The sequence below is a fragment of the Klebsiella sp. 141153 genome (assembly GCF_032601995.1).
Lineage (GTDB): Bacteria > Pseudomonadota > Gammaproteobacteria > Enterobacterales > Enterobacteriaceae > Klebsiella > Klebsiella aerogenes.
This window is the reverse complement of record NZ_JAQIRJ010000006.1, coordinates 115,343-340,723: the sequence shown is the minus strand read 5'-3', so window position 1 is coordinate 340,723 and position 225,381 is coordinate 115,343. Positions and strand designations below refer to the sequence as shown.

The following is a 225,381-nucleotide window of genomic DNA, read 5'->3' as shown; positions in this document are numbered from 1 at the left end:
GCCCCGGCGTCAAAGGCGGCGGCATACATATCGTGCAGCACAATCTTTGACAGCAGGCTGGCGGCATCGGTCTGCACCTTACCGAGTTCCGTGGGCTTACAGTCGCCGCCGACATCGGCATGCATCCCGGGGTAGACCACCTCCACCGCTCCGGCCGGGTATGTCCGAGGGATGTTCTGACTCTTTAACATACCCCTCCAGGTACTGCCTGGCGTAATTGCCTTCGGTCTGCGTTCTGCTCGCAGGCAGGCGCCCGCGCTCGTTGTATTCGGTTTTCTGCTGCGTGGAGTTATCCGCTGACGTTTTCCCCTTTTCATCATCCGGCCCGGGAAACTTTGGCGGTAGGCTGGCCGCTTCTGCGGTGGAGGTTTTGACCGCGACCGGAGTGGCACCGGTCTGAAAAGCCGCAATAAGCGCCTTCAGAGCATTCAGCGTGGAGTCTGCGGTGTCGGACATACAACTTCCTCCTTGATATGTTTGAAAATAACGCTATCTGCTTTTTTTTCTTCGTCAGGTTCAGGTTGTACTGGGTATTCAGGGGAATCACGCATATGACAGGAACGGACTATCCGCACCTTATCGCAGGGGAAAATATGCACGTCGAAACCGCAGGCCTGATCCTCCTCCCAGCGCTCAATGGGCACGGTAATAGGCCCATGGCGCTGATAGTGAGTTTCATAATCATCGGGCATCTCACTTGATTTCATCCAGGCGTTAGGATCGGAGGTCCAGGTAATTTTTGCCGTCAGCCCCGGGCGCCAGACATCTGGCACCATCACGCAGCAGAAGCCGCCGCCGCCGCCGTAGGAGTTAGCGCCTGGCCCGCCGTAGCCATTCACCTGCACCGAAACGATGGCGTCCGGACCGTGGTTATAGACATTTAAATCAGCGCCGCTCATGCCGTCGCGACTATGGTCGCGGCAGGCCGTCAGCAGGCAGAGAAAAACGGCGGCCAGCACCGCCAGCCCGCCGGGCAAAATACGGATATGCTTTATCATTGATGTGTCCTTACAAATATAAAGTGATGACTTATTAATAAATGGCGTAATTAAATGCTTGTATTTATGCTAATAGATGAACCTCCATATATAACTGATGATGATATTTGTAGCGGTCAAATAAAATGGGCCGCTGCAAATATCAATACCGGTTTCTCATAGGCCAGAGCCGGCAATATTAGTCAGCAGCGAATTGTGTATGCAGGCTGGCGGGCAGCCTGGCTCCGTTTTTTTGTCCGATTGATGATCGGCCTCCCCGACATATCCTTCCAGATACTGCCTGGCATAGTTGCCTTCGGCCTGCGTTCTGCTCGCCGGCAGGCGGCCGCGCTCGTTGTATTCGGCTTTCTGCTGCGCGGATTTATCCACGGGCTTTTTGTCATCCGGCCCGGGAAACTTCGGTGGTAAGCTGGCCGCTTCTGCGGTGGAGGTTTTAACAGCGACCGGGGTGGCGCCGGTCTGAAAGGCGGCAATGAGCGCCTTCAGGGCATTCAGCGTGGAGTCTGCGGTGTCGGACATACAACTTCCTCCTTAATATGTTTGAAAATGATCTTATCCGCTCGTTGCTCCCAGTCAGGTGGAGACTGGGGTACCGGATATCCCGGCAGTCCCGGCGGGATGCAGGAACGCACTATCCGCACCTTATCGCAGGGGAAAATATGCACGTCAAAACCGCAGGCCTGCCCCTTCTCCCAGCGCTCAATCGGCACGATGATCGGCCCATGGCGCTGATAATATTGCGAATAGTTATCAGGCATATCGCTTAGTCTCATCCAGGAGTTAGGATCGGAGGTCCAGGTGATTTTTGCCGTCAGGCCCGGGCGCCAGTCGTTGGGCACCATCACGCAGCAGAAGCCGCCGCCGCCACCGTAGGAATTCGCCCTTGGCCCCCCGTAGCCATTAACCTGTACCGAGACAATGGCGTCCGGGCCATGGTTATAGAGATTTATATCAGCACCGCTCATGCCGTCGCGACTGTGATCGCGGCAGGCCGTCAGCAGGCAGAGAAAAGCGGCGGCCAGCACCGCCAGCCCGCCGGGCAAAATACGAATATGCTTTATCATTGATGTGTCCATACAGAACTGATAATCGCCTATTGATTATCAAAAGGGAGGATGTTTCATTTCTCAAAGTGACTTTCGAACCAGGAAGCTAAATCACCGATAAAATTCTGCTGATGCGCCTGCCAGCGGAGCTGCCAAAGGGTATTAAATTTGTCCTCCTGAGTCGTAAAAAAGGGGCTGAATTTTTCAGAAACCGTAAATCGCTGGGCATCGATAGCGACATCCAGTTTCATTATTTGCTCATCGCTGAAATTAATCTTGATCGCCTCCGGGATCGTTGCCTGAACTGGCGAACACTCGCCTTCCAGCCAGCAGATCTTGTTGTCTCTATCGCGGTAGCTCCAGAGATAAACCGGTTCTAAAAACCACGCTTTTTGTTCTTCAGTGAGCACATGCCGCATCAGCAAGGGGAACATGCGGGTATCGTAATAGCGCACCAGGCCAGAACGGTCTTCCCAGGCACCATCGGCCAGATTGCGCAAGTGGGCGGCGAGCGTTGAAAAACTTAGCGGTGAGAGAAAGATCAGCAGACCCGGCTTGTAGGAAAATGCGGCGATCAGATCGGCGAGCCACTGACGATGCTGCCAGCAAGCTAGCTCAAGCCGCATCAATAAAGGCGCCATCTCCAGCAGCGGCTCTTCCGGTTGCCCCTGATAGAGCGAGAACCACTGCACCGGAGGAGAAAGTCTATTTAAGCCATCCAACAACGGATTGCTTAAAACACCTTGATCGGCAATGAGATAGACGTCGCGCAGCGCGAGCTTTCGGGCAAATTGTTCCAGCTTGCTAGTCCATTCCTGATTCATTAACGACATGTTCATTCCTTCTTATCTTGAGGTTGCGGTGCCGGCACGGCTGCGGTGACGATGCCCAGAGAGAGAGCATGACGCGGATCGCGGGCGATCCAGCCGCAAGACTGATGAAAGCGGCGGGCAAATATCGCCGCCAGCGCGATGGTGATGAGCTGCTCCATCTGCCCTGTCTCTCCCCAGTTTTCATCCTGCAGTAGTTGGTTGCTGTTCCAGCCGCTTTGCGCCAGTTCCGGGATTTGCGGCTGTGTAAATGCGATACAGGGATCGGGCGGACGTTCGGCCCCGCTTTGCTGCATCGCCCGCTGACAGACCTGCTGGATATTTTCCACCGCGGCGCCTTCATAAACCTCGCCGCGGGTCAGTCGCGCCTCCCCCTCCCGGGCCAGTAACCACAGCACGGCGGATTCACCCGCCGGTCTTGCGGTATCAGCCGTCGCCGCTACCGACTGGCACCCTGCCACCAGAATGAAACATGCGTCGCCAGCCACATTCATTCGTGCGGTAATCTCCGATAAGCTGGCCTCACCTTGCCAGGGTTCCGCCATATGCGGCAACTGAGCGGTGGGATAGCGCTTTTGCAGCTCGGCGCAAAATTCTCGCCATGCCGGTTCGCTGCCCTGCCAGTAACAGCCGCTCAGGCAGGGAAATTGATGATCGCCTCGCTGCGCCAACCATTGCCGCACCAGCATCCGGGCCAGCTGTTGTTCGCGCAGGTCGATATCAACGATGTCCGAGTGGATCAGCCGCAGCGCCCGCGCACCGGCCTCCAGTTTCTCTTTTGGCGCCTGATGTTCTCGCTTCAGCAGCGTCTGCCAGTGCTCGGGCTCACACCCCACCGGCCCCAGCAGCACCGTTTCCACCAGCCCTACGCTATGTTGATGCCGGGCCCACCACGTTTGATGATCGAGATCGATCAACCGCTGGTAGTACTGGGTGTAGTGGACCGACAGGCGGTAATAAAGCAGACGCAGCATCCAGATGATGAAGACCAAGAGCACGGCGCTAACGATCGCGACGGCAATTAACGCCCCTCCACGCGCTTCGGCAGGCATTAACGCCGCGCCTCCTCCGCTGATAAACGTCAGCCCCGCGCCAAAGGACAACCACCGTCCGTTGTGGGGTGGCGTGGCGGTTTTGTAAGGCAGATAGTCGGTGAGCTGTCTCATAGCGCGACTTCGCAATCAGGGCGTGAACTCACCAGCGTACAGCCGCAGGCGCAACGATGCCCGTCAAGAGCCACCGGAGCACCATCCACTTCATACAGCGAGCTTCCTTCGGCTATGACCGTCAGGCCATGTTTATTGCAGCTCACCTGGTCGCCTTTACAGGCGATACCTTTACCAAAACAGAGGTAATGGCCGTCGATCACCGTACCGCCATGCTCACGCAAGCTATCACCCTGCCGAATAATGGGTTTCAAGGTCTGTTCCTCCGGGTAAGTTATATCAATGAGCGATTGTCAGGCGGCACGCGGAACAAAGGTCTGAGCCAGTTCTTGCGCATGAATCAGGCAATCTTTACAAATCGATGTGGGAAGGTCGGGAAGCGGAAATGTCTCGCCGGCGGGCCCTTGCATCTTATGTGTGCCCTTAAAACTGAGCAGGCTCGGGCTATGAAGGTGGATTTCCCCCTGCGGAGTCAGACGAATGTAGCCGCCGCCGCAGCCCAGGGTGATACCATTTTTGGCGGTAAGCTGCAGATGACCCTGCGTTGACTGAACGGTAATATCTTTCAGTGAAGTGAGCGCCAGAGTATCGCCGTGCGACTCTATCTCCAGCGGGCCTTTCACCGATACCATACGCATCCCTTCGCGGTGGGAAAGCAGTGAGATAGCGTTTTTGGTATTCACCGACAAACGATTACCGCTGGCCAGCGCAATATCGCTGGCGCTTTGCAGATACAGTCCTTTACCACTCTGCAGCAGCGTCGTTTCCGCCGTCACCATGCCGATGCCCTTCGGCGCGCTCATCAGCAGGACGGGGCTCACCAGATTGACGGCTTTACCGACGAACTGCTTTAACGTGCTGATATCCGGTGGGATGTTGTAGTGGGTGCGGGCAATCTCCTGCCAGTCGTTGAGCTGAACTGCGGCGGCACTGAGCAATTTACTGGCGGGCTCCATTTCCGCGACCGCCCCCATCGCTTTCAGCTGTTCATCGGCGGTGATAAATATCCCCTTGCCTGCGCGGATCGCGCCGTAGCTGTCGGTGCGTAACTCAAACCCTTCTCCCCGCGGCGTGTTCTGATGATCCACCAGATGGCCGAGGTTCAGTTGGCTCTTGCCGCCATATTCGGTGCTGACCTTAACGTGCTCTTTACCTCGGGTATCATCGAGGCGAATTTTGTTGTTCGCTGGCGTGCGCAGCACGTTGCGCTTGTAGTTGTAAAGCGTCACATGGTCCTGGTGCGTGGAATCGTGCAGCGCGCCGGCGATGTAGGGCCGATCCGGATCCCCCTGCTCAAAAGCGATCGCCACTTCGGTTCCCGCTAACAAAGGCAGATGCAGGCCATAAGTTTCACCGGCGTAAGGGCGTGCCTGCCGCACCCACAGGCTTTCCTCACCCGGCTGCCAGCGATCGCGGTCGAATAATAAGTTCACCCGATAACGTCCGTCGCGATCGATATGGCCGTAGAGATCGTTGATTTTGGTGCTGGTGACGCGCGCTGGCAACGTCCCGGCCATCTTGGGTTTGCTGATGATTGCCGGGCGAAAGCAATAGGTTTCTACACTGGGAATGGCCTGAAACGTCACTTCGAAGCTGCGATCGCGGCGGGCGCGACAGTGAATAGCGGTGATCGCCACGCCCCGGCGCCAGACCTCCGTCACCTCCTCGCCGCCGTTCACTTTTAGCAGTTGGCCGGGAGCCAATGTCGCGCAGTTTGTTTCCCCGCTCAGCCGCGTCTGCTGGTTCAGGTAGCGCTCATGGCGAATACGGGCATAAAAGGCCCCGCTCTCCGGGTCCGGCGTATGCTGGTAGCGATTACCCGGCGCCAGATAGTTGTCCGCCCAGTGATAGGCTTCACCATAGGTGGTACTATCGCCGCGGCTGACATTGATGTTGAGATTCATGTCCTCGGGCGCGTTACGATAGTTGTAGTCACGGGTGAAGACCGAACGTTCAACCACGTGGTGTCGGCTCTGCAAATCCCACACCGACTCGCTGCCGCCATCATGCTGCCCTGACGGGGCGACCGAGGGCAACATCAGCCCCGCCTCGTAGTGTTGCTGGTCGTCGAAGAACTCCGCCACATCAATATTTAGCCGGGTATCTGCGGTGAAGCGAAACCAGATCCCCACCTCGCCCAACAGCCGGGAGATAAAAGTCAGATCGTCCTCGCCGTACTGCATCACCTGTTCACGGCGCGGATATTCCTGCGCCAGTCGAAATACAAAATCTTCCCCGCGCATGTGGTGACGGGTTCTGAGAATGTGCTCCACAATCTGCGGCACCGACATGTCCTGGTAAATTCGATTCTGATGGCTCTTCGACAGTAACGCCAGACGCGGCTGTAACGTCAAGGCGTAACGCGTTTCCTCCTTTGAGGTGGAAATCCGTTCAAAAGTGGTGATCGTCCCCTGCAGCACGCGCACCGGTTGCTGGATCTTAATGCCAAATCCCTGGTCAACCGGCGCCTGCAAGGTCAGCGAGGTGTTTTGCAGCAACATCTGCTGCGGGGTGATGGCGCGATCGCTGCTGGTAAATTCAATGGTATAGCGGAAAGGCTCGCTTAAGTTTTCCTCGCCTTCGAAGCACAGAACATCCAGCGAGGAGTTACAACCATGCACCTGTAAAAGATGATGACTGTGGTTGAAAAACAAAGGCTTTATGTCACTCATGGTTTATTTTCCCTTATCAAACACCATTTTCTTTATCTCCCTTCCATCACTTTCAGCCACGCTACCGCCCGTCGCTGTTTCCTGTTGATGAGGAGCCCAAAAGCGCACAAGGTTGGGCAGATTGTGTTGACCCCGGTCCCCGGCAACAAAAACGACGGACAGGAAAACCTGCCCGCACGGAGATTGATGAGATAGTCGGTTTAGAAAGCACCATCCGCCGGGGATGAGGCGGAGTTGGTCGCCACCCGGCAGGCATCGGCCTGCGGCACCAGGCTAATTTCGACCCGGCGGTTCAGCGCCCGGCCTTGCTGCGCCTCGTTGCTGGCGATAGGTCGGCTTTCGCCATAACCCTGTACCGCAAAACAACTTTCCGGCACGTCACCGGTGTCGCGCATCCAGTTGCGCACCGATTCGGCACGCTTCAGAGAGAGTGTCTGGTTGGATTTATCATCACCCACGCTGTCGGTATGCCCGGCGATGACGATAAGCCAACCTGGCCTGGCCTTTATCCCCAGCAGCGAGTTCACCAGCAGCTTGGTGGAGCCCGGTTTCAGCGTCCACTTGCCGGTATCGAAAAGTGACATGCTGTCGAGGCGGATAATTTTCGGCACGATTTTTTCTACCGCTTTCGGCGGTGGCGGGGGGACGTAGGAGCGAATCGTTTCCAGTACCGTCTGACGCAGACGCTCGCCGCGATATAGCCCGAGCCCCAGCGCCAGCGGCGCGCCATCACGCGCGAAGGCGTCCAGTTGCGCCGCATCCTGACGTAAAATCTGTACGGCGCGGGCTTTTGCTACATGGTCGTCCATCGCCGTCCGTTCATAGCGCTGAACATCAAAGCCGATCCGCTGAAGGAGTTGATGGTTATTCCATGCGCTGCAGCACAGCGCGATCATGGCCGCGAGGGAGAACAGGCAGAATGCCCGCCGCAGAGCACGGTTTTTCGGCGTGATGCCACCGCCCAGCGGTAGTATTGGCAAAATGAAATCAGGCAATGCCCGCGCTTCTGAAGTCATTTCCGGCAACCAGCCCGGTAGTGAGTTGAGGGCGGTATGACCAGACAGCCAGCGCTGCCATAAGTTATCCGCCACGACAGGCGCCCCGGCAGGCGTGAAATGATACAGCACGACTGCCGGAGCAATCGGGGGAACATCGTCGGTTGCCGTAGTCAACGCGCTCAACGCCATCTGCTGCGTAAAGCGGGCAAACGCATTCATCCTCACCAGCGCCGCCAGGCGATGAGCGCCATCAGCCTGCATCAGCCAGCTTGCGCTGCTGCACGGCACGCCGTCAGAGGGCCACACCTGCGTCATCTCTCCGGCACGCGCAGTCTGCCATAACGGCTCCAGCGATGCGCCGGACAGGGTGCTGTTCAGCAGTAACGGTATCGCCCGGCGGGTATCACGCCGCACCTGAGCAAGCTGCCAGCGCAACTCGCGAAGCCGGGCCGTCAGCGCCGCGTCATCATCATGTTGTTGCGGCTGCACGCAGAACATCACTGCCAGTTGCGCGATGAGCGCCGGCCGCTCACGCTGCAAATAACGCACCGTCTGCTGTAACGCGGCGGTGGTGACTCTCAGCCAGCAACCTTGTGAGGTAGGATAAACCGCGCTTTCTCCCGGCCAGTCCGCGGTGTCGCCGCAGACCAGCACAACCGGCAGTCGGTAAGGCGCCGGCGGTAGCTCAACCATCCAGTCGGCATCCTCTGGTCGCCCGCGTCGTTGCCGCTCGACGTAGACCACTCCGGCCGCTACGCCCGCCACCGTCAACCCAACAGCCAGCAACCGGCCGCCGGTGGTTAACGGCAGAAACAGCAGGCTCAGCAGCACTACCAGCAGCCCCGCCCACAACCATAACAGGCGCTGATAGCGCGCGTTCATTGCCCGCTCCCCAGTTGCAAAGCCGCTACCAGACCATCCAGCCAGTAGTTCAACCCCAGCCACAGCGCGGCCACCGCCGCCAGCGACAATCCAATGCAGATAGGCCAACGGCGCAGCCAGTCAGCCATGCCGTTGCGCCCGGAGAGCGCCGCCAGTATCGGCTGATGCGGGTCGCTCGCAAACGGCGGTACACGCTCGCCGAGCGTGCTGACAAGCGCTGCGCGCGCCGGGTCATTAAGGCTATACCGGCCCTTAAACCCCAGCGCCAGCACCCGATGAAAACAGGTCAGTACGGCTAGATCCGGCGCCGGTTCGCGCAGCACCTGGCGGATGCGCTCATAGAGCGCATCCCCGGCTTCCATGCCGCCAAAATATTTGACCTCCAGCGGTCGATCGTACCAGGTGATACTGGCGTCATCTTCCTCTTTGCGGCCTTTGGCGGTTTCATCTAGCAGCGCGCACCAGCTATAAAGGATATGCTGGCGGTTCGCCTCACTGACATCCGCGGCCACAAGCTGCGCCATCACCTGTTCAATGTTGTTTACACAACGCTGCCAGAGGAGTTTCCCCTCCCCCTCGGCCAGTTTGGCGCCGAGACGCAGTTCCGTCACCGTAAGCCAGCTATCCGCCAGCAGAGCATCAATATTGAGATCCTGAGTCATGAGCGCAGCACCGCATACAGTTCGAGTTCAGGGTCGCCCAGCAGGCCGGGCACATAAAAGACGCAACTCCCTTCCGCCAGCATCGCCTGCGCCGCCGGATGAGTCATATCAAGGGTGAAATACTGATTTTCCAGTCGCAGCGGGATGGCGGCGGGAACATGGCTCATGGCCTTTAGCGGAATACCCGGCTGCGAACCGTTGACCACCCGGTCAACCTCATCGGGGCTACCGGCTTTACACTGTTGCGGAAATTGCTCCAGCAGCTGCGCCGCTGGTAGCGTGGAACGCACCGAGAGATAAAAATCGGCCTCTTCGCGCAACCTTGGATCGTGCAGACGGGCATGCCAGCGCTTACGCCGGTCATCGTGCGTCATTTCAATCGCCACGACCCTGGATGGCAGGCTGGCTTCGAGCAGTACGCCGAGTAATTTGAACAACGGTGGAAAGACTTCTGTCAGCGCCTGATGACGATAAGGCGGAATATCCGCCGTAGTATGGTCAAGGGAGAAGGTCAGCAAGCTGCCCGCCAGGCCGGCCAGCGCTTCATACAGCCGTTCCGGATGTACCTGTGGATGGCGTAGAAAATGGCTCAACACCGGCTCCGCGCTGTTGAGCGCGTTCAGTAGCCAGAACAGTGATACATCCGCTACCGCAAAATCCGCCATCCTGGCGTTGCTCTCCCGGCGCATCGCCATCAGGCGCTGCAGGCGCGCGCGCAGCTGATTCGTCAGCTGTTCTGTTTGTTCGTAAAGCCAGTGGCTGGCCAACACTTTCAGCAGCGGCGGGATAAAGTGCTCATCCAGCGACCAACAGTTCTGACTGTCGCGACGTAGTCTGGCGAGGGCGACGGTTTGATAATCGCCGTTATCGTCATCCGCAGCGCGCAGCGTTAGTTGCGCAAGCAGCACCGCAATTTGTCGACTGTCTTCGCCATATCTGTTGCGCACTTCTCGCCAGGCCAGACGCCAACGTACCGGCCGCTCTGCGCGCTCTTCCATCTGCAGGCAGTTGCCGCCGTTTTCATGCTCATGAGGCAGCGCCAGCACCACGGTTAATTCACGGCAGTCCTCCTGCGGCAATACCATTACCGCAGGAAGCGCATCAGCGTTATCGCTGTCGATAAGCGTGCCGTCAGGAAAGCGCACGTACAGGTGACTGGCTTTCAGTGTCCCTTGCTTTAGCAGGGCGGCGTCAAATTCGACGCGGATGACGCCCCAGGGATTCATTACTCCCAGACGGGCAATACATTCGCTTTGCCAGGCCGCCTGGTTCACCTGTTGTTGAAAATGTTGTGGGGAGATCATCTGACCCCTGCCCCACAGTGGTCGTAATGTTTTCATCGCACCTCCTGTGCGTTACTTTTGCTTCTTCAATAAGACGTTCTTAAACCCCAGATTTCATTTCACCTTGCTAACTCACGGGCGAACGGCGCTCCGAAAGAGAAAAACTTGAATTATTGTTATTGGTATTTATTTTTTCTTGAACGAATATTGGGTGGGCTTTAATATTATCGAAACGACTAACGGCCAGAAGTTTAAGCGTCAGCTCGACGGCCCTCGGTTCAATTTCGATATGCAGTGACAATTGTGAATGAATACGGGTATTGAGTCGCTCACCTGGGAAGGCGTTGTTCATTACATCCCTTATATATCCGAACCACATCAGAATGAATCACTAGTTACCGTTAACCACCCAGATTAATGAACCATATTTAGATTGATATCAAGAATATTCACTATAGAAATAACAAACAAAATAACCAGCAATCGCAATATTGCAATATATCGCGTGGGCTCATGTGTTTTTAGTAGGGAATTAAACCAAAAACTCACTGACTAACGGGGCATGCGCCAATGATGCCTATTCCATTGATATAAATCATCACTTACCGCTATGCCGCAACAATATTGACCTGAAAGAATTTCCGGCTCAATTATATTTCTGGCGAATTATTTACAAACATTCTACCTCCCCCAAAAGCGCACCAACCAGAAAAGTCACCTCTTCAACGGCGGCGAATAATTTTATATTCGGCGAATAACATTCATTCAAATAATAAAACCCATTAATTGCGCGCAATTAATGGGTTTTATTAGCCTTGCCCCGGCTTATCGTGTTGCCCGCATCAGCAGACTAACAATAAACGCGCCGCCAAGCCCGGCAGTAATAATACCAATCGGTAATTCTTGATTCGCTATCAGGCTTCGGCTAAGTATATCGCCGCCAATGAGCAATATCGCGCCCAGCAGAGCGCACATTGGCACGGCCATTCGGTGCCTGACGCCCACGACCCGACGCGCCAGATAAGGCACCATCAGGCCGACAAAACCAATGACCCCGGTTAAAGAGACCAGCAAAGCGGTAGCCAACGCGCAGCAGAGAAAGGTTTCGCTTCTCAGCCGCTCCACGTCGACGCCCAGCGAGCAGGCCGTCTGCTCCCCCGCCAGCAGCGCATCCAACGCCCGCCAGCGAATCAGGGTAAATCCGCTCAACAACGCCAGGCTCAATAACGGAATGAACAGGTTGTCCCATCGCGCCAGTCCCAGACCGCCCAATGACCAGAATAGCAACGAACCGGCCGCTCGCTGATCGCCGGAAAAGACCAGATAGCTGGTCAGCGCGCTGAAAAGAAACGACACCGCCAGGCCGCAGATAATTAACTGTTCCGCTCGCCTTAGCTGGTTGACGCGAAACAACATCATCACCGCCAGCGCGGATAATATCCCGCCGATGAAGGCCGAGACCGGCAGCGTAAACGCCCCCAGTATCTCGCCGAAACGGGTGATCACCAGCACCGCGCCGGCGGAAGCGCCTGAAGAGAGACCGAACAAGAATGGATCGGCCAGTTCGTTACGTGTCGTAGTCTGTAACAGCAAGCCGGCGATCGCCAGTCCTGCGCCGGTCAACGCCGCCAGCAGGCTCCGTGGTAGGCGTAAGTCAATGATGATAGTTTTCAAAATTTCGGGAATGGGAGCCGATGATAGCCCTAACGCTGATATCACCTGTCGCCATGAGAGTTCCACACTCCCCAACCGCAGGCTCGAAATCATCAAGGCGCATAAAACGACGGATGCCAGCGCCGTCCATAGAACAAAACGTTGCACTGACGGCTTCATTTCACGTCCGTGGCATATAAGAGATGCGCCAGCTTCTCAACTGCCGCAATATTCGCCGGCCCCGGAGTCAATTCAGCATACTGCAACTTTAGATAACGCTGCTGCCGGACAGCGGGGGTCTGTTTCATCAGGGGATGGGATTCCAGTATGCGCTGCAGCGCCTCGGTTCCCGTGCCGGTTTGGTAATCGAGCAGAATAATCACCTGTGGTTCTCTGGCCGCCACCGCCTCCCAGCTCGTCGTTGTCCAGTTCGCGTCCAGAGTATCCATCACGTTGCGTCCCCCGGCCGCCTCGATAATGGCCGTCGGCATCCCGTACTTGCCGCTGGTAAAAGGTTTATCTTCGCCGGAGTCATAGACAAAGACCCGCAGCGGCTGCGTATTCGCTGCCCTGGCAGGCAGATGCGCCAGGCGACGCTTCCATCCTTCCACCAGCGCTTCTGCCTGTTGTTGCTTGCCAAAAATCTTGCCCAACTTGAGTTCATCGTTGTACAGCAAACTCATATCAGCTTTCCTCCCGCGCCCGCCGGCCTGGACGCAGCTTTCACTGAGTACCAGGGTGTTAATCCCATATGGCGCCAGCGTCTGCGGCGTCACATCGCCGCCGATTTTCATGCCGTAGTTCCAGCCGGCGAAGAAAAAGTCCGGCCGAACCGCCAGCAGCGTTTCCAGCGCCGGATATTTAGGCGCCAGCTCGGGGATGGCCCCCATCGCCGCTTTGAACTCCGGTGTTAGTTTGTACCAGCCGGTGATGCCGGTTAGCCCCACAATCCGCTGCTGGAGATCGAGCGCGAAGGCCATTTCCGCCATATTAAGATCGTTAATCACCGCGCGCTGCGGGGGTTGATTAAAGGTGATGGGCTTACCGCAGCTATCCACGGTGACGGGAAATTGATTAGCCAGCGCCAACGGGCTACTTAACAGCAGCAATAAAGTAGTTAAAAGTTTGTTCATATTTACTCGAGTTCATTAAGCGCGATGAGGAACTTCAAAAATGCGCAGCGCTTTACCGCTAACGGGATGCGCCACGCGAAAACTGGTCATGCCAAAAACCGGATAGCTCACGCTGGGGTGCAGCGCAGCCTCGGGTACGTCGCAAATCATCTGCTTGCCATGGTGGAGAACCAGCATCCGGTCGGCAAAGGCTTCAGCCGCGGCAAGGTCGTGTAACACCGCAATCACCGCAACCTCTGCGCGCTTTACCAGGGCAAGCAACTCGGTTCTCGCCAGCGGATCAAGGTGATTAGTCGGCTCATCCAGCAGTAATAATGTGGGCGATTGCGCCAGCGCGCGGGCGAGCGCGGCGCGCTGGCGCTGACCGCCGGAGAGGTCGCCCAACTGGCGATGGCGTAAAGGTTTCAGATCCGTATCACTAATAACGCTCTCCACGATGCGACGTCCCTGCGCCGAGGACGGTGATTCGCGATACGGTAAACGCCCCAATTGAACATACTCTTCCACCGTCAGACGCAAATCGGGGATATCGTTTTGCGACAGGAAGGCAATATTCCGCGCGCGCTCTTGTGGCGACAGTTGCCGTAGTGGACGCCCCTGCCAGTACAGCGTCCCTTTATCCGGACAGAGTTCGCCAATAATGGCTCTTAATAGGCTCGACTTACCGCTGCCGTTAGGTCCAATAACCGCCAGCTTTTCCCCGGCTCGGAGCGAGAAATGAATACCGTCGAGTATCACGGCCCCCCTTTTGGCTGTCAGATGCAGCGTATTGATGCGAAGTATTTCAGTATCGACCTTGGACATATTACTTTATTTCGTATGTTATAACATAACAATTATGTATCACACCCCACTCGTCTCTGCAAAGGGGTTGCATACTTTGTTATCGTTATTCGCTAAAAAGTCTTCCGTTCCGGAGCGTAGATTCCGGGTCGCCTTCCAGACAGAGATTCGCTATCATCCGCCCTCACCCTTAAGCAGCGCCTGCCCATGTCTACCGTAATTGATACCTTCATCGCCCCACCTTGTTCCGCGCAGATTAAGATCCTCTACGAGGACGAACATTTGTTATTGATCGACAAACCCAGCGGTCTGCTCAGCCTGTCGGGTAAGAACCCGCAGAACCTGGATTCGGTCCATCACCGCCTGGTGCAGGATTTTCCTGGGTGCTCGCTGGTTCATCGGCTCGATTTCGGGACTTCCGGCCTTATGGTGGTGGCGCGTAACAAAACGATCAACGCCGCGCTGTGTCAGCAGTTCAGCCAGCGGGCGGTAAGCAAGGTTTATCACGCCCTGTTGTGTGGGCATCCAGAGGAAGATGAAGGGGTGATAGACGCGCCGATTGCCAAAGATCCGGCGCTGTTTCCACGGATGGCGATTAGCGAGCGTAACGGTAAACCGGCGCGCTCGCGCTATCAGGTGCTATCACGGGAATGGTTGCCAACAGCCAGCGGTTCGCTGGCGGTAACTCGCGTACGATTGCTACCGGAAACCGGACGCACCCATCAGCTACGCATCCACTGCCAGCATCTCGGCTATCCGATTCTCGGCTGCGATCTCTACGGAGGGCTAGCGTCACATCAGGCCTCACGCCTGATGCTCCACGCCAGCGAACTGCATTTTCACCATCCGGTCAGCGGTGAAGCGATAGCGGCGCGCCAGCCCAGTCCTTTCTGATTCGTCAGTCGCAAATCACTTTTATCGCCAGCCCGCCGCGTGAGGTTTCGCGATATTTATCGTTCATGTCTTTACCGGTTTCATACATTGTCTCAATGACCTTGTCGAGACAAACCCGCGGCTCGCTGGTTCGGCGGAGCGCCATCCGCGCGGCGTTAACCGCCTTCACCGCATTGATGGCATTGCGTTCGATGCAGGGGATTTGCACCTGCCCGGCCACCGGATCGCAGGTCAGACCGAGGTTATGTTCCATGGCGATTTCCGCGGCGTTGCATACCTGCGCCGGGCTGCCGCCAAGGAGTTCCGTCAGCCCAGCCGCCGCCATAGAGCAGGCCACGCCAATTTCGCCCTGACAGCCAACTTCTGCGCCAGATATAGAGGCATTCATCTTATACAGTGAACCGATAGCCGCCGCAGCCAGCAGATAGCGGGCAATCGAGTTGGCATTGACCGGGCGGCGAAACTTGTCGTAATAGGCCATAACCGCGGGAATAATCCCGCATGCGCCATTGGTAGGCGCGGTGACGACCCGGCCACCGGCGGCATTTTCTTCGCTCACCGCCAGCGCAAACATATTGATCCAGTCGATGACGTTCATCGGATCGCGGGACAGACTATCGCTGGCCACCAGCTGTCGGCGCAGCGCCGCCGCCCGCCGCGGCACGTTGAGCGGCCCCGGCAGCACGCCCTCGGTATTCATTCCCCGCTCAATACCGTTACGCATCACCGCGTAAATGGCGGCGAAGCCAGCATCGATTTGCCCCTTATCGCGCAGCGCCAGCTCGTTTTGCATCATCAGGCCAGAGATGGAAAGGCCATTGTGTTCGCACAGCTGAAGCAGTTGATGGGCGGAACGGAAATCAAAGGGGACGGGCGTTGCGATATCGTGAGTCTGGCCAAAACGCGATTCCTCAACGATAAATCCGCCGCCAATTGAGTAATAGGTTTTGCTGAGTAGCGGCTGCTGATGATCCCAGGCGCTGATGCGCATACCGTTCTCATGGCGGGCCAGCGCGCTATCATGAAATACGATGCTCTCCGGCAGCGGGAAATCAACCTGCCGACTCCCCTTCGCCACCGGTAGACGGCCGCTCGCGGTCACCTGCTGAATGAAAGCCGGGATGGCGTCAATATCGACATCCTGCGGACTATTTCCCGCCAGCCCCATGATAATGGCGACATCGGTCGCATGCCCTTTGCCGGTCAGCGATAGCGAACCGTACAGATCGACGACAATGCGCGTAGTCTGCGTCAGGTCGCCGCGGGTCGCCAGCTCGGTGATAAAACTTTTTCCTGCATTCATCGGCCCCACCGTATGAGAGCTCGAAGGACCAATACCAATTTTGAAAATATCGAAAGCGCTAATCATATCTACACCTCGGTTTACCGTGCAGTGAAGACCAGGTTTCACACCCATGATAAAAATGGGGCGACCATTATCGTCGCCCCGTTGCGTTACAGCGCCTGGGTGAAGGTTCGCGAAATGACATCCTGCTGCTGTTCGTGGGTTAGCGCATTAAAGCGCACCGCATAGCCAGAGACGCGGATGGTCAGGTTCGGATAATTTTCCGGATGAGCTATGGCGTCCAGCAGCATCTCGCGGTTCATCACGTTGACGTTCAGATGCTGGCCGCCCTCGATCCGTTCTTCGTGGTGGAAGTAGCCATCGAGCAGACCGACGAGGTTGGTTTGCCGGACGCTCGCCTCTTTACCTAACGCCGCCGGGACGATCGAGAAGGTATAAGAGATTCCATCCTTCGCGTAGGTGAACGGCAACTTAGCCACGGAAGTCAACGAAGCGACCGCCCCTTTGCGATCGCGGCCATGCATCGGGTTGGCCCCCGGCGCAAACGGCGTACCGGCGCGGCGGCCATCCGGGGTATTACCGGTTTTCTGGCCGTACACCACGTTTGAGGTAATCGTCAGGATCGACTGCGTGGGCACCGCGTTACGGTACGTCGGCAACAGCTTAATTTTCTTCATAAAGCGTTCAACGAGATCGCAGGCAATACTATCGACGCGCTGATCGTTATTGCCGTACTGCGGATAATCGCCTTCAATCTCAAAATCGATCGCCAGGCCGCTGTCGTCGCGGATGGGTTTCACCTTCGCGTGCTTAATAGCCGAAAGCGAATCCGCCGCCACCGACAGCCCGGCAATCCCGCAGGCCATAGTGCGGTATACGTCGCGGTCGTGCAGCGCCATCAGCGAGGCTTCATAACTATATTTATCGTGCATGTAATGAATGATGTTCAGCGCGCTGATGTACTGCACCGCCAGCCAATCCATAAAATGATCGAGGCTGGCCATCACTTTGTCGTAATCCAGTACCTCATCCATCAGCGGCGCGGTTTTCGGCCCGACCTGGATTTTGAGTTTCTCATCCACCCCGCCATTGATTGCGTACAGCAGCGTTTTGGCGAGGTTGGCGCGCGCGCCGAAGAACTGCATCTGTTTGCCGATGACCATCGGGCTGACGCAGCAGGCAATAGCGTAATCATCACTGTTGAAATCGGCGCGCATCAGGTCATCGTTTTCATACTGCAGCGAGGAAGTGACGATCGAGACCTGGGCGGCATATTTCTTAAAGGCAATCGGCAGCGCTTCCGACCACAATACGGTAAGGTTGGGTTCCGGCGCTGGGCCCATGGTGTGCAGCGTATGCAGATAGCGGAAGGAGTTTTTAGTCACCAGCGTGCGGCCATCCAGCCCCATCCCGCCAATCACTTCGGTTGCCCAGATAGGATCGCCGGAGAACAGCGTGTCGAATTCCGGCGTACGCAGGAAACGCACCATGCGGATCTTCATAATGAAGTGGTCGATCAGTTCCTGGGCCTGTTGTTCATTGAGGATCCCGGCGTGGAAGTCGCGCTCGATATAGATATCGAGGAAAGAGGCGGTACGCCCCAGCGACATCGCACCGCCGTTTTGCGATTTCACCGCCGCCAGATAGGCGAAGTACAACCACTGTACCGCTTCCTGAGCGTTGCGCGCCGGGCGGGAGATATCGCAGCCGTATTTCGCCGCCATCTCCTGCATTTGCAGCAGCGCGCGGCGGTGTTCCGCCAGCTCTTCACGCAGACGAATAGTGGCTTCCAGATCCTGCCCGCGCTCCAGCGTTGCCTGCAGATCGGCAAACTGCAGTTCACGTTCACGCACCAGATAGCGGATGCCGTATAGCGCCACGCGGCGGTAGTCGCCAATGATACGCCCGCGGCCATAGCCATCCGGCAGACCGGTCAGTACTCCGGATTTACGGCAGCGCAGCATATCCGGCGAATAAGCGTCAAATACCCCCTGATTGTGGGTTTTACGCAGCTCGGTGAACAGATATTCAAACTGGCTATCCATTTCCCGGCCATAGGCATCAAACGAGCTTTTAATCATGTTAATGCCGCCAAACGGATGCAGCGCGCGCTTGAGCGGTTTATCCGTTTGCAAGCCGACTATTTTTTCCAGCGATTGCTCAATATAGCCGGCATCGTGAGCGGTAATGGTGGTGGCGATATTAGTATCAAAATCAACCGGCGCGTGGGTGGCGTTCTCTACGCGAATGCCGGCCATGACTTTTTCCCACAGCGCGGTCGTCGCCGGCGTCGCCTCAGCAAGGAATGATTCATCTCCGGTATACGGCGTATAGTTGTGCTGAATAAAATCACGGACATTAATTTCTTCTTTCCAGTCCGTACCTTTAAATCCGTGCCATGCTTCGGCGTACAGCATATCGCTGGTATCGATATTTACCTTCATGAAAATAATCTCTCTACAGGACCACAACGTAATTAAGCAAATTCCAGGGATGCATTAATTTTGCCTAAATGAATAGCATCGAGCGCAATCATCTTCTCTTCATTGGTGGGTATGACTGCAGATATCACTCGTGCCTCGCGGGAAGAAATAATGCGTTCACCGGCGGAGTTGGGTTGTTTATTTAGCGCCTCATTCAGGCTGACGCCGAATACCGCTAAATGCTCAATCACCAGTTGGCGGATTAATACCGAATTTTCGCCGATACCGCCGGTAAAAATAATCGCGTCAAGGCGGCGTAGCGAGGCGGCATGGCCGGCAATGTGGCGGGCGATACGATGCACAAAGGTTTTAATCGCCAACCGCGCGCGTTCATGCCCCTCATGCCAGGCTTTTTCCAGCACCCGCAGGTCGGATGACAATCCGGATATCCCCAACAATCCGGACTCCTTGTTCACCACGCGTTCCAGATCGCTGAGCGTCTGGTTAGTTTCGCTGGCAATCCACGCCATCGCGCCAAAATCGACATCCCCGCTGCGGGTACCCATCATCAGGCCTTCCAACGGCGTCATGCCCATCGAGGTATCCACGCTGCGGCCGTTGCGTACCGCGCAAATCGACGCGCCGTTGCCAAGATGAGCAATGACCAGCCCGCTATCCTGCTCGGGTAAATCAAGCAACGCCAGCGCGCGCTGAGAAACATAACGGTGCGAAGTACCGTGGAAACCGTAGCGACGCACGCCCAGTCGCTGGTAATAGTCCCACGGCAGACCGTAGAGAAATGCCTCTGGCGCCAGCGTCTGATGAAAGCTGGTATCAAAGACCGCTACCTGCTGTACGCCCGGGAATAACTGCTGAGCTGATTCAATACCGCTGAGATTGGCGTAATTATGCAGCGGCGCCAGCGGCGACACCTGGCGAATATTGTCGATAACTTCATCGGTAATTATCGCCGATTCGGTAAATATGCTGCCGCCGTGCGCGATACGGTGGCCAATTAACGCCACGCTATCCATTAAATCACGTTTTTCTAATTCAAATGCGATCGCCTTCAATGCGCCTTCATAGCTGCGGTGAGCCAGCTTAGCCGGCTCTCCCCCATTTATTGACAGGAACGCATCTTCAGAATTAATGCCATCTGCAATACCAGCCATTAATACTTCACAGCTGGCGGCATCAAGTACTGAAAATTTAATTGAAGACGAGCCGCAGTTAATGACCAGTACTACCGGATATTCATTCATGTCATCACTCCGCTCGTCCTGAGCTTAATTAAAACAGTTTGTAAACGATGTTCAGAATGGTCAGCAGACCGATTACCGTGACGAAGACGTTGTCCAGGCGGCCGCGATATTTCGCCAACGATGGCGCTTTACGGATGGCGTACATCGGCAGCAGGCACAGCAGCGAGGCAATAATCGGCGCGCCCATCGCTTCAATCAGGTCGAGAATGTTCGGGTTGGCGTAGGCGACAATCCACGTTGAGCCCATGATAAAAATCATGCTGATGGTGTTGAGCTTGCCGCTGGAAACGCGGGTTTTATCGCCTTTGTAACCAAACTTCAGCACCAGACCGTTCAGGCCTTCCAGCGTGCCGAGGTAGTGTCCGAAGAAGGATTTGAAAATCGCCACCAGCGCGATGATTGACGCGCCATATTCAAGCACCGTTGCAAAGGTGGATTTGGTGCCGGACAGCGAGGCGAAGTGGTTCGCCAGGTACGAGAGCACCGGGATATTCTGCGCTTTGGCATCTGCCATATTCTGCGGCGACAGCGTAAACAGGCAGCTGAAGGCGAAGAACATTACCACGGCCACCATCAGCATGCTGGCGCGAGAGATAATCTGTGAACATTTGCGCTCGGTGAACTCGCGACCAAAGTCTTTTTCATACTCTTCGCGCTTGGAGACCACGAATGAAGAGACAATAGGCGAGAAGTTAAACGAGAACACCATAATCGAAATACCCAGCCAGACGGTCACCAGAATGCCATCGTGACCGGTCAGCGAAATCTCGCTTAAATTGACCTGATCGATAACTGCGGAGTTCCAGTAAGGGATCAGCGACAGAGAAATCAGCACCAGGCTGGCGATAAACGGCCATACCAGATAGCTCATTACCTTCACCATCAGATCTTTACCGAACCAGATGACAAACGCCATCAGCAGCAGCAGGAACAGCGCGACAAAACCGCGGTTCAGCGCCGGCAGCTGCAGCTGGTTTTCCCAGAAGGTCATAAAGGTATTGGTGATCGTCACGCCGTAAATCCACAGCAGCGGGCAAATCGCGAAGAAATAAAGGAAAGTAATCACCACCCCGCCGGTTTTACCAAAGTGCTCCTCTACCGTTTCAGTGATGTTGCCGGAAGGATTTGAGCCGGAAAGGCACAGCCGGGCCAGCGCCCGATGGCAATAGAAGGCGATCGGGTAGGCCAGCACTAACATCAGTAAGATGGGGATCAGGCCGCCGAAACCGGCGCGGATCGGGAAGAATAATACCCCGGCGCCAATGGCGGTGCCGAATAAGCCCAGGGTCCAGGTGGTGTCCGATTTGCGCCAGGACGACTCTTTGGTCTGGCTGGATACAATGCTATCTGTAGTACTCATATCCTATCCTCATCAAAAAGATTAAGCGTCAACTAAACCAGTAATTTGCGATACGCGAGACAGGTCGATATTGCCGCCGGAAATAATGCTGACGGTTTTTCGGTTCTGAATATAGCTGTCCAGCTTACCGCTTAATAATGCGGCACAGGCTAACGCCCCGGCCCCTTCGGTAATCACTTTATTGCGTTGAATAAGTGCGACCATGCTGTTGCGAATTTCGTCTTCGCTGACCAGCACAATATCGTCAACTAATTCACGAACGATCTGATAAGTAATATTTCCCGGGCGAGAAACGTCGCAACCGTCAGCCAGGGTGGCATTATTGCGATGATTGGTGATTTCTCCGGCGTAATACGAGGCCGCCATGCCGTGAACGTTTTCAGACTGTACGCCAATAATACGAATGGTCGGGTTGATCGATTTAATCGCCACCGCGATACCGGCAATTAAACCGCCGCCGCCAATCGGTACAATAACGTTATCGACATCATATAAATCCTCCATGATTTCCAGACCAATAGTCCCCTGGCCGGCTATCACTTTTGGATCGTCGTATGGTGGAATAAATATCCGCCCTTCCATTTCAACAATTTCGCTGACTTTGGCGATGGTGTCGTTAAAATTATCGCCATGTAGCACCACTTCCGCCGAATAGTCGCAGGTGGCGGCCACTTTTGATTTTGGCGCGCCTTTCGGCATCACCACTTTACCATCGATGCCGAGCATAGCGCAGGAGAGCGAAACGCCCTGCGCATGGTTACCGGCGGAACACGCCACCACGCCTTTGCGCTTTTCCGCATCAGTCAGCGAACTGAGTTTATTAAACGCGCCGCGAATTTTAAAAGAACCGGTGCGCTGCATATTTTCAAACTTAAGGAAGATTTCGCCTTTGCATCGTTCGCTGAAATAATTCGAACGCGGCATCCCCGTTTTATATATTTTACCTGCCAATCTTTTTTTCGCTTCGAGGATATCTTCAATAGCAACTGGAAGATCGTATGTAATATGCATGAGAACCTCTTAACCTGGAATTAAACAAATAGCGTTAATGGGCAGCGACTGATAAATAAATCGCAGCTTAAGTTTCAATCAATATAAAAGACAGTTAATCAACGGTGATTAATTGTCGTCGTCGGCAACCGCTATGGGCTGAATATTCTTTCGCTAATTCAACTAACGCCGAGGCCGCGCTTTTAATGCGATAATTCTTCGACCATACCGCAGCATAATGCGCTACCGGTAATGCGTCCTCGACAGGAATAGTAATAAATTGATTAGAGCCAAATGGTGCGGTCATATCACACGGAATAACCGTCAGGAAATCAGCATTGAGAACAAGATTATAAATAGTAACGACAGAGTCTGTTTTAACGATGTTTTCATTGTTGATACCGCTGCGTTGAAGCGTGGCGAGGAGTTCACTGTAGTAACCCATATTGGTTTGCGGCAATACCCACTGTTCGTGCTGTAACGATGCCAGCGTGGCACTGCCGCTCCGCGTTCGCGATTTGCTGGCCACCAGCACGAATTCCGATTCAAATAGCGGTTCGACATGTAGATCGTGCAGCTTCATTTCATCGCTCAGCGTGCCGATGGCGAAATCGAGACGACCATCACGGATCGCCGGCAGGAACGAAGAAAGCTGCGCTTCATACATCGAGACCTGTGCTTTTGGATATAATTTTTTGAATTTATGGATCATATCCGACATAAAAGTGAAGCCGATTAGCGACGGGAAACCAAACGAGACGTCAACGACTGTGCTGCAGGTCATACTGTGCATTTCGTTAACCATATTTTTCATTTCACGGGTAATCGACTCCGACCAGGTCAACAGCACCTGCCCGGCTTCAGTCAAAGTTACACCGGTATTTTTACGGACGATGAGCTCGGTACCGAAATAGTCTTCAATATCATTAATTGTTTTACTGACTGCAGGTTGAGTTAATCCTAATTCTTTCGCTGCTGAACCAATCGAACCACTTCTGATCACCTCCTGGAATACAACCAGGTGCTGAGTTTTAGGGAGCGGAATAGTATTCATATTGGTTATCCACGTTAATGACTTTGTTGACGGCGGGAAGTGTATCAAATGATGATCTGGTGGTTGTGTGAGACCACTCACAAAGCCCTTTCACCTATAATCAACCTTATCCAAAAAACAAATTAAAACATTTAAAATCAATAATTTAAAATCGAAAACATGAAATTAATCATGATTTTAGTCAAAGAAATATGAGGGGATAAAAAATATTTATGGGGATAAAAAAGGTTAATTTTTAAGCTAAAAATGAGCGAGCAAAGGGTAATTTTCAAGCAATAAAAGGAGGCATTTTACATTAATTTCTGTTTAAACCTCAAGTGTAAACAATCAAATAAAATGAGAAAACTGTATTTATTTCGATTCATTACGGGATGAGGTCACAATTTTTCACGTTATTTGTATGTAAAGATATATTTCATTAATTTAGCTGAAAACAAAAACAAACAATTGGTTATCATTATCAACATTATTTTAACCTAATTTTTAGGCTATTTTATAGCAGGTAATTCCTTGATTAAAATCAATATCGATTTTTCATCCAGTCACAAACCTGCCAAGCAGTGATTTGTGCTAATCATCACAAATCAGGAAAACTCATCATCCATGTGCCGCAGATAACGCCAACCGGTAAGCGCACTCACCGCCGCACAGATCGCTAACGTGATACCCAAGGATTCCCCCCAACCCACAATTGCCAGCCCCAAGCCGATAATCAAATAATAGGCCAGGCCAAGCAGCGCCCCGGCACTACCGCGGCAATCGCCGTAATCGCTAAGCGCCGTACCCAGCACCACGGGGATCGCCATGGCATAGGCTGTCGCTACCCCCATCATCGGTAGCAAAAAGAGCCATGAATGTGTTAACAGGCCAACGCCTGCGCTGGCGAGCAATAACAGAAGACCGGCACAAATAAATATGTGCTGCTGCCCCGCTCCACGTCGTAGCAACAGACGATTCCCCTGCGCGCCGGCTAACGCTCCCGCGGCCAGCGCCATACCGCTGTAGCCAAAAGCCCGCGCATCCAGCCCCAGGCGGGCAAAAAGGAAAGGCCCCTGGCTGTAGTAGCTGAACAAACCGATATTCAATGCCGCCACCAGCGCCACCGCTAAACGGATTTTTGTATCCGCCATCATGCGCAGTAATAGCGGCCAGAGCGCCTGATTTGCCGTTCGCGACGGCCGGGTTTCCGGCATTACCGCCGCGCACAGCAGCAATAGCGTCGCCGCCAGCAACGCCAGGGCGCTAAACACGCCATACATCCCCCACCACCCCGCCAACACGCCGCCAGAATAGACGCCAATTGCTGGGCTGATAGCCAGCGCCATGCCCACGAAGGAAAAAATCGCCGCCAACTGCCGACCTTCAAACGCATCGCGCAACACCGTTTGCCCAACCACCGACCCGATAGCCGCGCCGAAAGCCGCCACGATGCGAGCCGCCAGCAATACGCCAAAATTTGGCGCCGCCAGCGCCAGCATGCAGCCTGCGGTATACACCGCCAGACCGAGCAATAACGCCGGCCGCCGTCCACGCCGGTCGCTGAACCAGCCCCAGAACAGCACACCGATGGCAAAGCCGATGAAATAGACCGCCAGCGTCTGCGCCGCATCGGCGGCGCTAACGGAAAAATGGGCGCTGATATCAGTCAGCGCCGGGCTATAGATAGTTTCCGCGATTTGCGGAAACATGAGTAATGCGGTAACCAGCGCCATCGCCGAACGACTTAACATATCAATCTCCCTCATCAGAGGCGCCATTGTAGGGAGCGGCAAAATCGGCGATTATAAATATAATGACACTTAACATCGAGAATCAGACATCATGGCCTGGCTCAGCGCGGATGCATCCTTTGACCCAGATATATTCAATGCGCCGCTGATTGGCGTGCAAGCGACCCTTAACGGCGATCATGACGATGGTCTGCATCAACATCAAATGGGACAGATGCTATTTACCCGTCAGGGCTGCATCCGGCTGACGCTGAACGACGGCGCGCTATTGTGTATGTTGCCGCCGACCCGCGTGGCGTGGATCCCCGCAGGCGTCACCCACCGCGCCGAAATGCAGCACATCGTTGATTACCGTTCGGTATGGTTCGCCAATGACTCATACCCGCAGTTGCCCCGTCAGCCTGCGATCCTCAACGTTACGCCGCTGCTGCGCGAACTACTGGAACGCATTAGCGCCAGCCCCTGGGATACCGACTGGCGACAGGGCCCGGCCCTGCACCTGGCGGCGCTTTGCGTGGCGGAAATCGGCGCGGCAAAACACGAACCGATGATGCTAACGCTGCCGCAGGATAAACGCCTGCGTCATCTCAACGGCCATGAGCAACCGCCGCTACTTCAACAACTGGCGGCGCAATGCGGCGCCGGAGAAAAGACCATCAGCCGCCTGTTTCAGCGCGAAACCGGCATGTCATATCAGCAGTGGCGGCTGATGAAAGCCGTAGAATTGCTGTCCTGCGGCCAGCGCATCACGGATGTCGCCCAGGCGCTGGAGTTTGCCAGCGATAGCGCCTTCATCTACTTCTTCCGTACTCAGACCGGCAAAACGCCGGGACAATATGTCGCCAGGTAAATACTCTGTTTTCGGCCAAAATGTTAACTCCAGCACGCGAGGCGGCCGATATTCGGCTAAGGTTTTCTGATGGCCGTTCGCAGTGGCGCGAAGTCAGCAAAACGTAAAATGGAGAATTATCGATGACGAGATCGGTTCTACGTCGCCCGGAAACCCTGACCCACCTTATTCAACTGGCGCTGGGAGGCGCAATGTTAAGCCTGGCGACATTCGCCGCGCAGGCAGATGACAACACCTCCCCGGTGCCGCAATCGCCTGATGAACTTTTAGGCCCGCTATTTAACGACGTGCAAAGCGCGAAACTCTTCCCTGACCAAAAAACCTTCGCTGATGCGGTCCCGAATAGCGATCCGCTAATGATCCTTGCCGACTATCGGATGCAAAAAGGTCAGGCCAGCTTCGATCTGCGCCATTTCGTCGAGATCAACTTCACCCTGCCGCGGGATAACGATCAATACGTGCCGCCGAAAGGGCAAACCCTGCGTCAACACATTGATGGGCTATGGCCGGTGCTAACCCGCAGCACCGTCGAGGTCGAGAAGTGGGATTCGCTGCTGCCGCTACCGAAACCTTATGTGGTGCCCGGTGGACGCTTCCGCGAAGTCTATTATTGGGATAGCTATTTCACCATGCTGGGCCTCGCCGAAAGCGGGCACTGGGATAAAGTGGAAGACATGGTGGCCAATTTTGCCGCCGAGATTGACCGCTGGGGGCATATTCCAAACGGCAACCGCAGTTACTATCTGAGCCGTTCGCAACCGCCGTTCTTTTCCTTTATGGTTGAGCTGTTGGCCAGCCACGATGGCGATCGGGCGCTAAAGACCTGGCTGCCGCAGATGGAAAAAGAGTATCGCTACTGGATGGAAGGCGCCGATGCGCTGACGCCCGGCAACGCGAATAAACGCGTGGTACGTCTGGAAGATGGCGCGCTGCTTAACCGCTACTGGGATGATAACGATACGCCTCGCCCGGAGTCCTGGCTTGACGACGTGACTACCGCCAAAAACAATCCTAACCGCCCGGCCACCGAAATCTATCGTGACCTACGTTCCGCCGCGGCCTCCGGATGGGACTTCAGTTCTCGCTGGATGGATAATCCGCAGCAGTTGGGGACTATCCGCACCACCAGCATCATTCCGGTCGACCTCAATGCGCTGATGTTCCACATGGAGAAAACCATTGCCCGCGCCAGTAAAGCCGCAGGCGACAGCGCTAAAGCCGGACAGTACAACGCGCTGGCAAATGCCCGCCAGAAGGCGCTGGAAAAATATCTGTGGAACGATAAAGAGGGCTGGTATGCCGATTACGATCTGAAGAGCCATAAAGTCCGCAATCAGCTGACCGCCGCGGCGCTATTCCCGCTGTACGTCAAAGCGGCCTCCAGCGAACGTGCCGCGAAGGTAGCCGCCGCCGCCGAAAGCCGCCTGCTGAAGCCCGGCGGGCTTACCACCACCACGGTCAATAGCGGCCAACAGTGGGATGCGCCAAACGGCTGGGCGCCGCTGCAGTGGGTGGCGGTGGAAGGTCTGCAGAACTATGGTCAGAAAAAGGTGGCCATGGACGTCACCTGGCGCTTCCTCAGCAACGTTCAGCACACCTATGACAGCAAGCAGAAGCTGGTTGAGAAATATGACGTGAGTTCGACGGGTACCGGCGGCGGCGGCGGAGAGTATCCTCTGCAGGACGGCTTTGGCTGGACCAACGGCGTGACGTTAAAGATGCTCGACCTGGTTTGCCCGCAAGATAAACCGTGCGATGCGCTGCCGGCAACCCGCCCGGCGCAGGCAGAAATCACCGCTGGCAAGCAGCCCGCTGCGAACGATGCCGTGGCGGCTGCGGAGAAAAAAGCCCAGTAATCCCCTGCGCGCGGCGATATCTTCGCCGCGCTTTTTCCATCGACGTAACCCCACCATCCGCCGACAGCCAGCAAAATGTCTACTTGCTCTGAGGAGGACTATTTTGCTTGATCATGCAAAAGCAAACGATAATAATTCGCATTATTTTTAACGAAAAAGCATTTCGTTTATTTCCGCGGCGGCGCACAGGAGTGCCAGACCGCGCTATTCAGGATTATGGCATGATCTCCTCTGTTAATTTTAAGCGATCCGCGCTGGTGTGCGCCCTCGCGGCCGCCTTCCCTCTCGCCGCTCAGGCGCAAGATACCCTGATCGTGACCGCGCAACCTGACGACTCCGCCAGCGCGCAAACTCAAGGCTATAGCGCCAAAACGTCAACCGGCGCCACGAAAACCGACCAGCCGTTGATTACTACCGCCCAGTCGGTATCGGTGATCACCCGCCAGCAGATTGCCGATCAGGGCGCCAATACCGTAAGCCAGGCCCTACAATATACGCCGGGGGTTTATTCCAGTTTTGGCGGCGGCGCGACGCGCTTTGATACCATCTCGCTGCGCGGCTACCACGGCGGCGACGTTGATAACCTGTTCCTTGACGGCATGCGCCTGATGAGCGACGGCGGCAGCCATAACGTACTGCAGATCGACCCATGGTTTATTGAACGCGTCGACGTCATCCGCGGCCCCTCTTCCGCCCTTTATGGCCAAAGCGTGCCGGGCGGGGTGGTCAATTTGACCTCCAAACGGCCGCAGTTCAGCCAGCAGGGGCACTTTCGCCTGACCGGCGGCACGCAAAATACTAAGGGCGCGGCCTTCGACTATACCGATGCCATTAATGACCAATGGGCCTGGCGGCTCATCGGCATGACCCGCAGCAGCGATACGCAGTATGATCATACCCGCGAAGAGCGCTATGCGATTTCGCCTTCCTTGCTGTGGCAGCCGGATAGCGATACTTCGCTGCTGTTGCGCGCCTACCTGCAAAAAGATCCCTCCGGCGGCTACCACGGCTCTCTGCCCCTGGATGGTACCCGTTATGCGCACAACGGCCGTAAGCTCTCACCCAGCACCAATGAAGGCGATCCGGGCGATGGCTACCAGCGCCGCGAGCAAATCTACAGCTATGAATTCAACCACCAGTTCAGCGATGTCTGGTCGGCTTACTCCGCGGGCAGCTATACCCATACGAATGTCTCGCTGGATCAGGTTTATCAGGTTGGCTGGGTGGGTGACAGCGACATGCTTTCCCGCGGCTACAGCGGTTCCCGCGGGTCGCTGGACGGCTGGTCAACCGATAACCGCCTGCGCGCCGATTTCGCGACCGGTGAAGTGGCGCATACGTTAATCCTCGGCGCTGAGTATCATCGCTTCCGCAACGATTTATGGACCGGAGCCGGCGGCGCGGCGCCGCTTAACCCCTTTACCGGCTATACGCCGCAAACCGGGCATACTATCACCTACAGCGATAAAAATAATCGCCGTTATTACCAGACCGGGCTTTATCTGCAGGATGAAATGGTGTGGAATCGTTGGCACTTTGACGTTTCCGGACGCTACGACCGCATCGTTTCACAACAGGTTAGCGACACTTCAGGCACGTCAAACCGCCGCTCCGACGATCACATCAGCGGCCGCGCCTCGCTACTGTACGCGCTCGATAATGGCCTTTCGCCCTACTTAAGCTACAGCCAGGCGATTACCCCGGCGATGCTGCCGGGCGCCGATGGTACGTTATTAAAACCCACCACCGCCGAACAGGTGGAAGCCGGCTTGAAATTCCAGCCGCCGGGCAGCAGCGATTTGTATAGCATCGCGATTTACGATTTGATGCAAAAAGATGTCGCCACCCGCGATCCGAACATCGCCACCGCCACCTATATTCCCGCCGGGAAAGTGCATTCACAGGGCGTAGAGCTGGAAGCGCATAACCAGATTACGCCGCAATTGAGCACGATTGCCTCTTATACCTGGAATCGCCTGCGCTTTCAGGACACGAAAGACGGCACCGATAATAATACCCCTCAGCTGACGCCGGATCAGATGGCCTCATTCTGGGCGCGCTATCAATTGCCGGCGGGCATCACCCTTGGCGCGGGTGTGCGCTATATCGGTAAGCAGTGGGCCGATGACGCCAATACCGAGCGTTTACCGTCAGTCACCCTGATAGATGCGATGGCGCGCGCCGACCTCGGGGCATGGTCAACGGCGATGAAAGGCGCCTATATTCAGGTTAATGCGAATAATATCGGCGATCGCGAGTATATTTCCGGCTGCTACGGTACCGGCAACTGTTACTGGGGGGCTGAGCGTAGCGTCACGGCAACCGTGGGCTACGATTTTTAATTTACCTCGTAAACATAAGCCTCCTGAAATAAGTCGGAGACTTAATTTCATAAACCACATAAATATCTGATGAGTGCTTTTTAATGAAAGCCGCCAGACAAACTAAATTTATTGTTTAACCAGAACCACCCTATTAAACTAGCTACTATTCTGGTAAAAATTCACGCGCAAGGTTGCGGTTATCACAAGGAGTGTGAAGTGAACAATTTAATCAATTTCATCTCTGATTTATCCCCATTATCCTTTATGGGTTACCATATATTATCAACCACGGTGATATATATTCTAGTGATGATTATTATCTCAAAGACTCGTCCTTCTGAGAAAAACACGCCGATACCACCACCTTACTCCATATCTCCGTCGTTTCTTGCCTGGCTACGGGGCAGAGCCACCGTCGTTATTCAATTAGCCATGTTCAGGCTATTAAGAAAAAACTACGTAACCATTATTCATTGCGCTGAGAATATCGAACTTTGCGCCAACCAGCAGTATGCAGAGTGCAAGATGACTCGTGTAGAAAAAATACTCTTTGACCATTTTTCTACACCAAAACCCAGCGCCCAGAATTTACCCCTTTCTCTTTACGTCGCCGATAAAAACCATTGGTCAGACGATCCCCAGTGTAGGGGCCTGATGCTCAGTCCGGCGCAACATACGTGGAATATGATCCTGATCGTCGTTCCTTCATTAATTTTAATCGGTACATATCTGTGGAAAACGTTTTTCGATAGTAGCACGCTTATCCACTCCGGCGTATTAAGCTGGCTCATGATGCTTATCGTTACCGGGCTTTGGTTGTTACTTTGGCTCATCATTACCTTAAATGCCACCCGGATGGACCGTGAGGGGATCTCAATTAACATTGTTCATAATTATGTAAATAGATTAAAGGATACTCTCATGGCTGAGGCCGAGACAACAACGGATGAAACAGCTGATTATTACGTCGCCATCGGTAAAACTTCCCTGCTACCCGAGAAATATCGTGAATTTATAACGATCATCAAGCCAATAAATTATGCATTTTCTGTTGAACGGCTTGAGTAGTCTGAGGGCGACATCATGTGGACTCTTATTATGCATATGCATCCTTTACTGTTTCTCGGCTGTATTATCGTTGTCGTCCCGGCTATTTATCTTTCTATCGGAATCATTATCGCCCTGACGCGGCCTGCGGCTAAAGCCCAGCAGTTAACGACCGGGATCGACCCATGGCTTCTTGCCTGGATTGACGGCGGCGGCACGCGGGTCATTCAGTTAGCAATGTTCAGTTTGTTACATAAAGGATATCTGTGGATCCCCGAGCCCGGGCAGATGTTGGCTAACGGACGTTATGCAAGCAATGAAATGAACGTCATTGAAAGAATTTTATTTGACCATTTTGAGGTACGAAAACCATGTCATGAAGATCTGCCTACTAGCCTGCATATCACCAACCTTAACATCTGGCAGAATCAGCAAAAAAGCCCAGAGTTGGCCTTAAGTATGCTACGCCGCCGATGCAATTTTCTGTTGTTCAGTATCCCCTCACTCATCTTAGCCGTAATATTAGCTTGTCGAATATTTAGCTACGTCGATGTCGCTGAAAACACTTTTTGTTGGATATTGATGGTTACAGGGAGCCTGTTGTGGTTCACAGCATGGGGTTGCAACGTCTGGGATCATAATCGTCTGGAATTGAATGGGGTCTCACATAATAATTCTCAGGCGCTTATCGGATTATTACGCGAAAAATTAGCCCAGACTGGCGATGAAATGGATGAGGCCACGGCTATGCTGGTGGTGGCGGTTAGTGGAATCGAGTCCCTTCCTGAAAGTTACCGGGATTACAAAGAGTTGATTGGTCCCGTCAGCTACATCAGTCCAATTAGCCACGAAAGTTAGGATTTTCTGAAAGGCACCCCGCAAGGCGAATCCTGCCTGACGGGGTGAGAGATGACGCTACATCGCGTCCAGCGCTTTCTGCAGTTTCCAGATATAGCGCGGGGCCTGCGGGGCAGGATGCTTTTTCGCCACGTGTTCAAAGAACTCATCGGCATCAAGATCGTTAATCTCGTCGATGGCGTCCTGGCGATTCGACGAGAAGGTGCGCAGCAGCGCGCCTGCGCCGTTGGCATAAGAGACCACCACCGCATAGCGCATCACCTGCGGGTCCTTAATCCCCGCCAGCGGGCCGTTTTCCAGAATGCTCAGATAAGCGGCGCCCATCGAAATATTGCGTTCCGGGTTTTTCAGCTCGCTGACCGAAGGCTGGCCACGCCAGCCCATCCGTTGATAGACATCGCGCCCGGAGGTCGACGGCTTCAACTGCATCAGTCCTACCGCACCGGATTTACTGACCACCGAGGGATTACCGCCGGATTCAATCGCGATGATCGCGGTTATCAGCTGCGGGTCAACCCCCCACGCGGCACCGGCTTTTTCACTGATCGGCATCCACTGCATCGACCGCTTCACCGGGACTTCCGGGTTCCACGGCGGATTGGTGTAATCGTGCTTCGAGCTACAACCGGCCAACAATACAAATAAAAAAACAAACCATCTCAATTTCACACATCTATCCTTATTGGCTGAAGTTTGCCGCACGGAGATGACAATAAACGTTCCAGGCGGCATGATAACCCTTTCATTCTTTGCAAGGAATTGCCATGTCTCAGTTTTATCTGGTCGCCCCTTCCGGTTACTGTATCAATCAACAGGCTGCGGCCCTTGGCGTGGCCCGTCTTCAGGAGGCCGGTCATCAGGTACTGAACCAACAGGCGATCCCCCGTCGACAGCAGCGTTTCGCCGGCAGCGACAGCGAACGTCTGGCCGATATTAACCAACTTGCATCCCTTGAGGGAAAAAACCACATCGTGCTGGCGGTGCGCGGCGGCTATGGCGCCACCCGGTTACTACCGCATATCGACTGGCAGGCGTTATCGAAACGCCAACAGCGGGAACCGCTGCTTATCTGCGGCCACAGCGATTTCACCGCCATCCAGATGGGACTGCTGGCTAAAGCCAACGCTATCAGCTTCAGCGGGCCGATGTTAGCGGGCAATTTCGGCGCCGAAACCCTGAATGCGTTTACGGAACATCACTTCTGGCAGGCGCTACGCGAACCCGAATTTACCCTCGAATGGCAAAGCGACGGCCCAACCTGCCGCGTCGAAGGTACCCTGTGGGGCGGCAATCTGGCGATGGTCACGTCGCTCATCGGCACGCCGTGGCTCCCGCAGATTGACGACGGTATTCTGGTGCTTGAGGATATCAACGAGCATCCGTTCCGCGTTGAACGAATGCTGCTGCAGTTACTCAACAGCGGGATCCTTGCCCGCCAGCGGGCTATCGTGCTCGGCAGTTTTACCGGCGCGCAACCCAACGACTACGACGACGGTTATGATCTTCCCACCGTCTACGCCTGGCTACGTCAGCAACTCGCCATCCCGCTGCTGACCGGCCTCGAGTTCGGTCATGAACAGCGCACCGTTACCCTGCCTCTCGGCGCGCGGGCGCGGCTGATCAACAACGCCTCAGCCGCAACCTTAACGATAAGCGGCCATCCGGTGCTGGCGGAATAAAAATTCCTCTGCGCGAGTATCCTGCAAACGCGCGGATTGTTAAAATGGTGTAATTTTCACCCCTTCACGCTGACAAGGAGTACGTGAACATTGGACGCCGCTGCGGTCATTAGTCTGTTTATCCTGGGTTCTGTTTTAGTAACCTGCAGTATTTTATTGAGTTCTTTCTCCTCACGCCTCGGCATCCCGATTCTGGTTATCTTCCTCGCCATCGGTATGCTGGCAGGCGTAGACGGTATCGGCGGCATTCCTTTCGATAACTATCCTTTCGCCTATATGGTGAGTAACCTCGCGCTGGCGGTGATCCTGCTGGACGGCGGAATGCGCACCCAAGCCAGTTCGTTTCGCGTGGCGCTCTGGCCAGCGCTGTCGCTGGCGACGGTCGGCGTGCTGATAACCTCCGCCCTCACCGGGATGATGGCGGCATGGCTGTTCAAGCTCGATTTAATCGAAGGGCTACTAATTGGCGCCATCGTCGGCTCCACCGATGCGGCGGCGGTGTTCTCGCTGCTCGGCGGTAAAGGGCTTAACGAGCGCGTCGGCTCGACCCTCGAAATTGAATCCGGCAGCAACGACCCGATGGCGGTGTTCCTCACCATTACCCTGATTGAAATGATCCAGCAGCATGAAGCCGGACTGAGCTGGATGTTTGTGGTGCATATCATTCAACAGTTTGGCCTGGGCATCGCTATTGGACTCGGCGGCGGTTATCTGCTTCTGCAGATGATTAACCGCATCGTCCTGCCTACCGGGCTCTATCCGCTGCTGGCGCTAAGCGGCGGGATCATGATTTTCGCCGTCACCACCTCACTGAACGGGAGCGGTATCCTCGCGGTCTATCTCTGCGGTTTCCTGCTCGGTAATAAACCCATTCGCAACCGCCACGGCATCCTGCAAAACTTTGACGGCCTGGCGTGGCTGGCGCAAATCGCCATGTTCCTCGTCCTCGGCCTGCTGGTCACACCGTCTGACCTGTGGCCGATCGCGATTCCGGCGCTACTGCTGTCAATGTGGATGATCTTCATCGCGCGTCCGCTGTCGGTATTCGCTGGCCTGCTGCCGTTCCGCGGTTTTAATCTGCGCGAGCGGGTGTTTATCAGCTGGGTCGGTTTGCGCGGCGCGGTGCCGATTATCCTCGCCGTTTTCCCGATGATGGCCGGGCTTGAGAACGCGCGGCTGTTCTTTAACGTCGCCTTTTTCGTGGTGCTGATTTCACTGCTGCTTCAGGGCACCTCACTTTCCTGGGCGGCGAAAAAAGCGAAGGTCGTGGTACCGCCGGTCGGCTGGCCTATCTCACGCGTCGGGCTGGATATCCATCCGGAAAATCCGTGGGAACAGTTTGTCTACCAACTGGGTGATGATAAATGGTGCGTTGGCGCAGCGTTGCGCGACCTCCACATGCCGCCGGAAACGCGTATCGCCGCACTCTTCCGCGACAACGTACTGCTGCATCCTACCGGCAGCACGCGGCTGATGGATGGTGATATTCTTTGCGTTATCGGCCGCGAGCGCGACCTGCCGGCGCTGGGTAAAATGTTCAGCCAGTCGCCGCCGGTCTCGCTCGATCAGCGGTTCTTTGGCGACTTTATCCTCGATGCGGAAGCTAAATTCGCCGATGTGGCGCAGATTTATGGCCTCGACGGCGGTGAAGAATTTCGCGAACATCAGCAGTCGCTGGGCGATGTGATTCAGCAACTGTTGGGCGCGGCGCCGGTCGTCGGCGATCAGGTGGAGTTTGCCGGTATGGTGTGGACGGTCGCCGAAAAAGAGGACGACCACGTACTGAAGGTGGGTGTGCGGGTTGCGGAAGATGAGGCGGAGTGATCCGCCTCACACAAAGTTACACTGTCACCACCGGTACGCGCGGCGCCAGAGCGCACATTAATTCATAACCGACGGTGCCGCTGGCCGCAGCGACATCGTCAATCTTAATCTCCTGCCCCCACAACTCAACCGGCGCGCCAATACCCGCATGCGGACAAGGTGTCAGATCTACCGCCAACATATCCATCGAAATACGCCCGACGGTGGTGGTGCGTACGCCGTCGACCAGCACCGGCGTGCCGCTCGGGGCGACGCGTGGATAGCCGTCGGCATAACCGCAGGCGACAATGCCGATGCGCTGCTCGCCGGATGCCTGATACAGCCCACCATAGCCCACCCGTTCGCCGCTTTTCAGCGTCTGTACGGCAATCACTTCACTGCTGAGGGTCATCGCCGGTTTCAAGCCGCTATTGGCAATATCCCGCCACTGACCCGACGGCGATGCGCCGTACAGCACAATTCCCGGGCGCACCCAATCAAAGTGCGCTTCCGGATGCCACAATGTGGCCGCTGAGTTCGACAACGAACGCGGGCAGTCCAGCCCCTCCGCCGCCTGCTCGATACGGCGCAAGGGCTCCACGATGCCATCCGGGTTTTCCGCATCAGCGAAATGCGACATCAGCGTCATTTCACCGACGTTGGCGAGCGATCGCAGCTGTTGCCAGACGGTATGCACTCGTTCTGGCATAAAGCCCAGCCGGTTCATACCGCTATTTACTTTGAGATAGATATCCAGCGGCGCATGCAGTTTAGCCTGCTGCAGCGCTTTAATTTGCCAGTTGCTGTGTACGCTGGTGGTCAGGCGATACTTATCCAGCAGCGCCAGTTCATCGGCGTGAAAGAATCCTTCCAGCAGCAGAATCGGCCCTTTCCAGCCCTTTTCCCGCAGTAGGATCGCCTCTTCGAGATTCAGCAATGCGTAGCCATCTGCGGCGTTCAGCGCCTGCCACATCCGCGCCAGGCCATGGCCATAGGCATTAGCCTTCACCACCGCCCAAACGCGCGCCCCAGGGGCGGCGCGGCGAACAATCTGTAAATTCTGACGTAAAGCCGACAGGTCAATGCTGGCTTTTACCGGACGAGACATGGAGGCTCCTTAGTTATGCACGCCGTGCAGATGCTGAGCGCGAGCCGGCGTAAAGCCCGGGCTGTAACGCGCCACGGCCAGATCATCATAAGGGATCGCCGGCGTACGCCCGGAGATCAGATCGCTCAGAAGCTGCCCGGACCCGCAGGCCATGGTCCAGCCCAGCGTACCGTGCCCGGTGTTCAGCCACAGATTTTTGTACGGCGTGCGGCCAACCACCGGCGTACCGTCCGGCGTCATCGGTCGCAGGCCTGTCCAGAAGGTCGCCTGCTCAACGTAGCCGCCGCGCGGGAACAGATCGCGAACCACCATCTCCAGCGTCTCACGGCGCGGCTTCAGCAGCTCTTTATTAAAGCCGACAATTTCCGCCATCCCGCCAACGCGAATACGCTGATCGAAACGGGTAATCGCGATTTTGTAAGTCTCATCAAGGATAGTCGATACCGGCGCGCCGCTCTCTTCGGCAATCGGAATAGTTAACGAGTAGCCTTTCAGAGGATAGACCGGGATGTCCACCAGCCCTTTAAGCATCGCGGTGGAGTAAGAACCAAACGCCATCACGTAGGCGTCGCCCTTAATAATTTCGTCGCCGCATTTCACACCGGCGATTTGATCGCCTTCGTAAAGCAGCGCATCGACGGAGGTATTAAAGCGGAAAGTCACCCCTGCCGCCTCGGCCATCGCCGCCAGACGGGTAGTGAAGAGCTGGCAATCGCCGGTTTCATCATTTGGCAGGCGCAGGCCGCCGGTCAGTTTATGGCTGACTTCCGCCAGCGCCGGTTCGACTTCGAGCAGGCGGTTAGCTTCCAGCAGTTGATACGGTACGCCAGCCTCTTCCAGCACGGCGATATCACGAGTGGCGTTCTCATACTGTTTTTCGGTGCGGAAGAGCTGCAGGGTGCCGCCCTGGCGGCCTTCATACTGGATACCGGTGGTTTCACGCAGCGCTTTCAGGCAATCACGGCTATATTCCGCCAGGCGCACCATACGCCCTTTGTTTTCCATATAGTGGCGGGTATCGCAGTTACGTAGCATCTGCCACATCCACTTGAGCTGGAACTGCGTGCCGTCAAGGCCAATCGCCAATGGCGCATGGCGCTGGAACATCCATTTAATCGCCTTCAGCGGCACGCCCGGCGCCGCCCACGGCGCCGCGTAGCCGGGAGAGATCTGCCCGGCGTTGGCGGCGCTGGTTTCTTCAGCGGGCCCTGGCTGACGGTCGATAACCGTCACCTCATGTCCCGCCTGGCTTAAATACCAGGCGCTCGCTACCCCAACCACCCCACTTCCCAGTATGACGACTCGCATAGCCACTCCGTAATAGTTAAAGAACAATCATCTAATTACAAATTGATAACCCAGATGAAAATATTATTCAACATACGCTTTATTTATGGTGACTTATCTCACACCAAACCGCACCAGCACTGACACCAGAGATTTACGATCTCGTGCTGCGCTTTATTTTTCCTCAGCATAAAATGCTAAGTAAATGTTAAATTAAGGCCTTTGGGATTGTGATATCGCGAAGAAAAGAAATTACCCGCAGACGCAGTTTGTTATGGCGTGTTCTATGCTTGATAAGAGGTTCTCCACAAAGAGAGAACCACCAACAACGAGGGCGCGCTAATGGCTACGATTGATTCCATGAACAGGGACACCACCCGGTTAAGCGATGGACCCGACTGGACTTTTGAACTGCTGGAAACCTATCTCGCCGAGGTCGACCGGGTGGCGAAGCTATATCGTCTCGATACCTATCCGCATCAAATCGAGGTGATCACCTCCGAACAGATGATGGACGCCTACTCCAGCGTCGGGATGCCGATCAACTATCCGCACTGGTCGTTCGGCAAAAAATTTATCGAAACCGAACAGGCGTATAAACACGGCCAGCAAGGCCTGGCCTATGAGATAGTCATTAACTCCAACCCGTGTATCGCTTATTTAATGGAGGAGAACACGATTACCATGCAGGCGCTGGTAATGGCGCACGCCTGCTATGGGCATAACTCCTTCTTTAAAAATAACTATCTGTTCCGCAGTTGGACCGATGCCAGCTCAATCATCGACTATCTGATCTTTGCGCGTAAATACATTACCGAATGTGAAGAGCGTTACGGCGTCGATGAAGTTGAAAAATTGCTCGACTCCTGCCATGCGCTGATGAACTACGGCGTCGACCGCTACAAACGCCCGCAGAAAATATCGCTGCAGGAGGAGAAGGCGCGGCAGAAAAGCCGTGAAGAGTATCTGCAAAGCCAGGTGAACATGCTATGGCGTACTCTGCCAAAACGGGAAGAGGAAAAAGCCATCGAGGCAAGCCGCCGCTATCCTTCCGAACCGCAGGAGAATCTGCTGTACTTTATGGAGAAGAACGCGCCGCTGCTTGAATCCTGGCAGCGCGAGATCCTGCGTATCGTTCGTAAGGTCAGCCAGTATTTTTATCCGCAGAAACAGACTCAGGTTATGAACGAGGGCTGGGCGACATTCTGGCACTACACCATCCTCAATCATCTGTATGACGAAGGAAAAGTGACCGAGCGCTTTATGCTGGAGTTTCTGCACAGCCACACCAACGTGGTGTTCCAGCCGCCCTACAACAGCCCGTGGTACAGCGGAATCAACCCCTACGCGCTGGGTTTCGCTATGTTCCAGGATATTAAACGTATCTGCCAGTCGCCAACGGAAGAAGACCGCTACTGGTTCCCGGATATCGCCGGCTCCGATTGGCTGGAGACGCTGCATTTCGCCATGCGCGATTTTAAAGATGAGAGCTTTATCAGCCAGTTCCTGTCGCCGAAGGTGATGCGTGACTTCCGCTTATTCACGGTACTCGATGACGACCATAATAATTACCTGGAGATTTCCGCCATTCATAATGAGGAAGGCTATCGGGAAATTCGTTCTAAGCTGTCGGCGCAGTATAACCTCAGCAATCTTGAGCCGAATATTCAGGTCTGGAACGTTGACCTGCGCGGCGACCGTTCGCTGACGCTGCGCTATGTGCCGCACAACCGCGTGCCGCTGGATAAGAGCCGTCGCGAAGTGCTTAAACACGTTCACCGCCTGTGGGGCTTTGATGTGATCCTTGAGCAGCAGAATGCCGACGGCAGCGTTGAGCTGTTGGATCGCACCCCGCCGCGGCAGAACGCGTTGTAAATCGGATCAAGTGCCAAAAAGCGAAATGCCCGGATTATCCGGGCATTTTTTATAGGGTGGTCCGTACTTAGCGCATATTGATGGCTAAATCGCCGGGCAGCGTTTTTTGCATCCGATGCCAGATCTCGCCGCTGTTGTGGCCATAGGCGCGGACGATTTCGTACACTTTATCGTGCTGACTCTCTTCGCACACTTTCGCCAACTGGTGGTAGAAACCCAGCGCCAGGCTACGCGCTTCCGGATTAGCAAAATAGTGACGACCAATGCGGGTATACAGCCCCTTCATGCCGTTGAGGATCAGACCGTAGATCGGGTTGCCGGAGGCAAACGCCAGACCGCGGAAGATGTTGTAGTCCAGTTCGGCGAAAGCATCGGCATGATCTTCAACTTCACGCGCGGTAGCCAGGACCTCCAGCGCTTTGTCCGGGTGCTGGCGGAAAGCGGTACGAATAAAAATCGTTGAGATATTGGTTCGCACCGACAGCAAGTTATCAATCAGCTGCGGCACGCTATCGTGGTCGAGACGCGCCAGCGTTTCAAGGATATTCAGTCCGGAGGTTTCCCAGAAGTTGTTCACTTTCGTCGGTTTACCGTGCTGGATAGTCAACCAGCCATCACGGGCCAGACGTTGCAACACTTCGCGCAGAGTGGTTCGGGTCACACCAATCAGTTCAGAAAGTTCACGTTCAGCAGGGAGAATGGATCCAGGCGGGAAACGATTATTCCAGATACTTTCAATGATGTACTCTTCCGCGAAACCCGCAGGGCTTTGCGCCTTAATGACCATAATAAGATTTCCATTACACAGCGTTGCAAATTGCACTCATCATACCAGAGCAGCCATACGCCAGATAGCATCTGAAAGTAATTAAAAGGGGATCGCCGTTTCATTTTCAGCTTTTGCTTAACGCCTTCCATTACCTGTAATGCGCCGCGAAGAAAGTTGCTTACCTTTTTACTCAACTGGTAATCTTGCAATAGTTACGCATAAAATCATGTTGTTTGACGGAAGGACCTCTGTCGTGGAAATGTCTTATGGCCGCGCCCTGTGGCGCAATTTTCTTGGCCAGTCGCCAGACTGGTACAAGCTTCTCCTGATTATCTTCCTGGTGGTTAACCCGCTGGCGTTTTATCTTCAACCGTTTGTCGCCGGTTGGCTGTTAGTGGTGGAGTTTATCTTCACCCTGGCGATGGCGCTCAAATGCTACCCGCTGCTGCCTGGCGGCCTGCTGGCGATAGAAGCGGTGCTGATCGGTATGACCAGCCCCGAACATATTCGCGAAGAAATAGCCAATAATCTCGAAGTCCTGCTGCTGCTGATGTTCATGGTGGCCGGGATCTACTTCATGAAGCAGCTATTGCTGTTTATTTTTACTCGGCTGCTCCTCGGGATCCGCAGCAAGATGCTGCTGTCGCTGGCCTTCTGCCTGGCAGCGGCTTTTCTCTCCGCCTTCCTTGACGCGCTAACTGTTGTTGCGGTGGTCATTAGCGTAGCGGTCGGCTTTTACGGTATTTATCATCGCGTCGCCTCCGCGCGGCCTGATGATAACGACATGCTTGATGACAGCCATATCGATCAACACTACCGCGACGTGCTCGAACAGTTCCGCAGCTTTTTACGCAGCCTGATGATGCACGCCGGCGTCGGTACCGCGCTCGGCGGCGTGATGACCATGGTCGGCGAACCGCAGAACCTGATTATCGCCAAAGCCGCCGGCTGGCACTTCGGCGAATTCTTCATCCGTATGTCGCCGGTAACCCTGCCGGTAATCGTATGCGGCCTGATAACCTGTCTGTTGCTGGAAAAATTCCGCCTGTTTGGCTATGGCGAGCCGCTGCCAGTCCCGGTGCGCAAAGTCCTACAGAATTTCGACGACCGTAGCCGCCAGAGCCGCAGCCGCCAGGATCGGATGCGCCTTATCGCTCAAGGGATCATCGGCGTGTGGCTGATTGCCGCCCTCGCCCTGCATCTGGCGGAAGTTGGCCTGATTGGCCTCTCCGTCATCGTGCTGGCGACCACCTTTTCCGGCGTGACCGACGAACACGCCATCGGTAAAGCCTTTACCGAAGCGCTGCCGTTTACCGCCCTGCTGACGGTCTTTTTCGCCATCGTGGCGGTGATTATCGATCAGCATCTGTTTGCCCCGGTGATTGAGTTCGTCCTGCAGGCTTCACCGCACGCTCAGCTATCGCTGTTCTATTTGTTTAATGGCCTGCTGTCGTCCATCTCCGATAACGTCTTTGTCGGTACGGTGTATATCAACGAAGCAAAAGCGGCGCTGGAACACGGCGTTATCAGCCTGCAGCAGTTTGAAATGCTGGCGGTCGCCATTAATACCGGCACTAACCTGCCTTCCGTCGCGACCCCCAACGGCCAGGCCGCGTTCCTGTTCCTGTTGACCTCGGCGCTGGCGCCGCTGATCCGCCTCTCTTATGGCAGAATGGTGTGGATGGCGCTTCCCTATACCATCGTGCTCACGCTGGTCGGCCTGCTGTGCGTCGAAACCCTGTTGATGCCGGCCACCCAGTGGATGCTCAGCCATGGCTGGTTGACCACCCCAGTACTGCCCTAATTGCGCAGCCCGTTACCCGGGTTCCCCCCGGGTAACGAATATTCATTTACGTAATATTTTCCGACTAGCGGATGGCGTCGCGGTAGTTTTCGTTTACACTGCCATGATTTAGCATGTTCCAGGGAAATGATTATGTTGCAATACTTAAACCAGTGCTCAAGGGGACGCGGCGCCTGGCTCTTGATGGCGTTAACCGCTTTTATACTTGAATTAGTGGCGCTGTGGTTCCAGCACGTGATGCTGCTGCAGCCCTGCGTGTTGTGTATTTACGAACGCTGCGCTCTGTTTGGCATTATGGGCGCCGGTCTGGTGGGCGCTATCGCGCCGAAAACCCCGCTGCGCTATGTCGCGTTGCTCATCTGGCTATACAGCGCACTGCGCGGTCTGCAGTTAGCCTGGGAGCACACCATGATTCAGCTACACCCTTCTCCGTTCCAGACCTGCGATTTCGCCGCTCGTTTCCCGACGTGGCTGCCGCTGGATAAATGGCTACCGCAGGTATTCGTTGCCACCGGCGACTGTTCAGTGCGCCAGTGGGAATTCCTGACTCTGGAAATGCCGCAGTGGCTGGTAGGCATCTTTGCCGCTTATCTGGTCATCGGCCTGCTGGTACTGATCGCTCAGCCATTTAAAGCCAAAAAGCGCGATCTGTTCGGCCGTTAAGCTATCCTGCCAGATGGTAAACGCTCCTTCGGGGGCGTTTTTTGTGCCTGTAAGTTGACGACGCCCCTTTAAAGTTGCATATTAAATACATCTTATTTGCATCCACTAAGGAGCTTACTATGTCCCACCTGCGTATCCCGGCTAACTGGAAAGTCAAACGCTCCACTCCGTTCTTCACTAAAGAAAATGTTCCGCCAGCGCTGCTCACCCATCACAATACTGCCGCTAACGTTTTCGGTCAGCTGTGCGTAATGGAAGGCACAGTAACTTATTACGGTTTTCATGATGAGCAGGCTAGCGAACCGGAGATGAAAGTCGTCATTAATGCCGGGCAGTTCGCCACCAGCCCGCCGCAATACTGGCATCGTATCGAGCTCAGCGATGATGCCCAATTCAATATTAACTTCTGGGTTGAAGATGAAAGCCACGGCGAAGACGGCCTGTTCCACGCCAGGAAAAGCTAAGCCCCTCACGTGCTTGCGGTTGAAAATCGACATCCGGATGTTTAAAGTCGTTACCCGATAGGCTCGTCTTTCTTGAGTCTGAAATGGGATAAGTCACCATGAGCATAGTCTGGTATATGACGCTAATCTGCATTGTCGTCGCGTATTTGATGATGAGTTTCCTGCCCATCTGATCGCCGCAAGCAGTCATCGCGCCGGGGAGACCTGGCAGCTCGTCAACTCCCTCTCAGCCCGGCCACCGCGCCGGGTCTATTTTTATCTACATCTGCTTTACAAATATTCCTAAAGTTCCCCGCCCCCGCGCCGATGATGAAATGCCAAACGCACCTGGTGATGATGACTTAAATGTGGGGTTTCCGATGAGTAGAAACGGCTGGCGTTCTCTTAGTGTTGTTATTTTTCCATGCGCTTTATTGTGGGCGGGAATTATCTGGCTGGCATTAAGAATGATGGGATATTGATGCGTACAAAGAACCGGGCCGCGCAGGCAGGGAATGCCCGGTTCTGATATTTCAACGAGCTTACTGCGCCCAGTCTGGTTTATTTAAGACAGGCATCAGTTTAAAAGCAAGGTGCGTTGAAGTAATGCGGATGTAGTGTGTAAGCAATGCATTAGCGCAAGACGAATCGATGCCTTATGAGGTTTTGAGTTGTTTTGCGCTAATTTTTTGCCCCATACATGCCCCATTAAAAATTCTGCGAGCAGCTTTCCAGATTAAAAGCAACGCCGTTTACCTCTCCCCCATCCCATGTCATCCTCTTTCGCGTTAATCATGGATTTTCGGTGCGCACCACTCTTTCGTGATTCCCTTCTTTTTCAAGCTTACGGCTTCGTCCAGAACTCGTTTTTGACGCCTATACTTTCAGTCTGACCACTGGAGGTTGATATGTGCGGACGCTTTTCCCAGTCAATGACCCGTGAAGATTATCTGTCCTACCTCGCCGATGAGGCCGATCGTGACATCGCATTTGACCCGGAGCCGATTGGTCGATACAACGTCGCGCCCGGCACCAAAGTTTTGCTTCTCAGCGAACGCGACGAACAATTGCATATCGATCCTGTCTTCTGGGGTTATGCGCCAGGATGGTGGGATAAACCACCTCTGATTAACGCACGCGTCGAAACGGCGGCCACCAGCAGAATGTTTAAACCTCTATGGCAACATGGCCGGGCGATCTGCTTTGCTGATGGTTGGTTCGAATGGAAGAAGGAAGGCGACAAGAAGCAGCCCTACTTCATCCATCGTGCCGATGGGCAGCCGATATTCATGGCAGCAATCGGAAGCACACCATTTGAACGCGGAGATGAAGCAGAAGGCTTTCTGATAGTCACCGCGGCTGCAGATAAAGGGCTGGTAGACATTCACGACCGCCGGCCGTTGGTACTTTCATCAGAAGCAGCCAAGGAATGGATGAGACAAGACATAGGAGGGAAAGAAGCCGAAGAAATAGCTGCGGACGGTACCGTGTCAGCAGGCCATTTTACATGGCACCCTGTTTCACGTGCCGTTGGTAATGTGAAAAACCAAGGCTCAGAATTACTCGAAGCTATTGAGCGCCATTAAATTGATAACGTCCGCAACCATTCTAAAAGCTGTGGTTGGATAGCCAGAGACTCTCTAACAATAGAGAGTCATTTTGAATTGGCAGTTACACAAATGCTTACCAAACGCTATAATTGTATAATACTTCATCATGCAGGCACTAATCTATGATCAGGTTGAACTATAGGTATTATTTATTATTAACTATTTCAACATTTTCATTTTATTCGCTTGCCGATGATCGTTCATGTATCGGGGTCAGAACTCAATCAAGCATAGGTGGAAAAACTGTAGCAATAATCTCAAATAATTGTGGCAGTTGCAAAAGCGGAGATGTAAATATATACAGGGATAATCAATATGATAATCAAGGAACACATTTTAAAAATTTAACAAATGGCTCCGAGATGCCATTTGAATATTCGACGATTAAGCCTGGTTCATATTTCTATGTTGTTATGAACGTGCAGGACTGTAGCTCCCTCCCAAAACCACCTTCTACGCCACCAAGTGAACCGCACGTTCCAACACCAGTACCTGCCCTAGATTGTCCTGGTCCAGTTGAAAACACGTACCCCTTCATGCAAAGGCCAATAGCAGGACAATCACAGTTTCTAACTGTTCCCGCTTCAACTAAGACGGTCGAGCTCTGTGTATCTAAAGTTTCAGTTCCTGTAGTTGACCACGTTCTATGCACAGCAGATATTTTCCCTCCAAATATCAACGAGAATAAGTACAAGGAGATGTGGGTTTGTAAATCTGGAGAATATTGTGGCGGCCTTTATTTTTCTCATGGCTATGAGAAAGTCTTTACAGGAAGCAGCACCCGAAAGGATGGTGCATATTGGTGTGTAAACGCATCTATCGAAAACTCCTTTAAACCGTATCGTGTCTTTTTTACTGTTTTACCTAAGAAGTAACATCTTGAATTCATTTCTATTCTTATAGAGGGCATTATTATGAAACATAAATATTTTATATACTTGCTTTCATCATTATTATTTTTTAGTTTCAATTCTTTTTCTGAACAACCTAAAGACCAAATGTCGATTACTCAGCTTAAAGCGCAAAACGCTATCCTGCTTCATGCTCTGACTCCTGCGCAGAAAAAATTACTTATGCAGTCACCTGAAGTCATGCAATGCACACCACCTAATGATTGTAACTGCCGTGCCGGTGGGTACGGATATTGTACTACCAAAAAGGAATGTGATTATGTTCAGGGTACGTGCTACTGAATTATTAGGTCTTTGACTTGCTGTTCTGCATGATGGCATATGACCGAAGGTTTACTTTGCGCATGTGCAAAGTATGGATCTGTCGCATTAAGCTGGCGTCAGGTAACATGTTGTTTTTTTGATGTTACCTGACCATATTTCCATTTCGTAAAGCCTTATTAAGTATCTATGTAATCCGAACCATTTACTTTTAGATATCTTCCTACTAACTAAGTTGTTAGCTCATGAAGGACTTAACTTGCTACAGAAACAGCAATGATACATTTCATATTAATGGATGAATTACCTTACTTCGAGTAAATCACTGTATCTTGTGGTATATCTAGGGGAAAGCATTTCTCTCTTCATCTGCCAGGTGGCCTGGATCCCCTGCCCAGCAAAATAGAGAGTTCCCCTCCCATCCTTTGCGTTGAGGTGGTCGAGAACTTCCATCAGCTTCTCGCTGTTCTGCCTTGGCGCATTATCATCGAACAGGTTCAGTTGCGAGACACCCTGGCTATAGAAATCACCGAGCATGATCCCCGCTTTCTGATACCGATGCCCGTCGACCCATATCGCATCCAGGCACTTTACCGCCGCATTGATGATATCCCGGCTATCCTGCGTTGGCGTCAGCAACTTAATGGATCCGCTGTTACCGTAGTATTTTTCATTCAGCGCAAAGGGAGATGTCTTCACAAAGGTGGAAATGTAACGACAGTACTGATGCTCTCCACGAAGTTTCTCTGCACCTCTGGCCGCATATGAACATATAGCCTGGCGCATTTGTTCATAGGTGGTAATGCGCTCCCCGAACGACCGGCTGCAGACAATTTCCTGTTTCACTGGAGCAAACTCTTCCAGCTCAAGACACGGCTCGCCACGAAGCTCCCGGACGGTTCTCTCAAGCACCACGTTGAAGTGTTTGCGGATAAAGCGGATATCCGTATCAGCTAGCTGCAGGACAGTTTTTATCCCCATAGCCTCAAGCTTTTTACTGATGCGGCGGCCTACACCCCACACCTCATCAACCGGAAGTAAAGCCATCAGTTTGCGCTGCCGTTCCACATTCGACAGATCGACAACCCCGCCAGTGGCTTTCCATGTTTTCGCCGCATGATTGGCGAGTTTTGCCAGCGTCTTTGTTTGTGCGATGCCCACGCCTACCGGCAGACGGGTATTGCGGTAGACGGTATCTTTCAGCTCATGTCCGAACTCTTCCAGCACACGGCAATTACGCACACCAGTGAGATCGCAAAAGGCCTCGTCAATGCTGTAGATTTCAACTCTGGGACACATTTCCTCCAGTGTCGTCATGACCCGGTTGCTCATGTCCGCGTAGAGTTCATAGTTTGAACTGAAGCAAACCACGCCATGCCGGCGGAACTGGTCTTTGCATTTGAAGTACGGATCCCCCATCTTGATACCAAGTTTCTTGGCTTCGGCAGAACGCGCTATCACGCACCCATCGTTATTGGACAATACGACAACTGGCTTCCCTCGCAGATCCGGCCTGAAAATGGTTTCGCAGCTCGCATAGAAGCTGTTCACATCAACCAAAGCAAACATCACATCACCGGGCAGTCATCAAAGCCAGCTTTGCTGATGATGTGGGTCACCACACCTATCAGCTCTACATTCGCGAGCGCATCCCATTCCATGCCTTCTCCATCCCTGACAATAAAGGCACTCCGTAAATCTGATTGCTTGACCATGACTCCCCCCCGCCTTGACACTGTATAAATATACAGTATAACTAAAAATGAAAACAACCACGGAGAACTAGTTATGGCATCTTTAACCGACGATAACCTACGCAATGATTTGTCCTCTACAGAAACTGGAAAAGGGGCATCACTAGTAGCACTCGAACAGGGTGGAAATACACAACAGGCGATTCGGTACATCACACCTCAGATGAAGGGGGCATATGCAAACGGCACAAACTATGATACGGATGCAATGATTGCGTGCCTTGGGACCGGGAAGGAAGTGAGGTTAACTGGCGAAAAGTATGTCTTCGAATGTAACAAAATTAACTTGCCTTCAGGCGCCAGAATATATCTGGAAGCTGGAACCGAAATTAAATGGGTAAATAACACAGGGATTAGCGGAGGCGGCCAGCAGGCTTGGGGATTTAAGGCTCAAGAGGTTGCTAACATACTTATTTCAGGGGGTACTTACCTTCACGATGATGACACTATGGTTGTCCTCGCGGTGCAAAGTGGGTGTGAATCGATCACGATTGAGAATGCCCTTTGCTATGGACCACGTTTGCTTGATGTTATGGATGGCAATAACACCTATGAAGGAAGCACAAACGCAACACGCCCTAAGAAAATTAAAGTCCGTTACGTTGATGGCTTCGCCCAAAGTCGATTAACTAGCGGTTCGTTTATTCAATTCCGTTATACCGATGGTGGCGGTGCTGAAAACGTGAATGTCGAAGGATATTTTTATGGAGGAATGTTTTGGGGGGGTGATTCAAACTTCGAAGTTAACGGTGAGGAGGGAAATGAGAGAAAGTGCAAGAACCTGACCTTTCGTGAAGTTAATTGCCATACCGTTTGGGCCGGGGTTTGGGGGTCTATGGGTGATAACATCCTTATTACTGGCTGTCGAGCACAATCCATTGATCCGACTCATTGCGACGTTGGCTTCGATTTTGAAGGGTGTATTAACAGTCGTATCGATTCTTGCTATGCAAAGAACTGGGCGAATGGTGGCATAGCTACTTTTTTCTACAATAACCAGATATCTATAACTAACTGTGATGTTATTGTTGATAACGAATACTCACGCATCGCTAGATTTTATAACTCAGCTCAAAATGGAAAAGCCAAAAATATTGTAGTGGAAAATAACCGATTTTATGGGGACGGAATTGTTTCGGCAATAGTCCAAATGGGGGCAGCTGATAATTTTATTTTTAGAAATAACGTGTTAACGAATGTTCTTGTGTGGCTGGTAGCCAACAATAACGGATACCTTAACATTTCAGGTAACAACTTCAATTATACGATAACCCCTTATAATAACTTCAATAACTACGGTATTTATGCAATGCTTTCCGTGGGAGGGTTTCATGCTGGCGGTAACAATTCAGCTGGAACTCAACCAGCAGCAAGAGCATCTATTACAGAGAATACATTCTCTACCATTGTTAACTTTCCTGGTGAATCATATGCACTATGGTTACTCCATGTTAGTTCGAGGAATAGTTCTACTGCTCATATTGAGGGTGGAGGTACTTTAAGCAATGGTGTAACAGGAGATATATGCTTTGTAAATGGAAGTACGACACCTACTATCGGTTTGAACTTCAGCGTAAAAAATTTTGTTTTCTTTAATAAATCGTGGGCAACAAAAGTTATTAACTCTGCGACTCTTTACCCAAAGGGGATTGTTAAAGGATTCGACCAGTTTGATCGTGTATGGCCCAATACCATAACAGATAATGTCCTTTATGCTAACACTTGGTTCGAAGTACGTCAGGAGTTCGAATTACTTACCCCGACAGATACTAAACTAGGTGATGTAGTAAAAATAGCAGGAATTGGCACCAATGCAATAACCAGAGCATATTGAGAGGTAAATAATGAATTGGTTCGACGCAATGAAATATCTTGGGGACGGTGAAAAAGTATTTTCCTCACGCTTGCCGGATGGGAGTTATATTGTCAGCTGTACAAAATATGAAGGCGGTTTAAAGCTGGTACAAAGAAATGGGTCCATTGAACCCTGGAGACCATCAGGAGCTGATCAGCTTTCTGAAAGCTGGGAATTAAAAGATAACTGAACAGATTGACAATCCTAGGAAAAAGATGATGATGTCTTCTGTTCGTTCCCAATATTGTGTTACTACTATTTTGTAGCTACATGGAATAAAACTTTAGCAAAAGCGAAGTGAATAACCTGCAGCATAGCCTGCTGCAGGTCCGCATATCATCAGATACTTTTACCCAGCCCGGCATAATAGCTTTTGTAGGCCCGGTAGATAGTCGCCATTTCCGTATCAGTGATAGCCCGACTAAAAGCCAGTACAGCCATTACCTGACCCGTTACTGTAGTGCCATGGTCAAGACTGGCGCCAATATAAATATTTCCGGTGATTGACGGTGAAGGCGCTGTGCCATTCGTCACCAGCGCATGCTGACCCGTTATCGGCAAGTCAGCGTGGATCCCGACCCGACCAGTACCGTCATTTGTCACCGTTCTGGAGACAGAGAAAATACCATCTGGCGCGGCAGCTTCTGCCGGCGCTGAGTCCAGCACTGAAAACCATGATGCACCGGCGGAGTTCAGCCATAAACCGCCTGGTTTATGCGTAGTTTCAAACTCATGGCACCGTGACCGTTTCGGCGCAGCAACCTGCATCACCCCAACCACGTTAAACTTGCCTCCTGGATTGTTCGTTATTCCGATAAAGGTCATATCACTGTTGGCAAAGGGGGCAATACTGATCCCCGTATCAATGTATGCCGTCTCATTAAGTGATGCGGCGTAGCTGGCGATTGCTGGCGAACCCACAACCGTCATATCCTCACCAACGCGATTGCGTGCCAGCGAGCCGGTTGTCCCGTCAACGTCCCACTGGAGGATCATGCCCGGTACCAGGTCAGGTAAACTAGTGATAGGGAAAGCAATCTGACCAAGAGAACGGCTGGCCGTCACGGTACCATCGATATAAACGCGGGTAGTTGTCATTGTTACCTCAGAGAGTTTTGTTAAAAGCGACCAGGTCGTTGTAAAGCGGAAGGTTTGATACAGGTGAAATATCAGTGGCAGAGTCCCTGATACATCCCCTGCTGCCAGTCGTTGCGCCCGGCATATTTGCCCGGTTACCCACGTAGGCATAATTCACCGCGGTTGCGGTACCCGTTTTTGCGATTCGAATGGTTCTGCCCGCGTCAATGGTCACCCCTGTGATGGTGGCGCCGACAAGACGGAAACCATAGTTACCCGGATCGGATACCCTGACGGTATCAATCACCGCATTTCCGACACCGCCAAGCAGTGGAATGACCACCTCTGTTGAAGTCTGGGTGATGTTGGCATCATCAGGGCGAAGCGCCAGCACGCTACCCGTATTCAGATACTGAGCAATTGAGACACCGGCAATTTCCCCATCAGTCCGGTAGCCATTGCTGGACAGATGGTCTTTATCGACATACGGCCGCGCATACTGCGTTCCCGTCAGGATAAATTCTTCGTTATCACGACAAATTTCATACTGTGCATTGCCAATGACGAGATTAACGTCAGCGCCCGCCGCCCCCGCCTGAACGGTAGCGTTACTGAACTGCTGAACAAACATCTTCAGTGACTGATCGCCGTCGTCGGTGAGGGAGTGGAGATAGCTTTCGTAGTCCTGACGAAGACTGATCATCAGGCTTTTATAGGTTTCCGCACTGGTGTTGTTTACCGCGTCCGCATTGCCGTGAATGAACAGCATATAAGGCTGGTAAGCCATTCCGAGACTTCTGGCAATTTCATACCCTCGCTGCATCACCAGTTGAGTCGCGATGAAAGAGGCGGTCCCTTTCGAAATATTCGCCAGTGATGTGCCGGACGCCCCGGTAGCTGAAACAAGACAGGTCACACCGCCCTTTTCAAAAAGGCGCTCGCCAAGGCCACTGCAGTCTGATTCCTGAGATCCAGCCTTACCGATGTTTTCCACAGCTGGAACCAGGTACTGCAAATCGGACAGCGCGACTGATTTCTCAGCGTGTGCGCTGTCATATTTTGAACCGCCATTGAAAATCACCGCCCCGTATGGGTATCTGGCCGTTGTCGTTACGGGAGCCTGAACCACAGATGCCGCGCCAACAGAGAGCGACTGTCCAACAAGCATGATGTGAACCAGCTCAGCGCGCCCCTGCCTGATGCGTGAACGCCCATCAGTTTTGATGCGGTGAAGATGATAGTCACCGCTGCCGCCCTCCCGCGAAGCGAATTTCACAAAATAACTGTTATCAACTGCACGGAACGTAACCGGTCCGGTATTCCCCCCGTCAGTCGTGATGTCAGTATTCGCCCCTTCAGGTGAAATAAATTTGAGGTTTCCGCTTACTTCAATTGCCATTCCGCCATCGGCAGATGCAACCGGCTCGCTCTGGTCTGCTCCGCTATCTCGCAGATCTATAACCTCACCATTACGCTTAACGATTTTGAAGATTTCGCCATTAATATCGGCGTGGACTTCTGCATAGTCAGGGTAGTCAGCAGAGAAGAAAGTATTGAACCGAAGCATTCCCACGCTGCCATCTTCTGACAATGACAGCACTGAAGCGCCTGATGCTCTTGACTGAAACACTGAGCCATCAGCTTTCTGAACCTGCTCAATACTGCTGCCTACCATCACAGCCGGGAACTGTGATGTTCCGTCCTCAAGGCGCTGATAGGTTACATTGCCATTCTTATCTGTTGCCATCTCAGCTATCCCCGGAAACCCTGTCACGTTTTTTGCATTGCTGTCGAAAATGAAGTCGACCTGTTTTTGCAAACCGTAAACAAAATCACTCGATGGGTAGCTTTTGCCCGTTCTGGTAGGCACGCCATTGATACTCTGCCAGACATCAGCAACATTATTTTTATCGTTAGACCAGACAAAATAATAAGCCATGTTTGGTATTTCACCGGATGCAATAGCGGCGCTGGCCTCTGCTTCTGTCCATGGATGACCGAGAGGCTCTATATTTGCGAGAGCGCCAGCCCACGTATAGCGCTCCACTCCGAGCCTGTCGATATACGTTTTGTTATCAGACGAGACAATCTCATCCATTTTTGCGCCGGCAAATACAGCATCCCTGATGTCCGTACTTGGCACCGGGTTCTGCGTTGGAGTCGGTAACGGTGTTGCCATTGTGCTTGTCGCCCTATAAATGGCGCACGAAAGCCTCAGAAATTAATCTGATGTGGTGCGCGAAGGTTGAAGAGTTACTGCTGTATGTTACGGATAAATTGCGTCTGAATATTCGGACAGGGTCAGTGTCTGGGTGTAATCGCCATTGGGTTTGGCAGTTTCAACGCGCCAGATGGACGAGTTTAATTCAGTGTCTGTTGCAATGAAGTAGCGGCTGGCTACCTGACAATCGCTGCCATTGTAGATATTCAGGTCGAAAGCATCTGCAGCGGCCTGGAAAGCTTTTGCATTTCCCGCTACAGGATATGCGCGCCAGCGACCGCGGAAGTTACCAAGGCTATCCGTCATCACCACCCACATGTCACCCAGTGAAAAATCAATACGCTCTGAGGTCGTGAAGATGTCCCCATCACGGCCCGTTAGATAGCCGTTCTGCTGCTTATTGTCGTACATGTCAGGACACTGGACGACGGCGCCGCGAACCACCTGCTCAGTTTCCAGAACCTTGACCGTCATGCTTAGCCGCGAATACAGAAGGCGCTGAGCCTCAAGCCATGCCCGATCCAAAGCCTGAGTACGATTACGGCAACCATCCAGGCTAATCTGGCTGGCATTGACGGTTGCATCTTCAACTTCCCTGATTCCACCTGCGTCGATTTGCAGGTAGATATAAGATTTCTTATTGGTGAGCGGGTCGACATAATCAACCGTGACGCCGTCATATCCTCCTGGCAGCGACATCTGCCATGAAACCTTATATTCGTCAAAGAACATGTTTGAGCGCGCAAATACCGCATCAGGATAGCTGACCTTTTCATCGCGCCAGAACGTCAACACATCACCGATATTATTTCCATCCACCCTCGCCGCATTGCAGATAGTCCGGATCCGCTCACCGAGCGACAACTTCTCATCTGAAAAGGTGTAATCGAAATAGCCGAGTTCCGGAACCGTTATTGAGTCAGCAATCGCGTACAGCGTAGCGACATCGATGCTTGAAACATCCTGCTTACCGATAACTATCCACTCATGCAGTGCAGCGTCTGCAAATGAACGGCTTGGGCGCAGCGTGTAGTCAATCTGGCCGGTCGCCCGGTCATAGCTGATGGTATGGCGCTCTGCGAGCATGTTGTATTTCTGCTCGCGATTGCTGTTGCTATTGTTGCTCCCCTTGATGGTCACTCTGGCGATCGTATCGTCAGGATAAACAACATTGACGCGGGTATTTACCGCGTGAATCGCCATCAGAGTGACGACGTTGCTGTCGTTGCTGTTATCCAGCCTCTCAATTGTGACCGCATAGCGCCCTGTCCCGGCTGCAGGGGTAAATTTGTGCGTGGTTCGGAAGTTACGTGTCGAGACCTGATAATCGTTATCGAAGAAGTAATCATACTGCTCTGCCGTTCCGGGGATCTGGTTGTTATTCTCGTCAACCTTCCAGAACCGGATCCGATAGCGCGTCGTACCCGCCGTGGCACCTAACTGAACCATCGCATGAACCCAGATTTGAGAAGACTCAAGGGGAGAGACCGAAGGGCCTATTACCAGCGGCGTCTGATCGTTCAGGGTAAACAGAGTCAGATTTATGGTCGCGTTAGCGGGTAAAGTGGTGATTTCTCCGGTCATGTCACCCAGATAAAACGTGGTGTATGACTGCGTGTCTTCACCAATATAGCTCTCTGAATAGACAATATTCCCGCTGCCGGTGACATTCCTGGTGACGGGGTTTCCGCCCGAGTTCCATGTTGCATTAATCTCGAAGGTAACCGGATGCGGTACAGCAAGCGCAGCAAAGTATGAGAAATTGTCGTCATTGGACAGCACCGTCGCTTTAAGCTGATTGCTCTCAATGCTCATTGCGGTCGGCGTGGATGTGGTCGCTGTCTGCGCCGGGAAATCCTCACTCTCATTCAGCCCTGGCACTTCTTCGTTATCGATATCATCGAACTGATATCCAACGTCAATAGTGCCTATCGTCGCGCCAGGATCAAAAATCTGGTAACTGGCGCCGGCCAGACTCCCCAGATTCGATTCTGAATACCGGACAGAGGAAATAGTGTATTTTCCCAATCCCACTTCAAACCATTCGGTAATGTATTTGTTGTTGTCGATGAACTCGAACAACGCCTGCTGCGTCAGATCCGGAAACACCCTACACTGGCCGTAAATGTTCGGTCGCCCTTTGTACAGTCTGGCGCGGTTAGTTTGTCCGGTGGCGTCATTATTTGGTGATTCGCCGGTCGAAATTGATGGAGCAGATGCATTTTGTTGCCCGGTGATCCCCGCCAGCACCTTTTTGGTAAAGCGTATCGGGTTAAGGTGGTCTACCGGGTTGAGCAGCGTCTTCAGCAGGCCGCCGCTCTCTGGCTGGTCAAAAACCGCTACAACATCGCCGGCTCGCAACTTAAACGACAAATCAAAATCATCGTTCAGCTCACGACCATTCAGCCGCACCTTCACGTTATTGTGCAGCCTGAGAGAATCCAGTAATGCGATCAACTCAGTTCCCGGCGTCGTCGTTCCATATTGTTTCGGCGCGCCAGGCAGGCGCTGGAGCTCATATCGAACCATGAACCAGATACTCCACTTTGTTGAATTTCTTCGCCAAGATGACCATGCTGTCAGCGCGTACAAAACCGAACTCACCGCGGGAATGCAGGCATTTAACCGGATCCAGCATTACGCCCACGTGAACAGGACGATCAGCGTAATAAAACACGGCCAGGCAGCCAGGCGACGCCACCGGCACCGCTCGCCAGTGAGCTGATTCCGCTGAGTAGCAGGTGATGAAGTCGGCGCCCGATTCGTAGCCGGGGATATGATGCAGCTCCAGACCGAGCACATGCCGGTAATACAGCACAACCAGCCCCCAGCAATCCATCTGCTCAAAACAACAGGCACGGTTAACCCACGGCTTGCCATTCACAAGCCGGATAAATTCGCTCTGCGTCATACGGTAATCAGCCCTGGATAATCTTTCGTGGTGAAAATAATTGTATTAGGCAGCGTCAGCGGATTGGTCTTACCGGAATTAACGGCGACGTTTGTGCCGTCGGCGCCAACATCCTTCACAAACAGTGACCAAGTCTTCAGAGGCTCAGTATCACCGATCATACTCCATTGCTGATATTTGCAGGTTATCGCCGTCATCCTGGCGGCACCTGTCCATGCTTTTAGTGTGTTTCTGACCTCTTCTGCCCCCTGCAGGAAGGTGATCCCCATAGTGATGATGGCAGACCCGTTCTGCGTGGGCTCGGTGATATCAAACGCAGCAGGTTGATACAGGTTTCCGCCGAACGTCGCTTCACGAAACAGCTTGTTCACCACGCGGTAATAACCAAAAGCAGGGTGATAGAACTCGATGGTCTGTTTGATATCACTCGCCGGCCGCCGCTCCTTCCATTCGCGCAATGTCGTCATGAATTACCCCATGGATATTTCGGCATGATCTCCGTAACAAGCAGGTCATAGAGATATTCGGTACCCGGAGCCATGCCGACGATCCAGTCGTCGTATTGCTCGGTATAGTCACTCATGCCGTTTGACAGAACCGTCGCCGTCCAGGTCACCACTCCGCCATTTTTGCTGGTTTGCACCGGCATGTTGATGAAGTGAAGCGTCTGCAGCTGCGGCCCGTAAGTGTCCCCAAGATCTATCCGCATCTGGAACCAGTTACGCCCGCGGTCACAGTACGTCGGCGATCGTAGCCAGGACTTAAACACTTCCGCCTGCTTAAGAGTGAATATCCACTGAAGCGTCCAGGTTGTTTTCAGGTCCGTCGTAAACGGGGTGAATATTGCTGGCCCGACTGCCGGCTGCGTTGTCTGCCAGCCGGTATCCTGCGTCATGTTCTGGCTGGGACGCTGCGGAAGAGGAAGAAATTCCGGGTATGAAACTGTTGCCACGTTTCCTCCGGGCATTAAAAAACCCGCCGGAGCGGGTTGGTTTTAGTAATCGCCATTGGCCTGCCGGCGAAGGCCGAACGTGTCCTGCATCTGAGAGGACATCGGGCCGCCGTTCTGCATATCGGTGATAAAGGTTTCGATAACCAGTTGCCCGCCGTTCTGGCTGCTGCGGGTATCGACATTGACGCCATTTGCATAGTTGTAAACGTTGTTCACGACCTGCAGTGCTCCTCCGCCACTGCCCTGCAAATCCTTATTGCTGATGACAGAGCCATTATCACCGGGGATCATGTACTGACTGCCGTTACTGGCGCGATAGATTTCAGGCATACCGCCCTCACCTACCTGGTACATTGAGCCCGCCGATACCGGACCACCGTTCTTACGTTTACCGGCCAACGATGAGCCAACAGCCAGCGCAGCTACCAGGGCGCCGAGGCCAATAGCAACCGCGCCGCCGAACGAACCAATCGACGCCACAAGCGCCGCCGGCGTCCATGCTGCAGTTGTGGCCGCTGCCGAGGATGTACTGGCGGCCGTGGTCGTTGCCAGAGAACTGACTTGCGTAGCAGTGGTGGCGGCTATAGCCGCTTGCTGGGTAGTTGCCCCCAAAATAGCAGACTTAGCCCACTGAACTCCCATTTGCACAAAGGTATTAATTACCTCGTTCAAAATGGTATTCCCAATTGAACGCAATGCATCAGAGGCCGCCATGCTTCCTGTCACTATGCCTGTTAATGCATTACTAGCACTATTAGCAAAACCATCAAACGCCGCCGCTGCCGCTTGTGTCGCAGTGGTTTGCTGCGCCCACTCTTGCCACATAGCTGCTATGCGCTGGTCTCGATATTGCTTTTCAATAGAGGATCTAGCCGCCTCAGCCTCAGCTATTTTTTGAGGGTACATTTGAGCGTACATTTTGATATCAGCAATATCCTGCTGGTACTGAGTATCTAGCCCTATAACCCTACTGGATTTATTCTGAATTGAACTAAACTTGCTTACCGCATCAGCACGTTCTTTTTCAGCTTTGGCCTGTTCGCGCAACGCTTTTGCGTTGTCCCAAGCTTTTGCTGCATACTCTCCAGCCAAAGCAATTTGTTCTTGCGATGCCGCTTTGCCCAAAGATTGCTGGGCATTTAGGATTGCTTGAGCTCTTGAGAGTTCAGCGATGCTACTGGCGGACAGTTCTGCTTTGCTTTTTAAATCCGACAACCTTTCCGTAATTAATTCTTGTGCTCTAGCGTACTGCTCAGCCTCTTTCTGTGCTGCGGACTTCCCCCCCTTGGCCTTACTTTGCGAAGTGGTCGATACAGCTTTTATCTCAATAGGCTTGGTGTTTTTCGCCACCTTTTGCGCTGCGTCCCAACCGGCGCGGGATGCCTTTTCCCAAGCATCTGCAGTTAACTTTGCTGATTTCTGCTCATTTTCTTTCTGCCAATCGCCAACCCCCAACCATCCCCAAGTCCTTGCTCTTCTTGCATACATTTCAGCTTCAGATCTAAGGTCTGCGATTTGTTGACTTGCAGTCGCAGCCTGACCAGTTAATCTGCCTATTGCTACAGCCAAAGAATCGATCACTAAGACCATTCCGTTACTTGCCCCTGTAGCCTTATTTAGATTATCCACCATTGTTAGGAATGAATTAGTTAATGATGTATTGGCTTGAGACAAAGTCCTTGGTAGTTTCTCGAACTCGGTATTAACTAAAACGGTCTGTTTCTGAATGGCGTTTAGAGCATCCTGCGCCGATAATTTTCCTTCGAGCATCAATTGGCGAAGCTCTCCCACGCCAATTCCCATTCCTGCAGCAATCTGTCGCGCCAACTCCGGCATTTGTTCAAGTATTGAGTTAAATTCCTCAGCCCTCACAGTCCCCGAAGAAATCGATTGACCGAATTGTCGAAGAGCATTCGTCATTTCCTCTGAAGAAGTGCTACCTATACGACCAATTTTCTGCAAAGTTTCTGTAAGTTGAATAATTTGTCCGTTTGATGCCCCTGTGTCACGTAATGCAGTACTAAGCGATTCCCATAATTTTGTCGTGTCCTGTATAGACCCGCCTGTCGATGAGCTAACTCGCATGAGACTTTGCATGGTTTGAGAGGCAGATGATGCACTTCCAGTTAATCTTTCAACTCTCGCATTTAACTGACTCATATTATCTGCAGCAACAAGGAATGCTCTTCCCCAATCAACGACAATAGATGCAGCAACAGCTCCAGCGACTTTATTAAGGCTTGTTTGCAGTTGTTCAAATTTTTTCGAGGCATTATCGGCGCTGTTACCGATTGCGTTTAATGATTTGTTAGCCTGTCGCTCTCCAATCAAAAGCTTAGCGGTATCAGCTTCGATTTCTATATAAAGGCTACCTACTTTTTCACCTTGCGACATATTTTCTCCAGGCAATAAAAAACCCCGTCAATGCGGGGCTTAAATCAGTTCATCATTGTTTACGGGACTCGCTTAACCCTTCCAAAGTGGAAGTTTGCTGTGGAGTCATACATCACCCCATTAGAGAACATAAACACATAAAGTTGATTTCCTGTGTATCCGCCATAACTGTTTTTTGCATTAACCTGCACACCGACAACTTGGCCATATGTCACACCTCCACTCGTCGAAGAAAGGGAGCCATCCTGCGAATAACCTTTGAATGGAGGTTCAAACGTATATCGAGCAGACTCCGGGTCTTTCAGAATAGATGCCATGTGATTTTTAATTTGTTGCTGATAGTCATTCGGCAAAGTGCCGTAATTTGCAGTGGATATTTCCACTTGAGAAGGTGGCTTAGGTGCGCAGCCTGCAATGACAAACGACGAAGCGGCCAATACTGCCGCCATCAAAACCTTTTTCATATCCCTATCCCCATCAGTAAAAGTATGAAAATCGTAGCAAATCAAACACATTTAGTCTGCCCATCCTTCCGCCTTTTTCTTTTTGAGAAGATCTTCCAATGCCTTTGCTTCCTTCCGCTTCTTAAGGATCGTCGTGTATTGCCTATAACCATGATGGCCAGGAGCAAAGAATTTTCCATTATCGTACATGCCCTGATTGTTCTTCATGGCAGACATAGCTAACGGGGCGAGGGCTATTTGTTGCTGACAGTAATGAATGACCTTCTCGAGGTTATTGCCTGTATCGCGCAGTTTATAGTGCTTCTTAATTTTCTCTTGAAGGTCAAAGTGGATCTTTAGAATCACATCATCAGGCAACCCCCGAAGCCCCTCGAGCCACTCTTCTTCTGTCATATCCCTATCCCCATCGATTAGTTTGGACAAATCCTAGCAGGGATAGAGGGTAACGACAAAATCCAACCATTCGAACGCTATTTCCCATAACAAAATTCAAGCTATAGTAGACTTTTCTTGTGCCTGAGCAAAAAACACTTACGGGATTGAAGATGATCAAACTTGAAAGGGAAAAGCAAAAAGAGCTTCTCCAGATACTGTTTAACGCCTACCCAAACCATATGCAGAACAAAGCATATGTTGAGTTGAAATCAATGTTTGATAGTGATGACACCTTTGTAGCAAACCTGCTTTACCTTGAAGAGCACGAGCTGATTCACAGCGGGATACGGCATCATCTGAGCGGCTATAGCATAAATCCCGGAGCAATCATGATCACTGCTAAGGGCATCGACTTCATTCAACAGGACGGTGGCCTCTCTGCAATCCTTAACGTGCAGACAATCAAGTTTCATCGTGACGCCGTAATCGTCCTGGAAGACCTCATTGCCATGTCTAATATGACAAATGAGCAGAAGGAAAAGGCCAAGTCGACTCTAGGCGAAATGTCTACTGAAGCTCTAAAAACCGTGGTACAAGCTGCGACGACTGCCGGGATATCAGTGCTTTTCGGTAAATGAGCCGGAATCTGAAAGCAAAAAACCCACCTAAGTGGGACATCCAAATACCACGGATTTGTGGGTTTCATGCTTCGGTAAGCGCGCCAGGAAAACCGGGCAATGCCAACTGACCTTGCTTGTCCAGTTTCTCAATGCGTGAAAGTAACTGGGGCTTCTTCTCTTTCCCCCACCGACGCAGCAGGCGACCCGACATACTGGCAACATCCTTCTCTTTCATGAACTCCAGCATGACGGCGTTACGCTCTTCTTCAAACTGGCGCCGACCAACCTGAAGCATCGCGTACATCCAGTTAAAGGCGTTGATGTAGGCGATCTTGATGCGCATAGCCTCTTTTTTGGTGTAGGACATAACCAGAAGCATTAACCCATCTTTGCGGAGTCTATAGAACTTCTGCGGCTTCCCATTCTGTAACTCATTGTTTTTATAGCAAAGCTCAAAGTTGAGTTTTGTATCAAACTCTGGGGGACAGGCCTCGATAGTTCGCTCGATGTCGCGAATTACGTTTTTAGGCAACTTTCCAAATGCCTTCGCCACCATAAACGAGTCAGTTACCGGGTCGTTATCGGCCACAAAAATCAGATCACGGAAGTCTAATCCATTAATTACTGTTGGATATTTCATGTCGGTCTACCTTTTAGTGATGAACCTTGTCGCACAGGAAACCGGCCCACAGAAGGCACCGACAGCCGCCGGCATCCTCAAGGGTCATCCTGAAAGGTTCTGTGTTGAATGCGCGTGCGAAGCGCGTCTGAAGTGAGGCTGCAATAGCCGACCACCATCGAGCGGATATAAAAAAGCCCCGGACTTTGCCGAGGCTGATTCATCTGATTTTGCTGGTTTGTTCCTGCTGCATTAACGCCTGCCAGCGCCGATCGTCATCATCCATAACTGCGTTGTACTCTTCCCGGGTAAAACCTTTCTGGTTCGGGTACTTCGCATTGAGCATTAAGGCGAACTCAGTCATTGTGAGGTTTTCAGCCTCTTCCCGGCTTATACCAAAATGATTGCGTGCAGCCATGATGTAATCTGTCGCGCGAAATTCTGATGTGGTTTCATTCGACTCGTAGCGCTGCAACTTGCGCACTTTCGCCTTGCCAATGATTCCATGCATCATCAGATTTTGAGCAACGATGATCATTTCCGGCGCCGGCATCGTTCCAGGACGCCACATAAATCCCCGCTTGCGTGACTTACCCGGCTTCATCCATCCGACCAGTTCCCCGATATCGTCATCGCAACAAGCAGTAAGAACGGTATGGGCAGCCAAAACTGCTTTACGGTTCAGAAGTCCGCTCTGGATGTATCGCAGAACGCAATCAGGCAGGCGGCTGTACTCATCGCGGATATATACCTGAGCCGCCTGTTGAATTAACGGTGTCGCCTCATCGTTACACAGGTCATAGAACGTCTGGACGATTTCGTCCGGCTCGCCGATACGCGCCATATTTCGGAAGGAGGGACGAAAGAAGTACTCATGGGTATCAGTGCCGATGACACATTCGCCTAATTCTTTAATGGGGGTCATAGTCGCTCCATAAACAGTATCAAGGGCGCGTAAACGCCCTTTGTACTATTCACGAACTGGCTTGTGCTTAGTTGATTGTCACTGTACAGGCGATAGAGGTGATCTTCGCCGGTGTCGCTGCCGAATCAGTCACCTCACAGGTATAAACCCCGGCATCGCCGGCGGCTGCACTGGCTTTGTTAAAGGTCGCTGTAGTCTGGCCACTTACAGTAGAACCGTCTTTTTTCCATACGTAAGTGTACGGAGCAGTTCCACCGTAAACCGCTACTGGCATATTAAGCGCAGATCCCGCGGTGACCGTTTTCGTTGCAGTCAGGTTGGTTGTGAAAGCCAACGCCGGGCCAGCAACCTCAAAGACGACAGTATCGGCATCGTAGACTTTCCACTCCCCGGAGAAGGTGGAAATATCTGAAGTACCGAAGTCACCAGACCATGAAGTGGTGTTGAAGTAGCCCATGATATAAGTGCCAGCGTCTTCACCAGTGAAGTCAAAGCGCACCCAAATCGTCGGCTGCCGGCCAGCCTGCACTTCGTCGAAAATGTATTTCGAAATAGCGATGGCGCCGATCTCAGTTGTTTTGTCCTGTTTACGGAATTCACCTTCACCGGAAATGGTGAAGTCCATGTTGTTCACCAGGTTCTCAACCAGTCCTTTCGTATCGTCAGCTTCCGAGTTGACGGTATTCATGGAGTAGTCAAAGCCTTTTGTGGTCATAGCCCCGAGACGCTTCCATTCGGAAAGCGCCGGAACGGTATCAGCACAGCCATAGGCCATACGTAGCACCGCAACCTTACCGATTAGCTTACCGGTATCATTCTGGCAGCCCTGCATGTGTACCTCTCAAATAAAAAAGGCCGCCAGAAGGCAGCCTGATGGGTGAATCTGGCGATCACTCGCCGTATGTACATGAAACAAGCAGCCGGGTGACTAACCGGCCCTCTTCGGTTGGTATAGCCGCCGGAACATTGCCGACAAGCCGAAGCGCGCCGACGCACTCATCAGCTCCAGATTGCGCGCTAATATATTCAACTATGGCGTTAACCGCGGAGTCAGCGCCATCCGGATCAGCTTTCGAAGAGATTACATCGACCATCACATACCAGTCGCCGCCGAGGTCATAAGTAATATCGGTGCCGCCGGAAGGCCGGAATACGATGAACTGGTCAGCATCTTTCCCGGTGTCACGCCACTGTCGCCATTGAACCTTAAAGCCGGCAGTCAGACCTTCGCTCTCAAACAGATCCTTCAGGCGCATATACATCGGAGGTGTCATAGCGAAAGCTCCTTCTTAACCGCAGCGTCTATCTGGCTACGGGTATCTTCGAAGCCCTTCGTTAAGAACTCCTTACGGGCTGTTGCTCGCGTGAAGTTCTGTTTCACTGCTGGGTCGTGAACATAAACCGCATAGTTTGCGGAGTAACCGACGCGCCCGGTTACCCTGGTGCCGTTAGTAATGATTTCCCTGAACTGGCTGTTGATGAGCGTATTCGTATCGATCGGAGTGTAGAATGATGCCTGCGCGCCACCAATGATCATCGCCTTCTGGATGGCACTTACAACCTTTCGTCCACGCAGGTCTTTGATGATGCGATCGAGGTTGGCCTTGGCCTGGCGAATTCCTCTCACTTTCACGCCCATAATCAGACTCCCGTAATCAGTGCGAAATCGTCCGCCAGCCGCTCGAAGGTGTCGGCGAACTGGACGATCTGCCGTATCTCATCAGCTTCATCCGGTGGCGCCGCATCGGTTGACGCGCCAATCAGGATGTAATCGCCCTCCCGCGCCGTTGCATACTCGGTCCATATCGTGTTTTTAACCACGATCTCCCGACCGAGGTCACCGATTTTCGCGGATAGCCCGCCCTGGTAGTCACAGAGAATAGCGTTCGGTGCTTCCCATCCGTACGGCTGACCTCCGCCGTCGGTATCACTACCGTCAGCATCGCGTATGCGCCGCCAGATTGTCGCTGTCGCGGTATAAGACCAATTGGCAATCGAAGACATCAGTCATCCCTCCATCGCAGCACAACGGAACCCGTGGCGCGTATGCGGTCGCAGTTGATGTACCACTCGCCATTGGATTTGACGTACGCCGTCGTTTGCTGTCCGGTATCGGTCATCACCCAGACACGGACGAATGACCGCGGATGGCGCTCTTTGACGGATATCCATTTCATCAGCAACCACCAACGACCATAAACAGGCCTACGCTATTACCAGCACTAATTGGGAGTTCACCAGTGCAGCCACTGGTATCAAGCCGGGACAGCGAGTCGCGCAACCAGGTGATGCTGTCAGCACCGTAATCGAACGAACGCGACGCTCCTGATGGCGCCCCCTGCGATTTTATTCGCCGGGCACCGGAAGACGTCGCCATGAGCGCAGCGGCATACATCAGGATGAGCTTTGCCGTGCAGTCGTCATATCCCGCACCATCGAGGCACGGGATAATCTTGTTCACCACGCAGATAATCGGATCCAGTAGCGCGCCGGGAATGGAATAACCCAATTCACCGAGGAATGCCTGCGCGTCTGCCGCTGTGATTGGGTCAGCCATGGTTATTTCGCCTTCTTGGTTGCTTCCGCCAGTGCGGCTTCTGCCTCTTCAGCGCGTTTGTTCGCCGATTCCAGCTCAGCCGCATGCACCTGCTTCAGGTGCTCAAGGGCGTCAGAATGCTCTTTGTCTTTTGCATCCGCGTCTGACTTCGCCTGCTTCAGCTGCTCAAGGGCGTCATTGAGTTTTGACTGCAAATCAGATGCACCGGATGCCACAGGCGCAGACGGTGTAGCCACTTCAAAGACGAGCTTCTCCCCCTTCTTGTCAGTTGATTTTTCCACCTTACCCTGCTCGATCCACTTTTCAGCGATCGAGTCATCGACGTCATAAACCTGTCCAGCCTCCAGCTTTTGAAAGCTGGCACCGGCAAAGAGGTTTGCTACCAATACCTTTACGAGTGCCATGTTGTTTCCTTAGCTCGAAGCGTGAATAACAGAGTAGTTGCCGTTGATGTCCTGCTTAACCATCAGGCCAGCAGCTCCCCAGGTACGCCAAACGTAATCTGAGTTGTAGAACTGACGCGGATCGGCGACGGTACCAAATGCCTGGCCGACGATAGGAGCAATCACGCCAGCTTGCAGCGGCACGATTACGATTTCGTTGCCGGTTAGCTCAGCATCTTCTTTGATTGCCGAGATGCCTGACAGTTTGGAGATCTCTTCCAGCACGGTGCGGAGAGAGTTCACATCAAAATACTGTTCCCAGTTGGACATGATTTCGCTGGAGACGTACCACGTCTGCTGACCGTACTGCATATTTTGCAGCTTGAGGACGTCACGCAGTGCGATCGCCGCGGCACGCATGGCTTTCGGGTCGGTGCTGGTTGCGAAGTTAACGGTCAGTGTCACCTGGGCCACACGCTCATCGTGACGTAAACCCTTCCAGGTCTTGTCATCGAATTTGATGTAGTTACCGGCTGCGTCACGGAAGCCTTCCCAGATGTAGTCCACATACTGGCGACGTACGTCATCGACAGAACCCGCCTGAGCATCGGCCAGGGATGAAAGCGCAGAGCCTTTATTGAATACCGGATCGCGCCAGTTAAACTTAAAGCCGCTGTCATGGATCGGCACCATGGTGCCATCGAAGGTGTAAGACTTCGCATCCAGCGCAGCACCAATCTGACCAGACATGGAAGTGTGCGCCCAGCCACGGCCGCCGGTGCGAGCGTACTCGTACACAGACTCTTCCAGGCGAACAGAGCGAGACAGCGGCATCAGGTCGTTCAGCAGCGTGAATTCTGTGTTCGGTTCGAATTGCTTCAGCACGGTCTGGTCATAGGCCTTGTACAGACGGCGGATGTCGTCGACTGCGTTTACCGCATTCAGCTCTGGTGTATCTTCTGCATCGCCACGCCATTTAGTTCGCGCAATAAAGTCAGCCGCAGCCTGAGCACTGGCATTGCGCGCGGCGGAGAGTTTTTTGAATTGAGAGGAGTTAACCTCGAGGTTCCCGGTTTCGGTGGCCTGTTTAGTGGAGAATACAAACATTCAGGTGCTCCTTATTTAATGACCACGCGCAGGAGGTCACCTGCCGTTTCAATGGTGTATGAGCGGTCTTCTTCTACGTAGCAGCGGACTGATTCATCAGTCCCGACAGCTTTAACTCGACCGTTGGCCACAGAGAGCGGCTGCCCTTTTGTGTAAGTGCCTGCTGCAGCTGGAACGTTGAAGAAAACGCCTGGGGTTGGGTGGAAAGCAACAACCCAATCGCCAGCCTTGATGACGTCGTCTACGGTTTTGCAACGCAGGTAGTCATAGTTGGCTACGTAGAGGATCGCGGCTTCATTGCCATCCACGGAAGCGGTGAATTTCTTCGTGGTGTTGTCGAAGAAACCAATCGTCCCTGGAGGGGTATCAGAGGCTGCAGCACCTTCACGGTGAAGCTGTGGGTTTGCGAAGATACCGCCCGCGTGAATTACGTGTTTTCCGTCTTTAGCCATTTTTTACTCCGGCATCTCGCTGACTGATTGGTTGTTGGTTGCCTGGCGGTATGCACCGTTCAGGCCGAAAGAGGTTTGGCACTTGGCGTACATGGCATCGAGCGCCTTGCCGTCCAGATCTGCGACTTCGTCGTCGCTCATGTTCATCGCCAGCTTCACAGCTGCGCGCTTTTCGCCTTTCTCTTTGTCAGCGTTCGCGTTCAGGCTGTTGAAAACGACGTCCACGCGATCAGCGAGTTTCTGCGCCCAGGCTGGCATCTCTTCGTTATTAGTGGCCTGTTCTTTAGCCTTCTTGTCATCCGCCTCTTTCTTTTCACGGGCGGCCTTCTCTTCTGGCGTTTCTTCTTTGCTGTCGGCATTTTCTGCCAGCATCTGGTTGTATGCGTCCATCAGTTCGGCATCGGTTTTACCGTCAACCGATTTACCTTTGGCCTTCAGCGCATTAACGATGAGCTCTTTCATCGGGTCTGTTTCCTTCTGGGTTGAATCGCTGTTGGCGCCGAAAAACGCCTTTAGCTGGTTGAAAAATGTTTTGAATGCGGGGTCTGGCTGGTCTGGGGTAGTGGACTCTTCGAGGTTTACGACCTCGATTTCGACTTCGTCACCCTCGACGTTAACGAAGATCCCCACGCCCTCCTCCGGCGTTCCGGCACCCGGCTCGTCGAGCAATACCGCCACATGGTCAAACATCATGTTGGTGGCGATCTCGTTGTACTTCTTGCCCTTAGATTCGCCGTTGGCGGCGATGCCTGAATACAGCAGGCCAGTGGAGATGTGGATCGGCTCGGAATTGGTGCCCGCTAGCATCTCGTCCAGGCGGTTAATCAGGCGCTTTCCCTTCTCGCTGGATTCGGCGTACTGGCGGTTAACGTACATGTCGCCAGTCACCTTTCCGTCTTTGTGGCTGACGTTCTGCAGCCAGGCGCCGACGTGGTATTCGTTCACCGCCCGGACATCGCGCGCCGACACGTGCTTACCGTCCACTTTCGGGTGGCCCAGCGGCATCGGGTTACGTTCGAGTGTGTTGTAGGCCTTTTCGATTTCGGCTGCCGGGTACAACTTCCGGTTCATCACGATATCGTCCACGACAGGCGTGATGCCGCGAACCACGATATGTGGCTTGCCGTCGATGGTTTCAGTGGTGATGTTTGAAGCGGAGTTGACGACGGTCAGCACGTTAACGCGGTTGCGTTTCATGCTGGGTCCTCGTTGGTGGATTTCAGGCAATAAAAAAGGCCGCCTGAGCGACCTATGTAATGTTAACTAAGTCCCCACTGATGGGGGTATTTAAATGGTATTTCTGGAAGTCTAACTGACACTAAAACATCATTCGTAAATGCAGTTTCAAAAAGAGGTATTTCTTCTCTTACGCGACCACTAGCATCAATCTGCCTGAAAGGATCGTTAAGAATAACATTAACAACTTGCTCGCGAGTTAGGGTTACTTGAACATTCTCGTTGATGGCAGACATTAGGTCATCAATACTAACAAGTATGGGGTTATTACGATTTCTACAGTTAGCATTCCATAAAACATTGTAAATACGCTTACCTATTTCTCGTGCTTCCATAAACCCTCCAAACCATAGGAAACACAAGGTTATTACGCACAGCTAAACATGCCAATCATTTCTTTCTTTCGCAAGCCTTTCACTCAACCCTTCGTTGAAAATGCTACCGTCGTCGTTGAGCAGCACCGGTATCTGGCTGCAGTAGCAGTTGTACCGGTTGCCGTTCTCGGCGTAGAAGTCTCGCACCTGCTCGGTGGTATAAACCTTGCCGTGACGGCTGGCGTGCCATGCACGAGTAGTTGGCTTGAGCGCCGACAGCCACAGCAAGCCGGTATTCAGCCCAAGACGATCCGCAGCCCAGTCCGTTTCGTTCCATTGCGCCTGGCGCAGCGCGCCGACCTGCTCAGTCTGAGCGATGGTCTTGGCCTTCGACATCGAAACATCGAGGCGCTTGCTGATGACGCTGGCCGTTTCGCGAGGATTCACTCCGCGCGCCACCGCATCGGTAATGATGTTAGTCAGGTCGCCGCGGGCTGTATCGCTGATGACCTTCCAGTCACTGAACGTTGTCAGCCTGGCTGCCGCTATCTGGTTCAGATAACCGGGGCTGTTTAAAAGCTGATGTAGCGTCGTCTGGCTGGCGTATACCTGTGACTGCTGCGAGAGGTTATTGAAAGCCTCCAGCGTGCCGCGCTGCGCCTCTGCGACGACGTAATCCATCGCCCAGATGTTTTGCTCGCCGCCATCCAGCAGGTAATCGTCGAGAATGGCCTGCACCGCTTCCAGTAGGTCCGCCAGTTCCTGCGCCGACATGTCGTAGATAAACTTGCTGGCATTGACCTGGTAGAGCCGCACATCCTCGCCGTGGTCATGGCAAAGGAAGTGCCAGTCATGGCTGTTTACCTCACGCTCTCGCCCGCTCAGTCGCTGGTCGAACAATGCTTTCAGCGCTCGCTTGATGCCGAGATACCGGTCCTCGATATCCCGGAACATCGCGCTGACCTGCTTCGCTGATCGCGTCGGGTCAACCTTGCTGCGCGGCACTACTGGCGTACCGACTTTCGCCTTTTGCTCCGGATTCATCGGAAAGAGGATCATCGGTAGTTACCTTTTGGTTTGGGTCAGGAGTTTTCACTTCTTCGCGCGGCTCTAACTCTCCCGCTTCCCTGACCTCATTCTCATCTACAGCCGGTGTTCCGTAGGCTTGCTGCGTATCTCTCGCGACAGCCGCCATTTCCTTCATGTTGGCAATCTTTTCTTTCTCACTTGGAGCTAATAAGTCAGACCAGGTTAAAGTTATTTCGCCAGATTTCGGAGGCTCGATTACTTCTACTGCCCACAGCCGCTCTATTACTGCGCTCGCTCGATCCGTCTGAAAGCCGGCACGACGCCCGTTGCAGCGCTTAGCAAAGTCGTTTTTGTCCTGATCTGATGCAAGCCTCCCTGTCTGCTGACCAAAGAGGATGGTGAATGGCATCTGGACTGAAGAGGAAAACTGATTTGCTAACACTGTCCATGTCGGACTCGGATCCGCTGCCGCCACCGACAATACTTTGGCTTCGCCATCTTGAGTCACCAGCGCTGAATCTGTACCAGAGTTCAGCTTCTGTATGGCAGCATTTAGCGCTTCCGCCAGCCCTGAGTAACCGGCTTTCTTTGCTTCATCAATGATGGTCTTAAGGTTTGTGTCCTTCGACATGTTTATGCCGAGCTGTCTGCTGGCGTTCTTCAGGAAGCCTTCCGCGCTACCGCCGGAAGTTTTCGCCATATCAAGCAGGTCGTTGTAACCAGCTCGCAGAAACGGAATGCCGGCCAACGATGACTCGTCTTCTGAGCCTTCGCAAAAGATGATGATTCTTTCGGGGTGGATCTTAATCGACCGCATCGGGCCGGAGATGTTGCCATTGTCCCCGACTTGTTGCTCCTGGAAGTAATAAAACTTCGGCATGCCGTAGTCTGGCGATTTCTGGTCCTGTTCAAGCTCCCCGGGGTTAACCTGTGCCTCCCATGCAGGAATCATTTTGACCAAGCCACGCTCGCGAGAATTCCGCATCACGCTGCGATCGACTGGCTCCCACCACTCCTTACTGTCTGCAAATTGAAGAATAAGTGCGGAGTAATGACCTACCAGATTTCGCCGATCAGCATCCTTCACCTTAGCCCAGTGTTTTTTCATCAGTTTGGTGACTTTTTTCTCCCATGGCGTCGATTTTTTCGATTTCTTGGTCTCATCGCCGTCTACGATCACCGGCGTGTCAGTCCAGCATGCATCGAGCAGTTTATGCACCGCACCAAACGCAGCGCCATTACGCTCATACATGTTGTAGAAGTGGTCAAAATCAAGACGCTCCGGGTAACCAAATTCGCACCATAGATGATGTCGTTTCGTGTTCCCTGACTTCCCTAGCCCTGAAGCATACAATTGGCGCGCACGGCCCACCTCGTTAAGGCTATTCACTATGAGCCCAGCGAGGATTTGCATTTCGGTATCGTTACTCACTGAGATTTCCTTAGGTGAAGAAAATTGCACCGACTTGTTTGTGGTTGTTTTTCGCTACTGCGAAGTAGCGGAACCCGTCGGCTCCGTGTGATGTGAAGTCGTGAAGGGGTTTATCTTTCCAGCATCCTCGCTTGTCATCCCACTCCTTTCGATACCCCTCAAGGTGAGATATGCCCTCAGCGCATTTCTCTTCATCGAAAACACAGGATGGGAGGATTTCACGCACCGACTCAATGCCGGTATCTACACCGACTTTTGGCACCACCTGGAATGTCATGCTGTAAACCTGACCGTCGATATCATACCCTTCCTGGGCGAGTTCCCTCCGAGATTTTGCGTCTGCACCAAATTCACGATTATCGATGTCGTGCGGCCCCCAGTGCTCGCCGTACTCGTAGCCGCGGTCTTTCAGCACCTTCATATAGTGCCTCAGCCCCTCGCCAGAGTTTTCGTAGTAGTCGATGATGTGAAACTCCTTACCAACTTCGCGAACAAACCAGATCGCCGTGGAGTCGCCCACACCAATATCCCAGAACGTGTGAACCGGTAGATGTGAGTTATCCGGGATTTGGCCGATCCGCTTGTTGGTGTAGAGCCAGCGGAACTGTTTGGCGTAGTACGCGCCCTCGACCGACTGCTGGAACGCCTCCGCCGGTATGGTCGGGTATTCGCGCTTCATGTCGTCGCCGAGCGTCTTTTCTTTGGCGTAGTACCACGCCTTCTGCCGTTCGTTAACGACTACGCCGTGTTTCGCCTCCATCTCGGCGAAGTATTCAACTAAGCGCTGAGGTAGCTGCTCTACCGGGTCAATTGCGTACTGCGGATTCTTCCACCATGAGAAGAAGAAAAACTTCCAGTCGAGCGCGGACAGTGGCTTACCCTGCAGCAAGGCTTTCTCTGCTGTCTGGCAGTAATCGAAGAAGTAACCCGCCCGACCCTCCGCTGTGCTCTCGATAGTAGCGAAGCAGCCTGTCGATACCGCCTCAAATGCACCAGTGACGATTTCACGGGCTTTGTCAGGATACTTGGCGCATATCTTCCCGAACTCGGAAACATGCAGGTAGCGCAGCGTACCGCCACGAAACGACGTGCTGACGTAGAGAGAGCCACCTTTCTTAAATACGAGTTCGCCAGACGAATCGTTGCTGGCCGGGTTAGCCGCCTTTATCTCCGCAGGCAACTTGTCGTATGCATACTTCACCTTTTCCCGAAACAGGCGCTTTGCATCATTCAGAGTGTGGGCAATCAATGCACACTTTGCCGACTCAAACAGAGCCGCGTCGAGCTGGATGATGCACACCTCGGTAGTGAAGCCGAGCTGTCGAGCTTTCAGGATGATGTTGCGGGTGTGGATCCCCTCGAAGTATTCCCGCTGCTCAGGCGTCATCCTGAAGCGAGTCGGCTTTCCCTCTTTGTCGGTGATCCAGTAAAGATTGTTCAGCCGCCAGTCTTTATTGGACAGCAGCTTGAGGTGCTCAGGTTTCATTACGCCCCCTGAGACAATGAATCCATCAGGTCAGAAATTGACTCAACAACGTGCTCTGTTTTCACTTGCTCGCGGAATGCCTGGACGTCGATATGCTTACCAATCAGCTCAAGGTTCTTCACCTTATCAGGCCACTTAATCTTCTTAAGCAGCGCTGTTGTGTTTCCCTCCGCTGCCATCTCGACGACATCCAGCCCGGATAGCGTCGTTCTCCAGACCTTCGGCCACTGAGACACCGGCTTAAGCTCACCGGTCGAGGTCAGGATGTCCAGCACGTCCATCTGGTCTATCTCAACCAGTCGATTCAGGACATATGTCGCATTTATGCCAACCAGATCATTGCGCTGCGCTTTCAGTTCGGCAATTCTGGACTGGATGTCAGGTTTTGACAGGTTTTCGGACGCAGTGCGGTTAGCTGTCTTTGCGCTGTACCCCGCCCGAATAGCCGCTTGCGTGGCGTTTAAATCGATGAGGTACTCGCGACAAAACATATCTTGTTTTGCGTTGAGCGCCATAGTTATCTCACTGAGGAAAATTTATGAGTAATTGGTTCGTATATGACATCGCCCCAATCGACTTTCACTGGCGAATGCTCTCTACAGTAGAGGAAACCCTCAAGAAGATTGAAGCTCCGGGCGAAAAAGATTATGAATGGGATTCAATCAACCCTGAACACTTTAAAGAGCATTGGGAATTAGCAAAGCAATGGGCAAAAGAAAAAGGTTGGGAAGGTGACTTCCGTGAAGACGCGAGAGTTTTCTGGGTTCCAGACGATTCTCAGTTGTCATATGGCTTTGTCTGGAAACAAGACAATAATGGAACAACCTATGTCGTGAGCCCAATCGCGTTACCACACTTACAGTACTGATAAATGTAATGGCGGCGGCCCCGCCATTATTCGCCACATACGGATTCACTAGTTGTGTACTGCCAGCTAGGGCGATTCCATTACGATGAGTCCACCCATGGTGATGGCAATAAAAAACCGCCCGGAGGCGGTTAGTAGAAATTTGCTTTCGCTTGAATTTCACAAGCTCTTCAGCAGGGTAACCCTGAAGCGGCGGCTGACTAATGAGTTCTTTTTCCAGTTTAACAATTTATCCATAGATTTTTTAGTCATAGAGGCTCCTTTTGCGTAGAGGTAAGTTGAGGTAAAACTAATTAATTCAGCTATAACGAAGTTTGACAAGAAGACAAGTGCGCCACCACTTGCACCAACAATAACGAAGGTTAATACCAACCTCAAAAGACAGCCGCCGCCTATTTCTAGTTCCTTTATAGCGCAAAATCTATCATGGCGGAATACCATGCATCCACATTATCGAAGCCCCTCAGTGAAGAGCTTCTGTAATGCCGCTATTTGCCAACGCAATTCTGCGTTGGCTACCCTGCTTTCGCTTCCATCAGCGTGACCATGTCAGGGTCCATCTGGCTGACGATCCGCTCACGAGCGCAATTGAGAAGCTTCTTGTGACCACCGACGCCCCATTTATTCATTGCCCTCGCGCAGGCACTGACCTCTTTGGTCTCGGTCGCGATCAGCAAGTCGAGGCGGTTAAGCCGATTCATACTGCTGATGCCGCTAAGCACAGCTTCTCCGAATGTTTCGTAGACCTGAATTTCAAACTCAGGCTTAATCCACGCCGCATAGCGAATAGCTAATAATTCAGCCGCCCAAACACCTTGACTCACCCCACCATTAACAATGTTAAGTGATTGATTTTCTTACAGACGACATTTTTGTCCTCTGGAGTTCAATGCAGAAACGAAACGCTTTACAGCTGCACTTCGAATAAATTTGTTCGGCCTTTGTGATTCTGTCGCCTCTCCATTGGCAACAGCTGCTGCATGCAGATCGTTCAAGTTGTATCTACCTGCAGAGTCAACCCGGACAGATACGCCGTAAACATTCACGGTTTGATTTGTCATAGCGTCTTTACCTTTTAGAAAGTGAGCCTGTCTCACAGAAAAGCCGCCCGAGAGAGGTCGCCACCTATAACGGCTTTTCTCAGGCTCGCTTACTGAAAGGCTCTCGTTGAAGTACGCGTGAGATGCGCGGTGAAATTCAGGAATAAAAAAGCCCCGCTATTGCGAGGCCAGTTGTTTTCGTCTCGGATTCTGCGACTGCTACACTCAACCCTCATTCAAAGGAGAATCGACTATGGATATCACTCGCCTGCTGGTAATCACCATCACATTGTCTTTGGCTGGCTGTGCCACTCACCCAAATTCCGATCACGGGATGAAGGAAACGAAAGAATGCATGCAATACCGCAGTATGATGACGGCTCCATTGCCGCCGGCAGTAATCGATAATTTGAAGGAGAAGTGTGAACAATCCAGAAAGTGATGCTTGCGCTATTTCAGGCACTGCGTTCGGATGTAGTCCTGTAAGTAGCTCACTTGCTCGGTGATGGTGGAGATTCGCTCTCTGAGGGTGAAATAATCCCGTTCAGCGGAGTCAACAAGTCTGGGGCCGGAAGCATCGCCCATGACGCCGGTGCTGGTCGCTCCGTTCGTGGGACATTTTGCGTTGAGTTGCAACCGGCGCTTGCCAGAAGCAACATCGCGCTCAAGCTGATCGATAGTGGCTTTAGCATCTGCCAGTGCTCCGGTGTATTTGGCATCCAGCGCAGCGACATCTCGCTGGCGGGTCTGCATGTCTTTAATGGTGGCGTTCGCCAGGCTGAGTTTCTCAGTGGCCTTATTACGCTGGTCTTTGTAGGTGATCGCGTTGTCGCGGTAGTGGTTTATCGCCCAAGCCATGGAAACCAGCAGGCAGATAACGACAGCGCAGATGATTGCGGTTAATCGGCCCATTTCTGGCCCCACTCGCAGACTTGGCGCTCTATCTCACGTCGAGAGATCAGTCCCTTCCACTGCATCCCACCGGCATACGTCCAGCGCTGCAGTTCTTTGCATGCCCCCGGCACATCACCAGCGTTCAACTTCTTCAGCAGCGTGGAACTGGCGAAGGCACCAGAGCCAACGTTATAAGTAAAGGAGTAAAGTGCGGCACGGGTTGGCTCAGGGATGCGAACCTTAATCAGCGGGTCGATGGCGTTAGCAACCTTTCGCAGATCTGCCTTCAGCAGGTTGTCGCACTCTTTATCAGAGTATCGGTGACCACGGCGAATATCGGCGCCAGTGTGGCCATCGCAAACAGTCCAGACGCCGACGACATCCTGGTAAGCGTAATAGCGACGCCCTTCCAGCCCATCAGCGTTACCAAGCATGACAGAAGCGATTGCGATCGCGCCGGAACCGCCGGCGATTGCGCCAATAAGCTTATTCCTGAGCGTCGGGTTCATCTCTGCTCCTGCTTCGTCGGTTGTCTTCGCGGATTTTAAAATACAAATTTGTCAGATACGTTAGTACGGCAATGACAATGCCCACCAGCACGCCGATGGCATTCCACTGCTCGGGGCTGTAGGCATTAAGCATGCCATTCAGAATGCTCCCGGCTGAAGCGCCATACGCAGCACCAGTGGTTATCTTTTCCATGGAATACATACTCTCACCTCGCGTAGTTAGCGGGTGCTGTGTGTGTTTGAAAGGATCAGGACCGTCGGGCTGATTTATCAACAAAGCTCGTCGTAGATGATTCCCGCGGTCCTGAAATAAAAAGACCGCGCAAAAGCTCAGCCTTGAAATGTGTTTTATCGAATGTCGATTTGCCCTTTTGCGGCAAAAAAAAGCCTGCTATGGAGCAGGCCAAGAAGTAGGTTCATGTCAGACCAAACCGACAGCATCATTCCAAGTATCCCGAGCTACTGTTTTACCTGGAGGGCAATCGATGCTTCGCTTTGTCTTTGTATATATAGCATGCGTTACAGAAGTGGGAAACATAGCAAGAACATAAAATTACGGAGTGGTTTTAACGTTCTGTAGACATTAAGATCCGATGTTTTCTTAATGACAAGGAGTCGATATGAAACATGTGATTTTTACAATGGTCTTGCTCGTATCCTCAGCAAGCGGCTTCGCTTCAGACGCAGTCGGAAAATATAAACAAGGCGACTGCATAATAGGTACCGACCCACATTATAGCTGGAATGGTCAGATCGCCGCCGTTGAAGCATATCCTGAAATCTCGGGCTTCTTCGGGCCTAAATACATCCTTAATTTTCCAAAATACAAATCTAGTGCTGTAGTCTTCGACAAGGGCATCGAAGCGCACTCAACCAAAATTGGAGATAATTTCTGTAGAAATCTTTGAGACAAAAAAACCCGCTCAGAGGCGGGTTAACGTAAAATTGGCACACTATCAAATTTACATGAAATATATGCGTTTCAATCCAGTTTTGCAAGACTTACATCTAAATTTGTCGCCTTTTGTTGTGAACGTGTTCGCGTAACCTGTAATAACGAATCGCTATCAAGGCGCCGCAAAGTGCTTTTCATCTCCTCCCACCGCTCCGTAAACGTTTCTGACCAGTTCTTCGTGGTCACTCCGATCAGGGAGGCAAGCATTTGGTATTCGTATGTGTTGCGCCCTGTCAGTTCAGCTTTGACGTCCTGCGCTGCCAGCCAGATAAGTTGACGCAGACGATCGACCGTTTTCTTTGCAATGCGCACGCCGGCCAGCTTCTGGCTGAATTGTTCCCACGCCCACCGAGTGATCGTCTCCTGATGCTCCCAACGGATATTGTCGCTGTAGTTCCACAGTAGCCAGGCTTTCTGATGCTCTTCCAGCGACAGCAAAGCCCGGCGCCAGCTTGCTGTCGAATACTCAACGGGCATAACGAGAGCGATCGACGAACCCTTAGCGCGGGACTGCTGTCCGGGGATTGGCGGGCTGGATGGGTTTACCATGCGGCCGGAGACTGGATCGGCGACTTTCTTCCTGCCGCGGCTGCGCGCCGTCGCTGTGAATTGTGCGTTCTCCGCAAAGGCTACCAGTTGCCCTTTCGTCGCACCGCTCAGATCGGCGGTGGCCACTATCAGCTGCTGGCGAACATACTCAAGGTACTGGGTATTCATGCTTTCTCTCCTAAAGCCTGATAGATGCGGACGAAATTCTTGAGGATGCGGTAGTCGACCAATACGGTTCCTCGGTGCCGGCAGAGGCGGAGCTTGTGCCAACGGTCGCGGATGCGTTCGATAACGTCACGGCTCATGCGGCCTCCATTTCGGTGATAGTCAATTCAAGCCGGCCACCTTTAACAATCGGCATCCTCTTCACGCTGTAGTAGTCAACCTGCTGATCATCGAGCCAGAAACCAGATTTCGTCAGGGCGTCGAATGCTGCCTTTTGCAGGTTGTCCAGGTCACGGCGACGCCGGTCAGGCATGTGGCACTCGATACGGATTTTCACCGGTGTCGATAGGCCGATATCCAGCATTGCGTCTTTGATGATTCTTGCGACGCTGTCTCGGTACGCCTGCCCTTCTGCGCTGATATGCGTGCGCCCTCGGTTATACCGGTAGTAGCGATTGTTGCTCGGTGGCCAGGGTAATGAGATCCGGTATTGGTTAGCCATGCTGCTCACACCACTCTTTTGCCCATTCAATTTCGAGACGGGATTTCTCGCTGAACTTGACGCCCTGCTGTGTTCCGAACCAGTAGATAGCCTCAATGACCTCTACCATCTGGCGAACGGTCATCTTGCTGGTACGCTGACCAAACATCACAACGCCGCCATCAAGTCCGGGCGCCATTCGTTGTTCCTGCCTTTTGGCCTTAGCTACCATCGCCGTGATGAGGTCTTTCCAGTCGTCGGAATCGTATTTGTTCCCGAACCAGGTAACCTGGTCAGACAGGTCTTTAAGGAGAGGCCACATCTTGCGGTTCTGATCCAGCGTGCGAGTCATTTCTTTGATGTCGAGAATCAGTGGCCGTTTCTGGTCAACCGGCAACGTGCGGATGAAGTTGATAGCGTTCTGCTTAACGCTTTCGTTAATGAGATGGAATTGTTGCTTCACGCTTCACCTCCTGAGAGATAAAACGCAGAATGCAGAAAATCGCAGGTGCATTTCTGCATCTGTGACTGGTTGAAAGGTGTTCTGATTGTCGTTTGCACTTTGAGTCCCCTCAAAGCGCAGAAGTCACCGGAGTTGTTCAGGCTCCGATGACATGATTATGGCTGGTTGATAACGGAAAATCAAAGACAAAAGAAATAGCTTATGAGAGCTTTAAGTCTTCCAACCTTTGAGCGACACTAACGAGCTTAATGTTAAGCTCTGCCACTTTATAGTCGGAATATTCATCGTAATTAAGCCAGTACTTAGCTTTTTCTCTACAGACGATAGCCAATTCCCTGTCATACCGACTAACCGCAGAAGAAGCTTCATACCACATTTTATGAAGCTTCTCTTCCGTTTCCTTGTTTCTCTCAAAGCCTTTATTTATTTTGTCGTTATAAACGATTGTCTCCGCGACTGCAGGCGTCAACCCTGATATCGCAGCAAGTTTATCTTCACGCTTTAACTTCGAAAAACCAAGTAACTTGTCAGCAACCCATGTTAATAATCTAATTTCCATCTTTTTCTCTAATGTTATTTTTTTGAGTTGTCCTCAGACATTTCGATGTAACGCGGATCACTCGCTCTCGGGAGTTGCACGCTATGCTCACGGTAGTAGCGAACTCGCTCCATGAAATACTCTCGGAGGTGCTCCGGCTGCTCTCTGGCGACCTGTTCAGCAATGACCGGCATGTTAAGGCGCTCTTTGTACGCCACTCCGGAGGCTGCCAGGTCAACGTTAACCTTGTCGCGCTCGTCCTGCGGCTTTGCAGCAATATTCCAATCAGACATTAGTCAGCAGTTCTCCCACGCCAGCGTTTGTTACTCTCGGAGATTCGGTCCGTATCGACGGACTCGACCTCCCCTTCGGAAAATCTAATGGCATTTGCTTTATTTAGTGCTGCTCTGGCTTCTTCTTCGGCCTTACTGAAATGCACCTTTTTCCTTCCCTTGAAGTTGCCAATGCGAATTTTGGAAGAGGCCTGCACCTTATACTTGCTAATCCGTAACTGTGCTGCCAAATGGGCTTTTGCCTCGGTGCGATTGGCGGGCTTCTTTTTAACCAACTCAAGGTCTAACTTGTATTGCTGCTCAGCGTTTAGCTTCTTAGGCTTCATGACGTCACTCTCAAACCAAGTCCGTTTATCATAGAATAAAAGGCCCCTAAGAGCTTTGATTTAAATCTATGCTAATTCTCGTTCAGTCGTACGTCACACCACTTCCTACGGGGCGGCTCCCTCCCTGCACCGCTTCAATTCAGATAGTGCGCTTAGTATCTGTGCAGACTCCTCTGCTTCCTGTTCTGAACCCAATTCAGACATCACCTCTGAATGTGCTTGTGCTTTTTCGATGAGAGCATTTAACTCTTCATCAGTGAGAATCTTTGACATGCTAGTTTTCTCTTAAAAGACGGCTCGCGGAACACACAGGCTCAAAAAAAACCCGCCATAGCGGGTTTAGATTGTTTTGGAATGGCTCAGAAAGTTAACTATCCTTGAATCCTGGCTTGCCATTTTTTGCACGCCATTCTTTTACTTCCTTGACAACCCCCTCTGGACTATCCTCTCGGTCCTTTGGTGGATAGAAGATAACATCAGAACCATCAGGGTGCTCAGTAAGCCTTTCAAACTCTAATACGTTTTGTACGTCTTCGTCTTCCATTGTAGTATTTGGGTTAAATATCTTTTTTACGAAAGCTAAAAATTCAGCTTCGGTAAAATCAGAAATAACTTTATTAATCATTACGTTATCTATTTAATTGATTTTGAGATGAAACTCATTAAGCATCAACCCATCATGTATTTCGATTTTTCACAGAGCATGGGAGTTTACCGAACAGCCTGCGTTTATAATGACACTAACGTAAACGAAGCACGCTACTGCTGAAATTTTATGAGATCACAAATGAATGTCCGGTAACTTTAATTTACCGGACATAGTGCAAGTGTAAGAAAAGAGTTATTCAATACCGTATTTTTTTTCGGTAACAAATCTCGGCTCTTTCCAGTTCGGCCCTTTTACAACAAGCATTTTCTCTCCCAATTCAACTTCTCCTTTTAGTCGCATCTGTTCAAATGTCCTCATGAACTCACCGTTCTCTATGACTGAAAACTTATGACGACTGAAAAAACGATCCATTTGAGGGTAACCAAAGCCGTTCTCTTTCCTTACCAGGAAGAGGATAATATCTACCAGATTTTGTTCTGCTACCATACGTTCAAAATCTATCATTTTAACTCCCTTAGTTCTTGTTCTTCCGCTGCCTTGAGTGCCTCTGGAGTGTATAAAAGAGTTTCACTGTTACCTAATTTATAGTCCTCCAGAGTAGCCGTATGGGTATTATTCCACACTTCCGCTGCGTTAGCAGGAAGGGTCCCATCTGCTACACCAAGATTCCGATATCGCTCCAACTCTCTGATTTCATGTGTGTAGTATCGCTTATCGGTGTCTGTTGCATTTAACTCGCCGGAGAGAATTTTTTCCAGCCGCTCTATCATTACTTTATTGGCATCAGACTCAGTAAATCGGCCGGTATGCAGTTTCACCTTATTTACACCTTCTCGGTCAATAACTGCTGCTTTCCAGTCCAAGCTCTGAATGGGACCGCCTGCTCTGTCAGTATTAAATGGACGTCCGCTGGATTTACCTTTAGCGTTTGTTTCACCATAAATACCACTCATCACAACATAAATTGGCTCAACACCTGTCCCAGAAGCATCCGGCTGCCAGTAAATGAAGTCCTGCAGTGGCGGAATGTCTGCAATCGGCAAAGTTGTCGTGACGATACTGTCAGCCTGCTTCGCCTCTGTACCGGTGTGAACAGGTGTTACTGGCACTGGCCCGCTATTGCCGGTATGCCACGGTACAGCAGGGCCAATTGGAACCGGATTCACGAGGATGGTCCGCGACGGCGCACCAGACATCGCCGGAACATTGATTTTATCAAGCCCTGTCGCCTTGTCACGCACGGCACTCAGCACCGGTACCGTGGCCGAAATCCCGCCCGTACCCGTTCTGACCAGGTTCACCGACTGCCGGCCATTGCCGTCACTGGAGACATACCCCCTGACGGGCAAGTCCACGCTCTTCATTCCCGGCTTAATTTCCGTCTTCATGGCCGTATACAGGTTAGCCTGCGCGGCAAGCATGTCAACGTCGCGTCCGGGGACCCTGTCGCTGCCTTCACCTGCTGCGGGGATATCCAGTGCAGCCCTGACAAGGGTGAGTACAGTGGCAACCGTGGCCACGGCGGACGCGACCGGCGCGATTCTGGCAAGCACGTCGACGCCGCGCCAGAGCGCACCAGCCTCCCATCCCGCCAGACTACTGTTGAAAGGAAGCGTCCCCACACCGGCTGCCGAGAGCTGTATCATTCCCGGGGCCTGACAAAGTGCCATTGAGTCTCCGGCAGACAGCGCAGCGTTTGCCGCCTTCACCATCTCCGGGGTGTAGACTGGCGTATCCAGGATGCCAGCCTTTGCGAACAGCGCTTTCCGGTCAGCTTCTGCTTTCTCCGCGGCTGCTTTGTCCGCTAGGGCTTTTGCCTTCGCGGCGGCCTCACGTTCCTGGGCTTCCTTCAGTTTCCGGTCGATTTCAGCCTGCCGGCGCTGCGCCTCCTCGCGCGCGCGCAGAGCGGCCTGATAAGCCTCCTCTGCCTTCCTGGCTTCTTTTTCTGCCCTTTTTATGGCCTCGTTCTGTGCGACCATTTCAGCGAATGCCGCCATCTCCATATTGGTCTGATGAGCCCGGTCAGTGACACTCGGACCGGCTCTGCCCTTCTGAATGGCCGCGTTCGTCACATCCTTCAGCCGCTGCGTGAGTTTATCCTGTGATGCCTTTGCCGCCTGCTGTGCCGCCATGGTCGCCCGGACCCGTTCCGCCTGTGCCGCCTGCGTTTTTTTCAGATTCTCGGTTGACCATTTTGCCGTGGCATGAATGGCCGCAGAGCTTTCAGCCTGCAGTCTGGAAGGCGTTTTTCCGTAGCTGCCACCACCGAACGCCACGTCTCCCTGACCGGCGCTGCTTCCGCTCGTGGGGGTAACAGTCAGCGTGTCGCCATTCAGGCTACCAGAGGTGGGAGCCACCCAGCGCCCCGGACCGTCTTCATCAGCAGGCAACCAGACATTCCCCGTCACCGGCGGCACACCATTGTTGTAATCGTACTCATCCATGAATCAGTCCTCCCGGCCCGCACGTCCTTCCAGCACTGCCAGGCGGCGCTCAATCTCCTGCCGGGCTTCCTGCTCTTTCAGCAATAGCATCTGGTCTTCCAGGCGTGCCTGACGTTCTTCTTTAAGCGCCTCAACCAGCAGGGCGACCACACCGTTGATGTTAATACTGCGGGCATCCTCAAGGATGCTGCCGTCATTGAGCGTCAACGTCGTTTGCGTCACAGCCTGTGGCAGCACTTTCTCCACTTCCTGAGCAATCACCCCGGCTTCCGGCATCCCCTGTTTGAGGTAGATGTAACCACCGATGCTGTCGAGTCTGTCCAGTGCATTATCGATTTTTTCGATATCCGTTTTCATTCGCGCATCAGAGCTGCTATTCCAGGCACCATTAGTGTAGGCATGACCATCATTACGGAATTCATACCACCCCTGCGCGCCACCATTAGCTACATGTAGTCCGAGGAAATGATGCTGACCAATACGCTCATAGTGATAAAAGTCTGCGGATAAATCCCCCGCGCCCTGAATCCATAACGCATTGGTTTTACGGTCTTTATCATTGTTGACGTTACGGTTACCTGCAGCTTTAATCCATCCCTCTGAATTGCGTTTGGTAAACTGCCCAGCATCCAGTTCGGCGTTTGATCGAACGCGCAGTTCGTTCCATTTACCTTGCCAGTCGCGATAGGACAGCAGACCGTAATCTTGCTTGCCTGCTTCTACCCTGGAGCCCATCATCATCTGGGTGGTGATATTGCCGCTTGTAAAATCGGTATGAATGGAGGGGGCTGAATAGGTCTGTCCATTTATGATCGGCGACGGGCCGGTCGTACGCGCCGAAATTCCTGCATTATGCGAAACTACTGCCCCACCAGAAATGTCCACGCCATTACGGAGAGAAACACGACCAGTTTTGAGATTGAAAGATAATGGGCGAAGGGTGTTCCATTGTCCGTCTTGCGCCTGACCTTCTGGAGTTACAAGAGCGTAAAAGTCATTACCGTCATTGCGCAGGATGACCCCCGTTTTACCACCTGCCAGACGAAAAGCGCTCTGTGATTTAGAAACCACCTCACCATCGGTAACCACACGCTTGCGCAACGTGGTCAGTGATTTCATTTCTGAAATATCGTCGTTAACACCGTTTGAAACTTGTGCATTGCTTTTTTGGTCAACCATTTCCATTTTTCCTTGTCGAATACCAGAATCTATACTGTATAAATACACATGTGTATTTATACAGTACTTATAGTCCTGATTTTTACGTTCGTCAACTTCACTATCGATTAAAGAAATGGTGACACTCTTTAGACTGCCCTACGCTTAACTTACTGAGATTAAAGCATTAAATAACCCTTGTGTTATCGTTGATTTGGTCACATCTACGATGTTTTTAGAGGTGCTCTATCGACGCAGCTCAAGGATGTTTCAACGCACCACTCGCTAAGATTGCCTCTTTTTCACCAGGCTGACCCAGTGAATCTGACGAAGATGTTTTCGATTCCAGCATCGCTACCAGCGCATCAATGTCTTCTAGCTTCACAAACAGAACATCGTGGCCAAACTCTTTTGCGTGGGCTGCGCGACGCTTGAGGCTGCCTAACAGTCGAGTGAGATCAGTCATGGCAGGCATCCTTACTATTAGTCACAGTCAGGTTCTTGTTCACGATGGCATCCATCAGACGTAAAGCCGCTGCTTTCTGAGCGGAGACATTAGCAATGACCGTTGGCCTGGATTTTTCACAGCTAGCGCAAACACCATCCCAGGAAGAAATGAGGAAAAAATCTTCGCGATCAGTGATGCCGGTATTCATTACCAGGTCTTCAATCATCAATGTGACCCCGCGAACTCCACGACCTTCGCTTAACCTCTGCACTGCATAGCCGAAGGCATTAATCATTACTGCATGGAACTGGATATACTCGCGTTTGTACTCAGCTTTGTTCGTGCCTCGGCGAATATCATCTAACCCGGTCAGCATTAGCCACGCATTCCATAAGCCCTCCAGATCATCCTGTGAGCAGGAACCAGAGAATTTCGCAGTAGCATCAGTAAGGGCTTTAAAACTTACCCACTTATCGCTTTTAGCGGGAACGACGTTATGCTCAAAATCGGTGACTTCAGAAAAGACATCGTGTGAGCTGATAAAATTAACCATCTCCTGCGCATTCTTATCACGCCTGTTATAGGCCATGTTGATAGCCGCAGATGGCTTCGAAACATTGTTGTTAATGTCCGAGAAAAACTGCTGTCGTGTCTTCAGTGGCAACTGGAGAGTAAGCATCATCGGTACGTGGATCGGCTCATCAATGGTGCGGCAATACTCCGCAATACCGGCTGCGCGATGCTGACCATCAAACAATTTAATCTCTGCATCCATCGGGAATCGGGCCACCCCGACATTAGTGTTTCCGAACTCTTCGAATTCAACATACGAGTCGCAGTTACCTACCAGCGGTGGAATGATAAATGGCTCTTTGTTTTCGTATGCTTCAACCAGATACTGATAAAACTTTTTCGCCCGGGCTGGGTTCAGTTCTCGCTGTGAGCGTTCAAGAGTGTCCCCATAATTATCACTGGCAAGGACTCGCGTTAGTGTCCGAGCAGGAACAGTCAGCATCAGGACAATTGAACCACCCTGAGTTCCACGTGATGCGGGGAACTCAAAGAAATGATCGCCAACTTTACTCTTCTTGCTCGTTGCCAGTGCTGCTGTGAGTTCAATTTCGTTATTCATGCCTGCGCTCTCCCGTAGACCGCTAAAATTCGTTTCATAACCGGGCTCTGCCGGCACTCGTTGAAAATCTGATTGGTACTCTTCTGACCGGAGATTTCTTCCTCGGTGGCCAGCCGGTAGTGAACCGTTCGCCAGACCTTCGCTACTGCCACCAGTACGCCCTGCTTTACCAGAATGTTGGCCGCCTGGTTAATGCAGGTGTGAGACATGCCAGAAGCTTCAGCCACATCTGGGGAGCTGCAGGTTTTGTGTGTCTTGAGGTAATTCAGAATTGCATCTTTGCCGGTCATTGTTTGCGCCCTCTCAGTCCGTGCTTCTCGCGAATTTCAGCCAGCCTGGCCAGCCCCTGCATGCGTGATAGCGGCTTACCACCAAGAACAGGAAGTTGCTTAACGGGCTCCGGAATCGTCTCTCCTGAGTTAATTCGGTTAGCCATGCGCGCCAGTTCTTCCGATGCCTTACGGCGTAACTCAGCGTCGCTGAGACCGTTTGCTCGCATGTTCTGGTACAGGGATGTAACCAGCCAGTAGTGCGCGTTGGAGTCCCAGGGGTAAGATTCGGCATCCGGATACTGTCCGCGGGTGCGGCAATACTGGTAAATCATATCCACCAGCTTATCGGCGTTCGGTAACCCGGCCGCCACGGCTTCTTCTGCCTTGCACCAGGCGACAAACTGGCCGGGTGACGGAAGAAATGGGCGTTCCTGACGACGGGCTACCTGCATACCAGCTGCAACCTGCTCCATGGTGGTGATGCCGTTTTCCCTGAATGCCAGAACCCACTGGCGCCGGATTTCGTTCATCTCGGTCTGGTCACGATTAGCAGTGGTTGCCGGGAACGCGGCCAGCAACTGGCTGAACACGCTGTTGATGACCTGGGCCACCTGCTCAAGCTGCGGTTTCTCGTCGTACTGCTCCGGCAGGTTGTGCGCAACGCGGCGCATCTGCTCGCGGTCAAAGTTATGCATCTGCTCTGCAAGGCTTTTCATAGCTGCACTCCGTAAATCCAGTCAGTGTTGGTCAGGTCAACCTTCGGCTTGTCGGCAGTAATTCCGTTGGTCTGCTTACCTCGCTTGATATCGAGCTGAGTCCACTTTTCGCGAAGGGTTGATGGGCACAGGACATTGCCCTTCCAGAATTTGTCTTCACAGGCCCACTTGAACAGCGAGGCGATTTCCTTGTGGGTGCGCTTGTCACGCTCCCGCATCAGGCGGATATCATTCGCCCAGGTGGCGTAGTTAGGTTTTCTTGCAGAGGGGGCGATGCCCTGTACGACAGTGAACAGCCATTCAGCACAGCGGAGGTCTTCAGAGTTGCCCCATTTGGTTCCGCTCTGGATCGCTGCTTCTGGTCTCAAAACAGGAGTTTTCTTTCCGGGCTTGTCAGAGGATTCGTCAGAATTCTCGGACGAAGAGTTATTTATATTCTTGTTATTACCTTCTTGTTCATGATGTGCGGGGAATTGTGCGGCCTTATGTGCGGCATACCCTTCCGAACCCGCGCCATTACAGGCTTCGTCATGTGCGCTTATATGTGCGGCTTTATGTGCGGGTAAATCGTCCATTTTTTGAGCATATTCGACATAGTTTTTAATGGTGATCACCCTGCCTTTTCGTTTCTCTCCTTCGATGGTGATCATCCCTTCGCGAACGAAGACAGACAGCATTCTCTCAACTGCGTCACGGCTTGTCGGATTACCCTGACGGTCACACAACTGAAGCCCAAGATCTGCAGCAGTGACGACCAGTTGACCGGTTTGCAGAGGCCATTGCTTGCCCTTGAAGAAGGCCACATATGGCTGTCTGGCTGCGTCAATGAGAAGGTTTTCCCACAATGCGCGCAGGAACACGTCTTTAGCCCATGACTTCTTCTTGATGCTCCGGTACAACGGGACGTAACCAGACTTCTGGTTCTCCATCCTGTTGCTCCTAGCGGCTGAGTGTGCCGCGAAATTGGCGTAAGCTACGTTCGACACAGTTAAACCTCCTGCGCCTGGCGTTTTTGATTAGCGTTTGTCATAATGACCTCGCAATTGACTCGCGTTATTGCATCGAAGGCTGTCTGTGTTGGCGCACAACAGTCTTCACCCATTCCTAACGTCTTCACATAACCCCCAGCATCGACGTGACCATAGCCATCAAAGGCGCAGTCAGTTCCGGGTCAACACGGAACATCTCTACGATCCCCTCACTCAGCTCCTTCAGCTTTTGATGGCGCGGGGCGTTCATCGCAACGGCCACTTTCGCTTCGCTCGTTTCCTTCTCAAGGCGAGCGAAGCGGGACATGAAACTGTCTTCTGGAAGAAGTCGGTGGCGGTACTCCAGCGGCAGCACGGCCATGATTGCCGGAGTCAGCTGGCGAACGTTCTCGCGGTACTGATCGGAATCAAACCGGTTATCCAGGAAGCGAAAGAGTTTCTGCCGGGCCCGGCTGATATCGTCAGGAAAGCTGATTGAATTGCCGCCCTGCTCCCGGTACTCGTTGATAATCAGAGCTGATACCACGTCCTGATTTTCGATAGCCGACGCCCAGGCTCTTACTGCATCTCGGATAAGGTCATGATCGTGATCCTGTTTTGATTGAGCGCGATTTATCATCGCGGCCGGAACGAATCCGGTATTGTGGTGATACGTAAGTGATTGCATCGATTTCCCTTCGTGGTTAGGCCGCTGTATCACGCGGCGATGCGAATACCAGGCTTTCTTTGAGGACCGGAGCCTGGCGATGAAAATTCTTCGTGCCTTTTTCGATAGCAGATGCCATTTCTGGAGATGCCCGGCGATTTCCGTAGGCGATCTGGTCCAGGTACCCAGGCGTCGTGTTAGCCAACTTTGCGAGCTGTGCCCATTCGTCGGTAGTGGCGGTCTTGCGCCAGCGGTGTAGTTCAGTGCTCATTGGTGTCTCCGGGTGAGTCGTTTGATTTGGAGTTTAGCGTTATGCTAAATACTACGCAAGCAACATTTAGCAATTTGCACATTTATCGATTTGCTAAAAGCAGTAACAATGCAGGGATGGAAAATAAAGAAATCCGAAAAGCCAACCTGGAAGCGCTGTATGAGAAGCGCCAGCACGAATCTGGAATGACCAAGGCGCAGTTCGCCGAACTCATCGAGACAAGTCCGGCTGCCCTTAGCCAGCTCCTGGGACCGACCCCTCATCGCAATATTGGCGATAAGATGGCTCGTAAAATTGAAACCGCTCTTGATCTGCCTTTTGGCTGGATGGATGTTTTACACTCTAATGAAGAACCTTCGAACGTTGCATTTCGAGGACTGAACGATACAAAAGGAAGTTATCCGGTAATAAGCTGGGTAAGCGCGGGACAATGGATGGAAGCTGTAGAACCTTATCACCGTAGAGCGATTGATCGCTGGTATGACACGACCGTTATCTGTTCTGAAGATTCATTCTGGCTGGACGTCAAAGGAGACTCCATGACCTCCCCTGCAGGCCTGAGCATTCCTGAGGGAGCGGCCATCCTAGTTGATCCTGAAGTGGAGCCTCGCAACGGAAAGCTGGTTGTTGCAAAGCTGGAAGGCGATAACGAAGCAACCTTTAAGAAGCTTGTCATCGATGCAGGCAGGCGATTCCTTAAGCCTCTTAACCCCGCTTACCCAATGATAGAAGTTAATGGCAACTGTAAAATTATCGGTGTAGTGGTTGATGCCAAGATACTGAACATTCCATAGCCTGACACAATACCTATCAAGCCCGCCATCGTGCGGGCTTTTTTACACCCTAAATTCCTGCCCAGTAAATTTTTAATCGCTTATTAATCAATACGCTAAATCCAACCAACGAATAATTTAGCATTTTGCTATTGATATTGATTTAGCATAACGCTAAATTCACTCCATCGAAACGAAACATCGATGCGGCCACCAGAGTTAAGCCGCGGCGGACAGCAAGTCGCCTGCTCATTAACAAATCAGATAAGCAACACAATCACCCGGAACGCTCCTGGCAAATTGAACAGAGCGCCCAATAGGACTGAGGCAGGTGTGTAACGCGTGGCGGGTATAGCACACGAAGAGGATTACGGCCCGGTGATGGTTGGTTGCTCAGTCGCCCTGAACATCGGGGCATCAACTTAGAGGAGAGACTCCAATGAAGCATTAAAGCGGATAGACCGCACTTTGATGCCTGTTCAGGCAGCGTGACGACGGCGTTAATACGGTCGGGTTCCCACGGCGGCGTAGTGAGGGAAAGGAGGCGTAAAGCATCACTGAGTTACCGGTTAGCGCCCGGTTAACGCGTAAGCAGCTTCAAAAGATGACCGGGAGACCGGCGCTAGCCACTGCGAGATTGTGGCAAAGATTTACCTGCAGGTCTTAAAAGGGTTCTCCCGTTAAGCCCAAATAATGGATCGAGATAGTCCTTTAATAATCCAAGGAGAAGTAAATGAGCCAATTTGAAAATGTATTCCTGTCTGCAAAGAAAATCGTCGGTAATCAGCTGGCGGTTGAAATCAACGTGGAGAAGGCGAAAACCTTCAGCCCATTTGTTCGTGTTGGTATTTCCGCTACCGGCATTTTTGAGCGCCGCCCTATGAACATGTTTGGCGGCATTTTTGAGCAAAATGAGCTCTCTAACGTTGATACCTTCCCTGCAATTCTGTGGCAAATCGACAACTTCGCCAATCCGGAATATCCAGACCATCTGATTATTTCCACTAACGGTCAGTTTGGCGATTACCTGGAACTGAACGTCATTGATCAGATGCAGCAGTTCAACGAACCAGCAGAAAGCTTCATCCTGGAAGTTCAGGACCTCACCAAATAACACTGAGCCAAAGGCCGCTTAGGCGGCCTTTTCATACCTCAGTCGCTTCACCGAGGCGGCTTAGTTATGACAACCGGCGGCCATCCACCGCCAGAGATTAAGCGCAGGAGTCTTTCTTGTTCCGCGGGCCGGCGATAAGGCAACGAGGGTGATATGAATCACGATGAATTTGATGATGGTCGTTGCGGTATGTCGCGCCGGTGCTGGCGATACATGGTCCGCTTCTGCATTGGCTTGATAGCAATATACCTGCTGATTGCCTTATTTGTGATGGAGGTCTTCCATGATTAGTCAGCACTACGGTACCCAGACCGTTAACCGCGGCGCCGTTCAGCCAGGCATGCTGGTTAAGCATCGCGACGGCACTTGGACGGCATCAGCTCACAAGCGCGGCAAGTTGTACCTTCACCGCGGCTGCGAACGTACCTACACCAAAGCCCTGCTTATCGAGATCTACCTCGATGGACGCGGAAACGGCTTAAGCAACTAACCTGTCATTTATTTGGCCCGTGAGGCGCGAGCTTGAATTCGAGGTTGTAAAGCTTGCCATCAGGCGCTCTAAAATCGACTTCAAAGAAATCAGGCGGATTAAACGGATCAGGTGCATTTTTTGCGATACACGTAGAACGCCACGCTATATGTCCACTCTCACCTAAACCAAGTGAACGTGATTTCCACCAGTCATACCATGACTGATCGCTTGGCTGATCACTACCCTTTTCCTTCACAAACCAACGATTCCGTTTAGAACGCTTACCCATCTCTTCGGTTGGGTACATCGGAGTTGGCAATTTTTTATCAATCAGCATCTGGTCACCTTATTTGTCGCCGCTGCGCTTCATACATTCTGAGCCGTCATGCTGATTAATCAAGTTTCACATTGAAAGGCCGGGCTGGCTTCATGCAGCCGGGCTCTGCACATCCAAATTTCAGGAGTTCAGACATGAACGAATTTCTCACTTACGACTGCATTGAAGATCGTCGTTGGGTTGAGCAACAGCTTTCCGAGGAAAAAGAAAAGTGGATTGACGACCGGGCGCAGGAAATTATCGACGCCCTGCCGAAAGAGCCGTCAGGTCTGTTCCTCTTCTCTGTACCGATGGACAAAAGCCCATACGAAGGACTCCGCAGCGATGCCGCCGGAGAGGCATATAACGATTTCATTTCGGCAGTTGCTTACTCCCAGGCGGAATACGACTGGGAACACCGTACCGGCTGCCCGTTTTAATTTTTGAGGGGATTAACGATGGCAAACGAATTAACAATCACAGCGAGCGCGCTGCAAGAAAAAGGCATCGACGTCGCTACTTGGAGCGCGCTGAAGAACAGCATCTACCCTGGCGCCAAAGACGAATCTGTGATGATGGCGCTCGATTATTGCCGCGCCCGCCAACTGGATCCACTACTGAAGCCTGTCCACCTCGTGCCGATGAGCGTCAAAGATTCGAGAACAGGGAAAAGTGAATGGCGCGACGTGGTCATGCCGGGAATCGGGCTTTACCGCATTCAGGCAGACCGTTCCGGCGATTATGCTGGGGCGCGGGAACCAGAATTCGGTCCCGACGTAACTCAGACGCTTACTGGTGTCGAGGTTACCTTCCCTCAGTGGTGCAAATACACCGTTTTCAAGCGCATGCCGAGCGGCGAGATCGTCGAATTCAGCGCCAAAGAATACTGGATTGAAAACTATGCCACCGGCGGCCGCGACACCACGGCGCCGAACGCTATGTGGAAAAAGCGCCCATACGGCCAGCTGGCGAAATGCGCAGAAGCCCAGGCGTTGCGTAAGGCATGGCCTGAGATTGGACAGCAGCCTACAGCCGAAGAGATGGAAGGTAAAACGCTGGAATTGGATGTGCGTGACGTTACTCCGCGCAGCACTACAGAGGAGCTCCCCCTAGTGGCCAGCGATGAAACGCTGCAGGCAATCACCGATCTCTTATCGTCACTGAATAAAGACTGGGAACAGGACTTCCTGCCTCTGTGCAGCAACATCTTCAAGCGTGATATTTTCCTGGCATCACAACTCACCGAAGAAGAAGCGCAGAAAGGCTATAGCTTCCTCCAGAAAAAAGCGCAGGTGGCAGCATGACACCTGAAATTATCCTAGCCAGGACCGGCATTGACGTAAACAACATCCAACAGGGCGATGAGGCGTGGCACCGGCTGCGCCTCGGCGTCATCACTGCCTCCGAAGTGCATAACGTCATCGCCAAGCCAAGATCTGGGAAGAAGTGGACAGACATGAAAATGTCCTACTTCCACACCCTACTCGCCGAGGTATGCACAGGCGTTGCGCCAGAGATAAACGCCAAGGCGCTGGCCTGGGGTAAGCAGTACGAGGAAGACGCCCGCACTCTTTTTGAGTTCACCACTGACGTGAAAGTCGCGGAGTCTCCGATCCTGTTCCGCGACGAAGGCATGCGTACCGCCTGCTCACCTGACGGCCTGTGTAATGATGGCCGCGGCCTTGAGCTGAAGTGCCCTTTCACCTCTCGCGACTTCATGAAATTCCGGCTTGGCGGCTTTGAGGCTATCAAGTCAGCCTATATGGCCCAGGTGCAATTCAGCATGTGGGTAACCGGCAAAGATGCCTGGTATTTCGCGAATTATGACCCTCGCATGAAGCGAGAAGGCATTCATCACGTAGTTGTTGAGCGCGACGACAAATACATGTCCGACTTCAACGAAATGGTGCCTGAGTTCATCAGCAAGATGGACGAATCGCTGGAAGAGATCGGCTTTACCTTCGGGGAGCAGTGGAAATGAAACGCACTCCATTATCCCTTTTACCCGGCCTGGCGCCGGGTTCTTTTGCCTGGAGAACAACATGAGCGAAGTTATTCAGCTGACTCCTAATAAGTGGGTTTCGGAAGAAGTGCTGATGACGATCACCGGACTCACCAAAAACGCTATCAAATCGGCCCGCGAAAAATCATGGATGGAAGGTCGCGAGTATCGGCACTATTCCGGAGACTGCCAGCCTAAGGACAACTCCCCTATCCTCTACAATCGCTTAGAGATAGACAACTGGGTTGAACGTCAGCGACCGGCGATCCCGCGCCAGAAATCTGTTTAAATACCCCAGTGATTCACAACAAGGAGAACGCATGAAATATCCTACCGGGGTAGAAAATCACGGGGGTAGTTTGCGCCTGTGGTTTATATATAAGGGTGTAAGGGTTCGGGAAAATCTCGGTATACCTGACACCCCAAAAAACAGGAGAATGGCAGGAGAACTGAGAACGACCATTTGCTATGCCATCAAGATCGGCACGTTCAATTATGTCGAGCAGTTTCCGCAGTCTTCAAACCTTGGGCGATTTGGCCTGACGCGCCCAGGGATTACTGTTGGCGAACTCGCCAAAAGATGGTTGGAGCTTAAGAGGATGGAAATTACGCTTAACGCCTTCAACCGTTACCGGTCTTACATCAAAATTTGCTGCGAATTACTGGGCCCAGACAATATGCTTACCAGCATTAACACGGAACAGATTCTGTTAGTAAGAAAGGAGTTGCTTACAGGGTTCCAGATTTGTGGGAAACACCAGAAGAATCGCTCCGCCAAAAAAGGCCGGACAGTGAGAACAGTAAATGTTTACCTTAACTGCCTTGGAGGCATGTTTTCTTTCGCTAAGCAAAATGGGTATATCGACAGAAACCCATTCGAAGGCATTGATCCTCTCAGGAAGAGTAGATCGGAACCAGACCCACTTACCCACGAAGAATATTTCCGACTTCTTGACGCTTGCCCATCAGAGCAAATAAAAAATCTGTGGATACTGGCCGTTAACACTGGACTACGTCACGGAGAAATTAGTGCGCTTGCCTGGGAAGATATAGACCTGAAAAAATGGACAATCACTGTAAGCCGCAACATTGCCATTAAAGGGCATTTCACCCCGCCTAAAACAGAATGCGGTAACCGGGAAATAGTGCTCACCGACGCAGCAATACAGGCTCTGAAAAGCCAGATGGCTTATACACGGATGGGCAAACAGCATCAAATAGAAGTGCATTTGAGAGAGTTCGGCAGAACTAGAACAGATGCGTGTACTTTCGTATTTGTCCCGCGGTTGACTGCAAGGAATGGAAAAGGTGGAGACTGGTATGCGCCTGGTTCTTTCGGCGCGACGTGGAATGATGTGCTCAAGAGAGCCGGCATTCGTCATCGCCGTGCGTATGAATCAAGACACACTTTCGCATGCTGGGCATTAAGTGCGGGAGCAAATCCTAACTTCATTGCTTCACAGATGGGCCACACGTCAGCACAAATGGTTTACAACGTTTACGGAAAATGGATGACTGACAACAACAGTAATCAGATGGCGATACTCAACGCAAATTTTGGAGGTTTTGCCCCATCCATGCCCCAGGCTCTAAATCAGTAACCACTTTTCCCTTTCATTTCAACGTGTCATTGCGCCCAGTCTGGTTTGTTTAAGATATGGTCCTGCCAGTCGACGACGGTGGACTCTTTCACCGCTATATGGCGCACGGAAATACGTTCGCCGTGCATCGCCACTTTTGAGCCGGTCAGCAGCGGATGCCAGTGTGGCAGCGGTTTACCTTCCGCCAGCAGGCGATAGGCGCAGGTGTGCGGCAGCCATTCGAAGGTCGGCAGATTCTCACGCGTGAGTTTGATGCAGTCCGGTTCGTACTCGAAGCGACGCTCGTAGTTGCGGCACTGGCAGGTTTTAATGTTGAGCTGACGGCAGGCGACGTTAGTAAAGTAAATCTCGTCGGTATCTTCATCCATTAGCTTATGCAGGCAGCACTGTCCGCAGCCGTCGCACAGTGATTCCCACTCCGCGTCGGTCATTTCATCCAGTGTTTTTTGTTGCCAGAAAGGTTGTTCGCTCATTGGGATGTCCGTCATTACAATTCAGGGTGCACCTTATAACCAGTCTGGCACGCCGATGCAAGTTTTGCCGCCCCAAAAGGCGGCAAGCGGACGTTACAGCACGCGGGTAGACAACGTCAAACCATTGAAGCCGACTTCCAGCTCGTCGCCGCTGGCCAGCGGCCCGACACCGTCCGGCGTCCCGGTCAGGATGATATCGCCCGCTTTCAGCGTAAAGAAGCGCGACATATAGGCAATTAGCGGTACGATCTTATGAATCATATCCGCGGTCGTCCCCTGCTGGCGGACTTCACCATTAATCTTCAGGCTTAGCGGCGTATTTTGCGGATCGCCGTTGAACTCGGCGGCAGGAATAAAACCGGAGATCGGACAGGCGTTATCAAACCCCTTAGCTTTCTCCCACGGTTGCCCGGCCTTTTTCATCTTGCCCTGAATATCACGCAGGGTGAGATCGAGCGCCACGGCATAACCGGCAATCGCCTTGCGTACGTGGTCTTCGCTGGCCTGGCGCAGGGTACTGCCTATCAGCACCGCCAGTTCAACCTCATGATGCACCGAGCCCAATCCTTCAGGCAGTACCAACGGCTGGCGGATATCGCATAGCGCCGTTTCAGGTTTAATAAACAGCACCGGTTCTTCCGGCATCGCGCTGCCCATCTCCTTAATATGTTTTGCGTAATTACTGCCAACGCACACCACTTTGCTCACTGGATAATCCAGTAACTCACCCTGCCAGTTATGATGTTGGTACATTATTTTCCCTCAATGGGTTAATCGGATTTATTCCCCTGTTCCGCGAGGTGTTTCTTAAGTAGATTCTCAGGAGGGGGAGGAAGTTGAAGGTAATAGCCCTGATCGACGAGCGCTTGTTTTACTTTTTCGAGGTCAGCGTTAGCCAGCGTCTTGCGCCCGTCGAGCGGCAGCAGCATGGTCATCTGCGGGGTGCCGAAGCTTGCCATCAGTTCCGGCGGGACGCGTGAGAAATCGTCCTTTTTTTCGACATATAAATAGGTTTGTTCACGTTTAGCACTTCGATAGATCACACAAAACATAGTTTTACTCGGAATTAGACCCGTGGTCACTTGCCTCAATATATGAGTGACTATAACATGCCTTTTAGTCTTCGGAATATCACCGCACTTCGGCGGATGATAAACAGCAAATTGAGTAAGGCCAGGATGTCAAATACGCCAATCGAACTTAAGGGCAGTAGCTTCACTTTATCTGTCGTTCATTTGCACGATGCAAATCCCGAGGTTATTCGTCAGGCGTTAGAAGACAAAATCGCCCAGGCTCCCGCTTTTTTACGTCATGCACCGGTCGTGGTCAACATCAGCAGTATTGAAGAGAGCGTCGACTGGCGCCCGATGCATGAAGCTATCGTCGCCACCGGATTGCGCATCATGGGGGTGAGCGGTTGTAAAATTTCCCGCCTGAAAACGGAAATCGACCGCGCCGGGATCCCGCTACTGACGGAAGGAAAAGAGAAAATCGTTCGTCAGGCGCCGCCGCCGGAACCCGTTGAACCACCACCAGTTGCTACGCCGATCACAAAAACGCGTTTGATTGATCTGCCGGTACGTTCCGGTCAGCGCATTTATGCGCCACACTGTGATCTAATTGTTACAAACCATGTGAGTGCCGGAGCGGAACTTATCGCTGATGGTAACATCCATGTGTATGGCATGATGCGGGGACGTGCGCTGGCTGGCGCAAGCGGCGACAGAGATGCCCAAATATTTTGTACTAACCTCGCGGCGGAACTGGTGTCCATCGCAGGGGAATATTGGCTGAGCGATAACATCCCAGCTGAATTTTATGGCAAAGCGGCGCGCCTGCGTTTAGGCGACGGCGCTTTGACAATTCAACCGTTCAATTAATCCCTTTTTAACAAGGAATTTCTATGGCACGCATTATTGTTGTGACTTCGGGTAAAGGGGGCGTTGGTAAGACCACCTCCAGCGCGGCCATCGCTACTGGTTTGGCCCAGAAGGGAAAGAAAACTGTCGTTATCGACTTCGATATCGGCCTGCGTAACCTCGACCTGATTATGGGATGCGAGCGTCGGGTGGTTTATGACTTCGTCAACGTTATCCAGGGCGATGCCACTCTCAATCAGGCGCTAATCAAAGATAAGCGTACTGAAAATCTCTATATCCTTCCGGCTTCTCAGACCCGTGATAAAGACGCGCTGACCCGCGAAGGTGTAGATAAGGTTCTTGAAGAACTGAAAAAGATGGACTTCGATTTTATTGTCTGCGACTCCCCGGCAGGCATCGAAACCGGCGCGCTGATGGCGCTGTACTTCGCTGACGAAGCCATCATCACCACTAACCCGGAAGTCTCCTCCGTGCGCGACTCCGACCGTATCCTTGGCATTCTGGCCTCCAAATCCCGCCGCGCGGAAAATGGCGACGAGCCGATCAAAGAGCACCTGCTGCTGACGCGCTACAACCCGGGCCGCGTGAACAAAGGCGACATGCTGAGCATGGAAGACGTGCTGGAAATTCTGCGCATCAATCTGGTCGGCGTGATTCCGGAAGATCAGTCCGTGCTGCGCGCATCGAACCAGGGCGAGCCGGTCATTCTGGATACCGTTTCAGATGCGGGTAAAGCCTATGCGGATACTGTGGATCGTCTGCTCGGAGAAGAACGTCCTTTCCGCTTCATCGAAGAAGAGAAGAAAGGTTTCCTCAAACGCCTGTTCGGAGGATAAATTATGGCATTACTCGACTTTTTTCTCTCGCGAAAAAAGAACACGGCTAACATTGCGAAAGAACGCCTGCAAATCATCGTCGCGGAGCGCCGCCGCGGCGACGCGGAACCGCATTACCTGCCGCAGCTGCGCAAAGATATCCTGGAGGTCATCTGTAAATACGTGCAGATAGACCCAGAGATGGTCAGCGTACAGCTGGAACAGCGCGATGGTGATATTTCGATTCTCGAGCTGAACGTGACCCTGCCAGAAGCTGAAGAGTCGAAACCCTGACCCTGTTGTCTTGTTAACGGCATTTCGCCGTAGCCTTAAAAAAACCGGCCACGCAACGCGCGGCCGGTTTTTTATGGCCTGAATAGCGCCCGGCGCTAGCGAGGATAGTCGTTGAGCAGCGCTTTAAGACGATCGGCCATCAATTCGCCACGCCAGCCGGAAACCAGTTCTGGCTCACCATTTTTATTTTTAAGCTGCCAGTGCCAGTTCAGCAGTTGGTTTATCTGACGGCGCGACGCCAACAGCTCGGCGCTCACGCCCTTCTCCGCGCTCACTTCCTGCACCAGCGCTTTAATATCTTTAAAGGCTTTACGGTATCCCGGCATATCGATCAGGTTTTGCAGCGGCTCCGGCAGCGCCGATTCCGGCAAGGCCTGCGCTTTTTCAACCAGGCTAATCAGCGTTTTGCCGTGGAAGCGAATTTCGCTGCCGGATAAACCGAGGCTATCGAGCTCGCCGAGGCTGGTCGGCATATAGCGCGCCACGCTCCACAGATGCTCTTCGCGTACGACAAAGTTCACCGCCAGGTTACGCTCGCGCGCTTTGCGCAGACGCCACTCCGCCAGCAACTGCAGGCAGCCCAGCTGGCGCGTTCGCAGTTGCCAGGCATTGCCGATTTCCCGCCACGCATCCGCCGGGTCAAGGATTTCCTGACGGCGCTGCTGCATCAGGTGGCACTCGTTCAACGCTGCCGGCAGCCAGCCCGCATGGTCGGTTTCCGCCATTAATTTGCTGGCGATCGGCAACAGGTACCAGACGTCGGCGGCCGCATATTCGCACTGACGCTCGGTCAGCGGGCGGGCCAGCCAGTCGGTGCGTGATTCGCTTTTGTCCAGCGCGACGCCGGAATACTCTTCCACCATTGAAGCAAAGCCCCACGACATCGGGCGCCCGCAGAAGGCGGCCAGAATCTGGGTGTCGATCAGCGGCTGCGGCATCAGGTTGAACGCGTTGAGGAAGACTTCTAAATCTTCGCTACCCGCATGCAGGTATTTGGTGACATCCTGGTTGAGCAGCAGCTCGCGCATCGGCGCCCAGTCGTTGATGGTCAACGGATCGATCAGAGAGACCTGTTTGCCGTCGAACAGCTGCAGCAAACCAAGCTGCGGATAGTAGGTACGGGTGCGAACAAACTCGGTATCCAGCGCAACTGCGGGTGCCGAAGTTGCCGCTTCACAGATAGCGCGCAGGCCATCGTCGGTGGTGATCATCTGATAGTTCAAATCATACTCTCTTAACTTGCGCCCATAAAAAACGCCGGCTTAGCCGGCGCGAGATTAATCACAAACCTCATGCAATCGTTGGGCTTGCAGATTGCACCAGACAAATAACAAGGAAAATCAATTGATTGATTTTCGGCCGATCGCCACAAAGAAGGAAAAACCACGCTTTTTCCTTCTTTGTCAGTAATCTGGACGCCGGCTAGCCGGCGCCTGGCGACTCACTCGTTGCTTAGCCTTTATTGTCTACTTTAGCACGGGCTTCGTCACGCAGTTCTCGACGTAAAATTTTGCCGACGTTGGATTTCGGCAGTTCATCACGAAACTCAACCAGCTTCGGCACCTTGTAGCCGGTCAAATGGCGACGGCAGAAAGTAATCAGCGCTTCTTCGGTTAACGCAGCATCTTTCTTCACCACGAAGATCTTCACCGCTTCACCGCTGCTGCCGGACGGTACGCCGACGGCGGCCACTTCCTGCACGCCGGAATGCTGCATGACCACATCCTCAATTTCATTCGGATAGACGTTAAAACCGGAGACCAGAATCATATCTTTTTTGCGATCGACGATGCGCAGGAAGCCTTCATCATCCATCACCGCAATATCGCCGGTATGCAGCCAGCCATCTTTAATGATTTCATCGGTGGCATCCGGACGCTGCCAGTAGCCCAGCATCACCTGCGGCCCTTTGATGCAGAGCTCACCCGGCTCGCCCGGCGCGACTTCATTATCATCGTCATCGACCAGCTTGGCTTCGGTCGACGGCACCGGCAGGCCGATGCTGCCGCTGTGGTAGTCGATATCATGCGGGTTGACGCTCACCAGCGGCGAGCACTCAGTCAGGCCATAGCCCTCCAGCAGATACTGGCCGGTCAGTTTCACCCAGCGCTCCGCCACCACCTGCTGCACCGGCATGCCGCCGCCGGCGGAAAGATGCAACGAAGAGAAATCAAGCTGCTGGAACTCTTTATTGTTCAATAGCGCGTTAAACAAGGTATTCACCCCGGTCATCGCGGTGAACGGATATTTTGCCAGCTCTTTTACCAGGCCCGGAATATCGCGCGGATTGGTAATCAACAGGTTCTGCCCGCCGAGTTCAATAAACAGCAGGCAGTTCATGGTCAAGGCGAAGATGTGGTACAGCGGCAGCGCGGTCACCACCAACTCTTTACCACGGTGCAGTAGCGGACCGTAGGTCGCATTCACCTGTTCGAGGTTAGCCAGCATATTGCGGTGAGTCAGCATCGCCCCTTTCGCCACGCCGGTGGTACCGCCGGTGTACTGCAGGAAGGCCAGATCGTCCGCGACGATTTCCGGCTTCACGTACTGCATACGGTAGCCATGCTGCAGGGCGCTACGAAATGAGATGGCGTCCGGCAGATGATATTTTGGCACCAGCCGCTTAATGTACTTCACCACGAAGTTGACCAACGTTCCTTTAGCGGTGGAGAGCTGATCGCCCATCCGCGTCAGGATGACGTGTTTTACCTGGGTTTTATCGACTACTTTCTCCAGGGTATGTGCGAAGTTGGAAACGATCACAATCGCCGCCGCGCCGCTGTCATTGAGCTGGTGCTCCAGTTCGCGCGGGGTATACAGCGGGTTAACGTTGACGGCAATCATTCCGGCACGCAGGATCCCAAACAGCGCCACCGGGTATTGCAGCAGGTTAGGCATCATCAGCGCGACGCGATCGCCCTTCTGTAGCCCTAATCCTTGCTGGAGATAAGCGGCGAAAGCACGGCTGCGCTCTTCCAGCTTACGGTAGGTCATCACCTCGCCCATGTTGATAAATGCCGGCTGATCGGCATAACGGGTGGTGGCGTGTTCAAACAATTCAACCAGGGATTGATAGCGGTCAGGATTTATCTCCGCCGGGACATCGGCGGGATAACGGTTTAGCCAAACCTTTTTCACTGCTTCACCTCTGAAATAGTTATTCGTCGTCATCACAGCCCCTGATCAACAAACATTTTGTTAACATTATATTAACTCAGCGTACCAGTTTATTAATTAGGCGTTTTTCAGGTTGCGAAGCGCGTCACTATTTATTTTTCTTATGAGACTAAAAAACACGAAACAGCGGGCTAGCCGCTGTTTCTATTCCATTATAAAAACAACAAAATCATTCCGTTACGACATTTCTGACCTCGGCCGGTCCCGGGTTATACCAACCCCAACCGCCGTATCCGTAGCCCCAGGGGCGTGGGCCGAGCATCCACGGGTCGATGGGCTGCGGCGGCATCACCACCTGCTGCACCACGTTCCAGCGCTTATAGCCGGTGGCGTTCATCAACATGAATTTATAGGGGGTGGCGCCAACTTTTCCGTCGACGACGCCGCTAATCGGCCCAACCACTGTCACCAGCTGGCCGCGGAAATCGACCGGGTCGAGGAAACCGCTCACGTCGGCGAGGATACGGCCGCGTGAAGGTTCCCCCAGTTCCGGCCGCGCGCCACTATCCAGCGGTACGGTGGCAATCTCTAAGCGGGTTTTCCCCTGCTGATTCTGCACGTTGACGACCTTACCGCCAAAACGCGCTTCCTGGCCGATATACAGCTGCGGCGCGTTCATCACCCGCACTAAATCCTGCTGCGGCGTAGGGCTGGTGCCTTTAATAACATCCGGCACCGACACGCAACCGCTTAGCGCAACGGCGACCGCCGCGGCTAACAGCCAACGAACACCCTGTTTTTGACCCGCCATGATGCGACTCCTTCTCTCAGTCTTCTCTCTACTGAGATTCACTCGCGGCCAGGAAGTTTCTTCCACGCCACTTCGTTTCGCAAATAAACTGGTTCCGCATGCTCAACGGCCACGGTTTTTCCCGCCGCAAGCAGTTGGATGGCCAGCGGTAGCATATCTTCTGCCGCCGGCAGTTCAATCTCGCCGCTGCTTAAAATCAGCCCGCTCTCTTTCGCCAGATCCGGCCACGCCTGCCAGCCGGTGCCGACGGTAGCCCATTCGCCGGAAAGCCGCGCCAGGCGTTCGGCAACCGCAGCCGGTTTGAGGACCGCTTCAGTTTCTTCGCCGTGCCAGACGCCATCTTCGTCGCGCTGATACTCGGCCCAGTAGACTTCGCCCATACGCGCGTCAATGGCCGCCAGCACGCGAGTAGCGCCGGTTTTGCGCCACGCGCCCTGCGCCATCGTCGCCAACGTAGAGACGCCAATCATCGGTAGCTCCGCGCCCAGCGCCAGTCCTTGGGCAATGCCGATACCAATACGTACGCCGGTAAAACTGCCCGGCCCGCGGCCAAAGGCCAACGCGTCAAGTTCATTCAGCGTAGTGCCGCTTTCAGTGAGGACCTCCTGCACCAGCGGCAGGATACGTTGGGTGTGTTCGCGAGGACAAATTTCAAAATGGGCGCTCAGGGCGCCATCATTCCACAGCGCCGCGGAGCACGCCTCCGTGGCGGTATCGATAGCCAAAATTCGCATGGGTGGTCACGCTCTCGTTACATATTCCAGGTTTTAGGGCGGTACATTTATCGGCGCGCGGACTTACCGCCGCCGTACCATCCTAAATCCATTGGGGATAGCTGATTAACAAAATGGCGCGCAGCTTATCACATTTTACTGCGGATTACCTTGCCGGCGGCACGGCGAGGAAGCGCACCGCCCGGCGGATATCGCGGGTCCGCGGCGCGGGTGGCAGGCTGGCCAGGAACACGGCGCCGTAGGGCCGCATCACCAGCCGGTTGTCGCAGATAACCAGAACGCCGCGATCGTCAATATCGCGGATCAGGCGCCCCACACCCTGTTTGAGGGTAATGACGGCATCCGGCAGCTGAACTTCATCAAACGGATCGCCGCCGCGCAGTCGGCAGTCTTCCATTCGCGCTTTGAGCAGCGGATCGTCCGGTGAGGTAAAGGGCAGCTTATCGATAATCACCAGCGACAGCGCGTCGCCGCGCACGTCAACCCCTTCCCAGAAGCTACTGGTCGCCACTAATAGCGCATTGCCGGCGCTAACAAACTGCTGCAGCAGCTGGCCTTTGCTGGTCTCTCCTTGTAGCAGTACCGGCAGCGTCATGGTGGCGCGAAACTGCTCCGCCAGATCGCGCATCATGGCATGCGAGGTGCAGAGCATGAAGCAGCGTCCATCATTGGCCTCAATCAAGGGTTTCAACATGGCCGCCAGATGACGGGCAGCACCGGGCTGGTTCGGCAGAGGTAGGTTACGCGGTACGCAGAGCAGCGCCTGATGCTGATAATCAAATGGGCTGGGCAACAGCAGCGTCTGCGCGTCATCAATGCCGAGACGAGCGGTAAAGTGGTGGAGATCGTCGTTCACCGACAGCGTCGCCGAGGTAAAGATCCAGCTCCCCGATTTTTGCGCCATCACCTCTTTAAACTTCTCGGCCACCGTTAACGGCGTCAAGGCGAGGGTAAAATGACGCGACGTGCATTCATACCAGTAGCTATAGCCAGGCTGATTGATCTCTTTGAGCCGCTTCAGGCGCCCGCGATAGAGCGTCGCGCGCTCAAAGGCGGCGTCGAGCAGCGCCGAGCGGCCAAGGGAGAGTTTGGCGACGTCGTAACACAGTTCAAGCGCGTCATCGAGCAGCAGCAGCGCGCGCTGAATGTGGCTATCCGCCAGCAGTTCGCGCAGGTTGCCGCGATAGCCCGGATCGCCCAACTGCAGACGGAAATCCTGCGCGCTTTGCGCCAGACGATCGGCGCATTTTTGCAGCTGTTGGGTATCTTTCAGTTCGGTACGGTAGGCAATGGTGATGTCTTTGGCCAAATCCAGTAGCTGGCGGCTGGAGAGCGACTGGCCAAAATACTGGCTGGCGATATCCGGCAACTGATGGGCTTCATCGAATATCATTACTTCCGCTTCGGGGATCAGTTCGGCAAAGCCGCTCTCTTTCACCACCATATCGGCAAGGAACAGGTGATGGTTGACCACCACTACATCCGCATCCATCGCCTTCTTACGCGCTTTCACCACAAAACAATCTTTATATAACGGGCAGTCGCTGCCAAGACAGTTATCGTTGGTGCTGGTCACCAGCGGCCAGGCCTGAGAATCTTCGGCGACGCTGGCGCAGGTGCTGATATCGCCATCCTGCGTCTGATTTGACCAGGAGCGCAGAAGAATAACGTCACTTAACGTTTGTACCGGCAGATCGCCGCCCGCCAGCGCCTGCTGCTCAAGGCGTTCAAGGCACAGGTAGTTTGAGCGCCCCTTTAATAGCGCCAGTTTACCGGTGAATTTCAGCGCTTTGGCGACGGTCGGCAGATCGCGGCTATAGAGCTGATCCTGCAGCGCTTTCGAACCCGTGGAGATGATCACCTTTTTCTTCGCGCGCAGCGCGGGCGCCAGATAGGCGTAGGTTTTACCGGTGCCAGTCCCTGCTTCCACCACCAGCGGCCGGGAGGCTTCAATAGCTTCACTCACCGCTATCGCCATCTGGCGCTGCGGTTCGCGCGGCTTAAATCCCGGTATCGCCATGGCCAGCTGGCCGTCTGCTGCAAAATCGTCGATCACGTTGCCCCCTGGTTATTTGGACAGTGATTATGTCAGGGAGGATGGCGTTTCGCCAGCCCGGGTAGTGACGCGGGCGGAACATTGTGGCAGTCTTGCCGCAGCCAAATGGATAGAACAAAGAGGAAAGATAAATGACAATTACGCGTATTGATGCCGAAGCCCGCTGGTCTGATGTGGTGATTCACAACCAGACTATCTACTACACCGGGGTGCCGGAAAACCTCGACGCCGACGCGTTTGAGCAGACCGCCAATACCCTGGCGCAAATTGACGCGGTGCTGGAAAAACAGGGCAGCAATAAGTCACGTATTCTTGATGCCACCATTTTCCTGGCCAACAAAGATGATTTTGCGGCGATGAATAAAGCCTGGGACGCCTGGGTGGTTGCCGGTCACGCGCCGGTGCGCTGCACCGTACAGGCAACCCTGATGAAGCCGCAGTATAAAGTTGAGATCAAAATCATCGCCGCGGCGTAATTACTCGTCTTCGTCGTCATCTTCGAAGCGCGCTACGATCCGGTCGCCGGTATGCGTGGCGCGCAGTTCATCGGCCACCAGGGCGATTGCCTGGCCGCTGCTCATCCCCTGCGCCATCAATTCCTGAATACGTTCGACCGCTTTTTGCTGTTGCTCATGGCTCAGCGAAGGTAAACCTGCAAACATCACTCACTCCTGCTACATTGTGGGGCGTAATTATTTCACGCCGTCCGCCATTTCGCCAGTGGGCGGCACATTAGGATCGAGGTTAATGTTGTCCCCCGCTATTATTACCCTGCCCTGGCGCCCGGATGCCGCCGAACGCTATTTCGCGCCGTTAAGCGCCACGCCGTGGGCGATGCTGCTGCACTCCGGCTTCGCCGACCATCCGTATAGCCGTTTCGATATTATCGTCGCCGAACCGCGCGCGACGCTGGTTACCCGCGGCGAGCAAACCTGTGTCTGCGACGGTGAAGGCGAATTTGTCTCGCAGGACGATCCGCTGCAGCTGCTGCAACAGCAGTTGGATCGCTGTCAGTTAACGCCGCAGGCCGATGAAAACCTGCCGTTTCTCGGCGGCGCGCTGGGGTTATTCGGCTACGATCTTGGCCGTCGCTTTGAACGTCTGCCGACGCAAGCGCAGGCTGATATCGCCCTGCCGGAGATGGCGGTCGGCATTTATGACTGGGCGCTGATCGTCGATCATCAACGCCAGCAGGTGTCGCTGCTCAGTTACGACGATCCGCAACAGCGCCTGCAGTGGCTGGAGTCGCAAATACGTGAGCCGGGTGAAGCATTCGCCCTGACCTCCTGCTGGCAATCGAATATGAGCCGCCAGCAGTACGGCGAAAAATTCCGCCAGGTGCAGGCGTATCTGCGCAGCGGCGACTGTTATCAGGTCAACCTGGCGCAGCGTTTCCAGGCCCGCTACCGCGGCGACGAATGGCAGGCATTCTGTAAGCTTAATGCCGCTAACCGCGCGCCGTTCAGCGCTTTTATTCGCCTGCCGGAAGGGGCGATTTTAAGCCTGTCTCCGGAACGTTTTATTCAATTGCATCAGGGTGACATCCAGACGCGCCCCATTAAAGGCACGCTGCCGCGACTCGATTCCCCGCAGGAGGACGCACGCCAGGCGGCGACGCTCGCCAACTCGCCGAAAGACCGCGCCGAGAATTTAATGATTGTCGATCTGATGCGCAATGATATCGGCCGCGTCGCCGTGCCGGGCAGCGTTCGCGTACCGGAACTGTTTGTGGTCGAACCGTTCCCGGCGGTGCATCACCTGGTGAGCACCATCACCGCACGATTGCCTGCTACGCTTGATGCCAGCGATCTGCTGCGCGCGGCCTTCCCTGGCGGCTCCATTACCGGCGCCCCGAAAGTTCGCGCCATGGAGATTATCGATGAACTTGAACCGCAGCGACGCAACGCATGGTGCGGCAGCATTGGATATCTCAGCTTGTGCGGCAATATGGATACCAGCATTACTATCCGTACGATCACCGCCTGGCAGGGCCAACTGTACTGCTCAGCGGGCGGCGGTATCGTGGCGGACAGCGAAGAAGCCGCGGAATATCAGGAAACTTTTGATAAAGTTAACCGTATCCTGCATCAACTGGAGAGCTAGAACATGGCGGCTAACGCCCTCGATCTGGACGACTTTCTTTCCCGTTTTCAACTGCTGCGCCCGCAGCCCTCGCCGCAGTCGCTGAACCAGCGCCAGGCGGCGGTACTGGTGCCGATTGTCCGTCGCCCGCAGCCGGGACTGTTGCTGACCCAGCGTTCGCCGCTGCTGCGCAAGCACGCGGGCCAGGTCGCCTTCCCCGGCGGCGCAGTTGATAACACCGACGCTACATTGATCGCCGCCGCGCTGCGCGAGGCGCAGGAAGAAGTGGCGATCCCGCCGGAAGCCGTGGAAGTGATCGGCGTGCTGCCGCCGGTCGACAGCGTCACCGGCTTTCAGGTGACGCCGGTGGTCGGCATAATCCCCCCGGACCTGCACTATCATGCCAGTCAGGACGAGGTGTCTGCGGTGTTTGAAATGCCGCTGGAAGAGGCGCTGCGCCTGGGTCGCTACCACCCGCTGGACATCCATCGGCGCGGTAATTCTCATCGCGTCTGGCTATCGTGGTACCAACATTATTTTGTCTGGGGAATGACCGCCGGCATTATTCGCGAGCTGGCGCTGCAAATCGGCACTCGCCCTTAGCTATAATAAGTAATGCGAAGCCGCTCGCACTATTAGTAAAACCAAGGTTATCCATTAGTTTAATTCATGTGAATAGTTAAGCTGACAACCCGGTTCCCTCTTACACTATGCGCAGTTATTACATCGTTACCGCAACCGCGGTAACCCTGTCAGGAGTGTTATCGTGATTAGTATATTCGACATGTTCAAGGTGGGGATTGGTCCCTCATCTTCCCATACTGTAGGGCCGATGAAGGCCGGTAAACAGTTCGTCGATGACCTGGTCGAAAAGGGATTGCTTAATGAAGTGACGCGCGTCGCCGTTGACGTTTATGGGTCGCTTTCATTAACCGGCAAAGGCCACCACACGGACATCGCCATTATCATGGGGCTGGCGGGCAATCTGCCTGCAACGGTCGATATTGACGCGATCCCGGCATTTATCCGCGACGTTGAAACTCGCGGCCGTCTGCTGCTGGCAAACGGGCAACACGAAGTCGACTTCCCGGCGGATGACGGCATGCGTTTTCGTAGCGACAACCTGCCGCTGCACGAAAACGGCATGACTATCCATGCCTGGGCCGGCGAGAAAGAAATCTACAGCAAAACTTACTATTCAATCGGCGGCGGTTTTATCGTCGACGAAGAGCATTTCGGCAAAGAAGACGCGAGCGAACTGCAGGTTCCGTATCCGTTTAAGTCGGCGCAGGAAATGCTGGGCTATTGCAAAGAAACCGGTCTGTCGCTCTCCGGCATGGTGATGCAAAACGAACTGGCGCTGCACAGCAAGCAAGAGATCGAAGCCTATTTCGAAAACGTCTGGCAAACCATGCGCGCCTGTATCGATCGCGGCATGAACACCGAAGGCGTGCTGCCGGGGCCGCTGCGCGTGCCGCGTCGTGCTTCGGCGCTGCGTCGCCTGCTGGTCGCCAGCGATAAACTGTCTAACGATCCGATGAACGTTGTCGACTGGGTGAACATGTTCGCGCTGGCGGTCAACGAAGAGAACGCCGCCGGCGGCCGCGTCGTTACCGCGCCGACCAACGGCGCCTGTGGTATCGTTCCGGCGGTGCTCGCCTATTACGATCACTTTATCGAGTCCGTCAGCCCGGATATCTATATTCGCTACTTTATGGCGTCCGGCGCGATTGGCGCGCTGTATAAGATGAACGCGTCCATTTCAGGCGCTGAAGTCGGCTGTCAGGGCGAAGTCGGCGTCGCCTGTTCAATGGCGGCGGCGGGCCTGGCTGAACTGCTCGGCGCCAGCCCGGAGCAGGTTTGCGTGGCGGCGGAGATCGGCATGGAACATAACCTCGGCCTGACCTGCGACCCGGTCGCCGGACAGGTTCAGGTGCCGTGCATCGAGCGTAACGCTATCGCCTCCGTGAAGGCGATTAACGCCGCGCGTATGGCGATGCGCCGCACCAGCGAACCGCGCGTCTCTCTCGATAAAGTTATCGAGACCATGTACGAAACGGGTAAAGACATGAACGCCAAATATCGCGAAACCTCTCGCGGCGGCCTGGCGATCAAAGTGCAGTGTGACTAAAACGCGTCTGTGAAATGCGCCCTTTCCGGGCGCATTTTTCTTTTTCTCCCACCAACTTATCTTACCCACTACACTTGCTTTAAGCCGGCTGTTACTCTTATTCCTCTATTTAGCCGACAGGGCGCCGCGCATGCAAAATGCACAGAAGGTCATTTCGACATATCGCCGCAAGCGCATTCTGGTGTGCCTGGCCGTTGCATTTCTGACGCTTGCCGTCACCCTGACAATCCGATTTATTTCACAGCGTAGCCAAAATCAGCAGCGTATCCAGACGGTGACCCGCAATATGGTGATCGCGATGGACAATATCCTGCAACCGCTGGCGGCAAAACACGCTACCCTGCTAAGTATGGTCGGCAAACCCTGTCAGGATGTACATCTTGAACTGCGTAAAACCGCAGCCACGCTACAGACCGTGCGCTCAATCATCCTTGTTCAGTCCGGGATGGCCTACTGCTCCAGCATTTTTGGCCCGCGCCATGTGGCCATTCATCAGCTACAGCCCACACTGCCGACGGTAAAGCCGCTGCTGGCCTTTTCAACCGACAACTCACTGCTCAAAGGCACGCCGGTACTGATCCAGTGGTATCCCTCCTCCGTGAGCGGCGCCGACGGCGCGTTGTTAATTATTAATATCGAGCTGCTTGGCGAATTGATTCTCAAAGAAAAATCATCGCTCATAAGCGACATCAGCCTCACTGTAGGCAACAAGAGCTTTCTCAGCGATGTCGGCGTCGTCGAAAGTCATCAGTTGCCGGGTCTGCCGATAATTTACCGGCAAAGTTCCAGCCAGTTCCCCTATACCATCAACATCAGCGGCCCGGGAGCCTCCGCGGTGGCCTTAGAAGAGCTGCCCGCTGAATTACCGCTGGCGCTGATGTTCAGCCTGTTGATGACCGGTATCGCCTGGCTGACGACCGCAGGACGAATGACTTTTTCGCGCGAAATAACCCTGGGTATCGCCGCCCACGAGTTCGAGGTATGGTGCCAGCCGCTGCAGGATTTACGCACCCAGCAGTGCTGCGGCGTGGAAATTTTGCTGCGCTGGAACAATCCGCGCCGCGGCAATATCTCACCGGATGTTTTTATTCCTATTGCTGAAGGCTACAACCTGATAGTCCCCCTGACCCGCTACGTCATCGCCGAAACCGCCCGCCGGCTACATTATTTCCCGCAGGATGCCAATTTTCATATTGGTATTAACGTGGCGGCGCGTCATTTCAGTAATGGCGAACTGCTGCGCGATCTGCACACCTATTGGTTCAGCGCTAATCCGGTACAGCAGCTGGTGGTCGAGCTGACTGAACGCGATGTCCTGCGTGAGGGCGATCACCACATGGCGGAGCACCTGCATTTTAAAGGCGTCCAGCTGGCCATTGATGACTTCGGCACCGGCAACAGTTCTTTGTCCTGGCTGGAAAAACTCCGCCCGGATGTACTGAAGATTGATAAGTCTTATACCGGCGCCATTGGCATTGATGGCGTCAACGCGACGGTGACCGATATGATTATCGCCCTGGCGCACCGGCTCAAAATCGTCACCATTGCCGAAGGGGTCGAAACTCAGGAACAGAAGATTTACATGCGCAGCCACGGCGTGGATTTACTACAGGGATATTATTATGCCCGCCCGTTACCGGTAGAGGATTTTCCGCGCTGGCTGGCGGAGGAGAAGCACCGTCTGGCGGCGACTGGGGATAAAAAACAACCCGCCGGGCAAGTTTAGCCCGGCGGGTTCGACATTACTCTTCTTCGTCGTTATCGTGTACGGTTTTAATAACCCGTACCAGATCGACGCGGTAATCGTTCGCTTCAACAATGGTAAACTGCAGCGGCGGCAGTTCCACAACATCGCCTACCCGCGGGATATGGCCGTTCGCGGAGATAACCAGCCCGGCAACGGTAGCGATATCATCGTCTTCGTTGACCAGGTCGTCCAGCCCCAGCGCCTGCTGCAGCGCGTGGAGGTCGGTTGAGCCTTTGATTAACCACCCCTCGCCATCCAGCACAATTTCCGGCGTTTCATCCGCATCCGGGAACTCACCGGCAATCGCTTCCAGGACGTCCAGCGGCGTCACCAGCCCCTGCACCACACCAAATTCGTTGGTGACGATGACAAAGCTACCGCGCGCCCGGCGCAGCACGCCCAGCAGGTTGATCGGGTCCAGCGTTTCCGGCACCACAATCGCCGGAGAAGCGGAAGCCATTGCGGCAACGTTCTCGCCCGCTTCCAGCGCCACCAGCATCTCTTTGGCGCGTACAATACCGATGATTTCATCAAGCTCACCGCGGCAAACCGGGAACATGCTGTGCGGAGACGAAAGCAGCTGGCGACGAATTTCTTCTTCGCTCTGCTCAGCATCCACCCAGCTAATTTCGCCTCGCGGGGTCATGATGCTGCGCAATGAACGCTGCGCCAGGGTCAGCACGCCGTTAATCATATAGCGTTCTTCTTCAGCAAACGCGCCTTCCGGCACCGGCACTGCCGCCGGGCTATCGCTATCGTGCGCGACGGCCGCCTGTTTGCGACCGCCCATCAGGCGCAGAATCGCATCAGCGGTACGCGCGCGCAGCGGCAACGTCGACTGGTGGCGGATAAAGTTACGCCGCGCCACCTGGTTAAAGAACTCAATGGTTATCGAGAAGCCAATCGCCGCGTACAAATAGCCCTTAGGAATATGGAAGCCAAAGCCTTCTGCCACCAGACTCAGACCGATCATCAGCAGGAAGCTCAGACACAGCACGACAACCGTCGGGTGCTGGTTCACGAAGCGGGTTAACGGCTTCGAAGCCAACAGCATCAGGATCATCGCGATGACAACCGCAGCCATCATCACCGGCAAATGGTTCACCATGCCGACGGCGGTAATCACCGCATCAAGCGAGAAGACGGCATCCAGCACCACAATTTGTAGCACTACCACCCAGAAGCTGGCATAGCCTTTGCCGTGGCCGGCATCATGCTGGCGGTTCTCCAGTCGTTCATGCAACTCTGTCGTCGCCTTGAATAGCAGGAAGATACCGCCGACCAGCATGATCAGATCGCGCCCGGAGAACGAAAAATCGCCTATGCTTATCAAAGGCTTGGTCAAGGTGACCATCCACGAGATAACCGAGAGCAACCCCAGACGCATAATCAGCGCCAGCGACAGGCCGATGATACGTGCCTTATCACGCTGTTTTGGCGGTAGTTTATCGGCAAGGATGGCGATAAAGACCAGGTTATCGATACCCAGAACAATTTCGAGGACCACCAGCGTCAGCAGGCCAGCCCAAATGGTGGGATCCATTAAGAATTCCATGAGCGGCTCCCGTTAACGACAGCGGTAGTCATCGCGATGTCATGCACCGGCGAAACAATAGTTGCTGGTAAAAAAGCGTATGAGGTAGAGGCGGCAGACGAGTGCCTGAGGGTGAAAAGACGTCGATGACGGTCCATACGGCGGGCTATGCCCTATACTCCTGAGTAATTAAACGGAAGCTAAACATAGCAAAATATAGCGCAGAATTGGCAAAAATTTACCTGTCTTTGCAATAGCTAAGGCTATTTTTTGCGCTGCGAAATTATTGATTATCGAAGCGTAATTTACGGAGCTCCATCACATTAATTATTTTTTCACTATCTAAAATAATTCGCTGTAGTAATTAAATTAGATCTTACACCCTTACTGAATCGATTTTTCCACAAGAGTGATTCAGGATGTATCAGACCAGATGATGCATTCACCATAATAACGGAGGTAGCAAGTGACGATTGCTATTGTAATAGGCACACATGGTTGGGCTGCAGAACAACTGCTGAAAACCGCAGAAATGCTGTTGGGCGAGCAGGAAAACGTTGGCTGGATCGATTTCGTTCCCGGTGAAAACGCCGAAACGCTGATCGAAAAGTACAATGCACAGCTGGCAAAACTGGATACCACAAAAGGCGTGCTGTTCCTCGTCGATACGTGGGGCGGTAGTCCATTCAACGCGGCAAGCCGCATTGTTGTTGATAAAGAAAACTATGAAGTGATCGCTGGCGTCAACGTCCCGATGCTGGTCGAAACCTTCATGGCCCGCGACGACGATCCGTCGTTTGATGAGCTGGTGGCGCTGGCGGTGGAAACCGGTAGCGAAGGCGTGAAAGCGCTGAAAGCCAAACCGGTTGAAAAAGCGGCACCGGTGCAGGCGGCCGCGCCAAAAGCGGCGACACCCGCTAAACCGATGGGTCCAAATGATTACATGGTGATTGGCCTGGCGCGTATCGATGACCGTCTTATCCACGGCCAGGTTGCGACCCGCTGGACCAAAGAGACCAACGTCACCCGCATTATCGTGGTCAGCGATGAAGTCGCCGCCGATACGGTGCGTAAAACGCTGCTGACCCAGGTGGCTCCTCCGGGCGTGACCGCTCACGTTGTTGATGTCGCGAAGATGATTCGCGTTTACAACAACCCGAAATACGCCGGCGAACGCGTCATGCTGTTATTTACCAACCCAACGGACGTTGAACGTATTGTTGAAGGCGGCGTGAAAATTACCAGCGTCAACATCGGCGGTATGGCTTTCCGTCAGGGTAAAACGCAGGTGAATAACGCGATTTCGGTCGATGAAACCGATATCGAAGCATTCAAAAAACTGAATGCCCGCGGTATTGAACTGGAAGCGCGCAAAGTTTCCACCGACCAGAAACTGAAAATGATGGATTTGATCGCCAAGGTGGATAAATAACCCGGCGCTCGCGAGCCAATTTTCACTTTAAGACTTAATCAACAGGAGAAGTACAATGGAGATTACCCTTCTTCAGATTGTGCTGGTGTTCATCGTCGCGTGTATTGCGGGTATGGAGTCGGTACTTGATGAATTTCAGTTCCACCGTCCTCTGGTCGCCTGTACCTTAATTGGCGCCGTTCTCGGCGACATGAAAACCGGTATCATCATCGGCGGTACGCTGGAAATGATCGCCCTGGGCTGGATGAACATCGGTGCGGCGGTTGCGCCTGATGCCGCGCTGGCGTCCATTATTTCTACCGTACTGGTTATCGCCGGCCACCAAAGCATCGGCGCCGGTATCGCGCTGGCTATCCCCCTGGCGGCGGCAGGCCAGGTTCTGACCATTATCGTGCGTACCATCACCGTTGCCTTCCAGCACGCGGCGGATAAAGCCGCTGAAAACGGTAACCTGACGGCCATCTCCTGGCTGCACGTTTCCTCGCTGTTCCTGCAGGCGATGCGTATCGCCATCCCGGCGGTTATCGTAGCCATCTCTGTCGGCACCAGCGAAGTTCAGGGTCTGCTGAACGCTATTCCGGAAGTGGTAACTGGTGGTCTGAACATCGCGGGCGGTATGATCGTCGTCGTCGGTTACGCGATGGTCATCAACATGATGCGCGCGGGCTACCTGATGCCGTTCTTCTACCTCGGTTTCGTCACCGCGGCCTTCACCAATTTCAACCTGGTTGCGCTGGGGGTGATTGGTGCCGTCATGGCCATTCTCTACATTCAGCTGAGCCCGAAATATAACCGCGTAGCGGGTGCCCCGGCTCAGGCGGCTGGTAACAACGATCTCGATAACGAACTGGACTAACAGGTGAGCGAAATGGTTGATATGACTAAAAATACCACCGAGAAAAAACTCACTCAGAGTGATATTCGTGGCGTGTTCATTCGTTCTAACCTGTTCCAGGGTTCATGGAACTTCGAACGTATGCAGGCGCTGGGCTTCTGCTTCTCTATGGTTCCGGCAATCCGTCGCCTGTACCCTGAGAACAACGATGCGCGTAAGCAGGCTATTAAGCGTCACCTTGAGTTCTTCAACACCCATCCGTACGTCGCGGCGCCGGTACTCGGCGTAACCCTGGCGATGGAAGAGCAGCGTGCTAACGGCGCGGAAATCGACGATGGCGCAATCAACGGTATCAAAGTTGGCCTGATGGGGCCGCTGGCAGGCGTCGGCGACCCGATCTTCTGGGGTACCGTACGCCCTGTATTCGCCGCGCTCGGCGCCGGTATCGCGATGAGCGGTAGCCTGCTCGGTCCGCTGTTATTCTTTATCCTGTTCAATGCCGTGCGTCTGCTGACCCGCTACTACGGCGTAGCATATGGCTATCGTAAAGGCGTGGACATCGTTAAGGATATGGGCGGCGGCTTCCTGCAGAAACTGACTGAGGGGGCGTCAATCCTCGGCCTGTTTGTCATGGGAGCTCTGGTCAACAAATGGACGCACGTTAATATCCCGCTGGTGGTTTCCACTATCACCGGTCAGGATGGTCAGACTCGTGTGACCACCGTGCAGACCATCCTTGACCAGCTGATGCCGGGACTGGTGCCACTGCTGCTGACCTTCGCCTGTATGTGGCTGCTGCGTAAGAAAGTCAACCCGCTGTGGATCATCGTTGGCTTCTTCGTCATCGGTATCGCCGGCTACGCGGTCGGCCTGCTGGGCCAATAATCGTCACGTTGTAGGCCGGGGACAGCTTTGTCCCCGGCTTTTTTTTAGCGTTAAAACGTGCGCCTGTGCGAAGGCCCACGCAGCCTGGAGGATCAATGGCAATCACGGAGCTGGTGCTCATTCTGTTTATCGTCGCCCTGGTGGCTTTCGCTATCTACGACCAATTCATCATGCCTCGCCGCCATGGCCCCACCCTGCTATCAATCCCCCTGCTGCGTCGTGGACGGGTCGACGGGATGATTTTCGTCGGCCTGACGGCAATTCTCATCTACAACAATATCGCCAGCCACGGTGAAATAATCACCACCTGGTTATTATCTGCGCTGGCATTAATGGGGCTATATCTGTTCTGGATCCGTACGCCGCGAATTTTGTTCAAAAAGAACGGCTTTTTCTTTGCCAACGTGTGGATTGAATATCCACGCATTAAAGCGATGAATTTGTCGGAAGACGGCGTACTGGTGATGCAATTAGAGCAGCGGCGCCTGCTTATTCGCGTACGAAATATCGACGACCTGGAAAAAATATACAAACTACTTGTTACCAGTCAATAAGTTACAGATATAGCCTGCGCTATATTTTCGCCATTCATTGATGCCGGAATATATAGCCATGGCTATATTTACTCACCTATCCTCGTTATATTATTTAACCAATCCTTCACTTAATATTTTAAATGAAAATCGTTATCATTTATTGTTGCTAATATTATTTTTCTGTGATTGTTTTATCTTCTAAAAATATGTTAAGGTTGCGCCCGTCGTTGGGGAGTAGCCGATTTTCCGCAGGTGGAAAATGTACGTGTCAACATACTCGTTGCAAAACGTGGCACGTACGGGTTGAGCGGTCGTTCAATCAGGCGAGACCATAGATACATCACTGCTGTACGTTATGCTCAAGCTCCGCGTATGTTTACTGGGGGCAGCGATGTGTCATATGGATATTCCCCGGTCAGGACACGCTCATGAACATATCTGCCACTATTCTTCTTGCCTTCGGCATGTCGATGGACGCGTTTGCCGCTTCTATCGGTAAAGGCGCCACCCTGCATAAACCTAAGTTCTCCGAAGCGCTGCGTACCGGTCTTATATTCGGCGCGATCGAAACCCTGACGCCGCTGGTCGGCTGGGGCCTGGGCATGTTGGCGAGCCAGTTTGTGCTGGAGTGGAATCACTGGATCGCGTTCGTACTGCTGGTGTTTCTCGGCGGGCGAATGGTCATTGAAGGTTTTCGCGGCGGTGATGACGAGGAGTGTGAAGCGCCGCGCCGCCACGGCTTTTGGCTGCTGGTGACCACCGCATTCGCTACCAGTCTTGATGCAATGGCGGTCGGCGTGGGTCTTGCTTTCCTGCAGGTCAATATTATCGCCACCGCGCTGGCTATCGGCTGCGCCACCTTTACCATGTCGACGCTGGGAATTATGGTTGGCCGCTTTATCGGCCCGCTGCTCGGCAAACGGGCCGAAATTCTCGGCGGTATTGTGCTAATCGGTATCGGCGCACAGATTCTGTGGAGCCATTTCGCCCCTTAGCGCTTACGCTTCGCGCTGCAAGCAGTGGATCATGAAATCGGTCTGGCAGCCAAAAGTTTCCTGCTCGCGCAGTGACTCACGGACTTCCGGTTTCGCTCGCCAGGCAAACGGCGTCATCTGCAGCAATGCTTCCGCCTGCGCGCCGCTCAACTGCATCGGATACGCTAACTGCTGCTCATGACGCAACGTAAAGCCCGGCATCGCTTCCCGGTTCTGTTCATGCAGACGAACTTCATCGTAGATCAGCCCTTTCAGCTCCATCAAATGGCGCGGCCCCGGCGTAGCGGTAATCACCCAACCGCCAGCTTTCACTACACGCGCTAATTCGTCCGCGTTACAGGGCGCATAAATACGCACGACGGCATCCAGAGAGCGATCGGCAAACGGCAACCGTTGGCTGGAAGCCACGCAGAATTCGACCTGCGGGTAACGTTTAGCGGCGGCGCGGATCGCCGACTTTGAGACGTCGAGGCCGAAACTGCGTGCGGCAATGGCGGCGAAAGCATGCGTGTAGTATCCCTCGCCGCAGCCGATATCCAGCAGCTCGCCCGGCGCGAAAGTCCGCAGATAGCCGCAAATCGCCTCGCGCAAGGGTTGATAATATCCGCCATCAAGGAAGGCGCGACGCGCCTGCATCATCTCAGCGCTATCGCCCGGGTCACGTGAACGTTTGAACTGCACCGGCAGTAAATTGACATACCCTTCCTTTGCCAGATCGAACTGGTGCCGCTGCGGGCAAATATAGCTATTTGCGCTGCGGCTAAGCGGCGCGTGGCATAGTGGGCAGGTATAAGACATGATAACTCCGGTGGCGCTGAAAGGGCGAAAGTGTAGCGCTATTCGCCCTCGCAGACCACTGTTACAACGCGGGAGCCAGATCCTCGCGGTTATGCATGACGATAAGATTCTCAGAGCCTTGCGGCATACCGTCTGGCATCACGTTTTCCAGACGTAACACATCGCCCATGATCTGGCTGAACACCGGCGCGGATACCGCCCCACCGTAGTATTTACCGTTGCTGGGGTCGTTTATCACCACCACCAGCGCAAACTTCGGCTGACTGGCCGGCGCCACGCCGGCGGTGTAGGCAACATATTTATCGATATATTTTCCGTCAGGGCCAATTTTCTTCGCCGTGCCGGTTTTCACCGCTATCCGATAATCACGTACCGCCGCTTTTGTACCGCCGCCGCCCGGCAGCGCCACGCTCTCCATCATATGTTCAACTTCATGCACGATCTCTTGCGGCATGACTCGCGTACCGATGACAGGCGGGTCGATACGGGTTATCGACAGCGGGCGCTCAATACCGTAACCGCCGATCGTTGCATAGACATGCGCCAGCTGCAGCGGAGTTACCATCAGTCCATAGCCAAAAGCGAAGGTGGCGCGATCCAGCTCGCCCCAATAACGGCGATGCGGCATTAACCCGGAGCTTTCGCCGGTCAAGCCAAGCCCGGTCGGGTCGCCAAAGCCAAAGGCCTTATAAGTGTCGATCAAGTGTTGCACCGGCATTGCCAGTGAGAGGTGCGAAACTCCTGTATCACTCGATTTTTGCAGGATACCGGTAAGCGTCAGCTCGGGATAATAACCCACGTCGCGGATGCGATGACCATCAAGCGTAAAGGGATGGGTATCGACGACGCTATCCGGCTGCACGATACCCTGCTGTAACGCGGTCATAATCACCAGCGGTTTGACCGTTGAACCCGGCTCAAAGGTATCGCTGATAGCGCGATTTCGAAAATCATCGAGCTGGGCGCTGTCGCGGTTATTAGGGTTAAAATCCGGGTAGCTGGCCATCGACAGGATTTCGCCGGTATCAATCTTGATCAACACCGCCGCGCCTGATTCCGCCTTATTCCAACGCACGGCATTATCCAGCGCATCCTCCGTGACCGTTTGCAGCCGCTCGTCGATACTAAGTTGCAGGTTATGTGCCGGAACGGGGGCCTGCTCGGTAATATTTTCTATCACATGACCGTGGCGGTCTTTGCGCACCAGCCGACGCCCAGGCGTGCCCATGAGCTGTTTGTTAAAACTTTTCTCAACTCCCTCAATCCCCTGATTATCTACGTTGGTAAAGCCCAGCAGGTTGGCGGCGACGTGTCCGGCCGGATAAAAACGGCGGGACTCATCGCGCAAATAAACGCCCGGGAGATGCAATTTATCGATCCAGTCGGCCTGTTCCGGATTAACCTGGCGCGCCAGATAGAGGAATCGGGCATGGGGATGCGACTGCACCCGATGAGAGAGCTCAATAAGATCGAGATGCAATGCTTCCGCCATAGCCTGCCAGCGCGGGCCATAGCCGACGCCGCCCTTCTCCAGCATGGTCTGTGGATCTATCCAGATTGCGCTTACCGGCACGCTCACCGCCAGCGGGCGTCCTTCACGATCGCTGATAGTTCCGCGCATTACGGCAATGGGTTCTTCGCGCAGCGAACGCATATCCTCTTGTTTAACCAGATTATCCGGAGAGACGATTTGCAGCCAACCTACCCTCGCCAGCAGAAATCCAAGACATCCCAAAATCGCCACACACAGCAACCCAAAACGGATAGGGAGAAAATTTGTGGCGGACTTACTTTTATTCTTTTGCACCGTAGCTCCAGCATTATTTTGCAACCACCTGATTTAACAGAAAATTGGCAAAACAGACTGCTAAACAGTGCTAATAAGGGTGATGTTTTGCAACAAAGCGCGTCGGAGGGGAAATATTGGAAATACTTTGCAACAGATGCTAAAAAGCCCCGCAGTAGCGAGGCTTTCTTACAAGATGAGTGGTCTTGAATCAGATAGCAGTTACGTTAACTGCAGCCGGACCTTTCTGGCCGTCCTGAATTTCGAACTCAACGTTCTGGCCTTCAGCCAGAGTTTTGAAGCCGTTACCCTGGATTGCAGAGAAGTGTACGAACACGTCTTTGCTGCCATCAGCCGGAGTAATGAAGCCAAAACCTTTAGACTCGTTGAACCACTTAACTTGACCTTTAATCTTTGCCATTTGCAAAATTCCTTAAACTGTTTTCTTCACCCGCAGGTGCTTACATAGATAAAACTGACACATAACTGCATGAGGCACTAATATAAGGTTCGGCAGAGAAGCGGTATTCAACGACAACGTGTTTACTCAGGACTTCTTTACTGAAAATGCCACACATAAACAGAACTGTACCTCGTTTAACCCGAAACGTGTTATCACACACAACGTAAATAATGGCAAGCCATTTTTAAACGTGTCACGATCGTTCGCACAAATTATCAGGAAATCATTTGATCGCCTGCACATTTATGCGTCTTTGCCGCGCCTGGCTTATCTTTGCATTGTTACCAAACAAACAATAACGTATGCCTGATAAATGCAACTTTTTTACCATAGCTCAACAACTTCTGTTCGTCCAGGTACGTACGTATACGAACTGCCATATTTAAGGGGGCGCAGCGGCGTATTGTGCATAATGATGCGAAAATGGCGCTGAAGAACAAGAGGAAATCGCCTGAACTATGCCAGTAGTAGAGTTAATTAAACCGCTAACTCGTTACCACACAAATATTCGCTAAAATAGACGTTAATAATGAAACATTAATGACAACGTATTGCCAGCAAGCAATAGAAACGTTTCGTTATTACTTTTTTTGATTAGCTCAAAAGATTATTCAATATGTGAAATAGAGCATGGATGTTTAATCCATTAAACGGAAACAGTTTGAGGCGGAATAAGGGATTATATAAGAATAAGTTATAGCTAAATTTTATGACACTCACAGGCGCGCACATGATGTGCACACCTGTTCATCAACTTAACGTTCGGCAACGAGACGAATGAAATCGTCGTCGTTTTTCTCCTTCTCAGCCGCTGAAGGTTCAGCAACCTCTGCTTTCTCCGGCTCATTGGCTTCACAGAGACGGCGCAGCAGCGCATTCTGCCGCTTTTGTTGATCCAACAGCGACTGCAGCAGTTCGATTTGCTCATTGCTACGTGAACTGGCGCGATTCACAAAGAACCACAGCAGCAACCCCACCAGCAGCAGTACAACGGAAAGCGCCAGAGACGCCAGACTTACAATCCCAGGATTCAATAACTCACTCATTTCACCACCTCAAAGAGAAGGCGTTCATTCTACCACCCGCGCGGCAGAAGAAAATCCGTCGGCACAAAAATGTCTTACCAGGGGATGAACTTGTTAATAGCGCAAATACCGCTGAAAAATTGCACATCCTGATCGCACATTACGTTAAGCATCTGAGTCCACAGCAGTAAACAGCCCGCTATGACAACAATCAGCAAAACCCAGCGTAATTTTTTCACTCCACTCTCCGTACCATAATCAGATGTTGCCAGGATAACACGGCCTTCTTAAACCGCGGCTAACTGTAATACGAAAGGCGAGTTTAGGAATCATAGACTTGTATCAAATAATGTTCGTGCCAGAATAAACGTCAGGATCATACAAATAACGAGGCAACAATGCGATTGATCATTCGCTCTATTGTCATACTGGCGATCGTCTGGATTGGCGTATTATTAAGCGGTTATGGCGTATTAATTGGCAGCAATCAGAATGCTGGCGGGCTGGGACTACAGTGCAAATACCTGACGGCGCAAGGCATCACCACCGCACAATATGTTCACTCTGATAGCGGTATTATCGGCATTACCAACTGCCCGATTCTGCGCAAAAGCGTGAAGGTTATCGATCAGGGTTAATACCAGTGGAGCTACAGCATCGCGCTGTAGCTCCCGCTGACTATCAGAACGGATAATTGTTATAACCCATCTGCTCGGAAATCTTACGCGCGGCGGCATGCAGCATCGCCACATACTCGTGCAAACGTTCTTCAGAGAAGCGCAGCGTCGGGAAGGAAATACTCAAGCCGGCAATCACCACGCCAAAGCGATCGAAGACCGGCACCGCAATACAGCGTAATCCTTCTTCCTGCTCCTCATTGTCTTCGCCATAGCCCTGCTCGCGCACCTGGTCCAGCACTTTCAACAGCTCGCTGGTATCGGTAATGGTTCGCTCGGTGCTACGTTTGTACTCCACGCCCTCCATGATTTGCTCGACTTCCGCCCGCTCGCGCCACGCCAGCAGCACTTTACCAATGGCGGTGCTATACAGCGGATTACGACGACCGATACGCGAATACATCCGCAGGTTATACATGGAATCAATTTTGTGGATATAAACGATGCTGTCTTCATCTAGCGCGCCGAGGTGAATCGTCTCTTTAGTCAGACGCGAAATTTCGCGCATCTGGATATCAGCGCTGCGGATCAGATCAACGTTCTGCAATGCCCGCGCGCCAAGCTCGAACAACTTCAACGTTAAAGAATATTTCTCAGACTCGCCTTCCTGTGCGACATAGCCCAGCGACTTCATAGTCTGTAAAAAACGATACACCGTGCTTTTAGACATCATCACACGCTGTGACAATTCGGTGATACCAATCTCACGCTCTTCGCCCAAAGCCTGCAGGATGCCAAAAACTTTTAATACTGAAGAGACAGAATCTGGCTGTTTATCCATATCAGCAGCTGCCATTGTTCACCTCATCGTAACTGTTTTATAAAATTCAGAACTGTTTTTTATTATAAATTCACATTATGACCGTCGCAATCGTTGTTCTGCGAGTTGGTTACAAATCTGCGACTTATGGTTGAATAATCAATGCTAAAATCATTAATCAGAAAATAGTTTCCTCTAAGACTTAAACTTCACATGGATAAAAAATTTTTGGATGGCCTGCCGGCGCCGCAGCGCTACGGCGCCATTCTGACGATTGTTTTAGGCTTGACGATGGCCGTACTTGATGGCGCTATCGCCAACGTCGCCCTGCCGACGATTGCCACCGACCTCAATGCTTCGCCGGCATCGTCAATCTGGATAGTCAACGCTTATCAAATCGCTATTGTCATCGCCCTCCTACCGCTATCGTTTCTTGGCGATATGGTTGGCTATCGGCGCATCTATAAAATCGGTCTGGTGGTATTTACTATCACCTCGTTGATTTGCGCACTTTCCCGAAGCCTTGAGATGTTGACGCTGGCGCGAGTGGCTCAAGGTTTAGGCGGCGCGGCGCTGATGAGTGTCAACACGGCGCTGATTCGCCTTATCTATCCTAAAAGGCAGCTAGGACGCGGAATGGGCATCAACTCTTTCGTTGTCGCCGTATCCTCCGCCGCGGGGCCAACCATTGCCGCCGCTATTCTTTCGCTCGCCTCCTGGCAATGGCTGTTTTTAATCAACGTACCGCTGGGGATTATTTCTATTTTCCTCGCTATGCGTTTTTTGCCGCCCAACAGCGCCGCCAGCAAAATTACCCGTTTCGATCTGCCGAGCGCGATCATGAACGCTCTCACCTTCGGGCTGCTCATCACGGCGCTCGGCGGCTTTGCCCAGGGGCAATCCGGTTATCTGGTGCTCGCGGAAGTCATCGCCATGCTGATTATCGGCTTCTTCTTTGTGCGACGGCAGTTGCGCATGCCGGTACCACTGCTACCCGTTGATTTACTGCGAATTCCGATCTTTTCGCTCTCTATCTGCACCTCGATCTGTTCATTTTGCGCCCAGATGCTGGCGATGGTATCCCTGCCCTTTTTCCTGCAAACCGTTATCGGACGCAGTGAAGTAGAGACCGGGCTGCTGTTAACGCCGTGGCCATTGGCGACCATGGTGATGGCCCCTCTGGCGGGTTACCTGATAGAGAAAGTTCATGCCGGGCTACTGGGGGCAATGGGGTTGCTGATCATGGCCTGCGGCCTGTTTGGCCTTGCGCTATTACCCTCTTCCCCTTCCGACCTCGATATTATCTGGCGGATGGCGCTGTGCGGCGCGGGCTTCGGGCTGTTTCAGTCGCCAAACAACCATACTATTGTCTCCTCCGCGCCAGGCCATCGCAGCGGCGGCGCCAGCGGCATGTTAGGTACCGCACGCTTACTGGGACAAAGTAGCGGCGCCGCGCTGGTCGCCCTGCTGTTTAACCTGGCGGGCGATAGCGGCACCCATACCGCGCTTCTGCTGGCAGGCGCCCTGGCGGTGGTTGCCGCCGCCATCAGCGGGCTACGCGTAACTCAACCGCGCGCCGCCTGATAACGCACAGCCAAAAAAAATCCGCAGCCCGAAAGCTGCGGATTTTTATTTTCAACGTCTGCACGCCAGATTATTTCAGGTATTCCCCGCTGCGCAGCGCTTCAATGCGTTTATCCAACGGCGGGTGGGTCATGAACAGTTCGCTCATCGACTTCGCTTTACCGTTGATACAGAACGCCATCATGCTGCTCGCTTCCTGCGGTTCATAGCTGGTTTTCAAGCGCTGCAACGCAGCAATCATCTTCTCACGGCCGACCAGTTTGGCGGAACCAGCATCGGCGTGGAATTCACGGTAGCGCGAGAACCACATGGTAATGATGCTGGCGAGAATACCAAACACCAGCTCCAGTACGGTAGCGACCGCAAAGTAGATAAGCGGGTTACCGTTGCTGCTTTCGCCTTCATCTTCACGATTACCGCCGAGGAAACCAGCCGCAATCTGCGCGATAACGCGGGAGATAAAGATAACGAAGGTGTTCACTACCCCCTGAATCAGCGTCATGGTGACCATGTCGCCATTGGCAATATGGCTGATTTCGTGAGCGATAACGGCTTCCGCTTCATCACGGCTCATATTCTGCAGCAAGCCGGTGCTCACGGCGACCAGAGAAGCGTCGCGGCGCGCGCCGGTGGCGAAGGCGTTAATGTCCGGGGCGTGATAAATCGCCACCTGCGGCATGCCGATGCCCGCCTGCTGCGCCTGCTGCGCGACGGTGTTCATCAGCCAAAGCTCAGTTTCGTTACGCGGCTGCTCGATAACTTCCCCACCAACCGACTTCAGCGCCATCCATTTCGACATCAGCAGCGAAACGATCGAGCCGCCAAAACCAAACAGTAGCGCCATGATCAGCAGGCCGGTCATGCTGCTCGACTGGATCCCCGTCAGGCTAAGCACCAGGCCAAATACCACCATGACCGCCAGGTTAGTCAGCAGGAAAAGCGCGATTCGCATCATAATATTCTTTTTACCTCGATTTAACAAAACGCACTATGCGATACCCCATATCGTATGGGTCAGATGCTAATTTTCAACTATCAGACCCGGCTAAGTCACGAGAAAGACACAACTTTACATTTTGTAGCATATCGCTGACACCCTGAGAGAGTGTTGACATTTTTGTTGAATAAAGTCGACGGGCAGATGAAGAGAGAAAAAGAAACGGGCACAATCACTTGTGCCCGTTGAGGAGTTATTTGCTAACCGGCGGCTCTACCGGAGGCTGAGCTTTTTCCTGTTGCGCCAGGTCAATGGCGATATGCACGGTCTCATCAAGATACGGATCCGGTTCCTGATAATCCTTCGGCAGATCGTCAATCTTTTTGAGCAGCGGCTTGCCTTCGCGTTTCAGGCGATCGTTCACTCGCGCCAGACGAATCGCATCATCTTCTTCATTCTCTTTCTCACGCTGCGCGTAGTTCAGAGAAACAATATTGCGCTTGTCTTTCATAGCGTTAAAGCGCGCAATATCCTTCATGATGTACTGGAATTCCGGATCTTTCGCGATACGGTCTTCATGGCGCTTAAGCAGTTCAGGTTCGAACGGTTTCATATCGCCGGACTTCACGTAGGTCGCCGGATCGATACTATCCCACGGCAGCGCGTTATCTTCATACTGCTCGCCGGTATCGCGATCTTCTTTACCGGTTGGCATCATGATGTCCGGAGTAACCCCTTTACGCTGAGTGCTGCCGCCGTTAATGCGGTAGAACTTCTGGATGGTGTACTGTACGGAACCTAACGCCGGCCATTCCGGGCGCAGCATCTGATCGTAGATACGGTTTAGCGAACGATACTGCTGAACGGTTCCTTTACCAAAGGTCTGCTCGCCGACGATCAGCGCACGGCCATAGTCCTGCATCGCGGCGGCAAAAATTTCCGATGCCGAGGCGCTGAAGCGATCGACCAGGACCACCAGCGGACCTTTGTAGTAGACGACACCGTCGGTATCGCTATCTTCGCGAACCTTACCGTTGTTATCACGCACCTGTACCACCGGGCCGGATGGGATAAACAGACCAGAGAGCGAAACCGCCTCCGTCAGCGCGCCACCGCCGTTACTGCGCAGATCGATGACGATGCTGCTGACATTCTGTTTTTCCAGCTTCTGCAGTTGCACTTTGACGTCATCGGTCAGGCCAACGTAGAAGCCCGGGATATCCAGCACGCCGACTTTTTCTTTACCGACGGTTTTGACCGACATCTTAACCGCACGGTCTTCAAGACGAATACGTTCGCGGGTCAGAGTAACAATTCGGGTTTTCGCCCCTTTGCCAGCCGGCAGAACTTCCAGGCGAACTTTGCTGCCCTTCGGCCCTTTGATCAGCGCGACAACATCGTCCAGCCGCCAGCCGATGACATCGACCATGCTCTTACCCGGCTGACCGACGCCGACGATACGGTCGCCAACGCTAATCGCTTTGCTCTTCGCCGCAGGACCACCGGCAACCAGTGAATTGATCACCGTATAGTCGTCGTCCATTTGCAGCACCGCGCCAATACCTTCCAGAGACAAGCTCATTTCAGTATTGAACTGTTCGGTGTTACGCGGGGAGAGATAGTTGGTATGCGGGTCGATTTCGCGCGCGAAAGCGGTCATCGCCAGCGAGAAGACGTCTTCGCTGTTGGTTTGGGCCAAGCGACGAATCGCAAACTTGTAGCGACGAGTCAGGGTTTCACGAATTTCTTTCTCGTCTTTACCCGCCAGCTTCAGGCTTAGTTCATCGAACTTCACCTTGGCGTCCCACAGCGCGTTAAGCTCGGCTTCATCCTTCGGCCACGGCGCCTTGCTGCGATCGAGATTGAAGTTGTCGTTGCCGGTAAAATTCATCGGACGATCCAGTACCTTTAGGGCGTACTGGTAACGCTCAAAGCGTCGCTTCTGCGCGAGGTTATACAGGTCGTAGAAAACGTCCAGTTTACCGCTGCGCAGTTCGTCGCCGATTTTATTTTTTTGCGCCGCAAACTGAGAAACGTCGCTGGCCAGCAGCACGTTATGGCTGTAATCCAGCAGATTCAGATAGCGGTCGAAAATTTTTGCCGAAAAGGCGTTGTCGAGATCAAACTGCCGATAATGGGAGCGAGTAAAGCGCGAGGTAACGCGCTCACTCACCGTCGCGTGCTGCGGCTCTTCTTTCAGCACGGGAATTTGATCGACTCGGGTGATATCGTCCACGGCGAAGGCATGGCCTGCTATTGCTAGCAGGCCCGCAAGCGCGGTGAGCTTAAAAAGTTTGTTCATGCCTGGCCCGGCCTCCGTTTCAGAACACCAGGTGTTCTGCGCGTACAATCATTGACATACCAGAAGTCAGCTGTACACGAACGCCATCTTTGGTGATTTCCACAACGGTGGCGTCCATTGCGTTGTTGCCTGCTTTCACCTTCAGAGCCTGACCGACGCTCAATACAGAGACGTCAGACACCGGGGTAAGGCGTTGCTCTTCACGCGGTGCTTTGGCAGCTGCAGGACGCGGCTTACGCTGTTCACTACCTTCTTTACGGCGAGCCTGCGGCTGAGGACGCGGTTTACGCTCGCGGCGTGCCCCTTCTTCCTGCTGGCCTGCCGCGGCAGCGGCTTCGCGCTTCTTCGCCTGCTGGCTGGCGCGCTGCGCCTGAACGCGGGCTTTGGCTTCTTCGAGCTGCTGACGGGCGTGAGCAACGTGTTGCTCTTCCAGTTCGCCGCACGGGTTGCCGTCGAGATCGACGCGAATCGCTCCCGCTTTCACGCCGTACAGATAACGCCAGCTCGAAGTATAAAGACGTAAGGCAGCGCGCAGTTGGGTTTTGCTGAGATTCATCTCGCCGCCAACTCGCTCTACAAGATCCTGAAAAATACCGATTTTCAGGGGGCGCGCTTCGCCTTCAGCGCTGAAACACTGAGGAAAACGTTCGGCCAGAAACGCGATTACTTCTTTACTGCTATTCAACTTAGGTTGATTTTCCATGAAATTTCCTGATTACAACGGACGTAGCCAACAAGCCGCAGGCATGAACAGGCGTCATTATAATGACGTCATCGCTAAATGCTACGTTATCCGTTGATTATCCTGCGACGTGGGCAAAGATTTTTTGATAATCGGTCGCCGCAATCAGCGTTTCAAGGCGCGAGACCAGCTCTGCAAGCCCCTGTTCGTCTTCTGCGGTGAAGCGGGAATACGCCGTGCTATCGATATCCAATACGCCGATAATCTGATTATTCACCTGCAACGGAAAGACGATTTCCGAATTGCTGGCGGCGTCACAGGCGATATGGCCATCAAAGGCATGGACATCTTCCACGCGCTGGACGCGGTTCTGCGCCACGGCGGAACCGCACACGCCGCGGCCGACAGGAATACGTACACAGGCCAGCTTACCCTGGAACGGCCCCAGCACCAGCGTGTCGCCTTCCAGCAGGTAAAAACCGGCCCAGTTGACCTCTTCCAGGCGTTCAAACAACAACGCGCTGGTATTGGAGATCATTGCCAAAAAACTGGTTTCGCCTGCCATAAGCGCCTGGAAATCGCGGTTCAGATCCGCGTAGAATTCTGTTTTGTTCATTTTTTAATCACTTAGTTGTCTTACTATCTCATCTGCAGATGCCTACTAAAATAAGCATTAAATGCCTTCGGGCTCAAGATGAATTCATTCCTGGGTTAATATAGTGGGATACATTCATTCCCGAACGTAATAAATGCTGATAAAAACACCCTCAATCACGCCGACGAAGAAGATTACCGTTCATTCGGTCAGTTCGCCAACGCCGCATGCGCACTATCAGCGCTGTACGCAGTGCGACATGCTGTTTCGCATACCGGTTGTGAAAAGAAATCAATGCGCCTGGTGTCCGCGGTGCAACACGAAAGTACGCGACGGCCGCGATTGGTCCCTCTCCCGGCTCGCCAGTATGGCGTTTACGATGATGTTGCTGATGCCGTTCGCCTGGAGCGAGCCGCTGCTGCGTTTGCATCTGCTCGGCGTGCGCATTGACGCTAACGTCCTGCAGGGGATCTGGCAGATGACCAACCAGGGCGACCCCATTACCGCCGCGATGGTGCTCTTCTGCGCCGTGGTTGCGCCCGTCCTGCTGGTGGTATCAATCGCCTACCTTTGGCTTGGCAACGTGCTGGGGATGAACCTGCGTCCGGTGCTGCTGATGCTCGGGAAACTGAAAGAGTGGGTGATGCTGGACATTTATCTGGTCGGTATAGGCGTCGCCTCCATTAAGGTCCAGGACTATGCCTTCCTGCAGCCCGGCATCGGCCTAATCGCGTTTATCGCGCTGACCCTACTCAGCATCCTGACGCTCATCCACATGAACGTTGAAGAGTTGTGGGAGCGTTTTTATCCCGAACGACCGGCAATGCGCTACGACACCAATCTTCAGGTTTGCACCGGCTGTCACTATACCGGTTATCGCGACTCCCGCGGCCGCTGCCGCCGGTGCCATACTTCGCTGCATCATCGCCGGCCGCAAAGCCTGCAGCGTAGCTGGGCGGCCCTGATTGCGTCGCTGGTTTTCCTGCTGCCGGCCAACCTGCTGCCGATATCGATAATCTACGTCAATGGCTCGCGCCAGGAAGATACGATTCTTTCGGGCATTATTTCACTTGCCAACAGCAACATCGCTATCGCCGGCGTAGTGTTCATCGCCAGTATTTTGGTACCATTCACCAAAGTTATAGTGTTATTTACCCTGCTGGTCAGCATACAATTCAAATGCGAACAGGGGCTACGTACGCGTATCCTGCTGCTGCGGCTGATTACCTGGATCGGCCGCTGGTCGATGTTGGATCTGTTTGTTATCTCATTAACCATGTCGTTGATAAACCGCGATCAGCTCCTGGCTTTTACCATGGGGCCGGCGGCGGTGTACTTCGGCGGCGCGGTGATTTTAACTATCCTTGCAGTTGAATGGCTGGACAGCCGCTTACTTTGGGACGCTCATGAGTCAGGAAACGCCCGCTTCGCCGACTGAAGCCAAAATAAAAACCAAACGTCGTATCTCGCCATTCTGGTTGTTGCCGGTCATCGCGCTGATGATTGCCGGATGGCTCATCTGGACCAGCTTTGAAGGCCGGGGAACGACGATTACCATCGATTTCCAGTCCGCAAACGGGATTGTTCCGGGGCGTACGCCTATCCGCTATCAAGGGGTAGAAGTTGGTACGGTACAGGATATCTCTTTGAGTAAGGACCTCAGCAAGATCGAAGTTTCCGCCAGCGTGAAGAGCGATATGAAAGACGCGCTGCGCAAAGACACCCAGTTCTGGCTGGTGACGCCAAAAGCTTCACTGGCCGGCGTTTCCGGGCTGGATGCGCTGGTCGGCGGTAACTATATCGGCATGATGCCGGGCAAAGGCGAACCGGAAGATCACTTCGTCGCCCTGGATACTCAGCCAAAATACCGCATCAACAACGGCGAACTAATGATTCATCTGCAGGCGCCGGATCTCGGCTCGCTGAACAGCGGCTCGCTGGTCTATTTCCGTAAAATTCCGGTTGGCCGGGTGTATGACTACACGCTCAACGCCAACAATCAGGGGGTGACGATTGATGTATTAATCGAGCGTCGCTTCACCAATCTTGTTAAAAAAGGCAGTCGGTTCTGGAACGTCTCCGGGATTAAAGCCGACGTCAGCCTGAGTGGCGCCAAAGTCCAGCTGGAAAATCTCTCCGCGTTAGTTAACGGCGCCATCGCCTTTGACTCGCCAGACGACTCCAAAGCGGCGGCGCAAAACGACGAGTACAACCTGTATGAGGATCTGGCGCACAGCCAGCGCGGCGTGCTGGTGACGCTGGAGCTGCCCGACGGCGATGGGTTGAAGGCGGGCTCTACGCCGCTGATGTACCAGGGGCTGGAAGTGGGTCAGTTAACCAAACTCAATCTCAATCCCGGCGGTAAAGTTAGCGGTGAGATGACCGTCGACCCGAGCGTGGTCACCCTGCTTCGGGATAAAACGCTGATTCAAATGAAGAAGCCGAAAATCTCGCTGGATAACCCAAGCGTCAGCGCCCTACTCACCGGCAACACCTTCGAACTGGTACCCGGTGACGGCGAACCGCGCAATCACTTTATGGTTATGCCAGCCGATAAAGCGCTGCTGGATGAGCCTAACGTCGCCACCGTGACGTTATCGGCGCCGGAAAGCTATGGCGTTTCCGCCGGCCAGCCGCTGATGCTGCACGGCGTGAAAGTGGGCCAGGTACTGGAACGCAAGCTAACCGCAGAGGGTGTCACTTTCCAGGTCGCCATTGCGCCGGAGTATCGCAATCTGGTACGCGGCGATAGCAAATTTGTCGTCAACAGCCGCCTTGATGTGAAAGTTGGGCTGGATGGCGTGCAGGTACTCGGCGCCAGCGCCAGCGAATGGGTTGATGGCGGGATCCGCATCATCCCCGGCGAAAAAGGGGAAATGCAGAGCCGCTATCCGCTGTATGCCAACCTGGAAAAAGCGCAGGAAAATAGCCTTAGTGAAATCCCAACCACCACGCTAAGCCTTTCTGCGGAAACGCTGCCCGATGTGCAGGCAGGCTCGGTAGTGTTGTATCGCAAATTCGCCGTCGGCGAGATCATCTCGGTGAAGCCGCGCAGCAACGCATTCGATATCGATCTGCATATCAAACCGGAATATCGCCATTTGTTGACCAATAACAGCGTCTTCTGGGCCGAAGGCGGCGCAAAGGTAAAACTCGACGGTAATGGGCTAACCGTGCAGGCGTCACCGCTGGCGCGCGCGCTGAAAGGCGCCATCAGCTTCGATAACCTCAGCGGCAGCAGCGCCAACGCGCGCTTGAACAATAAGCGTATCCTCTACGCCTCCGAAACCGCTGCCCGCGCGGTGGGCGGCCAGATCACGCTGCACGCTTTCGATGCCGGTAAAATGGCGGCGGGTATGCCGATTCGCTACCTCGGTATCGACATCGGCCAGATCCAGTCGCTGGAACTGATCACGGCAAAGAATGAAGTTCAGGCCAAAGCGGTACTTTATCCGGAGTATGTTGGCACCTTTGCCCGTGCCGGGACGCGTTTCTCGGTCATTACGCCGCAGATCTCTGCCGCCGGCGTTGAACATCTGGACACGATTTTCCAGTCTTATATCAACGTTGAACCTGGCCGTGGTTCGCCGCGCCGCGACTTTGAGATTCAGGACACCACCATCACCGACTCACGTTACATCGATGGCCTGAGTATTATCGTCGAAGTGCCGGAAGCCGGTTCGCTCGATATTGGTACGCCGGTGCTGTTCCGCGGCCTGGAAGTGGGCACCGTGACCGGGCTGACCCTGGGTTCAATGTCCGACCGCGTAATGGTTAAGCTGCGTATCAGTAAGCGTTATCAGTACTTAGTGCGCAACAACTCGGTGTTCTGGTTGGCTTCCGGCTATAGCCTCGACTTCGGCCTGATTGGCGGCGTGGTGAAAACAGGTACCTTCAACCAGTTTATTCGCGGCGGTATCGCCTTTGCCACGCCGCCGGGAACGCCGCTGGCGCCGAAAGCGCAGGATGGCAAGCACTTCCTGCTGCTGGAAAGCGAGCCGAAAGAGTGGCGCGATTGGGGAACGGCGCTACCTAATTAATTCCCAATGTCCCATAAACGCCCCGGTGTCCCGCTCCGGGGCGTTTATGGTAAACTGCGCACCCTTTTTTCTTGTGGTGCGCTGCTCGTGGCTCAAAACGCTGTCTATCTTCCGGAACCCTTCCTCGCTCAAATGCGTGCGGCTATGCCAACGCATCTCTCTTTCGATGACTTTATCGCCGCCTGCCAGCGTCCGCTGCGTCGCAGTATCCGCGTCAATACGTTGAAGATTACGGTCGCTGATTTTCTGCAACTGGTCGCCCCTTACGGCTGGCAGTTAACGCCGGTTCCGTGGTGCGCCGAGGGTTTCTGGATCGAGCGCGATGACGACGATGTATTACCGCTTGGCAGCACCGCCGAGCATCTGAGCGGGCTCTTTTATATTCAGGAAGCGAGCTCGATGCTGCCGGTAGCGGCGCTGTTCGCCGATGGGAACATGCCTGAGCGAGTGATGGACGTCGCCGCCGCGCCGGGTTCCAAAACGACGCAAATCGCCGCTCGCATGGGCAATCGCGGCGGGATTCTGGCTAACGAATTCTCCGCCAGTCGGGTGAAAGTGCTGCACGCCAATATCAGCCGCTGCGGCATCACGAACGTTGCCCTCACCCACTTCGACGGGCGCGTCTTCGGCGCCGCTCTGCCTGAGTGCTTCGACGCGATTTTGCTCGACGCCCCCTGCTCGGGCGAAGGGGTAGTGCGAAAAGATCCCGACGCGCTGAAAAACTGGTCGCCAGAAAGTAATCAGGAGATTGCCGCCACCCAACGTGAGCTCATTGACAGCGCCTTTCACGCTCTGCGTCCTGGCGGCACCCTCGTTTACTCCACCTGTACGCTGAATCGTGAAGAAAACGAGGAAGTGATAAACTGGCTCCTGCAAACCTACCCGCAGGCGGTAGAAGTCCTGACGCTGGATTCACTGTTCCCACAGGCCCGCGAGGCGCTCACCGACGAAGGCTTCCTGCACGTGTTCCCGCAGATTTTTGATTGTGAGGGTTTTTTCGTTGCCCGCCTGCGTAAAACCGCCTCTATCGATCCGCTGCCTGCGCCCGGCTATAAAGTGGGTAAGTTCCCTTTCGCGCCGATGAAAGGACGTGAGGCAGCGGCTGTCACCGCAGCCGCCAACGCCGTTGGCCTGCATTGGGGAGAGCATCTTCATCTGTGGCAGCGTGATAAAGAAATCTGGCTGTTCCCACAGGCGCTGGAAGCGCTAATCGGCAACGTCCGTTTTTCGCGCATCGGGATCCGCCTCGCTGAAACACATAACAAAGGCTACCGCTGGCAGCATGAAGCAGCGATCGCGCTGGCCGCGCCAGAGGAGCCGTTTGAGCTCACCTTAGCGGAAGCGGAAGAGTGGTATCGTGGACGCGATGTCTATCCCGAGGCGCCGCCGCGGCAGGATGAAGTGATTGTCACGTTCCAGGGAACGCCATTAGGACTTGCCAAGCGTGTGGGATCGCGGTTGAAAAACAGTTACCCCCGCGAACTGGTGCGCGACGGCAAACTCTTCGCTGGAAAGTCGTGACCGCGCGCCAAAAAGCGCACTTTTTGACTGGCGATTTACTCCCCGTTGTCTACGCTGAAAAATGACGGCCTAACTGGTCGTACCACAACTCAGCAGACAAACGGGGTGAATGATGAGTAAAACTAACGTACGAATCGGCGCGTTTGAGATCGACGACGCCGAGCTGCATGGCGAGTCACAGGGTGAGCGAACGTTAAGCATTCCTTGCAAATCCGATCCTGACTTATGCATGCAATTAGACGCCTGGGATGCCGAAACCAGCGTTCCCGCCATTCTTAATGGCGAACATTCTGTGCTTTACCGCAAACATTACGATCGCCAATCCGATGCCTGGGTCATGCGCCTTGCCTGACTCAAATGAACCCGTCGCCTGAGACGGGTTATTTATATCCCTCCCCCGCTGCGCCAACTTCCCCTACACTTACCTTATGTTCATTCGCTAATGAGGGCGGGATGTTTGCCTTAGTATTATTCATTTGCTATCTGGACGGCGGGTGCGAAGACATCGTAGTGGATGTCTATGATAGCGAACGACAATGCCTCGTCGCTATGGACGACCAACGAATTCGCCAGGGAGGCTGTTTCCCGGTAGAAGATTTTATCGACGGCTTCTGGCGACCGGCGACGGAATACAGCGATTTTTAAGCGGCTCACTGCAGCTGCACCAGCGTTAGCTCTCCGCCAAACACCGCGCCGGTGTCAATGTAGTGTTGGTTATCGCTATCGTAACGGCGTTTAAGCGGCGTATGGCCAAACCAAAAGTGATCCGCCCCGGCTATCTCACCGTGCCGCCCCGCCAGATGATCGGTTAAACGCTGGCGGCCCCAGAGCACCTGATGTTCGTCCACGGGCAACTGCCAATGATAAACGCTGGCGGGATAGTCGGCATGGGCAATCACGTGGGTGGTATCCTGACAGCGGAGTTCAATGATTAACGGCACATCCCGGCAGCGGTTAAACAGCAAATCAGCCAACCGTTTCTGTTCTTGTGAGGCGGTTGGATACCACTCGCCACCGTTCATCGTCCACAGTGCCATTTCCCCGCTCGCCAGCGCATCCAGCGCCATTTGCTCATGGTTACCGCGCACCGCTCTGAACCACCGGCAACGCAGCAACCCCAGACATTCCACGCTTTGCGGCCCACGGTCAATCAGATCGCCAACAGAAATAAGAAGATCCTGCCAGGGATCAAATTTAAGCTGGCGCAGCTGGGACATTAATAAAGCAAAACAACCATGTAGATCGCCCACCAGCCAAATATTACGCCAGGTGCTACCTGCCAATCGCTGATACATATTTCACCCCCTCTGTTAATTATACAAAATATGTCTGAAAACGAGGTTGAAAATTCATACGTCAATCAACGTTAAACAAGGCGTAAATATAGTCTGGCGAACCATTAAGCTTGTCCCGCGAGATCCGTAAAATAAAAATAAAATAATGACGAGGTATGACATCGTGACGGACAATAGCCTGCATTCATCATGCACACTGCAGCAACGCTCAAATTTGATTGCCGATCTCGTAATGGGGCGTATCACGCCTGCGCCAATCTGGCAAAAACGCAACTTTCGGCTCAAATTCTTGTTGCGTACGGCATTATTTTATCAGCCGACCCGAGAAATGCTGGACACCCTTTCGGCACGTAGTGATTTCCGCCAACTGTTGGCTGCGCAGGCTACGCTTCCAGGTAAAGTACATCGTCAGTATTTAGTGCGCGATCTAAACGCGCGTCAGCGTTCCCAGGCCATCATCAGCCACTATCAGTATGTCGACTCGTTGGGCGAAAACCGGCTGGCGATGGCCATGATATCGCCGTCAGAACTACCGTTACTGACCCTGTCCGCTAAAGATGATGCGGCCTTTACGCTCTTTGCCTCGTCAGCCGGGAAAGCAGAGCGGGAAGGTGAAACCACCCTTTGGCTTCGCGATAGCCATCACCAGTTGTTGGCCAGCGTCACGTTTAGCGTAATCCGCCACCAAGGGCAGTGGCAACTGGTCATCGGCGGCCTGCAGGGGCCCCGCCGCCATGTTTCCCATGAGGTGATTAAACACGCGACCCGCGCCTGTTACGGCCTGTTCCCTAAGCGCCTGCTGCTGGAATTCATCTGGCTGTTGGCCGGCCAAAGCAATATTCAGGCTATTTACGCCGTTAGCGATAATGGCCACGTGTTCCGCGCTCTGCGCTATCGCTTAAGCAAAGGCCGGCACTTCCATGCCAGCTATGATGAGTTCTGGCAATCAATTGAAGGTGTGCGTGAGGATAGTTACCGCTGGCGCTTGCCGCTGAAACTGGAAAGAAAATCGCTGGAAAGTATCGCGAGCAAGAAGCGCGCCGAATATCGCCGCCGTTTCCAGCTAATGGATGAGATGGCCGTACAGGTGGCTAATCTGCTAAGTGTAAAATAAATATTCACGTCTTATTACGAAAAAAATTCGCCGTTTTAAATAACGGCGTTTTCATTTGTACATTCTTTGGTTAATATCGTGGCCTGTTGATAATCGGTTTAAGTTGGCCATTGACCCATGAGTAAAACTGAGATTTTCCTGCTGCTGGTTATCCTGCTTATTTTAGGCAGTGCCCTGTGGTTTATTTTCAGTGACGAGATATGGGTATTGGTCAGCTATCTGGAAACGTCACTTTATCCGGCACTGATCGCGCCAGAATAATTCTCCATATTGCTCGTGGCCGAAAACTTAGTTCAATTATTAACAACTTGCAGAATTACGACGTCGATTAGCCGAAGAACCGCATTAATTGTAAAACATTCCATCATTGCCTTATTTCATTTGTCATACAAATATGTATACTGACGACTTCCGATGTAGACCCAATTTTCACCTGCACCATGGGTCTGGTTGCGTGCAGGTGTCTTCTTTTCTGCTGTTTTTATATGCTCATCCCTACCAACTTTTTCCCTGGCATTTCGCTAAAAATATGCGCTAACACGACAATTGCAAAAATTGTACACAGTCCCCCCTTCCCCACCTCGCCATACGCAGAATTTACAACGCTCAAAACACCTAAAAACCAATAATAAAAACAAACATTCACAAAATATAAAGCATAAAACACCATAAAAACACTGACTATAAGTTCATTGTAAAAAAATGAGCATTTTTCCAGAGAGCGATTATATGTTGATTAATGGGATTAATCTCATGCTCACAAAAACAGGGTTTTACTTAGCGGCTTTCAATCCAGAGGTTCATCATGAACGTCAACACTATTTCGCGCATTTTGCTTGGCGGCTTTATCACAACAGCGCTTCTCGTTCAGGCGCCATGGGTCACTGCAGCTGGGCTAACCACAGGTACATTGACGGGTCAGGTCGGGGTGCAATTGACTATCGGCTCGGGCTGTACCGTCACCAATGGTTCCAGCGCAAGCGGCGTAAACAACTGGGGGACCATTGATTTCGGCACCTATAGCGATTTGGTTAACGCCATAGATAGCAATCTGATTGGCAGCGGCGGCGCCAGCGCTGTCTCTATCGTCTGTAGCAATAACCTTCCCGCAACGCTGACTTTGAATAACGGCCAGCATGTAGGAACAACCGGACTGCGCCAAATGCAAAGCGCCGACGGCGATCAAATTGCCTACCGGCTTTACTCAAATAGCACCCGGCAGGCCGAATTTACCAGTGCCGGTATCGGCATCACGGGGACAGGTAGCGCACAGGAAATCCCAATTTATGCCCGAGTGCTGCCGGCGGACCAAGGAGGCGTAACCGCCCCTGCTGCGGGCTTCTACCAGGACATGGTCACCGCGACATTAACCTGGTAACACTGTGGAGAAATGGATGTCATGTCGCGCACAATTTGGCTACTCATATTCTTTTTTTCGACCACAGCCGTCTGGGCTGACACCGCGCAGAAAACCTTCAAGGTTACCGCCCAGATCACGACCGGCTGCCTGCTTGGCAACGGAACAGGAACACCTGGCGCTGATTTTGGCACCTTAAATTTTGGCTCCATGTCGTCGCTTTATAGCAATGTTGATGTCGCTAGCTCCGCTGGCGCTGGCTCAATCGTCGTCGCGTGTACGCCGGGGATGGCGATCTCGCTGGCGCTTGACTACGGTGTCAACGGCGGCTCCGCGGCCCAACGCTATATGTCCAACAGCACCGGCAATACGCTGGCTTACCAGCTTTTTCAGGATGCTAACCGCTCTACCGTTTGGGGGACCGGCGCTCAAGCTTACAGCGTCGCCTCATTCCCCAACACGACACAAACTTATACGGTTTATGGCCGCCTTTTTGCCACGAATGGCTTTCCGGCGCAGGGTTCATACAGTGATACCGTTACGGTCACGCTGACCTATTAAAATAAGACAGGTTGAATATGATTCGTCGTTGTATTGTTGTTTTGCTGGGTTCAGCAATAAGTACTAACGCCTGCGCCGCCAGCTCGGTGCTGGTCTGGCCTATTTTTCAAACCATCAGCGCCAGCGAAAAAGGCTCTGAACTGTGGCTGGAAAACCGCGGCGAGACGGCGGTCAATTTACAGCTACGCATCTTCGGCTGGGATCAAAAAGAATCGAAAGATGTTTACGCCGATCAGAATGACGTCGTCTCCAGCCCGCCCTTTGCCAATGTGCAACCCGGCCAGCGTCAACTTATCCGCCTGATGCGCGTTTCGCCAGTCGCCAGCGGCCAGGAAAAATCATACCGTATCGTGATTGACGAAATCCCCGCGGCGCAACCGATAAAACAGACAGACAAAAGCTCCGCCGGCCTGAATATGCGCATGCGTTACGTATTGCCTCTGTTCACCTATGGGCAGGGTGCGGATCCGTTGAAGCTGGAAAACGGCATAGAGCTGCTACGAACCACGTTAAACTGGTCACTTAGCGGTCAGAGTCTGTGCATTAACAATGGCGGAAATCAGCACGCCAGGCTGAGTAACGTCTACTGGGCAACCGCTGCGGGAAAATCGCAGATAGAACAAACGCAGGGTTTATTGGGTTATGTACTGGCTAAACGCCGCGTCTGTTTCCCGATCTCAGGTCACCCGGAAAATAGAGCCGGTATACGTCTGTATGCGAAGTTAACGGATAATAGCCAGGCGGTGGAAATTCCGGCAGCGCGTTAATTATGAGGCTCCTCATTGGAACCTGCGGTCTGCTGGTCATCGCTTCGGCAACGACCTGGTCGGCGACTTATGATTCTTTACCTGCACCTGCGGCTATACTCAGCCAACAGCAGGAGTACGTGCTGTATTTGGGTATTTCCGTTAACGGTAATACTCCCGTGGGAACCGTACCGGTTAAAGTAGTAAATAATCGTTATTGGGTCTCTGCGGCTGTACTCAAGCAGCTGTGGATCCCGGTGCCCGATGGCAAAACGCTGGTCGATGTCGGGCAGTTAGCAGACGTCAACGTCGTCTACGATCAGGCCGGGCAGATGCTGAAATTAACCGTTCCTGATAGCTGGCTGCCGGAACAGCATATTGGCAATAGTCGCGAACAGGAGTATCTGCAGGCCATCAGTACCCCAGGACTGTTGTTTAACTATGACTCCTACAGTCTGGCATCTTCCGCCGGCGACCGAACCACCAGTACCTCTACGGAATTTCGCTTTTTCGGCCCGGCGGGCGTTTTTTCTAATAATGCCGTTATCAGACAAAACTGGTCATCCCGCCGCGATGATAGCCAACAGGGATATATCCGCTACGATTCGCTGTGGAAGTATAGCGATCCTGAAAATATGCTCAGCTACCAGGCAGGCGACGTGGTGAGCAATGCGTTAACCTGGAGTAGTTCGGTGCGCCTCGGCGGTATTCGCCTCAGCCGTAACTTTTCGGTTCGTCCGGACCTGGTCACTTACCCGTTATTGAATCTATCCGGTAGCGCAGCAGTCCCTTCAAGCGTCGATCTGTTTATCAACGGTTATAAAGCCAGCTCAACGCAAATTAACGGCGGTCCGTATACCCTGACTAACGTGCCGTACATTAGCGGCGCTGGTGAAGCAACCATCGTCACAACCGATGCTCTTGGCCGTCAAGTCTCTACCAGCGTCCCTTTTTACGTCTCAAACACCCTGCTGCGCCAGGGACTCAGCGATTTCGATTTTACCCTCGGCGCGTTGCGTAATAACTACGGCATTAAAAATGCCGACTATGGCGCTGGTGCCATCAGCGCAATTTATCGCTACGGTTTAACCAACTGGCTCACGCTGTCAATGCATACAGAAGATCGGCAAGGATTAACTAATGGCGGGGTTGGCAGCGACATCGCTATTGGCGCGCTGGGTACGCTGAGTCTGTCCGCCAGCACGAGTAAGGGCGATGGGCAGGGTGACCAGTATTCCGCTGGTTATTCGTATTACGGCAATATCTGGGGGATTAACTATCAACATATTCAACGCAGCGAGAATTTCGCTAATCTCTCCAGCTATCGATCGACGGTAACGCTCAGCCGTCAGTCAGACCAGGCAACATTAAGCCTCAGCCCATGGGGAAAAATACTGGGTTCATTTAGCCTTGGTTATTTCGATATCCAGGCGCAGGATGACAGCCGCACCCGCCTGATGAACTTATCCTGGAGCCGTAGCCTGTGGCGAAATAGCAGCTTCAACATCAGCATTAACCGGGATCTGCAGGCAAATACTTATTCCAGTATGATGCAGATAACCATTCCTTTCGACAGTTTCGGCTCATTGCAGTTAAGCAGTCAGCGCGCCAGCTCCGGCGAATGGGGGCAAAACGTCGCCTACAACCGCTCCGCTCCCGCAGACGGTGGATTAGGTTGGAATTTGGCCCACTCCGTTACCGGAGATCGCTATAGTCAGGCGGATTTAACCTGGGTAAATGATGTTTCAACGTTAAGTGGCGGTTATTACGGTTCCCAGCATGATAATCAGGGCTGGTTTGAAGCAGCTGGTTCGGTGGTGTTGATGGATAGCAGCCTGTTCTTCGCGCGCAGGATCAGCGATGCGTTTATCGTCGTCTCGACCGCTGGCTATCCGGATGTCGCAGTTAATTACGAAAACCGTAAAGTCGGAACGACCGACAAGAGTGGCCATCTGCTAATCCCGTGGGCCACCGCCTGGTATCCTGGCAAAGTGACCCTCGACACCTTACCGCTGCCCACGGACGTTGAGGCTAAAGTCGTAGAAAAACGAATTGCGATACGGGAATCCAGCGGCGCGCTGGTGGATTTCCCGGTCACCCGCGTCCGTTCCGCTTCGATTACCCTGGTCGATGAAGCGGGCAACCCTCTTCCGCCAGGCACGTCGGTTGAAGAAGTCAGCAGCCAGCAATCGGGGCTGGTTGGTTACGACGGACTGGTGTGGTTCAGTCATCTCACTCAACACAACAAATTGGTTATTCACGCTGCCAGCGGCGTGTGTACGGCGCAATTCGAGTTGCCGGAATCAACGCCGGTACCGCAACGTATCGGCCCGATTAGCTGCCATTGAAGAATAAGGATAGAAAATTGAAACATCTGTTTTTACTGTGCGCGCTATTCTTTCTGCTTTGTGCAACGGCGCGCGCGGATATTAGTTGTTCATTTCAGCTCTCAAACGATGCAAGTTTTGGTTCTGTTGACTCCTTTACGCTGGCAAACACTCAGCAAACGGTCAAATCGGGGTCTGGTTTTTCCTGTTCCGGCAGTGCCCTATCGCTACTCAGTACAAATACGATAAACGCCAGGATTCTTTCCTCCGATCATCCCTCGGGCACCACACCCCAAATGATGAGCACCACCGGTACCGACGTGGTTCCTTACAACATCTGCTCAGATACCAATTGTTCGGAAATTTACAATATTGGCTATACCAAAACATGGAGTATCACTTCACTCATCGGCCTGCTTGGGTTATTTAATGCCAGCGACGGTTCGCTGCCTTTGTATTTGAAGATCCCGGCCGGACTCAACGTACCTGCGGGTACTTATACTGACACCATTAGTATTCATTGGGATTACCGGATTTGCGTTTCCGGCATTATTACCTGCAACTATGCCACCGGCCAGCAAACCGTCACGCTGAATGTGAAGCTAATTGTTACCAATTTCTGTTACATCGATAATGCTCCTGATGTCGCCTTTACTCCGGCGTCAATTCCTTCAAGCTTTACCACGCTTAGCAACAAACTTTCCGTTCGCTGTACTAAAAACGCAACCTATACCGTCAACCTCACCAGCGCCAATGCCCTCGCTGGCGGATGGCGGCAGCTTATTGCGAGCATTAACCAGGTGAATTACGGGTTGCAATATCAGTTTTATCAGCCTTCAGGTAGTGCATGGACGCCAACCAATAATCTGAGCTTCAGCGGCACCGGCGCATCACAGGATGTAAACTACACAGTACAGATAAATCCCAGCCAGACCAGTAAACCCGCAGGAGTATATTCGGATATCGTCACCGTCACCGTGACCTATTAAGAACGGTACAGGATTCCGGCCAGCATGTCTGAACTCGGCCATTAACGGGACAAATTTTATGTAAAAATAATGTTAAGAGTGTTTTTGTTGTGATATAAGGGGAAAAGCTGAGCGTTCGGCCGTTTGGGCAGTCAAAAATGGATATTATTAACTCGCTGAACTTCAGATAAAAAGAGACCGAACACGATTCCTGTATTCGGTCCAGGGAAATGGCTCTTGGGAGAGAGCCGTGCGCTAAAAGTTGGCATTAATGCAGGCTAAGTCGCCTTGCCTTATAAGAATAGTTGACTGTGTCAGCTTTTCCAGTCCGCGACAAAAGCGGTTGAAAAATTGCTGACAAAATCCGTTGCGCCAACAAAAAACCGCCGCGTTTTTCCACAAGACGCAGGCGGTTTTTTATCTTTAAAACAACGTGATATAGGTAATTATCAGCAGAGCTTTTGCGCTCGTTCGATAAACGGCGCCAGACTCATTTTTTGCCCCGGATGCTGCGGATCGTCAGCCAGGATGATTGAAATCGGCTGCGCGGTAGTCTTACCGGCCTTCACTTCCTGCTCGGCGACATCATTCAGCGGATACTGCACCAGGGTGCTCGGGTTAATCACATAAAGCGCATTACCCGGGCGGCAGGTTAACATCACCTCTTCGCGGGTGAAGGCCCAGTTGTCCTTGCCCACTTCAAAACGGCTCACGGTAATCACCTGTGGCGCCGCCAGCGCGGCGCCTGAGCTTGCCAGTAACAACATTGTCAGAACGATTTTTTTCATCATTTAGCCAGTTAACTCAATTAGGTTGCCAGGTCGCGAACAGGCTGACGGCGAGGATCGCCAGCGCGGCAAGCGCCATTTCCAGCTGTGTAGTGCGTAAAATAGTCCGTTCCGCCCATGCGCCTTCGCCTGACATTCGCGGTACCAGAACATACCTGTTCACCAGCGCAATTGCTACCATCGCGGCGACCAGCGCACATTTGAGCAACAACATCGCTCCCCACGGTGAATCGCCAATCAGCCGCCCCTGTATTAATAGCGTATTGCCAATTCCGCTGGCAATCGCGCCAGCCACGGCCAGATGCCCATAACGTGAAAAACGCATCATGGTGGTTATCGCTACCTGACGCCAGCGCCCGCGCGCCAGCCGCAGGCAATAGACAAATGGCAACAGCCCGCCGGCCCAGGCAGCGACGCAGAACAGATGTAGCGCGTGATTGGTGCGCTGTAACGCGCCGAGCCAACCGTCGTTCATCGCCGCATGCCCCACGCCGGCCATTAACAACAACTGCGCGCAAAATAGCAGTAACAGAAGACGCGCCGGGCGGCGTGGTTTGAGCCACGCCACCGCCAGCGCAATCCACGCCAGCACCATTTGCCAAAGCCAGACGCCGCCGAACTGCGTCCCGATAACAGCCCTCCAGATTGCAGGTCGCCAGACATCCCCCCAGCCATCGGCCATCAACCCGCCTTGTGCCATCAGCATCAAGGTGGCTGAAATAGCGCTAATCATTAGCAGGTAGCGCAGCAAAGGATAAAAACGCTGCATCAGCAGACGACGCAGCGAGGCTGGCGCCCACCATGCGCCGTACAGCGCGCAACCGAAAGCCGTCATCAATGAGATGAAGTGGACAAACCGCAGGCCGACATACACTCCCGTCAGCATGGTTTACTTCACGCTGAAGTGGTATTGCCCTTTGGTCTTATGGCCGTCAACGGAGACCACATGCCACGCTACGGTATACTCGCCCGCCGCCAGCGGTTCAGTCAGCGGCAGCGTTAATTGCGCCTTATTACCGTCGCTGCGGGCCAGCTTGCCGGTAGCGACAGGTTTATTCTGCGGGCCGCTGAGGGTCACACCACTGAAGGAGAGCTCGACGCCTTCACTAAACGTTAACGTGAGCGACTGCGGCGACGCGGAGACCGTCGAATCGGCCGCCGGGATTTGTTGTTGCAGATGAGCATGAGCAAAAGCGCTGGCGGTGGTTAACATAGCGCTGAAAAATACGGCGGCGTATAGCGCGCGTCCGGCGATGTTTCGCATAAACGTCATTCCTTTTTGTTATGTATGTTGGACAGAGAATAACCCTGTATAATGGCATAGTCGAGCTAAGCATCCGGGACTTGCCTTTCAGCGTCACGCTTAGTAACTTTTGCGCCGTAATGAAGGAGGTACTGATGGCAAATAATCTGGCAAAAATTTCGCAAGATGAAATGGACAAGGTCAACGTTGATCTCGCGGCGGCCGGCGTCGCCTTTAAAGAACGCTACAATATGCCGGTCGTTGCCGACCTCGTCGAGCGAGAGCAACCGACTCACCTGCGCGACTGGTTCCGTGAACGTCTGATCGCGCACCGTCTGGCATCCGTGTCACTTTCCCGCCTGCCGTATGAACCGAAAGCAAAATGATTGCTCATTCCTTGAGGATCCCCCCATTGGCATCCGCCGCGCATTCCTTTACGCTGGTGTTTTTGGCGAGGAGTAAGCCATGCTGCGCGTAATCGATACCGAAACCTGCGGTTTGCAGGGCGGCATTGTCGAAATTGCCTCCGTCGATATCATCGACGGCCAGATAACGAATCCCATGAGTCATCTGGTGAGACCTGACCGCCCTATCAGCCCGCAGGCGATGGCTATCCACCGCATCACTGAAGAAATGGTGGCCGATAAGCCCTGGATTGAAGAAATCGTACCGCAATACCAGGGCAGTCCATGGTATGTCGCCCATAACGCCAGCTTTGATCGCCGGGTATTACCGGAAATGAACGGCGAGTGGATTTGTACTATGAAGCTGGCGCGCCGCCTGTGGCCGGGAATTAAGTACAGCAATATGGGGTTGTATAAGTCGCGCAAGCTAAGCGTAGCCACCCCACCGGGTTTGCATCACCACCGCGCGCTGTACGACTGTTATATCACCGCTGCCCTACTGCTGGATATCATGCAGGTTTCCGGCTGGTCACCGGATGAAATGGCCGACATTACCGGCCGACCGGCGCTGCTGACTACCTTTACCTTCGGCAAATATCGCGGCAAAGCGGTGTCGGAAGTGGCGGAAAACGATCCAGGCTATTTACGTTGGCTGTTCAATAACCTGGACCGAATGAGCCCGGAACTGCGGCTGACCCTCAAACACTACCTCGGCGAGTAACGCTACACTTCTACCTTGCCGGGCAAGGTGCCTTGCGCGAGGGCGATTAAAAAGGCGTACTCCAACGCCACGCCCTCGTAGCTTTTAAACCGTCCCGACTTACCGCCATGCCCGGAATCCATGTCGGTACATAACAGCAGCAGATTGTCGTCGGTTTTCAGCTCGCGTAGCTTCGCCACCCATTTTGCGGGTTCCCAGTATTGCACCTGCGAATCATGCAGCCCGGTGGTCACTAACATATGCGGATAAGCCTGGGCTGAGACGCCATCATAGGGGCTATAGCTCTTCATATAGTGATAATAGGTTTCGTCCTGCGGGTTTCCCCACTCCTCAAACTCACCGGTCGTGAGCGGAATAGATTCGTCGAGCATGGTGGTCAGTACGTCAACAAACGGCACCTGCGCCACTACGCCATGGAACAACTCCGGTCGTTGGTTTATCGCCACGCCCATCAGCATGCCGCCGGCGCTGCCGCCCATGCCATAGCATAATTTAGGGTCGCCATATCCCTGCGCCAGCAGCGCATCGCAGACGTCCAGATAATCGTTAAAGGTATTCTTCTTGTTGAGGAATTTGCCGTCTTCATACCACTGCTGGCCAAGTTCGCCGCCGCCGCGAATATGGGCTATTGCAAAGACAAAACCGCGATCCAGCAGGCTCAGACGGCTGGCGCTAAAATCGGCGTCCATGCTGGCGCCGTAAGAGCCATAGCCGTACACCAGTAACGGGTTGACCCCTTTGCGAAAGTGTTCACGGTGATAGACCAGCGATACCGGCACCTCCACGCCGTCACGCGCTGTCACCCACAGATGTTCGCTGCGATAACAGGCAGCGTCAAAGCCCTGCACTTCCTGTTGTTTGATAACCCGCCGCTCGCCGGTATCCATATCCAGCTCAAATAGCGTATCCGGGGTCGTCATCGATGAATAACCATAGCGCAGCCTTGACGTTTCCGGTTCCGGATTATAGGCAAGCCAGGTGACGTAGGCGGGATCGTCAAAGGCGATACCAACCACTTCTCGCGTTTTACGGTTGATCTGCCGCAGGCTGGTCAAGCCCCGCTGGCGTTCCTCGACCACCAGCCAGTCGGTAAACAGGGTAAAACCTTCGAGCATCACGTCAGGACGCGCAGGGATCAACGTCTGCCACTGCCCTTCGTCGCGAAGCACGGTGCGGTAGAGGCCAAAGTTCTTACCTTCGCGATTAGAGCGCAGATAAAACGCGTGCTGATAATGGTCGAGGCTATATTCATGATCCTTGCGTCGCGGCAAAAAGCACACCGGTTCGGCGTCAGGAAGCTCCGGATTAAGGAGTAACACTTCACTGGTGGTGGCGCTGGCAAGATAAATAACCACAAACTGCTGGGAGGTGGTTTTATGCACGCTGACGTAAAACGTGTCGTCTTTCTCTTCGTAGACCAACACATCGTTATCCGCGCTAGTGCCAATGGCATGCCGCCAGACCTGATACGGCAGCAGCGTGGTCGGGTGCTTACGCACATACCACAAAAAACGAGAGTCATTACTCCAGGCAAATCCTGGCGTGACGTTTTCCAGGATCTCAGCCGACCATTCGCCGCTGCTCAGATCCTTAAAACGTAAGCCGTACTGACGGCGGGAAAGATAATCTTCCGCCACCGCCATCAGTTGGTTGTTCGGCGCGACGCCTAATCCGCCGAGAGTATAGAATTCGCTCTTCGCCGCCCGTTGGTTGGCGTCGAGCAAAATCTCCCATTCATCCCACTCTTCTTTGAGCACCGATTGACGTTGGTAAATCGCGTATTCACAGCCTGGTTCATAGACCTGGCGATAGCGGTAGCCATTTTTGCTATAAGGAGCGGAGACCTCCCGCTGCGGAATGCGATCGATGATTTCCTTCAGCACCCGCTCCTGCAGGCTGCTTTGCGTATCCATCACCTTTTTGCCGTAGTCATTTTCCTGATGGAGATACTCCAGCACTTCCGGGCGCGCGCGTTCGTCATCGCGTAGCCAGTAGTAGTTATCGATGCGAGTGTCGCCATGTAGCGTCATGGCGTGGGGGATCCGTTTGGCTTTCGGTAGCATGCGTTATTCTTCTGCGTCTTATTATGGAATCACAAAATCACTCAGGGCGCCGAGCGCCCTGAACGATGTCGTGTCTATAAGGGTGGCAAAAGTGGCCAGCGATGCAAGCGAAATGCTCTCTTTTAAGAATCAAGCGCCTGCTTTTGCGCCTGAACATCGCGTTCTATCTCCTGACGAACGTCCTCAGGCAGCTTGAGCGCATCGCCGAGCGCATCCAGATAGCTGCGCTCCATAAAATGGTCGATATCAATTACCGCGCAGCTGAGGTAGTAGATTTCCAGCGCTTCTTGCCCATCGCGCACGCTTTGCGCCAGCCGCTGCGGGTCGAGCGGCTGGGTTAAAACCCTGTCGATCAACACTCGGCCCTGCACGTCGATGTTCGCCGCGCGCAACTGCTCTTCTATATGCTGACGTTCACGTTCGTCAATATGACCGTCGCTTTTGGCGGCAAAGACTAGCGCGGTAATCAGCCGCTCGCTGCGCGCATCAAGCACAACCGGTTCCTGGGCAACCGCGGTGGATGTCTGCATTGCGATATCCGCCTGCTGACCGCACATTTTTTGCTGATATTTATTCCACAGCACGCTGCCTGCCACCGCGCCGCCGCCAACCAGCAGCGCGCCAGTGCCATATTTCGCCAGCAGCTTGCGCGATGATTTGCTGGCGACCAACAAACCCGCAAGGCCGCCCAATGCGCCGGGCAGCAGGTTTTTAGCGGATGAAGACTTTTCAGCGGAAACGGAATCGCCCTGCTGACCCAGCAGGGACTGAAGTTGATTAAGCCAGTTAGCCATAACATTCCTCATAGCGCGAGATGCGATGCCATCAGCCTAAACGACGAGACGTCAGGAAATGTTATGGCTGGCTAAAGATGCGAAAATTTCCGTTGCGCCCGGTTATCAGGCGGCCTTTGCTTTGCGCGGCTTTTTCGCGGCGCCTTCTTCAGCGGCACCAGTCTGAGCCTCGTCCTCTGTAGGCGCAGACTCCGGCATTTCTGCCGCCGCCTCAGCATGATCTTCTGCTTCCGGCAATTTCCCTGACTTCAGAATGTGGTGTAAGGCGTCTTTGCGCTCGGCCAGCCACATCGACATATTGTCACGCTGAGCTTCATCTAATTCCAGCGGGCACGCGACCAGCCAGTCATTGAGCACCTCAGCCAAATCGAGCATTTTGTCGTAAGCATCGGCCTCTTTTTTGCTGGCAAAAGACATTTTTTCCTCACCTTCACGGATCACGACGTATTTGATTTCAACCGCCATTGTGCAGCCTCTTTATGCTGTATTTATATACAGTATATCAAATTTCGCCGCCGTTCTCAACTTACGCGTATAAAGACAGACGCAAACGTTTTCGTTTATAATGCGCGGCATGTTCTGTTTACGCTGAGAGTAGGTTATGACTTTATTAGGTACCGCGCTGCGCCCCGCGGCCACGAAGGTAATGTTGTTAGGTTCCGGCGAGCTCGGAAAAGAAGTCGCCATTGAATGCCAGCGGCTGGGTATTGAAACCATCGCCGTCGACCGCTATCCCGATGCGCCGGCGATGCAGGTGGCCCATCGTTCGCACGTCATCAACATGCTGCACGGCGACGCGCTGCGTGAACTGATCGCCTTAGAAAGGCCAGATTATATCGTGCCGGAGATCGAAGCCATTGCCACCGACACTCTGGTTGAACTTGAACAAGCCGGGCAAAAAGTGGTGCCAACCGCGCGGGCCGCGAAACTCACCATGAATCGCGAAGGCATTCGCCGGCTGGCGGCAGAAGAACTGCAGATCCCCACCTCTGCCTATCGTTTTGCCGACAGTGAAGAAGGGTTCCGCGCCGCCGTCGCCGAAATTGGTCTGCCTTGTATCGTTAAGCCGGTAATGAGTTCCTCGGGTAAAGGCCAAAGCTTTATCCGCTCGGCTGACCAGCTCAGCGCCGCCTGGCAATACGCCCAACAGGGCGGGCGCGCAGGCGCCGGACGCGTCATCGTCGAAGGGGTGGTAAATTTTGATTTTGAAATTACGCTGCTCACCGTCAGCGCCGTCGACGGCGTCCACTTTTGCGCCCCGGTAGGCCATCGTCAGGAAGATGGCGACTACCGTGAATCCTGGCAGCCGCAGCAGATGAGCGATCTCGCGCTGCAACGCGCGCAGGAGATCGCCCGCAAAGTGGTGCTGGCGCTGGGTGGATATGGGCTCTTCGGCGTTGAATTGTTCGTTTGCGGCGATGAGGTTATCTTCAGCGAAGTCTCCCCTCGCCCACACGATACCGGCATGGTCACTCTGATCTCGCAGGATCTATCGGAATTCGCCCTGCACGTTCGCGCCTTCCTTGGCCTGCCGATCGGCGCCATCCGCCAGTATGGCCCAGCGGCATCGGCGGTGATTTTACCGCAGCTAACCAGTGAGAATGTGACCTTTGGCAATCTGCATGCCGCCGTTGGCGCGGGTCTGCAGTTGCGGCTGTTCGGCAAACCGGAAATCGCCGGCGCGCGTCGCCTGGGCGTTACGCTGGCGGTTGCTGACAACGTCGATGAAGCCATCAGCCGCGCCAAAAACGCTGCCGCCGCGGTTGTCGTGAAGGGATAAAAAAAAGCCCGGTCGCTCACGCGGGCCGGGCTTCTGTCATTTAAGGCGCAGAAATTATTTCGCGCCTTCTACCGCTTCACGAGCCAGCTTAGTGATACGCTCGTAATCGCCAGCCTCCAGCGCGTCGGCCGGAACCAGCCAGGAACCGCCGATACACAGCACGCTGTTCAGCGCCAGGTAATCGCGATAGTTCGCCGGAGAGATACCGCCAGTCGGGCAGAAACGAATGTGACCGAACGGACCCGCAATCGCCTGCAGCGCTTTCACGCCGCCGTTCGCTTCCGCCGGGAAGAATTTGAATTCTTTCAGACCATACTGCATGCCCAGCATCAGTTCGGAAACGGTGCTGATCCCCGGGATCAGCGGGATAGTACCTTCGCCGGTCGCCGCTTTCAGTAGGGACTCGGTCAGGCCCGGGCTAATAGCGAACTGCGCGCCTGCTTCAGTTACGGCTTTCAGTTGCTCAACGTTGGTCACGGTGCCGGCGCCGACAATCGCCTCCGGCACTTCTTTGGCGATAGCGCGGATAGCTTCCAGCGCGCACTCGGTGCGCAACGTGACTTCCAGAACGCGTACGCCGCCTGCAACCAGCGCTTTCGCCATCGGCACCGCGTGTTCCAGCTTTTTCACCACGATAACCGGTACGACCGGGCCGTTAGTCAGGATTGCTTCTGCAGTTGTTTTCCAGTTTTTCATCAGAGTTTTCTCTCGCCAGATCTACAAATCGAATCGTCTTAAAAAGTGATGCAGGTTGCGCCCTGCTCGGCTCCGGAGAGCTTCTCGCGCAGCGCGCCGAACATCTCGCGGCCGGTACCGACCCGCGAACTGCTCAGGTCAGGAATATGCGGCTGGCGGGCGGCCAGTTCGGCTTCATCGACCAGCAGGGTCAACTCGCCGGTCTGCCCGTTAACGCGAATCATGTCGCCATCGCGAACTTTCGCCAGCAAGCCGCCATCGTAGGCTTCAGGAGTAACATGGATGGCTGACGGTACCTTGCCTGATGCGCCGGAAAGTCGACCATCGGTGACCAGCGCAATTTTGAAACGGCGGTCCAATAATACACCAAGTGGCGGCATAAGTTTATGTAATTCTGGCATGCCGTTCGCTTTCGGCCCCTGATGGCGTACAACGACTACGCAATCTTTATCCAACAGTCCCGCTTCAAACGCCGGCAGTACGTCGTGCTGGCTCTCAAAGACGACCGCTGGCGCTTCGATAATCTGGTTCTCAACGGGCACCGCGGAGGTCTTCATTACCGCACGACCGAGGTTACCGCTCAGCACTTTGGTACCGCCATGGCGGGAGAACGGTTTCTCGAAGGTAGCAATGACCTGATCGTCAAGCGGCGCGGTCGCCCCTTCACGCCAGTCCAGTTCGCCGTTATTCAGCCATGGTTCCATGGTGTAACGGGACAGGCCGAAGCCGGCAACCGTGTTGACATCTTCATGCAGCAATCCGCCTTTTAGCAGCTCGCGCACCAGTACCGGCACGCCGCCTGCCGCCTGGAAGTGGTTAATGTCCGCCGGACCGTTTGGATACAGACGCGCCAGCAGCGGCACCACATCAGAAAGATCGGAGAAATCATCCCAGTTAATGATAATGCCCGCCGCGCGCGCCATCGCTACCAGGTGCATCGTATGGTTGGTGGAGCCGCCGGTCGCCAGCAGCGCAACGATACCGTTGACCACCACTTTTTCGTCAATCATTTTACCCAGCGGCATCCACTCATTGCCGTTGCCGGTCATGCGCGTCACCTGACGCGCGGCGGCGCTGGTCAGCGCTTCGCGCAGCGGAGCGTCCGGGTGAACAAACGAGGAACCTGGCAGCTGCATACCCATGAACTCAACCACCATCTGGTTGGTGTTGGCGGTACCGTAGAAGGTACAGGTGCCCGGCGCATGATAAGAGGCGGCTTCGGATTCAAGCAGCGCCATACGGTCAACCTTACCTTCGGCATACAGCTGACGAATACGCACTTTCTCTTTATTCGGCAGACCGCTGGCCATCGGGCCGGATGGAATAAATACCGACGGCAGATGACCGAAGGAGAGCGCCGCCATGGTCAGACCGGGAACAATTTTATCGCATACGCCAAGATACAATGCGCCGTCGAACATGTTATGCGACAGGCCGATGGCGGCGGACATGGCAATCACTTCGCGGCTCAGCAGCGACAGCTCCATGCCATCCTGACCCTGCGTCACGCCGTCACACATTGCCGGTACGCCGCCGGCCACTTGCCCTACCGCATTGGCGGAGTGCAAGGCTTTGCGAATGATATCCGGATAATGTTCATAAGGCTGGTGGGCGGACAACATATCGTTGTAGGAGGTGATAATGGCGATGTTGTTGCGCAACATGCTCTTCAGCGACGCTTTATCTTCTGACTGACAGGCAGCAAAACCGTGCGCCAGGTTACCGCAGGCCAACTGCGAGCGATGGACGGTATCGCTTTTGGCTTGATTAATCCGTGCGAGGTAGGCTGAGCGGGTTTCGCGCGACCGTTCGATAATGCGATTTGTTACCCGTAACATTGTCGAATTCATAGAGGCTCCTCAAAATTTATCTGTCCGGCCACCGCGCGATGACGTCGAAGAATGGTGTAAATGGCACCACCACTGGGGCTCAGGGGCAAAATGTCTACAGGCAGTGTAATAAAAAAAGCCCCGGGGGTGAATCCTCCCGGGGCTTAAAAGATTAAAAATTATGCGCCAGACTGCGCCAGATCATGTTACCGGTAAAATAACTCTCCCGGATTAACGATACACTTACTCGAATTCGTTCCAGGAACGGCCATCGCGGGTGATCATCGCCACCGACGCCACCGGGCCCCAGGTACCTGCCTGGTAAGGCTTCGGCGCGTCGCCGTCGGCCGCCCATGCGCCGGTAATGGAGTCAACCCACTTCCACGCTTCTTCCACTTCATCGCGACGCACGAACAGCGCCTGGATACCGCGCATGGTTTCCAACAGCAGGCGTTCGTAGGCATCCGCCAGGTGAGTTTGATTGAAGGTCTCGGAGTAGCTCAGATCCAGTTTGGTGATCTGCAGATTATGCTTGTGATCGAGGCCTGGAACTTTGTTAAGCACCTGAATATCAACACCTTCATCCGGCTGCAGACGAATGGTTAGTTTGTTCTGCGGCAGCTCCTGCCAGGTCTCTTTGAACAGGTTCAGTTCCGGAGTTTTGAAGTAAACCACCACTTCGGAACATTTGGTCGGCAGACGTTTACCGGTACGCAGGTAGAACGGAACCCCAGCCCAGCGCCAGTTATCGATATCCACGCGGATGGCCACAAAGGTCTCCGTATTACTGGATTTGTTAGCGCCCTCTTCTTCCAGATAGCCCGGTACTTTTTTGCCTTGCGCAAACCCGGCGGTGTATTGACCGCGGACGGTTTTCTCACGCACGTTCGAGCGATCGATTCGGCGCAGCGATTTCAGCACTTTTACTTTTTCATCGCGGATGCTGTCGGCAGTCAGATCCGACGGCGGCGACATGGCGATCATGCACAGGATCTGCAGCAGATGGTTCTGGATCATGTCGCGCATCTGCCCGGCTTGATCGAAATAACCCCAGCGGCCTTCGATACCCACTTCTTCCGCCACGGTGATTTCAACGTGGTCAATGGTGCGGCAGTCCCAGTTATTGACGAACAGGGAGTTAGCAAAGCGCAGCGCCAACAGGTTCAGTACCGTCTCTTTACCCAGGTAATGGTCGATACGGTAAACCTGGCACTCTTCGAAATACTCACCCACCTGGTCATTGATTTCCCGGGAGGTTTCCAGCGAGGTACCGAGCGGTTTTTCCATCACCACCCGCGCGGGTTTGGCATTCAGCTTCGCTTCGCCCAGGCCTTTGCAGATGGCGCCGAAAGTGCTTGGCGGCATCGCGAAGTAGTTAATGGTGACCCGGTTTTCCTGATCCAGCATTTCGCCCAGACGGGTGAAGCCGCTGGTATCGTTGACATCAAGATTACAGAAGTCCAGACGACCGCTCAGGGTATCCCATAAACCTTCGTCGATTTTCTCTTTCATGAAGGTTTCTAACGCTTCACGCACTACTTTGGTGTAAGCGTCTTTATCCCAATCGGCGCGACCAACGCCGATGATGCGGGTTTCAGGGTTAATCTGGCCAGCCTTTTCAAGCTGATACAGGGAAGGCAACAGTTTACGGCGCGCGAGGTCACCTTTCGCGCCGAAAATGACCAGATCGCATGCCTGGGCCGTTTGCGTTACCGCCATGTCATTCTCCTCAGTTGATAGTCTGGTGCTTATGCCAGGCTAAATTTGTAATTTTCTTACGCTGCACTGTACTGTGTTTACGAATTTCCTGAAACCCTTAGCGGTGCTTTCCCGACGTTACCGCACATAGAGGAAAAGCGTTCGCCGACAAATTGGGCATCAGGCTAAGAATGTTCGTTGTTTCGTCTGGTTTTCAGTTAGTAAAATACGACTCTGATCATGTAATGAAAAAAAACGACATTTTTTCTCGTTATTCCTCACCGCTTCTGATTGCGGAGGGGTATATTCTTGCTAAAACGCCTGATGATTTCACCCATTAATGAAATCGTTTCCATTGATGAGCGCCTGTTAACAATGAACATGCTGGAAAAAATCCAGTCCCGACTGGAAAACCTTAGCAAATCTGAACGCAAAGTGGCGGAAGTCATTCTTGCCACCCCGGCGCAGGCCATTCACTCAAGCATAGCGGCCCTGGCGCTGGAAGCCGGCGTCAGCGAGCCGACCGTAAACCGATTTTGTCGCAGTCTTGAAACCCGGGGTTTCCCCGATTTTAAACTGCATCTGGCACAAAGTCTGGCACACGGTACCCTCTATGTTAACCGTAATGTCGATGAAGACGACAGCGTCGAATCCTATACGGCGAAAATTTTCGAATCTGCGATGGCCAGCCTCGATCAGGTACATCATGCGCTGGATATGTCGGCGGTCAACCGGGCAGTCGATCTGCTTACCCAGGCGAAGAAAATCTCCTTCTTCGGTCTGGGGTCCTCAGCCGCCGTCGCGCATGACGCAATGAATAAATTTTTCCGTTTTAACGTCCCGGTCATCTACTCCGACGATATTGTCCTGCAGCGCATGAGCTGTATGAATTGTAACGATGATGACGTGGTGGTCATCATTTCACACACCGGGCGCACCAAAAGCCTGGTTGAACTGGCGCAACTGGCGCGTGAAAACGATGCCATGGTCATTGCCATTACTTCAGCCGGCACCCCGCTGGCGCGGGAGTCGACGCTGGCCATTACTCTGGACGTCCCGGAAGACACCGATATTTATATGCCAATGGTGTCGCGTCTGGCCCAGCTCACGGTAATTGATGTGCTGGCGACTGGCTTCACCCTGCGCCGCGGAGCAAAATTCAGAGATAACTTGAAGAGGGTCAAGGAAGCGCTCAAGGAATCGCGCTTTGATAAAGAACTACTCAGTAGTAGTGATAAACAATAATAGTCATTATAAGTCAGAGACCAATTATGTCCCGGCAGCGTAGCAGTTCCGCCGATTAGCGGATTCGGCGCTACCGAATCCATGTTCACGCAACACCAAAGTTGTTTCAGTCAACGGAGTATTACATGTCCAGAAGGCTTCGCAGAACCAAAATCGTAACGACCTTAGGCCCGGCAACTGACCGCGATAACAACCTCGAAAAGGTTATCGCCGCGGGTGCTAACGTCGTACGCATGAACTTCTCTCACGGTACCCCGGAAGATCACCAGCTCCGCGCAGACAAAGTCCGTGAAATTGCAGCAAAACTGGGCCGTCACGTAGCAATTCTCGGCGACCTGCAGGGGCCGAAAATCCGCGTCTCTACCTTCAAAGAAGGCAAAATTTTCCTTAACATCGGCGACAAATTCCTGCTCGACGCCAACCTCGGCAAAGGCGAAGGCGATAAAGAAAAAGTCGGCATCGACTATAAAGGCCTGCCGGCGGACGTCGTTCCAGGCGATATCCTGCTGCTCGACGATGGTCGCGTGCAGCTGAAGGTCCTGGAAGTACAAGGGATGAAAGTGTTCACCGAAGTTACCGTTGGCGGCCCGCTATCTAACAATAAAGGTATCAACAAACTCGGCGGCGGGCTGTCTGCTGAAGCGCTAACCGATAAAGACAAAGCCGATATCATTACCGCCGCAAAAATTGGCGTTGATTACCTGGCGGTCTCCTTCCCGCGCTGCGGCGAAGACCTGAACTATGCTCGCCGTCTGGCCCGCGACGCTGGCTGCGATGCGAAAATCGTCGCTAAAGTCGAGCGTGCGGAAGCGGTCTGCGACCAGGATGCCATGGACGACGTTATTCTCGCCTCCGATGTGGTGATGGTTGCTCGCGGCGATCTCGGTGTGGAAATCGGCGATCCGGAACTGGTGGGTATCCAGAAAGCGCTGATCCGCCGCGCTCGCCAGCTTAACCGCTCGGTCATCACCGCCACGCAGATGATGGAATCGATGATCACCAATCCGATGCCGACCCGCGCGGAAGTTATGGACGTAGCGAACGCCGTGCTGGACGGTACCGATGCCGTAATGCTGTCCGCAGAAACCGCTGCCGGCCAGTATCCGTCAGAAACCGTTGCCGCGATGGCGCGCGTGTGCCTGGGCGCGGAGAAGATCCCAAGCCTCAACGTTTCTAAACACCGTCTTGACGTCCAGTTCGACAACGTCGAAGAAGCGATTGCCATGTCGGCGATGTATGCGGCCAACCACCTGAAAGGCATTACCGCGATTATCACCATGACCGAGTCCGGCCGCACCGCACTGATGACTTCGCGTATCAGTTCCGGCCTGCCGATTTTCGCCCTCTCCCGTCACGAGCGTACTCTGAACCTGACAGCGCTCTATCGTGGCGTGACGCCGGTACATTTCGACAGCCATAACGACGGCGTTGCCGCCGCGCACGACGCGGTTAACCTGCTGCGTGATAAAGGCTATCTGGTCTCCGGCGACCTGGTGGTCGTCACCCAGGGCGACGTGATGAGCACCATCGGTAGCACCAACACCACCCGTATCCTGACCGTTGAGTAATCATCTTCAGAGACAGGAAAGCCTCCTTACGGAGGCTTTTTTATGCTTGTTATCCTGGTAAATACAGGCATCACAACATGCCGGCGATGGTAGCATACGGAAATGTTTTGTAGGCCCGCGCAAGCGCAGCGCCGCCGGGCAATATCCGCGGATAAGGAGCCGCTTTTGCGCCGGATGGCGGCTGCGCCTTATCCGGCCTACGGTCTGGTAAATGCAGGCGCCGTAGCCCTGCTCAGCGCAGCATACAGCTTACTTCTTCGGAAACAGTTCTTTGCGCTTATAAGGCTCAGTTTCACCCGGCTTACGCGTCTTCAGCAGTTTCAGGATCCAGGTATACTGTTCGGTGTGCGGCCTGACGAAAATCTCAACCTCTTCGTTCATACGGCGCGCAATCGTCGTGTCATCGGCTTCCAGCAGGTCGTCCATCGGCGGGCGCACCAGTACCGTCAGGCGATGCGTTTTACCGTCATACACCGGAAATAGCGGCACTACGCGCGCGCGGCAGACTTTCATCAGACGGCCAATCGCCGGAAGAGTCGCTTTATAAGTCGCGAAGAAATCAACAAATTCGCTGTGCTCGGCGCCGTGATCCTGGTCGGGCAGATAATAGCCCCAGTAGCCCTGGCGCACCGATTGAATAAACGGCTTGATACCATCGTTACGCGCGTGCATCCGCCCGCCAAAACGACGGCGTACGGTGTTCCAGACGTAGTCAAATACCGGATTACCCTGGTTATGGAACATCGCGGCCATTTTTTGCCCGCCTGAAGCCATCAGCATCGCCGGAATATCCACGCCCCAAGCGTGCGGCACTAAAAAGATGACCTTTTCATTATTACGGTGCATCTCGTCAATGATCTCTTTCCCTTGCCAGTCAACGCGGGACATCACGCGCTGCGGATCGCGCATGCCGAGTTCGGCCATCATCACCATTGCCTGCGGAGCAGACATATACATCGCATCGATGATAGCTTCACGCTCTTGTTCGCTTTTTTCCGGGAAGCAGTACAGCAGGTTAATCTGCGCCCGACGGCGGGAGCTTTTTGCCAGACGGCCGACAAAACGCCCGAGTTTTCCGAGAATAGGGTCGCGGAAAGAGGGAGGCGTCAGCGCGATTCCGGCGAAGGCGAAAACGCCCAGCCACGCGCCCCAGTAGCGCGGCAGTAAAAAAGATTTCTCAAATTTGGGGATAAATTCAATGTTATTTTTTTTCGTTTCCATGCCCGGTCCGCAGAAGTTCTGCTTAATCAATAAAGATAATGGCTTAGTTTAGCGACACGTCACTCATCGCACAAAAGAAAAAGCCGGCGCATATCAGGCGCCGGCTTTCAGTGAAGATAATTCAGACTAATCAAAGCGCAGCTGTGGGATAACCTCTTTGGCCTGCGCCAGGTAATCCGTACGGTCGGAACCGGTTAAACCTTCGGTACGCGGCAGTTTCGCCGTCAGCGGGTTAACCGCCTGCTGGTTGATCCAGACTTCATAGTGCAGGTGCGGGCCAGTAGAACGCCCGGTGTTGCCCGACAGCGCGATACGATCACCGCGTTTCACTTTCTGCCCCGGTTTCACCAGCAGCTTACGCAGGTGCATATAGCGGGTGGTATAGGTGCGGCCATGACGCACGGCGACATAGTAACCTGCCGCGCCGCTGCGTTTCGCCACCACCACTTCACCATCGCCGACGGAAAGCACCGGCGTGCCCTGCGGCATAGCGAAGTCAACGCCGCGATGCGGCGCGACGCGCCCGGTCACCGGATTCAGGCGACGCGGGTTGAAGTTAGACGACACGCGGAACTGACGCGAGGTCGGGAAGCGCAGGAAGCCTTTCGCCAGACCCGTACCATTGCGATCGTAGAATTTGCCATCTTCAGCACGGATCGCGTAATAATCTTTGCCATCGGAACGTAAACGCACGCCCAACAGCTGGCTCTGCTCGCGCTTGCCATCAAGCATTTCACGCGACATCAGGACCGAGAATTCATCACCTTTTTTCAGCTTACGGAAGTCCATCTGCCACTGCATCGCTTTGATGACCGCGCTGATTTCCGTACTGGTAAGGCCAGCATCACGGGCGCTGGAGACGAAGCTGGCGCCAACGGTACCTTTCAGGACATTGTTGACCCAATCCCCTTTCTGCAGCTCGCTGCTCATTTTAAAGCCATTGGCGACGCGGTTATAGGTACGCGTCTCGCGGCGCGACATCTCCCACGTCAGGCTTTGCAGGTCGCCATCGGCGGTCAGCGTCCAGGAGAGCTGTTGACCAATTTTAAGGTTGCGCAGCTCTTTATCAGCAGAGGAGAGTTGAGCGATATCGCCCATATCAATACCGTACTGATTAAGAATACTGCTCAGCGTATCGCCGGTGGAAACCACATATTCATGGCCGCCGGAGTCGCTATCGGATTTATCGTCGAGCTCATCCTGCGGGATAGCTTCTTCTTCCTGCGGCGCCTGATCGATCGGTTCAGAGGCTTCCGGCAGCAGAGAGCGGATTTCGCTTTTTTCCAGCTCAATCGTTCTGACGATCGGGGCTGATTCCGGGTGGTAGATGTAGGGCCGCCAGACGGCGACCGCTAAAGTCAGGACGCTCAACGACCCCAGCATAACGCGATGGGGTCGCGGCAAGTTGTTGAATGCCTGAGTGACAGCGCGGGCTATCTGTTGCACGTATTCACTTCCTCGTTAATCTCCTTTCAGGCAGCTTGAATACTGATGCCCCAACTGGCTCAGGAACTGCGGGTAACTGTCTTTACCCAGCTTAATTCCGATTCCAAGTGGATCCAGGGTTCCCATGCGCACGGAGGTCCCCCTGGCAACAGCTTCGATAACCGCTGGCCTGAATTGTGGCTCAGCAAAAACGCAAGTCGCTTTCTGCTCAACCAACTGTGTTCTTATTTCGTGTAAACGCTGCGCACCAGGCTGGATTTCAGGGTTGACGGTAAAATGCCCCAACGAGGTCAAACCGTAATGTTTTTCGTAGTAGCCATAGGCATCATGAAAAACGAAATACCCCTTACCTTTCACCGGCGCCAGCTCGTTACTCACCTGTTTGTCGGTTGCGGCTAATTTTGCCTCAAATTCCTTCAGGTTGGCGTCAAGTTTGGCTCGACTCTGCGGCATAAGTTCCAATAATTTATCGTGGATTGCAACCGCTGAGAGCCGCGCTATCTCTGGGGATAGCCACAGATGCATATTGTAAATGCCGTGATGGTGATCGCCGTCACTTTTTTCGCCATTAGCATGTTCGTGACCATGTTCGTCATCGTCATCATCCGTCCCTTTCATGAGCAACGGTTTCACCCCATCCAACTGGGCGATGGTGACCTTTTTCTGCTCCGCAATGCTTTGCGTTGACTTGTCCATAAAGGCTTCCATTTCTGGACCAATCCATACGACTAAGTCTGCGTTCTGTAAGCGTTTTACATCCGATGGACGCAGGGAATAATCATGCTCGGAAGCACCATCAGGCAGTAAAACCTGGGTATCCGTCACGCCATCGGCGATGGCGGAAGCGATAAAGCCAAGGGGTTTCATGGAAGCGACAACGGCTGCATGAGCAACCGGGGCATGAGCGAACAAAAAAGCGGCGCTAAGTCCAGCGCAAAGAAGCGTATTTTTATGTAACATAATGCGACTAATCATCGTAATGAGCGAAAGTGATGTGATATTATAACATTCAATCGCTAGTGCAACCCCTAATTTGACATGACGAATCTTGTAACGCTGGAAAAAGTCGCGGTCGTCTACGGCCAGCGGCGCGTGTTGTCTGACATTTCGCTAACGCTAAAACCAGGCAAAATTTTAACGCTTCTTGGCCCAAACGGCGCCGGGAAATCGACGCTGGTGCGCGTGGTACTCGGACTGGTGACGCCGACCGAAGGTGCTATCCAGCGCGAGAAAAATCTGCGTATCGGCTATGTGCCGCAAAAACTGCATCTTGATGCTACCATGCCGCTGACGGTCAGCCGCTTTATGCGCCTGCGTCCCGGTACCCGCAAGCAGGATATTATGCCGGCGCTGCAGCGTGTGCAGGCCGGGCATCTAATCGATGCGCCAATGCAAAAGCTCTCCGGTGGCGAAACCCAGCGCGTTTTGCTGGCGCGCGCCCTGCTGAATCAACCACAACTTCTGGTGCTGGATGAACCGACCCAGGGCGTCGACGTCAATGGTCAGGTGGCATTGTATGATTTAATTAATCAACTGCGTCAGGAGCTGAACTGCGCGGTCTTAATGGTTTCCCACGATCTCCACCTGGTGATGGCCAAAACCGATGAAGTGCTGTGCCTGAATCAGCATATTTGCTGCTCCGGAACTCCGGAAGTGGTCTCGATGCATCCGGAGTTTATCTCCATGTTCGGCCCGCGCGGCGCGGAACAGCTGGGCATTTATCGTCACCAACATAATCACCGCCACGACCTGCAGGGGCGGATTGTACTGCGTCGAGGAAATGGCCGCTGATGATTGAATTACTGTTACCCGGCTGGTTAGCCGGCATGATGCTCGCCTGCGCGGCAGGCCCCCTGGGTTCGTTCGTGGTCTGGCGGAGAATGTCCTACTTTGGCGATACGCTGGCGCATGCTTCGCTGCTTGGGGTGGCGTTTGGTCTGTTGCTCAACGTTAATCCGTTTTATGCGGTTATCGTGGTCACGCTGCTGCTGGCAGGCGGGCTGGTATGGCTGGAAAAACGCCCGCACCTGGCGGTCGATACCCTGCTCGGCATCATGGCGCACAGCGCGCTGTCGCTCGGCCTGGTGGTGGTGAGCCTGATGTCGAACGTGCGCGTCGACCTGATGGCCTATCTGTTTGGCGATCTGTTAGCCGTCACCCCGCAGGATTTAATCTCCATTGCGTTAGGCGTGGTGGTAGTGGTCGCGATATTGCTCTGGCAGTGGCGCAACCTGCTGGCGATGACCATCAGCCCTGATTTAGCGTTTGTTGATGGGGTGAAGTTGCAGCGGGTTAAGCTGCTGCTGATGCTGGTGACGGCATTGACTATCGGCGTGGCAATGAAGTTCGTCGGCGCGCTGATCATCACTTCGTTGTTGATAATCCCGGCAGCTACCGCCCGCCGTTTTGCCCGCACGCCGGAACAGATGGCCGCGGTGGCCGTTGGCGTGGGTATGCTGGCGGTAACCGGAGGATTAACCTTCTCGGCATTCTACGATACCCCAGCCGGGCCTTCGGTTGTGCTCTGCGCGGCCGCGCTGTTTGTTCTGAGTATGACGAAGAAAGCGGCGAGTTGATTGAGAGACTACCCGGTAGCGGAAAGCTACCGGGTTTTATCAGGGCATTTCCGGCGGGGTAATACCGAAGTGATTCCAGGCGCGCACCGTCGCCATTCGGCCACGCGGCGTGCGCTGCAGGAACCCCTGCTGAATTAAGTACGGCTCCAGCACGTCTTCAATGGTTTCCCGCTCCTCGCCGATAGCCGCCGCGAGGTTATCGAGGCCGACCGGACCACCAAAGAATTTATCGATCACTGCCAATAGCAGCTTGCGATCCATATAGTCAAACCCTTCGGCATCCACGTTGAGCATATCCAGCGCCTGAGCGGCGATCTCAGCGGAAATAGTGCCATCGTGACGCACTTCGGCGAAGTCGCGTACCCGGCGCAGCAGACGGTTGGCGATACGCGGTGTACCGCGCGCGCGACGGGCCACTTCCAGCGCCCCTTCCTCGCTCATCTCCAAACCCATATGACGGGCGCTGCGGCCTACGATATGCTGCAGGTCCGGCACCTGATAAAACTCGAGGCGCTGCACGATACCAAAGCGGTCGCGCAGCGGCGAAGTCAATGAACCGGCGCGGGTAGTCGCGCCAATCAGGGTGAACGGCGGCAGGTCGATTTTAATCGAGCGTGCGGCCGGGCCTTCGCCAATCATGATATCCAGCTGATAATCTTCCATTGCCGGATACAGTACCTCTTCCACTACCGGCGAAAGGCGGTGGATCTCATCAATAAACAGAACATCATGCGGCTCAAGGTTGGTCAGCATTGCCGCCAGGTCGCCGGCCTTTTCCAGCACCGGACCGGAGGTGGTACGCAGATTCACGCCCATTTCGTTGGCGACGATATTAGCAAGCGTGGTTTTCCCCAACCCTGGTGGGCCAAAAATCAGCAGGTGATCGAGCGCATCGCCGCGCAGTTTCGCCGCCTGGATAAAGATCTCCATCTGCGAACGCACCTGCGGCTGGCCGACATATTCTGCCAGTAATTTGGGGCGGATAGCGCGGTCAGCGGCCTCTTCAAAGCCAATGCTGTCGCCTGATACCAGCCGATCTGCTTCAATCATCCCTTACCTCACAACGCCGCGCGCAGCGCTTCGCGGATTAGCGTTTCACTGTTGGCGTCCGGGCGAGCGATTTTGCTCACCATTCGGCTGGCCTCTTGTGGTTTATAGCCCAGCGCCACCAGCGCGGCAACCGCTTCTTGCTCCGCATCGTCGGCAGTTGGGCCGGCAGGCGTGGTCAGCACCAGATCGGCGGCCGGAGTAAACAGGTCGCCATGCAGGCCTTTAAAGCGATCTTTCATCTCGACAATTAAACGTTCGGCGGTTTTCTTGCCGATACCAGGCAGTTTCACCAGCGAGGCAACTTCTTCACGCTCAACGGCGTTCACAAACTGCTGCGCCGACATGCCGGAAAGGATAGCCAGCGCCAGCTTCGGCCCGACGCCGTTGGTTTTGATAAGCTCTTTAAACAGCGTGCGTTCCTGCTTGTTGTTAAAGCCGTACAGCAGCTGCGCGTCTTCACGCACTACAAAATGGGTGAAGACGATGGCTTCCTGCCCGGCTTCCGGTAGCTCGTAGAAGCAGGTCATCGGCATATGGACTTCATAACCTACGCCCCCGGTTTCCAGTAATACCAGCGGGGGTTGCTTTTCGAGAATGATGCCTCTGAGTCTGCCTATCACGTAGCGCTCCTGAATAAAGGGCCGAAAGTCTAATGCGTTATCATAAAAAAAGGCTGGATGAATATCCAGCCTGATTTGTGATTATCGTAACCGCCCTCGCGCCAGATTGAGCCGGGTCTCGCTAATCTGAGCCAGGTTCTGACTGAGGTGGCAATGGGTGATGGCGATGGCCAGCGCATCCGCCGCATCCGCCTGCGGATTTGCAGGAAGTTTCAGCAAGGTACGCACCATATGCTGTACCTGGCTCTTTTCCGCGCTACCGATGCCGACGACGGTTTGCTTAACCTGGCGGGCGGCGTACTCAAAGACCGGCAGGTCCTGGTTCGTCGCCGCGACAATCGCCACCCCGCGCGCCTGCCCAAGCTTCAACGCCGAATCGGCATTTTTCGCCATAAAGACCTGCTCGATAGCGAAATAGTCGGGCTGGAACTGGGTAATAATTTCGGTGACGCCGGCGTATATCAGCTTCAGCCGCGACGGCAGATCGTCTACTTTGGTGCGGATACATCCGCTGCCAAGGTAGCTCAACTGCCGCCCGACCTGGCGAATCACGCCATAACCGGTCACGCGTGACCCCGGGTCAATGCCGAGAATAATGGCCATCACGCGCCTCCAGTAATAACTCACCCGCAATACCGGCTACCGGCATCACAGCGTTGCGGCAACCTCATCAGAGATTTCGCCGTTATGATACACTTCCTGCACGTCGTCGCAGTCTTCCAGCATATCAATAAGACGCAGCAGCTTCGGCGCGGTTTCCGCATCCATATCCGCTTTAGTCGACGGGATCATTGAGACTTCAGCAGCATCGGCTTTCAGGCCAGCGGCTTCCAGCGCATCACGCACCGCGCCCATCTCTTCCCAGGCGGTGTAAACGTCAATGGCGCCGTCGTCATAGGTAACGACGTCTTCAGCACCCGCTTCCAGCGCGGCTTCCATGATGGTGTCTTCGTCGCCTTTCTCGAAGGAGATCACGCCTTTTTTGCTAAACAGATAGGCCACGGAGCCGTCGGTTCCGAGGTTACCACCGGTTTTGGTAAAGGCGTGGCGTACTTCGGCGACGGTACGGTTACGGTTGTCGCTCAGACATTCAACCATTACCGCAGTGCCGCCCGGGCCGTAACCTTCATAAATGATGGTTTCCATGTTCGCGTCTTCATCACCGCCGACGCCGCGCGCGATGGCGCGGTTCAAGGTGTCGCGAGTCATGTTATTGGACAACGCTTTATCTACCGCCGCGCGCAGACGCGGGTTGGATGCCGGATCGCCGCCGCCCAGACGCGCAGCGGTGACCAGCTCGCGGATGATTTTAGTAAAGATCTTACCGCGCTTGGCATCTTGCGCCGCTTTGCGGTGTTTGGTGTTGGCCCATTTACTATGACCTGCCATAAAAAACTCTCCAAAAAAGCCGTCTTCCCGCGACAAACGCCGCGGGAAGTTATCCGGCGTTAATTACAAATTCTTCAATCGCCTGCCGGTTGCTCCACGATTTGGTTAGCGCGGCGGCATCCGACGCGCTAACCCAGCGGTAATCCAGATGTTCAGTGAAAACAATCTGGCGCTCATGGGGCAGCGCAAGACGGAACCAGAATTCCGTATTGCGCTCGACGCCCGGCGCATAGCGATGACGTAAGTGAGAAAATATCTCGAACTCCACCGTACGCTGACAGTCAATTAAGGCCAGTTGCTCGCGAGCAACGTCAATGGCGACCTCTTCCTTTACTTCGCGCGCGGCGGCCTGCAACGCGGTTTCCCCCTCTTCCAGGCTGCCGGTAACCGACTGCCAGAAAGCGGGATCGTCGCGTCGCTGCAACATCAGCACCCGCTTCGTATCTTCGGCGTAAATCACCACCAGAACGGAGACGGGCAGCTTGAATGACATCTTAGTTGTTCTCCGGAGACTCTTTTGCCTCTTTCGCCACAACCTGAATCCCCAGTTCGCCTAACGCGGCAGGATTCGCGAAGCTCGGCGCTTCGGTCATCAGGCACGCGGCAGCCGTCGTTTTCGGGAAGGCGATAACGTCACGGATGTTATCGGTACCGGTCAGCAGCATGGTCAGGCGATCGAGGCCAAATGCCAGGCCGGCATGCGGCGGCGTACCGTACTTCAGCGCATCCAGCAGGAAGCCGAATTTTTCACGCTGTTCTTGTTCATTAATGCCCAGAATGCCAAATACGGTTTGCTGCATTTCACCGCTGTGAATACGCACCGAACCACCGCCGACTTCATAGCCGTTGATGACCATATCGTAGGCGTTAGCCACAGCATCTTCCGGAGCGGCTTTCAGCTCGGAGGCGGTCATATCTTTCGGCGAGGTGAACGGGTGGTGCATCGCGGTCAGGCCGCCTTCGCCGTCGTCTTCGAACATCGGGAAGTCGATAACCCACAGCGGCGCCCATTTGGTCTCGTCGGTGAGATTCAGGTCTTTGCCCAGCTTCAGACGCAGCGCGCCGAGGGCATCGGCAACCACTTTCTTGTTGTCAGCGCCGAAGAAGATCATGTCGCCGTCCTGCGCGCCCGTGCGATCAAGAATAGCTTCGACGATTTCGGCGTTGAGGAATTTCGCCACCGGGCTATTGATGCCTTCAAGGCCCTTCGCACGCTCGGTCACTTTAATATAGGCCAACCCTTTCGCACCGTAGATCTGTACGAATTTGCCGTATTCATCAATCTGTTTACGGGTCAGCGCCGCGCCGCCCGGCACGCGTAAGGCAGCAACGCGGCCTTTGGCGTCGTTAGCCGGGCCGGAGAAGACGGCGAATTCGACCGCTTTCACCAGATCGGCTACGTCTACCAGTTCCATCGGGTTACGCAGGTCCGGTTTATCGGAACCGTAACGACGCTCCGCTTCGGCAAAGGTCATCACCGGGAATTGACCGAGGTCTACGCCCTTCACGTCCTGCCACAGCTTACGAACCAGATCTTCCATCACTTCACGCACCTGCGGCGCGGTCATGAACGAGGTTTCAACATCAATCTGAGTAAATTCAGGCTGACGGTCGGCACGCAGGTCTTCGTCGCGGAAGCATTTGACTATCTGATAGTAACGATCGAAACCGGACATCATCAGTAGCTGTTTGAACAGCTGCGGAGATTGCGGCAGCGCGTAGAATTTACCTTTATGTACGCGCGACGGCACGAGGTAGTCACGCGCGCCTTCCGGTGTGGCTTTAGTCAGCATCGGGGTTTCGATATCAAGGAACCCGTGATCGTCCATGAAGCGGCGCACGAAGCTGGTGATTTTGGCGCGGGTTTTCAGGCGCTGAGCCATTTCCGGACGACGCAGGTCCAGATAGCGGTATTTCAGGCGCGCTTCTTCGGTGTTGACGTGGTTGGAGTCCAGCGGCAGCGCTTCCGCGCGGTTGATGATGGTCAGGTCAGACGCCAGCACTTCGATTTCGCCGGTGGCCATCTCGCGGTTGACGTTACGCTCTTCACGCGCGCGCACGGTACCGGTGATTTGGATGCAGAACTCATTACGCAGTTCGGAAGCCAGTTTTAATGCATCCGCACGATCCGGATCGAAAAACACCTGCACGATGCCTTCACGGTCGCGCATATCGATGAAGATAAGGCTACCGAGATCACGACGACGGTTGACCCAACCACACAGGGTCACTTGCTGCCCCACGTGGGACTGACGTAGCTGTCCGCAATATTCTGTACGCATGAGATATCCCTTAACTTAGCCGCAGGCGGATGTTGCCTGCCATGCAGGCGACGAGGTCGCAGCTTTGCTGAATGTCACTACTGAATGAAAAAAGGCGGCTATTATACTGGAAATTCTGTCTGACGATAAGCCCGACGCAGTTTGTACGCTGCTTTGCTGCGCGCTTATTGCTTGTGCTCACATAAATTAACAAAATTTGTTACCCTTGAGCCGAATTAGCAACGGTATTGTAGCGGCCTGACAAGAGAACAAGATACGGGGATACCATGTTAGAACTCAATGCGAAAAAAACCGCGCTGGTCGTTATTGACCTGCAAGAAGGCATTTTACCCTTTGCCGGCGGCCCGCATCGCGCCGACGAGGTGGTGACGCGCGCGGCAAAGCTGGCTGAAAAATGTCGTCAACAGGGTTCGCCCGTCATCATGGTTCGCGTCGGCTGGTCCGCCGATTTCGCTGAAGCGTTAAAACAGCCGGTAGATGCCCAGGCTGGCGCCGCGAAGCTGCCTGAAAACTGGTGGGTCTATCCGCCGGCGCTTGGCAAGCAGGATAGCGATCTTGAAGTGACGAAACGTCAGTGGGGCGCGTTCTACGGTACCGATCTTGAACTGCAACTTCGCCGCCGCGGTATCGACACCATTATCCTTTGCGGTATCTCCACGAATATCGGCGTGGAATCCACCGCTCGCAATGCCTGGGAACTCGGTTTCAATCTGGTCATCGCCGAGGATGCGTGCAGCGCTGCCTCCGCCGATCAGCATCAGGGCAGTATGACGCATATCTTCCCGCGCATCGCCCGCGTGCGCAGTACTGAGGACATTCTCGCCGCCTTATGATTTATATCGGGCTCCCGCAATGGTCGCACCCTAAATGGGTGCGCCTTGGCATCACCGGCCTTGAAGAGTATGCCCGCCATTTTAACTGCGTGGAGGGTAATACCACCCTGTATGCCTTACCAAAGGCCGAGATAGTCGATCGCTGGTATCAACAAACTCACGATGATTTTCGGTTCTGTTTCAAATTCCCGGCCACGATTTCGCATCAGGCGGCACTGCGCGACTGCGACGATTTAAGCCACGAATTTTTTACTCGTCTGGCGCCGCTGGAATCGCGCATCGGCCAGTACTGGTTGCAGTTGCCCGCCACCTTCGGGCCACGAGACCTCCCTGCCCTGTGGCATTTTCTCGATACGCTACCGAAAAACTTCACCTACGGCGTTGAAGTTCGCCATCCCGAGTTTTTCGCCAAAAGCGATGCCGAACAGCAGCTTAATCGCGGGCTACACCAGCGCAACGCCAATCGAGTTATCCTCGATAGCCGCCCGGTGCATAGCGCCGTCGCGCGTAATCCGGCGATGATCGACGCGCAGAAAAAGAAACCCAAAGTCCCGGTTCACGCGGTCATGACCGCGGAGCAGCCGATGGTGCGCTTTATCGGCAGCGATGATATGGCGCAGAATCGCGAATTGTTTCGCGTCTGGCTACAGACGCTGCCAAAATGGCATCAGTCGGCCACGCCGTGGCTGTTTTTGCATACCCCGGATATCGCCCAGGCGCCTGAACTGGTAGATACCTTATGGGAAGACCTACGCGCGGTGCTGCCGCAAGTCGGCGCCGCACCGTCAATTCAGCAGCAATCCTCGCTTTTCTGATATCCTGCTATGATAGTCGGAGCCACCTGACATAATTAAAGGGAGTTTTGGGTATGGTCAGCGCGCTGTATGCGGTTTTGGGTGCGTTATTGTTAATCAAGTTTTCCTTTGACGTGGTACGTCTGCGCATGCAGTATCGCGTCGGCTATGGCGACGGCGGTTTTAGCGAACTACAGGTCGCCATTCGCGTTCATGGCAATGCCGTGGAATACGTCCCCATTGGGCTTATCTTGCTGCTGTTTATGGAAATGAACGGCGCGCTAACCTGGATGGTGCACGTTTGCGGTATTTTGCTGATTGCCGGGCGCCTGATGCACTCGTACGGTTTCCATCATCGCCTGTTCCGCTGGCGGCGTTCCGGAATGAGCGCCACCTGGTGCTCGCTGTTGCTGATGGTGCTGGCTAACCTGTGGTATATGCCCTGGGAGTTGGTTTTCTCCCTGCGTTAGCGCACAATACGCCGTTTTCGTTTTTTCGGGTTTAACGTTATGTCTCACCGCGATACGCTTTTTTCCGCGCCGATTGCCAGTCTCGGCGACTGGACCTTTGATGAACGGGTAGCCGAAGTCTTCCCGGATATGATCCAGCGCTCTGTTCCTGGTTACTCCAATATTATTTCGATGATCGGCATGCTGGCTGAGCGTTTTGTTCAGCCAAACACTCAGGTTTACGATCTTGGCTGTTCGCTCGGCGCCGCGACGCTTTCCGTACGCCGCAATATTGCGCATCCGGGGTGCAAAATTATCGCCATTGATAACTCCCCGGCGATGGTGGAACGTTGCCGTCGCCATATCGATGCCTATAAAGCGCCAACGCCGGTTGAGGTTATTGAGGGCGATATTCGCCATATCGCCATTGAAAATGCCTCGATGGTCGTGCTGAACTTCACTATTCAGTTCCTCGAACCGAGCGAACGTCAGGCGATCCTTGATAAAGTCTATCAAGGGCTCAATCCGGGCGGCGCACTGGTGCTTTCCGAAAAATTCAGCTTTGAAGATGCCAACGTCGGCGAACTGCTGTTCAACATGCACCATGACTTCAAGCGCGCCAATGGCTATAGCGAACTGGAAATCAGCCAGAAACGCAGCATGCTGGAAAACGTCATGCTGACCGATTCGGTTGAAACCCATAAAGCGCGCCTTCGTCAGGCCGGATTTGAACATGCCGAACTGTGGTTCCAGTGCTTTAATTTTGGTTCGTTGGTGGCGGTTAAATCCGAGGAACGGGCATGATCGACTTCAGTAATTTTTATCAGTTGATCGCGAAAGGGCCGCTCTCCCACTGGCTGGAAACCCTGCCCGCTCAGGTCGCTGCCTGGCAACGCGAAGCGCTGCACGGTAAGTTTCGCGAATGGGAACGCGCCGTTGAGTTTCTGCCCGAGCTGGCGCCCTGGCGTCTCGATCTATTGCATAGCGTCACGGCGGAAAGCGAAACGCCACTCAGCGAAGGCCACCAGCTGCGAATTGAAAATCTGCTGCGAAACCTGATGCCGTGGCGTAAAGGCCCTTATTCGCTGTATGGCATTAATATCGATACCGAATGGCGTTCCGACCTGAAATGGGAACGCGTGCTGCCGCATCTTTCCGATCTCACCGGTCGTACTATTCTTGATGTCGGCTGCGGCAGTGGTTATCACATGTGGCGAATGATTGGCGCCGGCGCGCATCTGGCGGTCGGTATCGATCCAACCCAGCTGTTCTTATGCCAGTTTGAAGCGGTACGCAAACTCATCGGCAACGATCAGCGCGCGCACCTACTGCCGCTAGGCATCGAACAACTGCCGGCGCTGGAAGCTTTTGATACCGTCTTTTCGATGGGAGTGCTGTATCACCGCCGTTCCCCGCTGGATCATCTGTGGCAGCTCAAAGATCAGTTAGCCCCCGGCGGCGAACTGGTACTGGAGACGCTGGTCGTTGAAGGTGATGAGAACACCGTGCTGGTGCCAGGCGACCGCTACGCGCAAATGCGTAACGTTTATTTCATTCCTTCCGCCGCCGCGCTAAAACAGTGGCTGGAGAAGTGCGGATTCATCGATGTGCGCATTGTTGATACCTGCGTCACCACCAGCGAAGAGCAGCGCCGCACCGAATGGATGACGACGGAATCACTCGCCGACTTCCTCGACCCGCATGACAGCAGCAAAACGCTGGAAGGTTACCCCGCGCCGCTGCGCGCGGTGATCGTCGCCACTAAACCAGAGACGCAACAGTCGCTGGCCAAAAAAGCGGCCGCGGCCAGAGCGTAATTCACCTCAGCCGACCACTGGCCCTCGTGGGATAAAAAAAGGCCCCTGTTGAAATTGCAGGGGCCTGGTACGGGCAATCATCATATTGGGCGACATGATGTGCAGCAAAAAACGGTTAGCTTCGCGGGCTAATCCCGCGCGGCAGAAATAATCTGTTTCATTTCCGCCACCGCTTCGCCGTTAACGGCATAGCGGCAATATTCATCGGCATCTGCGTCGGTGGACATCGATAACCCCGGATTACGAAAGCGCATCGGCGATGGCAACCACTGCCCCGCTGAGCTATGCACCTCTTTGAGGCCTGCCTGCAGAAACTTTTGCAGATTGGCAGCCCGCACTCCCGCTCCGGCCATAATGATTGGAGTATCGCCCAGCGCAATTAGTTCCATAATTTTTGCAAGACCTTGTTCCGCCGTTGGCCGTTGACCGGAAGTGAGGATGCGAGCAACGCCAAGTTCAGCAAGCGAATGCCAGGCCTGACGCGGGTCGGCGCACATATCAAAGGCCCTATGGAAGGTCACCGCCAGCGGACCCGCCGCCGCCTTAATTTTTCGCATACGGGGGATATCCACCTGGCCGTCAGCATCGAGTACGCCAATCACCAGACCAGCAAAACCCAGATCTCTGACCGTCGCCACATCATCCAGCATGGCGGCAAATTCACCCTCGGTGTAACAAAAATCGCCGCCGCGCGGACGGATAATCGGATGAACCGGAATCGAGATATTGTCTCGCACCGAACGCAGCACGCCCAACGACGGCGTTAACCCGCCCTCCTGCGGCGCGGCGCAAAGTTCAATGCGATCGGCGCCGCAGCGCTGCGCCTCAAGCGCGCATTCCATGCTATAGCAGCAAACTTCCAGCAACATCGATTCCTTCTCCATTTTCATCACGGGCAGCACAGCATGTCACGATTTTTCCCCGCAGACGCCGCGCGGCTTCACACTGTTAAGTATCGGTTCGCTCGCTGGCGACGATTTGCTCGATCGACCAGGGATGGAATTTGATGGTCACTTTGCCGTCCGTGACCGCAAGCGTCGGGTTCGGCAAGCGTTCACGCTCCCCTTTCGGCGAGCTGGTTTTTACGAAAATTCCCGGCTGGCTGAGCCCGTCATCGGAAAGCAAGGCCAGCGCGCGAGCGTTGAGGGTTTCCGGCTCGCCCGGCAGAACGATTTCGATATGTTCCCAGCCTTCGTGCGGATAGCGTTTTTCCCCCGGCCATGGCAACTCCACAACCGTAAAGCGCCAGTGGGCGACACAAATAGGTTCGGCAAGCTTAAATAAGCAAATGGGGCGGCCATTAATGATATTTTCCGATAACAGCGCGCCGCAACGCTCCAGCCCCTGCCGCCAGCGTTCCGCCGTAGTATTTTGATGACAGCGCAGCGAGATATGGTCGGCGTCCAGCGGCGCAAGCTCCAACCCCAACCGTTCGGCCAGCGCTTGCAGCGCATCGCTAAAACGCGGTAAATCCGCCGAAATATCTTTCAGTTCATCAATTTGCTGCCAGTTCGCCATCTTGCGCCTCGGTCATTGCTAAAAAGGCTAATTTATCCTGTTTCGCCGCCCCGACCAACCGCCAATCCGCGCGCCTGAACAACGAATGGTTATTCATTAAGCGTGCCGCTTTACAACTTGCGCGCGGTGCTGACGGCTGGGCGCAAATGCAGTATACTCCCGCCTTAATTTGTCCATGTTCCGGCGCCGCCCCACAGGGGTTCTCGCGCCTTAAAAGTAAGGTATTCCGGTGAATATTCAGGCTCTTCTCTCAGAAAAAGTCAGCCAGGCCCTGATCGCGGCAGGCGCGCCTGCCGATTGCGAACCTCAGGTCCGCCAGTCAGCAAAAGTTCAGTTCGGCGACTATCAAGCCAATGGCGTGATGGCAGTGGCCAAAAAACTGGGCATGGCGCCGCGACAACTTGCAGAGCAGGTACTGTCTCATCTCGATCTGAACGGCATTGCCAATAAAGTCGAAATCGCCGGGCCGGGCTTTATCAATATTTTCCTCGATCCGGCCTTCCTGGCGGAAAACGTCAATCTCGCGCTGCAGTCCGAGCGCCTGGGCGTGGCGAAACCACAGCCGCAGACCATCGTTGTTGACTACTCCGCGCCGAACGTGGCGAAAGAGATGCATGTCGGCCATCTGCGTTCAACCATCATCGGCGATGCCTCGGTACGTACTCTGGAATTCCTCGGCCATCGCGTTATCCGCGCCAACCACGTCGGTGACTGGGGTACCCAGTTCGGGATGCTGATCGCTTATCTGGAAAAGCAGCAGCAGGAAAACGCCGGCGAAATGGCGCTGGCCGACCTCGAAGGTTTCTACCGCGAAGCGAAAAAGCACTATGACGAAGACGAAGCGTTCGCCGAGCGCGCGCGTAGCTACGTGGTTAAGCTGCAGGGCGGCGACGAGTACTTCCTGCAGATGTGGCGTAAACTGGTCGACATCACCATGTCGCAAAACCAGATCACCTACGATCGCCTGAATGTCACCCTGACTCGCGATGATGTGATGGGTGAAAGCCTGTACAATCCGATGCTGCCGGGGATCGTTGCCGATCTGAAAGCAAAAGGTATGGCCGTCGAGAGCGAAGGCGCGACCGTGGTCTTCCTTGATGAATACAAAAACAAAGAAGGCGAACCGATGGGCGTCATCATCCAGAAAAAGGATGGCGGCTACCTCTACACCACTACCGATATCGCCTGCGCAAAATACCGTTATGAAACGCTGCATGCCGACCGCGTGCTCTACTACATCGACTCTCGTCAGCATCAGCACCTGATGCAGGCATGGACCATTGTCCGTAAAGCCGGCTATGTGCCTGAATCCGTACCGCTGGAACACCACATGTTCGGCATGATGCTCGGGAAAGATGGTAAACCGTTTAAAACCCGCGCCGGCGGTACCGTCAAACTGGCCGATCTGCTGGACGAAGCGCTGGAGCGCGCACGCCGCCTGGTGGCCGAGAAGAACCCGGATATGCCTGCCGATGAGCTGGAAAAACTGGCCAATGCGGTGGGTATCGGCGCGGTGAAATATGCTGACCTGTCGAAAAACCGTACTACTGATTACATTTTCGACTGGGATAACATGCTGGCGTTCGAAGGTAATACCGCGCCTTACATGCAGTATGCCTATACCCGCGTGCTGTCGGTGTTCCGTAAAGCCGGTATCGACGAAAGCGCGCTGGCTGCCGCGCCGGTGGTTATTAGCGAAGATCGCGAAGCGCAGTTGGCTGCCCGCCTGCTGCAGTTCGAAGAAACGCTGGCCGTCGTCGCCCGTGAAGGTACTCCGCACGTAATGTGCGCCTACCTGTACGATCTGGCCGGTCTGTTCTCTGGTTTCTACGAACACTGCCCAATCCTCAGCGCCGAAAGCGAAGAGGCCCGTAATAGCCGCCTGAAACTGGCGCTGCTGACGGCGAAGACGCTGAAGCTGGGTCTTGATACTCTGGGCATTGAGACCGTAGAGCGGATGTAAAAAACAAACCCGGTGAAAGCCGGGTTTGTTTTATTAGTCGCCCCGGTACGCGCAACGCGGCCGGGGAATCTATGCCGCTATCAGAAATACTTGCGCAGATATTCCGTCAGACAAAGAATCGCCATCGCCTGGCCGTACGGCATCGACGTCAGCGGAATTTGCCGATAAAAATCAAGATCGGAACCCATCCCGGTACCAAACGAGGTTTGCAGCAGTTCCCCCTCTGGTGAAATATTTCGCACAATCCCGCGTATCGCCTTTTCGGCAACCTCGGTGTACTCCGCCCCGACATAACGCTTGCGTATCGCTTTCAGGATGCCGTAAGCAAAGCCCGCCGTCGCTGACGCTTCAAGGTAGGAATGCGGATCGTCGAGCAGGGTATGCCAGAGGCCGCTCTCATCCTGACAGTCAGCTAACGCGGCAATTTGCGCATTCAGTACCTGTAGCAGATAGCGGCGCACCGCACTCCCCTCTGGCAAATCCACCAGCTCAAGGAAGTCCGGGATAACGATGGTGAGCCAGCTGTTACCCCGCGCCCAGCGCGCACGCGCAAAGTTGTGCCGACCGTCGTAATTCCAGCCGTGGAACCACAGGCCAGTCTCTTTGTCCATCAGGTTCTGTACATGCAGCAAGAACTGATAGGTTGCTTCTTCAATGTAGTGCGGACGATTTAGTAATTTACCGATTTTGGCTAGCGGCAGCACCGTCATCATCAGCGTGTCATCCCACATCTGCTGATGGTTCTCTTCCGCCAGGGTAATGTGCTGCATGCCTCCCTGCTCGGTGCGCGGCATCTCATGCATCGCCCACTCGGCCCAGCTATCGAGCCACGGGAGATACTCCTGACGCCCGGTCTCTTCATAGCGATAAGCCAGCGTCAAAAACGGCGCCATGGTATTAACGTTTTTGGTGGTTGCCCCTTCGGCGAAGCGGTCGGCGAACCAGCCGTCAATGATATCGCGCATGGCGGTATCGCCGGTTTGTTGATAATACTGGTAGATGCCGTACAGCCCAACGCCGTGGGTCCATTCCCAACCGGCCCAACCTTTGGTATCGATGACTCGCCCGTCGTCCAGCCGCAGTAAAAATTGCCCGCTTTCATCCTTAATATTCACCAGGTTTTGCGTCACATTACGGATCAATGCCTGAAGCTCGCTGCGAGCGATAAAGCGCTCAGGCTGACGCAATAATGGGCTATGTTTGACCGGCCAAACTTTCATGTTCTTAACCTCTGGTATATGTCGAATTCAAAGCACCGCCCTGATTCAGCGCCGGGGCGGCAGGTTTATTGCGATTCAGGTAACCAATATTGTTATTGCCCCACAGGCATTCGTAAGGCATCCCCGCCAGCTGCTCAACCACCGCGCGGTTTTCCGCTGTCGCCCGCTCGGGCTGTGCGTAACCGACATCGCGCATCATTAGCGTCTCGGCGCGCAGCACGCTATGCGTATGCAGATTGAGTTTAAAGCGCAGGGAGACCAGGAAGCCGCAAGCCAGCACCACCAACGTACCGACGCTAAGGATCAACAGAATGGTATGACTCACACCTTCCGGCTGAATTTTTTGCCCGGAGACAAAGCCCGATAGTTGCATGATGATGCCAACCAGCATCACCGCCCCCGCCTGCGACGCTTTGCGGGTCAGCGTCATGATACCGGCGAAAATACCCTCCCGACGCTGGCCGGTAATGACTTCGTCGACGTCGGCAATATAGGTGTAGGTATTCCACGGCACGTAATTAATGCCGCCGCGCCCCAGGCCCGCGATAGCAGAAATGAGCAGCAATAATGAATAGACATCGCTCAGCCCCGCGTAATAAAGCACGGCATAAGAGAGTGAACTCAAACCGAACAGCACCACTACCATGCGGTATGAAGGCGCCGGGCCAAAGCGGATGCAGAGCGGGATCATGGCGATGACCGCGATAAACTGGAAGATAGCCATCGTGCCGAGTAAGTTAGAGGCGACGGAGGCATCCTGCATCAGCACAAAGACCACATAATAGGTAAACACCGCATTGAAAACGTCCTGCGCGATGTAACCGCCCAGATACATACCAAGATGCTGGCGGAAGATTTTAATGCGCAGCGTAGAGCTAAGCTCAATAAACAGCCGGTTAAGACTCTGCGCGAGGGTTAAATTGCGTTTTTCTTCTTCTGCGCGCAGCGCCGCTTCAGACCACGCTTCCCGAGGGCGCTCCCAGGTAAAAAACCAGACGAAGGTCAGCATCAGGGCGCACAGCACCGAAAAGACCAGGCTTGCATAAAAAAATGAGCTGGCGTTGTCTTTACCCAGTTGGGTGAGCAGAATCCCCGGTAAAAACGAGGCTAATATCGCCGACATCTGCGCCATGGAAATACGCGCGCCTGAAAATTTGGTCTTCTGTTTGAAATCATCGGTCATCTCCGGCACCAGCGTCTCGTAGGGCACCAGAATCATGGTATAGACAATATCAAACAGCAGATAAGTCGCGAGGTAATACCAGAACCCCATATCGCCTACCCACATCATTGAGTAGCTAAAGACACAGGGAATACCGAGCAAAATAAAAAATTTGCGTCTGCCGAATCGCTTACCCAGCCAGGTAGAGCCAAAGTTATCGGTTAAGAAGCCCATCAGGGGGCTAACGACCGCGTCGAGTACGCGCGCGGTGGCGAAAATGAGCGTCGCCTCAATGGGTGATAGCCCGCAGAAAGTGGTGTAAAAATAGAGTAGCCATGCTGCGGTAAGCGCGGTAGTTCCCGCGCCGAGAAAATCGCCGGAACCATAGGCGAGATAATTAGCCAAACCGATTTTTCGTGTTTTCATCGCCGTAAATCCTGTCTCTTTTTTATTAGATAACTTCGGCCTTACCAGGCTATACCGAAGTTTTGCGGATACATGGCTACAGTAAGATCATGAAAACCGGCTTACCTTTGCATTTTTGCCAGTACTAATCATTCAGTGGCAAAAAAACAAAGGGCCGGGCAACATGCGTCACCGATTTATAAAACAGCGTTTCTTTTAAAGCAAAAGAGAGAATCATTTTTGCGAGTCGGCTGCCAGAATCTGATATCACACGGCCGGAGAAAGGCGTTTTTAACCGCGCGAATACCCCTTGTGGAAAGATGGAATTAGGAGTAAAGAAAGTAGAAAGATCCCGTTGCGTATCTCAAGGAGGCTAGATGCCCTACTCTCATCTGTTAGTCGCCGTCGCCCCAACGCCGGAAAGCCGCATGTTGGTCAATAAAGCGGTGTCTATCGCACGTCCGCTTAATGCGCAGGTCAGCCTGATCACGCTGGCGACAGATCCGGAAATGTATAATCAGTTCGCCGCGCCGATGATGGAGAATTTGCGTGAGATTATGCAGGAGGAGACACGTAGCTTTCTTAATGAACTCGCCGCCCAGGCGGACTATCCCATCAGTAAAATGACCATCGCCAGCGGCGAACTTTGTCATCACGTGAAGGATTTTTGCCGTCAGCATCACGTCGACCTGGTAATCTGCGGCAACCATAACCAGAGCCTGTTTTCCCGCGCAACCTGTTCAGCGAAGAATATCGTCGGCAGCAGCGGAGTCGATGTGCTGTTGGTTTCCCTGGAATAAGCTGATGCCGAAGCATCAGCCATTTTGACTACGCGGAGGGAGTAACTACGGTTGGCTGCTGGCAGCTATCTTCATGCGACTTTACGCGCTTTAGATCGGCAACGAACTGCGCCTGCCAGTTATCAATATCATTATTCTCGATCGCCTTGAGCATTTTGCCATGGCGAATAATTCGCTCCGCAAGCGGCATAGTCAGAGCGCGGTCCAGCGCCGCCGCCACTTCATCGCGATCGTAAGGGTTGACGATGAGCGCGGAAGTCAGTTCATTCGCCGCGCCAGCGAACTGCGATAGCACCAACACCCCAGGGTTTTCAGGGTCCTGCGCGGCGACAAACTCCTTGGCCACGAGGTTCATGCCATCGCGTAGCGGCGTGACCAGCCCCACGTCCGAATAACGAAACACCTTCATGAGTAGTTTGCGATCGAAGTGCTGATTCAAATAATACAGCGGCGTCCACCCCAGTTGACCATAGTGGCCGTTGATTCGCCCGGCGGCCGTTTCCAGTTGATGGCGGATATCCTGATAAGCCTGAACATCGCCCCGCGAAGTGGGCGCTATCTGGGTATAGCGAATTTTTCCACGATGCTGCGGGTAGTTTTCCAGCAGCGCCTCGTAAGCCTGAAAACGCTCCGGCAGCCCCTTGGAGTAATCCAGGCGCTCAACGGAAAAAATATTCTTAACTCCTTTTAGTTCAGCTTTCAATTGAGCCAACTTCGGCGGCAGCGGCCCGCTGGCGCTGCGCGCGACTTCCTGAGGTTCGATGCTTATCGGATAGACGGCAGTACGGAACGTCTTACCCCAGGCACGGTATTGCTGGTGACCCACTTCGCACAAGGTCGTTTGTTGGGCGACGCAATCAACAAATGCCTGCCGGTCGTTTTCGGTCTGAAAGCCGAGTAAATCATAATCACAAAGCTGTTCAAGAAGCTCCGCATGTGGAGGTAAAGCGTTGAATATTTCAGGCGTCGGAAACGGAATATGCAGGAAGAAACCGATGCGGTTTTTGACGCCGTTTTTGCGTAATTCACTGGCAAATGGCAATAGGTGATAATCATGAACCCAAATCATATCGTCGTCGGCTAGCAGCGGCAGCAGCTTTTGCGCCACAGCGGCGTTAACGCGCAGATACCCCTCCCACGCCGGACGCTGAAAATTGACTAAGTCGAGACGATAGTGAAACGCGGGCCATAGCACCGCATTGGAAAACTGATTGTAGTAGAGCTCGTGATCTTCTTCGCTAAGGTTGAATGAGGCCCAGGAAATATCCCCTTTACTCACCTTCTTCAACGGCTGGCTATCATCGCCGATCTCCCCACTCCAGCCAAACCACGTGCCGCCGCTCGCCTTCAGCGCACCTAAAATACCCACCGCCAGGCCGCCAGCGCTGGCCTTTTTATCATTCGGCGTTGCAATACGGTTAGATACTACGACTAAACGACCCATGGTCATCCCTCCCGTTAGTGAATACATCCAGGCATTGGGTATTGTCGACGACGTGACGTAACCACTGATGTACGGCGGCAACATTTGCCAGCCGCCAGCGCGCCTGTGTGTCGCCTTGTCCAACTTTTATCGATACTCCGCCTAATTGATTAACCATAGTAAAACCCGCCTCATCAGTCAGGTCATCGCCGATAAATACCGGCTTTCGTCCCGCAAAAGGCGCTTCCCGCATAAACGCGGCAATCGCTTCACCTTTGTTAATCCCGCGCGGTTTGATCTCAACGACACACTTCCCTTGCTGAATGGCCAGAATCGGATAACGCTGCACGATATCCTGCGCCAATGCCAGGATGGCGCTCTGGTGTTGTGGCGCCTGGCGATAGTGCAGCGCAAAAGCGATGCCTTTATCTTCCAGCTCACTGCCAGGCAGCGCCTGTAGCGCCGAAGTTAATGCTTCGCCGACCTCACGGCTCAGCGCCGGCGGTAGTGATACATCATGTCTTTTTCCATTGATATCGCGGCGTTCAGCCCCGTGGACGCCGGCAAGCGGCAATCGCCAGTGACGGGTAAGTGCGTCGAGCTCTGCGAGTGAGCGCCCTGAAATCAATGCCACAGCGTCATGTTGCTGCTGTGCCAGTAATCGCAACATCTGAAGGACGTCTTCGGGGATAACAACCTGATCGGGATGAGGTTTGATATCGGCAAGCGTGCCGTCAAGATCCAGAAAAAATGCGTGGTTTCCGGTTAGCTCAGGCGGTACAGATATCTGGTCAGCCACCCTGTATTCCTCCTTATCATGGCCAGCATTACGCTGGTTGTTAACTAATTGTTAGCCATGTAAGTATAGACAGTGTGACCAGCCTCGCCATTTTTGATAGTCACCGCCAGCGCAGCGGGCGCTGGCGGGACATTATGAGTAGACTTAAAAGTTGCGCTCAATTAATGCGAACGTTTCGCTTTTTGCTTGTAACGGTCGAAGATAACCGCCGCCAACAATATCACCCCGCGGACCACATATTGCGAGAATGGCGAGATGTTCAGCAGGTTCATCGCATTCTCTACGGTACCCAGAATCAGGATCCCGGCCACCACATAAGAGATCTTACCGATCCCGCCTTTTAGCGATACGCCACCCAGTACGCATGCCGAGATCACAATCAGTTCATAACCAATTGAGGTCATAGGCTGACCACTGGTCATGCGCGAAGCCAAAATGATCCCCGCAGCCGCCGATACCAGACCTGAAAGAACGAAGATGATAATCTTGGTACGAACCACCGGTACCCCTGCCAGACGCGCAGCCTCCTCATTGCCTCCTATTGCCAGAGTATTGCGGCCAAAGGTGGTTTTATTCAGCAGCAGTCCAAAGACGATCAGGCAGGCAACCGTCAGCCAGATAGGCGCCGGCAAACCTAACCAGTTGGCATAGCCCAGGGTGAAGAAACGTTCATCCTCAATGCCAACCGCTTTACCATCGGAAATAATATAGGCTAGCCCGCGGACAATTTGCATGGTGGCCAGGGTCGTGATTAGCGCGTTGATCTTCAAACGCGCAATAACAAAACCATTCACCAGCCCGCTGACCGCCCCTAATAGTAATCCTGCGGTAATACCAATCCACAGGCTTTCGGTGAGATTAATCACCACCGCTGTTGTCACACCGGCGCAGGCAATCACAGAAGCAACTGACAAATCAAAATCGCCTGAAGCCAGGCAGAACAGCATTCCGCAGGCGACCATTCCCGACATGGAAATCGCCAGCCCCAACCCTTTCATGTTGACGAAAGAAGCAAAATTGGGAACAAAGATCACGCAGCCGATGAATAACACGGCGAAGACCACCAGCATACCAAACTGATCCCAGATTCGGCCGAAACTGAAAGAGGATCGGGCAGCGCTGGGTGTAGTTACAGATGACATCATTCACTCCTTACTCAGGCTACGGCCTGGCTGACTTTAGGCATTGCAAGGCTCAGCGCCTGCTGTTCATTCGCGTCTTCATGCAGCAATTCACCGGCCACTTCACCTTCGCGCATGACGACGATGCGGTCGGCGACGCCGAGCACTTCTGGCAGGTCGCTGGAGGCAAAAACGACCGCCACGCCAGAAGCCGCCAGCGCATAGATAACGTTGTAGATTTCATGCTTTGCGCCAACATCAATGCCGCGGGTCGGTTCATCAAGCAGGATGACCTTCATCTCTTCCGACAACCAGCGACCAAGAATAGCCTTCTGCTGATTACCACCGGAAAGATTCATAATTAACTGCTCAGCTCCTGGGGTTTTAATATTGAGCGATTTGATATGTTGTTCGGCATTACTCGCTTCCCAGGCATTGTTAATCAGGCAGCCGGCATGAATATGCTTACGCCGGGCGCTGATATTTATGTTGTCGCGCACCGAATGTACCGGAATGATGCCCTCGGCTTTGCGATCCTCCGGACACAGCATCATTCCCGCCTGAATCGCCTGCGCGGGTTTGCGAATATTTATCGCCTGACCATCGATATAGACCTGACCGCCGGTAATTCTGCTGCCGCCAAACAGCCCTTTCATTAATTCACTGCGTCCGGCGCCGACCAGACCAAACAGGCCGACAATTTCACCGCTGCGTACCGATAAACTGATTGGCATTCTGACGCCCGGCGCTTTAACCTCTTCGAGCCGCAGCCGCTCACTGCCATATTCACGCGCTTTCCAGCCGTAGATATCGCCAAGATTACGACCCACCATCGCTTGCACGAGCACGTCGTGGTCCACCAGCCGCATGTCATCGAAGGTACGCACGTAGCGGCCATCTTTAAACACGGTAATGGCATCGCTGAGAGCGAAAATTTCCTCCATACGGTGTGAGACATAAATAATCACTCGCCCTTCTTCACGTAGCTCGCGAATGACGCGAAAAAGGTTGTCGATTTCCCGTGCGGAGAGTGAACTGGTAGGCTCATCAAACGCGATGATCTTCGCGTTACGCGCCAGCGCCTTGGCAATTTCCACCATCTGCCACTGGCCGATCGACAAATACTTCAGCGGCGTCTCCGGGTCGATATCCAACCCCAGATGTTCTAACTGCAGCCGCGCTTCATAATTCAATAAAGACCGGTTCACAATGCTGCCTTTATGCGGCAACTGACCAAGATAGATATTTTCGGCAACGGTCATTTCCGGGATAAGATGCAGTTCCTGATAAATAATCGCCACGCCGGCATTTAGCGCCGCGGTGGTATTACTAAATGCCATCTGCTGGCCATCAATTTGCAGATACCCGGCAGTCGGAATGTAGTTACCGCTGAGAATTTTTAAGAGGGTGGACTTCCCGGCGCCGTTTTCACCCATCAGCGCGTGGATCTGCCCGCGATAGCAGTCAAAGCTGATATCAGACAGCGCTTTAACGCCCGGGAACGTCATGGTGATGCCGCGAAATGAGAGATAAGGGGTAGATTGTTGCATAACGACTCCGCTCTACTACGCATAACCTCCCGCCAGGGCGGGAGGCGGAATGAACCCGGCCTTACAGCCCTTTCTTCGCCAATTCTTGCTTAAAGTTATCGCGGGTAATCAGCACCACGTCGGTCACGGCGGTAAATTTCGGCGGCTCGGTCCCTTTGGTCACCCAGTTGTAGAGCATCTCACTGGTTTTATAGCCATGAATGTCCGGGCTTGGCAGCAAAGAGCCATAGAACCCCGTCGGCTGGGCTTTCGAAAGTTCGTTCACCGCGTCAACGCCGTTAATGCCGATACCGATAACATCCGGCGCTTTAAAGCCCTGGCCTTCAGTCGCACGTACGCCACCCAACACGGTGTTATCGTTCATGCCAACAATTAACCAGTGTTTGACCTGAGGGTGCTGAACCAACATGGAGTTGCCCGCATCGAAAGCCCCTGGGATATCATTAGATTTGGTTGGCACGCGATAGATCTGTTTTTCCGGGAAACCCGCCGCTTTCAGCGCGTCGATCGAACCGGTAGTACGGCGGCGGGCGGTATCCAGTTCATCGGCGGTAATCGCCATCACGCCGGTATCTTTCACGTCCCAGCCGCGTTTTTGCATCTCTTTATACAATTCCTGCCCCTGACGAGCGCCGATTTCGCTGGCGGCCATCATGACCAGCGGCACGCTCTCCATCGGCTTACCTTTGGCATTAACAAACTGATCGTCGACGGTGATAACTTTCATGTCATAGCCGCGTGCCTTGGCAACAATCGCCGACCCCAGTTTTGGGTCCGGCGTGCAGATGACAAATCCCTTCGCGCCGCTGGCGGCGAGGCTGTCGATCGCATTAAGCGTTTTTTCGCCATCCGGTACCGCGATTTTAATGACATCAAAGCCCAGGTCCTTGCCGGCTTTATCAGCAAATTTCCACTCGGTCTGGAACCAGGGTTCCTCTGGTTGCTTCACCAGAAAACCGAGCTTGAGGTTTTCAGCCATAGCTGATTGTGACATAACCGCCGCGAGGCCAATGGCCGCCAGCGCTTTAGTGAATTTGTGCATGGTAAACTCCAGCTTTATTTCGCTTTTCTGTAGGGAAAAATCGGACTTAAATTTTTTATCGGTCTTAAAACAAGGCATTAGAAAAAACGCAATCAACATTGCCGTTGTTAAAATAGTTTTAACTGGAAATTATTTATCCATACGAGAGCGTCATCACACCGCAGAATTACAGTAATTGCGTACATAAATTCAGCAAAAAATGACATAAAAAAAACGCTAATTGTCAGACAATTAGCGTCATGCGTGACATAATAATCCATATCATCAGCAGACTTATCCTTGTGGCTGCGTCGACGCTATCCCAGGCGACTCTGGCCTTCTATTCTCAGCCAGCATAGACGTTATTCTTCTACCCCCTTACAAAAATGATCTATCACAAATTCATTCTCATCTCGCTATTTTCGAATAATGAATAAGCTATGATCGATATATGAAATTATCGTTAAATCAACTTTATTAATACAAATTAACTAGCCCTACGAATAATTAAACATAAGCATTTAAATTCAGATGGTTACAATACAATAATTACAAAAAACCAATTTAAACAATCGCTAAGCTGATGTTGTAACAAATCGTAAATTACCCGTGTTGAGAGTTTCCTTATTCTATATACAAGGGTATTCTTAATGTGTCGGCAGAAACAAATAAATGGTTAAGTGCAAATGGAAAGCACCGTATTTATTTCCTGCCCATTGCATTGCGCCTGCTGTATTCGCCTGTGCAAGGCGATGGTAGCGCGTCATACTTCCCTTGCGGATAAATAAGGATATTGTTATGGCAGTTCCAGGAATGGTTCAGAAATTAAATACCCAGATTAATCTTGAGTTTCACGCCTCAAATGTTTATCTACATTTAGGCGAATGGTGCGCGCAGCAGCGCCTGAACGGTACCGCAACCTTCTTACGTACCCGTGCGCAATCCAGCGTGACGTTAATGATGCAGGTTTTTGACTATATGAAAAAGGCCGGGGCCTGGCCAATAGTGAAAGCCGATGAAAGCTATCCCCCACAATGCTCAACGCTTGAAGAGGTGTTTGCCAAAACCCTTGAAGAGTATCAGCAACGTAGCAACATGCTGTCCGGTCTGGCGCAGGAAGCAAAAGCGCAGCACGATGACACAACGTGGCGTTTTTTGACGCTGCTGGAGAAAGAACAGCAGCAAGATGGACTTTTATTGCAAACCGTCCTTGATGAAATACGGACTGCAGATAAAGCCGGGCTCGGTATGGAGCAAACGGACCGTCGACTTCTCAATCTCATCTCGCCTCAACACCACTAATTGAATCCGGCCGTTCCTGACTGGAACGGCCGGGCAATCAACTGCGCAGTGATAAATCTAGTGCGCTTCACCCTGCGGGGTAAACTTCAGCTCAATCAATGCAATTGCTTTTTGTACTGCGCGCAGCGTAACCGGATCCGCCGAAGCAGGGCTGCTCGCAAAATCAATCGCTTTTAACTGGGCCGCCATTTTTTCGCGCACTTCGACCGGGGCGATAACGTCAATCACATCGAGGATTTGTTTGATGACCAGCTGGCATGCAACGACATCAGATACCAGCTCATCTTGTTCAGTGAAAAGTTGAGACATTTTTTACTCCTATTTTCAGGAGCGTAATAGTAACCTAAATCGCACCAGATAAAAAAACATGTGCGGGAGCGGCGAAAAGAAAACGTACCGCAAAGATACTTATTCACTTTGCTATGGCAACGACTCAATGGGTACAACAACAATTACGCCGAAAGCAGGCGCTTTTTCCGCCCCGGCATTATTGGTGGCTGGCGCTTTCTTTATGGAGTTTCTCGATGGCACGGTCATCGCTACCGCCCTGCCTGATATGGCGAAGGATTTTGGCGTAGCGGCGGTCGCGCTTAATATCGGCATCAGCGCCTACCTGATCACCCTCGCGGTGCTGATCCCCGCCAGCGGCTGGATTGCCGACCGCTTCGGCGCGCGAAAAGTGTTTACGCTGGCACTAGCCATTTTTACCCTCGCCTCCGTTTTCTGCGGTTTATCGCGCAACATCGAAAGCTTTGTGACAATGCGCATTCTACAGGGCGTCGGCGGCGCGCTAATGGTCCCCGTCGGGCGACTGGCGGTGTTGCGCGCCACGCCCAAAGATCAGCTCATCAAGGCAATAGCCACGCTGACCTGGCCGGCATTGGTCGCACCGATAATCGGCCCGCCGCTCGGGGGCTTTATTACCAGTTACGCCAGCTGGCACTGGATCTTTTTTATAAACGTGCCGCTTGGGCTACTGGCGATGGCGCTCTCGCTACGCATCATTCCCAGCATCCGTGAAGAAGAACGCCGCCCCTTCGACCTCCCCGGTTTTGTGGCGACGTCATTGGCAATGATAAGTCTGGTGGCAGCTATGGAACGGCTCGGCGACCAGCAGCCACAAAGTTGGCAAACGCCGGCGCTCCTGGCGACGGGTATGGGATGTATGGCTTTTGCGCTACGTCATTTCCGCCGCGCCGCCTGGCCAATGGTACGGTTGGACGCTCTGCAGGTTCCGACTTTCCGGGTAACCATGTACGGCGGTTCACTGTTTCGCGCCTCGATAAGCGCCGTCCCGTTTCTGCTTCCGCTATTATTCCAGGTAGGGTTCGGTATGGATGCTTTTCATTCCGGGCTACTGGTGCTGGCCGTTTTCGTCGGCAATCTCACTATCAAGCCCGCAACCACGCCGCTCATCCGCTGGTTGGGTTTTCGCCGCTTATTGCTGATTAACGGTGCGCTGAATGTCGCCTCGCTACTTGCCTGCGCGCTGTTAACGCCGCAAACGCCGGCATGGCTGATAATGTTGATCCTCTATCTTGGCGGGGTGTTCCGTTCCATCCAATTTACCGGCGTCAGTACGCTCGCTTTTGCCGACGTTCCTTCCGCTCAGATGAGTTATGCCAATACGCTGTTCAGCACCGCTTCACAGCTGGCGGTTGGGCTAGGTATCACTCTCGGCGCCATCGGCATCCGCATCGGTGAACAGTTGAGCGAGTGGTTTAACCTGACGACTCTACCGGGAATTGATTACCGTATGGCGTTTGTCTTTATTGCGCTGATTTGTTTGGTAGGGATGGTTGATACGTTGCACCTTACGCGAGATGCTGGCAGCACGGTATCCAGCAAAGAAAAACCATAGCAAACAGACCTGCACATGGATGCAGGCCTGTTTGAAAAGCCCTATCAACCAATAATCTGGCGGACAAAAGCTTCGATTTCTTTATCCTGGCAGTTTTCGAAGAAGCATTGCTGGAACCGCGGCCCGGAAACGGCGGTTTTTACCAGTTCCGGATCGATCGCCCGCAGGGTATCAAGATAATTTTCTTTCACCACCGCCGCTTTCACTGTGTTGAGGATGCCCGCGTTGCGTACCTGCGGTTCTTTGCGCTCAGGCGGATAACCTTCGCCATTGCGGCCCGTAAAGGCCTTCTCGAAGATAAAGCGCACGTTCAACTCCGCCCCCCAGCCAAAGCCTTTAGCAAAAGGCAGCGACAACGCGTTACCGTTGTTGATTTGGGCAAACAGGAAGGCATCCGCAGGGTCAATACAATAACCACAGACCACCCCTGGATGAATATTCAATGACATCAACGCGCCCTGACCTGTGCCGCAACCGGTCACCACGAAATCGACCGCTTTAGCGTTCAGCAGGATGCTGGCCATGATCCCCAGATGAATGTAGGTCAGATGATGGTCCTGTTCATCACTCATTCCCACGTTGTAAACCGGAAAGCCTTTCTCATCAGCAACGGTTTTCAACTCGTTGAGAATGATGGCGTTTTTGCTGGCCTGGCTGTTTTCCATCATCAGTGCGATTTTCATGCTTCACTCTCCTGAAAGCTGTGCGGGAGCGGCCCGCGAGTTCATTAGCGTTATCAGGACTCTACTACTTCATAAATGCATTTTCAAACTTTATGAAAAGCTGTTTTATAAATTACGTAGCGCTTCACACTTTAAGATCCGAGGCCCACGTACCGCCACCTTTGCCTCTGCGCCTAACGATGAGTATGTTGTCGTTGGGCTATCACTGACAGAATAATTATTAAATTAAAAGCATTCTCATCCTTTAATATATTGCCAATGCGTTTTATTCCCATTTGCATTTTTAATAATTAAATTTTTTAATTTACTTTTTGCAAATAAATAACTAACAAATTATAGTGGCGCCACACTATGTTTTATTCTTTATTTCCGGAGTGGACGCCATGCTGAAAGCAGAAATGATCGAAAAACTTAATGAGCAAATGAATCTTGAGCTTTATTCTTCTTTGCTTTATCAGCAGATGAGCGCATGGTGCAGCTACCATAGCTTTGAAGGCGCCGCCGCGTTTCTCCGCCGCCACGCGCAGGAAGAAATGACGCACATGCAGCGCCTGTTTGACTATTTGACCGATACCGGTAGCCTGCCGCGCATTAATGCCATTAGCTCGCCGTTTGCCGAATATACTTCACTGGATGAACTCTTCCGCCAGACCTATGAACATGAACAGTTAATTACGCAAAAAATTAATGAACTGGCGCATGCGGCGATGACCAATCAGGATTACCCGACCTTTAATTTCCTGCAATGGTATGTTGCTGAGCAGCATGAAGAAGAGAAATTATTCAAATCTGTTATTGATAAACTGACTCTTGTCGGTAAGAGCGGTGAAGGCTTGTACTTTATCGATAAAGAACTGGCAACCCTCGATACACAAAACTAATTCCCGCTGCGGCGGCTGCTGGCCGCCGCGTGTTCAATGACGGCAGATTTTACTTTCGCTGGTATTGAAGCCCTCTTCCACCGCAATAAATTTACCTTTCCGCTGCAAAAAAGCCACCAGTTGCGCCGCATCCAGACCCTGCGCCGAACAGGTGTGAAAGCGCGCATCAATACCAAATTGCGTCTTAATTGCCGCTTCGAGACTGGCAACGCTGTACGATTCGCCCGATGCGATCATCATCTGTAATACTTCATGACCGTGAATAGATGACATAGCTCCTCCTGTAAAAACGTGCAGCATATATGAGTCTGCGCCTGGCGGCTTTGCGCCAGCGCAGTGTTTTCTGCCCGCCAGAAGTGTAAAGTTTTAATTACACACAATGTAACCTTCATTTGACGAAATCACTCATTTCACATACTCTGCGCGGCATAATTATTTGTCCATTCATTCACAGATAGAGAAAAGCGTGAAGAACCGCACTCTGGGTAGTATTTTAATCGTTGCAGGCACCACAATTGGCGCCGGTATGTTGGCGATGCCGCTCGCTTCGGCGGGAGTGGGTTTTGGCGTCACCCTGGTATTACTGATCGCGCTGTGGGCGCTGATGTGCTATACCGCCCTGCTGCTGCTGGAAGTCTATCAACATGTCCCTGCGGATATGGGGTTAGGCTCACTGGCGGCGCGCTATCTCGGCCGCTACGGCCAATGGGTCACCGGTTTCTGTATGCTATTTCTGATGTATGCGCTAACAGCGGCCTACATCAGCGGCGCCGGGGAACTACTGGCCTCCAGTCTGAATCAGTGGCTAAACTGGAGCCTGCCGCCTTCTGCTGGCGTATTGCTCTTTACCGGCATTGGCGGCGCGGTGGTGTGCATCGGGACCTCGCTGGTCGATCTGTTTAACCGCTTTTTATTTAGCGCCAAAATTATCTTCCTTGCGGTGATGCTGGTGCTGCTGCTGCCGCATATTCACCAGATAAATCTCCTGACCCTGCCGTTACAGCAAGGCCTGGCGCTGTCCGCTATACCGGTGATTTTCACCTCGTTTGGTTTTCATGGCAGTATTCCAAGCATCGTTAGCTATCTGAATGGCGATATTCGTAAGCTGCGCCGCGTCTTTATCATCGGTAGCTTTATTCCGCTGGTCGCCTATATTTTCTGGCAACTCGCCACGCTTGGCAGCATCGACTCTCCGGCCTTTACCGCCGTGCTGGCGAAGAATTCCGGCCTGAACGGCCTGCTGGCAGCAATCCGCGATGTTGTCGCCTCGCCGCATGTAGAAGTGGCGGTACATCTGTTTGCCGACTTCGCGTTGGCCACGTCTTTCCTCGGCGTCGCATTGGGTTTGTTTGATTACCTGGCAGATTTGTTCCAGCGTAAAAACACGCCTGCAGGACGTATTCAGAGCGGCATCATCACTTTTCTGCCGCCGCTGGCGTTCGCCCTGTTTTATCCGCAAGGTTTCGTGATGGCGCTGGGATACGCCGGCGTGGCGCTCGCCGTACTGGCGCTGATGCTGCCATCATTGCTGGTGATGAAGAGCCGTAGACTGCACCCGAAGGCGACATGGCGTGTACCCGGCGGCTCGATAGCGCTGTGGCTGGTGTTGAGCTGTGGAGTGGCGATTGTGGTCATTCAATTCTGTATTGTGGCGGGATTATTACCCGCAGTCGGATAAACAACAGGGGCCATTTGGCCCCTGTTGTTATTTAGCTAAGCAACACTGCTTATACTTTTTGCCGCTACCGCAGGGACAAGGATCATTACGCCCCACCTTGGTCTCATTTCTTACCGGTTGCTGCACGGCCGTCGGCTGAGCGTTTTCCATCCAGTAATTATATAAAGCCAGCGCCGCGGGCTTAATACTATCAATGCTTTCGACAAATTCGTCAGCCGTCAGCGTATCGAGCGCTTCGAAGCGTTCTTCCGTTCCGTGTAGCGCAATGGCATCAAGCTGCGGCTGCAGTTCAGCGGGTAACGTCGACCAATCACTGAGAGCAACGCCACGCATGTAGCCGAAGCACCACTCTTCAACAATAGTCAGCTCCTGCCCTTCAAACTCACGGGTGCCGAACAGGGGATCAAACTGCTCCGGATAGTCAGCCAGGCGTTCGGCGATGTCGCTCATATGCTGCAGGGTCAGGTTGACGAAACGGTCGCGCTCGCGATCGTTAGCCCAGCGCGGTACGTTATCCGCTCCGCCCCAGATAGCCAGCAGCCACTGCGCTGGTTCAATTTCGCTCGGTCCGGATAAGATAGCCGTCAGCAGACCATCAAGTTCAGAGACATCAAGGATGGCGCCTTCGGTGGCATATTTCGACAGGATCTCATCCAGCCACTCGAGTTCGCTTTCGTTCAGGGGTCCGGTTTTCATTAACAGGCTCATGATGGTAGAAAAATGGCGCTTACAGTAGCGAAAACGGGAGGAGAAAACCACCCGCTCTCACTATCACAGGTGAATTTATTAACGCCGGGCAGGCCCGGCGGAGAATCAGTTACATATCTTTAATGATATTAGCACGCATCACTTCGTATTCACTTGCGCTAATGACGCCGTCATCAAGCATTTTCTTAGCTTGCGCCAGCCGATCTCTAACATCATCCGCGGCAGAACTCTTACCCATCGTGTTACCACCGACATTGTCGTCGTTCTGTTCATCGCCAAAGCGGTTGCTGCCAATGGTGCCACGGGTGAAAATCATCCAAATCGACATCACCAATGCGGCCAGGCCGCCCAGCGCAATCACCCATACCCATACTGCGGCTCTACCCTCTTCGACGGTGGCGGCAATACCAATCAGGCCGATTAGCATAATGCCGTACGGCGCCAGCAACCACCAACCGGACTTATTGAGATCGTGCAGACGGCGCACCGCAACCGCGATCCCCGGAATGATAATGATTAACCCGAAGATACCGCCAACGACAGGAATCAATCCCAGGATCGCGGACAAAATAAAGTTAGCAATGGTAAAAACCACATATTCCTGGCGCGCGGAGCGGCCGCGGAACGTAGCGTATTTTCGAAAACAGTTCCCGTAGCTTTCAAGCAACGTGGCCATAAGATCCCTCATATATAATTATCATTGCCATTAAGGCTTCACATACCCAAAAGATATCAATACAGCGTTAACATTAACGCCAGTGATATATTACCTTAAATAGTTTGTGAATTTCCTGATAAAAATAGGTAAGGGAAACGCGGTTAACTTCAGCGTAGACCCAGCTTATCCATAACCGATTTAACTTCGTTAATGGCCTCCGCGGAGAGTGAGACCAAAGGTCGTGGTAAACACTCTACTTCGGTCAGTTCGAGAATAGAGGCGGCGGCGGCAATCACTTTCAGACTGCCGTGCAGTCTAAACAATGCCCATAATGGCTCCAGACGCTCGCTTAATACCGATGCCAGCTGCCGATCGCCGCTCAGCGCTGCCGCGGTAATATTTTGGGCAATTTCCGGGAACAGGCCACCGCAAACTGAATACCACAAGTTACAGCCGGCGTTTAACCCTGCAGCGGCAAAAGCGTCGCCGCTGACGCCAATACTGACTCGCTGCGGCACGAGCTGACGAAGCGTAGCGACTCTGACACCAACCTGATCATCCGGCAAACCGGGGATCTTTATTGATGCAATATTAGCTAACGAGCCAATACGCTCAACAAGCGCATCAGAAAAGATCCTGTGGGTGGTACGCGGGTTATCATAAATGCAAATGGGTACCGACACATGGCGATCAACCGTCTGGAACAGGGTGAACACCTCGTCATCCGCCAGAGGCTGGTAATTCAACACCGGTAGCAGCAACGCGTCCGCCCCCGCCTGCTGAGCATCCTCTGCAAGACGTAAAATAGTATCCGTCGCCATCGCACCTATCCCGACCATCATCGGGATCCCTTGCGTATGCTGCTTTGCCGCCAACACAACCGTTTTGCGCTGCTCGCGGTTCAAATAGGCATAGCTGCCGGTCGAGCCCAGGATGCCCAGAGAATCAACTCGCGCCGAAACCAGACGATCGATAATTTTTATCAGCGCGCGGCTATCTACTTCATTGTCGCGCAGCGGCGTCAGTGGAAAAGCACACAATCCGGTAAACATATTTCCCCTACTCCTGTTGCCTGGTTCGAAAATCCCATTAAGCGTAGCAAGCACCGCAGGTTTTGTCATAGGACAAATAACGCTATAGCGCTGTGAGTCTATCTCAGCGGGTGGGGGAGGATGTCAGAAATGATGTCAGGAAATGACGCTTCAGAAATGGAAAAACCACCCGGAGGTGGTTTCACGACACTGCTTATTGCTTTGATTATTCTACTTTATCCCAATGGTACCCGGAGTGGGACTTGAACCCACACAGCGCGAACGCCGAGGGATTTTAAATCCCTTGTGTCTACCGATTCCACCATCCGGGCTCGGGATATAAAGTGGAGGCGCGTTCCGGAGTCGAACCGGACTAGACGGATTTGCAATCCGCTACATAACCGCTTTGCTAACGCGCCTTTAATACTTAAACACCCGCTACTGCCGATGCTTTTAATTTGGAGCGGGAAACGAGACTCGAACTCGCGACCCCGACCTTGGCAAGGTCGTGCTCTACCAACTGAGCTATTCCCGCATCATCAAGTAGATTAGCTAATCACTTGATTTTGTTATCGTCTGGAAGACTGTGCCGCCGTTCGATGCGTTGCATTCTACTTATCTCACGCGGTGAGTCAACGGTATTTTTCGCAACTTCGTCTCGTTTGCTGAAATTTGCGTCGAAACGATCACTGTTCAAGCAAATCGCCGCGCGCAGCGTTCAAATATTGTAGCATTGACCACAGCGTCAACACCGCAGCAACCATGAACAGAACGATACCAGCCCATTCCACCCACATATTCGGCCGCCACAGCATCCAGACCAGCGCCGCCATCTGGGCTGTCGTTTTCACTTTACCAATCCATGATACGGCTACGCTGCTGCGTTTACCCAGCTCTGCCATCCACTCACGAAGTGCAGAAATAATAATTTCACGTGCGATCATCGTCGCTGCCGGCAATGTCACCCACCAGGTATGATAGTGCTCGGCGACCAGCACCATGGCAATCGCCACCATCACTTTATCCGCGACTGGATCAAGGAAGGCGCCAAAACGCGTGCTTTGGTTCCAGCGACGCGCCAGATAACCATCGAACCAGTCGGTAACGGCAGCAACAAAGAAAATTAACGCGCAGACGAAAGGCGCCCAGCTAAAAGGCAGATAGAACGCCAGCACGAAAAACGGTATCAAAATAACGCGAAACAGAGTGAGCAACGTAGGAATATTAAATTGCATGGTAACAGGTAACTATATGTTGTAAGTGTAAATTAGCCCTATGGTGCTACAGAGCCCCTAATGTTTCAACGAGTAGAAGATCTTTTCTGCCAGTCCGTGAGATATCCCCGGTACTTGCGCAATTTCTTCTACACTGGCTTTCTGCAAACCCTGCAGACCACCCATATATTTCAACAACATCTGTCGGCGTTTCGGACCAACGCCGTCAATCGTTTCAAGAGTACTGGTACTTTTCACTTTTGCCCGTTTTTTGCGGTGCCCAGAGATAGCATGATCGTGCGACTCATCGCGAATGTGCTGGATAACATGTAAAGCAGGAGAATCCGGCGGCAGACTAAACCCCTCGCCTTCAGGTTCAAAGAATAATGTCTCCAGTCCGGCTTTACGATCGCTCCCCTTCGCTACTCCCAGCAGCAGCGGATGATTTTTGTCCCACGGTACATCCAGTTCGGCAAATACGGTTTTGGCCTGGCCAAGCTGGCCTTTACCGCCGTCGATCAGGATGACGTCCGGGATTTTGCTCTCTTCAATGGCTTTACCATAGCGGCGACGCAATACCTGATTCATTGCCGCGTAATCATCGCCAGGCGTAATACCGGTAATATTGTAGCGGCGGTATTCCGCCCGCAGCGGACCATTGCTATCAAACACCACGCAGGAAGCGACGGTTTGCTCCCCCATGGTATGGCTGATATCAAAACACTCCATCCGCTTCACCGCAGGCAGTTTCAGTAATGTCGCCAGGGCCTGCAGACGCTGGCTGATCGTTGATTGCTGCGACAGTCTGGTGGTAAGCGCGACAGCGGCGTTGGTACGCGCCAGCTTCAAATAGCGCGCGCGATCGCCGCGGGGTTTGGTCTGCACATTCACCCGACGACCGGCAAGCTCGGAAAGCGAATCGGCAAGCAGGGTTTTATCGCCAAGGTTGAAATCGAGCAATATTTCCCCCGGCAGCGTTCGCATCTGGCTACCCTGCAGGTAGAACTGGCCTACGAAGGTTTCCACTACCTCCCCCAACTCAGTGCCACCCGGAACTTTCGGGAAATAACTGCGGCTACCGAGTACCTTACCCTGACGAATAAAAAGCACATGCACACAGGCCATTCCGGCATCAAACGCCACGCCAATCACATCCAGGTCGTCGCCAGTATTGGAAACAAACTGTTTCTCCGTCACCCGACGTACCGCCTGAATCTGATCGCGGATACGGGCGGCTTCTTCAAATTCAAGCGCCTGACTGGCCTTTTCCATACGGGCAATTAGCTGGGTCAATACCTGATCGTCCTTGCCAGCAAGGAACAGGCGCACATATTCCACCTGCTGTTCGTACTCTTCTTCACTCACCAACCCGGCGACGCATGGCCCTAAACAACGACCAATTTGATATTGCAGACAGGGACGCGAACGGTTGCGATAGACGCTGTTTTCACACTGGCGAATGGGGAAGATTTTTTGCAGCAGCGCGAGCGTCTCGCGGACGGCATAACCGTTAGGGAACGGGCCAAAATATTCGCCTTTGGCGTGTTTAGCGCCGCGGTGCATCGCCAGTCGTGGATGGGTGTCGCCGCTGAGAAAAATAAAAGGATAGGATTTATCGTCGCGCAACAGCACGTTGTAACGTGGCTGGTACAGCTTAATATAGTTATGCTCAAGCAGTAGCGCTTCCGTTTCGGTATGAGTAACGGTTACGTCAATTTGCGCGATCAACGCCACCAGAGCCTCGGTTTTACGCGAAGCCAGGTTGCTGCGAAAATAGCTGCTAAGCCGCTTTTTCAGATCTTTGGCTTTACCAACATAAATGACGGTACCGCCGGCATCATACATACGATAAACGCCCGGTTGGCTGGTAACCGTCTTGAGGAAAGCTTTTGCGTCAAAAACATCACTCACTGACTTGCTAACGACTCCGCATTGCACAGGCCATGGCGAATTGCCAGGTGAGTAAGCTCCACGTCGCCATGAATGTTTAGTTTACTGAACATTCGGTAACGATAGCTATTCACCGTCTTGGGACTCAGGTTTAACTGTTCTGAGATCTCATTGACCTTTTGGCCCTTAGTGATCATCAGCATAATCTGCAATTCGCGTTCAGACAAACTGGCAAACGGCGATTCCGTTTTTTCCGGTTCAATCTGACTGAGCGCCATCTGTTGGGCAATATCGGAAGCGATATAACGCTGACCCGAAGCAACGCAACGAATCGCATTTACCACTTCCTGCGGGGCTGCGCCTTTGCTTAAGTAACCGGCGGCGCCAGCTTGCATAACCTTCGCAGGCAGCGGATTCTCAGTATGCACGGTCAACATGATCACTTTGGTATCGACAATAGAGCGCGCAATTTTACGCGTCGCTTCAAGCCCCCCGATACCCGGCATGTTCATATCCATCAGGACGACGTCCACAGGATTCGCACGGCACCACTTCACGGCATCCTCGCCGCAGCAGGCCTCACCGACAACTTTAATCCCTTTTATATCTTCCAGAATGCGTCGTATCCCTGCGCGCACTAGTTCGTGGTCATCAACAAGAAGTACGTTGATCAAAGGAATAATCTCCAGAATTAGGGATAACGCTACTGATAGTTTATCTCACATATATTACCGGGTTTTATCGTAACTTTAAAAGCCCAAAAAGTGTTCTGGAGAAGATTTCTATCCCATTTATGGCAATTTGTCTCCACACCAGGTGGAAACCTATACAGAACATATAGTTGGATTATGTTTCTTTTTTAACATTCCCCCTACAGAAGGAGCAAAAAAAGCAACAGAACAGCTCGCGGATAAATACGGTTCGAAGGATGTAACAATAATTAACTTCTCCCAAAAACAGCGGCAAAAATTAACGACGCCCGTTAAGATGAACAGATATTATTCAGTAAATTTAACCGCTCAGCGCCCGAAACCTGGAACACAAATCACGCGCTCCTTTTTTTTCTACTGCTTGTGGTATACTGCGCCGCCTTAACATTTAGTATTGCGCAACAGCGCCGATAGCAAACGAGGATATCGATGAGCACACCAGATTTTTCCACTGCAGAAAATAATCAACAACTGGCGCAGGAAGTCTCCTGCCTGAAAGCGCTACTGACGCTAATGCTTCAGGCTATGGGCCAAGCGGACGCAGGCCGCGTGATTATTAAAATGGAAAAACAAATCGCGCAGATGGAAGATGAGGCTCAGGCTGCCGTATTCTCCAGCACCGTTAAGCAAATTAAACAAGCTTACCGTCAGTAAGAAAGGACCGGCTGAAAGTTATCACTGACAGCCGGTTTCACGTCTGACACGCAGAACGAACGATTCGCTCAAATTAATCCTGTTGCGACGGCATAACAGGCGATTTGCGTTTTGTTGGGCGCGTTAAATTTGCGCTGCATATTCTTCTGATGAAAATTGACCGTATTTTCTGAAATAGACAATATCATCGCCACCTCGGCGGAAGTTTTCCCTTCTGCGGTCCATTTGAGAATCTCCAGTTCGCGTCGGCTAAACTTCATCTCCGGCGGCATTACCATCTCATCCTCCAGCCGCAACAGCGCCAGCAGGCTGAGTTCGGTGAGCGTTCTCAGGCGCAATTCTAATTCGTCCTCCTGATAAGAACCCGGTTGCGCATTTTTCGCGGAAACCGATAAGAAGCCCAACGCATGATTTGGCAAGGTAAGACACTGCGTCACACCTTTATTTAAACCATGATCGCGCGCGCCATTCCATAATTCCGGCGTATCGCAAAAGAGCTGGTCATTCCACGGCAAATGCCCACGGAGAAAATTTTCTCTGCGCAATACCGGGTCAACAGCAAAATAATTCTCTGCCTGATAATGAGACATCCAGGCCTGAGGATAAGTTGATTGCAGCGTGAGTTTCGGACGCGTAAAAGGCACCGGATGGCGCACACAAAGTGCGTAGTAGTCGTATTCCAGCGCCTCTGTTTGCTGCTGGAGCAGGTTATAAACCGAATCCCCATCATGAGTTGACTGGAATTGTTGCAGCATTTCCCGCCGCCAGCTGAAAAAATCAATGTCCCTCATAACCTACCAAATAACCCCTGATTGATAATCATTATTATAAATACATAAAACTAACACATAAATCTTATTTATATGTATAAAATAACGTAGCCATCGCATTATTCGATTTTCGCTGACGATTATTTATCGAACTCTGGAGGAAAATATGCTCTCGCCGTCCTCGTCTATGCAGCTCTTTTCCCGGATGTGGCAAGACTTTAGCGCAAGCCCTGTCCCGCCAATCGAGTTCCGCCACCCAGGGGCTTTATCTTCTTGTTTTGCTGTCAGTGATTTTGCTGCCGCCTCAATGGGGATCGCCGCCGCTTACCTTGCCCGCTTGTGCTCATCATCCGCCACGCCAATAGTGGATCGCCGGCTCGCGTCATATTGGTTTTCAGCCAGCGCCAAGCCGCACAATCGCCCAATACAGCAGCTTTGGGATCCATTAGCGGGAGATTATCAAACGGAAGATGGATGGATCCGACTGCATACGAATGCCGCCCATCACAGAATCGCCGTGGCGCAGATTCTGGGGCAACATGCGACGCGGCAAATGTTGGCTCAACAAGTTCGTCAATGGCGCTCGCATGCGTTGGAACAAGCGGTGGTGGAAAATGGCGGTTGCGCGGCGGCGATGCGCAGCGCGGAAGAGTGGCGAGCCCATCCGCAAGGCATCGCCGTCAGCCGGCAGCCGCTGCTGATAGAAGCAGATTTACCGCCTGGACCGTCGGTTGTTTGGCCTCTCTCCTCCTCCCGTCCTTTGTCAGGAATCAGGATACTGGATTTAACCAGGATTATTGCTGGCCCAGTCGCAACACGTTTTCTCGCGGGATTAGGCGCTGATGTATTACGTATCGATCCGGTCGACTGGCAAGAACCCACGCTCGAAGAAGAGATTACGCTGGGTAAGCGCTGCGCCCGATTGAATATAAAAAAACAAATCGATAAGCAACATTTAATCACGTTACTCTCGCAAGCCGACGTCATTGTTCACGGTTACCGCGCTGACGCGTTGGATGCGCTAGGCCTGGATTGTCATACCAGAGCCGCTTTATCGCCGGGAATTGTTGATGTTTCACTGAATGCCTGGGGATGGGAGGGGCCATGGAGAAACCGACGTGGTTTCGACAGTCTGGTGCAAATGGCCTGTGGTATCGCTCATGCCGGTCAACGCTGGCGCGACGCGGATAAACCAATCCCGCTTCCGGTACAAGCCTTAGACCACGCGACGGGGTATCTGATGGCTGCTGCGGTATTAAAAGGGATAGGACAACGCATAGAGAGCGGCAAAGGTTATCGTGCACGGCTGTCATTGGCGCGCGTCGCCGCCACCCTGATGGAGTGGCCAGGCGCACGGCATGAGATGCCTTTCGCGCCGCTGCAACGTCGTGATTTTCAACCTGCGATGGAATGGTCGACATTTGGTCTGGCTGAACGGCTCACATTTCCCATCCGCCTGTCGGGTACGCCCATTATCTGGTCACGACCGCCCTGCCGTTTAGGGTCGGCCGCGCCAGAATGGTAACATTTACTGCATTAAAAATTTCTCAAGGAACTGACGCGTCCGCGGCTGCTGAGGATTAGCAAATAGCTCTCTGGCCTTACCTTGTTCGACGATACGTCCCTGATCCATGAAAATGGCGCGGTCGGCGACATCACGAGCGAAGCTCATCTCATGGGTCACAATAACCATGGTACGTTTCTCCTGCGCCAGCTGGCGTATGGTGTTGAGCACCTCGCCCACCAACTCAGGATCCAATGCAGAAGTCGGCTCATCAAAAAGGATAACGTCCGGGCGCATTGCTAACGCGCGGGCAATTGCCACACGCTGCTGCTGCCCGCCGGATAAACGACGCGGATAGCTATTCTCTTTTCCCGATAACCCCACCTTTGCCAGCAGCTCACGCGCCAGAGAAATGGCCTCGTTCTTATCTTCGCCTTTTACGATAACCGGCCCTTCAATAATATTTTCCAGCACCGTACGATGCGGAAACAGATTGAAGTTCTGAAACACAAAGCCAACATGCTGACGCAGGCGGCGGATCAGCCCTTTTTGCTGGCTAATACTACGCGACGTATCGATAGTCACATCACCCACGCGAATGGTACCGCTTTCGGGGTGCTCAAGCAGGTTAATGCTGCGCAACAGCGTGGTTTTACCGGAGCCGCTAGGACCGATAATTGCCACCACTTCCCCTTCCTGAACCTCGAGATCGATACCGTGCAGCACGGTCTGCCCGTGGAATTTCTTCACCAGTTTTTTGACTTCAATCGCACTCATTTTGGATCACGCTCCTGGCGATTCAGCTGATTTTCAAAATAATTCTGCAAGGTTGAGAGTACGGTCGCCATCACCCAATAGATCAGCGAGGCGGCCAGATACATCGTAAAGACCTCCAGCGTACGCGAGGTAATTAACTGCGCCTGACGGAACAGTTCCGGTACCTGAATCGTCGCCGCCAGCGAAGTATCTTTGACGAGGCTGATAAAGCTGTTAGAGAGCGGCGGCAGCGCCACGCGGGCAGCCTGGGGTAAAATAGCCCGTCGCAAGGTCTGCCACGGCGTCATACCGATACTCGCTGCCGCTTCCCACTGCCCTTTATCTATAGAGGCAATTGCCGCTCGCAACGTTTCCGCCGCATAGGCCGCGGTATTCAATGACAGGCCAATCATCGCCGCCGGAATAGGATCCAACTCAATGCCGAACTGCGGCAGACCGTAATAGATCATAAACAGTTGAGCAATCAACGGAGTTCCGCGGAAAATGGAGATATACATCCGCGCCAGCCATCTGATCGGCCAGATGGACGACATGCGCATCAGTGCGAGGATAAAGCCCAGCAGCAGACCAAAGAACATGCCGCCGATGCTCAGTTGTAACGTAAAAACCGCGCCCTTTAACAGGTATGGTGCGGAATCAATGACCAGTTGGATACTTTCGTGCATTCTATTAATTCTGCATTAGACGTGCGGATGATAAGCAAACAGCGCTGGTGCGCCGCCAGTATGGATAAACAGAATCGGCCCCTCATCCTTAAAGCGATTCTGATTAATGCCGTCAATCAGACCGGCCATAGCCTTGCCGGTGTAGACGGGATCCAGCAGGATACCTTCCAGCTGCGCCAGTAGTTTCACCGCTTCCAGGCCTTCTTCATTGGGCGTACCGTATCCGGGAGCGAAATAATCATCCCACAAGGTAATTTCCGCTTTGGCCTGTAATTCAAGGCTATTCGCGACGGCTTGCTGCAGCGCAACCACTTTCGGCAACTGCTCGGCAACGCTACGTGACACGGTCACCCCAATTAATTCTGCGTTCGGCATTAGCTGTTCCAGGCCAACGGCTAGCCCTGCGTGAGTACCCGCGCTACCGGAGGCGACCACTACCGAGGAGATCTCCACCGCCCCTTCACACTGCTGGGCGATTTCCAGCGCGCTTTCGACATACCCCAACGCGCCAAGGGCGTTAGAACCGCCAACCGGAATGACATAAGGGCGATACCCCTGCGCTTCAATACGAGTCGCCAGCTCCTCAAGCTGCGCGTTAGAATCGGTCAATGCATCGCACATCTCGACCTGAGTATTGAACAGATCCAGCAGCAGGCGGTTACCGTTGGTCAGATAATTTTCAGCACGAGTGCCTATCGGATTTTCCAACAGCGCGACGCAGTGCAGACCCAGTTTCGCGGCGACGGCCGCCGTCTGACGCACATGGTTGGACTGAATGGCTCCAGCGGTAATCAGCGTATCAGCGCCCTCGCGCAGCGCATCAGCGGCAAGAAATTCCAGCTTGCGCAGTTTATTTCCGCCCATCGCCATGGGGGTAACATCATCACGTTTAATAAATATATCCCGCCCGAGATGATCGGACAGGCGCGGTAGATATTCGAGCGGCGTCGGCGCGCCAATAAATTCCAGGCGCGGAAAACGCGTTAAATTTTGTAGTGACATGGCACCTCCAGACTCAGTTATCCTTATTATGCACGCAGTTGCGTGCGAAATAAAAAAAGGCGCCATTATCAGCGCCTTTTTTCATCTGCAGACGTTACTTAGTGACGTCAGCACCAAACCATTTTTCTGAAAGCGCCTTCAGGCTGCCATCTTTCTGCATATCGGCAATGGCGGTGTCCACCGCTTTCAGCAGATCTTCATTACCTTTACGCAACGCCACGCCGGATTCCTGACGGGAGAATGCTTCACCGGTTACGGCCAGGGTATTGTTGGTTTTCTTCACTAAATCCAACGCTGCCAGGCGATCGACCAGAATAGCGTCAATACGGCCTACGCGCAGGTCCTGATATTTTGTCGGGTCATCATCGTAGGTACGAATATCAACGCCCTGTACATTCTGGCGCAGCCACTCTTCATAATTGGTGCCCAGGCCAACGCCGACTTTTTTGCCTTTCAGGTCCGCTGCGGTTTTAATCACGCCTTCGTTACCCTTTTTCACCAGCGCCTGAATACCAGAAATAGTATACGGGGTGGAGAAGTCGTATTTTTTCTTACGCTGGTCGGAAATAGTGACCTGGTTAATCACCACATCAATTCGTTTGGAATCAAGTGAAGCCAGCATACCGTCCCATTTAGTAGGTTTGAGGTCCGCTTTCACACCGATGTGTTTCGCCAGCTCATTGGCAAACTCAACTTCAAAACCGGTCAGTTTGCCATCATCACCTTGATAACTAAATGGCGGGTATGTGCCCTCCAGGCCAACGCGCAGCGTGCCGCGCTCTTTGACCTGATTAAGCAGATTTTCAGCGGCGAAAGTTTTCACGCTCACACCAGCCATCAATGCTACGGCCATTGCGCCCATCAGCGCCTGACGACCCAGAAGTGCTAGTTTCATAGATACCCCGAATATGATGAGATTTTCGTGTAGTGTAAGGCGTTTAGCAGTAGCCTACCAACATCTATCCGCTACATCTTATGCCAATTTATTATATATGCAGCCATTTAGGGTATAGCGAAAAAGCAACGAAATTATTCATATTTGCCAGTTATCTCCCATACTGCAAAGGTCAGCTTGATGACGCCAGGAGCATGGAAGATGAAAAATCCCACGTTGTTGCAATGTTTTCATTGGTATTACCCGGAAGGTGGCGAGCTATGGCGGGAAGTAGAAGCCCTTGCGCCAAATCTTAACGAAATTGGCATTAATATGATTTGGTTGCCGCCCGCCTATAAGGGCGCCTCCGGCGGTTATTCGGTTGGCTATGATAGCTACGATCTTTTCGACCTCGGGGAATTCGATCAGAAAGGATCGGTTGCCACCAAATATGGCGATAAGGCCCAGTTATTGGCGGCAATTAAGGCGCTAAAAGAGCATCAAATTGCCGTCCTACTTGATGTCGTCGTTAATCATAAGATGGGCGCCGATGAGAAAGAACGCATTCGCGTACAACGCGTTGATGAACAGGACCGCACGCAAATTTCGGAAGAAATCATCGAATGTGAAGCCTGGACTCGCTATACCTTCCCTGCCCGTGGTGGACAATATTCACAATTCATCTGGGACTATAAATGTTTTAGCGGTATCGACCATATCGAAAATCCCGATGAAGATGGCGTATTCAAGGTGGTTAATGACTACACCGGCGACGGCTGGAACGATCAGGTCGACGATGAAATGGGCAACTTCGATTATCTCATGGGCGAAAATATCGATTTCCGCAACCATGCCGTCACCGAGGAGATAAAATACTGGGCCCGCTGGGTCATTGAACAGACTGGCTGCGATGGTTTTCGCCTTGATGCCGTCAAACATATTCCGGCATGGTTTTATAAAGAGTGGATTGAGCACGTACAGAGTTCCAGCGAAAAACCACTCTTTATTGTTGCCGAATACTGGTCGCATGAGGTGGATAAACTACAGCAGTATATCGATCTTGTAGACGGTAATACCATGCTGTTTGATGCACCACTGCAGATGAAATTCCATGAAGCCTCACGTCAGGGGCGCGATTACGACATGAGTCAAATCTTTACCGGCACGCTGGTTGAAGCCGATCCCTTCCATGCGGTTACGTTGGTGACGAATCATGACACTCAACCGCTTCAGGCGTTGGAAGCGCCGGTCGAAGCCTGGTTTAAGCCGCTAGCCTATGCGCTGATTTTACTGCGTGAAAACGGTGTTCCCTCGGTATTTTACGCCGACCTGTTCGGCGCAAGCTATGAAGATACCGGCGGAGATGGCCAGACTTACGCCATCGAGATGCCGGTTATCGAGCAACTTCATGAGCTCATCGACGCCCGTCAGCGTTTCGCCCACGGCGTACAAACGCTGTGGTTCGATCACCCTAACTGTATTGCCTTTAGCCGCAGCGGTACCGATGAGCACCCGGGCTGCGTGGTGGTGCTTTCTAACGGCGATGATGGCGAGAAAACGCTGCCGCTTGGCGAGAATTACGCCAATAAACGCTGGAAGGATTTTCTTAATAATCGCCAGGAGATGATTGAAACCGACGACGAGGGCAATGCCGTATTTACCTGTAACGCTGGTAGCGTCAGCGTCTGGGTCATTGAAGAGGTGCTTTAAAGCACACGGGCCGGCTTAAGCCGGCCCGCCAAAAATCGATTATGGCGCGGTTTTACTCGCCGCCTGGTTCTTTTTCCAGGCCTCTTCGCACTCCGGCGTTAAGCGCTCGACGCGGGTTAACGTCATTCGGTCATATTCCAGCGTATTTCCATTACGTTCAATAGGATAAATATCAAGGCTGCTGGTCACATTGTAGACCTGGTCATCGCGGTTCATTAATTTACCCGGCTCAGCAATCACCCGCTGCCACTGACGGCAATCGAGGGTATCCCCGTCTTTAGTGACGATAAACGTCGCAATCGCCTCAGGGCTTACCATCGCGCTTTGCGGTCCCTTCGATTGCCAGAACCCTTCCAACCCTGCAGGCGCTGGCGCTTTAACCACTGCCTGATAGGTATCAACCTGTACGCATCCGGCCAAAGCAAGCAGCGCGCCAGCCATAACAATCTTTTTCATCATCCATCCCACAAACCGATAAAAAAGTATTGTGGCATTAAAGCGTTAAGGCCGCCACCCCTGCACGATGTGCCCGTTGCTTAACCTCACCGCCAATCCCGGCATTTACTCTTACCGATTATTATTAGTTGTATGAAACATGAATGAAAAATGCATTTTTTGAATACAACACCGATAACATCCATTTAATTGACTGCCGCCTCATAAGGATAATCCGAAAATAAATTGAAATAGTCGCGACGCCATGCCCCAGCGCCGGGCATTATTACTGTCAGGAACTGATTATTCTTTTTCTATGGCTTTACTTTAAGAATATTCCTGGCAAATTATGAGTATTATTAGCAAATAGTTTAGTCTGGCTAATGCTTTCCGCATAAAGTCAGGCGTTATAAAAATGGACTTCATCACACGGCCAGGCGCCAGATGAATTATCGTTACGTGTTGATTGAGGATGGGTCATGTCAACGATTATCATGGATTTGTGCAGCTATACCCGGCTAGGTTTAACCGGATATCTGGCAAGCCGGGGAATAAAGAAGCGCGATATCATTGAGGTGCGTAGTGCACTAAGTTTGAAGGAGCGCTGCGAATCACTGCGTCCGGCGGTTGTGTTTCTCAACGAGGACTGTTTTATACATCACGAAGAGAGCAACCAACTTATCCGCGACATCATTACCACCAACCCCGATACCTTATTTGTTATTTTTATGTCCCTGGCAAACATCCATTTTGACCACTATTTACTTGTGCGTAAGAATCTACTTATCAGTTCAAAATCGCTAACGCCGAAAGACCTTGATAACATTCTGGGTAATTATCTACAAACCGATACCGCCAATAATCTAAACCAATTACGCACCCGCATTCCTACTTTATCGCTCAGTCAGGCAGAATCGAATATGCTGCAGATGTGGATGGCCGGGCACGCGACTTCACATATTTCAAGACAGATGAATATCAAAGCAAAAACCGTCTCGTCACATAAAGGTAATATTAAGAAAAAGATCCAGACGCATAATAAACAGGTGATTTATCATATTGTTCGATTGGCTGAAAACATTACTTCCGGCATTTACGTCAATATGCGCTGATGGCAAACTGGCGGGTATCGCCGCCAGTTTCTGAATCGGGCCTACTCAGCTTTCTCAACAAAAATGCCGTCCGGGTGCCCCACTTCATTGAAAAACCAGATCCCCAGCGGGTAGTCTTCCAGCGCCACAAGATACATGGTTCCTTCACTAAACGACTCAATTGCCAGTACTACCCCCGAACGACGTGGGCCACCGTCGGTCTTTACCGTGACACGATCGTTTACCTGCATAACTCGCCTCCTCTCGTTTTGAGCCAGTGTAGAACAAAACCTGCCTTCACGCAGCGTTCAGCCAGCGCAACTGGCGTTTTTATAGACCGTCTATACTTAAAGAGGCCCTGTCAGAGCCGAGCGAGGTAGTGATGATGAAATCCGCTAAAGACCGCGGTGTGACGAATACAGACGGGATTGACGTTAATGTCGATGCCCTGCTGGCGGCGATCAATGAGATAAGCGAAAGCGAAGTACATCGTAGTGAAGATGATCCGCACCATGTCAGTATCGATGGTCGCAACGAACACACCTGGCGCGAGCTGGCTGAAGCTTTTGAGCTTGATATTCATGACTTTAGCGTGACTGAAGCCAACCGTTAAGCACAGGTGAAAAAAATCCCGACTCGCAGGAGTCGGGATCAAACTTGCTAATGCAAGAAGCACTTGAAAATTCGTTACACCGGGAAATCCGATGCATGGAAGACATTATCCTCAATTATTTTGCATGACAAGAAGTATTGATGATGAGAATTATTGAGAAATGCGGCTTATATTTACATCCAATTTAATAACCCAGGCGTGACAAGGCTTGCCCCTTATCGTTCTGTTACGAACGGTGCGCCGAAGTGGTGAGTTTTTTAGGAATTTTCCTATACCGAAGAATATCAACGCGGCAGAAAAGGTGAGCAATTTCACATTATCGAGTCCTATCCAGCCGAACAAACCCGGTTACGTCCATTCTGCTTTGCCAGATACAGGCGATGATCGGCAATCGACTGCAGCTCCTCAAAGTTAAACTCCTCTGATATCTCGCTACTACTAACCCCCAGCGAGGCGCTGATCCGCAGACTAACGCTGTTGTGCAATAATATCTCCCGGCTATGGATACGCAGACGAATACGCTCAGCAATCGCGCGTGCTTGCGACAGTTGCGTGTTGGGTAGAACGATACAGAACTCTTCGCCGCCAACGCGGCCGGCAATATCCTCCTCGCGGATCTGCCCCATAATGGTGCTTCCCACCAGCGTTAAAACGCGGTCTCCGGCCTGGTGTCCGTGTTTATCATTAATACCTTTAAAATAATCCAGATCCAGCTGAATGACGGATATGGGCTGATTATTCCGCCGGCAGTTTCGGGCCGCCGCAATCGCCCTCTCAAACAGGGCGCCGCGATTTAACAGCCGTGTTAAAGCATCATGCCAGGCCTGCCATTCAAGCGACGCCTGTAACACGCTCATATTGATGACCATACGGCGGATAACCAACCAGGACACGATCAGCATGAGGGTAAACATTAACCACATCAGGGTCAGGGCGATGGAAATCGTCCCGAAATCACCACGCACGCCCTCCTTCAGGGTATGAATATGCAATAGTAGGCCGTCAAAGTTACGGATCTTTTCCCAACTGATATAACGGGTTAACTGGCGTATGCCACCATGGTTATCATTGGCCAACGCATAGCGCAGTTTTTCTTGTTCCTCGGGCGAGAGCGGCGTCAGCACATCATCCGGCGCCGAAGAGGCCAGCAAGTTGAGCTGCTTGTCATACAGCTGATACTCGCCCATCTGGCCTCCTTTTACCGCACTGACGAGAAAATTCTGCAGGTCGCGGATGGAAAAATCCATCGCCAGCACGCCCAGCCAGTAGTGCTCATAATCCAGAGGAATCGAGGCCGTAACCACCTGCGGTTGCGTATACCCATCTTCCTGCTGGGTGGTTTGCCAAAGGATCCCTCGCCCCGGATTATCACGCTGGGTTTGCCGCATAAACCATGCTGACCCCGTATCTCGCGAAAACTGCGCCAGCACCTGGCTTGAACTGCGCGGAGCATCGGTGGTGGTGTAAAAGCCGCTGCGAGAAACGTAGGACATGCGCTCGCTGAAGATTCGGTTATTGTTGGTCAAACGCAGAAGATAGCCAAGCTCAAGGGTAGCCATCAATTCATTGCTGGCCTGAGGATTGTTACGCGACAACAGGTCATCTGCGTCGACAAAAGAATCGGAGACTCCGTATACCGTCAGGGTACGCCGGTTATTTAGCTCGACTGACCAGATAGGATCGTGACGTTTACTGATGTATTCCTGATCGGCCCGGCGCAGAATGGCGAAATCCAGCGGGTTCTCCAGCGCCGATTGCATGCTGTTGCGGAAAAAGAGCAGCCGATTAAGATTAAATTGCAACAGCCCATCCATTTCATGGGCCACGTTCTCAAGATTATTACGTTGATTGGCGACGTAGGCCTCTTCCAGTACCCGGATTTCTCGCCAGATGAGTAACGTAGAAAAGAACAGCACCACGATGAAACAGATATTAACCACACGCCCCGGATTGAAGAGGCGACGGAACTTTTTTGGCCACAGCGGCTTATCCATTATTTACTCGCAGGACGGTCAAAGAAACCAACGACATCAACGCTCCTTGTCCGAACGTAATCAATATAAAAAGCGCCCGCACCAGCGGGCGCTGCACATCTAATTATGCTGCGAACGTTGCCCTTCGCCGCGGACCAGCTCATCTTCACGGAAGGCTTCACGCTGTACGACGTGACCGTCATACCACCGGCACTCCACCATGTCGCCGGCGATGCCGGTGACGACCATTCGCGGCCCGCCGCTTTTCCGTCTGACTTCATCACTGACCAACAAGACCATTTTTGCCTCCGGTATCAGGGAGAAACAGTTTCACCTTAGACGACGCCGGCCCATCTTGCGTAACCGGCGCTGGGATTTATTTCGCGTTACCGCGCAATGCGGTTATCGCTTTTACGACGCCAAAGACGATAGCGCCAATGATAAATCCTAGCACCAGATTAGCGACCACAGGCATTATGGATGCCAGTATTCCGCTCAGCCCATGGGCAAGATTTTCGATGAAATGATGCAGCGGCGCTACGCCGTGAACCACGATACCGCCGCCAACCAGAAACATCGCCAGGGTACCGACGAAAGTCAGAATTTTCATCAACCGCGGCGCGATGGCCAGGAGAGCTTTTCCTATCCATTGTGCCAGTACGCTTTTTTTCTCTACCAGCCAATAGCCCATGTCATCCAGCTTGACGATGACGCCCACCAGGCCGTAAACCCCAACGGTCACGAGGATGGCGATACCGGATAAAATCAGGATCTGATTAAGCAATGGCGCATCAGCCACAATACCCAGGGTTATCGCGACGATTTCGGCTGATAAGATAAAATCGGTACGGATCGCTCCTTTTACTTTATCGCGTTCAAAGGCCTGCGGATCCTGGGCTGCGAGCGTTTCCAGACGCTGCTGACGCAGTTTCGGGTCTTCCTTATTCTTACGCGCATGCAGGTTATGCAGCACTTTTTCAAAGCCTTCAAAACAGAGAAAAGCGCCGCCGAGTATCAAAAGCGGCGTAATAGCCCAGGGAATAAATGCGCTGATGAGTAACGCCAGCGGCACCAGAATCACTTTATTCAGAAACGAGCCTTTTGCTACCCCCCATACTACCGGGAGCTCGCGGTTGGCCCTTACGCCAGTGACCTGCTGCGCATTGAGAGAAAGATCATCGCCCAGTACGCCAGCCGTTTTCTTGGCCGCCAGTTTTCCCATGACGGAGATATCGTCCAGCAGCGTGGCAATATCGTCCAATAAGGTTAAAAGACTACTTCCTGCCAAAATGTACTTCCTTCAATTTCTGTTTATGAAACATAGAGTATGAGGCAAAAGCGCCCTCTCGCCCAGAGATGTCACTAGTCAACAAAAAAATAACAAAAAAATCACATTGAAAGCGCTCGCCAGCACGTTAGTTTTCACGTTAACTATATGTCCCCTTTCTATCTTTTTCGTCGTGAGGAAGTATGTCTACCCGTCAACTGTTACCCCTAATCGGCGCGCTGTTTGCGCTGTATATCATTTGGGGTTCAACCTATTTTGCTATCGCGATTGGCGTCGCCAGTTGGCCGCCGTTGATGATGGCCGGGATCCGCTTTCTCTCTGCTGGGGGCGTGTTGCTCATCTATTTGTTGGCCACCGGCCATAAACTCCCGGCCCGCCGGCCGCTACTTAATGCTGCACTGATAGGCATCCTGTTGCTCGCCGTCGGTAATGGCTTCGTCACCCTTGCAGAACATCAGCATGTACCATCAGGTATCGCTGCGGTAATGGTCGCCACCGTACCGCTGTTTACGCTCTGTTTCAGCCGTTTTTTTGGCATTGCCACACGCAAGCTGGAATGGTTCGGTATCGCGATCGGCCTGGCGGGAATTGTGATGCTCAATAGCGGCGGCAACCTCAGCGGCAACCCCTGGGGCGCATTGCTGATTCTGATTGGTTCCCTGAGCTGGGCGTTTGGCTCGGTTTACGGTTCGCGTATTGAATTACCAACCGGGATGATGGCTGGAGCGATTGAAATGCTGGCGGCAGGGATTGTGCTGTCTGCGGCATCGGGGCTCTCGGGGGAGAAACTCACTCAAATGCCGTCCTGGTCCGGTATTTTTGCTGTTGCTTATCTGGCCATTTTTGGCTCGCTTATTGCCATTAACGCCTATATGTATCTGATACGTAACGTAACGCCGGCGGTTGCTACCAGCTATGCCTATGTAAACCCGGTTGTCGCCGTGCTACTGGGAACCGGGTTTGGCGGCGAAAGTCTCTCCTTGATCGAATGGCTGGCGCTGGCGGTGATTATTTTCGCGGTCGTGTTGGTGACGCTGGGTAAATATCTCTTCCCTGCCCGTTCAACCGTTACGCCTTGTCAATCGGATCGATAATACCGATGCCGTGAGTGTCGATCTGCGCGCAATCCCCGCCGCCGCAGATCCACTCCTCCAGACGCTCGTTTAGGGCTTCATCGCTTAATTTCAGCCTCCCGCGGAGCGCGCACTCCCAGACAATAAGCACCCGCCAACCTTGTTCTACCAACAGCGCCAGGTCGCGGCGATCGCGCTGCACGTTAGCACCAATCTTTTTTAGCCAAAAATCGGTGCGCGTCGCCGGTACTTTAAACAGATAGCAGTGGTGATGATGCCAAAAGCAGCCGTGGGTGAAGATAACACAGCGGTAGTCAGGCAGCAGAAAATCAGGCCGCCCAGGAAGAGATGCCGCCTGAACGCTAAAAGTGAACCCGGCCTGCGTCAGTAGCGCCGCCAGCCGCTTCTCAATAGCCGTATCGCGGGTAGCGATAGCGCGCATATTTTTACTACGCGTGGCCTTATCGTGAACGTCCGCCATCGCTCTCTCCGGCAACACGTTGCTTTACCGCGACGGCAATTCGCGGCGCCAGCAGCTTCGCCACCGCGGCAAACACCGGAACAATCACCGAGTTGCCAAACTGGCGATAGGCCTGAGTATCGGAAACCGGAATACGAAAACGGTGCTCTCCCGGCGCTTCGAATCCCATCAACCTTGCGCATTCACGCGGCGTTAAGCGCCGCGGGCGACGCAGTTGATTCTGAGGATCGTCAAAATGCTTTTCGCCTAATGCCTTATCCCAACCGCGATCCACCAGGATCTCAGCGCCATCTTTGTAGTAGCGAGCAGAGAGCGTTCGCGCGACGCTGCCTGGATGAGTCGGGTCGACCAGACCGTAGCCAAAACCGTTGCCACGCGCCTGATGTTTACGCGCGTATCGGTAAAGATACTTCCACAGAACCGGCGTCAGGATGAATTTAGCATCGACGGTCGGATCTAATAACTCACCGAAGGTTGGCCGCTGCGGCGGATACAAACTGGCGATATCGCGCAGCGTAAATCCTTCATGCAACTGTAAGTCACGACGGAAACCCACCAGCACAATACGCTCGCGGTGCTGCGGCAGGAAATGACGCCCATCGATAACTTTGGGATCCTCGGCGCCCGCATGATCGGCATCCGCCACCTCATAGCCAAGCTCATCCAGCGTTTGCATGATAATGCGGAAGGTTCTTCCTTGATCGTGACTCTTCAGATTCTTGACGTTTTCCAGCACGAAGATCGGCGGACGGCGGGCAGCAATAATTCTGACGACATCAAAAAACAGTGTTCCCTGAGTTTCACAGGCAAAACCATGGGCGCGTCCCATGGCATTTTTCTTTGATACCCCGGCGAGGGAAAAGGGCTGGCAAGGGAAGCCCGCCAGCAGCACATCATGTTGCGGGATCGCCTCGCGGATAGACTTCGCCGCCTCTTCATCCCTGATATCGCTGCGCTGGCTGAGAGTGATTTCGCGGATATCAGCGTTAAAGCTGTGCTCCTGTGGATCGCAATACCAGTTAGCTTTATAGGTACGTACAGCGTGTTTATTCCACTCGCTGGTAAATACGCACTGCCCGCCAATAGCTTCAAAGCCGTGGCGAATGCCGCCGATGCCGGCGAAGAGATCGATAAAACGAAACGCATAGTCGGGATGATGGCGCGGCGGAATCGGTAAAAGGCTCGCCAGATGCGCACACTCCGCGTTCGTCAACCGGCTTGCCGCACGGCTCACCGTCGCCACCCGTTTGACTATCGCCGGGCTCCAGTGCTGATCGCCAACAGCAACCAGCTGTGCAACCAGGGTTTTGACATCATATATCGTCATCAGCTGGCGCAATAACGCCTGCGCGTGTTCCCCTGCCGGCTCAGACAGGAGCTTTTCTTTTGGTAAATTTTGCGGCATAACCTCAACCAGCACGGACAATTTTTGCAGAGAGTACCACAAATAGTCGCAACGGATTTAAACCGCAGGCGCAAAGCGGCGCAAAACCGCCTCATCCAACGACAGAGGGTTGCCGCGCAGTTCGGCGCTCAGCTTCGCCATAAATTGCACCAGAAATTGGGCATTATGCACCGCCAGCGCTCTCCCCTGCTCCGTTTGCATGGTCTCAGGCAGGCGTAGCAATTTACTCTGAAAATGGTCGAGGGCATATTTCTTGTCATCAAGATCGCGCTGGTCAGCAAAGGGGTCGTCAGCATCAAACAAAATAGTGTTCAACGCGCCGGAAACGGCAAAGACACGAGCCAGGCCAATCGCGCCCAGAGCCTCCAGACGATCTGCATCTTGCACAATTTTCGCCTCTACGCTTTGCGGTAATATAGCCGCACTAAAGCTATGCGCTTCAATAGCATGCATAACCGCAGGATAACGGTCGGCGGGAAAGTCGGGGAAAGCGCTTTGCAGGATAGACCGCGTTTTTTCTGCCGCCATCCGTGAGGACTGATGACGTTGAGGGTGATTTTTAGCCAGGCTGACAATATCGTGAAAGTAGCAGGCCGTCAGGATAACCAACTGGTCAGCGTCGCTATCGCCGACCAGTTGCTGCGCGGTACTCCAGACACGGCGAAAGTGAGATATATCATGAGCCGCATCTTCCTGCGCATGATGCGCATTTAACCAGTTTTCAAATCGTTGTTGCCATTCAGCTAATAACATGAGCTTTTCCTGATGCCTGGACCCGCTGTGAGCATAGCAACTTTAATCGTGCTGTTCATGTCCCTGAATTTGGGGACGCGTGTACCAGGCTATCGCCCCAAGGATGGACCCCACACCTCCCAGCACCAAGAAACCCAGTAGCGCGCCAATCCATTTGCCTGCCGTTGAACCCAATTCACCATCAATGCTGGCGCCGGGAATGCTTTGAATACGCCCCACTATCCACCAGTACCGCACCATCGCCCATACAAAGTAACCGCAAAAGGCGTAAAAAGCCCATAACGCCAGCTTTCCACCGGGGCTCCGTTTCGCTTTAGTGTCCATTAAATCCTTCTCCATACTTCAACCACTGCGCATGATCTCCAATCACACAGTTGTGATGCGCGTCACATTATACAATTATCGTGCTTATCTGGAAGCATGAGTATGGTGTGAGCGCTTTCGGCCACCCGCGAACGCAGGATTGGGGCGCTCTCTATATACTACGGATGTGGTCATGCTTTTAAATAAGACGATTTGATGAAATGTAGCGCCATTAATTATAAAGCAACATTATTCCAAATGTAATTTATCAATATATAATCTGTCATATTTTATATTATTTACAATGCAAATGTTATTTCAAGAGATAATTTAAAGAACATTAATATCAACAAGAAAAATAAAACACCAATAAACCACATAAATATTAATCACCCAAAGAATAAAAAATACATATATTGAATATAAAATAAATATTTTGAAATATTTTAATATACTTTTATTACATTTTTTATTTAATTAAAAATGAACTTAAGCGGCTAGTATCAATTCGTCATTCCACAGGGAATTAGACAATTCATATTAATTATGATTAAAGGGAATACATAATGAAAAGAAAAGTATTGGCTATTATGCTGCCGGCGTTATTAGCAGCAGGCGCGGCGCACTCTGCGGAAATTTATAACAAAAACGGCAACAAGCTTGACCTCTACGGAAAAATTGACGGTCTGCACTATTTCTCTGACGATGCTTCTGAAGATGGCGACCAAACCTACGCGCGTTTAGGCGTGAAAGGCGAAACGCAGATCAACGATCAGCTGACCGGCTACGGCCAGTGGGAATACAATATTCAGGCGAACACCACTGAAGATGAAGGCGCTAACTCCTGGACCCGTCTGGGCTTCGCGGGTCTGAAATTTGCTGACTACGGTTCTCTGGACTACGGCCGTAACTACGGCGTTATCTATGATGTCGAAGCGTGGACCGACGTACTGCCGGAATTCGGCGGCGACAGCTACACCCAAACTGACGTCTTCATGCTTGGCCGTACCAACGGCGTGGCGACCTATCGTAACAGCGATTTCTTCGGCCTGGTTGATGGTTTGAGCTTTGCCCTGCAGTATCAGGGTAATAACGAAAACGCTGGCTCCGGCGAAGGCACCAATAATGGCGATGATCGTAAACTGGCCCGTGAAAATGGCGACGGTTTCGGTATCTCCTCTTCCTACGATCTCGGCATGGGCATCAGCTTCGGCGCGGCGTATGCTTCTTCTGACCGTACCAACAATCAGGTGGCCGCAGCGGCCAACAGCGCTTACGCCGGCGGCGATAAAGCCGATGCCTGGACCGTGGGCGCGAAATACGATGCTAACAACATCTACCTGGCCGCAATGTACGCGGAAACCCGCAACATGACTTCCTTCGGTAAATCCACCAGCAATCTTGGCGGCGGTATTGCCAACAAGACGCAGAACTTCGAAGTTGTTGCCCAGTATCAGTTCGACGATTTCGGTTTACCGCTGCGTCCATCCGTCGCTTATCTGCAATCTAAAGGTAAAGACCTGTACAACAGCGGCGACAAAGACCTGGTTAAATACGTTGATGTGGGTATGACTTACTACTTCAACAAAAACATGTCCACCTACGTTGATTACAAAATCAACCTGCTGGACGAAGACGACTACTTCTATCGCGCTAACGGCATCGCGACTGATGACGTAGTCGCGCTGGGCCTGGTCTACCAGTTCTAAGAGCCCCGCATGACCAAAGCCTGCCACGGGCAGGCTTTTTCCGTTTTTAGCAGTTAGCCGATCGCGGCATCGGCATACATCCAGCCATTGAAGTCATTTAAACTTTCGTCCTGGAAATGGCTCCAGCCCCCACGGTTCAGGAAAGCGGGAGATTTGCTCCCCCAATAAAGTTGCCCCTAATCCGCTGTTCAGAACCTATTCTAACGACATAAAAATCAGCTAATTAATAATTTTACTATATTACATTGATTTTACATCCAGCAATATTGGGTTGGCATACGGCTCTTATGAACTATCTGGCAAAATGATTGGCACGATCGGACAGTATTTTCTCGCCCCTGCACTGATGATTATCCGGCAACTCTTCTATTCGATTGCTGGCTGGCTCTCTCCTCTCGCCCCCTACATCTCCCACGATTTCTGCACCGGGATGGAATACCCCTACAAAAATGATCGTTTTGACCGATCGATTTAACAAAATCGATCTGTCATAACAATTATCCACACGAAAAATACGCCTTTAAAATATCCCCTTCACAGGGAAGAACATTTTGTGACTCTTAAACAGGTAATAACCGGGCTGGTTTACGGCGTGAAAGTTATGTCGTGTCGCATCACAACACGTTAAACCTGTTATGAAGAGCATGACTACAGCAGGCTTAGCTGTCTGATATGCATTGATTGAAAAAACGACAAATTGGTATAATTGCAAAGTGAAATTATTTAAATGTAAACACTGCATGCGCTGCGGTAAAAAGCTAGGGTTCTTCGAAAGATTAATGGCTGAGAAAGATTATCTCTGCGATGAGTGTTGTTCTAAAGTAAGCAAATACATGTATGACAAGAGACAATAAGTTTCCAACCGCAAGGCAGGAAAACGACTCAAATTCGCATGGATAAATCTTATGATATGTAAAATCTCATGACCCGTGAACAAAGTAATGGGGTTCGTTTTCTCTTACAATTGCGACATCAATAGCGACCAATACGGATGGTCAATAATATTGATCAGGTTTGCCATTTGGTTGCGATAGCCAGGTACTAGTATTGTAAACAATCATCTCGGTTAGTTGTTAACCGTCCATTTCAATTTTTTATCGCGCTTTAAATAATCAAAAAGAGGAATAATGGAAACAGCAAAATGCTTACAGCGGTTGGTTATGCCAAACGCCAGGTTTGGGGCTTCTGAAAGCATGTACATCAGAGGGAGCCTTTTTTCATTTTCGGGAAATATCATTACCATATTTCCCGGAGGGAAAATTTCTTTTGATACCTATTACAATGGTTTTTCCACTATTCTCTGGAAAGAAAAATGCGGAATACACGATCTCGCGTTCAATGCATCAGGCACTGGGTTAGCCAAAATCAGCGCGATGCTCATTACAGAAGAAAATTCAAAATATGAGCTAGCATCGGCGACCGTGGCACTGGATAACCTCACTCGAGAAATATTCACCCTGGATTTGGGCAACACTCTCAATCGAGGCATTATATATATTGAAATAATTCCGATAGATGGAATTGTCTCCCTTAATAGCGGGGAATGGTTTACCAAACAGTCTCCCCGCAGAGAGGTTAAGCTTGGGATATCAATTACACATTTTGATAGAAAAAAATACGTTATCCCATCAATGATGAGAATAAAGCGAGAAATATTAGAAGATGATAACTATCGCGGACTAATTGATTTTACTGTTATTGATAACTCCAATAATATAACAGCTAATGAGGCTAATGGAATTAAGGTCATTCCAAATAAAAATACCGGAGGTGCGGGTGGATTTATGAGAGGCCTACTTCATTACATTGATGAAGGTGATTTCACCCATACATTATTCATGGATGATGATGCAAGTTGTGAAGCTGAATGCATTAAAAAGACATACTCGATATTGAGTTATGCGTTAAACGACAATGCTGCAGTTTCTGGTTCGTTATTCGCAGGTGCGCGCCCCGACTCTTTAGTTGAGAAGGGAGCATTTTTTGATAGGGTATGTCATCCTATTTACTCAGGGTGGCGATTAAATGATGTGGAATCCCTGGTAAAAACAGAAACTCTAATACAATTCCCTAATTATGGCGCGTGGTGGTTCTTTGCATTCCCGATAAATCACGTCAAGAGTTTTGCATTTCCTTTTTTTGTTCGCGGTGATGATATCTTATTCGGCATGATGAACGATTTTGATATATTAACAACAAATGGCATTGCTTGTTACGCGGAGGAAGATTTCTCCTCTAAGACCTCACCGTTGACCGCCTACCTTGATACGCGAAATCATCTCGTGAATATGTTATATTTTGGCCGACCAGTTAAAGACATAATTGGTACATATATTTCATTTCATCTAAAAAGCCTGCTTGCTCATCAATATGGTAGTGCAGCCGCCATCAACCTGGCTTTCAAACATGTTTATGGCGCTCCCGATTTTTGGGAAAATAATGCAGACATGAAGGATGTTCGAGAAGAATTAAACTCTATTACTTTTAATGAAAAAATGAAACCGATATCTCCTCCAGATAATAGTGTAGAGTTTAAGTGTAATTTCGAAAAAAAAATCACGGCGATTTTTCAGAATTATTACGTTAAATGGATTTCTGGCGCCTTCAAAAAACAAAATTATTTATCAGGAAAAAACATCAGGCGTGTCGCTGAGACAGATTTTTAGGTACAAGAAGATCTTTTATTACGATCGAAGCACTAAAAATGGTTATATTGCTGAAGCATCAAAAAAACAGCAGGCCTTAGGGTTTATCAAGATACTCTTTAATACCTTAAAGATAATTATTACATCAAAAGCACAGCGAAAAAAATATTCAGAAGTGACTTGCAAGCTCACAACAGAAGGGTTCTGGAGAAAGATACTTCTTCGCCAATAAATACTCTTTCTCTCTTATTCGAGTGAATCCTATCCCGTAAGAAAAGAGTTTTTATTCTTACTGGCTATCAACGCATCAGATCTTTTTATAGTTGCAGGAGTTGAAGTATCAACAAACTGCAACTTTTTAATGTAATCCATTCACCCCGTCAAGCTGACTATACACGCTAGCATGTTTACGATGGTAAATTCAGTGAATCGATTTTATGCAGAATAATCATCACCGCACTACACATGAAGAGGCTCTGTTACGTAAATTATCGCTCAAGTCGTGTAGTGACAAGATGAGTTCATGACCACGTTTTTACCGGTGGGTGGCTGACAACTTACCGGCCCTGACATTTTATGAGCCTGTGGGCAAACCAGTTCCCTATTCTGAAGCCTTTTAGGGTTGCCTGGTCGCGATACTTCTTACAACTGCTATTTGTGTGAAATTCACGCGACGTTAAACAACTTTCTGCGGTGATAAAACAGAGCGTCAGGTACGGGTTTATGACCGCAAATTGACCGTTTCGCCGACACTGGAGCAACCGATTTTCGAGGATTCAGAAGATGATGATTGATAAAAATATAGCGACGGAATATACCAACAGTATACCAAGTGTGATGGATGTCGTTGAAGGGATTTGGCGTAAGTGATTGAATAGTGGCGGAGAGAGGGGGATTTGAACCCCCGGTAGAGTTGCCCCTACTCCGGTTTTCGAGACCGGTCCGTTCAGCCGCTCCGGCATCTCTCCGCTGTTGAGGTTGCTATAATGCCAGGTTCTTTGGCATTTTAATAGCTCCAGTCCCTTAAATTGAGTTCAAGTGACGACTTTGCGAGCGATATGATGTTTAAATGGCCGTGGAAAGCAGAAGAACAGACAGGCAATGGCGAAATCCCATGGGAACAAGCGGTTGCCATTCCGGTTTTAGCGAACCTCACTCAACAGGAACAGCAGCAGCTGTGCCAAATGGCGGCACGTTTTTTACAGCAAAAACGTCTGGTGCCGTTACAGGGATTTGAGTTAACCCCCCTGCACAGCGCGCGTATCGCACTCCTCTTTTGCCTGCCTGTACTGGAACTTGGCCTTGAATGGTTAGATGGCTTCCATGAAGTCTTGATCTACCCTGCCCCCTTTGTCGTCGATGACGAATGGGAAGATGACATCGGCCTGGTACATAATCAACGCGTTGTCCAATCCGGCCAAAGCTGGCAACAGGGCCCCATTATCCTTAACTGGTTAGATATTCAGGACTCTTTCGACGCCTCCGGCTTTAATCTGGTGGTACATGAGGTCGCGCACAAACTGGATTCGCGCAACGGCGACCGCGCCAGCGGCGTTCCTTTTATCCCTCTGCGAGAAGTGGCTGGCTGGGAACACGATCTGCATGCGGCGATGAACAACATTCAGGATGAGATCGATTTGGTCGGCGAAAGCGCCGCCAGCATTGATGCTTATGCGGCAACCGATCCGGCTGAGTGCTTTGCAGTGCTATCTGAATATTTCTTTAGCGCCCCAGAGCTTTTCGCCCCCCGTTTCCCGGCGCTATGGCAGCGGTTCTGTCAGTTCTATCGTCAGGATCCGCTACAGCGTTTACGGGAAAACGATCTGCTGGATGAAGACGACGTGCGGATTGTTCATTAAAAGCTCGCTTTGAACTAAACTTAGCCATTCGAATCAGTTGCTTAAATTTAGCGTTGACACAAAAATGCGAGGCCAGTAGTATGCGCCTCGTTCACACGATTCCTCTGTAGTTCAGTCGGTAGAACGGCGGACTGTTAATCCGTATGTCACTGGTTCGAGTCCAGTCAGAGGAGCCAAATTTAAAAAGCCTGCTTTCGAGCAGGCTTTTTGCTTTTTAACGTCCATGGCTTAAAAACTGGCTTCCCCCGCTGAACTGCTAATATTCACCGGCATCCCGGATCGCCGCTGTAGTGCATAATCCGCACGACCGACGTTTACACCCGCTCCCTGCACAAACTCGCGTATTGCCGGGGTATACGGCAGCGGCACTTTGCGGTCTGACTCAAATTCCGAACGATTACGCGACAATGGTTCATGAACTTCCAGCCAGCGGCTGCCGTCCGGCTCGGTAGTGTACTTCACCGGCTGATCGATTATCTGTACTCGCGTGCCGACCGGCACATTATCGAACAGGTATTTAATGTCATCGTTGCGCAGGCGAATACAACCCTGGCTCACCCGCAGACCAATGCCAAAATTGGCGTTGGTACCATGAATGGCATACAGCCTGCCGATATAGATAGCATATAGCCCCATCGGATTATCTGGCCCGGGGGGCACCATCGCCGGCAGGGTTTTACCTTCTTTGGCGTACTCACGACGGGTATTCGCCGTCGGTACCCAGGTAGGTCCTTCCTGTTTACGTTCCACCGTCGTCACCCAGTTGCGCGGCGTTTCACGCCCCGCCTGGCCAATACCGATCGGCAGCACCTCGACGGTAGTGCCCTCGGGCGGATAATAATAAAGCCGCATCTCGGCGACGTTGATTACGATACCGCTCCGTACGGTGGCAGGCAGGATCAATTGCTGCGGGATAATCAACGAACTACCGGATTTAGGCAAATAGACATCGACGCCGGGGTTAGCCTCCAGCATGTTGCTGAGCCCCTGCCCGTACTGCGCGGCAAAGGTTTCCAGCGGCTGGGTGTTACGCTCGGGCACGCTAATTTTAATCGGGCTGCCAACCAGACGACTCCCTTCCGGCGGTAACGGATAACTTACCGCCAACGCGCTGTAGCTGGCCAACATCATCACCAGAGAGCAAAGCAACTTCATACGCCGCACCATCATTTTCCCTTCCTCAGTCGCGACTCACGTGAATGAATTATAGCTGCTTTGGCACCTCCCGCTGACCTGCTGTCCGCACTCAGATTTGATAATCGATAGCCACTTCCTCCGGCTCCATCGCCTGGCGTTTAATCTCATCCAATGATAACCCGGCATTGCACAGTTCAATGAAACGCCAGACATAGTTACGCTGTAACTGACCGCGTTTTAACCCCAACCAAACGGTATTAGCATCAAAGAGATGGCGTGTTTCCAGACGGGTAAAGGTATCCGCTTCGCGAGCATCGCCGGATTGCTCCGCCACCAGCCCCACGCCCAAGCCCAGCTCCACGTATGTTTTAATGACATCGGAATCCTGAGCGCTGAGAACGATATCCGGCATCAGCCCTTTACGGGTGAAGGCTTCATCAATACGCGAACGTCCGGTGATCCCCTGCCGATAGGTAATTAACGGCCAGCGTGCAATAGCCTCAAGCGTCAGCGGCGTAACCTCAATCAGCGGATGATCTTTTGGCACTAACAAACTGTGGTGCCAGCGGAACCAGGGGAATGCCACCAGCGTCGGATCGTTACTTAAGCGCTCGCTGGCGATACCAATATCCGCACCGCCGTTGTGCAGCAGCGCTTCGATTTCCTGCGGCGTCCCTTGCACTAACTCCAGCCGCACGTCGGGGAACAGTTCGCGAAAAGCTTTAATCACCGGAGGCAGGCTATAGCGTGCCTGAGTATGCGTAGTGGCAATGGTTAATACGCCTGAAGCGTCGTTGGTAAAAAGGTCGGCCAGCCGGCGGACATTGCTGGCTTCGTTGAGGATCCTTTCGGCAATAGAGAGCAGCGCTTTGCCAGGTTCGGTCATCCCCAGCAGACGCTTACCACGGCGGATAAAGATTTCTATCCCCAACTCTTCTTCCAGCTCACGAATATGGCGGCTGACGCCAGATTGCGAGGTGTACAGCATGTTAGCAACCTCCGTCAGGTTGTAATCCCGACGGGCCGCCTCACGAATAATTTTAAGTTGCTGGAAATTCACCTTTTCCCCCAGGTCTTCAGACATAACATGATGTCTATTGTTAAAGTCTGTTTACCCGGCAAACAAATAATAAAAACCAGCAACTTATTCCTTAAAAGAATATAACCTAACTGACCAGCTGTAATTCACGATTCTCCAGGGACGGACGACTAACCAGCGACAGCAGGATATCTTTGACGGCCTGTGCTTGAGGAGATAAGCCGCCACGTGCCGAGGTATTCAGTGATAACGACAGACTCATCGACGGCGTGCTGATGCGCGCCATCCAGCCATTAGCCGTAGCACACAGCGCGCGCGCCGCCGATTCCGGCAATACGGTAACGCCCATTCCACTGGCGATTGCCGCAGTTAATGTGGTGATGGATTCGATCTCGCCAATTACTTTTGCCGACAGGCGGCGTAAAGTGAAAGCTTCGGTGACCCGGGCGCAAACGGCGCTATAGTCGCGCGGTAAAAACAGGCTCATTTCCGCGACGGCTGAAAGGTCAACGCTTTGCCCCGGACAGTTTTGCGTACCGACCAGATACAAATCCTCTTTCAGCAGCGGCTGGCTGACCACTCCCGCCACCGGCGAACGCTCATACAGCACCGCCATGTCCAGCTGACCGCCAAGCAGCTTGTCATTCAATACGCTGCCGCTGCACTCCTGCAGATATACGTTCACCTCGGGAAGTTCATTACGCACCGTTTGCAACAGCGGCATGGTGATCGCCGAAGCCGCAGTGCCCGGCGCAAGTCCAATAGCCACCTGCCCGCTCAGCGTCTGGCCAACGTTATGTACCGCCAGATGCGCCTGTTCACACTGACGTAAAATGGTCCGCGCATGGGTATAGAGAATCTTTCCCGCTTCCGTTGGCGTGACGCCTCGCTTGGTGCGGATCAACAGTTTCTGCTCCAGTTCACCTTCCAGGGTCGCTACCTGCTGGCTCAGCGCCGGTTGTGCGATGTGCAAGACTTCAGCGGCCTGGGTCAGACTGCCGATATCGACGATTTTCACAAAATACTTCAGTCGTCTTAAGTTCATTTTGCCTCCTGTAAGGGAATGCCACTACTGGCCATTAAGTTACAGGTATTTTGCAAGATGCTTGCCAGGTTTACCTCGCGACATCATCACCCTGCTGGTGCGGCAAAATAAGGGTTTGTGATAATACTGGTGGCTTCCATGAGCGCATGATATGCCCCATTAGGGGTATAAATGCACCATCACGGTGCATTTCGGTATGATTTATCATAAAAGGCTTTTGATTGTTGAAATTGTCAGCAGTCGCACGCTTTATGGCGATTCAGCCTTTGACAACACCGTCAGTCATCGATAATATGCGCCCCGTTCACACGATTCCTCTGTAGTTCAGTCGGTAGAACGGCGGACTGTTAATCCGTATGTCACTGGTTCGAGTCCAGTCAGAGGAGCCAAATTTAGAAAAGCCTGCCTTCGAGCAGGCTTTTTGCTTTATATTTCACACAACTCTTCTGCTTCGTTCATCACCTGCGCTATGGTAGCGCCATACTGGTTTTTCCTGATGAGTCTGCATGTTTATCGTTACCAACAGCTTTCACGATCTCCCCTTTATTCAGCACGCCGAATGCGGCTATCTTCGTGCTGACCCGGCGTTGACATTTTGTCGGGTACGTTTCGCCAGGTCGCAACTACAGGATGCTCTTTTTAGCCAGTACGCCATCCCGCTCCCTCCTTCTCTTACTGGCGCCGTCGCAAAACGTAAAGCTGAATATCTGGCCGGGCGCTACTGCGCGCGCTATTTGCTGCAACAATCAGGTTGTTTCGAACCGGTGTTAACCGCTACGGATCGTGCGCCAATTTGGCCGGCAGGCTGGCGAGGAAGCGTCTCGCACAGCGAAGATATTGCCATCGCGGTGGTTAGCGCCGAGGACGACGGTCTGTATCCCGGGGTCGATATCGAGCATCTGCAACCGGGGATCATGCTGGAAAGCGCCGATATGTTTGTCTCGAGACCGGAACAGACGATACTTTCCTGTTGTGGTCTGGATAAGGAGTGGGCGCTGCTGCTGGCTTTCTCGGCCAAAGAAAGCCTGTTCAAAGCGCTATATCCGCGCGTACAGCAGATGTTTGATTTTGATGCCGCCGCCATAGTCGCACTCGACCCGGCAAAACAGCGTTTCACGTTACGCCTCAATAAAACGCTCAGCGACGCCTTTGCCGCAGGTAGCCAGTTCAGCGGCGAATATCACTTCAGTGAAGGCACCGTTCTTACCTGTCTACGCTAACACACGAAAGCATGTTCATTTTGCCCCTTCGGGATTATGATGGCGCTAACTATTTGACCTGCATACAGTGATAGAT

General features: G+C 53.0%; 231 protein-coding genes, 6 tRNA genes, 5 pseudogenes and 1 riboswitch. Of the genes and pseudogenes, 85 read left to right on the top strand and 157 right to left on the bottom strand.

Annotation, left to right across the window (positions count from 1 at the left end):
* The 15 genes from PGS10_RS14855 to PGS10_RS14785 all read right to left on the bottom strand — a co-directional run.
* Positions 1–191: hypothetical protein (locus tag PGS10_RS14855; RefSeq protein ID WP_316423176.1), on the bottom strand; the 191-nt coding region annotated here is incomplete at its 3' end.
* A gap of 237 nt (positions 192–428) precedes the next feature.
* Complete coding sequence (locus PGS10_RS14850; RefSeq protein ID WP_213318005.1) at positions 429–998, bottom strand: DUF3304 domain-containing protein; 570 nt, start codon at positions 996–998, stop codon at positions 429–431.
* Positions 999–1,154: 156 nt separating this feature from the next.
* Entirely contained in the window at positions 1,155–1,517 is a 363-nt protein-coding gene (locus PGS10_RS14845) for a hypothetical protein (RefSeq protein WP_316423175.1), read from the bottom strand.
* Positions 1,490–2,062: a DUF3304 domain-containing protein gene (locus tag PGS10_RS14840; protein ID WP_316423174.1), complete on the bottom strand. Its 573-nt coding sequence runs from the start codon at positions 2,060–2,062 to the stop codon at positions 1,490–1,492. Before PGS10_RS14840 ends, PGS10_RS14845 begins: the two co-directional genes overlap by 28 nt.
* 56 nt (positions 2,063–2,118) lie before the next feature.
* Complete coding sequence (locus tag PGS10_RS14835; RefSeq protein ID WP_316423173.1) at positions 2,119–2,877, bottom strand: DUF4123 domain-containing protein; 759 nt, start codon at positions 2,875–2,877, stop codon at positions 2,119–2,121.
* A 2-nt stretch (positions 2,878–2,879) separates the two neighbouring features.
* Entirely contained in the window at positions 2,880–4,040 is a 1,161-nt protein-coding gene (locus PGS10_RS14830; RefSeq protein ID WP_316423172.1) for a hypothetical protein, read from the bottom strand.
* A complete protein-coding gene (locus tag PGS10_RS14825; RefSeq protein WP_316423171.1) occupies positions 4,037–4,294 on the bottom strand; it encodes a PAAR domain-containing protein in 258 nt (85 codons plus the stop codon). Before PGS10_RS14825 ends, PGS10_RS14830 begins: the two co-directional genes overlap by 4 nt.
* Positions 4,295–4,333: 39 nt before the next feature.
* Positions 4,334–6,712 carry a type VI secretion system Vgr family protein gene (locus tag PGS10_RS14820; protein WP_316423170.1) on the bottom strand — a complete coding sequence of 793 codons (2,379 nt, stop codon included), beginning with the start codon at positions 6,710–6,712 and terminating at the stop codon, positions 4,334–4,336.
* A 200-nt stretch (positions 6,713–6,912) separates the two neighbouring features.
* Positions 6,913–8,592 carry an OmpA family protein gene (locus PGS10_RS14815; protein WP_316423169.1) on the bottom strand — a complete coding sequence of 560 codons (1,680 nt, stop codon included), beginning with the start codon at positions 8,590–8,592 and terminating at the stop codon, positions 6,913–6,915.
* Positions 8,589–9,254 (bottom strand): type VI secretion system protein TssL, short form, encoded by a 666-nt coding sequence (gene tssL / locus PGS10_RS14810; RefSeq protein ID WP_047045208.1) that lies wholly within the window; start codon positions 9,252–9,254, stop codon positions 8,589–8,591. The genes PGS10_RS14815 and tssL overlap by 4 nt, the downstream gene beginning before the upstream one ends.
* The gene (tssK, locus tag PGS10_RS14805; RefSeq protein WP_047077776.1) at positions 9,251–10,594 is read right to left on the bottom strand and encodes a type VI secretion system baseplate subunit TssK; all 1,344 of its coding nucleotides are present in this window, start codon (positions 10,592–10,594) and stop codon (positions 9,251–9,253) included. The genes tssL and tssK overlap by 4 nt, the downstream gene beginning before the upstream one ends.
* Positions 10,595–10,664: 70 nt before the next feature.
* Positions 10,665–10,889, bottom strand: coding sequence for a hypothetical protein (locus tag PGS10_RS14800; RefSeq protein ID WP_228339511.1), 225 nt, complete (start codon positions 10,887–10,889; stop codon positions 10,665–10,667).
* Between the two features lie 473 nt (positions 10,890–11,362).
* Entirely contained in the window at positions 11,363–12,370 is a 1,008-nt protein-coding gene (locus PGS10_RS14795) for a FecCD family ABC transporter permease (protein WP_045390469.1), read from the bottom strand.
* Positions 12,367–13,323: an ABC transporter substrate-binding protein gene (locus PGS10_RS14790; RefSeq protein WP_063416420.1), complete on the bottom strand. Its 957-nt coding sequence runs from the start codon at positions 13,321–13,323 to the stop codon at positions 12,367–12,369. Before PGS10_RS14790 ends, PGS10_RS14795 begins: the two co-directional genes overlap by 4 nt.
* Before the next feature lie 15 nt (positions 13,324–13,338).
* Positions 13,339–14,061 (bottom strand): ABC transporter ATP-binding protein, encoded by a 723-nt coding sequence (locus PGS10_RS14785; RefSeq protein ID WP_213797661.1) that lies wholly within the window; start codon positions 14,059–14,061, stop codon positions 13,339–13,341.
* Positions 14,062–14,313: 252 nt separating this feature from the next.
* Here PGS10_RS14785 and PGS10_RS14780 point away from each other — a divergent pair, with 252 nt between their 5' ends.
* Positions 14,314–15,000: an RluA family pseudouridine synthase gene (locus tag PGS10_RS14780; protein WP_047077774.1), complete on the top strand. Its 687-nt coding sequence runs from the start codon at positions 14,314–14,316 to the stop codon at positions 14,998–15,000.
* A 4-nt stretch (positions 15,001–15,004) separates the two neighbouring features.
* On the opposite strand, the gene tdcG is transcribed toward PGS10_RS14780, so the two are convergent.
* The 7 genes from tdcG to PGS10_RS14745 form a co-directional block, all read right to left on the bottom strand.
* On the bottom strand, positions 15,005–16,369 hold the full coding sequence (gene tdcG / locus PGS10_RS14775) for an L-serine ammonia-lyase (RefSeq protein WP_047045224.1): 1,365 nt from the start codon (positions 16,367–16,369) through the stop codon (positions 15,005–15,007).
* Between the two features lie 86 nt (positions 16,370–16,455).
* Entirely contained in the window at positions 16,456–18,750 is a 2,295-nt protein-coding gene (gene pflB, locus PGS10_RS14770; protein WP_063416422.1) for a formate C-acetyltransferase, read from the bottom strand.
* Positions 18,751–18,782: 32 nt separating this feature from the next.
* The gene (gene tdcD, locus PGS10_RS14765) at positions 18,783–19,991 is read right to left on the bottom strand and encodes a propionate kinase (RefSeq protein WP_063416424.1); all 1,209 of its coding nucleotides are present in this window, start codon (positions 19,989–19,991) and stop codon (positions 18,783–18,785) included.
* 28 nt (positions 19,992–20,019) lie between these two features.
* Positions 20,020–21,351 carry a threonine/serine transporter TdcC gene (tdcC, locus tag PGS10_RS14760; RefSeq protein WP_045390456.1) on the bottom strand — a complete coding sequence of 444 codons (1,332 nt, stop codon included), beginning with the start codon at positions 21,349–21,351 and terminating at the stop codon, positions 20,020–20,022.
* A 21-nt stretch (positions 21,352–21,372) separates the two neighbouring features.
* Complete coding sequence (tdcB, locus tag PGS10_RS14755) at positions 21,373–22,362, bottom strand: bifunctional threonine ammonia-lyase/L-serine ammonia-lyase TdcB (protein WP_045376007.1); 990 nt, start codon at positions 22,360–22,362, stop codon at positions 21,373–21,375.
* A 94-nt stretch (positions 22,363–22,456) separates the two neighbouring features.
* Entirely contained in the window at positions 22,457–23,395 is a 939-nt protein-coding gene (gene tdcA, locus PGS10_RS14750; protein WP_045390453.1) for a transcriptional regulator TdcA, read from the bottom strand.
* A 584-nt stretch (positions 23,396–23,979) separates the two neighbouring features.
* Positions 23,980–25,125 carry an MFS transporter gene (locus PGS10_RS14745; RefSeq protein WP_316423168.1) on the bottom strand — a complete coding sequence of 382 codons (1,146 nt, stop codon included), beginning with the start codon at positions 25,123–25,125 and terminating at the stop codon, positions 23,980–23,982.
* Positions 25,126–25,216: 91 nt separating this feature from the next.
* Here PGS10_RS14745 and PGS10_RS14740 point away from each other — a divergent pair, with 91 nt between their 5' ends.
* The 5 genes from PGS10_RS14740 (at position 25,217) to PGS10_RS14720 (ending at position 32,060) form a co-directional block, all read left to right on the top strand.
* Positions 25,217–25,975 carry an AraC family transcriptional regulator gene (locus tag PGS10_RS14740; protein WP_316423167.1) on the top strand — a complete coding sequence of 253 codons (759 nt, stop codon included), beginning with the start codon at positions 25,217–25,219 and terminating at the stop codon, positions 25,973–25,975.
* Between the two features lie 122 nt (positions 25,976–26,097).
* Positions 26,098–27,831, top strand: coding sequence for an alpha,alpha-trehalase (locus PGS10_RS14735; protein WP_316423165.1), 1,734 nt, complete (start codon positions 26,098–26,100; stop codon positions 27,829–27,831).
* A gap of 221 nt (positions 27,832–28,052) precedes the next feature.
* Positions 28,053–30,173, top strand: a complete 2,121-nt coding sequence (locus PGS10_RS14730; protein ID WP_063448042.1) for a TonB-dependent siderophore receptor — start codon at positions 28,053–28,055, stop codon at positions 30,171–30,173.
* 198 nt (positions 30,174–30,371) lie between these two features.
* Positions 30,372–31,223 (top strand): TIGR04222 domain-containing membrane protein, encoded by an 852-nt coding sequence (locus PGS10_RS14725; protein WP_289578503.1) that lies wholly within the window; start codon positions 30,372–30,374, stop codon positions 31,221–31,223.
* 15 nt (positions 31,224–31,238) lie between these two features.
* Positions 31,239–32,060: a TIGR04222 domain-containing membrane protein gene (locus tag PGS10_RS14720; protein ID WP_316423164.1), complete on the top strand. Its 822-nt coding sequence runs from the start codon at positions 31,239–31,241 to the stop codon at positions 32,058–32,060.
* Positions 32,061–32,117: 57 nt separating this feature from the next.
* Here PGS10_RS14720 and emtA read toward each other — a convergent pair whose 3' ends face one another.
* Positions 32,118–32,729 (bottom strand): membrane-bound lytic murein transglycosylase EmtA, encoded by a 612-nt coding sequence (gene emtA / locus PGS10_RS14715; RefSeq protein WP_015366071.1) that lies wholly within the window; start codon positions 32,727–32,729, stop codon positions 32,118–32,120.
* A 95-nt stretch (positions 32,730–32,824) separates the two neighbouring features.
* On the opposite strand from emtA, the gene ldcA reads away from it, so the two are divergent.
* Both ldcA and PGS10_RS14705 read left to right on the top strand, forming a co-directional pair.
* Positions 32,825–33,739, top strand: coding sequence for a muramoyltetrapeptide carboxypeptidase (ldcA, locus tag PGS10_RS14710; RefSeq protein ID WP_316423163.1), 915 nt, complete (start codon positions 32,825–32,827; stop codon positions 33,737–33,739).
* A 90-nt stretch (positions 33,740–33,829) separates the two neighbouring features.
* Entirely contained in the window at positions 33,830–35,563 is a 1,734-nt protein-coding gene (locus PGS10_RS14705) for a potassium/proton antiporter (RefSeq protein WP_015366069.1), read from the top strand.
* 16 nt (positions 35,564–35,579) lie between these two features.
* Here PGS10_RS14705 and dadX read toward each other — a convergent pair whose 3' ends face one another.
* On the bottom strand, positions 35,580–36,650 hold the full coding sequence (dadX, locus tag PGS10_RS14700) for a catabolic alanine racemase DadX (protein WP_047045256.1): 1,071 nt from the start codon (positions 36,648–36,650) through the stop codon (positions 35,580–35,582).
* 9 nt (positions 36,651–36,659) lie between these two features.
* The gene (locus tag PGS10_RS14695; RefSeq protein ID WP_047050672.1) at positions 36,660–37,958 is read right to left on the bottom strand and encodes a D-amino acid dehydrogenase; all 1,299 of its coding nucleotides are present in this window, start codon (positions 37,956–37,958) and stop codon (positions 36,660–36,662) included.
* A gap of 321 nt (positions 37,959–38,279) precedes the next feature.
* On the opposite strand from PGS10_RS14695, the gene PGS10_RS14690 reads away from it, so the two are divergent.
* On the top strand, positions 38,280–39,812 hold the full coding sequence (locus PGS10_RS14690) for a SpoVR family protein (RefSeq protein ID WP_015705842.1): 1,533 nt from the start codon (positions 38,280–38,282) through the stop codon (positions 39,810–39,812).
* Positions 39,813–39,879: 67 nt separating this feature from the next.
* Here PGS10_RS14690 and fadR read toward each other — a convergent pair whose 3' ends face one another.
* Positions 39,880–40,599 (bottom strand): fatty acid metabolism transcriptional regulator FadR, encoded by a 720-nt coding sequence (gene fadR, locus PGS10_RS14685; protein ID WP_045390428.1) that lies wholly within the window; start codon positions 40,597–40,599, stop codon positions 39,880–39,882.
* Positions 40,600–40,834: 235 nt separating this feature from the next.
* On the opposite strand from fadR, the gene nhaB reads away from it, so the two are divergent.
* The 5 genes from nhaB to PGS10_RS14660 all read left to right on the top strand — a co-directional run bounded on the left by nhaB (position 40,835) and on the right by PGS10_RS14660 (position 45,976).
* Positions 40,835–42,385, top strand: a complete 1,551-nt coding sequence (gene nhaB, locus PGS10_RS14680) for a sodium/proton antiporter NhaB (RefSeq protein WP_316423162.1) — start codon at positions 40,835–40,837, stop codon at positions 42,383–42,385.
* 132 nt (positions 42,386–42,517) lie between these two features.
* Complete coding sequence (gene dsbB, locus PGS10_RS14675) at positions 42,518–43,048, top strand: disulfide bond formation protein DsbB (protein WP_015705844.1); 531 nt, start codon at positions 42,518–42,520, stop codon at positions 43,046–43,048.
* 119 nt (positions 43,049–43,167) lie between these two features.
* A complete protein-coding gene (locus tag PGS10_RS14670) occupies positions 43,168–43,512 on the top strand; it encodes a DUF1971 domain-containing protein (protein WP_045390422.1) in 345 nt (114 codons plus the stop codon).
* Between the two features lie 887 nt (positions 43,513–44,399).
* Positions 44,400–45,077 carry an SOS response-associated peptidase gene (locus PGS10_RS14665; RefSeq protein ID WP_316423161.1) on the top strand — a complete coding sequence of 226 codons (678 nt, stop codon included), beginning with the start codon at positions 44,400–44,402 and terminating at the stop codon, positions 45,075–45,077.
* 146 nt (positions 45,078–45,223) lie between these two features.
* Complete coding sequence (locus tag PGS10_RS14660) at positions 45,224–45,976, top strand: hypothetical protein (RefSeq protein ID WP_316423160.1); 753 nt, start codon at positions 45,224–45,226, stop codon at positions 45,974–45,976.
* 600 nt (positions 45,977–46,576) lie between these two features.
* Here PGS10_RS14660 and PGS10_RS14655 read toward each other — a convergent pair.
* Together PGS10_RS14655 and PGS10_RS14650 are read right to left on the bottom strand one after the other, a co-directional pair.
* Positions 46,577–47,842, bottom strand: a complete 1,266-nt coding sequence (locus PGS10_RS14655) for a Y-family DNA polymerase (RefSeq protein ID WP_316423159.1) — start codon at positions 47,840–47,842, stop codon at positions 46,577–46,579.
* Positions 47,842–47,988 (bottom strand): hypothetical protein, encoded by a 147-nt coding sequence (locus PGS10_RS14650; RefSeq protein ID WP_316423158.1) that lies wholly within the window; start codon positions 47,986–47,988, stop codon positions 47,842–47,844. Before PGS10_RS14650 ends, PGS10_RS14655 begins: the two co-directional genes overlap by 1 nt.
* 73 nt (positions 47,989–48,061) lie before the next feature.
* Between PGS10_RS14650 and PGS10_RS14645 the strand changes: the two genes are divergently transcribed.
* Positions 48,062–49,861 carry a hypothetical protein gene (locus tag PGS10_RS14645; RefSeq protein ID WP_316423157.1) on the top strand — a complete coding sequence of 600 codons (1,800 nt, stop codon included), beginning with the start codon at positions 48,062–48,064 and terminating at the stop codon, positions 49,859–49,861.
* 10 nt (positions 49,862–49,871) lie between these two features.
* Complete coding sequence (locus PGS10_RS14640; RefSeq protein WP_316423156.1) at positions 49,872–50,072, top strand: hypothetical protein; 201 nt, start codon at positions 49,872–49,874, stop codon at positions 50,070–50,072.
* Between the two features lie 149 nt (positions 50,073–50,221).
* On the opposite strand, the gene PGS10_RS14635 is transcribed toward PGS10_RS14640, so the two are convergent.
* The 9 genes from PGS10_RS14635 to PGS10_RS14595 all read right to left on the bottom strand — a co-directional run bounded on the left by PGS10_RS14635 (position 50,222) and on the right by PGS10_RS14595 (position 60,294).
* Complete coding sequence (locus tag PGS10_RS14635; protein WP_316423155.1) at positions 50,222–50,980, bottom strand: hypothetical protein; 759 nt, start codon at positions 50,978–50,980, stop codon at positions 50,222–50,224.
* A 7-nt stretch (positions 50,981–50,987) separates the two neighbouring features.
* Positions 50,988–53,057: a hypothetical protein gene (locus PGS10_RS14630; RefSeq protein ID WP_316423154.1), complete on the bottom strand. Its 2,070-nt coding sequence runs from the start codon at positions 53,055–53,057 to the stop codon at positions 50,988–50,990.
* A 168-nt stretch (positions 53,058–53,225) separates the two neighbouring features.
* Positions 53,226–55,709 carry a host specificity factor TipJ family phage tail protein gene (locus tag PGS10_RS14625; RefSeq protein ID WP_316423153.1) on the bottom strand — a complete coding sequence of 828 codons (2,484 nt, stop codon included), beginning with the start codon at positions 55,707–55,709 and terminating at the stop codon, positions 53,226–53,228.
* Positions 55,696–56,091 (bottom strand): NlpC/P60 family protein, encoded by a 396-nt coding sequence (locus PGS10_RS14620; protein WP_087860619.1) that lies wholly within the window; start codon positions 56,089–56,091, stop codon positions 55,696–55,698. Before PGS10_RS14620 ends, PGS10_RS14625 begins: the two co-directional genes overlap by 14 nt.
* The gene (locus PGS10_RS14615) at positions 56,088–56,558 is read right to left on the bottom strand and encodes a hypothetical protein (RefSeq protein ID WP_316423152.1); all 471 of its coding nucleotides are present in this window, start codon (positions 56,556–56,558) and stop codon (positions 56,088–56,090) included. Before PGS10_RS14615 ends, PGS10_RS14620 begins: the two co-directional genes overlap by 4 nt.
* Positions 56,555–57,043: a hypothetical protein gene (locus PGS10_RS14610; protein ID WP_316423151.1), complete on the bottom strand. Its 489-nt coding sequence runs from the start codon at positions 57,041–57,043 to the stop codon at positions 56,555–56,557. The genes PGS10_RS14615 and PGS10_RS14610 overlap by 4 nt, the downstream gene beginning before the upstream one ends.
* A 42-nt stretch (positions 57,044–57,085) precedes the next feature.
* Positions 57,086–59,437: a tape measure protein gene (locus tag PGS10_RS14605; RefSeq protein WP_316423150.1), complete on the bottom strand. Its 2,352-nt coding sequence runs from the start codon at positions 59,435–59,437 to the stop codon at positions 57,086–57,088.
* A gap of 59 nt (positions 59,438–59,496) precedes the next feature.
* On the bottom strand, positions 59,497–59,901 hold the full coding sequence (locus PGS10_RS14600; RefSeq protein WP_212769681.1) for a hypothetical protein: 405 nt from the start codon (positions 59,899–59,901) through the stop codon (positions 59,497–59,499).
* A 51-nt stretch (positions 59,902–59,952) separates the two neighbouring features.
* Positions 59,953–60,294: a hypothetical protein gene (locus PGS10_RS14595; protein WP_316423149.1), complete on the bottom strand. Its 342-nt coding sequence runs from the start codon at positions 60,292–60,294 to the stop codon at positions 59,953–59,955.
* A 152-nt stretch (positions 60,295–60,446) separates the two neighbouring features.
* Between PGS10_RS14595 and PGS10_RS14590 the strand changes: the two genes are divergently transcribed.
* Entirely contained in the window at positions 60,447–60,914 is a 468-nt protein-coding gene (locus tag PGS10_RS14590) for a hypothetical protein (protein WP_316423148.1), read from the top strand.
* Positions 60,915–60,978: 64 nt separating this feature from the next.
* Here PGS10_RS14590 and PGS10_RS14585 read toward each other — a convergent pair whose 3' ends face one another.
* The 16 genes from PGS10_RS14585 to PGS10_RS14510 form a co-directional block, all read right to left on the bottom strand.
* Positions 60,979–61,536: a Rha family transcriptional regulator gene (locus PGS10_RS14585; protein WP_316423147.1), complete on the bottom strand. Its 558-nt coding sequence runs from the start codon at positions 61,534–61,536 to the stop codon at positions 60,979–60,981.
* Positions 61,537–61,735: 199 nt separating this feature from the next.
* The gene (locus PGS10_RS14580) at positions 61,736–62,440 is read right to left on the bottom strand and encodes a DUF6246 family protein (protein ID WP_316423146.1); all 705 of its coding nucleotides are present in this window, start codon (positions 62,438–62,440) and stop codon (positions 61,736–61,738) included.
* Positions 62,441–62,507: 67 nt separating this feature from the next.
* Positions 62,508–63,272, bottom strand: coding sequence for an immunoglobulin domain-containing protein (locus tag PGS10_RS14575; protein WP_316423145.1), 765 nt, complete (start codon positions 63,270–63,272; stop codon positions 62,508–62,510).
* Between the two features lie 58 nt (positions 63,273–63,330).
* A complete protein-coding gene (locus tag PGS10_RS14570) occupies positions 63,331–63,714 on the bottom strand; it encodes a phage tail termination protein (RefSeq protein ID WP_316423144.1) in 384 nt (127 codons plus the stop codon).
* On the bottom strand, positions 63,711–64,079 hold the full coding sequence (locus tag PGS10_RS14565; RefSeq protein WP_316423143.1) for an HK97 gp10 family phage protein: 369 nt from the start codon (positions 64,077–64,079) through the stop codon (positions 63,711–63,713). Before PGS10_RS14565 ends, PGS10_RS14570 begins: the two co-directional genes overlap by 4 nt.
* A gap of 2 nt (positions 64,080–64,081) precedes the next feature.
* On the bottom strand, positions 64,082–64,444 hold the full coding sequence (locus PGS10_RS14560) for a hypothetical protein (RefSeq protein ID WP_316423142.1): 363 nt from the start codon (positions 64,442–64,444) through the stop codon (positions 64,082–64,084).
* Between the two features lie 172 nt (positions 64,445–64,616).
* Positions 64,617–64,997 (bottom strand): DUF7370 family protein, encoded by a 381-nt coding sequence (locus PGS10_RS14555; RefSeq protein WP_316423141.1) that lies wholly within the window; start codon positions 64,995–64,997, stop codon positions 64,617–64,619.
* A gap of 2 nt (positions 64,998–64,999) precedes the next feature.
* Positions 65,000–65,401, bottom strand: a complete 402-nt coding sequence (locus PGS10_RS14550) for a hypothetical protein (protein WP_316423140.1) — start codon at positions 65,399–65,401, stop codon at positions 65,000–65,002.
* Between the two features lie 9 nt (positions 65,402–65,410).
* The gene (locus PGS10_RS14545; protein ID WP_316423139.1) at positions 65,411–66,487 is read right to left on the bottom strand and encodes a major capsid protein; all 1,077 of its coding nucleotides are present in this window, start codon (positions 66,485–66,487) and stop codon (positions 65,411–65,413) included.
* A gap of 11 nt (positions 66,488–66,498) precedes the next feature.
* Positions 66,499–66,939, bottom strand: a complete 441-nt coding sequence (locus PGS10_RS14540) for a hypothetical protein (protein WP_316423138.1) — start codon at positions 66,937–66,939, stop codon at positions 66,499–66,501.
* 3 nt (positions 66,940–66,942) lie between these two features.
* On the bottom strand, positions 66,943–68,136 hold the full coding sequence (locus PGS10_RS14535) for a DUF2213 domain-containing protein (protein WP_316423137.1): 1,194 nt from the start codon (positions 68,134–68,136) through the stop codon (positions 66,943–66,945).
* Between the two features lie 62 nt (positions 68,137–68,198).
* Positions 68,199–68,510 (bottom strand): hypothetical protein, encoded by a 312-nt coding sequence (locus PGS10_RS14530; RefSeq protein ID WP_316423136.1) that lies wholly within the window; start codon positions 68,508–68,510, stop codon positions 68,199–68,201.
* 42 nt (positions 68,511–68,552) lie between these two features.
* Entirely contained in the window at positions 68,553–69,548 is a 996-nt protein-coding gene (locus PGS10_RS14525) for a phage minor head protein (protein WP_316423135.1), read from the bottom strand.
* The gene (locus PGS10_RS14520) at positions 69,475–70,932 is read right to left on the bottom strand and encodes a DUF1073 domain-containing protein (protein WP_316423179.1); all 1,458 of its coding nucleotides are present in this window, start codon (positions 70,930–70,932) and stop codon (positions 69,475–69,477) included. The genes PGS10_RS14525 and PGS10_RS14520 overlap by 74 nt, the downstream gene beginning before the upstream one ends.
* 28 nt (positions 70,933–70,960) lie before the next feature.
* Positions 70,961–72,436, bottom strand: a complete 1,476-nt coding sequence (locus tag PGS10_RS14515) for a terminase (RefSeq protein ID WP_316423134.1) — start codon at positions 72,434–72,436, stop codon at positions 70,961–70,963.
* The gene (locus PGS10_RS14510; protein WP_316423133.1) at positions 72,436–72,951 is read right to left on the bottom strand and encodes a terminase small subunit; all 516 of its coding nucleotides are present in this window, start codon (positions 72,949–72,951) and stop codon (positions 72,436–72,438) included. Before PGS10_RS14510 ends, PGS10_RS14515 begins: the two co-directional genes overlap by 1 nt.
* A 23-nt stretch (positions 72,952–72,974) precedes the next feature.
* Here PGS10_RS14510 and PGS10_RS14505 point away from each other — a divergent pair, with 23 nt between their 5' ends.
* Positions 72,975–73,304, top strand: a complete 330-nt coding sequence (locus PGS10_RS14505; RefSeq protein WP_251715657.1) for a hypothetical protein — start codon at positions 72,975–72,977, stop codon at positions 73,302–73,304.
* Between the two features lie 159 nt (positions 73,305–73,463).
* Here PGS10_RS14505 and PGS10_RS14500 read toward each other — a convergent pair whose 3' ends face one another.
* Positions 73,464–73,745: a hypothetical protein gene (locus tag PGS10_RS14500; protein ID WP_251715658.1), complete on the bottom strand. Its 282-nt coding sequence runs from the start codon at positions 73,743–73,745 to the stop codon at positions 73,464–73,466.
* Positions 73,746–73,819: 74 nt separating this feature from the next.
* Positions 73,820–74,365: pseudogene (locus tag PGS10_RS14495) on the bottom strand (KilA-N domain-containing protein).
* A gap of 232 nt (positions 74,366–74,597) precedes the next feature.
* Here PGS10_RS14495 and PGS10_RS14490 point away from each other — a divergent pair.
* Positions 74,598–74,786, top strand: coding sequence for a hypothetical protein (locus tag PGS10_RS14490; RefSeq protein WP_316423132.1), 189 nt, complete (start codon positions 74,598–74,600; stop codon positions 74,784–74,786).
* An 8-nt stretch (positions 74,787–74,794) separates the two neighbouring features.
* On the opposite strand, the gene PGS10_RS14485 is transcribed toward PGS10_RS14490, so the two are convergent.
* The 3 genes from PGS10_RS14485 to PGS10_RS14475 are packed head-to-tail and all read right to left on the bottom strand — an operon-like array spanning position 74,795 to position 75,949.
* Positions 74,795–75,256, bottom strand: a complete 462-nt coding sequence (locus PGS10_RS14485; RefSeq protein WP_316423131.1) for a lysis protein — start codon at positions 75,254–75,256, stop codon at positions 74,795–74,797.
* Complete coding sequence (locus tag PGS10_RS14480; protein ID WP_316423130.1) at positions 75,244–75,747, bottom strand: lysozyme; 504 nt, start codon at positions 75,745–75,747, stop codon at positions 75,244–75,246. The genes PGS10_RS14485 and PGS10_RS14480 overlap by 13 nt, the downstream gene beginning before the upstream one ends.
* Positions 75,725–75,949, bottom strand: a complete 225-nt coding sequence (locus tag PGS10_RS14475; protein WP_015705890.1) for a class II holin family protein — start codon at positions 75,947–75,949, stop codon at positions 75,725–75,727. The genes PGS10_RS14480 and PGS10_RS14475 overlap by 23 nt, the downstream gene beginning before the upstream one ends.
* Positions 75,950–76,367: 418 nt before the next feature.
* Here PGS10_RS14475 and PGS10_RS14470 point away from each other — a divergent pair, with 418 nt between their 5' ends.
* Complete coding sequence (locus PGS10_RS14470) at positions 76,368–76,655, top strand: hypothetical protein (protein WP_316423129.1); 288 nt, start codon at positions 76,368–76,370, stop codon at positions 76,653–76,655.
* Positions 76,656–76,729: 74 nt separating this feature from the next.
* On the opposite strand, the gene PGS10_RS14465 is transcribed toward PGS10_RS14470, so the two are convergent.
* The 19 genes and pseudogenes from PGS10_RS14465 to PGS10_RS14375 form a co-directional block, all read right to left on the bottom strand.
* Positions 76,730–77,419, bottom strand: a complete 690-nt coding sequence (locus PGS10_RS14465; RefSeq protein ID WP_316423128.1) for a bacteriophage antitermination protein Q — start codon at positions 77,417–77,419, stop codon at positions 76,730–76,732.
* Positions 77,416–77,556: a YlcG family protein gene (locus tag PGS10_RS14460; RefSeq protein ID WP_316423127.1), complete on the bottom strand. Its 141-nt coding sequence runs from the start codon at positions 77,554–77,556 to the stop codon at positions 77,416–77,418. Before PGS10_RS14460 ends, PGS10_RS14465 begins: the two co-directional genes overlap by 4 nt.
* Complete coding sequence (rusA, locus tag PGS10_RS14455) at positions 77,553–77,918, bottom strand: crossover junction endodeoxyribonuclease RusA (protein WP_316423126.1); 366 nt, start codon at positions 77,916–77,918, stop codon at positions 77,553–77,555. The genes PGS10_RS14460 and rusA overlap by 4 nt, the downstream gene beginning before the upstream one ends.
* Positions 77,911–78,360, bottom strand: a complete 450-nt coding sequence (locus tag PGS10_RS14450) for a recombination protein NinB (RefSeq protein ID WP_285198532.1) — start codon at positions 78,358–78,360, stop codon at positions 77,911–77,913. Before PGS10_RS14450 ends, rusA begins: the two co-directional genes overlap by 8 nt.
* Positions 78,357–78,425, bottom strand: a pseudogene (locus tag PGS10_RS14445) (hypothetical protein); the annotation flags it as partial. The pseudogene PGS10_RS14445 and the gene PGS10_RS14450, both read right to left, overlap by 4 nt.
* A gap of 134 nt (positions 78,426–78,559) precedes the next feature.
* Positions 78,560–78,919, bottom strand: coding sequence for a hypothetical protein (locus PGS10_RS14440; protein WP_285198533.1), 360 nt, complete (start codon positions 78,917–78,919; stop codon positions 78,560–78,562).
* Positions 78,920–78,933: 14 nt separating this feature from the next.
* A complete protein-coding gene (locus PGS10_RS14435) occupies positions 78,934–79,191 on the bottom strand; it encodes a DNA polymerase III subunit theta (RefSeq protein WP_285198534.1) in 258 nt (85 codons plus the stop codon).
* Positions 79,191–79,517 carry a hypothetical protein gene (locus tag PGS10_RS14430; RefSeq protein WP_285198535.1) on the bottom strand — a complete coding sequence of 109 codons (327 nt, stop codon included), beginning with the start codon at positions 79,515–79,517 and terminating at the stop codon, positions 79,191–79,193. The genes PGS10_RS14435 and PGS10_RS14430 overlap by 1 nt, the downstream gene beginning before the upstream one ends.
* Before the next feature lie 367 nt (positions 79,518–79,884).
* Positions 79,885–80,142 carry a bacteriocin immunity protein gene (locus tag PGS10_RS14425; RefSeq protein WP_151584754.1) on the bottom strand — a complete coding sequence of 86 codons (258 nt, stop codon included), beginning with the start codon at positions 80,140–80,142 and terminating at the stop codon, positions 79,885–79,887.
* Positions 80,143–80,358: 216 nt separating this feature from the next.
* Positions 80,359–80,631 (bottom strand): hypothetical protein, encoded by a 273-nt coding sequence (locus PGS10_RS14420; RefSeq protein ID WP_047037020.1) that lies wholly within the window; start codon positions 80,629–80,631, stop codon positions 80,359–80,361.
* Complete coding sequence (locus tag PGS10_RS14415) at positions 80,628–82,571, bottom strand: S-type pyocin domain-containing protein (RefSeq protein WP_316423125.1); 1,944 nt, start codon at positions 82,569–82,571, stop codon at positions 80,628–80,630. The genes PGS10_RS14420 and PGS10_RS14415 overlap by 4 nt, the downstream gene beginning before the upstream one ends.
* 3 nt (positions 82,572–82,574) lie before the next feature.
* Positions 82,575–83,858 (bottom strand): tail fiber domain-containing protein, encoded by a 1,284-nt coding sequence (locus tag PGS10_RS14410; RefSeq protein WP_410477090.1) that lies wholly within the window; start codon positions 83,856–83,858, stop codon positions 82,575–82,577.
* A gap of 130 nt (positions 83,859–83,988) precedes the next feature.
* Positions 83,989–84,195 carry a hypothetical protein gene (locus PGS10_RS14405; protein ID WP_316423124.1) on the bottom strand — a complete coding sequence of 69 codons (207 nt, stop codon included), beginning with the start codon at positions 84,193–84,195 and terminating at the stop codon, positions 83,989–83,991.
* On the bottom strand, positions 84,188–85,309 hold the full coding sequence (locus tag PGS10_RS14400; protein WP_316423123.1) for a DGQHR domain-containing protein: 1,122 nt from the start codon (positions 85,307–85,309) through the stop codon (positions 84,188–84,190). Before PGS10_RS14400 ends, PGS10_RS14405 begins: the two co-directional genes overlap by 8 nt.
* The gene (locus tag PGS10_RS14395; protein ID WP_316423122.1) at positions 85,306–85,599 is read right to left on the bottom strand and encodes a protein ren; all 294 of its coding nucleotides are present in this window, start codon (positions 85,597–85,599) and stop codon (positions 85,306–85,308) included. Before PGS10_RS14395 ends, PGS10_RS14400 begins: the two co-directional genes overlap by 4 nt.
* On the bottom strand, positions 85,596–86,297 hold the full coding sequence (locus PGS10_RS14390; protein WP_316423121.1) for a replication protein P: 702 nt from the start codon (positions 86,295–86,297) through the stop codon (positions 85,596–85,598). Before PGS10_RS14390 ends, PGS10_RS14395 begins: the two co-directional genes overlap by 4 nt.
* A complete protein-coding gene (locus PGS10_RS14385; RefSeq protein ID WP_193129563.1) occupies positions 86,294–87,226 on the bottom strand; it encodes a replication protein in 933 nt (310 codons plus the stop codon). The genes PGS10_RS14390 and PGS10_RS14385 overlap by 4 nt, the downstream gene beginning before the upstream one ends.
* A 184-nt stretch (positions 87,227–87,410) precedes the next feature.
* Positions 87,411–87,953, bottom strand: a complete 543-nt coding sequence (locus tag PGS10_RS14380) for a toxin YdaT domain-containing protein (protein ID WP_316423120.1) — start codon at positions 87,951–87,953, stop codon at positions 87,411–87,413.
* 16 nt (positions 87,954–87,969) lie between these two features.
* A complete protein-coding gene (locus PGS10_RS14375; protein ID WP_262831423.1) occupies positions 87,970–88,203 on the bottom strand; it encodes a helix-turn-helix domain-containing protein in 234 nt (77 codons plus the stop codon).
* A gap of 41 nt (positions 88,204–88,244) precedes the next feature.
* Here PGS10_RS14375 and PGS10_RS14370 point away from each other — a divergent pair, with 41 nt between their 5' ends.
* The 3 genes from PGS10_RS14370 (at position 88,245) to PGS10_RS14360 (ending at position 90,580) form a co-directional block, all read left to right on the top strand.
* On the top strand, positions 88,245–88,997 hold the full coding sequence (locus PGS10_RS14370; RefSeq protein WP_032709994.1) for a LexA family protein: 753 nt from the start codon (positions 88,245–88,247) through the stop codon (positions 88,995–88,997).
* Between the two features lie 712 nt (positions 88,998–89,709).
* Positions 89,710–90,090: a hypothetical protein gene (locus PGS10_RS14365; protein WP_165430678.1), complete on the top strand. Its 381-nt coding sequence runs from the start codon at positions 89,710–89,712 to the stop codon at positions 90,088–90,090.
* 283 nt (positions 90,091–90,373) lie between these two features.
* A complete protein-coding gene (locus tag PGS10_RS14360) occupies positions 90,374–90,580 on the top strand; it encodes a phage encoded cell division inhibitor protein (RefSeq protein WP_015705909.1) in 207 nt (68 codons plus the stop codon).
* Between the two features lie 4 nt (positions 90,581–90,584).
* Here the strand turns inward: PGS10_RS14360 and PGS10_RS14355 are convergent, their stop codons facing one another.
* Positions 90,585–90,899 (bottom strand): hypothetical protein, encoded by a 315-nt coding sequence (locus PGS10_RS14355; RefSeq protein WP_101739611.1) that lies wholly within the window; start codon positions 90,897–90,899, stop codon positions 90,585–90,587.
* Positions 90,900–91,033: 134 nt separating this feature from the next.
* Between PGS10_RS14355 and gamL the strand changes: the two genes are divergently transcribed.
* From gamL to PGS10_RS14330, 5 genes are all read left to right on the top strand, one after another.
* Positions 91,034–91,318 carry a host nuclease inhibitor GamL gene (gamL, locus tag PGS10_RS14350; protein WP_015705911.1) on the top strand — a complete coding sequence of 95 codons (285 nt, stop codon included), beginning with the start codon at positions 91,034–91,036 and terminating at the stop codon, positions 91,316–91,318.
* 18 nt (positions 91,319–91,336) lie between these two features.
* Positions 91,337–92,182, top strand: coding sequence for a phage recombination protein Bet (bet, locus tag PGS10_RS14345; protein ID WP_316423119.1), 846 nt, complete (start codon positions 91,337–91,339; stop codon positions 92,180–92,182).
* Positions 92,179–92,859, top strand: coding sequence for a lambda exonuclease family protein (locus tag PGS10_RS14340; protein WP_316423118.1), 681 nt, complete (start codon positions 92,179–92,181; stop codon positions 92,857–92,859). The genes bet and PGS10_RS14340 overlap by 4 nt, the downstream gene beginning before the upstream one ends.
* Before the next feature lie 61 nt (positions 92,860–92,920).
* The gene (locus tag PGS10_RS14335; RefSeq protein ID WP_015705920.1) at positions 92,921–93,169 is read left to right on the top strand and encodes an excisionase family protein; all 249 of its coding nucleotides are present in this window, start codon (positions 92,921–92,923) and stop codon (positions 93,167–93,169) included.
* A gap of 31 nt (positions 93,170–93,200) precedes the next feature.
* Positions 93,201–94,481 carry a site-specific integrase gene (locus tag PGS10_RS14330; RefSeq protein ID WP_316423117.1) on the top strand — a complete coding sequence of 427 codons (1,281 nt, stop codon included), beginning with the start codon at positions 93,201–93,203 and terminating at the stop codon, positions 94,479–94,481.
* A gap of 26 nt (positions 94,482–94,507) precedes the next feature.
* On the opposite strand, the gene PGS10_RS14325 is transcribed toward PGS10_RS14330, so the two are convergent.
* From PGS10_RS14325 to PGS10_RS14315, 3 genes are all read right to left on the bottom strand, one after another.
* Positions 94,508–94,954: a YcgN family cysteine cluster protein gene (locus PGS10_RS14325; RefSeq protein ID WP_045390420.1), complete on the bottom strand. Its 447-nt coding sequence runs from the start codon at positions 94,952–94,954 to the stop codon at positions 94,508–94,510.
* Between the two features lie 93 nt (positions 94,955–95,047).
* A complete protein-coding gene (locus tag PGS10_RS14320; protein WP_316423116.1) occupies positions 95,048–95,707 on the bottom strand; it encodes a fumarylacetoacetate hydrolase family protein in 660 nt (219 codons plus the stop codon).
* 17 nt (positions 95,708–95,724) lie between these two features.
* Positions 95,725–96,006, bottom strand: coding sequence for a YcgL domain-containing protein (locus PGS10_RS14315; RefSeq protein ID WP_316423115.1), 282 nt, complete (start codon positions 96,004–96,006; stop codon positions 95,725–95,727).
* A gap of 126 nt (positions 96,007–96,132) precedes the next feature.
* On the opposite strand from PGS10_RS14315, the gene minC reads away from it, so the two are divergent.
* The 3 genes from minC to minE are packed head-to-tail and all read left to right on the top strand — an operon-like array spanning position 96,133 to position 97,943.
* Entirely contained in the window at positions 96,133–96,834 is a 702-nt protein-coding gene (gene minC, locus PGS10_RS14310; RefSeq protein WP_047045268.1) for a septum site-determining protein MinC, read from the top strand.
* A gap of 23 nt (positions 96,835–96,857) precedes the next feature.
* Positions 96,858–97,670: a septum site-determining protein MinD gene (gene minD, locus PGS10_RS14305; protein WP_015366054.1), complete on the top strand. Its 813-nt coding sequence runs from the start codon at positions 96,858–96,860 to the stop codon at positions 97,668–97,670.
* Between the two features lie 3 nt (positions 97,671–97,673).
* Complete coding sequence (gene minE, locus PGS10_RS14300) at positions 97,674–97,943, top strand: cell division topological specificity factor MinE (RefSeq protein WP_015366053.1); 270 nt, start codon at positions 97,674–97,676, stop codon at positions 97,941–97,943.
* 95 nt (positions 97,944–98,038) lie between these two features.
* Here the strand turns inward: minE and rnd are convergent, their stop codons facing one another.
* From rnd to PGS10_RS14275, 5 genes are all read right to left on the bottom strand, one after another.
* Positions 98,039–99,154 carry a ribonuclease D gene (gene rnd, locus PGS10_RS14295; RefSeq protein ID WP_161801895.1) on the bottom strand — a complete coding sequence of 372 codons (1,116 nt, stop codon included), beginning with the start codon at positions 99,152–99,154 and terminating at the stop codon, positions 98,039–98,041.
* A 241-nt stretch (positions 99,155–99,395) separates the two neighbouring features.
* The gene (gene fadD / locus PGS10_RS14290) at positions 99,396–101,081 is read right to left on the bottom strand and encodes a long-chain-fatty-acid--CoA ligase FadD (protein ID WP_015705923.1); all 1,686 of its coding nucleotides are present in this window, start codon (positions 101,079–101,081) and stop codon (positions 99,396–99,398) included.
* Positions 101,082–101,289: 208 nt separating this feature from the next.
* Positions 101,290–101,871 carry a Slp family lipoprotein gene (locus PGS10_RS14285; RefSeq protein ID WP_045390409.1) on the bottom strand — a complete coding sequence of 194 codons (582 nt, stop codon included), beginning with the start codon at positions 101,869–101,871 and terminating at the stop codon, positions 101,290–101,292.
* Positions 101,872–101,909: 38 nt separating this feature from the next.
* Complete coding sequence (gene tsaB, locus PGS10_RS14280) at positions 101,910–102,605, bottom strand: tRNA (adenosine(37)-N6)-threonylcarbamoyltransferase complex dimerization subunit type 1 TsaB (protein ID WP_045390407.1); 696 nt, start codon at positions 102,603–102,605, stop codon at positions 101,910–101,912.
* A gap of 145 nt (positions 102,606–102,750) precedes the next feature.
* A complete protein-coding gene (locus PGS10_RS14275) occupies positions 102,751–104,661 on the bottom strand; it encodes an ATP-dependent DNA helicase (protein ID WP_045390404.1) in 1,911 nt (636 codons plus the stop codon).
* 131 nt (positions 104,662–104,792) lie between these two features.
* On the opposite strand from PGS10_RS14275, the gene PGS10_RS14270 reads away from it, so the two are divergent.
* Positions 104,793–105,137: a RidA family protein gene (locus PGS10_RS14270; RefSeq protein WP_015366047.1), complete on the top strand. Its 345-nt coding sequence runs from the start codon at positions 104,793–104,795 to the stop codon at positions 105,135–105,137.
* Here the strand turns inward: PGS10_RS14270 and PGS10_RS14265 are convergent, their stop codons facing one another.
* Positions 105,138–105,323 (bottom strand): YoaH family protein, encoded by a 186-nt coding sequence (locus tag PGS10_RS14265; RefSeq protein WP_015366046.1) that lies wholly within the window; start codon positions 105,321–105,323, stop codon positions 105,138–105,140. It lies immediately after the preceding gene.
* A gap of 85 nt (positions 105,324–105,408) precedes the next feature.
* Between PGS10_RS14265 and pabB the strand changes: the two genes are divergently transcribed.
* From pabB to PGS10_RS14245, 4 genes are all read left to right on the top strand, one after another.
* Positions 105,409–106,764, top strand: coding sequence for an aminodeoxychorismate synthase component 1 (pabB, locus tag PGS10_RS14260; RefSeq protein ID WP_047077764.1), 1,356 nt, complete (start codon positions 105,409–105,411; stop codon positions 106,762–106,764).
* Between the two features lie 3 nt (positions 106,765–106,767).
* Positions 106,768–107,346, top strand: a complete 579-nt coding sequence (locus PGS10_RS14255; protein WP_015705928.1) for a CoA pyrophosphatase — start codon at positions 106,768–106,770, stop codon at positions 107,344–107,346.
* Positions 107,347–107,509: 163 nt separating this feature from the next.
* Complete coding sequence (gene sdaA, locus PGS10_RS14250) at positions 107,510–108,874, top strand: L-serine ammonia-lyase (protein ID WP_015705929.1); 1,365 nt, start codon at positions 107,510–107,512, stop codon at positions 108,872–108,874.
* A gap of 130 nt (positions 108,875–109,004) precedes the next feature.
* The gene (locus PGS10_RS14245) at positions 109,005–110,600 is read left to right on the top strand and encodes an EAL domain-containing protein (RefSeq protein ID WP_316423114.1); all 1,596 of its coding nucleotides are present in this window, start codon (positions 109,005–109,007) and stop codon (positions 110,598–110,600) included.
* Between the two features lie 16 nt (positions 110,601–110,616).
* Here the strand turns inward: PGS10_RS14245 and yoaE are convergent, their stop codons facing one another.
* The gene (gene yoaE / locus PGS10_RS14240; RefSeq protein WP_045390395.1) at positions 110,617–112,176 is read right to left on the bottom strand and encodes a CNNM family cation transport protein YoaE; all 1,560 of its coding nucleotides are present in this window, start codon (positions 112,174–112,176) and stop codon (positions 110,617–110,619) included.
* A 445-nt stretch (positions 112,177–112,621) separates the two neighbouring features.
* Here yoaE and manX point away from each other — a divergent pair, with 445 nt between their 5' ends.
* The 5 genes from manX to mntP all read left to right on the top strand — a co-directional run bounded on the left by manX (position 112,622) and on the right by mntP (position 116,838).
* A complete protein-coding gene (gene manX, locus PGS10_RS14235; RefSeq protein WP_045390392.1) occupies positions 112,622–113,587 on the top strand; it encodes a PTS mannose transporter subunit IIAB in 966 nt (321 codons plus the stop codon).
* A gap of 55 nt (positions 113,588–113,642) precedes the next feature.
* Positions 113,643–114,443 carry a PTS mannose/fructose/sorbose transporter subunit IIC gene (locus PGS10_RS14230; protein WP_015366039.1) on the top strand — a complete coding sequence of 267 codons (801 nt, stop codon included), beginning with the start codon at positions 113,643–113,645 and terminating at the stop codon, positions 114,441–114,443.
* A gap of 12 nt (positions 114,444–114,455) precedes the next feature.
* Positions 114,456–115,307 carry a PTS mannose transporter subunit IID gene (locus tag PGS10_RS14225; protein WP_015366038.1) on the top strand — a complete coding sequence of 284 codons (852 nt, stop codon included), beginning with the start codon at positions 114,456–114,458 and terminating at the stop codon, positions 115,305–115,307.
* Between the two features lie 95 nt (positions 115,308–115,402).
* Complete coding sequence (locus tag PGS10_RS14220; RefSeq protein ID WP_045390389.1) at positions 115,403–115,861, top strand: DUF986 family protein; 459 nt, start codon at positions 115,403–115,405, stop codon at positions 115,859–115,861.
* Between the two features lie 199 nt (positions 115,862–116,060).
* Positions 116,061–116,210, top strand: a riboswitch (yybP-ykoY riboswitch).
* Positions 116,211–116,271: 61 nt separating this feature from the next.
* On the top strand, positions 116,272–116,838 hold the full coding sequence (mntP, locus tag PGS10_RS14215) for a manganese efflux pump MntP (RefSeq protein ID WP_045390386.1): 567 nt from the start codon (positions 116,272–116,274) through the stop codon (positions 116,836–116,838).
* Positions 116,839–116,841: 3 nt separating this feature from the next.
* Here the strand turns inward: mntP and rlmA are convergent, their stop codons facing one another.
* The 6 genes and pseudogenes from rlmA to mgrB all read right to left on the bottom strand — a co-directional run bounded on the left by rlmA (position 116,842) and on the right by mgrB (position 121,149).
* Positions 116,842–117,636 carry a 23S rRNA (guanine(745)-N(1))-methyltransferase gene (rlmA, locus tag PGS10_RS14210; protein WP_316423113.1) on the bottom strand — a complete coding sequence of 265 codons (795 nt, stop codon included), beginning with the start codon at positions 117,634–117,636 and terminating at the stop codon, positions 116,842–116,844.
* Positions 117,637–117,697: 61 nt separating this feature from the next.
* Entirely contained in the window at positions 117,698–119,443 is a 1,746-nt protein-coding gene (ftsI, locus tag PGS10_RS14205) for a peptidoglycan glycosyltransferase FtsI (protein WP_045390382.1), read from the bottom strand.
* Positions 119,444–119,633: 190 nt separating this feature from the next.
* Positions 119,634–119,843, bottom strand: coding sequence for a transcription antiterminator/RNA stability regulator CspE (gene cspE, locus PGS10_RS14200; RefSeq protein WP_001062678.1), 210 nt, complete (start codon positions 119,841–119,843; stop codon positions 119,634–119,636).
* Between the two features lie 12 nt (positions 119,844–119,855).
* Positions 119,856–120,000: pseudogene (locus PGS10_RS14195) on the bottom strand (DUF2627 domain-containing protein).
* A 640-nt stretch (positions 120,001–120,640) separates the two neighbouring features.
* A complete protein-coding gene (locus PGS10_RS14190; protein WP_047066877.1) occupies positions 120,641–120,931 on the bottom strand; it encodes a YebO family protein in 291 nt (96 codons plus the stop codon).
* Positions 120,932–121,005: 74 nt separating this feature from the next.
* A complete protein-coding gene (gene mgrB, locus PGS10_RS14185) occupies positions 121,006–121,149 on the bottom strand; it encodes a PhoP/PhoQ regulator MgrB (protein WP_015366032.1) in 144 nt (47 codons plus the stop codon).
* A 159-nt stretch (positions 121,150–121,308) separates the two neighbouring features.
* On the opposite strand from mgrB, the gene PGS10_RS14180 reads away from it, so the two are divergent.
* A complete protein-coding gene (locus PGS10_RS14180) occupies positions 121,309–121,548 on the top strand; it encodes a YobH family protein (protein ID WP_015705933.1) in 240 nt (79 codons plus the stop codon).
* Positions 121,549–121,591: 43 nt separating this feature from the next.
* Here the strand turns inward: PGS10_RS14180 and kdgR are convergent, their stop codons facing one another.
* Positions 121,592–122,383: a DNA-binding transcriptional regulator KdgR gene (gene kdgR / locus PGS10_RS14175; RefSeq protein ID WP_045390378.1), complete on the bottom strand. Its 792-nt coding sequence runs from the start codon at positions 122,381–122,383 to the stop codon at positions 121,592–121,594.
* Between the two features lie 177 nt (positions 122,384–122,560).
* On the opposite strand from kdgR, the gene PGS10_RS14170 reads away from it, so the two are divergent.
* The gene (locus PGS10_RS14170; RefSeq protein ID WP_047045290.1) at positions 122,561–123,931 is read left to right on the top strand and encodes an MFS transporter; all 1,371 of its coding nucleotides are present in this window, start codon (positions 122,561–122,563) and stop codon (positions 123,929–123,931) included.
* 70 nt (positions 123,932–124,001) lie between these two features.
* On the opposite strand, the gene htpX is transcribed toward PGS10_RS14170, so the two are convergent.
* From htpX to PGS10_RS14150, 4 genes and pseudogenes are all read right to left on the bottom strand, one after another.
* Complete coding sequence (gene htpX, locus PGS10_RS14165; protein WP_316423112.1) at positions 124,002–124,886, bottom strand: protease HtpX; 885 nt, start codon at positions 124,884–124,886, stop codon at positions 124,002–124,004.
* A gap of 235 nt (positions 124,887–125,121) precedes the next feature.
* Positions 125,122–127,170: a carboxy terminal-processing peptidase gene (gene prc, locus PGS10_RS14160; RefSeq protein WP_047045293.1), complete on the bottom strand. Its 2,049-nt coding sequence runs from the start codon at positions 127,168–127,170 to the stop codon at positions 125,122–125,124.
* 19 nt (positions 127,171–127,189) lie between these two features.
* Positions 127,190–127,873 (bottom strand): RNA chaperone ProQ, encoded by a 684-nt coding sequence (gene proQ, locus PGS10_RS14155; RefSeq protein WP_015366026.1) that lies wholly within the window; start codon positions 127,871–127,873, stop codon positions 127,190–127,192.
* An 81-nt stretch (positions 127,874–127,954) separates the two neighbouring features.
* Positions 127,955–128,468 (bottom strand): annotated as a pseudogene (locus PGS10_RS14150) (GAF domain-containing protein).
* 133 nt (positions 128,469–128,601) lie between these two features.
* Here PGS10_RS14150 and yebS point away from each other — a divergent pair.
* The 5 genes from yebS (at position 128,602) to PGS10_RS14125 (ending at position 134,653) form a co-directional block, all read left to right on the top strand.
* Positions 128,602–129,885, top strand: coding sequence for a membrane integrity lipid transport subunit YebS (gene yebS, locus PGS10_RS14145; protein ID WP_316423111.1), 1,284 nt, complete (start codon positions 128,602–128,604; stop codon positions 129,883–129,885).
* Complete coding sequence (locus PGS10_RS14140) at positions 129,854–132,487, top strand: PqiB family protein (protein WP_045390368.1); 2,634 nt, start codon at positions 129,854–129,856, stop codon at positions 132,485–132,487. Before yebS ends, PGS10_RS14140 begins: the two co-directional genes overlap by 32 nt.
* Before the next feature lie 87 nt (positions 132,488–132,574).
* The gene (gene rsmF / locus PGS10_RS14135; RefSeq protein WP_074165435.1) at positions 132,575–134,008 is read left to right on the top strand and encodes a 16S rRNA (cytosine(1407)-C(5))-methyltransferase RsmF; all 1,434 of its coding nucleotides are present in this window, start codon (positions 132,575–132,577) and stop codon (positions 134,006–134,008) included.
* A 112-nt stretch (positions 134,009–134,120) separates the two neighbouring features.
* Positions 134,121–134,360, top strand: a complete 240-nt coding sequence (locus PGS10_RS14130) for a YebV family protein (protein ID WP_015705939.1) — start codon at positions 134,121–134,123, stop codon at positions 134,358–134,360.
* Between the two features lie 101 nt (positions 134,361–134,461).
* Complete coding sequence (locus tag PGS10_RS14125; RefSeq protein ID WP_045376105.1) at positions 134,462–134,653, top strand: YebW family protein; 192 nt, start codon at positions 134,462–134,464, stop codon at positions 134,651–134,653.
* A 5-nt stretch (positions 134,654–134,658) separates the two neighbouring features.
* Here PGS10_RS14125 and pphA read toward each other — a convergent pair whose 3' ends face one another.
* Positions 134,659–135,303: a protein-serine/threonine phosphatase gene (pphA, locus tag PGS10_RS14120; RefSeq protein WP_047045310.1), complete on the bottom strand. Its 645-nt coding sequence runs from the start codon at positions 135,301–135,303 to the stop codon at positions 134,659–134,661.
* Positions 135,304–135,448: 145 nt separating this feature from the next.
* Here pphA and PGS10_RS14115 point away from each other — a divergent pair, with 145 nt between their 5' ends.
* The 7 genes from PGS10_RS14115 to PGS10_RS14085 all read left to right on the top strand — a co-directional run bounded on the left by PGS10_RS14115 (position 135,449) and on the right by PGS10_RS14085 (position 142,397).
* Positions 135,449–136,417 carry a VirK/YbjX family protein gene (locus PGS10_RS14115; protein WP_047045312.1) on the top strand — a complete coding sequence of 323 codons (969 nt, stop codon included), beginning with the start codon at positions 135,449–135,451 and terminating at the stop codon, positions 136,415–136,417.
* Between the two features lie 117 nt (positions 136,418–136,534).
* Complete coding sequence (locus PGS10_RS14110; RefSeq protein WP_113771553.1) at positions 136,535–136,678, top strand: Ecr family regulatory small membrane protein; 144 nt, start codon at positions 136,535–136,537, stop codon at positions 136,676–136,678.
* A gap of 544 nt (positions 136,679–137,222) precedes the next feature.
* On the top strand, positions 137,223–137,795 hold the full coding sequence (locus tag PGS10_RS14105) for a Csu type fimbrial protein (protein WP_047077759.1): 573 nt from the start codon (positions 137,223–137,225) through the stop codon (positions 137,793–137,795).
* 21 nt (positions 137,796–137,816) lie between these two features.
* The gene (locus tag PGS10_RS14100; RefSeq protein WP_213797650.1) at positions 137,817–138,335 is read left to right on the top strand and encodes a Csu type fimbrial protein; all 519 of its coding nucleotides are present in this window, start codon (positions 137,817–137,819) and stop codon (positions 138,333–138,335) included.
* A 17-nt stretch (positions 138,336–138,352) separates the two neighbouring features.
* The gene (locus PGS10_RS14095; protein WP_047077757.1) at positions 138,353–139,102 is read left to right on the top strand and encodes a fimbrial biogenesis chaperone; all 750 of its coding nucleotides are present in this window, start codon (positions 138,353–138,355) and stop codon (positions 139,100–139,102) included.
* Positions 139,103–139,104: 2 nt separating this feature from the next.
* Positions 139,105–141,429, top strand: a complete 2,325-nt coding sequence (locus PGS10_RS14090) for a fimbria/pilus outer membrane usher protein (RefSeq protein WP_047077756.1) — start codon at positions 139,105–139,107, stop codon at positions 141,427–141,429.
* Between the two features lie 17 nt (positions 141,430–141,446).
* On the top strand, positions 141,447–142,397 hold the full coding sequence (locus PGS10_RS14085; protein ID WP_047045323.1) for a Csu type fimbrial protein: 951 nt from the start codon (positions 141,447–141,449) through the stop codon (positions 142,395–142,397).
* A gap of 428 nt (positions 142,398–142,825) precedes the next feature.
* Here the strand turns inward: PGS10_RS14085 and PGS10_RS14080 are convergent, their stop codons facing one another.
* From PGS10_RS14080 to yobA, 3 genes are read right to left on the bottom strand one after another with little or no spacing between them, the layout of a single operon-like run.
* The gene (locus PGS10_RS14080) at positions 142,826–143,167 is read right to left on the bottom strand and encodes a YebY family protein (RefSeq protein ID WP_072251410.1); all 342 of its coding nucleotides are present in this window, start codon (positions 143,165–143,167) and stop codon (positions 142,826–142,828) included.
* A 13-nt stretch (positions 143,168–143,180) separates the two neighbouring features.
* Entirely contained in the window at positions 143,181–144,050 is an 870-nt protein-coding gene (gene copD, locus PGS10_RS14075; protein ID WP_045390338.1) for a copper homeostasis membrane protein CopD, read from the bottom strand.
* Between the two features lie 3 nt (positions 144,051–144,053).
* Positions 144,054–144,428 carry a CopC domain-containing protein YobA gene (gene yobA, locus PGS10_RS14070; protein WP_045390336.1) on the bottom strand — a complete coding sequence of 125 codons (375 nt, stop codon included), beginning with the start codon at positions 144,426–144,428 and terminating at the stop codon, positions 144,054–144,056.
* Positions 144,429–144,562: 134 nt separating this feature from the next.
* Here yobA and PGS10_RS14065 point away from each other — a divergent pair, with 134 nt between their 5' ends.
* Both PGS10_RS14065 and exoX read left to right on the top strand, forming a co-directional pair.
* Positions 144,563–144,793 (top strand): DNA polymerase III subunit theta, encoded by a 231-nt coding sequence (locus tag PGS10_RS14065; protein ID WP_101743564.1) that lies wholly within the window; start codon positions 144,563–144,565, stop codon positions 144,791–144,793.
* A gap of 79 nt (positions 144,794–144,872) precedes the next feature.
* Positions 144,873–145,532, top strand: coding sequence for an exodeoxyribonuclease X (exoX, locus tag PGS10_RS14060; protein WP_045390333.1), 660 nt, complete (start codon positions 144,873–144,875; stop codon positions 145,530–145,532).
* Between the two features lie 2 nt (positions 145,533–145,534).
* Here the strand turns inward: exoX and ptrB are convergent, their stop codons facing one another.
* The 3 genes from ptrB to PGS10_RS14045 all read right to left on the bottom strand — a co-directional run bounded on the left by ptrB (position 145,535) and on the right by PGS10_RS14045 (position 148,854).
* Complete coding sequence (gene ptrB, locus PGS10_RS14055) at positions 145,535–147,595, bottom strand: oligopeptidase B (protein ID WP_316423110.1); 2,061 nt, start codon at positions 147,593–147,595, stop codon at positions 145,535–145,537.
* A 122-nt stretch (positions 147,596–147,717) separates the two neighbouring features.
* The gene (locus PGS10_RS14050; RefSeq protein ID WP_316423109.1) at positions 147,718–148,389 is read right to left on the bottom strand and encodes a tellurite resistance TerB family protein; all 672 of its coding nucleotides are present in this window, start codon (positions 148,387–148,389) and stop codon (positions 147,718–147,720) included.
* Between the two features lie 105 nt (positions 148,390–148,494).
* The gene (locus tag PGS10_RS14045; protein WP_316423108.1) at positions 148,495–148,854 is read right to left on the bottom strand and encodes a YebG family protein; all 360 of its coding nucleotides are present in this window, start codon (positions 148,852–148,854) and stop codon (positions 148,495–148,497) included.
* Positions 148,855–148,990: 136 nt separating this feature from the next.
* Here PGS10_RS14045 and purT point away from each other — a divergent pair, with 136 nt between their 5' ends.
* Positions 148,991–150,169 carry a formate-dependent phosphoribosylglycinamide formyltransferase gene (purT, locus tag PGS10_RS14040; RefSeq protein WP_045390325.1) on the top strand — a complete coding sequence of 393 codons (1,179 nt, stop codon included), beginning with the start codon at positions 148,991–148,993 and terminating at the stop codon, positions 150,167–150,169.
* 54 nt (positions 150,170–150,223) lie between these two features.
* Here purT and PGS10_RS14035 read toward each other — a convergent pair whose 3' ends face one another.
* From PGS10_RS14035 to zwf, 3 genes are all read right to left on the bottom strand, one after another.
* On the bottom strand, positions 150,224–150,865 hold the full coding sequence (locus tag PGS10_RS14035) for a bifunctional 4-hydroxy-2-oxoglutarate aldolase/2-dehydro-3-deoxy-phosphogluconate aldolase (RefSeq protein WP_047045340.1): 642 nt from the start codon (positions 150,863–150,865) through the stop codon (positions 150,224–150,226).
* 38 nt (positions 150,866–150,903) lie between these two features.
* Positions 150,904–152,715, bottom strand: a complete 1,812-nt coding sequence (gene edd, locus PGS10_RS14030; protein ID WP_047066814.1) for a phosphogluconate dehydratase — start codon at positions 152,713–152,715, stop codon at positions 150,904–150,906.
* Between the two features lie 222 nt (positions 152,716–152,937).
* Positions 152,938–154,413 (bottom strand): glucose-6-phosphate dehydrogenase, encoded by a 1,476-nt coding sequence (zwf, locus tag PGS10_RS14025; RefSeq protein ID WP_045390321.1) that lies wholly within the window; start codon positions 154,411–154,413, stop codon positions 152,938–152,940.
* A 319-nt stretch (positions 154,414–154,732) separates the two neighbouring features.
* Here zwf and PGS10_RS14020 point away from each other — a divergent pair.
* Together PGS10_RS14020 and pyk are read left to right on the top strand one after the other, a co-directional pair.
* Positions 154,733–155,637: pseudogene (locus PGS10_RS14020) on the top strand (MurR/RpiR family transcriptional regulator).
* Between the two features lie 125 nt (positions 155,638–155,762).
* A complete protein-coding gene (pyk, locus tag PGS10_RS14015) occupies positions 155,763–157,205 on the top strand; it encodes a pyruvate kinase (protein WP_045390319.1) in 1,443 nt (480 codons plus the stop codon).
* A gap of 249 nt (positions 157,206–157,454) precedes the next feature.
* On the opposite strand, the gene lpxM is transcribed toward pyk, so the two are convergent.
* The 3 genes from lpxM to znuA form a co-directional block, all read right to left on the bottom strand.
* On the bottom strand, positions 157,455–158,426 hold the full coding sequence (gene lpxM / locus PGS10_RS14010) for a lauroyl-Kdo(2)-lipid IV(A) myristoyltransferase (RefSeq protein WP_045390317.1): 972 nt from the start codon (positions 158,424–158,426) through the stop codon (positions 157,455–157,457).
* A 126-nt stretch (positions 158,427–158,552) separates the two neighbouring features.
* The gene (mepM, locus tag PGS10_RS14005) at positions 158,553–159,872 is read right to left on the bottom strand and encodes a murein DD-endopeptidase MepM (protein ID WP_045376156.1); all 1,320 of its coding nucleotides are present in this window, start codon (positions 159,870–159,872) and stop codon (positions 158,553–158,555) included.
* Positions 159,873–159,887: 15 nt separating this feature from the next.
* On the bottom strand, positions 159,888–160,832 hold the full coding sequence (gene znuA, locus PGS10_RS14000; protein WP_045390494.1) for a zinc ABC transporter substrate-binding protein ZnuA: 945 nt from the start codon (positions 160,830–160,832) through the stop codon (positions 159,888–159,890).
* A 78-nt stretch (positions 160,833–160,910) separates the two neighbouring features.
* Between znuA and znuC the strand changes: the two genes are divergently transcribed.
* Complete coding sequence (gene znuC / locus PGS10_RS13995) at positions 160,911–161,663, top strand: zinc ABC transporter ATP-binding protein ZnuC (protein ID WP_015705955.1); 753 nt, start codon at positions 160,911–160,913, stop codon at positions 161,661–161,663.
* Entirely contained in the window at positions 161,663–162,448 is a 786-nt protein-coding gene (gene znuB / locus PGS10_RS13990; protein WP_045390315.1) for a zinc ABC transporter permease subunit ZnuB, read from the top strand. Before znuC ends, znuB begins: the two co-directional genes overlap by 1 nt.
* 39 nt (positions 162,449–162,487) lie before the next feature.
* Here the strand turns inward: znuB and ruvB are convergent, their stop codons facing one another.
* From ruvB to aspS, 6 genes are all read right to left on the bottom strand, one after another.
* Complete coding sequence (ruvB, locus tag PGS10_RS13985) at positions 162,488–163,498, bottom strand: Holliday junction branch migration DNA helicase RuvB (protein WP_015365990.1); 1,011 nt, start codon at positions 163,496–163,498, stop codon at positions 162,488–162,490.
* A gap of 8 nt (positions 163,499–163,506) precedes the next feature.
* The gene (ruvA, locus tag PGS10_RS13980; protein WP_015365989.1) at positions 163,507–164,118 is read right to left on the bottom strand and encodes a Holliday junction branch migration protein RuvA; all 612 of its coding nucleotides are present in this window, start codon (positions 164,116–164,118) and stop codon (positions 163,507–163,509) included.
* 81 nt (positions 164,119–164,199) lie between these two features.
* A complete protein-coding gene (ruvC, locus tag PGS10_RS13975) occupies positions 164,200–164,721 on the bottom strand; it encodes a crossover junction endodeoxyribonuclease RuvC (RefSeq protein WP_015365988.1) in 522 nt (173 codons plus the stop codon).
* Positions 164,722–164,766: 45 nt separating this feature from the next.
* A complete protein-coding gene (locus PGS10_RS13970) occupies positions 164,767–165,507 on the bottom strand; it encodes a YebC/PmpR family DNA-binding transcriptional regulator (RefSeq protein WP_015365987.1) in 741 nt (246 codons plus the stop codon).
* A gap of 49 nt (positions 165,508–165,556) precedes the next feature.
* Positions 165,557–166,000 (bottom strand): dihydroneopterin triphosphate diphosphatase, encoded by a 444-nt coding sequence (nudB, locus tag PGS10_RS13965; protein ID WP_015365986.1) that lies wholly within the window; start codon positions 165,998–166,000, stop codon positions 165,557–165,559.
* A gap of 1 nt (position 166,001) precedes the next feature.
* On the bottom strand, positions 166,002–167,789 hold the full coding sequence (gene aspS, locus PGS10_RS13960) for an aspartate--tRNA ligase (RefSeq protein WP_047045571.1): 1,788 nt from the start codon (positions 167,787–167,789) through the stop codon (positions 166,002–166,004).
* 266 nt (positions 167,790–168,055) lie between these two features.
* Here aspS and PGS10_RS13955 point away from each other — a divergent pair, with 266 nt between their 5' ends.
* Genes PGS10_RS13955 through cmoB form a run of 5 tightly spaced genes read left to right on the top strand, consistent with a single transcriptional unit; the run spans position 168,056 to position 171,682 of the window.
* Positions 168,056–168,622, top strand: a complete 567-nt coding sequence (locus PGS10_RS13955; RefSeq protein WP_047045567.1) for a hydrolase — start codon at positions 168,056–168,058, stop codon at positions 168,620–168,622.
* Complete coding sequence (locus tag PGS10_RS13950; protein ID WP_316423107.1) at positions 168,619–169,437, top strand: DUF72 domain-containing protein; 819 nt, start codon at positions 168,619–168,621, stop codon at positions 169,435–169,437. The genes PGS10_RS13955 and PGS10_RS13950 overlap by 4 nt, the downstream gene beginning before the upstream one ends.
* Positions 169,438–169,490: 53 nt before the next feature.
* The gene (locus tag PGS10_RS13945) at positions 169,491–169,886 is read left to right on the top strand and encodes an MAPEG family protein (protein WP_015365982.1); all 396 of its coding nucleotides are present in this window, start codon (positions 169,491–169,493) and stop codon (positions 169,884–169,886) included.
* Between the two features lie 39 nt (positions 169,887–169,925).
* Positions 169,926–170,669, top strand: a complete 744-nt coding sequence (gene cmoA, locus PGS10_RS13940) for a carboxy-S-adenosyl-L-methionine synthase CmoA (protein ID WP_015365981.1) — start codon at positions 169,926–169,928, stop codon at positions 170,667–170,669.
* The gene (gene cmoB, locus PGS10_RS13935; protein WP_045390306.1) at positions 170,666–171,682 is read left to right on the top strand and encodes a tRNA 5-methoxyuridine(34)/uridine 5-oxyacetic acid(34) synthase CmoB; all 1,017 of its coding nucleotides are present in this window, start codon (positions 170,666–170,668) and stop codon (positions 171,680–171,682) included. The genes cmoA and cmoB overlap by 4 nt, the downstream gene beginning before the upstream one ends.
* A gap of 128 nt (positions 171,683–171,810) precedes the next feature.
* Here cmoB and cutC read toward each other — a convergent pair whose 3' ends face one another.
* Together cutC and PGS10_RS13925 are read right to left on the bottom strand one after the other, a co-directional pair.
* Positions 171,811–172,551: a copper homeostasis protein CutC gene (gene cutC, locus PGS10_RS13930; RefSeq protein WP_316423106.1), complete on the bottom strand. Its 741-nt coding sequence runs from the start codon at positions 172,549–172,551 to the stop codon at positions 171,811–171,813.
* A gap of 79 nt (positions 172,552–172,630) precedes the next feature.
* Positions 172,631–173,200: a VOC family protein gene (locus PGS10_RS13925; RefSeq protein WP_047045558.1), complete on the bottom strand. Its 570-nt coding sequence runs from the start codon at positions 173,198–173,200 to the stop codon at positions 172,631–172,633.
* 229 nt (positions 173,201–173,429) lie between these two features.
* On the opposite strand from PGS10_RS13925, the gene argS reads away from it, so the two are divergent.
* The gene (gene argS, locus PGS10_RS13920) at positions 173,430–175,163 is read left to right on the top strand and encodes an arginine--tRNA ligase (RefSeq protein ID WP_113373564.1); all 1,734 of its coding nucleotides are present in this window, start codon (positions 173,430–173,432) and stop codon (positions 175,161–175,163) included.
* An 80-nt stretch (positions 175,164–175,243) separates the two neighbouring features.
* Here argS and PGS10_RS13915 read toward each other — a convergent pair whose 3' ends face one another.
* Both PGS10_RS13915 and PGS10_RS13910 read right to left on the bottom strand, forming a co-directional pair.
* Positions 175,244–176,383, bottom strand: coding sequence for a glycoside hydrolase family 88/105 protein (locus tag PGS10_RS13915; RefSeq protein WP_047045553.1), 1,140 nt, complete (start codon positions 176,381–176,383; stop codon positions 175,244–175,246).
* A gap of 4 nt (positions 176,384–176,387) precedes the next feature.
* Positions 176,388–177,971, bottom strand: coding sequence for an MFS transporter (locus tag PGS10_RS13910; RefSeq protein ID WP_045390297.1), 1,584 nt, complete (start codon positions 177,969–177,971; stop codon positions 176,388–176,390).
* Positions 177,972–178,327: 356 nt separating this feature from the next.
* On the opposite strand from PGS10_RS13910, the gene uspC reads away from it, so the two are divergent.
* The gene (gene uspC, locus PGS10_RS13905; RefSeq protein WP_045376202.1) at positions 178,328–178,750 is read left to right on the top strand and encodes a universal stress protein UspC; all 423 of its coding nucleotides are present in this window, start codon (positions 178,328–178,330) and stop codon (positions 178,748–178,750) included.
* 28 nt (positions 178,751–178,778) lie between these two features.
* On the opposite strand, the gene otsA is transcribed toward uspC, so the two are convergent.
* The 5 genes from otsA to PGS10_RS13880 form a co-directional block, all read right to left on the bottom strand.
* Entirely contained in the window at positions 178,779–180,194 is a 1,416-nt protein-coding gene (otsA, locus tag PGS10_RS13900) for an alpha,alpha-trehalose-phosphate synthase (RefSeq protein ID WP_045390293.1), read from the bottom strand.
* Entirely contained in the window at positions 180,169–180,972 is an 804-nt protein-coding gene (gene otsB, locus PGS10_RS13895; RefSeq protein ID WP_045390291.1) for a trehalose-phosphatase, read from the bottom strand. Before otsB ends, otsA begins: the two co-directional genes overlap by 26 nt.
* Before the next feature lie 161 nt (positions 180,973–181,133).
* The gene (gene araH, locus PGS10_RS13890; protein WP_047077747.1) at positions 181,134–182,114 is read right to left on the bottom strand and encodes an L-arabinose ABC transporter permease AraH; all 981 of its coding nucleotides are present in this window, start codon (positions 182,112–182,114) and stop codon (positions 181,134–181,136) included.
* Between the two features lie 14 nt (positions 182,115–182,128).
* Entirely contained in the window at positions 182,129–183,643 is a 1,515-nt protein-coding gene (gene araG / locus PGS10_RS13885; RefSeq protein WP_047077746.1) for an L-arabinose ABC transporter ATP-binding protein AraG, read from the bottom strand.
* 61 nt (positions 183,644–183,704) lie between these two features.
* Positions 183,705–184,685 carry an arabinose ABC transporter substrate-binding protein gene (locus PGS10_RS13880; protein ID WP_045390492.1) on the bottom strand — a complete coding sequence of 327 codons (981 nt, stop codon included), beginning with the start codon at positions 184,683–184,685 and terminating at the stop codon, positions 183,705–183,707.
* Between the two features lie 777 nt (positions 184,686–185,462).
* On the opposite strand from PGS10_RS13880, the gene PGS10_RS13875 reads away from it, so the two are divergent.
* Positions 185,463–185,966, top strand: a complete 504-nt coding sequence (locus tag PGS10_RS13875; RefSeq protein WP_047045546.1) for a non-heme ferritin-like protein — start codon at positions 185,463–185,465, stop codon at positions 185,964–185,966.
* Between the two features lie 57 nt (positions 185,967–186,023).
* On the opposite strand, the gene PGS10_RS13870 is transcribed toward PGS10_RS13875, so the two are convergent.
* Positions 186,024–186,275 carry a DUF2766 family protein gene (locus PGS10_RS13870; RefSeq protein ID WP_316423105.1) on the bottom strand — a complete coding sequence of 84 codons (252 nt, stop codon included), beginning with the start codon at positions 186,273–186,275 and terminating at the stop codon, positions 186,024–186,026.
* A 127-nt stretch (positions 186,276–186,402) separates the two neighbouring features.
* Here PGS10_RS13870 and PGS10_RS13865 point away from each other — a divergent pair, with 127 nt between their 5' ends.
* A complete protein-coding gene (locus PGS10_RS13865; protein ID WP_316423104.1) occupies positions 186,403–187,827 on the top strand; it encodes an MFS transporter in 1,425 nt (474 codons plus the stop codon).
* Positions 187,828–187,871: 44 nt separating this feature from the next.
* Here PGS10_RS13865 and PGS10_RS13860 read toward each other — a convergent pair whose 3' ends face one another.
* Positions 187,872–188,510, bottom strand: a complete 639-nt coding sequence (locus tag PGS10_RS13860; protein ID WP_047045541.1) for an RpiB/LacA/LacB family sugar-phosphate isomerase — start codon at positions 188,508–188,510, stop codon at positions 187,872–187,874.
* Between the two features lie 383 nt (positions 188,511–188,893).
* On the opposite strand from PGS10_RS13860, the gene ftnA reads away from it, so the two are divergent.
* Positions 188,894–189,391: a non-heme ferritin gene (gene ftnA, locus PGS10_RS13855; RefSeq protein WP_047045539.1), complete on the top strand. Its 498-nt coding sequence runs from the start codon at positions 188,894–188,896 to the stop codon at positions 189,389–189,391.
* A gap of 33 nt (positions 189,392–189,424) precedes the next feature.
* Here ftnA and PGS10_RS13850 read toward each other — a convergent pair whose 3' ends face one another.
* Positions 189,425–189,664, bottom strand: coding sequence for a YecH family metal-binding protein (locus PGS10_RS13850; protein WP_047045536.1), 240 nt, complete (start codon positions 189,662–189,664; stop codon positions 189,425–189,427).
* A 193-nt stretch (positions 189,665–189,857) separates the two neighbouring features.
* Here PGS10_RS13850 and tyrP point away from each other — a divergent pair, with 193 nt between their 5' ends.
* Positions 189,858–191,069, top strand: a complete 1,212-nt coding sequence (gene tyrP / locus PGS10_RS13845) for a tyrosine transporter TyrP (RefSeq protein WP_047045532.1) — start codon at positions 189,858–189,860, stop codon at positions 191,067–191,069.
* 27 nt (positions 191,070–191,096) lie between these two features.
* Here the strand turns inward: tyrP and PGS10_RS13840 are convergent, their stop codons facing one another.
* The 9 genes from PGS10_RS13840 to uvrY all read right to left on the bottom strand — a co-directional run bounded on the left by PGS10_RS13840 (position 191,097) and on the right by uvrY (position 197,244).
* A complete protein-coding gene (locus PGS10_RS13840) occupies positions 191,097–191,765 on the bottom strand; it encodes a YecA family protein (protein WP_047045528.1) in 669 nt (222 codons plus the stop codon).
* Between the two features lie 121 nt (positions 191,766–191,886).
* Positions 191,887–192,453: a DUF805 domain-containing protein gene (locus PGS10_RS13835; RefSeq protein WP_045390263.1), complete on the bottom strand. Its 567-nt coding sequence runs from the start codon at positions 192,451–192,453 to the stop codon at positions 191,887–191,889.
* Positions 192,454–192,602: 149 nt separating this feature from the next.
* Entirely contained in the window at positions 192,603–193,487 is an 885-nt protein-coding gene (locus tag PGS10_RS13830; RefSeq protein WP_316423103.1) for a dihydrodipicolinate synthase family protein, read from the bottom strand.
* Between the two features lie 224 nt (positions 193,488–193,711).
* Positions 193,712–193,798: transfer RNA gene (locus PGS10_RS13825), tRNA-Leu, on the bottom strand.
* Between the two features lie 13 nt (positions 193,799–193,811).
* Positions 193,812–193,885: transfer RNA gene (locus PGS10_RS13820), tRNA-Cys, on the bottom strand.
* A gap of 40 nt (positions 193,886–193,925) precedes the next feature.
* Positions 193,926–194,001 (bottom strand) — tRNA-Gly (locus PGS10_RS13815).
* Positions 194,002–194,152: 151 nt separating this feature from the next.
* Positions 194,153–194,701, bottom strand: coding sequence for a CDP-diacylglycerol--glycerol-3-phosphate 3-phosphatidyltransferase (gene pgsA, locus PGS10_RS13810; RefSeq protein ID WP_045390257.1), 549 nt, complete (start codon positions 194,699–194,701; stop codon positions 194,153–194,155).
* A gap of 57 nt (positions 194,702–194,758) precedes the next feature.
* The gene (gene uvrC, locus PGS10_RS13805) at positions 194,759–196,591 is read right to left on the bottom strand and encodes an excinuclease ABC subunit UvrC (RefSeq protein ID WP_316423102.1); all 1,833 of its coding nucleotides are present in this window, start codon (positions 196,589–196,591) and stop codon (positions 194,759–194,761) included.
* A complete protein-coding gene (uvrY, locus tag PGS10_RS13800; protein WP_015705978.1) occupies positions 196,588–197,244 on the bottom strand; it encodes a UvrY/SirA/GacA family response regulator transcription factor in 657 nt (218 codons plus the stop codon). The genes uvrC and uvrY overlap by 4 nt, the downstream gene beginning before the upstream one ends.
* A gap of 465 nt (positions 197,245–197,709) precedes the next feature.
* Here uvrY and PGS10_RS13795 point away from each other — a divergent pair, with 465 nt between their 5' ends.
* Complete coding sequence (locus PGS10_RS13795) at positions 197,710–197,934, top strand: DUF2594 family protein (RefSeq protein ID WP_015365908.1); 225 nt, start codon at positions 197,710–197,712, stop codon at positions 197,932–197,934.
* A 68-nt stretch (positions 197,935–198,002) separates the two neighbouring features.
* Here PGS10_RS13795 and sdiA read toward each other — a convergent pair whose 3' ends face one another.
* On the bottom strand, positions 198,003–198,725 hold the full coding sequence (gene sdiA / locus PGS10_RS13790; RefSeq protein WP_045390253.1) for a transcriptional regulator SdiA: 723 nt from the start codon (positions 198,723–198,725) through the stop codon (positions 198,003–198,005).
* Between the two features lie 145 nt (positions 198,726–198,870).
* Between sdiA and PGS10_RS13785 the strand changes: the two genes are divergently transcribed.
* On the top strand, positions 198,871–200,229 hold the full coding sequence (locus PGS10_RS13785) for a CoA transferase (RefSeq protein ID WP_213797643.1): 1,359 nt from the start codon (positions 198,871–198,873) through the stop codon (positions 200,227–200,229).
* Between the two features lie 3 nt (positions 200,230–200,232).
* Here PGS10_RS13785 and tcyN read toward each other — a convergent pair whose 3' ends face one another.
* From tcyN to tcyJ, 4 genes are all read right to left on the bottom strand, one after another.
* Positions 200,233–200,985: an L-cystine ABC transporter ATP-binding protein TcyN gene (gene tcyN, locus PGS10_RS13780; RefSeq protein WP_045390250.1), complete on the bottom strand. Its 753-nt coding sequence runs from the start codon at positions 200,983–200,985 to the stop codon at positions 200,233–200,235.
* Positions 200,982–201,650, bottom strand: coding sequence for a cystine ABC transporter permease (gene tcyL, locus PGS10_RS13775; protein ID WP_020078444.1), 669 nt, complete (start codon positions 201,648–201,650; stop codon positions 200,982–200,984). The genes tcyN and tcyL overlap by 4 nt, the downstream gene beginning before the upstream one ends.
* Before the next feature lie 15 nt (positions 201,651–201,665).
* A complete protein-coding gene (dcyD, locus tag PGS10_RS13770; RefSeq protein WP_316423101.1) occupies positions 201,666–202,652 on the bottom strand; it encodes a D-cysteine desulfhydrase in 987 nt (328 codons plus the stop codon).
* A 94-nt stretch (positions 202,653–202,746) separates the two neighbouring features.
* On the bottom strand, positions 202,747–203,547 hold the full coding sequence (tcyJ, locus tag PGS10_RS13765) for a cystine ABC transporter substrate-binding protein (protein WP_045376245.1): 801 nt from the start codon (positions 203,545–203,547) through the stop codon (positions 202,747–202,749).
* 201 nt (positions 203,548–203,748) lie between these two features.
* Here tcyJ and amyA point away from each other — a divergent pair, with 201 nt between their 5' ends.
* Positions 203,749–205,236, top strand: coding sequence for an alpha-amylase (gene amyA / locus PGS10_RS13760; RefSeq protein WP_045390244.1), 1,488 nt, complete (start codon positions 203,749–203,751; stop codon positions 205,234–205,236).
* 39 nt (positions 205,237–205,275) lie between these two features.
* Here the strand turns inward: amyA and yedD are convergent, their stop codons facing one another.
* Positions 205,276–205,695 carry a lipoprotein YedD gene (gene yedD / locus PGS10_RS13755; RefSeq protein WP_196796492.1) on the bottom strand — a complete coding sequence of 140 codons (420 nt, stop codon included), beginning with the start codon at positions 205,693–205,695 and terminating at the stop codon, positions 205,276–205,278.
* A 455-nt stretch (positions 205,696–206,150) separates the two neighbouring features.
* On the opposite strand from yedD, the gene rcsA reads away from it, so the two are divergent.
* Positions 206,151–206,783: a transcriptional regulator RcsA gene (gene rcsA / locus PGS10_RS13750; protein WP_047045514.1), complete on the top strand. Its 633-nt coding sequence runs from the start codon at positions 206,151–206,153 to the stop codon at positions 206,781–206,783.
* Between the two features lie 41 nt (positions 206,784–206,824).
* On the opposite strand, the gene dsrB is transcribed toward rcsA, so the two are convergent.
* A complete protein-coding gene (gene dsrB / locus PGS10_RS13745) occupies positions 206,825–207,013 on the bottom strand; it encodes a protein DsrB (protein ID WP_015365898.1) in 189 nt (62 codons plus the stop codon).
* A 134-nt stretch (positions 207,014–207,147) separates the two neighbouring features.
* Between dsrB and yodD the strand changes: the two genes are divergently transcribed.
* Complete coding sequence (gene yodD / locus PGS10_RS13740) at positions 207,148–207,375, top strand: YodD family peroxide/acid resistance protein (protein WP_045390235.1); 228 nt, start codon at positions 207,148–207,150, stop codon at positions 207,373–207,375.
* A 326-nt stretch (positions 207,376–207,701) separates the two neighbouring features.
* Here the strand turns inward: yodD and dgcQ are convergent, their stop codons facing one another.
* From dgcQ to PGS10_RS13725, 3 genes are all read right to left on the bottom strand, one after another.
* Positions 207,702–209,369, bottom strand: coding sequence for a cellulose biosynthesis regulator diguanylate cyclase DgcQ (gene dgcQ, locus PGS10_RS13735; RefSeq protein ID WP_315711120.1), 1,668 nt, complete (start codon positions 209,367–209,369; stop codon positions 207,702–207,704).
* 99 nt (positions 209,370–209,468) lie between these two features.
* The gene (locus PGS10_RS13730; RefSeq protein ID WP_045390229.1) at positions 209,469–209,648 is read right to left on the bottom strand and encodes a YodC family protein; all 180 of its coding nucleotides are present in this window, start codon (positions 209,646–209,648) and stop codon (positions 209,469–209,471) included.
* A gap of 76 nt (positions 209,649–209,724) precedes the next feature.
* Positions 209,725–210,636, bottom strand: coding sequence for a DUF808 family protein (locus PGS10_RS13725; RefSeq protein WP_316423100.1), 912 nt, complete (start codon positions 210,634–210,636; stop codon positions 209,725–209,727).
* 182 nt (positions 210,637–210,818) lie between these two features.
* On the opposite strand from PGS10_RS13725, the gene yedA reads away from it, so the two are divergent.
* Entirely contained in the window at positions 210,819–211,730 is a 912-nt protein-coding gene (yedA, locus tag PGS10_RS13720; RefSeq protein ID WP_045390224.1) for a drug/metabolite exporter YedA, read from the top strand.
* On the opposite strand, the gene PGS10_RS13715 is transcribed toward yedA, so the two are convergent.
* From PGS10_RS13715 to drpB, 4 genes are read right to left on the bottom strand one after another with little or no spacing between them, the layout of a single operon-like run.
* Entirely contained in the window at positions 211,705–212,190 is a 486-nt protein-coding gene (locus PGS10_RS13715; RefSeq protein WP_045390221.1) for a very short patch repair endonuclease, read from the bottom strand. The genes yedA and PGS10_RS13715 overlap by 26 nt on opposite strands.
* A complete protein-coding gene (locus PGS10_RS13710; RefSeq protein ID WP_213797642.1) occupies positions 212,171–213,595 on the bottom strand; it encodes a DNA cytosine methyltransferase in 1,425 nt (474 codons plus the stop codon). The genes PGS10_RS13715 and PGS10_RS13710 overlap by 20 nt, the downstream gene beginning before the upstream one ends.
* 57 nt (positions 213,596–213,652) lie before the next feature.
* The gene (locus PGS10_RS13705; RefSeq protein ID WP_045390215.1) at positions 213,653–214,348 is read right to left on the bottom strand and encodes a phosphohydrolase; all 696 of its coding nucleotides are present in this window, start codon (positions 214,346–214,348) and stop codon (positions 213,653–213,655) included.
* Between the two features lie 42 nt (positions 214,349–214,390).
* Positions 214,391–214,672: a cell division protein DrpB gene (gene drpB / locus PGS10_RS13700; RefSeq protein ID WP_045390212.1), complete on the bottom strand. Its 282-nt coding sequence runs from the start codon at positions 214,670–214,672 to the stop codon at positions 214,391–214,393.
* A gap of 545 nt (positions 214,673–215,217) precedes the next feature.
* Here drpB and ompC point away from each other — a divergent pair.
* Positions 215,218–216,360: a porin OmpC gene (ompC, locus tag PGS10_RS13695; protein ID WP_213797641.1), complete on the top strand. Its 1,143-nt coding sequence runs from the start codon at positions 215,218–215,220 to the stop codon at positions 216,358–216,360.
* Positions 216,361–217,487: 1,127 nt separating this feature from the next.
* Positions 217,488–219,026, top strand: a complete 1,539-nt coding sequence (locus tag PGS10_RS13690) for a glycosyltransferase (protein ID WP_316423099.1) — start codon at positions 217,488–217,490, stop codon at positions 219,024–219,026.
* Positions 219,027–219,883: 857 nt separating this feature from the next.
* On the opposite strand, the gene PGS10_RS13685 is transcribed toward PGS10_RS13690, so the two are convergent.
* Positions 219,884–219,973: transfer RNA gene (locus PGS10_RS13685), tRNA-Ser, on the bottom strand.
* 90 nt (positions 219,974–220,063) lie between these two features.
* On the opposite strand from PGS10_RS13685, the gene mtfA reads away from it, so the two are divergent.
* Both mtfA and PGS10_RS13675 read left to right on the top strand, forming a co-directional pair.
* A complete protein-coding gene (mtfA, locus tag PGS10_RS13680; protein WP_161801904.1) occupies positions 220,064–220,864 on the top strand; it encodes a DgsA anti-repressor MtfA in 801 nt (266 codons plus the stop codon).
* Positions 220,865–220,964: 100 nt separating this feature from the next.
* Positions 220,965–221,040, top strand: a tRNA-Asn gene (locus tag PGS10_RS13675).
* A gap of 52 nt (positions 221,041–221,092) precedes the next feature.
* Here the strand turns inward: PGS10_RS13675 and ldtA are convergent.
* The 3 genes from ldtA to nac all read right to left on the bottom strand — a co-directional run bounded on the left by ldtA (position 221,093) and on the right by nac (position 224,085).
* Positions 221,093–222,034: a L,D-transpeptidase gene (ldtA, locus tag PGS10_RS13670; RefSeq protein ID WP_045390203.1), complete on the bottom strand. Its 942-nt coding sequence runs from the start codon at positions 222,032–222,034 to the stop codon at positions 221,093–221,095.
* A gap of 76 nt (positions 222,035–222,110) precedes the next feature.
* Entirely contained in the window at positions 222,111–223,061 is a 951-nt protein-coding gene (gene cbl / locus PGS10_RS13665; RefSeq protein ID WP_045390486.1) for an HTH-type transcriptional regulator Cbl, read from the bottom strand.
* A gap of 106 nt (positions 223,062–223,167) precedes the next feature.
* Positions 223,168–224,085: a nitrogen assimilation transcriptional regulator NAC gene (gene nac / locus PGS10_RS13660; RefSeq protein ID WP_045390201.1), complete on the bottom strand. Its 918-nt coding sequence runs from the start codon at positions 224,083–224,085 to the stop codon at positions 223,168–223,170.
* 313 nt (positions 224,086–224,398) lie between these two features.
* On the opposite strand from nac, the gene PGS10_RS13655 reads away from it, so the two are divergent.
* Both PGS10_RS13655 and PGS10_RS13650 read left to right on the top strand, forming a co-directional pair.
* Positions 224,399–224,474, top strand: a tRNA-Asn gene (locus tag PGS10_RS13655).
* Between the two features lie 117 nt (positions 224,475–224,591).
* A complete protein-coding gene (locus PGS10_RS13650) occupies positions 224,592–225,305 on the top strand; it encodes a 4'-phosphopantetheinyl transferase family protein (RefSeq protein WP_316423098.1) in 714 nt (237 codons plus the stop codon).
* Positions 225,306–225,381 lie beyond the last annotated feature (76 nt).

Coding starts and splice junctions, on each gene's coding strand:
- PGS10_RS14850 (WP_213318005.1), bottom strand. CDS start 998: ATGATAAAGCATATCCGTATTTTGCCCGGCGGGCTGGCGGTGCTGGCC.
- PGS10_RS14845 (WP_316423175.1), bottom strand. CDS start 1,517: ATGTCCGACACCGCAGACTCCACGCTGAATGCCCTGAAGGCGCTCATT.
- PGS10_RS14840 (WP_316423174.1), bottom strand. CDS start 2,062: ATGATAAAGCATATTCGTATTTTGCCCGGCGGGCTGGCGGTGCTGGCC.
- PGS10_RS14835 (WP_316423173.1), bottom strand. CDS start 2,877: ATGTCGTTAATGAATCAGGAATGGACTAGCAAGCTGGAACAATTTGCC.
- PGS10_RS14830 (WP_316423172.1), bottom strand. CDS start 4,040: ATGAGACAGCTCACCGACTATCTGCCTTACAAAACCGCCACGCCACCC.
- PGS10_RS14820 (WP_316423170.1), bottom strand. CDS start 6,712: ATGAGTGACATAAAGCCTTTGTTTTTCAACCACAGTCATCATCTTTTA.
- PGS10_RS14815 (WP_316423169.1), bottom strand. CDS start 8,592: ATGAACGCGCGCTATCAGCGCCTGTTATGGTTGTGGGCGGGGCTGCTG.
- tssL (WP_047045208.1), bottom strand. CDS start 9,254: ATGACTCAGGATCTCAATATTGATGCTCTGCTGGCGGATAGCTGGCTT.
- tssK (WP_047077776.1), bottom strand. CDS start 10,594: ATGAAAACATTACGACCACTGTGGGGCAGGGGTCAGATGATCTCCCCA.
- PGS10_RS14800 (WP_228339511.1), bottom strand. CDS start 10,889: ATGAACAACGCCTTCCCAGGTGAGCGACTCAATACCCGTATTCATTCA.
- PGS10_RS14795 (WP_045390469.1), bottom strand. CDS start 12,370: ATGAAGCCGTCAGTGCAACGTTTTGTTCTATGGACGGCGCTGGCATCC.
- PGS10_RS14790 (WP_063416420.1), bottom strand. CDS start 13,323: ATGAACAAACTTTTAACTACTTTATTGCTGCTGTTAAGTAGCCCGTTG.
- PGS10_RS14780 (WP_047077774.1), top strand. CDS start 14,314: ATGTCTACCGTAATTGATACCTTCATCGCCCCACCTTGTTCCGCGCAG.
- tdcG (WP_047045224.1), bottom strand. CDS start 16,369: ATGATTAGCGCTTTCGATATTTTCAAAATTGGTATTGGTCCTTCGAGC.
- pflB (WP_063416422.1), bottom strand. CDS start 18,750: ATGAAGGTAAATATCGATACCAGCGATATGCTGTACGCCGAAGCATGG.
- tdcD (WP_063416424.1), bottom strand. CDS start 19,991: ATGAATGAATATCCGGTAGTACTGGTCATTAACTGCGGCTCGTCTTCA.
- tdcC (WP_045390456.1), bottom strand. CDS start 21,351: ATGAGTACTACAGATAGCATTGTATCCAGCCAGACCAAAGAGTCGTCC.
- tdcB (WP_045376007.1), bottom strand. CDS start 22,362: ATGCATATTACATACGATCTTCCAGTTGCTATTGAAGATATCCTCGAA.
- tdcA (WP_045390453.1), bottom strand. CDS start 23,395: ATGAATACTATTCCGCTCCCTAAAACTCAGCACCTGGTTGTATTCCAG.
- PGS10_RS14745 (WP_316423168.1), bottom strand. CDS start 25,125: ATGTTAAGTCGTTCGGCGATGGCGCTGGTTACCGCATTACTCATGTTT.
- PGS10_RS14740 (WP_316423167.1), top strand. CDS start 25,217: ATGGCCTGGCTCAGCGCGGATGCATCCTTTGACCCAGATATATTCAAT.
- PGS10_RS14735 (WP_316423165.1), top strand. CDS start 26,098: ATGACGAGATCGGTTCTACGTCGCCCGGAAACCCTGACCCACCTTATT.
- PGS10_RS14730 (WP_063448042.1), top strand. CDS start 28,053: ATGATCTCCTCTGTTAATTTTAAGCGATCCGCGCTGGTGTGCGCCCTC.
- PGS10_RS14720 (WP_316423164.1), top strand. CDS start 31,239: ATGTGGACTCTTATTATGCATATGCATCCTTTACTGTTTCTCGGCTGT.
- ldcA (WP_316423163.1), top strand. CDS start 32,825: ATGTCTCAGTTTTATCTGGTCGCCCCTTCCGGTTACTGTATCAATCAA.
- dadX (WP_047045256.1), bottom strand. CDS start 36,650: ATGTCTCGTCCGGTAAAAGCCAGCATTGACCTGTCGGCTTTACGTCAG.
- PGS10_RS14695 (WP_047050672.1), bottom strand. CDS start 37,958: ATGCGAGTCGTCATACTGGGAAGTGGGGTGGTTGGGGTAGCGAGCGCC.
- PGS10_RS14690 (WP_015705842.1), top strand. CDS start 38,280: ATGGCTACGATTGATTCCATGAACAGGGACACCACCCGGTTAAGCGAT.
- fadR (WP_045390428.1), bottom strand. CDS start 40,599: ATGGTCATTAAGGCGCAAAGCCCTGCGGGTTTCGCGGAAGAGTACATC.
- dsbB (WP_015705844.1), top strand. CDS start 42,518: ATGTTGCAATACTTAAACCAGTGCTCAAGGGGACGCGGCGCCTGGCTC.
- PGS10_RS14670 (WP_045390422.1), top strand. CDS start 43,168: ATGTCCCACCTGCGTATCCCGGCTAACTGGAAAGTCAAACGCTCCACT.
- PGS10_RS14665 (WP_316423161.1), top strand. CDS start 44,400: ATGTGCGGACGCTTTTCCCAGTCAATGACCCGTGAAGATTATCTGTCC.
- PGS10_RS14660 (WP_316423160.1), top strand. CDS start 45,224: ATGATCAGGTTGAACTATAGGTATTATTTATTATTAACTATTTCAACA.
- PGS10_RS14655 (WP_316423159.1), bottom strand. CDS start 47,842: ATGTTTGCTTTGGTTGATGTGAACAGCTTCTATGCGAGCTGCGAAACC.
- PGS10_RS14650 (WP_316423158.1), bottom strand. CDS start 47,988: ATGGTCAAGCAATCAGATTTACGGAGTGCCTTTATTGTCAGGGATGGA.
- PGS10_RS14645 (WP_316423157.1), top strand. CDS start 48,062: ATGGCATCTTTAACCGACGATAACCTACGCAATGATTTGTCCTCTACA.
- PGS10_RS14640 (WP_316423156.1), top strand. CDS start 49,872: ATGAATTGGTTCGACGCAATGAAATATCTTGGGGACGGTGAAAAAGTA.
- PGS10_RS14635 (WP_316423155.1), bottom strand. CDS start 50,980: ATGACAACTACCCGCGTTTATATCGATGGTACCGTGACGGCCAGCCGT.
- PGS10_RS14630 (WP_316423154.1), bottom strand. CDS start 53,057: ATGGATGAGATTGTCTCGTCTGATAACAAAACGTATATCGACAGGCTC.
- PGS10_RS14625 (WP_316423153.1), bottom strand. CDS start 55,709: ATGGTTCGATATGAGCTCCAGCGCCTGCCTGGCGCGCCGAAACAATAT.
- PGS10_RS14620 (WP_087860619.1), bottom strand. CDS start 56,091: ATGACGCAGAGCGAATTTATCCGGCTTGTGAATGGCAAGCCGTGGGTT.
- PGS10_RS14615 (WP_316423152.1), bottom strand. CDS start 56,558: ATGACGACATTGCGCGAATGGAAGGAGCGGCGGCCGGCGAGTGATATC.
- PGS10_RS14605 (WP_316423150.1), bottom strand. CDS start 59,437: ATGTCGCAAGGTGAAAAAGTAGGTAGCCTTTATATAGAAATCGAAGCT.
- PGS10_RS14600 (WP_212769681.1), bottom strand. CDS start 59,901: ATGAAAAAGGTTTTGATGGCGGCAGTATTGGCCGCTTCGTCGTTTGTC.
- PGS10_RS14595 (WP_316423149.1), bottom strand. CDS start 60,294: ATGACAGAAGAAGAGTGGCTCGAGGGGCTTCGGGGGTTGCCTGATGAT.
- PGS10_RS14590 (WP_316423148.1), top strand. CDS start 60,447: ATGATCAAACTTGAAAGGGAAAAGCAAAAAGAGCTTCTCCAGATACTG.
- PGS10_RS14585 (WP_316423147.1), bottom strand. CDS start 61,536: ATGAAATATCCAACAGTAATTAATGGATTAGACTTCCGTGATCTGATT.
- PGS10_RS14580 (WP_316423146.1), bottom strand. CDS start 62,440: ATGACCCCCATTAAAGAATTAGGCGAATGTGTCATCGGCACTGATACC.
- PGS10_RS14575 (WP_316423145.1), bottom strand. CDS start 63,272: ATGCAGGGCTGCCAGAATGATACCGGTAAGCTAATCGGTAAGGTTGCG.
- PGS10_RS14570 (WP_316423144.1), bottom strand. CDS start 63,714: ATGACACCTCCGATGTATATGCGCCTGAAGGATCTGTTTGAGAGCGAA.
- PGS10_RS14565 (WP_316423143.1), bottom strand. CDS start 64,079: ATGGGCGTGAAAGTGAGAGGAATTCGCCAGGCCAAGGCCAACCTCGAT.
- PGS10_RS14560 (WP_316423142.1), bottom strand. CDS start 64,444: ATGTCTTCGATTGCCAATTGGTCTTATACCGCGACAGCGACAATCTGG.
- PGS10_RS14555 (WP_316423141.1), bottom strand. CDS start 64,997: ATGGCTGACCCAATCACAGCGGCAGACGCGCAGGCATTCCTCGGTGAA.
- PGS10_RS14550 (WP_316423140.1), bottom strand. CDS start 65,401: ATGGCACTCGTAAAGGTATTGGTAGCAAACCTCTTTGCCGGTGCCAGC.
- PGS10_RS14545 (WP_316423139.1), bottom strand. CDS start 66,487: ATGTTTGTATTCTCCACTAAACAGGCCACCGAAACCGGGAACCTCGAG.
- PGS10_RS14540 (WP_316423138.1), bottom strand. CDS start 66,939: ATGGCTAAAGACGGAAAACACGTAATTCACGCGGGCGGTATCTTCGCA.
- PGS10_RS14535 (WP_316423137.1), bottom strand. CDS start 68,136: ATGAAACGCAACCGCGTTAACGTGCTGACCGTCGTCAACTCCGCTTCA.
- PGS10_RS14530 (WP_316423136.1), bottom strand. CDS start 68,510: ATGGAAGCACGAGAAATAGGTAAGCGTATTTACAATGTTTTATGGAAT.
- PGS10_RS14525 (WP_316423135.1), bottom strand. CDS start 69,548: ATGATCCTCTTTCCGATGAATCCGGAGCAAAAGGCGAAAGTCGGTACG.
- PGS10_RS14520 (WP_316423179.1), bottom strand. CDS start 70,932: ATGCAAATCCTCGCTGGGCTCATAGTGAATAGCCTTAACGAGGTGGGC.
- PGS10_RS14515 (WP_316423134.1), bottom strand. CDS start 72,436: ATGAAACCTGAGCACCTCAAGCTGCTGTCCAATAAAGACTGGCGGCTG.
- PGS10_RS14510 (WP_316423133.1), bottom strand. CDS start 72,951: ATGGCGCTCAACGCAAAACAAGATATGTTTTGTCGCGAGTACCTCATC.
- PGS10_RS14505 (WP_251715657.1), top strand. CDS start 72,975: ATGAGTAATTGGTTCGTATATGACATCGCCCCAATCGACTTTCACTGG.
- PGS10_RS14500 (WP_251715658.1), bottom strand. CDS start 73,745: ATGGTATTCCGCCATGATAGATTTTGCGCTATAAAGGAACTAGAAATA.
- PGS10_RS14490 (WP_316423132.1), top strand. CDS start 74,598: ATGGATATCACTCGCCTGCTGGTAATCACCATCACATTGTCTTTGGCT.
- PGS10_RS14485 (WP_316423131.1), bottom strand. CDS start 75,256: ATGGGCCGATTAACCGCAATCATCTGCGCTGTCGTTATCTGCCTGCTG.
- PGS10_RS14480 (WP_316423130.1), bottom strand. CDS start 75,747: ATGAACCCGACGCTCAGGAATAAGCTTATTGGCGCAATCGCCGGCGGT.
- PGS10_RS14475 (WP_015705890.1), bottom strand. CDS start 75,949: ATGTATTCCATGGAAAAGATAACCACTGGTGCTGCGTATGGCGCTTCA.
- PGS10_RS14470 (WP_316423129.1), top strand. CDS start 76,368: ATGAAACATGTGATTTTTACAATGGTCTTGCTCGTATCCTCAGCAAGC.
- PGS10_RS14465 (WP_316423128.1), bottom strand. CDS start 77,419: ATGAATACCCAGTACCTTGAGTATGTTCGCCAGCAGCTGATAGTGGCC.
- PGS10_RS14460 (WP_316423127.1), bottom strand. CDS start 77,556: ATGAGCCGTGACGTTATCGAACGCATCCGCGACCGTTGGCACAAGCTC.
- rusA (WP_316423126.1), bottom strand. CDS start 77,918: ATGGCTAACCAATACCGGATCTCATTACCCTGGCCACCGAGCAACAAT.
- PGS10_RS14440 (WP_285198533.1), bottom strand. CDS start 78,919: ATGGAAATTAGATTATTAACATGGGTTGCTGACAAGTTACTTGGTTTT.
- PGS10_RS14435 (WP_285198534.1), bottom strand. CDS start 79,191: ATGTCTGATTGGAATATTGCTGCAAAGCCGCAGGACGAGCGCGACAAG.
- PGS10_RS14430 (WP_285198535.1), bottom strand. CDS start 79,517: ATGAAGCCTAAGAAGCTAAACGCTGAGCAGCAATACAAGTTAGACCTT.
- PGS10_RS14425 (WP_151584754.1), bottom strand. CDS start 80,142: ATGATTAATAAAGTTATTTCTGATTTTACCGAAGCTGAATTTTTAGCT.
- PGS10_RS14420 (WP_047037020.1), bottom strand. CDS start 80,631: ATGATAGATTTTGAACGTATGGTAGCAGAACAAAATCTGGTAGATATT.
- PGS10_RS14415 (WP_316423125.1), bottom strand. CDS start 82,571: ATGGATGAGTACGATTACAACAATGGTGTGCCGCCGGTGACGGGGAAT.
- PGS10_RS14405 (WP_316423124.1), bottom strand. CDS start 84,195: ATGACTGATCTCACTCGACTGTTAGGCAGCCTCAAGCGTCGCGCAGCC.
- PGS10_RS14400 (WP_316423123.1), bottom strand. CDS start 85,309: ATGAATAACGAAATTGAACTCACAGCAGCACTGGCAACGAGCAAGAAG.
- PGS10_RS14395 (WP_316423122.1), bottom strand. CDS start 85,599: ATGACCGGCAAAGATGCAATTCTGAATTACCTCAAGACACACAAAACC.
- PGS10_RS14390 (WP_316423121.1), bottom strand. CDS start 86,297: ATGAAAAGCCTTGCAGAGCAGATGCATAACTTTGACCGCGAGCAGATG.
- PGS10_RS14385 (WP_193129563.1), bottom strand. CDS start 87,226: ATGGAGAACCAGAAGTCTGGTTACGTCCCGTTGTACCGGAGCATCAAG.
- PGS10_RS14380 (WP_316423120.1), bottom strand. CDS start 87,953: ATGCAATCACTTACGTATCACCACAATACCGGATTCGTTCCGGCCGCG.
- PGS10_RS14375 (WP_262831423.1), bottom strand. CDS start 88,203: ATGAGCACTGAACTACACCGCTGGCGCAAGACCGCCACTACCGACGAA.
- PGS10_RS14370 (WP_032709994.1), top strand. CDS start 88,245: ATGCTAAATACTACGCAAGCAACATTTAGCAATTTGCACATTTATCGA.
- PGS10_RS14365 (WP_165430678.1), top strand. CDS start 89,710: ATGAGCCAATTTGAAAATGTATTCCTGTCTGCAAAGAAAATCGTCGGT.
- PGS10_RS14360 (WP_015705909.1), top strand. CDS start 90,374: ATGATTAGTCAGCACTACGGTACCCAGACCGTTAACCGCGGCGCCGTT.
- PGS10_RS14355 (WP_101739611.1), bottom strand. CDS start 90,899: ATGCTGATTGATAAAAAATTGCCAACTCCGATGTACCCAACCGAAGAG.
- gamL (WP_015705911.1), top strand. CDS start 91,034: ATGAACGAATTTCTCACTTACGACTGCATTGAAGATCGTCGTTGGGTT.
- bet (WP_316423119.1), top strand. CDS start 91,337: ATGGCAAACGAATTAACAATCACAGCGAGCGCGCTGCAAGAAAAAGGC.
- PGS10_RS14340 (WP_316423118.1), top strand. CDS start 92,179: ATGACACCTGAAATTATCCTAGCCAGGACCGGCATTGACGTAAACAAC.
- PGS10_RS14335 (WP_015705920.1), top strand. CDS start 92,921: ATGAGCGAAGTTATTCAGCTGACTCCTAATAAGTGGGTTTCGGAAGAA.
- PGS10_RS14330 (WP_316423117.1), top strand. CDS start 93,201: ATGAAATATCCTACCGGGGTAGAAAATCACGGGGGTAGTTTGCGCCTG.
- PGS10_RS14325 (WP_045390420.1), bottom strand. CDS start 94,954: ATGAGCGAACAACCTTTCTGGCAACAAAAAACACTGGATGAAATGACC.
- PGS10_RS14320 (WP_316423116.1), bottom strand. CDS start 95,707: ATGTACCAACATCATAACTGGCAGGGTGAGTTACTGGATTATCCAGTG.
- PGS10_RS14315 (WP_316423115.1), bottom strand. CDS start 96,006: ATGTTTTGTGTGATCTATCGAAGTGCTAAACGTGAACAAACCTATTTA.
- minC (WP_047045268.1), top strand. CDS start 96,133: ATGTCAAATACGCCAATCGAACTTAAGGGCAGTAGCTTCACTTTATCT.
- minD (WP_015366054.1), top strand. CDS start 96,858: ATGGCACGCATTATTGTTGTGACTTCGGGTAAAGGGGGCGTTGGTAAG.
- minE (WP_015366053.1), top strand. CDS start 97,674: ATGGCATTACTCGACTTTTTTCTCTCGCGAAAAAAGAACACGGCTAAC.
- rnd (WP_161801895.1), bottom strand. CDS start 99,154: ATGATCACCACCGACGATGGCCTGCGCGCTATCTGTGAAGCGGCAACT.
- PGS10_RS14285 (WP_045390409.1), bottom strand. CDS start 101,871: ATGGCGGGTCAAAAACAGGGTGTTCGTTGGCTGTTAGCCGCGGCGGTC.
- tsaB (WP_045390407.1), bottom strand. CDS start 102,605: ATGCGAATTTTGGCTATCGATACCGCCACGGAGGCGTGCTCCGCGGCG.
- PGS10_RS14270 (WP_015366047.1), top strand. CDS start 104,793: ATGACAATTACGCGTATTGATGCCGAAGCCCGCTGGTCTGATGTGGTG.
- PGS10_RS14265 (WP_015366046.1), bottom strand. CDS start 105,323: ATGTTTGCAGGTTTACCTTCGCTGAGCCATGAGCAACAGCAAAAAGCG.
- pabB (WP_047077764.1), top strand. CDS start 105,409: ATGTTGTCCCCCGCTATTATTACCCTGCCCTGGCGCCCGGATGCCGCC.
- PGS10_RS14255 (WP_015705928.1), top strand. CDS start 106,768: ATGGCGGCTAACGCCCTCGATCTGGACGACTTTCTTTCCCGTTTTCAA.
- PGS10_RS14245 (WP_316423114.1), top strand. CDS start 109,005: ATGCAAAATGCACAGAAGGTCATTTCGACATATCGCCGCAAGCGCATT.
- yoaE (WP_045390395.1), bottom strand. CDS start 112,176: ATGGAATTCTTAATGGATCCCACCATTTGGGCTGGCCTGCTGACGCTG.
- PGS10_RS14230 (WP_015366039.1), top strand. CDS start 113,643: ATGGAGATTACCCTTCTTCAGATTGTGCTGGTGTTCATCGTCGCGTGT.
- PGS10_RS14225 (WP_015366038.1), top strand. CDS start 114,456: ATGGTTGATATGACTAAAAATACCACCGAGAAAAAACTCACTCAGAGT.
- PGS10_RS14220 (WP_045390389.1), top strand. CDS start 115,403: ATGGCAATCACGGAGCTGGTGCTCATTCTGTTTATCGTCGCCCTGGTG.
- mntP (WP_045390386.1), top strand. CDS start 116,272: ATGAACATATCTGCCACTATTCTTCTTGCCTTCGGCATGTCGATGGAC.
- rlmA (WP_316423113.1), bottom strand. CDS start 117,636: ATGTCTTATACCTGCCCACTATGCCACGCGCCGCTTAGCCGCAGCGCA.
- cspE (WP_001062678.1), bottom strand. CDS start 119,843: ATGGCAAAGATTAAAGGTCAAGTTAAGTGGTTCAACGAGTCTAAAGGT.
- PGS10_RS14190 (WP_047066877.1), bottom strand. CDS start 120,931: ATGAGTGAGTTATTGAATCCTGGGATTGTAAGTCTGGCGTCTCTGGCG.
- PGS10_RS14180 (WP_015705933.1), top strand. CDS start 121,309: ATGCGATTGATCATTCGCTCTATTGTCATACTGGCGATCGTCTGGATT.
- kdgR (WP_045390378.1), bottom strand. CDS start 122,383: ATGGCAGCTGCTGATATGGATAAACAGCCAGATTCTGTCTCTTCAGTA.
- PGS10_RS14170 (WP_047045290.1), top strand. CDS start 122,561: ATGGATAAAAAATTTTTGGATGGCCTGCCGGCGCCGCAGCGCTACGGC.
- htpX (WP_316423112.1), bottom strand. CDS start 124,886: ATGATGCGAATCGCGCTTTTCCTGCTGACTAACCTGGCGGTCATGGTG.
- prc (WP_047045293.1), bottom strand. CDS start 127,170: ATGAACAAACTTTTTAAGCTCACCGCGCTTGCGGGCCTGCTAGCAATA.
- proQ (WP_015366026.1), bottom strand. CDS start 127,873: ATGGAAAATCAACCTAAGTTGAATAGCAGTAAAGAAGTAATCGCGTTT.
- yebS (WP_316423111.1), top strand. CDS start 128,602: ATGCTGATAAAAACACCCTCAATCACGCCGACGAAGAAGATTACCGTT.
- PGS10_RS14140 (WP_045390368.1), top strand. CDS start 129,854: ATGAGTCAGGAAACGCCCGCTTCGCCGACTGAAGCCAAAATAAAAACC.
- PGS10_RS14130 (WP_015705939.1), top strand. CDS start 134,121: ATGAGTAAAACTAACGTACGAATCGGCGCGTTTGAGATCGACGACGCC.
- PGS10_RS14125 (WP_045376105.1), top strand. CDS start 134,462: ATGTTTGCCTTAGTATTATTCATTTGCTATCTGGACGGCGGGTGCGAA.
- pphA (WP_047045310.1), bottom strand. CDS start 135,303: ATGTATCAGCGATTGGCAGGTAGCACCTGGCGTAATATTTGGCTGGTG.
- PGS10_RS14115 (WP_047045312.1), top strand. CDS start 135,449: ATGACGAGGTATGACATCGTGACGGACAATAGCCTGCATTCATCATGC.
- PGS10_RS14110 (WP_113771553.1), top strand. CDS start 136,535: ATGAGTAAAACTGAGATTTTCCTGCTGCTGGTTATCCTGCTTATTTTA.
- PGS10_RS14105 (WP_047077759.1), top strand. CDS start 137,223: ATGAACGTCAACACTATTTCGCGCATTTTGCTTGGCGGCTTTATCACA.
- PGS10_RS14100 (WP_213797650.1), top strand. CDS start 137,817: ATGTCGCGCACAATTTGGCTACTCATATTCTTTTTTTCGACCACAGCC.
- PGS10_RS14095 (WP_047077757.1), top strand. CDS start 138,353: ATGATTCGTCGTTGTATTGTTGTTTTGCTGGGTTCAGCAATAAGTACT.
- PGS10_RS14090 (WP_047077756.1), top strand. CDS start 139,105: ATGAGGCTCCTCATTGGAACCTGCGGTCTGCTGGTCATCGCTTCGGCA.
- PGS10_RS14080 (WP_072251410.1), bottom strand. CDS start 143,167: ATGATGAAAAAAATCGTTCTGACAATGTTGTTACTGGCAAGCTCAGGC.
- copD (WP_045390338.1), bottom strand. CDS start 144,050: ATGCTGACGGGAGTGTATGTCGGCCTGCGGTTTGTCCACTTCATCTCA.
- yobA (WP_045390336.1), bottom strand. CDS start 144,428: ATGCGAAACATCGCCGGACGCGCGCTATACGCCGCCGTATTTTTCAGC.
- PGS10_RS14065 (WP_101743564.1), top strand. CDS start 144,563: ATGGCAAATAATCTGGCAAAAATTTCGCAAGATGAAATGGACAAGGTC.
- exoX (WP_045390333.1), top strand. CDS start 144,873: ATGCTGCGCGTAATCGATACCGAAACCTGCGGTTTGCAGGGCGGCATT.
- ptrB (WP_316423110.1), bottom strand. CDS start 147,595: ATGCTACCGAAAGCCAAACGGATCCCCCACGCCATGACGCTACATGGC.
- PGS10_RS14050 (WP_316423109.1), bottom strand. CDS start 148,389: ATGGCTAACTGGCTTAATCAACTTCAGTCCCTGCTGGGTCAGCAGGGC.
- PGS10_RS14045 (WP_316423108.1), bottom strand. CDS start 148,854: ATGGCGGTTGAAATCAAATACGTCGTGATCCGTGAAGGTGAGGAAAAA.
- purT (WP_045390325.1), top strand. CDS start 148,991: ATGACTTTATTAGGTACCGCGCTGCGCCCCGCGGCCACGAAGGTAATG.
- PGS10_RS14035 (WP_047045340.1), bottom strand. CDS start 150,865: ATGAAAAACTGGAAAACAACTGCAGAAGCAATCCTGACTAACGGCCCG.
- edd (WP_047066814.1), bottom strand. CDS start 152,715: ATGAATTCGACAATGTTACGGGTAACAAATCGCATTATCGAACGGTCG.
- zwf (WP_045390321.1), bottom strand. CDS start 154,413: ATGGCGGTAACGCAAACGGCCCAGGCATGCGATCTGGTCATTTTCGGC.
- pyk (WP_045390319.1), top strand. CDS start 155,763: ATGTCCAGAAGGCTTCGCAGAACCAAAATCGTAACGACCTTAGGCCCG.
- lpxM (WP_045390317.1), bottom strand. CDS start 158,426: ATGGAAACGAAAAAAAATAACATTGAATTTATCCCCAAATTTGAGAAA.
- znuA (WP_045390494.1), bottom strand. CDS start 160,832: ATGTTACATAAAAATACGCTTCTTTGCGCTGGACTTAGCGCCGCTTTT.
- znuC (WP_015705955.1), top strand. CDS start 160,911: ATGACGAATCTTGTAACGCTGGAAAAAGTCGCGGTCGTCTACGGCCAG.
- znuB (WP_045390315.1), top strand. CDS start 161,663: ATGATTGAATTACTGTTACCCGGCTGGTTAGCCGGCATGATGCTCGCC.
- ruvB (WP_015365990.1), bottom strand. CDS start 163,498: ATGATTGAAGCAGATCGGCTGGTATCAGGCGACAGCATTGGCTTTGAA.
- ruvC (WP_015365988.1), bottom strand. CDS start 164,721: ATGGCCATTATTCTCGGCATTGACCCGGGGTCACGCGTGACCGGTTAT.
- PGS10_RS13970 (WP_015365987.1), bottom strand. CDS start 165,507: ATGGCAGGTCATAGTAAATGGGCCAACACCAAACACCGCAAAGCGGCG.
- nudB (WP_015365986.1), bottom strand. CDS start 166,000: ATGTCATTCAAGCTGCCCGTCTCCGTTCTGGTGGTGATTTACGCCGAA.
- aspS (WP_047045571.1), bottom strand. CDS start 167,789: ATGCGTACAGAATATTGCGGACAGCTACGTCAGTCCCACGTGGGGCAG.
- PGS10_RS13955 (WP_047045567.1), top strand. CDS start 168,056: ATGTTAGAACTCAATGCGAAAAAAACCGCGCTGGTCGTTATTGACCTG.
- PGS10_RS13950 (WP_316423107.1), top strand. CDS start 168,619: ATGATTTATATCGGGCTCCCGCAATGGTCGCACCCTAAATGGGTGCGC.
- PGS10_RS13945 (WP_015365982.1), top strand. CDS start 169,491: ATGGTCAGCGCGCTGTATGCGGTTTTGGGTGCGTTATTGTTAATCAAG.
- cmoA (WP_015365981.1), top strand. CDS start 169,926: ATGTCTCACCGCGATACGCTTTTTTCCGCGCCGATTGCCAGTCTCGGC.
- cmoB (WP_045390306.1), top strand. CDS start 170,666: ATGATCGACTTCAGTAATTTTTATCAGTTGATCGCGAAAGGGCCGCTC.
- cutC (WP_316423106.1), bottom strand. CDS start 172,551: ATGTTGCTGGAAGTTTGCTGCTATAGCATGGAATGCGCGCTTGAGGCG.
- PGS10_RS13925 (WP_047045558.1), bottom strand. CDS start 173,200: ATGGCGAACTGGCAGCAAATTGATGAACTGAAAGATATTTCGGCGGAT.
- PGS10_RS13915 (WP_047045553.1), bottom strand. CDS start 176,383: ATGAAAGTTTGGCCGGTCAAACATAGCCCATTATTGCGTCAGCCTGAG.
- PGS10_RS13910 (WP_045390297.1), bottom strand. CDS start 177,971: ATGAAAACACGAAAAATCGGTTTGGCTAATTATCTCGCCTATGGTTCC.
- uspC (WP_045376202.1), top strand. CDS start 178,328: ATGCCCTACTCTCATCTGTTAGTCGCCGTCGCCCCAACGCCGGAAAGC.
- otsA (WP_045390293.1), bottom strand. CDS start 180,194: ATGGGTCGTTTAGTCGTAGTATCTAACCGTATTGCAACGCCGAATGAT.
- araH (WP_047077747.1), bottom strand. CDS start 182,114: ATGTCATCTGTAACTACACCCAGCGCTGCCCGATCCTCTTTCAGTTTC.
- araG (WP_047077746.1), bottom strand. CDS start 183,643: ATGCAACAATCTACCCCTTATCTCTCATTTCGCGGCATCACCATGACG.
- PGS10_RS13880 (WP_045390492.1), bottom strand. CDS start 184,685: ATGCACAAATTCACTAAAGCGCTGGCGGCCATTGGCCTCGCGGCGGTT.
- PGS10_RS13875 (WP_047045546.1), top strand. CDS start 185,463: ATGGCAGTTCCAGGAATGGTTCAGAAATTAAATACCCAGATTAATCTT.
- PGS10_RS13870 (WP_316423105.1), bottom strand. CDS start 186,275: ATGTCTCAACTTTTCACTGAACAAGATGAGCTGGTATCTGATGTCGTT.
- PGS10_RS13865 (WP_316423104.1), top strand. CDS start 186,403: ATGGGTACAACAACAATTACGCCGAAAGCAGGCGCTTTTTCCGCCCCG.
- PGS10_RS13860 (WP_047045541.1), bottom strand. CDS start 188,510: ATGAAAATCGCACTGATGATGGAAAACAGCCAGGCCAGCAAAAACGCC.
- ftnA (WP_047045539.1), top strand. CDS start 188,894: ATGCTGAAAGCAGAAATGATCGAAAAACTTAATGAGCAAATGAATCTT.
- PGS10_RS13850 (WP_047045536.1), bottom strand. CDS start 189,664: ATGTCATCTATTCACGGTCATGAAGTATTACAGATGATGATCGCATCG.
- PGS10_RS13840 (WP_047045528.1), bottom strand. CDS start 191,765: ATGAAAACCGGACCCCTGAACGAAAGCGAACTCGAGTGGCTGGATGAG.
- PGS10_RS13835 (WP_045390263.1), bottom strand. CDS start 192,453: ATGGCCACGTTGCTTGAAAGCTACGGGAACTGTTTTCGAAAATACGCT.
- PGS10_RS13830 (WP_316423103.1), bottom strand. CDS start 193,487: ATGTTTACCGGATTGTGTGCTTTTCCACTGACGCCGCTGCGCGACAAT.
- pgsA (WP_045390257.1), bottom strand. CDS start 194,701: ATGCAATTTAATATTCCTACGTTGCTCACTCTGTTTCGCGTTATTTTG.
- PGS10_RS13795 (WP_015365908.1), top strand. CDS start 197,710: ATGAGCACACCAGATTTTTCCACTGCAGAAAATAATCAACAACTGGCG.
- sdiA (WP_045390253.1), bottom strand. CDS start 198,725: ATGAGGGACATTGATTTTTTCAGCTGGCGGCGGGAAATGCTGCAACAA.
- PGS10_RS13785 (WP_213797643.1), top strand. CDS start 198,871: ATGCTCTCGCCGTCCTCGTCTATGCAGCTCTTTTCCCGGATGTGGCAA.
- tcyN (WP_045390250.1), bottom strand. CDS start 200,985: ATGAGTGCGATTGAAGTCAAAAAACTGGTGAAGAAATTCCACGGGCAG.
- tcyL (WP_020078444.1), bottom strand. CDS start 201,650: ATGCACGAAAGTATCCAACTGGTCATTGATTCCGCACCATACCTGTTA.
- dcyD (WP_316423101.1), bottom strand. CDS start 202,652: ATGTCACTACAAAATTTAACGCGTTTTCCGCGCCTGGAATTTATTGGC.
- tcyJ (WP_045376245.1), bottom strand. CDS start 203,547: ATGAAACTAGCACTTCTGGGTCGTCAGGCGCTGATGGGCGCAATGGCC.
- amyA (WP_045390244.1), top strand. CDS start 203,749: ATGAAAAATCCCACGTTGTTGCAATGTTTTCATTGGTATTACCCGGAA.
- yedD (WP_196796492.1), bottom strand. CDS start 205,695: ATGATGAAAAAGATTGTTATGGCTGGCGCGCTGCTTGCTTTGGCCGGA.
- rcsA (WP_047045514.1), top strand. CDS start 206,151: ATGTCAACGATTATCATGGATTTGTGCAGCTATACCCGGCTAGGTTTA.
- dsrB (WP_015365898.1), bottom strand. CDS start 207,013: ATGCAGGTAAACGATCGTGTCACGGTAAAGACCGACGGTGGCCCACGT.
- yodD (WP_045390235.1), top strand. CDS start 207,148: ATGAAATCCGCTAAAGACCGCGGTGTGACGAATACAGACGGGATTGAC.
- dgcQ (WP_315711120.1), bottom strand. CDS start 209,369: ATGGATAAGCCGCTGTGGCCAAAAAAGTTCCGTCGCCTCTTCAATCCG.
- PGS10_RS13730 (WP_045390229.1), bottom strand. CDS start 209,648: ATGGTCTTGTTGGTCAGTGATGAAGTCAGACGGAAAAGCGGCGGGCCG.
- yedA (WP_045390224.1), top strand. CDS start 210,819: ATGTCTACCCGTCAACTGTTACCCCTAATCGGCGCGCTGTTTGCGCTG.
- PGS10_RS13715 (WP_045390221.1), bottom strand. CDS start 212,190: ATGGCGGACGTTCACGATAAGGCCACGCGTAGTAAAAATATGCGCGCT.
- PGS10_RS13710 (WP_213797642.1), bottom strand. CDS start 213,595: ATGCCGCAAAATTTACCAAAAGAAAAGCTCCTGTCTGAGCCGGCAGGG.
- PGS10_RS13705 (WP_045390215.1), bottom strand. CDS start 214,348: ATGTTATTAGCTGAATGGCAACAACGATTTGAAAACTGGTTAAATGCG.
- drpB (WP_045390212.1), bottom strand. CDS start 214,672: ATGGACACTAAAGCGAAACGGAGCCCCGGTGGAAAGCTGGCGTTATGG.
- ompC (WP_213797641.1), top strand. CDS start 215,218: ATGAAAAGAAAAGTATTGGCTATTATGCTGCCGGCGTTATTAGCAGCA.
- PGS10_RS13690 (WP_316423099.1), top strand. CDS start 217,488: ATGGAAACAGCAAAATGCTTACAGCGGTTGGTTATGCCAAACGCCAGG.
- mtfA (WP_161801904.1), top strand. CDS start 220,064: ATGATGTTTAAATGGCCGTGGAAAGCAGAAGAACAGACAGGCAATGGC.
- ldtA (WP_045390203.1), bottom strand. CDS start 222,034: ATGATGGTGCGGCGTATGAAGTTGCTTTGCTCTCTGGTGATGATGTTG.
- nac (WP_045390201.1), bottom strand. CDS start 224,085: ATGAACTTAAGACGACTGAAGTATTTTGTGAAAATCGTCGATATCGGC.
- PGS10_RS13650 (WP_316423098.1), top strand. CDS start 224,592: ATGTTTATCGTTACCAACAGCTTTCACGATCTCCCCTTTATTCAGCAC.